Source organism: Loktanella atrilutea, assembly GCF_900128995.1.
Taxonomy (GTDB): Bacteria; Pseudomonadota; Alphaproteobacteria; order Rhodobacterales; family Rhodobacteraceae; genus Loktanella; species Loktanella atrilutea.
On record NZ_FQUE01000001.1, the window covers coordinates 112,717 to 338,502 of the forward strand.

Below are 225,786 nucleotides of genomic sequence, written 5' to 3' on the forward strand. Positions count from 1 at the left end.
CGACCTCTGACATGCCGGGATAGCCCTTGGGGCCGCAGTTCTTCATCACCATGACGCAGGTCTCGTCGATGTCGAGCGCATCGTCGTTGATCCGCGCCTTGTAGTCGTCGATATCCTCGAACACTACGGCCCGCCCGCGATGCTTCATCAGGTGCGGGCTGGCGGCGGAGGGTTTCAGGACCGCGCCGTTCGGCGCGAGGTTGCCGCGCAGCACCGCGATGCCGCCGGAGGCCGCAAGCGCCTTTTCCACCGGCAGGATCACGTCGTCGTTCCAGTTCTGCGCGCCCTTGACCTCTTCCCCGATGGTGGTCCCTGAAACCGTCAGCGCGTCGTCGTGCAGCATTCCGGCCTCGGACAGGCGCTTCAGCACCACGGGCAGGCCGCCGGCGTAGAAGAACTCCTCCATCAGGTATTTGCCCGACGGCATCAGATTGACGATGGTGGGCACGTCGCGGCCGCAGCGGTCCCAGTCGTCCAGCGTCACATCGACGCCCACACGGCCCGCAAGGGCCAGCAGGTGTATCACCGCATTGGTCGATCCGCCGATCGCGCCGTTGCAGCGGATCGCGTTCTCGAATGCCTGTTTCGTCAGGATATCAGAGGGTTTCAGGTCGTCCTTCACCATCTGCACGATGCGCCGCCCGGTCAGCTGCGCCATGACGCGGCGGCGGCTGTCCACGCCGGGGATCGCGGCGTTGCCCGACAGGGCCATGCCAAGCGCCTCGGCCATGCTGGCCATCGTGCTGGCCGTGCCCATCGTGTTGCAGGTGCCCGACGAGCGGCTCATCGCCTGCTCGGCCTGCAGAAACTCCTCTTGGGTCATCTTCCCGGCCTTGATGTCCTCTGACATCTGCCAGAGCGCGGTGCCGGACCCGACCCGCTCGCCCCGGAACCAGCCGTTCAGCATCGGTCCGCCGGTGACGACGATGGAGGGAATGTCGGTCGATGCGGCGCCCATCATCAGCGAGGGCGTGGTCTTGTCGCAGCCCACCAGCAGCACGGCGCCGTCGATGGGCTGGGCGCGCATCACCTCCTCCACCGCCATGGCGGCGAGGTTGCGGTACATCATCGCCGTGGGGCGGAAGGTGTTCTCCGATGCACTGAACACCGGCACCTCGACGGGGAAACCGCCGGCCTCCCAGACGCCGGCCTTCACCTTTTCGGCCAGCTCGCGCAGGTGGCCGTTGCAAGGCGTCAGGTCGGACCATGTGTTCAGGATGCCGATCACCGGGCGGCCGTCGAACAGGTCGTCGGGGTAGCCCTGATTCTTCAGCCAGCCACGGTGATAGATGTTGTCGCGGGACGTGCCGCCATACCATTCCTGTGAACGCAGACGACGGGGCCAGGGGGCGGGGCTGAAGGTCATGGGCGTTTTCCTAAAGGGTTTTGACGGTGACGCGGGCGGTATCGGCCGCGGCCTCTATGGACAGCGCATTGCGCAGGGGCAAGCCGAAGGCGGGGGCGGCGATTTCGAAGATATCGCCATCCTGACAGGACAGTCCGGTCGCGAAGGACAGCGTTGCCGTGCCGAACATGTGGATATGGACGTCGCCGGGCTGGCAGAAGATGCCGTACTTGAAATGATGGTGCTCGAGATTGCCGATGGTGTGGGACATGTTCGCCTCGCCACTGACGAAGGGCGCGTCGAAGATCGCCTGCCCATTGCGGATCACACGGCTGTAGCCCTGAATGTCCTGCGGCAGTTCGCCCACCAGCAATTCCGGCCCGACGGCGCAGGCCCGCAGCTTGGAATGGGCGAGGTAGAGGTAGTTCTGCTTCTCGGTCACGTGATCCGAAAACTCGTTTGCCAAGGCAAAGCCGACACGGAACGGCGTGCCGTCGGCGGCGATGACATAGATGCCGGCGATTTCCGGCTCTTCTCCACCGTCCAGCGCGAAGGCGGGCGAGGGCAGGGGCGCGCCGGGGGCGATCAGCGCGTGACCTGTTCCCTTGTAGAACCACTCGGGCTGGACGCCGGGCGCGGTACCGGTCGGCTTGCCGCCCTCGATCCCCCAGCGGAACATCTTCATGGAATCCGTCTCGGCCTTGTCAGCCTTTTCATGCATCGCGGCGCGGGTGGAGGCGGAGCCGAGGTGCGTCAGGCCAGTGCCGGTCAGGTAGGTATGCGCGGGATCGTCGTGAAAAAGCGGCGGCAGCATCCGCCCTTCGGCATAGAGCGTCTCCAGATCGACATTCTCGCCCATGCCAAGCTGGCCGATCCTGTCGCGCAGGGACGTGGACTGCGCCGCGCATTCCATTGCCAGATCGTACAGCGACATTTCGGTCCTGACGGCGCAGGCCTGCGTGCCGTCGCGCGCGACAAGCTGGATGCCACCGGTGGCGGTGCGGTATTGGGACAGCAGCATGGATCAGGCCTTTCGCTTGTTCATCACGTCGAAGATCACGGCGGCCAGCAGGACGAGGCCCTTGATGCACTGTTGCCAGTCGATGCCGATGCCGAGGATCGACATGCCGTTGTTCATCACCCCCATGATGAACGCCCCGATCACGGCCCCCACCACGGTGCCGACGCCACCGGCCATCGACGCGCCGCCGATGAAGACGGCGGCGATCACATCAAGCTCGAACCCCGCACCCGCCTTCGGCGTCGCCGTGTTCAGGCGGGCGGCGAAGACGAGGCCGGCCAGCGCCGCCAGCACGCCCATATTGGCGAAGGTCAGGAAGGTCAGGCGCGGCGCGTTGATGCCCGACAGCATCGCCGCCTTCTCGTTCCCGCCGATGGCATAGATGCGGCGGCCGATGGTCGTGCGGCTGGTGACGAAGGAATAGACCGCGATCAGCAGCGCCATGACGATGAAGACGTTCGGCAGCCCGCGGAAGTTCGCCATTAGGTAGCTGAGGTAGATCAGCGCCAAGAAGATCAGACCGTTCTTGGCAGCGAAGAAGACGAAGGGTTCCTCCACACTGCCGGTCTTGGCGGCCTCTGACCGGGACCGCACAGCGAGCAACAGGATGATGGAGGCCACGACGACGCCAATCGCCAGCGAAAACACGTTGGGCTTGCCGCTGCCGATCAGGTCGGGGATGAAGCCCGAAGCGATCAGCTGGAACTGACCCGGGAATGGGCCGACGGACTGCCCGGCCAGCAGCCAAAGCGTCAGGCCTTTGAACACCAGCATGCCCGCGAGCGTCACGATGAAGCTGGGGATCTTGAAATAGGCGACCCAGAACCCCTGCGCCATGCCGATCACGGCCCCGGCGAAGAGGCAGATGATCCCCGCCAGCAGGTAGGGGATGTCGAAGTTCACGATCATCACCGCCGCCAGCGCGCCGACGAAGCCCATGACGGACCCGACGCTCAGGTCGATGTGTCCCGCCACGATGATCAGCAGCATCCCGATCGCCATGATGATGATGTAGCTGTTCTGCAGGATCAGGTTCGTCAGGTTGACAGGCTTCAGCAGGATGCCACCCGTCGCGACCTGAAAGAACGCCATGATCGCGATCAGGGCGAAGAGGATGCCGTATTCGCGCATGTGACCGCGCAGGAAGGACCAGCTCGACTTGACCTGCACGGGCGGCAGGTCGGCGTTGTCCGGGTTGGTGGTCGTCTGGGTCATGTGCGATCCCCCGATCTGATGATGGTTGCCATGATCTTTTCCTGACTGGCGTCGGCGGTCGGCATCTCGCCCACGAAGCGGCCCTCGTTCATGACGTAGATGCGGTCGGTGATGCCCAGCAGCTCCGGCATCTCGGAGGAGATGACGACGATCGCCTTGCCCGCCGCCGCGAGGTCACGGATCACGGTGTAGATTTCATACTTCGCGCCGACGTCGATGCCGCGCGTGGGCTCGTCCAGGATCAGCACGTCGGGATCGGCAAAGAGCCACTTGGACAGCACGACCTTCTGCTGGTTGCCGCCCGAGAGGTTCACCGTCTCCTGCTCGATGCTGCTCGACTTGATGTTGAGCCGGGTGCGGTAGCGCGCGGCCACCTCGGCTTCGCGTTCGCGGTTCACGACCATGCCGTCGGATACCCCGGACAGGTTCGCCAGCGGGACGTTGCGGCGGATCGTGTCGTCGAGGACGAGGCCGTAGGTCTTGCGGTCCTCCGTCGCATAGGCCAGCCCCGCGTTGATCGCGCGGCGCACGGTGGACAGGTCGGCGGCGGTGCCGTTGATCTGCACCTCGCCGGTGATGTGGCTGCCATAGCTGCGCCCGAAAAGAGACATGGCAAGTTCCGTGCGCCCCGCGCCCATCAGGCCCGCGATGCCCAGAACCTCGCCCTTGTTCACGTGAAAGGAGACATCCTTCACCACCTGCCGGTCGCTGTGCAGCGGATGCGTGACGCACCAGTTCTGCACGCGCATCGCGACCTCTGGCGTCGTCGTGTCAACCTTCGGTGGATAACGGTCGTCGAGCGACCGGCCCACCATGTCGCGGATGATATCGCCTTCGCTAATGCCGGTGCGACAGTCGAGGCGCGACACGGCGGCGCCGTCTCGGATCACTGTAATCGTATCCGCCACCTTGCTGATTTCGTTCAGCTTGTGGCTGATGAGGATCGAGGTGACGCCCTGCCGCTTGAACTCCAGCAGCAGATCGAGCAGCTTTGCGCTGTCGGTCTCGTTCAGGGACGACGTGGGTTCGTCGAGGATCAGCAGGCGCACATCCTTGGACAGCGCCTTGGCAATTTCCACCAGCTGCTGCTTGCCGAGGCCCAACGCATCGACCAGCGTGTCGGGATGTTCCTTCAGGCCGACGCGGGCCAGCAGCCTCGCAGCCCCGGCGCGGGTCGCGCGCCAGTCCATGATGCCCTTCGTGGCGCGTTCGTTGCCCAGATAGATGTTCTCGGCCACCGAGAGGAGCGGCACAAGCGCCAGTTCCTGGTGGATGATGATGATGCCCATCGCCTCTGAATCGCGGATGCCGCCGAACGACTGCACCTCGCCGTCATAGACGATGTCGCCGGTGTAGCTACCATGCGGATAGACACCGGACAGAACCTTCATCAGCGTGGATTTGCCGGCGCCGTTCTCGCCGACGAGGGCGTGGATCTCGCCTTCCTCGACCGACAGGCTGACCCGGTCGAGCGCCTTCACGCCGGGAAATTCCTTTGTGATGCCGCGCATTTCAAGAAGTGTGGCCATGGCGCCCCCCGGTGCCCGCAATGGATAAAAAGGGCCCCCGACCCGTGCCGTCAGCAGGTCAGGGGGCCAGCGTCACGGGCGGGACCAAAAGGCCCCGCCCCCGACAGGGAGGATCACTTGATCTGGTCTTCGGTGTAGTAACCGCTGTCGATCAGCACGGACTGGATATTGTCCTTGGTCACGGCCACCGGCTCCAGCAGGTAGGCGGGCACGACCTTGACGCCGTTGTCATAGGTCTCGGTGTCGTTGATCTCGGGCTCCGAGTCGTTCAACAACGCCTCGACCATGCCGACGGTGACGCGGGCCAGCTCGCGCGTGTCCTTGAAGATCGTCGAATACTGTTCGTCCGCCATGATCGACTTGACCGAGGGTACTTCGGCGTCCTGACCGGACACGATCGGCATCTTCATGTCGCCAGAGCCGTAGCCCACGCCCTTGAGCGAGGACAGGATGCCGATGGACAGCCCGTCGTAGGGCGACAGGACCGCGTGGACCGGCTTGTCGGTGTAGTTGGCGGACAGCAGGTTATCCATGCGCGCCTGTGCGACTGATCCGTCCCAGCGCAGGGTGCCGACCTGGTCCATGCCCATCTGGCCCGAGGGGATCACGATGTCGCCGCTGTCGATCAGGGGCTGCAGGACCGACATCGCGCCGTCGTAGAAGAAATAGGCGTTGTTGTCGTCCGGGCTGCCGCCGAACAGCTCCACGTTCCACGGCTTCTGGTCCGGGAAGCGTTCCTTCAGGCCGTCGACCAGCGTCGTCGCCTGCTGCACGCCGACCTTGAAGTTGTCGAAGGTGGCGTAATAGCTCACGTCGCCGGAGTCGCGGATCAGGCGGTCGTAGGCCACCACGTCGATGTCGGCGGCGGCGGCATTGGCCAGCGCGTTCGACAGCGTCGTGCCGTCGATGGCGGCGATGACCAGAACGTCGACGCCCTTGGTGATCATGTTCTCGATCTGGGCGAGCTGGTTCGGAATGTCGTCCTCTGCGTACTGCAGGTCGACCTTGAACCCGGCCTCTTCGAACTGCTTGACCATGTTGTCACCGTCGGCGATCCAGCGCGCCGAGGATTTGGTCGGCATCGCGATGCCCACATAGCCCGCGTCCTGCGCCCAAGCGCCACCGGTCATGGCCACGAGTGCTGTCGTCGCCAGCATGGATTTAAAAATATTCATGTCGTCCTCCCTTGTGCAGATCGGCTTCAGTTTCCCCCCGAGGACGCCCGCACGATTGTGTAAGCAGGGCCGATCCGGTGCAAACACGGTCTCCGCCTCTGTGCGGCGACCCTGCGCGTGACGGCTATGTAAATCAAATTCATTTTACACATCTGGATATGTCTTTCGTGATATGGCAGTCAGCGGTCAGGAGGCGCCATGCCACAACCACAGGACAAGACAGCCGCCGCGCTGATCCGGGCCGGTCTGCGTCTGCCGCAGCTGCGCCTGCTGCTGGCCATCGCGGATATCGGGCAGATCTCCGGCGCCGCGGCGCAGGTCGGCATGACGCAGCCTGCCGCGTCCCGTCTGTTGGCGGAACTGGAGCGGACTGCCGGTGCGCCGCTCTTTGACAGGCATCCGCGCGGCGTGGTGTTGACACAGGCCGGTGCGTTGCTGGCACGGCGCGCGCGCAGCGCCCTGCGTGACATTGCGACGGCCTTTGCCGAGGTGGACATGCTGGCCAGCGGCGCGGGCGGCGTGGTGCGGATCGGCACCGTCACCGGGCCGGGGCTGGAACTGGTGCTGCCGTTGATCCGCGATATGCGCGTGACCTATCCGGAAATCGAATTCGACGTGACTGTCGACACCTCGGACATGCTGGCAGAGGCGCTGTTTGCCCATCGCATCGACTTCTACATCGGGCGGGTGCTGGCAAATGTGAACCCGCGCGACGTAATCGTCCGCCATATCGGGCCGGAGCCGATCGCCCTGCTGGTGCGCAAGGACCACCCCTTGCTGCGCAAGACCAACCTGACGCTTCAGGATACGCTGGCGCATGACTGGGTCATGCAGGCGCCCGGCGGTCTGCTGCGCCGCGCGGTCGAGGCCTATCTTCTGCGCCATGACCTGCCGCCGCCGTCGCGGACCCTTTCGACATCCTCTCTGCTGCTGACGCTGGGCATCATTTCCGACACCAATGTCGTCGCACCGGTCGCGCGTTCGGTGGCGGACGTCCTCGTCTCGCCCGGGCGGATCAACGGCGATCTGCGGATTTTGGATGTCGCCGGCGACATGGCGGTCGATCCCTACGGTCTGGTGTCGCTGCGCGATGCGGCCCCGACGCCCGCCGTCGCCCGCATCATGACCCTGCTGGAGGATCGCATCCGCAACCGGGCCGCGCGGCCGGGCTGACGCGGCGGGGCAGGGGCCGACCGGTTCCGCCAAGCCACAGGTGCCAATGCGCAATGAGGCCTGTGCGCAATCGCGCGTTGCTCCGGGCGGCGTGCTGTGGCATTTCAGGGGCAATCATTGCGAACGGAAGTAAAGACTTTGGCAAACTTCGATGCCCGCCGCACGATGATGGTCGACACTCAGGTGCGACCCTCTGACGTGACCAAATTCCCGATCATCGACGCGATGCTGTCCGTGCCGCGCGAGGACTTCGTGCCGACCTCCCTGCGCGAGGCCGCCTACGTGGGCGAGAACCTGATGCTGCCGGGTGGGCGCACGATGCTGGAACCCCGCACGCTGGCCAAGATGCTGGACGCGCTGGACGTGCAGCCTGCGGATGTCATGCTGGATGTGGGCTGCGGCCTTGGCTATTCCACCGCCGTCGCGGCACGGATCGTGTCGTTCGTCGTCGGGCTGGAGGATGACGCCGATCGCGCCGCCGAAGCGCAGTCGAACCTGTCAGATGCCGGGATCGACAATGCCGCCGTGATGACGGGCCCGCTGGCCGAGGGCGTGGCCAAGTCCGGTCCCTACGACGCCATCATCGTCCACGGCGCGGTCGAGGTCGTGCCGGACGCGCTGACTGACCAACTGCGCCCCGGTGGCCGGATCGCCGCTCTGTTTTCAGAAGGAGCATTGGGCACCGTGCGGATCGGGCTGAAGTCCGACGGCGGCGTGACATGGCGCTATGCCTTCAATGCCGGCGCGCCGACGCTCGCGGGGTTCACCCGCGACCGGACGTTCGCGCTGTGATGGCCCGCCGGTTACTGCGGCAGGGGGTGGCGATCGTCTGCCTCGCCCTGTCCGCGACGGCACTCTCGGCCGAGACCCTGGCCCAGACGCTGACCGACGCCTACACCAACTCCGGCCTGTTGGCGCAGAACCGTGCGGTCTTGCGTGCGGCGGACGAGGATGTGGCACTTGCTACGTCCCGCCTCTTGCCGGTGATCAGCTGGGCCGCCACCGCCGCCAGTCAGGCGCCGCGCCTGCCGTCGGCCGACACGATCACCGCGCAGATCAGCCTGAACGCGGACCTGACCCTGTTTGACGGCGGTGCCAACCGGATGGGCCGCGAGGCGCAGAAGGAACTCGTCCTGGCGACGCGCGAATCCCTGCGGGACGTCGAACAGCAGGTTCTGCTGCGCGCCGTGCAAGCCTATAATTCGGTCCGCAGCACTGCCGAGTTCATCAACCTGCGTCAGAACAACCTGCGCGTCCTGCAACAGGAACTGCGCGCCGCGCAGGACCGGTTCGACGTGGGCGAGGTGACGCGCACCGACGTGGCACTGGCACAGGCCAGCGTGGCTTCGGCGCAAAGCCTTCTGGCCTCTGCGCGCGGCGACGCGGAACAGGCTGCGGCGGAATTTGCCGTGGCGGTCGGGCGTAAGCCCGGAACGCTGGCCGCTGTCGCGCCCGCACCCGTGTCCCGCAGCGAAGGCGAAGCCGAGTCGCTGGCCGTTCGCAACCATCCGCAGGTTCTGCAGGCCCAGCATTCCGTGATGGTCCGCGAAATCGGGATCAAGGTGGCGGAAGCGGCCTATGTGCCCAACGCGACCCTGTCCGGTCGGGTCGGCGTCGATGCCAACTCCGGCGTCGTCGGGCGGTCCGTGACGCTTTCGCTGGGCGGGCCAATCTACAACGGCGGCGCCTTGCCCGCTGCCGTCCGTCAGGCACAGGCCCAGCGCGATCAGGCGCGCGCCGGCCTTCACCTCGCCTCTCTCGGGGTGATCCAGCAGGTCTCGAATTCCTACGCCGTCCTGCAGGCCGCGCGTGCGTCGTTGCAATCGACAGATGAACAGGTGCGCGCCGCGCGTGTGGCCTTCGAGGGGATTCGCGAAGAGGCGACCCTTGGCGCGCGCACGACACTGGACGTGCTGAACGCCGAACAGAACCTGCTGAACGCCCGCGCCAACGTCATCACGGCGCAAGAGGCGGAAGTGAATGCCTCTTATGCCGTCCTGTCGGCCGTCGGCCTGCTGACGGCAGAGCATCTGAAGCTGCCGGTGCAGCAATACGACCCCGCAGCCTACTACAACCTCGTGAAGGATGCGCCGGCGGCGCTGTCCGAACAGGGGCAGGCGCTGGACCGTGTCCTGCGGGCCATCGGACAATAACGCGGCCAGCAGTCCTGGTTGTTTGGCCACGGATTTGGGCGTAGTCTGGTGTCGTGGGCAAAATGCAGGGGCACGTCATGTCTGATCCGATGACCAACGTCGAAATCGAGGATGTCCTGTCGTCCATCCGGCGTCTTGTGGCGGATGGTAGTCAACCTGCCGCACCGCGGCCGACACCGCCGCGCACGCCGAAACTTGTGCTGACTCCCGCCCTGCGCGTCGATACCCCGGTCGAGGGCCAGACCGCGGAAGAGCCGCAGGCCCCGGCAGAGGCGGCACCCATCGTCCTTGGGCAGCGCGACCGTATCGCACGGTCCGTCCGCGTCAGGGCCGCAACGGAGGCGCCGGCTGCCCCGACCCCCATTGACGAACCGGCGGCCAAGGTGCCGGACCGATTAAGCCTGCTGGCAACTATTGCAGAGCTTGAGGCCGCAGTACGCGAGCAGGCCGACGAATGGGAACCCGACGGCACGGGCACGCAAACCGATCCGGGCTGGGCGCGCGCCGTCTTTCGCGGGCCCACCGGCGTGGGCGACGACGATTCGCTCGACGATGACTTCGATCCGGCCTTCCTCGATGAGGATGATCGACCAGACCATATGCCGGACGATGCCGCCGATCCGCAGGAAGACGACCTTGCACCCGCACCGGCAGACGCGGGTGCCTGGCCACCGACCCTGGTCGAGGCGGCGCGGCGTTACGGCGACGCACCCGAGGCGGATGCGGTGCCCGAGTTCCGCCATCACCGGTCTGAAAACGTCGTGCGCCCCAATGCGACGCACAAGGCAGATGCGGCAACCCAACCCGACGAGGGGTTTCAGGACGACCTGATCGGAGGTCCCGATCTGGGCACCGATCCGGAGGATCCCCTGAACCGGTATCTGAACGGTGCGGGCCTGATCGACGAAGATACGTTGCGAGAGATGGTGCGCCAGATCGTGCGCGACGAACTGCAGGGCAAGCTGGGTGAGCGGATTACGCATAACGTCCGCAAGCTTGTCCGACGCGAGATTCACCGGGTTCTGACGACCCAGGATTTCGACTAGCGCCTAACCTCTGCCGCCAGATCGATGATGCGGTCCACGTCCAGATGCGCCGTGACGTGGTCGGCCAGGGCATCCAGCGTCGTCTGGACCGTTCCGCCGTAATCGCCGGCTTCGACCGTCTTGCCGAAGCGTCCCAGATAGGACGTGCGAAAGGCATCAGCGGCAAAGAGCCCGTGCAGATAGCAACCCATCACCCGACCGTCGGCGCTTTGTGCGCCCTCCGTGTGCCCGTCAAGGGCCAGCCACGCGCGGGCTTGATCTGGCCCGGTCGTCTGCCCCATGTGAATTTCGTAGCCGGATACCGGGTCCCCGGTCGGCAGGTAGGTCGCCTGCGCCAGCGCCAGCCGCTTGCGCGGCCCCATGACTGTGACGATATCCAGATGCCCTAGTCCCGGGACGCTTGCGGGTGGTCCCTCGATCCCCTCCGGATCGTCGATCCGACGGCCCAGCATCTGATAGCCGCCGCACAGCCCCAGCACGTGCCCCCCACGACGGATGTGCGCCGCCAGATCGACGTCCCAGCCCTGTGCACGAAAATGCGCAAGGTCCGCGATTGTCGATTTCGACCCGGGCAGCAGGATCAGATCCGCGTCGAGGGGCAGGGGGCGTCCCTCGGGCACGATGTCCACGCTGACATCGGGTGTCGTCGACAGCGGGTCGAGGTCGTCGAAATTTGCGATCCGGTTCAGCCGCGGCACCACGACGCGGAGCGGCCCGCCGGGTCGGCTGGCAATGTCCATCACGTCCTCCGCCGGCAGGCGCCAGGCGTCCGCGAACCACGGCAGGATGCCAAGCGGCTGCCAGCCAGTGCGGTCGGCAATGACCTCCATCCCCGCCGCGAAGAGCGTAGGATCGCCACGGAACTTGTTGATTGCGAAGCCTTTCACCAGTGCAAGGTCGGACGGGTCCAGCACCGCATGCGTGCCGACCATCTGCGCGATGACGCCGCCGCGGTCGATGTCGCCGATCAGGATTACAGGCACCCGCGCCGCCTGCGCGAACCCCATGTTGGCGATGTCCCCTTGTCGCAGGTTGACCTCTGCCGGGCTGCCGGCGCCTTCGACGATAATCAGATCGCAGGTTTCGGCCAGCCGATGAAAGCTGTCCAGAACCTCTGGCAGCAACCGCGCTTTCATCAGGCCGTAGTCGCGGGCCTGCACCGTGGCGATGCGCTGCCCGCGCAGAATGACCTGCGCGCCGATGTCTGTCTCGGGCTTCAGAAGGACCGGGTTCATGTCGACGACCGGGTCGCGCCCGCAGGCGAGGGCTTGCAGCGCCTGGGCGCGGCCGATCTCTCCGCCGTCCACGGTCACGGCGGCATTGTTCGACATATTCTGCGGTTTGAAGGGGGCGACGCGCAGGCCGGCACGCGTCGCCGCGCGTACCAGCCCCGCGACCAGCATCGACTTGCCGACATTCGATCCGGCGCCCTGTATCATGATGGCCTTGGTCATCGGCGGTTCCCCCTGCTGCTGCCCGTCAGTGGCACAGCGCACAAAAAAACGCGACCCTGGCAGGGGCCGCGTTTTCAAGTCGGATCGAAGCGGAAATCAGGCGGCGCGTGCATCCTGTTCGGCAGCATTGCGGCGCTCGCTCTCTTCGCGCGACAGCGCGACAGAGGTGCGCACACCCTTGCCCACGAACTCCATCAGGCCGGACACGACCCGTTCATTCGGGTCGATACCGGCACATGACAGCACCTCGCGGCCATCGCGCGACCGCGCCCAGCGGGCGATCTGCTCGGGGCCGTTTCCATACTTCTTGTCATCCGCGATGGCATCATCCAAGGCAGCCAGAACGACCGCAGCAAAAAGCTTGCGGGCGCGATTGCCCTGTTCGTTGTTGAACGCTGTGCCGTCGACGAAATCTCTCATCATGGGTCCTTCTCGTTTTTTTTCGCTCTTGTGGTTTCGGCGAGTGGCCCCTTATGCCTGACCAAAGGCGATTCGGGGACCCTCTTTTGGAATGCCTGCCATGTGCGCAGTGCATGGCAGAGGAGCGGGTAACAGCCTATTTAGTCGCCTTGCCAGACGAACCTACGCCAGATATAGACCGCGTCACATCTGCATCAAGCGCACGCTACATTTTTGACACGAAGTGACCCATGCCCAAAATCAACGGTAACGAAATTCGCCCCGGCAACGTTCTGGAACATGACGGTGGCCTGTGGGCTGCGGTCAAGGTCGATCATGTAAAGCCCGGCAAGGGTGGCGCCTTTGCGCAGGTGGAGCTGAAGAACCTGCGCGACGGTCGCAAGCTGAACGAACGCTTCCGGTCTGCCGACAAGGTCGAAAAGGTCCAGCTGGAGCAGAAGGACCAGCAGTTCCTGTTCGAAACCGACGACATGCTGACCTTCATGGACAGCCAGACCTACGAGCAGATCGCCTTGCCCGCCGACATTTTGGGGGATCGCCGTCCGTTCCTGCAGGACGGCATGATCGTCCATATCGAATACTACGGCGACGAGGCCCTGAACGTCACGCTGCCGCTGCGCGTCACCTGCAAGATCGTCGAGACGGAGCCGGTGGTCAAAGGTCAGACCGCTGCAAACAGCTTCAAGCCCGCGATCCTGGACAACGGCGTCCGCGTCATGATCCCGCCCTTCGTCGGCACGGACGAGGATATCGTCGTCAACACCGAACTGTTCGAATACGTCGAACGTGCCTGACGCACCCCGTTCAGCCGGGCGGTTCGACCGGGGAATGAAATGATGCCATCGCGTCCTCCCTCATTAGGTGAGGGGAACGTGATGGCCAAAACCTAACATATCGTTACGACAATGCGGGGATATCGCCGGGGTGAGGGACAAGCCGCGCGCCCGTCGTGCGCAGGTCACTTGCCCGATCGAATCTCAGATAGGCAATGCCCTGATCTCCGGCTACCGAATGCAGGGCTCCGGCCACGCGGTCGCCGGAGGCGATCTCGTCCCCCGGCTGAGCGCTGCCCTCAATGGTGACGCGGGCAAGGCCCTTGCGCAACACCGTCTTGTGCTTCATCCGCGCCACGATCTCCTGCCCCACGAAGCAGCCCTTGCGGAAGTCGACGCCGTGCAGTCTCTCGAACCCGGCTTCGAGGATGTAGGTCTCCGGCGTCAGGTCGATGCCCGTGACCGGCACCAGATGGGCCACCTGCAGCGCCTGCCAGTCCGTGTCGTCGGATACGTCCTGCGCCCCGTAAAGGCGCCAGCCGAGCGCCGGGTCCCGTGGGTCCGGCAGGGCGCCATCCGGCGCGGGGCCGGTGCCGCGCGACACGACGAGGTCCGTCGGCGCGATCTGCACATCGGCCCGCAGGCGATACATGGTCAGCCGTTGCAGCAGCAGGCTGGCGTGGCTTTCGGCCACGTCGATCAGATACCGGTCACCGTCGTCCACGATGAAAAAATCCGCGAGGTATTTGCCCTGTGGCGTCAGCAAGGCGGCATAGACGATTCCCTCTGCCGCGCGCGTCACGTCGTTCGTCACCAGACCCTGCAGGAAATCGGTCCGCTGCGGTCCGCTGACCGCCAGTACCGTGCGATCATTCATCGGCTGCACCTTCTTTCGATTTGAATTGCATGGCGTAAAGATCGGCATAGATGCCGCCGCGTTCAAGAAGCGCCGCATGGGTGCCCTGATCGACGACCTGTCCGTGGTCCATCACAACGATGCTGTCGGCGTTGCGCACCGTAGACAGGCGGTGAGCGATGACAAGCGTCGTGCGCCCGACCGAAAGCCGCTCCAGTGCCTCCTGCACCAGCGCCTCGGACCGGGTGTCGAGCGCGCTCGTCGCCTCGTCCAGCAGCAGGATCGGCGTGTCGCGCAGCAGGGCGCGGGCGATGGCGACGCGCTGGCGCTGGCCGCCGGACAGGTTCGACCCGCGCGGCCCGGCAGGACTGTCGAGGCCTTGGCCAAGCTGCGGCAGGAAGTCGGTGACATGGGCGGCGTCGAGGACGGCCAACAGACGATCCTCGGGTATATCCGTGCGCCCAAGAAGGATGTTGTCGCGCAAGGTTTCGTCGAACAGCGCGGCATCCTGCGTGACCACTGAAAAGAGAGCGCGCAGATCGGCCAGATCCATCTCTGCGATCGGGATGCCACCGATCGTCACTTGGCCGCCCCCCGTCTCCACCAGCCGGGTAAGGACATTGAAAACGGTGCTTTTGCCAGCACCTGACGCGCCGACGAGCGCCGTCGTGCGGCCTGCTGGCGCGGTGAAGGTGGCGCCGCGCAGCACCGGCAGGTCGCCATAGGTCAGCGACACGTCCTCCAGCCGCACCTCCGGCGCGTCCATCGGCGCGGCGCGGGGGGTGGCGGGGGATAGCAGGGTGGGGCGTTCGGCCAGCACGCCGCGCAGCCGGTCGATGCTGGCGGTTGCGACCTGCCACTGGCCGCTGGTCTGGCCCAGCCGGCGCAGGGGATCGAAGACAAGCGCCATCGCCGCAAAGAAGGACATGAACTCGCCCACGGTCTTGGTGCCGGCGATGATCTCTCCGCCGCCGTAAATCATCACGGCCAGAAAGCCGAAGCCGGTCATCACGTCGATCATCGCGGGCACGGTGGCCTGCCCGGCGGCGGCCTTGACCTCTGCGCTGACGCGGGCATTGGTCAGATCGTCGTAGCGGGTCGACTGATAGCGCTCCAGCGCGTTCAGCTTGATCGGGTTGATGCCGTGAAAGACCTCGTCCAGCCGGGTCGACATCCGCCCCGCAAGGTCACGGGCGGTGACGGACCGGCGGCGGACGTAGCGTTGTGCGATTAGCGCGGGCAGGATCAGGAACGGTGTGCCGACCAGAGCGATCAGAGTCCAGCGCCAGTCGACCGACAGGGCCACGCCGAACAGAACGACGACGGTCACGGCGTCGCGGCCCAGCCCGACGAGGATCGCGGCCCAGCTCTGGTTCACTAGGGTCACATCGCCCTGCACCCGCTCGATCAGCTGACCCGGCGGGTTGATCTGATGATAGGCGCTGTCCAGTTGCATCAGGTGGCGCAGCAGATCGCTGCGCATCGCTGCAGCCGCGCGCTGGCTCGCCATCATCATCAGCACCCGCTGTCCGGTCGAGGTGCCGGCGCGGACCAGAAAGATGCCCATGATCGCAAGCCCGACCAGCCACATCGCGCCGCCGTCGCCGCCGACGAAGACGCGGTCGAACATCGGCTTGATCATCCACGACAGCAGACCCAGCATCCCGCCTTCCAGCGCCATCATGATAACGGCCACGACGATGATCCAGCGATAGGGATGCAGGTAGCTGCGCCACAGCCAGCGGAAGGCGTCGGTACTGGAAGTCTGCGTCATACCGGCAGGCTGCGACGGCTGGCAAAGCGGGCGCGGACGGCGTCGGGATCGTATTCGGTGCGGACCCAGTCGCGCAGGCTAATGGGGCCCTGCGCCAAGCGGTCGGCGTAGACATCCAGCAGCGCATCTTGAACGCCGGTCTTGGTGAACCGCAGGTGCAGGAACCGCACCGACAGCTGGCGGCGCGCGACCTCCAGAGGCACACCTTGATCCAGCAGGTAGAGTGCGGCGGCAAGGCCGGCCCGGTCGGCGCCCGATTTACAGTGCATCACGAAGGGGCGCCGGATCGTGTCGAAGGCCTGCAACAGTTCCAGCAGCTTGTCGCGGTTGGGCGCGTTGCGGGCCGCGAACTTCACGCTGACGAGGTCGAGGCCAGCCGCAAGGCAGGCCGCTTCCTCCATCAGGTAGGATGGGCTGCCGTTGACGCCGCGCAGGTTCAAGACGGCGCGGATGCCGCGCGCCTTGTAGTCGTTCAGCCGGCCGGCGTGCGGATGGTTGGACCGGAACACCCCCGGCGCGATCTCTGCGAAGTTGGTCCAGCCGTAGCGCAGGACACCGTGATCGATGAAATGGTAATGCCACCAGGCCCGCCTGCGTCCAGCCGCGTCGGACAGGCCGTGGACCCGACGGGGTCGCGGACTGCCGGTCAGGGCGGTGACGAATTTGCGCAGCATCCGGTGAACCTTCGGCGAATGGCGGGACTTGCCTTTCCTTTCACCTAATCGCTCGGCCCCTGCGGGGCAAGCGACGCGGGTCCGACGGTTGCGGTTGACGCGACCGGCGGCGCGGCTAGTGTCGCCCCGTTCAACCAAGCGAAAGCACGCCAGATGTCCCTTGCCCAAGGCCGCAGCTACCTTGCCATTCCCGGCCCATCCATCATGCCGGACGCGGTCCTGCGGGCGATGCACCGCGCATCCCCCAACATCTACGAGGGCGAGCTTCACGCGCTGACCGACAGCCTGATCCCCGACCTGAAGGCCGTGGCGCGCACCGCGGGCGATGTCGCGATCTACATCGGCAATGGCCACGCCGCGTGGGAGGCATCGGTCGCGAACCTCTGCAAGCGGGGCGACACTGTCCTCGTGCTGGCGACGGGCCGGTTCGGCCATGGCTGGGCCGACATGGCCCGCGGTCTGGGCGTGGCGGTCGAGGTGCTGGACTTCGGTCAGACCGATGCCGTCGACCTTGACAAGGTGGCCGAGGTGCTGCGCGCCGACACCGCCGGTCGCATCAAGGCGGTGATGGTCTGCCACACTGACACCTCGACCGGCGTGCGCAATGACGTGAAAGGATTGCGCGCCACCCTCGACGCCACCGGCCACGATGGGCTGCTGATGGTGGACTGCATGGCGTCACTGGGCTGCGACACGTTCGAGATGGACGATTGGGGCGTCGATGTCATGGTCGCCGGCTGCCAGAAGGGGCTGATGACCCCGGCGGGCCTCGCCTTCGTCTTCTTCAACGCGCGGGCGGCAGGGCGGCAGAACGCCGAAGTCTCGAGCTGGTGGAACTGGACGCCCCGGGCGCATCCGCAGATGTTCTTCCAGTATTCCAACGGCACCGCGCCTACCCATCACCTTTACGGTCTGCGTGCGGCGCTCGACATGATCATGGCCGAGGGGCTGGAGCATGTCTGGGCCCGCCACGCGACGCTGTCGCGCGCGCTCTGGGCGGCCTGCGAGGCCTGGGGCGCCGAAGGGCCGCTCCGTCTGAATATCAAGGACGCAGCACTGCGGTCCCATTCCGTCACCTCGGTCGGCATGGGGCCGGGGCAGGGCGATGCCCTGCGCCACTGGTGCGAGCATCAGGCGGGGTTGACGCTGGGGATCGGGCTGGGGCGCGAACCCGCCGACGCCTGGTTCCGCATCGGTCACATGGGGCACGTGAACGCGCAGATGATCCTGGGCTGCCTCGCCACGATCGAGGCGGGCCTGATCGCCTGCGACATCCCCCATGCGCCGGGCGGCATCCGCGCCGCGGCCGAGGTCATCGCCGCAGGCTGACCCCTACTGCGGATTGGCAGCAAGCCAGGCGTTCATCTCGTCGATCTCGGCCTGCTGGGTCGCAAGGATGTTCTCGGCCAGCGCGCGGACCTGCGGGTCATCGGTGGTTTCCAACACCGTATGCGCCATGTCGATGGCAGACTGGTGATGAGGGACCATGCCGGCCATGAAATCGTGATCAGGATCGCCGGTCACGGGCATCGGGCTCATGCCCGCCATGCCGTCGTGATCCATCATGCTACCGTCCATGCGCCCCATGTTGCCGACGTGAAGCAGCATCATGCTGCCGACGCCCACGACGACCCCGATGACCAGCGCCGCAAAGACGTTTCCTGCCGTCGACATCTTAACGTCCGTCCTGTTGGGTTCCCGTTCGATCTAGGCGCGCCGCGATTCCGCGCAAGGGCGCAAGGGTCAGCTTGCGGCCCGCGCCGTCGAAAGGGCCTGCGGCAAGGCCGCGGCGAAGGCTGCGATCGCGTCGTCCGGGCCGCAGCTGACGCGGATGCAACGGTCGTGGGGTGCCACGAACGGCATGCGGACGAAGATGCCGGCCTCTCCCAGCGCCTTCACCACCTGTCTGGCGAAGGCACCGTCCTGCCCGCAATCCATCGTGACGAAGTTCGTGGCACTGGGCAGGGGTGTGAGGCCATTGTCGCGTGCAACGCCCGCCAGCCGGTCCCGGGCGGCCACAACCATCGCCTTCACCTGACCCAGCCAGTCCTGATCCCGCAGGGCGGCCAGAGCCGCGGCCTGACTGATCCGCGCCATCCCGAAGTGATTGCGCACCCGGTCGAAGGCGGCGATCAGCGGCCGTGGCCCGATGGCATAGCCGACCCGCGCCCCCGCAAGGCCATAGGCTTTGGAAAAGGTGCGCATCCGGATCACGCGGTCGTCGTCCGGTGCGATGAAGGGGACGGTGCCTTCGGGGGCGAGGTCGATATAGGCCTCGTCCAGCACCAGCAGGCAGCTGTCCGGAACATGGCTGACCATGCGCTGGATCGTCGCCGCACCGTGGTGGCTGCCCATCGGGTTGTCGGGATTGGCGATGTAGATCAGCTTCGCCCCAACCTCCGCCGCCCTGGCGGTCAGACGCTCCGGATCCTCGAAATCCCCGGCGTAGGGCACCGTGTGAAGGATGCCGCCAAAGCCGGTGACGTGGTAGTTGAAGGTCGGATAGGCGCCGGCGCTGGTCACCACCGGATCGCCGGGGGCGACGGTCAGCCGCACGAGGTTGCCCAACAGCGTGTCGATGCCTTCGCCCACCATGATATGCGCGGCGTCGATGCCGTGGTGCGCGGCGATGGCCTGCCGCAGATCGTGGGCCTCGGGATCGGCATACTGCCATGACCCGGCGGCGGCGGCGTGCATGGCGGCAATCGCCTTGGGCGAGGGGCCGAAGGCGGATTCATTGGCACCGAGGCGGGCAACGAAGGGCTTGCCCCGGGCGCGTTCCTGCGCCTCTGGTCCGACGAAGGGGACCGTGGCGGGCAGGGACAGCGCCAGAGGGGTCAGGCGGGGGTCGGTTGGATCAGCCAAGGGAGCCTCCGGCGGGAGTATTTGGAAAAAAGCGAGGAGGGGGTGCCGGAGGCGATGGTCGGAGCCTCCGGCAGGCGTTTGTCTGGTCGGATGAAGGTCATCCGATTTCGCTCAGACGGGCGAGGGCGGTCCTGAGCTGATCTGCCTCGGCCTCGCGGTCGGCGAGGTTCTGCTTGGTCTCGGCCACGACATCCGGCGGGGCGGAGGCGGCGAAGTTGGGGTTGTTCGCGCGACCGGCGAGGCCCTTGATCTCCTTTTCCAGCTTCGTGAGCCCCTTGGACAGGCGATCCTTTTCCGCCTCCACGTCGATCAGTCCCGCCAGCGGCAGGGCGTAGGTGGCGCCCTTGGCGGTGACGGTGAGGGAGCCTTTCGGAACCTCCGTCGCGCTGCCGATCGTCTCGATCCGGGCGAGGCGCTGGATCATCGGCAGGTTGTTGGCCTCGGCCCGTTGCGCATCCGCGTCGGCCTCGATGCGCAGCACGTCGATCTTCAGACCAGCGGGCACGTTCATCTGCGCGCGGGCGGAGCGGACGCCTTCGATCAGCTGGATGGTCCAGTCCATCTCGGCCTGCGCCTGCGCGTCGACCATGTCGGTCGTCAGGTCGTCCGGCCATGCGGTCAGGGCCAGCACCTGCGCGCGGGTGCCGGTGAGAGACCAGAGTTCCTCTGTGATGAAGGGCATGAAGGGGTGCAGGAGGACGAGCGACTGCTCAAGCACCCAGCGCATCGTCGCCTGCGTCTCCCGCTTCTCCTCTTTCGCGCCGTCGAGCAGGAGCGGCTTGGAGAATTCGACGTACCAGTCGCAGACCTTGCCCCAGACGAAGGCGTAGAGCGCATTGGCCGCGTCGTTGAAGCGATAGGCGGTGAGGGCGGCGTCGACCTCCTCGCGGACCTTGGCGGTTTCACCGATGATCCAGCGGTTCACGGTCTGGGTGGCCTGCGGGATGCCGTCCGTGGCGGGGGCGGCGAAGACCTCGTTCATCTCGGCGAAGCGGGTGGCGTTCCAGAGCTTCGTGCCGAAGTTGCGATAGCCCTTGATGCGGTCCTCGCTGATCTTCAGCACGCCGCCCAGGGCCGCCATTGCCGCATTGTTGAACCGCAGTGCGTCGGCGCCGTAGAGGTCGATCATCGCCAGCGGGTCGATGACGTTGCCGCGGGTCTTCGACATCTTCTCGCCCTTGGCATCGCGGACGAGCTGGTGGAGGTAGACCGTGTGGAACGGCACGTCGTCCATTACGGCGAGCGACATCATCATCATGCGCGCGACCCAGAAGAACAGGATGTCCTGCCCGGTGATGAGCACGTCGCCGGGGAAGTAGCGTTGCAGCTCCGGTGTGTCTTCGGGCCAGCCGAGGGTGCCGAAGGGCCAGAGGCCGGAGGAGAACCAGGTGTCGAGGACGTCGGGGTCGCGGGTCAGGGTCTTGCCGGGGGCCTTGGCCTGCGCCTCGGCCTCGCTCATGGCGCAATACTCGTTTCCGGCCTCGTCGAACCAGACCGGAATTTGGTGGCCCCACCAGAGCTGGCGCGAGATGCACCAGGGCTCGATGTTCTCAAGCCAATGGTAATATACCTTCTCGCCGCTCTCGGGGATGATCTTCGTGCGGCCGTCGCGGACGGCGTCGAGGGCGGGACCCACGATCTTGGCCGTGTCGACGAACCACTGGTCGGTCAGCATCGGTTCGATCACGACGTTCGAGCGGTCGCCGAAGGGCTGCATGATCTTCTTGGGCTCGACCAGCGGGGCGAGCTGGTCAAGGCGGCTCTCGCCGCCTTCCTCGGGGGCTGTGAGTTTCGCCGGCTGGCCAAGGCGCGGGTCGGTGGCGGGGACCATGACGGCGAGGCCCTCGGCGGTGATGTCTTCGATCACGCGGTTGCGCGCCTCGAACCGGTCGAGGCCGCGGTAGGCCTCGGGGACGAGGTTCATGGCGGCGATCATCGCCTCGTCGAAGGGGGCCTCGTCGGACGCGATCGCTTGCGCGGTCGCTGCCTCCTCGGCGTAGGGCCGCCCGTCGGCGCGCATTCGGCCCTTGGTATCCATCAGGGCATACATCGGGATGCCGGCGCGCTTGGCGACCTGGTAGTCGTTGAAATCGTGGGCGCCGGTGATCTTCACGGCACCCGACCCGAAGGTCATGTCCGGGTATTCGTCGGTGATGATCGGGATCAGGCGGCGGCTGTCCTTCGGGCCGACCGGGATCTCGCAAAGCTTTCCGACGATGGGGGCGTAGCGGGTGTCGTCCGGGTGGACGGCGACGGCACCGTCGCCCAGCATCGTCTCGGGCCGGGTGGTGGCGATGGAAATGTAGTCGCGCTCCTCCTCGAACAGAACGTTCCCGTCCTCGTCCTTCTCGACGTAAGTATAGGTCTCGCCCCCCGCCAGCGGATACTTGAAGTGCCACATGTGGCCGTCGACCTCGCGGTTCTCGACCTCCAGGTCGCTGATCGCGGTCTCGAAATGCGGGTCCCAGTTCACCAGGCGCTTGCCGCGGTAGATCAGGCCCTTGTCGTACATCTCGACGAAGACCTTGAGGACGGCGTCGTGGAAGTTGCCGGGCTTTTCCGTATCGGGGGCACTGTCCGCGCCGGACATGGTGAAGGCCGACCGCGACCAGTCCATGCTGTCGCCCAGGCGCTTGGCCTGATCCTCGATTGTGCCGCCGGAACTTGCCTTCCACTTCCAGATCTCGGCGATGAAGTCGGGCCGGGTCATGTCGGTGCGCCTGATCTGGCGTTCGGCCAGCTGCTTTTCCACGACAAGCTGCGTCGCGATGCCCGCGTGGTCGAGGCCGGGCTGCCAGAGGGTATCGTAGCCCTGCATCCGCTTCCACCGCGTCAGGATGTCCATCAGCGTGTGGTTGAAGGCGTGGCCGACGTGCAGCGCGCCGGTGACGTTGGGCGGCGGCAGCATGATGGTGAAGGTTTCGTCACGCCGCTTGCCGGCACCCGCCTTGAACGCCCCTGCCTGTTCCCACGCGGCATAGATCGCGGCTTCGCGGGCGGCGGGGTCGAATGTCTTGTCGAGGGCCATGGGGCTGCGTCCTTACTTCCGGTTTGCGCAGGGTTTACCGAAAGGGGCGCGCGCGGAAAAGGGCCAATGGCCGGGGCTGGACAACCGCGCGATCCCGATTAGGGTCTGCGTCGCAATGCAAGGGGTCGCACGCCATGGAAAAGTTCGGGAAAAGTCAGCCGGTGACGCGGGTCGAGGACCAGCGGTTCCTGACCGGGCAGGGGCGCTACGTCGACGATATCGCCCCTGACGGCGCGCTCTTCGCGGTCTTCGTGCGCGCACAGGTGGGGCACGGCACCTTGACCGGGATCGACGTGGAGGATGCGCAGTTAATGCCCGGCGTGCATGCGGTCATCACGGCGCAGGACCTTGCGGACGCGGGCATGGTGCTGGAGATGGAGGGGTCGCGCGTCAAAAACCGTGACGGCAGCGACGGCGCCTATACGGAGCGGAGCATCCTTGCCCGTGGGCGGGTCCGGCACGTGGGCGAACCCATTGCCTGTGTCGTGGCCGAGACGCTGCAGCAGGCCCGCGACGCGGCCGAGGCGGTGATGGCAGAAATCGACGACCTGCCTGCCCATATGGAGGCCGCCCCGGGTGGCGAGGCGCTGCACCCGACGGCGCCGGACAACGTCGCCTTCGACTTCGGTCTGGGCGATGCGGAAGGTGTCGATGCGGCCATCAAGGCGGCGGCCCATGTCGTCACGGTCGAGGTGACGGACAACCGCGTCATCTGCAACGCAATGGAGCCGCGCGGCTGCTACGCCGAGGTGAGCAACGGTCGCCTGCACGTCGCGGTCAACGGACAGGGCGTTTGGGGGCCGAAGGCGGATCTTGTCAGGCATTTCAAGCTGGACCCGGACGACGTTCATGTGACGACCCCCGATGTCGGCGGCGGGTTCGGGATGAAAGGCATGCGCTATCCCGAACCCTTCGTCGTGGCCCATGCGGCACGCAGCCTGTCCCGCCCGGTCCGCTGGATGAGCGAGCGGACCGAGGCCATGCTGACCGACAACGCCGGGCGCGATCTGGTGACGACGGCGACGCTGGCCTTCGATGCGGACTATCGCATGACGGCTTACAGCCTCGATACCGTGGCGAACATGGGGGCCTACAACAGCCAGTTCGCGCAGGGCATCCAGACGAACCTGTTTTCCAAGGTGCTGACCGGCACCTACGCCGTGCCGCACGCTTACATGCGGACGCGTGGCATCTATACCAACACGACACCGGTCGATGCCTATCGCGGCGCCGGACGGCCGGAGGCGATCTTCGTCCTCGAACGGTCGATGGACGAGGCGGCGCGGCAGCTGGGGCTGAGCGGGTGGGAGCTGCGCAAGCGCAATTTCATCCGGCCGGACCAGTTCCCCTATACCACGCCGACGGGCGTTACCTACGATGTGGGCGAGTTCAGCGACCTGCTGGACACCGCGCAGGCCACTGCGGACACCGGCGGATTTGCCGCGCGCAAGGCGGCCTCGGCAAAGGCGGGCAAGCTGCGCGGGCAGGGGCTGTGTTACTATATCGAAAGCATTCTAGGCGATCCTTCGGAAACCACGGCTGTGGAGTTTGCGGAGGATGGGACGGCCTTGATCTATGTCGGCACGCAATCGAACGGGCAGGGGCACGAGACGGTCTATGCCCAGTTCCTGTCGGACCAGACCGGCATTCCCGCCGACCGGATCACGGTCGTGCAGGGCGACAGCGACCGTATTCCGACCGGCGGCGGCACAGGCGGGTCGCGGTCCGTGACTGTCCAGAACACCGCCACGCTAGCGACCGTGGACGCGATGGTCGCGGCCTTCGGCGCCTACCTGTCTGAAAAGGAAGGCGGTGAGGTCAGCTTCGACGACGAACGGTTCCGCATCAAAGGGTCCAACCTCACGCCCACCATGCTGGACGTGGCAGAAATGGCCCGCGCCGACGGGCGCGGCGATCTGCTACGCCACAGCCAGCGCATCACGCTGGATAACCGCAGCTTCCCCAATGGCGCCCACGTCGTGGAGGTGGAGGTCGACCCCGAGACCGGCCAGACCACCGTCGACCGCTACACCGTCGTCGACGATTTCGGTAACCTTATTAACCCGATGCTGGTCGAAGGTCAGGTGCACGGCGGCGTCGCGCAGGGCCTTGGTCAGGCGCTGGCAGAGCGTGTCGTCTTCGACGAAGACGGGCAGCTTCTGACCGCCAGCTTCATGGACTACGGCATGCCGCGGGCCGCCGATGTGCCCCCGATCGACTTTTCGACGCGTGGGACGCCGTCGAAATACAACCCCATGGGCATGAAGGGCTGCGGAGAGGCGGGGACTGTCGGCGCGCTGGCGGCGGTGGCGAACGCCGTGCTGGACGCCCTCTGGGACGAAGGCGTGCGCCGGGTCGAGATGCCTTTTACCCCGCATCGGGTTTGGGGTTGGCTGCAGGAGGCGAGGACTGACGCCGCTTGACTGGCTCTTCGGCCGTTTCGGTCGCCGACCGCGCCAGAAAAGCGGCTCACCCCGCGGGCGCGGTCCTGCGACACATGTCATCATCCTCGACGGGACCATGTCGTCGCTGCGCGAAGGACGTGCCACCAATGCCGGCCGCACCTTCAAGCTGTTGCGAGAGGCAGGGCACCGCGCGAATTTGACTGTCTATTACGAGGCCGGGATACAGTGGCCCGACTGGCGGCACACGTGGGACGTGATGATCGGACGTGGGCTGGATCAGCAGATCCGCCGCGCCTACGGTGTGCTCGCCTCGCGCTATCGGCCCGGTGACACCATCGTGCTGATGGGGTATTCCCGTGGCGCCTTCGCGGTACGATCGCTGGCGGGTATGGTGGGGCGCGTCGGCCTTCTGCGCCACGATCATGCGACGGTCAGCGCGGTGCGTACCGCTTTTCGTCACTACCAGTCGGGCGGGACATCGGACAGCGCCCGCGCGTTTCACCGCCTGATGTGCCACAAAAGGGTCGAGATCGAGGCCGTGGCGGTTTGGGATACGGTCAAGGCATTGGGCTGGACACTTCCCTTTGCCCGGACCGACAGGACCGGCTTTCACGATCATCGCCTCGGCGATCATGTGCGTCACGGCTATCACGCGCTGGCGCTGGACGAACGCCGGTATCATTACCGTCCGGTCATGTGGGACACGTCGACATTTCCGCGCGCGACGGTCGAGCAGGTCTGGTTCCGCGGTAGCCATGGGGACGTCGGCGGGCAGGTCGGCGATTTTCCCGCCGCGCGGCCGCTTGCCAACATTCCGCTGGTCTGGATGCTGGACCGCATCGCGGACCGGGGCGTGCCGCTGCCGCCGGACTGGCGCAGCCGCTATCCCTGCGCGGTGACGGCGCCATCCTTGGGCCAATGGCGGGGCTGGTCGCGGCTGTTCTGGTTTCGCGGCATGCGCCGCATCCTGTCTGACCCGTCAGAGCGGTTGCACGACAGCGTCGCGGCCCCGGACGCCACGGCAGACCGAAGGCCCGCTATCAGGCGATCCGCATGATCAGGCAGGTGGTCGACCCGGTGGCGTAAAGCGTGCCGTCTGCGCCCTCGATCCGGCCCGTGGCCACCCCGGTCGATCGTCCCGCGTGATCGACGATGCCAATGGCGGTCACATGCGTGCGCAACGGAATCGCCCGCACGATGTTGATCTTGTATTCCAGCGTCGTGTAGACTGCGCCCTTCGGCACGGTCGTCATCACCGCGCAGGCCATGCAACTGTCCAGCAGCGTGCCGTACCAGCCACCGTGGACGCCCCCCACCGGATTGGCATGTGCGAATTCGGGCGTTCCGGAAAAGACGCATGTCCCCTCCGCGACGCTATCCAATGTGAAATTCATGCCCTGTGCGATCGGCGCGCCGGGCAGATCGCCGCGCAGCACGGCCTCCATGAACTCCAGCCCGGACAGCGACAGGATCTTTTCGCGGTCGGGCAGGTCGGATGGTGATGTGGCGAATGGCATCGGCGGCTCCGGCAAGGGTTGCCGCAGGCTGCCGCCTCAGGCCACGTTTTGCAAGCGGGCGCCGGGGGCGATGCCAAGAGCGCGGCAGACATCGTGGGTCAGCTGAGGCTTGTTAAGCGTGTAGAAATGCAGATGCTCCACCCCGTCGGCCAGCAGTTCATCGCACAGCTCCGTCGCCAGTGCCGTCGCCAGCATATCGGCCTGACCCTCTTCGGTGGCATGGGCAAAGGCCTGTGCGACGACGGGCGGGATGCTGGTGCCGGTCGCCTTGGCAAAGCGCGAGGCGCCTTTCCAGTTCTCGACCGGCAAGATGCCGGGAATGATCGGCGCGTCGATGCCTGCCTTCACACATTTGTCGCGGAATCGAAAGAACGTCTCGGCCTCGAAGAAGAACTGCGTGATCGCGGCACTGGCGCCGGCGTCGATCTTGCGCTTCAGCCAGGCGACGTCGGCGTCCTGACTGGCGGCCTCGGGATGCTTCTCGGGATAGGCGCCGACGCGCAGGGTGAATTTGCCGGTGGCGGCGAGGGCCTCGATCAGCTCCACCGAGGAGGCGAAGCCGTCGGCGTGGGCGGTGAACTTTTCCGACCCCTTCGGCGCGTCACCGCGTAGGGCGACGATGTCGGTGATGCCTGCTGCGGCGTATTCCTCTGCAATCGCCAGCGTCTCGGCCCGTGTCGCGTCGACGCAGGTCAGATGCGCCGCGACACGCAGGCCGGTCGTCCGGTCGATGGCAGTCACCGCCTCGTGGGTCAGCTTGCGGGTGGTTCCGCCGGCGCCGTAGGTCACGGACACGAACTCGGGTTCCAGCGGCGCCAAAGCATTCACGCAGTCCCGCAGGCGGAACGACCCTTCAAGGTTTTTCGGCGGAAAGAATTCGAAAGAGATCTTGGGGCGGGTCATCGGTGCGTCCTGTTCTGCGGTCTTGTCATATCTGGCATCGCCGGGCATATGAGGCAAATTCATAACGCTCACGATGATTATGAGGACAACCGCGATATGCATATCGAGTTCCGCCACCTGCGTACGATCAAGGCGATCCACGACACCGGCGGACTGTCGAAGGCGGCGGATGTGCTGGGGATCACGCAATCGGCCCTGTCCCATCAGATCAAGGGGATCGAGGATCAGGCGGGGGTAGAGCTTTTTGTGCGGCGCACCAAGCCGCTGCGCCTGTCCGCCGCCGGTATGAAGCTGCTGGCGGCGGCAGAGACGATCCTGCCGCAGGTCGCGGCGCTGGAGGCGGAATTCGACGGCCTCATCGCCGGCAAGGCGGGGCGGCTGCACATCGCGATCGAATGTCACGCCTGTTTCGAATGGCTGATGCCTGTGCTTGAATCCTTTCGCAAGGCCTGGCCCGAGGTGGACGTCGATATCCGCCCCGGCCTTGCCTTCGACGCGCTGCCGGCGCTGCGCCGAGAGGAGGTGGACCTTGTCGTATCCTCCGACCCGGAGACGCTGGAGGGCGTCGAATTCACGCCGATCTTCGATTACGAGCCGGTCTTCGTCGCTGCGGCAGAGCATCCGCTGGCGCAGAAGGACGTGATCGAGGCAGAGGATTTCCGCGGTCAGACCCTGATCACCTATCCGGTGGATCGGCATCGGCTTGACGTCTTCAGCGAGTTGCTGACGCCGGCCAAGGTCGAACCTGCCGTCGTCCGGCAGGTGGAACTGACCGCGATGATCCTGTTGCTGGTCGCGTCCAACCGCGGCGTGGCCGTGCTGCCCGACTGGGTCGTGCGGCAGGTGCGCTACAATTCCGATTACGTGACGCGGCCGCTGACGGCCGGGGGCATTACAAAGCGCCTTTATGCGGCGACACGGACCGCCGACGCGGGCCTGCCGTATCTGAGTCACGTCGTCCGACTGGCCCGGCAAGAGGCAGTAAAGCTGCAGCGCGCCTAGGCCGCCGTGGCGCATCCAACCTGCAGCATTTGCAGAATCCGGTCGTAGGGCTGCGGCGGCGCATAGAAATAGCCTTGTACGATCTGACAGCCCATGTCCCGCAGGATGTCCAGCTGCGCCGCGGTTTCTACCCCCTCTGCCACGATGACGACGTCGAGGCCTCGCCCCATGTCCAGGAAAGATTTCACCAGCACGTCGGTCGCCCGGTCCTGACCCAATCGCCGCACAAAGCCGGTATCGAGCTTCAGTTCGTCGAATTCGAGGTCCTGCAGATGCTGGAACGAGGCGAAGCCGGTCCCGAAATCGTCCAGTGAAATCCGCGCGCCCGCGAGCCGCAGCAGGGAAATCGAATCCTGTATCATGCGACCGGAACGGGCGATGAATATGTCCTCTGTCACTTCGAACATCAGGTGCGGCCGCAGGTCGGGATGCCGGGCGACGATGGCCAGCAGCGCTTCGCGTCCAGAGGTCGTGGCCAGCGTGACCTCTGCCAGATTGATCGAGACCTGCTCCGGCAGCACCGCGTCGGCCTTCATCCGGCGCATGTCCGACAGGATCACCTGCAGCATGTGCTGCTGGAAATCGGCCTGCAGCCCCAGTTCATTGATCGCCGGCAAGAATGCGCCGGGCGCACGGATCTCTCCGTTCGGCATTTCCCATCGGGCCAGCGCCTCCAGCCCGACGATGCGTCCGGTGCCGAGGTCGATCTGGGGCTGGTAGAAGGGCAGGACCTCGCCCCGGTCGAGGGCGAGCCGCATGCGAGCCCTGTCGTCGAGGGTGAGCCGGCGCGGAAATGTCGCCGGATCGAAAATGACGAAGGGCGATTCCAGCCTCAGCTTGGCTTGATAAAGTGCCTGACCCGCTTCGATCAGCAGTTGATCGACGGTCGCCTTGCTGCGGGCCGGCGCGATCCCGATGCTGGCAGAGACTTGAAGATTGCGCTGCTCGAACCGGACGGGCTTGCGGATCAGCTGCAGGATATCCTCGGCGATGCGAGCCATGTCGACCGGCGTCAACGGCCCCGGCCAGGCGATGGCGAATTCGTCACCCCCCAGCCGCGCCACGATGCTAGACCCGGTCAGATCCACGCTAAGTCGCCGGGCGACCTCTTTCAGCAGGGCATCGCCCGCGGCATGGCTGTAGCTGTCGTTGATCGGTTTGAATCCATCCAGATCGATCAGGAACATCGCCCCGGTGATGGCTTTCGACGCCTTGTTCCCATTCAGGAATTCCCGCGCGATCCGGTCGAAGGCCAGCCGGTTCGGCAGTCCCGTCAATACGTCGCGCAGGGACAGATCCTCCAGTTCCACCAGGCGCCGGTTCGCCAGTTCCCGCATGTTCTCGTAGGCGGACAGGGTGTCCTTGTGGTTCTGGGTCGTCTGCACGGTATTGGCGAAGTAGACCATCAGAAGCCCGCCAAGGATATACCCTTCAACCGGGCCGGACGTCGTCATGGGACGCCAGAAGATATCCTGCATGATCGCGATCACCACGAGATAGGCCGGAACCAGCATGCTCCAATTATAGATCGGGACGGCGACGAAGGAGTTCGAGATGTGGACCATAGCCCCGAACAACCAGATGCAGGCACAGAGCAGCATGGCGGTGGAGCCAGCGGCCACGAAGAGCGTTGCGGCCATCATGTAGCAGACCGTCGTCACCACGGCGACCGCCCAGACCAGAAAGCACCGCATCCGGCCCGGCGGGGGACCGTCGATACGCTGCCCTGCGCCAGCCAGCCACGCGGCAAGTTCCGTCAGGGCCACCAGCAGCGCCATGGTCACGGCAGCGCGGTCATAGCCGGTGACGGTCATGATGCCGCTCACAAGCGGCACGAGGCTCATGCGACGCAGGCGGTCGCGCCGGACAATGTGAATTGTCAGGCGGGTTTCAAAGACAAAACGTTCCCTCAACCGCTCCAGCATTGCGCTCTCTGTTGCCGTGACGGCTCGAGTATCCTGCGATGTCGCGAAGATTCCCTTAAGACTGCCGCCTTCCTGTCCCTTGTGCGGCCCGCCCGCCCGTCCTATACGCCGCCCTTGATCCATGGACGGAGGCCCCGATGGCTGGCAGTGCGAACCTCAACGTGATGATGAAGACGGCCCGCAAGGTCGGTCGCGCCCTGCTCAAGGACTTCGGCGAGGTCGAGCAGCTGCAGGTCAGCACCAAGGGCCCCGGCGATTTCGTCAGCCGCGCCGACCGACAGGCGGAGGAGACGATCCGCAACGAGCTGATGCACGCGCGGCCCAGCTATGGCTTCCTGGGCGAGGAGGGGGCCGAGATCGAGGGCGAAGACCCCACCCGCCGCTGGATCGTCGATCCCCTCGACGGCACCACGAACTTCCTGCACGGCCTGCCGCACTGGGCCGTGTCCATCGCCCTTGAACACAAGGGGCAGGCCGTCGCCGGGGTGATCTACGACCCGGTCAAGGACGAGATGTTCCATGCGGAAAAAGGCGGCGGTGCCTTCGTTAACGAAAAGCGAATCCGCGTGTCCGCCCGTCACCGGCTGATCGAGAGCATCTTCGCCACCGGCCTGCCCTTTGCAGGCCGCAGCGACCTGCCCGAAAGCCTGCAGGATCTTGCGCGGCTTCTGCCCGCCTGCGCCGGTGTCCGTCGCTTCGGGGCGGCGTCGCTCGACCTCGCCTATGTTGCTGCCGGTCGCTACGACGGGTTCTGGGAACGCAAGCTGAAGGTCTGGGACATGGCCGCCGGGATCGTGATCGCCAAAGAGGCGGGTGCCATCGTGGAATCGATGACGCAGGACGGCGATCCGATGGCCGACGGGTCGGTGGTTTGCGCCAACAACGAGATCTTCGCGACCTTCGCCAAAGTCGTCCGCAAGGACTAGCGCCGGCGGCGCACCGTGGGAACGCGGCTGCTGCCGTCGACGTAGGTGGCCGGCGGGTGTGGCGGGATGCCGTGGGTGACCCGCCAGAACGCCGTGCCGCCCAGCCGCCGCCACAGGGGCACGGTCAGGACCAGCCCCGCAACGAACCCGCCGATATGCGCCCAGTAGGCGACACCGCCGTCCGCCTGCGCGCCGAACCCGCCGAAGGCCTGCATCGCGAACCACACGCCCAGCACGATCCAGGCGGGCACCGGAAAGATCTTGAAGAAGACGATCAGGATCAAAATGATATCGACCCGCGCCCGCGGGAACAGCAGCAGATAGCCGCCCATCACCCCAGCGATCGCGCCGGAGGCCCCCACCGTCGGCACGGCGGATGTCGGGTCGATCGCGACCTGCGCCAGCCCGGCCGCGATGCCGCAGCCAAGGTAGAAAGCTGCAAAGGGGCCATGTCCCATCCGGTCCTCGATATTGTCGCCGAAGATGAAGAGGAACAGCATGTTGCCCGCCAGATGCAGCAGTCCGGCGTGCAGGAACATGGACGTCAGCAGGCCGGTGTAACCTTCGCCACCCGTTAACCGTGCCGGGATCAGGGCGTAATGATAATAGAACCAGCTGAGCGCGTTGGTGTCGGTCAGCGCCGTCGCCGACCATAGCCAGATTCCGATGTTCGCCACCAGCAACCCGTAGGTCACGTAGGGTGTGTCGCCTGACGGGTTGTGATCGCGGATCGGGAACATGCCCCATAGGTGCGGTGACCGGGGCAGGGGTCAAGGGGGCGCGGGATGCGCCCCCCTTGGGTCAAGAGGCCATGCCGGCGACCTCTGCCAGCAGGGCCGCATTGCCGCCGGCCGCCGTGGTGTCGATGCAGACGTGGCGTTCGTGCATGACGTGGGCCGTATCCGGCATCGCGGTGACAAGGCTGACGATCGGCCCCTCGCGTTCCGTCAGTGCCTTGGCATAGGCGCGGCCCTGCGCCGCGTCGCCCCACCAGATCGCCGTGGCCAGCGGCGACAGGGTGGTCAGCGTGGCCGCCGCGACGGCGCCCTGCGCGATGATCGGCAGACCGCCCAGCAGTTCCACCTCGCGCGCTTGCGCCGTCGCGGCGGCGGGGCCGGGACCGAGGCAAAGCACGGGCCCGCGCGGATGCAGGCTCAGGCGGTTGGATTCACCGGTCGGGCCGGGCATGTCGCGTGGCGGCGTGCTCGGAGGCATCTTTGCACCGTTGATGACCTTCTCCAGACGCGCCGGCGTGTCCTGTCCGGTCCAGCTGGCCGGGGTGACATGCGCCTCTGCCGGGGCGGCGAAGCGGGGCAGGTACTGCGGGCCCCCCGCCTTGGGTCCGGTGCCCGACAGCCCCTCGCCGCCGAAGGGCTGGCTGCCCACGACCGCGCCGATCTGGTCGCGGTTGACGTAGATGTTGCCGCAATGGATGCGGTTCACCATCAGCTCGACCCGGTCGTCGATGCGGGTGTGCAGACCGAAGGTCAGGCCGTAGCCGGTGCCGTTGATCGCCTTGATGACCTTGTCCAGGTCGCGCGCCTTGTAACGGACGACGTGCAGGACCGGGCCGAAGATTTCCCGCTCCAGCTGGTCAATGCCGTCCAGCGCGATGATGGTGGGCGAGACAAAGGTGCCAAGCGGCGGAACGGCCAGCTGGTGTAGCACACGTCCCTCTGCCGCGGCCTGCGCGATGTGCGTGTTGATCCCGTCGCGGGCGGCGGCGTCGATGACCGGGCCGATGTCCGTGGACAGGGACCATGGATCGCCCAGCGTCAGGGTGTTCATCGCGCCCTTCAGCATCTGGATCAGCTTGTCGGCGATGTCGTCCTGCACGTAGAGGCAGCGCAGGGCAGAGCAGCGCTGCCCGGCCGACCGGAACGCGCCGTTGACGATATCGCGGACCGCGTGCTCGGGCAGGGCGGTGCTGTCGACGATCATCGCGTTCAGACCTCCGGTCTCTGCGATCAGCGGCGTGCCCGGCGCGCAGTGGTCCGCCATGCTGGCCGCGATCTTGCGCGCGGTGGCGGTCGACCCGGTGAAGGCCACGCCGTTTATCCGCTCATCCGCCGTCAGGGCTGCGCCCACTTCGCCGCCACCCGGCAGACATTGCAGCACGTCCTCAGGAACCCCGGCGCCGTGCAGCAGGCGTACCGCAAGGTCGGCGATGATCGGGGTCTGCTCTGCCGGTTTGGCCAGCACGGCGTTGCCAGCGGCCAGCGCCGCCGCGATCTGGCCGGTGAAGATCGCCAGCGGAAAGTTCCACGGGCTGATGCAGGTCCAGATCCCGCGCGGGGCGGCGTCGGGCATCTGACGCGCCTGCGCCGCGTAGTAGCGCAGAAAATCCACCGCTTCGCGCAGTTCCGCCACGGCGTCGGGCAAGCCCTTGCCACCTTCGCGCGCCAGAATGGCAAAAATCTCGCCGGCGTGCGCCTCGAATGCGTCGGCGGCATCGGTCAGCGCCTTCGCACGGTCGTCCGCGCGGTCGTCCCAAGGACGTGCGGCCGCGAAGGCTGCGGCGACGGCCGAGGGATTCGCCGCCGTGACGTGACCAACGACATCGCCGGGGCGGGCCGGGTTGATCCGGTCGTGGGCCTCGCCGGCCTCCGCATCGATACCGGCGACACGCGGGGCCACTTCCCATATCGTGTCGTGGTGGGGCATCCGACCCTCTGAAATGGCGTCGAGCGTGGGCGGATGTGTCAGATCGAAGCCCCTGGAATTCACGCGATCCCCGAACAGCGCCGGACCGCTGCGGATCGTCGGGCGGGTGCCGATCTGGGTGAAGGGGTCGGCGGCGACGACCTCTGGCGCGACATCCTCGTCCACGATCTGGTTCACGAAGCTGGAGTTCGCGCCGTTCTCCAGCAGGCGCCGGACGAGGTAGGCCAGCAGATCCTCGTGCGCGCCGACGGGGGCGTAGATGCGGCAACGCGTATGTTGATCGTTCAGCACCAGCGTGTGCAGGGTCTCTCCCATGCCGTGCAGGCGCTGGAATTCGTAATCGGCGGGCCCCCGGTGCATCTGGCGCGCCAGATCGAGTATGGCTGCCACCGTATGCGCGTTGTGGGTGGCGAATTGCGGATAGATCCGGTCGGTCAGGCCCAGCAGCTTACGGGCGTTCGCGATGTAGCTGACGTCCGTATGCGCCTTGGCAGTGAAGACAGGAAAGCCGTCCATCCCCATGACCTGCGCGCGCTTGATCTCGGCATCCCAATAGGCGCCCTTAACCAGTCGAACCATGATCTTGCGATCCAGTCGCTCGGCCAGATCGTGCAGATGGTCGATGACCATCCCGGCCCGCAGGCCATAGGCCTGCACGACGACGCCGAAGCCGTTCCAGCCGGCCAGCGCCGGCTCTGCCAGCACCGCCTCGATCACGTCGAGTGACAGGGCAAGACGGTCCGCCTCCTCTGCATCGATGTTGAAGCCCATGCCGGCGGCCTTGGCGAGGATCGCCAGCGCCGTCACCCGCGGCACAAGTTCGGCCATCACCCGGTCCTCTTGTGCCACCTCGTAGCGCGGATGCAGCGCCGACAGCTTGACCGAGATACCCGGATTCTCTGCCACGGAGTCGTGCACGCAATGGGCGGCGATGGCACTGATCGCACGGGAGTAGGACAGCTGATAGCCGCGCGCGTCCTTGTCGGTCCGCGCGGCCTCTCCCAGCATGTCGTAGGAGTAGGTGAACCCCTTTTCCTGCATGCCTTCCGCACGTTTCATCGCCTTTTCGATGGTTTCGCCCAGCACGAACTGGCGCCCCATCTCGCGCATGGCGCGGCCGACAGCGGTGCGAATCACCGGCTCGCCCAGTCGCTTGACCGCCCCCTTCAGGTGACGCGTGACGCCCGGCTTTGTGTCGTCCAGCACGCGCCCCGTCAGCATCAGCGCCCATGTCGAGGCGTTCACGAGGCTGGACGCCGACTTGCCGAGGTGCTTGCCCCAGTCGGACGGCGCGATCTTGTCCTCGATCAGCGCGTCGATGGTGTCGGCATCCGGCACCCGCAGCAGCGCCTCTGCCAGACACATCAGGGCAATGCCCTCGTCAGTGGACAGGCCGTATTCGGCCAGAAAGACCTCCATCATGCCGGGTTCGGAACTCGCGCGGATGCGGCGCACCAGATCGGCACCCGCCGCGCCGATCCGGGCGCGGTCGGCGTCCGACAGATCGGCTTCGGCGGCCAGCGCCGTGACGACCGACTTTTCATCCGCATACATGGCGGCATCGATCTTGGCGCGGCGGTCGTCTTGCGTGTCGCGGGGCATGGAAAACTCCTTGGGGTTGTCGCAGTCTACCAACTTGTGAAAAGACGATCCGCCTTGTAATGTCGGGCGATGGGACGGATCGGTCCGCATTTCGGGGTTGTCCATGGTCGAAACGACTGTCGCGCTGGATTCGTTCGACGCGAAGATTCTGGACGTGCTTGCCGTTGACGGCCGCATCAGCGTGACCGCGCTGGCCGACCGCATCGGCCTGTCCAAATCTCCCACCCAGGCCCGCCTGCGCAAGCTGGAGGCGGACGGCGTGATCCGTGGCTACCGCGCGCTCTTCGACCCCATCCTGCTGGGCCGCGACCACGTCGCCTTCGTCGAGGTGCGTCTGACCGACACGCGCGAGGTTGCCCTGACCGCCTTCAACCGCGCCGTGCTGGAGGTGCCCCAGATCGAGCAGTGCCACATGATCGCCGGCTCCTTCGACTATCTGTTGAAGGTTCGCACGCAGGGGATGACCGATTACCGGCAGGTCTTGGCGGACTTCATCTCGACCCTGCCGCATGTGGCGGGCACATCGACTTACGTCGCGATGCAGGCGGTGAAGGAGGAGGGCGTGGCGCCCGTCCCGCCCGCAGGGTGACGCAACCGTGATTTGACCGAAGGTAAGGGGGCCTGAAAATGCCGGACATGAGACTGATCCTCGCCCTGACCCTTCTGGCCGCCCCTGCCTTTGCGCAGGACACCGAAAGCGTATGTCCCACGGCCCCCGATCACGCGGCGGAGGCGGCAGAGATCATCGCCCGCCTGCAAAGGACCGGGAATGAAATGCAAGCCCGGCCCTTGGCCGACCGACTGTGGCAGCTCTGGACCGACGCGCCGGACGCCAAGGCGCAGGCGCTGCTGGACGAAGGCATGGCCAAGCGCGAGGGGTATGATTTCCTCGGCGCCCGCGACACCTTCGACACGCTCGTCGAATACTGTCCCGACTACGCGGAAGGCTACAATCAGCGCGCCTTTGCGAGCTTTCTGCGGCAGGAGTATGATGCCGCGCTTTACGACCTCGACAAGGCACTGGCCATCACGCCGACGCATATCGCGGCGATGTCCGGCAAGGCGCTGACCCTGATGGGGCTGGGCCGCATGGAGGAGGCGCAGGAGGTTCTGCGCGACGCTCTGGCACTCAATCCCTGGCTGAAAGAGCGCGGGCTGCTGCAGGAACCGGCCGGAACCGACCTCTGACCGCTTGCTCCCACGCTGCCGCCCCGCTACGACACCTGACGTGCCCCCGTGGTGGAATGGTAGACATCGGAGACTTAAAATCTCTTGGGCTTTGCCCGTGCCGGTTCGAGTCCGGCCGGGGGCACCAATAAAGCCCTACAAAACCCCTTATTTACAACGCTACAAGGTCGCTGTACACTCCCTTAGGTCCACACGTAGGTCCACATTGGGGTTTCGGAATGAAGGCCAAACTGATGCTCAAGCACGTCAAGATCGACGCCAATGGTCGGTATCGGTATCGTCGTCGCGTCCCGCAGGCCCTTCAGGCAACCCTAGGGGTCACTGAGTTCATCAAGACCTTGGGCCGGACTGAACGTGAAGCCATCGCTGCCTACGGGCCATATCATCACCTTGTTGAGCAGCAGATCGCCATGAGCAGGGCAGGGGGCACCTTAAAGTCTTCTATTGAGGCCAAGGGCGACATCAGGTCCTTCTTTCAGATGCACAAGCTTGACCCGTACAGCAGTGGCAAGACTGAAAGCGAACAGACGGGGCGTGAAGCCTACGCTGATGAGATCATTGAGAAGTATCACAGGGACCCCATCACCGGGCATCCTGAGGACATCACCCCTGAAGACAGGGCCATGGTGATTGCCCTGCATAGCGGCATCGAGGCTGTGGTTGCTGAGCCTACCATCACGGACGCCTTTAAACTGTACCTGAAAGAGAAGGCCCTAGCGGACCCGTTCAAGCGTCAGAAGCAGATCAACAACTTCAATCGGATCGAAAGAGACGCCCTTGCTGTGTGGCACGCTGACTTGCCGCTGAAAAGGATCACACGGCAGAACGCCAAAGACCTCAGGGACCATCTGCTGACACGCATGAAGCCTGACTCAGTGAAGCGTCAGATCAACAACATTAAGGCTGTGGTGGCGTATGCCTGTCGAGAGTTCGAGGTGCCGCGCACTGATGTCTTCCTGGACCTGTCGTATCCCAAGGAGGCCCTTGAGGACCGTGAGAAGCGTTTGCCCCTGTCGCCGGATATCATTGATGCGATGTACGGGGAACTGAAGAGCGACGTTGTGCTGTCGGACGTCTGGACACTGATACACTACACGGGCGCTCAGAACGCTGAGTTGCTGTCCTTGGAGGTCAGACACATCAACGTCGATCACAAGGTGCCCCATGTCATCATAGAGGCCACTGATACGCGTTCCCTGAAGGATGGGTGGCGCAAGAGGGAGGTGCCCTTGGTCGGCAAGGCTCTCGCGGTCGCCAAGCGCATCGTTGAGCAGGCCAATGGACGACAGTTCGTGTTTCCTGAGTATGCCCTCACGTCCAAGCACGACCTGTTCAGCAACAAGATGATGAAGCGGTTGCGCCGACACACGAAGGACCCAAGGCACAGCCTGTACAGCCTCAGGCACAGCATGAAGGACGCCCTACGTGATGCTGACGTTTCCCTTGACCTCCAAGAGGCCATCCTTGGGCACTCCACAGGCTCGGGCTCACAGGCGAACTATGGGAGTGGTCATTCCCTAGAACGCAAGCAGGCGGCCTTGTTGAAGGTTTTTAGAGCGACCTGAAGGTGAAAAGTCGTCCGGCCTTCGAGGAGGGCCAATGCGTTGCGACCACGTGTATCAATCTGTCGGATAAATCACCTTGCACTTGGCGAAATTGCTCAATCTAGATGCAGGAACGCGTTGCTTTGACTGCCCGGTATTGAGGGATCACCCATGGACGGAAATCCTCACGTCACTTCAGAGCGGCCAACAAAGGGGATGCTTTTGGCTGCCCGTATGGCGAGCCTGAACCGCTACCCTGCCACCACCGAAGCGAAGGCGCTTATCGATGATGTCCTTAATGACATCTTGGAGTTCGAAAGCGCAGGCAAGCTTCGTAGTCGGGCTCGCAAAGCCAAAGACCTTGAGGCCTTCCGAGCGGGCCTTGGGGCGCTTGTCGCAGACCTCCTTGTCCACTCACTCAACGTCGAGGCAGGGGGGTACTGTTACCGGGGATTTGGCCCGATGTCCTTCGAGGGGTCATACGCTACGACTGAGTTGCTAACCCAGTATCGTGACCGCTTGGTCGCGTTGGGGTTGGTTGAGTATGTTCCCGGCTATCAGACGTCTGCAAACGGATATGATCGTTCGGCAAAGGTTAGTCGGTTCAGGGCGACACCGGACCTGCTTGCCAAAGCTGCTGACCAGCTTGAGTTGACCGTCGATAATCTGAAACTCCACTTTGTCATCGATCGCTCCTTGGGGTTTCCGATCACGCTGAAAAGGACCGCCGTAGAGGAAGGTAAGGCGAAGCGGATGCCTTTCGACAAGACAGACCCGATAGTCCGGGGGTTGGCCAGAGACATGACTCGTATCAACGATTACTTGCAGCAACACAGCTTCAACCTTGGGCTGGACCCATTGTACCGCCGTGGTTTCCATGGAGGTGACAGACCGGGCTTCCAGTGGAACCTTGGTGGTCGCATGTTCGATTACGCTGAAGTCGGCCTAACCAACATGAAGCGAGAGGTCCGGCCGGGCATCACGATTGACGGTGAGAAGACCTGTGAAGTCGATATCAAGGCTTGTATGCTGACCATCATCTATGGGGTCACAGGGACGCCATTTGATCTGAAGGTGGACCTGTATGCTGTTGATGGCGTGGCCAGACCATTGGTCAAAAAACTCGTCAATATGGCCATCGGCAAAGGTGGTGCACCAACGCAGTGGCCTTCGACTTTCAAGGCAGAACTTGTTGAGCAGGGCGAGCAGCCCATCCCAAAGGGACTGAAGGCAAAGGACGCTTGGACAAAGGTTCTCATCGCCCATCCTATCATGGGCCGTCTGAACGAACATGGCTTAGGCTGGCCTGAGTTGCAGTACATCGAGTCGGAGGTGTTGATGGCGACCCTACTTGAACTCATGGACGATCACGATGTCTGCGCGTTGCCGATCCATGATGGTGTCATCGTTGCTGTGTCGCACGCAGACGTGGTCGAGAGGGTCTTCAGCGGTAACTTTGAAAGATTAGTGGGTGTCAGGCCAAACATTTCGGTCAAAGGCAAACTTTGAATGGTCCAAGTACTGATAGGTACCTCACATAAACTGTAGCTCAGCGTTACATTCAATGAGTGTCCCTGTGGCTTACTGTAGGTCATAAGGCGCGACCTCCATTTCAATTTAGTACAGGCCGCCAAGTAGGAAAATTATGACTTATAAACTGTACCTAAAAGAATTCATTCCTTCAGAAGTGTCTGAGATAATTCCTGGATCAGCTTTTAACTACAGTGTTTGGTCACGCTGGCTGTCAGCAACCATTCCTCAAAACATTGATGAACGCTTTAGAGCGAATGCAAGACACCACCTGCAAATAATTCTAGTTGGCCTAGAGATGAAGTTTGGTCTGATTATCGCGAATAGGGACTATCGTAATACCGGAGTCGGCCACGGACTGCTGTACGAACCATATTTGTGGAATTTAATCCTAGAGACTTCCATTGCGACATACTCACTCGTGGAGGGGCTTGGAGTGGCACTGTATCTAGAAGGTTTACATGGAGAATCTACCGAAGGTCTGAGAATTGACGAGAGCGATTGGGCCTCAGTAATAAAAGCTGCTTGGATGCCGGATTACATAGGCTTTGATGATGACTTGGCGATAGTACGCAGAGGCCGTAACCGAATATACCAGAACGACTTGTCAGCGCCGATTGCGAATTTCTTAGATATTGATCCCAGAACGGTTTTTCCTGCTGTGGAAAGAATTTTGCATGCAGTCTTTGGTGGGTGCGTAAAAAGCGCAGCATTCTTGCCTGATTCGACGAACTTGTTCAGTCCACACAATAATTGAAATTAGTGTAGCGCTTTCGCTTCTAACAGGTCCTGAACCCATTATTTAAACTGCCGTATCTCGAAAATCTTTAGTCTGCTTAGGTCAGACACAGCCCCATTTCGTATGGGTGGTAGAAAACTTATCCAAATGTGAATAAGATGATCACTTTTTAATGGACCCTCATGAGGTCGTCTTCTTGCCACTTCGAAATGGCGTAATTGGCCCACTATTTTTTAGAAAATCGGTTTGGGGGTCTTAGGGAAGTCTATGGGAGGTAAGCAGTCTGGAATCAGAGGCTCCCTAGGTCTTCATTTTTGCGAAGGTTCTTGGCGCACTCATTGCGTCCTGGTTGTCTGTTCCGACACTAATCGTTTGATCATGCGTAATATTTTTCTTTACTCTATTGTGAATTTTTCTGTTATTATATGAAGATATATTAAGGGGGATTACGCAATGAAAGATTCTCTAGCGCGCAAAGAAGTAGTAGGCAGTTTAAGTCTTTCATTGGCATTTTTTCTTACTGCTCCGCTTCATGCAGCGACATTGGCACCTCAGTTATCGGCCTTTGCTATGACTGGAGGCTGTACTGATGTTGATCTTCAAGGTGACACTTCAGCGAACGCAAGCTGTCTGACGGCTTCTCCAACTGTAAGTGCAGCAGCAAATGGACGAGCTTCATTCGGTAATATCGGAGCTAGTACAAGTGTTGTAGCAGCACCTAACGGCCTCGGCCAGAATGGCGACTTTGCCATTTCTTCAGGTTCGTTTAGTGATACGTTAAACTTTTCAGTTTTAGACGGGTTTTGGCGTGTTCCAGTTGATTTTCTGGGGAATCTTTCAATTGGCGTTAATTCACCTGAAACGGGAGTTGAAGCCCGCGTTGCTGGGTCATTTTCAGTGAATGGTGTTAGCATATTTGAATCACAAACGACTGCCCTTTATGACAATGTCACAGGTGCTCTTTTTTATCAGACGGTCGAAACAGGTAACGCAGGCATTACAAGCCTTTTGCTTCCATTCACTAACGGTACGCTAAATGTTGGCGCCGAAGTAACTACTAGATCTTCCTGCGGCAAAGTAACTGGTCCTGAAGAATTATGTTTTACCCAATCTAATTTCTTCTCCAGTGCACGTTTCCTTTCTAGCGAAGTTCTCGATTTTAAAGGTGAAATTGTAAGAAATGCTGAGATTCTATCGGCATCGGGCTTCGACTACATTAAGGGTGTAAGGCCCCACGAAGTGAGTGCGGTTCCCCTGCCAGCTAGTGCTTGGGGATTTGTAATCGCGTTAATTTTTCTTTCGGCTGTTAAGCTAAGGCCTATGCGAAATACGTCCTGAAAGACGTCTATGACTGCCAAAGCGTTAATTTACTTTAGGATCAGTCCTAAAGTAGAAACCATGGGTGGCAGGTGGCAATTGGCAGAGAGGTGCGCATCACACAAACTCCCAAAGGCAGAAAAGTAGTCATGTGATGCGCTCAGATGGTCACGCTCGGGTGCTAAAAGCGCAATACCTGATGATGATGATTTGTAGTGGTCAGGATCAGCGACAAGGGGGATGTCGCTTTGGCGGATCAACAAATCGGCAAGTCACCCTTCCAACGAAAATCACAATGACCTTCCCACAGAGGCACCTTTGTGCTTGGGGCATGTCAGGATCGCGCCGACATGACTTTGCGCTGTAGGATGCCTCCCAGTGGCGCTACGGGACTCTAGTTGTGCACTTTGTTCGTAAGCGTCGTTGTGATATCAAGTGGACGATAACACATGGAGGGCGCGTGGATATGGAGTACCTTGTGTATCGGAGTGAGGCGCTGGTTACGCCCGAGTCACCGGAGTGCCAAAGCATTGTGACCATTTCCCACTTGAAGAATACCTTAGCTGGCATCACGGGGTTTCTTCATGCGGAAGACGGTGTGTTCATTCAATACATTGAAGGGCCAGCTGAACCGCTGTGGCAGCTGTACAATCGGCTTCACTCTGACGACCGGCATAGAAACTTGGAATTGCTTGGTCATGGCGTAATCTCGCGTCCGAGGTTCAAGAAGTGGCGCCTAGGGTATTCCCAAACTGAGATTGCTTCTTTTCGAGATTTTATGGGAGAGGTCTCTGCCGAGAAGTCGCTAAAGGACGCATCCTGCGCTGAAGCCGTTTATTTTTTGATGGGGGCAAGCGTACGGATTGACCTCGGGATCGGCAGTTCGCTTTAGCTGGTAGAACACTATCTCAGCTGTTCGGAGCGCAAATACAACAACAACAACGCCAGTGAAATGCCCTCTTTTTGAACTCGCTTAGCAGGATCCCCCACCCCCCTTTGGGATTGCTTTTCATTGTTCAGGGGTGACAACCGCGTCCTCATCCGTGGGCATTGCAGCGGTAAGGCCATGGAACATTGGGGTTCCGTCCAATCGTCCCTGTTAGTGTACCATGGCTATGGCGCAGGATGCCGTGATATGATGAGTGCTTTTATGAGGCTGCTGATGTAAAGGGTGCGTTGTCATTGTGTTTTGTGGGGGAGCGCAATGGCCAGTTCGGCGGTGCTCTTCGTTTCCAATGACGAATTGAGTGCCGCCGACACCTTAGCGCCTGAAGGCAACTTACGGATGTGTAATCCGCGTCATCTATCGCGTTGATGCTGAGTGCTTATTTTTCAGAGGCAGCACCATACGATCAACCGACTCCGGGGAAGGGGACAGGGGCTTGCGCCTCTTCTGGTCGTCGTATGGTGCAACATCAAACACAGCAAGGGATGCTACTCTGAGTGAAGCCTTGTCTAATGGATCCCTGTGGCGCCATTAGGGCGCTGCTATGGTCGTGCTTAGGCATCTGCCAATAGGTCTTGGCCTTGTGTCATGTCCTCAAGGCTGGCGGGATAGCTGCCATACGAATGGGTCAACGCTTTTGGCAGACCCGTTGTCACAACTTCATAGACATCATTGGCAGACAGGAGGGCATCATCATGCTCATTGGATACGCGCGTACCTCGACAACGGAACAAGTGAACGGCCTAGAGGCTCAGAGAGAGGCCCTGAAGGCCATCGGATGCGACAGGCTGTACGACGAACAGACATCGGCCACAGGGCCTCGTAAGGCGCTCTCTGAGGCACTGGGCTACGTCAGGGAGGGCGATGTATTGGTGGTCACGAAGCTTGATCGTCTGGCCCGCTCAGTGGTCCACCTTGGCGAGATCGTTGAGAGCCTTGAGGCCAAGTCGGTGGGTCTTCGCGTCCTGGACCTTGGGCTGGACACCACGACGGCCACAGGAAAGCTCATGCTGAACGTCTTGGGATCAGTCGCTCAGTTTGAACGCGAGATGATGCTTGAACGTCAGCGTTGCGGTATCGCCAAGGCAAAGGCCGAAGGTAAATATAAGGGTCGCAAACCGACGGCACGGGCTAAGAAGGCTGAGGTGGTCGCTATGTTGGCTGAGGGACATTCCAAGAGGGACGTGGCGAGGGCCTTGGGGATTTCTGAGAGGTCGGTATATCGGGTGGCGTAGGGCAAAACTGAAACCCTACATTTATGTGGAAGCCACTTCAGATGAGCGATTGCCATATTTTTGCCGAACCTACTGGATACGCTCATCTGGAACTGGCCTTAAATCCGAAGTCTCAATGCGTTATTTCAACAAGCTATTGGCTGCTGTTGGCCTGACTATGTTCTTGGCCACCGGTGCCTACGCCGAAACGGTCACCCATCAGGACGCTTCGCAATACGCTGGCAGTTATGTCACGGCGGAGGGTGTCGTTAGCCAAGTCTCAAGGAGTGGTGGAACCACATTCATCAACTTCGGAGGGCGGTATCCGAACCAAGTTTTCTATGCAGTGATCCTCAGGTCGAACTCGGGCTCCCTCTCAGACGCTCAGTCCCTTGAAGGCCGAAAGGTGGCGATCAGTGGCAAATTGAGTTTTACAAAGGTAAGCCTCAGATCGTGCTTGTGAATCCTGATCAGGTCGAGCTTCGCTGAGTAGCTTACATCAAGAAGGAGGAGCGCCATCCATCAAGTTCATGCTAGGATGGCTGATGTGGCTGATACGCAGTCCGAGCTGGACGTTTTGACTATCTTAGAGAACAGTTTACTTGGTGGAATCGCACTGAGAGAGACCCAGTCGAAATATTACACTTCCTGTATGTTTGACTTCCAAGGGAGTTTAGTCTTGCCGTGACGCTTTGGGCCACAGGGCAGAAGTGCAACTGGTGGCCTTCACGCAGCGTAGGTACACATGTTGCTGCGAGGCAATGGCGGTTGAGGGTACTTGTCGTCAGGTGGGCTTGATTTTGCTTGTGTGGTTGCAACGCCTAGCACCGCTGCTAAATCGAGCAAGCGAGCACGCTGAAGGCGCTTGCAATAATGTGTTTCAGGTGGCAGCGTCAACGCAGTTGTAATGTTTTGCTGCTCATTTCGACATTTCGGGGCTAACGTTAGAGGGCTGAATGCAGATCGAACCGGAGATTTCGGGAGTTTCAATAGTCCTTATCGGAAACTTTAACCCAGCAATTTTTCACCCCAGTTGGTTGATGGCGAATGGTATTGAGCCGGAAGTGGATACAGACAGGATTGACCTTGAAGTGTGTCATAAAGATGTATCGAGATTTTCCATTGATGGTACGCACTATTTTGTAGATCAGGATCGATTTCAAATCCAAACAAGCTCAGCTCCGTGGGTGCAGATTTTAGACAAGACTACAAATTTATTCAGGGGACTCTTGCCGCACACGCCACTAAAAGCGGTCGGGTTAAATCGAGACGCACACTTCGTTCTACCTAGTTTTGAAGCAAGAATGAAATTGGGGCGTAAGATTGCTCCAATTGAGCCTTGGGGGAAGTTTGGTGGCGAGATGGAGAAAGACGAGCCGGAGCTTGCAGGTGGCATGTTGAGCCTCACTATGAGGTCGACTGAAGCCGCTGATGATTACTCGCTAAACAAGAATCTTAAGATCGAACCATCATTTCAGGTCAAGGGAAGCAATGGGGTATACATACAGGCAAACTTTCATTTTACGCCGAAAGACGCAGACGCCACATCTATCGATTTGGTAGGTCTTCTGCAGGGAGAATTTCAAGATAGAATAAATGAAGCAGAAGAAATATTTGCTACGCTTCTGGGGGGTAAGTGAAATGGCCATTACTGCTGAGCAAACACTGTTCGATCTTCGAGGCTTAGAAGAAACGGTATACTCCGGTAACGTGAATAAATGGAGCGATATCGTCGCCCGCTATTCGCAAGATATAACGCAAGTTAGCCGTTCATTAGATGACGCTCCGTCCGAAGAAGGGGAGACTTTCGCTTCTCGCAAGTTGAACAAAGGTACTACACGAACCTATTATTCAGATGGTCTACTTTCTGATCTCTCAACGGTAGACGAGAGAGGCTATCAGAAGCCAAAGCTGCCAAAGAAGAATACTTCTACCCTAACGCCCACCCAAGAATGGGAGGGGTTTGTTGAGCTAATTAAAGAAACTAAATTTGTAGTTAGGTTGACAAATGTAAAGGATGCCACCGGCAGTCCGACTGAAGCAGCGGAGTTTGAGATGCGCGAGCTTCCTTATGCCGATCAGAAACGATTAGAAATAGGGTCACTAGTTCGATGGGTTGTTGGATTCGAGCGATTGCCAAACGATCAACGACAGCGAGTGTCCCGCCTACATATGCGACGTCTTCCAGTATTCACTTCAAAAGATATTGAACGCGCTTATGCTGATGCTGACGATCTTTTGGAAGGGCTGACTTGGGATGACGCATCCTGAAAATGGTAAAGTCCAAGTAACCGTATTTGGTCCCGGTTTTGGAGAGAGTATTCTGATCCATATTGGTGACAGGTCATGGATAATAATTGATTCTTGTCTCAACGATTCCCGAAAACCGGCGGCTTTGGATTATTTGAAGTCAATTGGAGTTGATGTTGCAAGCGAAGTTTTCCTGATTGTCGCCACTCATTGGCATGATGACCACATAAAAGGGTTGAAAGAGACGCTGCTGGAATGTGAAAGTGCACGTTTTGCTATGTCGTCAGCCTTAACAAGGCGGGAGTTTTTGGCTTACCTGATAGCGTATGATGCTCAGCCAGACATGAATACAGGGAGGGGTGGCAGCGAGATTATTTCATGTTTGCGAATTGTAAAGAAAAGAGGTCAACCTGCAATTCCTGTCGTTCAGGATCGGAAGATTATTGACTGGCCAAGCGGACACTTTTCACATCAGCAGTCAGTGGAGCTATTGGCTCTGTCGCCCTCCGACATGCAGTTTTCTGACGCATTGTTAACAGCAAGTGAGTTCCCAGATTTAATAAATAAGAGAACGGGGGCGCAAGCCGTTCCAAAGAAGAGGATTTCGAGCGAGAATAAGAATGATCTGTCTGTTGCCATATTGCTAACGGTTGGAAATAACGCAGTTATACTTGGTGCTGACGTTGAAGAGCGAAATGATGGAAATTACGGCTGGCTCAATATTGTAAATAACAGGAAAGGACGTGAGCCAAGACCTAAATATCTGAAGGTTGCTCATCATGGCTCAGAAGGCGCCCATCTAGATGCACTATGGAGCGATGTACTGACCACTAATGCTATTTCCGTAGTTACGCCATGGTCGCGCGGGGGCAATTTGCTGCCGACAGCTCAAGCTAAGCAGAAGCTTAGAGAACTTTCGGACAACGCTTATATTACCAGTACAGAAATTATATCTCTTAAGAAGCGATACGACCGAGATGTCCTGAAGCACATTAGTCGATCTGGGGTGGAGTTACTATCGACAGTGTATCGTTGTGGATCAGTAACCTTACTTATCGACTCTATCACGGGTGGCCTAGAAGACGTGTGCCTGACGGAAAGTGCGGCAAAGCTCTGATCCAAGAAGCATGAAAATAAGAGCGGTTGGAGTTGAAGCTAGGTCCACACGTTAATCCACAAAACCCCAATCGATGAACCGTAACGCCTTATAAATAATGTTTTAATAAAAGTGGTCTGTTCCGGCCGGGGGCACCATTGCCGGTCTGCAGCCAGGCCACGGTCAGCCTCCGCTGTCGATGTCGGGTCCCCTCGTCGACCCGGCCAATCATTGGTGTGGGAACCGTTGACGTTCGTTTGACGTTCGCTTCAAGGTCTCATATGGAGTTCAACATGACACAGCGCATCATCTGCACGTTCGTACTCGTTTCGACCGCATTCCTATCGGCCTGTGCGCCTGCGGTCATCGGCGCTGGCGGCGCCGTGGCGGCCGACGCCGTTGCCGAAGACAATGGCGGCAACCTGTTTTAAGCCGACGTAAAGCTTTAACCATCTGGCGGGAGGCCATGGTGGCCTCCCGCAGTTATCATTACCAAGTCAGCCGTTGTCGATGCGACCCGCCATTTGGGCAATGGCCTTCTGGTAGACGCCAGCGGCGTTCCACTGCTGGATCACGGCGAAGTTCGGTTGACCTTCCTGAAAGCCGGCGCCGGGCTGCCAGCCTTTCTGGCGCAGGAAGTTCGCAGTCGAAGCCAGCGCGTCGGACTGGTTCGTCAGATCTACCACGCCGTTGTTGTCCGCATCCACGCCGAACCGCGCCACGTTGCCGGGCAGGAACTGGGTATGGCCGACTTCGCCATGCATTGCGCCGACGGTGCCGGACGACAGGCTGCCCCGGTCCACCAGTTGCAGCGCGGCCAGCGCATGCGGGGTGAAGAAATCGGTCCGGCGGCAGTCGTAGGCAAGCGTCGATATCGCGCTCAGCACGTTGCTGTCGCCCATGAAGTTACCGAATCCCGTCTCCATCCCCCAGATCGCCACCACGACCGAGGCTGGCACGCCATAGCGTTGTTCCAGCCCGGAGAAGAAATTCGGGTTGTTGGCAATCTTCTTGCGGCCCTGCGCCACGATGGTGTCGGCGCCGCGAATGCGCAGAAAATCGTCAAGGCTGTACTTGAAGGACTTCTGATTGCGGTCGGCGCTGATCGTACGGGTGGCATACTGCGTGCCTGCGAGGGCATCCAGACCGCGCTGGCCCACACCTTGGGCAGAAGCCTCTTGTGCGAATTGCTGTTTCCAGGCGTTGAAGCCACTGGCGTCGCTGCCGCAGGTGGCGGCGGCGGCCGCGGTCGAGGACAGGAGGAGCGTGGCGAGTAGAGCGTAACGGCGCATGTGTCATTTCCAATGGGACAAAGTTGGGGGTGACATTAGCATGATTGCGCCGTTATCCAATAACGCCTCTGTCAGTGGCGGCAGACAGCCGCCAGAATTGCGCAAATCATCGGATTTCCGATAGGCGACGACAGAATAGGATTCGAGCAGACCATGACCGACACCACACGGCTGAGGACGATCTTCCTTGGAATGATCGCACTGATACTGACGGCCGCGGCACTGCATGCCATGACAGCCGTCTTCGTGCCAGCGGTGCTGGCCTTCTTCGTTGCGCTGGTCGCAGCACCGCTGGACCGCTGGGTGCGTGCCAGCGTGCCGCCGATGCTGGGATGGCTGGGTCAGCTTGCGGCGGTTCTGGCGGTGCTTGCAGCCCTTGCCGTCTTTGCTGCGGGAATCGGTCTGGCGGCCAAGCAGGCCATGCAGGTGTTCGACAACCTACCGGAAGGGGTCATAACGGCCGTCCAGCAGGCCGCAAGCGGCGAAGGCGGCGACGCGGCTGCTGCAGCCGGTGCCGCGCTGGAGCAGACTGCCGCGGATCACGAGGCGGCGCAGGGCGCGACGACAGAGGTCTTCGGCATCCCATTGTCGCGGATCGCAGGGCTGATCGGCGGGCAGGCGGTGGGCATGATGGCGGAGGTCGCCAAACTGATCGCCGCCAGCACGGGGACGTTGATCTCTGGCGTCATCCTCGTCGTCCTGCTGATGGCCCTGATGCTGGCCGAGCGGGGGCGCTGGCAACGTCTGTTGGTCGGGCAGCTGACACGGTCGACAGAAGAAGAGGTCGAAGAGGCCCTGTCGCAGATCGCCCACAAGCTGCGGATCTTCATCGTCACACGTGCTGCGCTGGGGCTGGTGACGGCAGTGTTCTACGGCGCGTGGCTGTGGTGGTTCGACGTGGATCTTCTGCTGGTCTGGATGCTGCTGGCGGTGCTGCTGAACTTCATCCCGACCGTCGGGTCGATCATCGCGGGCGGCCTGCCGGTCCTTTACGCGATGGTGACGCGCGATCCGGGCACCGTAGCGCTGATCGCCTTCGGCCTCTTCATGCTGGAACAGATCCTCGGCAATGTCGTCGACCCCTACGTGCAGGGCAAGCAGGTCTCTGTCTCGCCGGTGGTCGTGCTGGTCGGGCTGCTGCTGTGGGGCTGGATCTGGGGCATCACCGGCACCCTGCTGGCGACACCGATGACCATCGTGATCGTGGTCATCTGCGCCCATATCCCGGCCACGCGCACCTTTGCGCTGATGCTGTCGGACAAGTCCGACCTTGACGACCTGCTGGTGAATACCGGGGTGCGGGCGGCCTGATCAGGTCCGCACGCCCGCAAAGCGCGCGGCCCAGTCGTCGCGCTCGGCCTCCGTGATCTTGCGGAACAGGTTCTCCGGCACGTCAAAGGCATGGCCGGCGGGCAGGGCATGCAGCGACGTCGCGATGTCATCGGGCCAAGCGGCATGATCAACCTTCATGGCGTCGCGCATCGCGCGGGCGGCCTCCGGGATGAAAGGCGCTGACAGGATGGCATAAAGCCGGACGAGGTTCAGGCCGATGCGCACCTGCGCCGCGGCCTGATCCGGATCGGTCTTGAATGTGGTCCAGGGGGCGGTGGCCTGCAGGTATTCGTTGCCGGCCACCCAGATGGCGCGCAGCTCTGCGGCGGCCTTGCGAACTTCGATCGCGTCCATGTGGGATTCGTAGGTTTTCAGGCGGCGGGTCAACTCCTCGGTCAGGGCCGCCTCGGCCCCGCCCTCCTCGCCACCCGCAGGCACCGCGTCACCGAACTTCGCGCGGCAGAACTTGGTGATGCGACTGACGAAGTTGCCCAGCACGTCGGCCAGATCCTTGTTCACGTCCTGCGTGAAGGACTCCCACGTGAATTCCGCGTCGGAGGATTCGGGTGCGTGGCTCAGCAGCCACCAGCGCCAGTAGTCGGCCGGCAGGATTTCCAGCGCCTGATCCATGAAGACGCCGCGCCCGCGGCTGGTGCTGAACTGGCCGCCATCATAGTTCAGGTAGTTGAACGACTTGATGTAGTCGACCAGCTTCCAGTTATCGTCGGCGCCCATGATCGTGACCGGGAAAGACAGGGTGTGGAAGGGCACGTTGTCCTTGCCCATGAACTGGGTATAGCGCACGTCGTCCGCCCCCTTGTCGGTGCGCCACCAGCTTTCCCAGTTGCTGCCCTTGCCCGCGTCGACCCACTCCTGGGCGCAGGCGATGTATTCGATGGGCGCGTCGAACCAGACGTAGAAGACCTTGCCCTCCATCCCCGGCCAGGGCTTGTCGCCGTCCTGCACCGGCACGCCCCAGTGCAGGTCGCGGGTGATGCCGCGGTCCTGCAGGCCGTCGCCGTCGTTCAGCCACTTCTTGGCGATGGAGGTCGTCAGGATCGGCCAGTCGCCCTTGGAGTCGATCCAGTCGGCGAGCTTGCCCTTCAACTTGGACTGCTCAAGGTAAAGATGCTTCGTGGGCCGCACTTCGAGGTCCGTCGCACCCGAGATCGTGGAATGCGGATTGATCAGGTCGGTCGGGTCGAGCTGCTTGGTGCAATTGTCGCACTGGTCGCCGCGGGCGCTTTCGAACCCGCAGTTCGGGCAGGTGCCCTCGATGTAGCGGTCCGGCAGGAAGCGGCCGTCGGTGACGGAATAGACCTGCTCCTCGGTCACCTCGCGGATCAGGCCCTGATCGTTCAGGCGCCCGGCGAAATACTGGGTCAGACGCGCGTTCTGGGGCGAGGAGGACCGTCCGAAATGGTCGAAAGACAGGCCGAAGCCGCGCGCGATCCCGGCCTGCACCGCATGCATCTCGGCGCAGTAGTCGGCCACCGGCTGGCCCGCCTTGGCCGCCGCCAGTTCCGCCGGCGTGCCGTGTTCGTCCGTGGCACACAGGAACAGCACGTCATGTCCGCGTCCCCGCAGGTAGCGGGCATAAAGGTCGGCCGGCAGCTGGCTGCCCACCAGATTGCCCAGATGCTTGATCCCGTTGATGTAGGGAATGGCGGAGGTGATCAGGTGGCGGGCCATGGCGAGACTTTCTGTTGCTTGGCCGCCCTTCTAGCGGGGGGGCGGACCTTTGCCAATGTCGCGCGGGCGGGTTAGGAGGTGCGCAAAATCAAAGGACGCCCCATGAAAGACCTTACGCTCGGCCGCACCGATATCACCGTGACCGACTGGTGCCTCGGCACCATGACCTTCGGCAACCAGACGCCAGAGGACGACGCCCACCGCCAGATCGACATGGCGCTGGACGCGGGCCTCACCTTCATGGACTGCGCCGAGATGTATCCGGTGAACCCCGTCACCCGCGAAACCGCCGGCCGGTCTGAGGAATACCTTGGCAACTGGTTCGAGAAATCGGGCCGCCGCAGCGACTGGGTGCTGGCGACCAAGGCATCCGGGCCCAACGACAACATCGTGCACGACGGCAAGGGCTACACCGGGGCCAACGTGGATAAGGCGATCGACGACTCGCTGCGGCGGCTGAAGACCGACGTGATCGACCTCTACCAGCTGCACTGGCCGCACCGTGGCACATGGGCGTTCCGCAACAACTGGACCTTCGACCCCTCCGGTCAGGATCGTTCACAGGTGCTGGACCACATGCACGATGTGCTTTCAGGCCTCGACCGGGCGGTGAAGGCGGGCAAGATCCGCGCCGTCGGCCTGTCGAACGAAACCGCATGGGGCACGGTGAAGTGGTGCGATCTGGCCGAGGAACACGGCCTGCCGCGGATGGCCACGATCCAGAACGAATATTCGCTACTGTGCCGGATCATGGACACCGACATGGCAGAGACGATGCACCACGAGGATGTCACCCTCCTGTCCTTCTCGCCCCTCGCCGCGGGCCTGCTGACCGGCAAGTATCAGGATGGTGCGGTGCCGAAGGGCAGTCGCATGGACCTGAACGGCAACCTCGGCGGCCGCAAGTCGGAACGGGTCTTCGACGTCGTGCAGGTCTATCTGGACATTGCCGCGCGTCACGACCTGTCCCCCGTGCACATGGCGATGGCGTGGCAGGCGACGCGCCCCTTCGCGGTCAGCGCCATTTTTGGTGCCACCACGGCGGATCAGTTGCAGCACATCCTCGCGGGCCGCGACGTGACCCTGTCCGAGGACGTGCTGCAGGAGATCGAGGCCGCCCACAAGGCGCATCCGTTGCCCTATTGATCGGCGCCCCCTTGCCGACGCGGGTGCGGTCCTTGCCCTCGGGCGCGGAATGGCACAACGTCGCGGGCAACCGGGCAAGGGACATGCGATGCCGCTGATCACGAGCAGAGAGATTGTCGCCTGCGCCATCACCGGGTCCGGTGCGGCGCAGGTCCTGTCCTCGCATGGCCGGACGCGCCGTGACGATAATCGAGTGCCGCGGCACGACCGAACCCGCCTTGCTGGCCGCATGCGCCACATTGCCTTCCTTCTTCTGCTGGCCGCCTGCGCGAAACCGCAGCCCGGCGAGCCCGTTGGCGGCCTGCTGGAGGTCTACCGTGACCGCAGCGTGCCGATCGGATCGGCCCTCAACTTCGACGCCGGTCGCTACGCGGGCAGATGGTACGAGGTCGCGCGCTATCCCGTTCCGTTCGAAACGGGCTGCGTCGGCGTTACAGCGGAATACGCGCCCTTGCCCGACGGCGGGCTGAGGGTGCTGAACACCTGCCGCAATGGCGACGGCAGCACGCGAAGCACGATAGAGGGTCGCGCCGATGTGGTGGGGCCGGGGCGGCTGACCGTCCGCTTTGACACGATTCCCTTTCCGGCGGATTACTGGGTCCTGTGGATCGACGAAGGCTATCGCACCGCCGTCGTCGGTGCACCGAACGGACGGTCCGGCTGGATCCTGAACCGGGATCCGCAGATCCCCGGCGACCGCCTGCGCGCCGCGCGGGACGTGCTTGAATTCAACGGCTACGATCTGGACCGACTGGTGGAGGTATCGCGATGAAGTATCTGGGACTGGCCACACTGGCCCTGATGACGGGCTGCGCCGGCGCCGGCCTGATGCCGGGCGGCGGGGCCGGCGGTGGCGGCGGCGCGATCAAGGAGTTCATGGTGATCGGCTCTTCGATGCCGTTCGAGCAGTGCCGCGCCGCCGGCGGCCTGATCATCCGCGACGTCGGCAGCCCGATGACGGCCTGCGATCCGTCGGTCAAGCGCAATCCGGTGCCGCAGGCCGCACTCGACGATCCGCTGACCGATACGGACCTGAACGCCGCCCTCGAACAGCAGGATCTGGACGCCGTCAACTGATGCCGCGGCGTGCGGCGATCATCGGCGGTGGCCCCGCTGGCGCTGGCTGGGCCGCGAGGTTTCTGCTGGCGGGTTGGGATGTCGCCCTGTCGGATATCCCGGAAACGCTGGCGTCTGCCGTCTTCGAAAATGCCAGACGCGCCCTGCCAAGCCTGTCCGACGTGGCCCTGCCGGCAGAAGGGCAGCTGTCGTTCCATGCAAATGCCGCCGCGGCGGTTCCGGGGGCGGACTGGATACAGGTCACACTGCCTGACGGGACAGCGGAGGCAGGCCAACTCCTGCAGGCGATACAAACGGCCTGTCCGCCTGATGCGATCGTCGGCCTGTCGAACTGGGTAGGGCAACTTTCGGTCTTGCAGGACGGCGCCCCGCACCCCGGACAGGTCCTCTCGGTCCGTGCTTTCGATCCGGTTTACCTTTTGCCGCTGGTCGAGGTGCTCAGCGGTGCCGCCAATTCATCCGCGGTGGTCGATCGGGCCGTCGGTATCCTGTCATCCATGGGGATGTATCCTCTGCCCATGCGCGCGCGCCGGGACGGGACAGTGACCGACCGGCTGTTGAAGGGGCTTCTGCGGGACGTCGCGCAGATGATCCGGGAAGAAGAAGCGACACCGGCAGAGTTGCATGCCGCAATCCAATACGGTCCGCTTCTGGATTTGCTTGGTACGGGTCTGTCCGATTCAAACAATTTCGGCAGCAGCGAAAGCGTTTTCGAACACCTTCTTTCCCAGAACGCATTTGCGACGCCGCACACAAGCAGCCCCCGATCCGCCGACCAACACCGCGACGAAACCCTCGTCACCCTGCTACGCGGATTGAAGGCCCGTGATGCCGGGGCCGGGAAATTGCTGAACGCGCAGGACCGGCGGCTGGATCGCTTGCCACTTACCCTCGATGCGGTCGGCGACTTGTCGCAGCCCGTACCCACCCTGCACCGCGCCGTGCCGCTCGACTGGACCGACTACAACGGCCACATGACCGAAGCGCGGTACCTGCACGCCTTCGGCGAGGCGACGGACCGGCTTATGGCATTGATCGGGTGCGACATGGCCTATGTCGCCAGCGGTGTCAGCTTCTTCACCGCAGAAACCCACATCCGACACCTCGACGAGGTACGGGCCGGGATCCGCATCAACATCACGACGCAAGTCCTTTTGGGGCTTGGGAAAAAGATGCACCTGTTTCACCGGATGTACGCAGGCGACAGGCTGCTGGCGACAGGAGAGCACATGCTGATCCACGTCAGCCTGACCACCCGCAAGGCTTGCCTGCCTGACGACCGGGTCGCCCTGCCGCTTACCCGTCTTGCGCAGTCACATGCAGACCTGCCGTGGCCCGAAGGCGCCGGGCGGGCCGTGGGGCGCAAGTGACGCCGCGATGATCTGGGTCTGGGTGACGCTGGGGGCGGTCGCGGCGCAGACCGTCCGTTTCATGCTGCAAAAGCAGTTGCGCGCGGCCACGCTGTCGACCGCGGGGGCGACCTTTGCACGGTTCATCTATTCCGCGCCACTGGTCGCGTTGCTGGCCTTCACCTATGCGGTGCTGACCGGACAGGCGACGGCGGTGCCCGCCCGGTTCTGGGCCTTCGCCATGGCGGGCGGGTTTGCGCAGATCATTGCCACGATGTGTGTCGTCGCGCTTTTCACGCAACGCAACTTTGCCGTTGGCCTGACCTTCATGAAGACAGAGGTGCTGATGGCGGCGTTGCTGTCCATCGTGCTGCTGGGCGAACAACTGCCACCGCTGGCCTGGATCGCGCTTGTGCTGGGTCTGCCGGGAATTGTCCTGCTGTCGGATGCGCCTGCCGCCTCGGGGCCATGGTATCGGCGCATCGTCAATCGGGGCAGCGGTCTTGGCCTCGCGTCCGGCGTGCTGTTCGCGGTGTCGAGCGTCGGTTACCGCGGTGCGTCGACGGCACTGCCCGCGGGCGACGCCTTCTTTCGCGCGATCCTGACGCTGGCCTGCGTGACCGCCTTTCAGGTCGTCGCCATGACCCTCTGGCTGGTCTGGCGCGAACCGGGGCAGATCACGAGAGTGGTCCGGGCGTGGCGCATCGCAGGGCTGGTGGGGCTGACGAGCATGGCGGGCTCGACCTGCTGGTTCGTCGCCTTCACCCTGCAGACCGTGGCCTTGGTCAAAGGGGTGGGCCAGATCGAACTCGCCCTGTCGCTGATGGTGGGCTGGGCCGTCTTCGGTGAACGCATCACCGGCAGAGAAGCGAAGGGCCTGGTTCTGCTGACCCTCAGCGTCATGATGCTGGTCTGGGCCGACTAGATCAGCCGCGCGCCGCCCAGACGGCTGACCAGCAAGGCCTCGTCGTCGTTGCGAAAGAACGGCACTGTCAGCGGCGCATCGGGGTTCGCCACATGCGCCATCAGTTCGGCCAGCACGACCTCCGTGATGAAGGGCAGGTCAAAGGTCCGGGCCTCGGCCAGCGGGACCCATTGCAGCAGCGACAATTCGTCCTCGGCCCGGCTGAAATCGTTGGGGTCGGTCGAAAGGTCCGTAGCCTCTGCCAGAAAGAACCGCGCGTCGAAGCGACGCGGCCGGCCTTGCGGTGTCACCGCGCGAAAGAAATAGCGCAGCCGGCTGGCATCGGGGATGTGCCCTGTCGCCGCAAAGCCGCGCCAACCTCGGGGTGCGTCCGGCCAGTCCGCCGGGTGTCCCAGCACGTGACCCGTTTCTTCCCACAACTCGCGGATCGCGGCGGCGGCCAGCGCCCGGGGCGGCAGCCGGGTTTCGCGTTCGAGGGCAGCCGTGTCGGCGTCCGAGAGGGGATGCAGCGGCACCATGTGATCCGCCGGGTCGACGGCGCCGCCGGGAAACACGAACTTGCTTGGCATGAAGGCCGCGGCGGCCCCGCGCTGCCCCATCAGGACAGACGGCACATCCCCGCGGCGCAACACGATGATCGTGGCGGCGTCGCGGATCGCGGTCTTGTCAATGACGCTGGCCAAATCCGTGCATCCCGTTTGCCCATTGAATGCCGACAACCAGACCTTTCAGCCGCGGCAACAGGAACAGCGACAGCGCGACCGTGCCGATGGTGAAGATCGTGGCGAGCACCAGCGGATCGGGCCTGTATTCCACGAAACTGTAGATCAGGATCGGCGCCAGCAGGTGCCCGACGATCAGGATCGTCAGATAGGCCGGGCCGTCGTCGGCGCGATGTCCGGACAGCGATTCCTGGCAGACCGGGCAGCGGTCCACGACCTTGAGGTATCCCGTGAACAAATGGCCTTCGCCACAGTGCGGACAGCGCCGGCAAAAGCCGCGCCACATGGCGGACTTCGCGTTGCGGTCCACCGGGGCGTCTTGTGTATCGGTCTCGGCCATGGATGCTCCTTCGTCCTTCCAGATGGACGCAAACGGGGTGAAATGAAAGGGTCGTGCGTCGCTTTGTGCGCAAAGGTCGCGGTCGGGCCGCAAATCAGCAGGCCGCGCGACGGAACCGCGGACCCGGCACGTATCACCTGCATCGACGGCCCGGACGGGGTCGTCGCAGACAACGGAACAAGGACGAAGCAGATGAAGAAGAGCGTGATGATCGGGGCCCTGCTAGGCGGTCTGGCACTGGCCGGCGTGGCCGGGGCACAGACGGCGCCCGCACCCGCGGCCCCCGCGACGCAGCCAGCACCCGGGTCGCGCGGCCCGATGCCGGATTTCGCGACGCTGGATGCCGATGGCAACGGCGCCGTCACTCCCGAGGAGATGCAGGCACAGGCGGCCGCGCGCTTTGCCGCGGCGGACACCGACGGCGACGGCGGCCTGTCGGCTGCGGAACTGCAGGCGCAGGAGGATCAGCGCCGGGCTGTGCGCCTGAACCGGATGATCGCGGCGCGGGACACCAATGGCGACGGGCTGCTGCAGGCCGATGAAATGGCCCCGAAGGGCGATCGCATGACCCGCATGTTCGACCGGATCGACACCAACAAGGACGGCAGTATCGACGCCGCCGAGTTCGAGGCCGCGCCCCGCATGGGTCCGGGCAAGCACCACGACGGCCACGGCAAGCCCCACGGCCGGATGGACGGCGATCATGGCCCGCGCCCGCGCGGCTAGGCGACGGGCAGCGGCTGGGGGCGCTTGCCGCCCCGGGCCGTTGCCATCCCAGAACGAACGGCCTAGCCAGGATACATATGTCGCCGCTGCCACAGCCACCGGACGCGATGCCGGACGCCGCCCTGCTGGTTGCCTATGCCAACGGCGACCCGGAGGCTGCGCGTCTGCTCGCGGCCCGGGTCCTGCCGCGGGTGCTGGGGCAGGCCACGCGGATGCTGCAGGACCGGGCAGAGGCGGAGGACGTGGCGCAGGAGGCGATGCTGCGCCTGTGGCGGATCGCCCCAGACTGGCGGCAAGGCGAGGCGCAGGTCACGACGTGGTTGTTCCGGGTGGTTGCGAACCTCTGCACCGACCGGCTGCGGCGACGCAAACGCACGGGTGTCGGGTTGGACCAGATCGCGGAACCGGTGGACCAGACCCCCGGCGCCGCGGCCGGGCTGCAGACCGCGGCGCGGCTGCGGGCGCTGTCGGACGCTCTGGCAGAGCTGCCCGAGCGTCAGGCGCAGGCGGTGGCATTGCGGCATCTGGAGGGGCTGTCCAATCCCGAAATCGCCGTCATCATGGACATCTCGCCCCGCGCGGTCGAAAGCCTGACGGCCCGCGGCAAAAGGGCACTGGCGGCGATCCTGGCAGGGCGTCGCGACGCATTGGGGTATGACGATGACGGATCGACAGATGGATGACCTTGACACGCTTTTCGCCACGGCGCGGACTCAATTTCCGCCCCCCGGCGACGATCTGGTGGCCCGTGTGCTGGCCGATGCGGCGGCGCAACAGCCCGGACCGGCGATACCGCGTCGTCACCGGTCGCGCGGTGCGGGGTGGCTTCAGGATCTGCTGGGGGGCTGGCCCGCGCTGACGGGTGTAATTGCGGCGGGTCTGGCAGGTCTCTGGATCGGTGCCGCACCGCCTGCTGGGGTCGAGGGGCTGGCAGCCGAGCTGGTCGGCACGACCCAGACCGTGACCTTCCTGCCCGAAACCGACGTGACGCTTTTCGAGGACCCGACCGATGGCTGACCCCTTTCCCGTCTCCCGCCGCACGAAGGCGATGCGCGTCGTGCTGGCGCTGTCGCTGGCACTGAACCTCGGTATTGCGGGGCTCGCGGCCGGAATGCTGCTGCGTGGCCACGAGGGCCGTCCGCCGCGGCATATCGACATGAGCCTCGGCCCCGTGGCGCGTGCCCTCGCACCCGCCGACCGGGCTGCGATCCGGGATGCCTTGAAGGCGCGGGGCGATCTGGCGTCGCCGCGCCGCAGCCGCGATGCCGATCTGCGAGCCTTGCAGGACGCACTGACGGCAGACCCCTACGATGCACAGGCCCTGCGGGCCGCGCTCACGACGCCGGCCAGCCGGGTCGCCCGGTTCCAGTCCGCAGCGGCAGCGGCGCTGGCCGACCGGATCGACATCATGACGCCGCAGGACCGCGCGGCGCTGTCGCAGCGGCTGACAGAAAGGACCCCGCCGCGTTAAGCTTTTGCGGCAGCCGCGGCGGCCGACCGGATCGACTCCATGCCTCTGCAGGATCGCACCGCGCGGTCGCGACGGCTGATCGAACGACGCTGACTCCTTACGCGGTAGCGGCGCTGGCCGACGGGATCGACACCATGGCGCCGCAGGACCGTGCGGCGCTGTCGCAGCGGCTAACAGAAAGGATCCCGCCGCGTTAAGCTTTTGCGGCAGCCGCGGCGGCCGACCGGATCGACACCATGCCTCCGCAGGATCGCACCGCGCGTTCGCGACGGCTGATCGAACAACGCCGCTACTCTGAGCGGCAGCGGAGTCGGCCGACCGGATAAACACCATGACGCCGCAGGACCGCGTGGTGCCACTTCAACAGCAGACCGATAGGACGCGGTCACATCAGGCCCCAGAGGCACAGGCCGAAGGGAACGACCCCATGACGCCACAAAATTTCACGGCGCTGCCGCAGCGGCTGACCGATCGGGTGCCGCCACACCGAGCGCTGTGTCCTTTTGTCGACGCTACGAGTGGCAAGGGAAGGGCAGTCGGTGAGACCCTCCTCGCAAGACAACTCCAGATAAAAAGGCAGCGAACATTACGTTCCGGCAAGAGGTCCTCAACGCTGGGGGAATGAGCCTGAACTGCAGGTTCGGCTACCTGCAACCCGGGGCTTCGATCGGTGGTCGGCTTTTAGATGATAGGGACCGTCGAGGGCTTCAAAACATCAGTCGATGCGAAAAAGACATGCATCTAAGTCGGTCCCCTTACAATGCTCCTTTCGTCCGCACACCTTCGGCAAGAGCGATGCCGCCCTTCGCCGCGCCTCGATTTCAACGAAACATCACCCCTTGCTATCCTCCTTCACGCCGCGGTCTGGCTGATCGAGATCGCGTCGCGGCCGTTCGCCTTGGCCCGGTAGAGCGCGGCATCGGCGCGCTTGAAGAGGTCGCCAAGCGTTTCGATCATGCCGCAGTCGAGCCTGTCCAGTGCGACGCCGACAGAAATCGTCACGTGCAGGTCCTGCTGGTTGTCTCCGATCGCGAAGGGGCGCATGTTGACCAACCGGCGCAGGCGCTGCGCCGCGGCCTTCGCTTCCGACAGGCTGGTGCGGGGCATGGCGATCAGGAACTCCTCTCCGCCAATGCGGGCGACGAGGTCCTCGGGCCGGAAGTTCTGCTTCAGCCGGTCGGCCAGACCGCGCAGCACCAGATCGCCGGCCGCATGACCATAGCCGTCATTGATCCTCTTGAAATGGTCGATGTCGATCATCATCAGGGCGTATTCCCGACCCACCGCACGGGCCTGTTCCGCGATGTGGCGCAGGTGCGTTTCCGCATAGCGCCGGTTGTAGAGCCCGGTCAGGGGATCGGTGATGGCGGCATGCAGCCCGTCCCGCAGGCTGTCGCGCAGGCGATCCTGATCCATCTTTTGCCGCACCAGCGCCCGTGCGCGCAATACCAGTTCCTGCATCTCCACTGCGCCCGGGATCACGTCGTCGGCGCCCAGATCCAGAAGCATCGCCGCCGCTTCGTTCTGTTCGGATGGCAGAATGACCATCTGTGCGGCCAGCCGCGTCGCCTGACGCGCGCGCAGGTCGGCGACCAGCCGGAATAGCTGCCGCGGCGCATAGCCCCCGACGGTGCCGTCGATGATGAAAAGATCGGTCATGTCGGGGCCGCCGGTGTCGACCAGTGCCTCGTCGGATGTGAGGACGCGCACCGGCTGGGTCAGACCCTCACGCAGTTCAGCCGCAAGGAACTCTCCTGCCGTGGGGGCGTCGGACAGAAGCGTGATCCGGGACGGCGTGATCAGCTGGGCGGCGATCTCCTCGAACCCGAAATTGCGGTTGGTGCCGTCGCGCATCTGAAGTTCGCGCGACATGTTGCGCCTCCGCATGAGGCTGCGCACCCGGGCCAGCAGCAGGGTATCGCTGATTGGGCGCGGCAGGACGTCGTCTGCGCCCGCATCCAGCGCGCCGAAGCGTGCTGCCGCCGTATCGAGCACGCCGACGGAGATGATCGCGATATTCGCGGTTGTGGGGTCGGCACGCAGCCTGCGGCAGAAGGCGTGGCCTTCACCCTGCGCATCCGTCAGGTTGATCAGGATCAGATCGGGTTGCGAGATCGCGATCCGGCCGGTCGCCTCTGCGCAGGATGCGACGGCATCGACCTCGTACCGTGCCGCCAGCATCTTGACCCGCAGGACGATACGGTTTGTCGAGATGGAATCGACGATCAATATTTTGCCGGACATCTTGCAATCCCTAACTGACGGTTTCACCATCGTTCGGACAGATTGCGTCATATGTATTAAAAAAGTGTTCACCCTTGGAAGGGGAATTGGCGATGACGCCGGAATCCGCTGAAGTGCTGGCCCTGCAGGCCCTGGCCTATGTCGCAGCCGACGACGAACTCTCCGGCGCCTTCATGGGCGGCAGCGGTTTGTCGCCCGATGACCTGCGGCAGGGGGCCTCGGACCCCGTATTCCTGGCCTCCGTCCTCGATTTCCTGACGCAGCGCGACGACTGGGTCGTGGCCTTCTGCGAGGGGCACGGCCTGTCCTTCGATGCGCCGCTGCGCGCGCGCTACGCCCTGCCGGGGGCAGAGCAGGTGCACTGGACCTGATGACACGGCGCATGTGCCCGGCATGATCAAGGGGCTGATCTTCGACAAGGACGGCACGCTGTTCGACTTCAACGCAACATGGGGCAGCTTCACGCGCCATCTTCTGGTGTCAGAGGCCGCCGGCGACGCCTTGCTGCTGAAACGCCTTGCGACGGTCCTCGGCTATGACCTGGCGTTGAACCGGTTCCAGCCGGGCAGCATCGTGATCGCCGAACCGATCGATGTCGTGGCCCGCGCGGTCCTTACGGTGACGGGACCGGGCGACCTCGACGCGCTGATTTCGCGGATGAACGCCTTTTCCGCGGATGTCCCCCAGCAACCGGCGGCGGATCTTCCGGCGCTGATGGCGCAGCTGCGGGCAATGGGGCAGACCCTCGGCGTCGTGACGAACGATGCAGAGGCGCCGGCATTCCGCCATCTGGAGGATGCCGGGATCATCGACGAACTGGCCTTCGTCGCCGGCTACGACAGCGGTCACGGTGCCAAACCCTCGGCCGCGCCGCTGCTGGCATTCTGCAAGGCAGTGGGGCTGCCGCCGTCTGACTGCGCGATGGTGGGCGACAGTCCCCATGACCTGACGGCGGGCCGGGCGGCAGGCATGACCTGCATCGGCGTGCTGACCGGCCCCGCCGCCCGCGCGGACCTGACACAGCTGGCGGACGCGGTGCTGAACAGCATCGCCGATCTGCCAGCCTGGCTGACGCATCAGGTCTGACGCAAGGCCCGTGTCGGCGGCGGCCACGGTCTTGCCAGACAAAGTTTTTCACCGACAGCAACTTTTTGTGCCGCCTTGTCGTGGTTGCCACATAGCAGGTCACAACGGCCTGCCGGGAAGAGAGAAAGAGATACCATATGTCGATGAAAACAAAGCTGATGACCGCCGCTGCCGTGTTCGCACTGTCCACCGGTGCCGCCTTTGCCGAATCCCACATGAGTGCCGACGGCAACCCGATGGTCGGTGGCGCCGAGATGTTCCCGACCAAGACGATCGTGGAAAATGCCTCGACCGCCGAAAACCTGACGACGCTGGTCGCCGCCGTGCAGGCTGCCGGTCTTGTGGACACGCTGTCGGGCCCCGGTCCGTTCACCGTCTTCGCCCCCACGAATGACGCTTTCGACAAGCTGGACCAGTCGCAGGTTGCCGAACTGATGAAGCCGGAGAATCAGGCGGCTCTGGCCAAGATCCTGACCTGCCACGTCGTCGCGGCCGATGCGATGTCCGACGCGATCATGGGCATGATCGCCGACGATAACGGCGACCACGCGGTGACCACCGTGGGCGGCTGCGTGCTGCAGGCCAAGATGGATGGTGACATGATCACCCTGACCGATGAGCGTGGTCAGGTCGCGACCGTCACCCAGGCTGACGTGAAGCAGTCGAACGGCGTCGTGCACGTGATCGACACCGTGCTGCTGCCGGCCGAATAAGAGTTACGTCGGATTTCGATCCGGCCTGCCTGCCAGCCCCGCCCCGTCACTTGACGGGGCGGGGTTTTTCACGTCAGCCGCGGCATCCTGTCCATCGCGGCCACACGTGGGAACATTATTCAGTCTTTGCATGTTGTAGCGCCACAGCAGGGCAGAATGTCCTGCACGACCATATGAAAGAGAGATGTTTTATGTCGATGACAAGCAAACTGATGGCCGCCGCTGCCGCTCTGAGCCTGACCGCAGGCGCCGCCGCCGCCGAGTCGCACATGAGCCCGGCCGGCAACCCGATGGTCGATGGCGTCGAGATGATGCCCGACATGACGATCGTCGAGAACGCTTCCAACGCCGGCAACCTGTCGACGCTGGTCGCTGCCGTGCAGGCCGCCGGCCTGGCCGATACGCTGGCGGGCGAAGGCCCCTTCACCGTGCTGGCGCCGACCAACGACGCCTTCGCCAAGCTGGACCAGACCCAGCTGGACGACCTGATGAAGCCGGAAAACCAGGCAGCACTCGCCAAGATCCTGACCTGCCATGTCATCCCCGGTGCGATGAACACCGAAGAGCTGGCGGGCCAGTTCGGTAACGAAGGTGGCGAGCAGGAACTGGAAACCGTCGGCGGCTGCATGGTGACGATCCGCAAGGACGCCGTGAAGGCCGAGGGTGAAGAGCACTTCACCATCACCGACGAACGCGGTCAGGTCGCAGAGATCATGACCCCCGACGTGTTCCAGTCGAACGGCGTCGTGCATGTGATCGACACCGTCCTTCTGCCGGCCGAATAAGCCTCTCCAATATCGGCCCTTTCAGGCTGGTTCTGGCCTCCTGCGTTTGCCCGCAGGAGGCCTTTTTCATGCGAAATCCGCCAGATAGGCCGCGATGATGTCGCGCGCGGCCAGAAGGTCGGTGCGGTGCACCATTTCGGTCACCGTATGGATGTAGCGCGTGCCGACGACGATCCCGACGGCCCGGGCGCCCGCGGCGGCCTGCTGTGCCGCCGCGCCGTCCTGACCGCCCGCCGCCAGCATCGTGCGCTGGTAGGGGATGCCCTTGGCCTCTGCCAGTGCCGCGATGTCACGCACGAGGCCTGCATCGGCGATGAAGCTGCTGTCGCGCACATGCAGCCCGAAACCTTCACCGTGGCGCGTGGTGGCGTCCTTTTCGGGGATTCCCGGCGTGTCGCAGGCCAGCGTCGTGTCGATGCCAAGCCCGATGTCGGGCCGCACGGCATAGGCAGCAGTCCGCGCGCCGCGCAGCCCGACCTCTTCCTGACAGGTGAAAGCCACGTGGATTTCGGCGCCGCGACCACCGTCGCCAAGCGCCCGGATCGCCTCGATCCCCAGCCAGCAGGCGACGCGGTTGTCGAGGGCCTTGCTGACAAAGGTATCACCCATCGTCAGGAAAGGTTCGTCCATGACGACGAAGTCGCCAACCTTGACGCGGTCTTTGGCCCCGAGCCCGAGGCCGGTGTCGATGAAGAACTCGCCCACCTCCGGCACCTTCTTGCGGTCCTCGGCGGTGGAGATGTGGACCGGCTTGCCGCCGGGGTTCATGACGCCCTTCAGATCGCCATCCTCGGTGCAGACCAGCACACGGCGGGAAAAGAGGTTGCGCGGATCGAAGCCGCCGACCGGCTGGACCCAAAGGTAGCCCTTGTCATCGATGTGGCTGACGAGAAACCCGATCTCGTCCATGTGGCACAACAGCATGATCCGTGGTGCGTCAGCGCGGTCCGCATCGCGCCGGCACAGCAGGTTGCCCATCGGGTCGACGGAGATATCGTCGAACAGGTCGGCGACCTCCGTCTGGATCAAGTCGCGCACGCGGTCCTCGCGGCCGGGCACGCCCGGCATCTCGCACAGGCGCTTCAGCAGGTCGATGTTCATGGGGTCATCCTGAGAATGGAACGGGTGCCGGTGTGGTAGGCGTGCCGGCCTTTGGGCGCAAGGCGGCGGCTTTTCGCGGAGCGGCTGCACCTTTCGGTGATCCGGCAGAATCAAGATGGAAACGGGCCGCAATCGCGTGTATTCAGGGCGTAATGGCGCAAAAGCGCAAGCAGCAGGCACTTATCCCCAAGAAACGACTTTACAGACCGTCCCCACGGCCGCACCATATCTCGTAGGGGACTAACAAGAACCATACCGTCACTAGAGCAGTGGCATAGTGCTGGGGACGCGTTGCGGACCCGACACATGAGAGAGGCGAAGAGCATGGCACTGACCGAGCAGTTTTACGACACCGACGACCTTCACCCCATCGATCTCGTGGAACATCTGGCCGAACACCATGCTTGGGAGTTCGACCGGCTGGCCGACAACCAGATCGCGATGGCGGTCGAAGGGCAGTGGCGCACCTATGCGATCACACTGTCATGGTCCGACCGGGACGAGACCCTGCGCCTGATCTGCACCTTCGAGATGGAACCGCCCGCGCACCGCACGCAGGCGCTGTTCGAGGCGCTGAACACGATCAACGACGACAGCTGGGCCGGCACCCTGACCTGGTGGCCCGAGCAGAAGATGATCGTCTACCGCTACGGTCTGGTGTTGGCGGGCGAGCAGATCGCGAGCCCCGAACAGATCGACACGATGATCCACACGGCGGTGACGAGCTGCGAGCGCTATTACCCGGCGCTGCAGCTTGTGACCTGGGCCGAGCGGACGCCGGCGGAGGCGATCCGGATCGCCATCGGCGAGGCTTACGGCCGCGCCTGAGGTTTTGCGCCGCGCGGTCCGCGCGTCGCCACGCCGGGGGGCTGCCGCCCCCCGGACCCCCCGCTGACGCGGGGGCCAGCCCCCGCACCCCCCGCGTCTCTGGAACCACACGGAGACCCGCTGCGGATCTTGTCGGCGTTGTGTCCCGGGTTTCGGCTGCATAGAGTGCTGAAAAAATCGGGGTGGTTGCGATGAATATGGATGATGTGGCCCGCCGGGGGCTGGTGCTGCTGGGTTGCGGCAAGATGGGATCGGCGCTGCTGGACGGCTGGCTGAAGGGCGGTCTGCCGGCAGACAGCGTCTGGGTGCTGGACCCGGCACCCTCGGATTGGGTGAAGACCACGGGCGTGCATCTGAACGCGGACCTGCCGGACGACCCGGCGGTGGCGCTGGTCGCGGTGAAGCCGCAGATGATGGGCGCCGCCCTGCCATCGATGCAGGCGCTGGGCGGGGGCGGGACGCTATTCGTTTCGGTCGCCGCCGGCACGCCGCTGGCGCGCTTCGCGGCGGCCTTCGGCGCTGAAACGCCGATCGTGCGGACGATGCCGAACACACCCGCCGCAATCGGACGCGGCATCTCTGCCCTGATCGGCAATGCCGCGGCGACGGAAGCGCATCTGGCCCTGGCCGAGGCGCTGATGGGGGCCGTGGGACAGACCGTGCGTCTGGAGGATGAGGGTCAGATGGATGCGGTCACCGCTGTCAGCGGGTCCGGCCCCGCCTACGTCTTCCACCTGATCGAGACACTGGCCGCGGCGGGGGTGGAGCAGGGGCTGGCGCCCGACCTTGCCATGGCGCTGGCCAAGGCCACCGTCGGCGGCGCGGGACAATTGGCCGAGGACAGTCCGGAGGATCCCACCCAGTTGCGGCGCAACGTGACCAGTCCGAACGGCACCACGCAGGCCGCGCTGGAGGTGTTGATGGACGCCAAGCACGGCTTTCCGTCGCTGCTGACCCGTGCCGTCACCGCCGCGGCCACCCGCAGCCGGGAGCTCGCCCGTGACTGAGATCTCCTTCGACGACTTCATAAAGGTCGACGTGCGCGTCGGTCGTGTCACCCGGGCAGAGCCCTATCCCGAGGCGCGCAAGCCGGCCATCAAGCTTTGGATCGACTTCGGCGGTGACATCGGCGAGCGCAAGACCAGCGCGCAGCTGACCGTCCACTACACGCCCGAGATGCTGGTGGGCCGGATGGTCTGTGCCGTGGTGAACTTTCCGCCGCGCCAGATCGGCAAGTTCATGTCGGAGGTGCTGGTGCTGGGCATGCCGGACGAAGACGGCGCCGTCGTACTGGTGACACCGGATCAGGACGTCCCGGCCGGAGGGCGTCTGCATTGAAACGCCTGCTTCTGACCCGCGCTTTCCCGCCCGCCACGGTCGCCGCCGCCCGCGCCCGCTTTGACGTGACCCTGCGCGACAGGACCGATGGCCTGTCGCCGGCCCAGGCGGCGGAGGCCCTGCAGCAGCATGACGCGATCCTTTGCACGCTGGGCGACGGTTTCAGCAAGGAGGCTTTTGCCGCAAACGACATGCGCTGCGGCATGATCGCGAGCTTCGGCGTGGGCTACAACCACATCGACGTGGCGGCGGCGCAGGCGGCCGGCGTGCAGGTATCGAACACCCCGGACGTCGTGACCGATGCCACCGCGGACATCGCGATGACGCTGATCCTGATGACCGCCCGGCGGGCAGGCGAGGGGGAGCGTCTGGTCCGCGCGGGGGGCTGGACGGGCTGGCATCCGACACAGATGCTCGGCGCGCATGTTACCGGCAAGCGGCTGGGCATCGTGGGCATGGGGCGGATCGGTCAGGCGGTAGCGCGGCGGGGGCATTTCGGCTTCGGCATGCCTGTGATCTACTTCAACCGCTCGCAGAAGGACGTCGACGTGCCCGCGCGGCAGGTGCCGGACCTGCACAGCCTGATGAGCCAGTCGGACATCGTCGTGGTGACGGTGCCCGGCGGCGGTCCCAATACCCACCTGATCGACGCGGCCGCGTTGGCGCAGCTAAGCGACGGGACCGTCTTCGTGAATGTGGCAAGGGGCGACGTGGTGGATGAGACCGCGCTGATCGCGGAACTGTCCAGCGGGCGCATCCGCGCGGGGCTTGACGTCTATGCGCGCGAACCCGTGGTGCCCAAGGCGCTGACTGATTTGGACAATGTCGTGCTGTTGCCGCATCTGGGCACGGCGGCGCTGGAGGTGCGCGAGGCGATGGGACAGATGGCGCTGGACAATATCATATCATGGGCGGACGGGCAGAGGCCACCGCAGGCGCTCTGGTCCTAGCGGGGCAGCATCCGCCGCAGCACAGCCTTGTCGCCCGCGACGAAGTGATGGTAAAGCGCCCCGGCGATGTGCAGCACGATCAGCCCGATCAGCACCTTTCCGGTGACGTCGTGGACCTCTGCCAGCGTTTCTGACGGAATGAACCACGCCAGTGCGCCCACGATCGGCATGCCGATCAGGATCGCGTAGAACAGCCAATGGGTCGCGCGGCTGACGGTCTGGATGACCCCAGCCGATTCGGGCGGTGGCGGGATGTCGGTTGTCAGTCGCAAAGCCAGACGCCAAAGCATCAGGATACCGATGGTCGCACCCAGCAGGGCATGAAAGATCGCGCCGCCGGTCCAGCCGGTCCCGATCTCTATGTTCTCCATCTTGGCGTCGAAGCTTGCGCCCATCGCATCGGCAAAGATGATCTGGATCCCAACCGCCACCGCGATCAGCCAGTGCAGCATCATATGGGGTGCGGTGTATTTCGTGGCTGACATGCATGTATTCCGGGTCAGGCAGCCAATTCCGCCATCGCCATCAAACGTCAGAGCAGGCGGTCCGGTTCCGCCCCCTCCATCGCGGCGCGCCAGTGCCTGCGGCACAGCGAGACATAGCGGTCGTTGCCACCGACCTGCACCTGATCGCCGGACTGCACGACTCGGCCCGCTGCATCGCGGCGCACGACCATCGTTGCCTTCCGCCCGCAGTGACAGATCGTGCGGACCTCCCGCATCTCGTCCGCCAGCGCCAGCAGCGTGGCGGACCCGGGAAAAAGCTGGCCCTGAAAATCGACCCGCAGGCCAAAGCACATGACCGGCACGTCCAGATCGTCGACGACACGGGCCAGCTGCCACACCTGCTCGGGTTCCAGGAACTGCGCCTCGTCCACGAAGACGCAGGCACAGGGCTGTGCCAGCCGGCGTTCGATCATGGTGTAGAGGTTGTCGCCGGGGGCGTAGGTGTCGGCGGGCTGGGCGATGCCGATGCGGCTGGCGATCCGGCCTTGCCCCGCGCGGGTGTCCAGCCGGGCGGTCATCAGATAGGTCTGCATCCCGCGTTCGACGTAGTTGTGGCTGGCCTGCAGCAGCACCGTCGATTTTCCGGCGTTCATGGTGGAGTAGTTGAAATAGAGCTTTGCCATGGCCCGGGTGATAGCGGTGCGCGCAGAGGATTTGCAAGAACCGGCGGCTGACATTCCGCGCGGGCTTGGGTAACCGTGCCGCAACGCTTGCAAAGGATCCGCCCCATGACAGAAGACATGCCCAACCTCATCGCGGATCAGCTGCACCCCATCGACCCCGGCGACCTTGCCGCCCCCGGTGACCCGCGCCATCCGCCGCGCATTCTGATCCTGACCGGATCGCTGCGCGCAGTCAGCTATTCCCGCCTGACGGCGGAAGAGGGCGCCCGCGTCCTGCGTGCGCTGGGGTGCGAGGTGCGCCACTTCGATCCGACCGGTCTGCCGTTGCCGGACGAGGCCAATGCCGACCACCCGAAGGTGCGCGAATTGCGCGACCTCGCGCTTTGGTGCGAAGGCATGGTCTGGTCCAGCCCGGAACGCCACGGCGCGATGACGGCAGTGATGAAGGCGCAGATCGACTGGATTCCGCTGGCGCCCATCGGCGGCATCAGGCCGACGCAGGGCAAGACCCTGGCTCTGATGCAGGTCTGCGGCGGATCGCAATCCTTCAACACGGTCAACCAGATGCGTGTTCTGGGACGCTGGATGCGGATGGTGACGATCCCGAACCAGTCCTCGGTCCCGATGGCCTTCAAGCAGTTCGCGGATGGTCGCATGCTGCCGGGACCGCTGTACAACCGGATCGTCGACGTGATGGAGGAACTTGTCCGCTTCACATGGCTGACCCGTGGCCGCCCGCAGCTGACCGACCGCTATTCGGAACGGGTCGAAACGCTGGAGGACGTCCACAGACGCGTGACCTCCTGATCCGGAACCCATGTCGGCCCGGCCTGTTGTGTCCCGCAATCGACAAGAACAGGAGACATCCAGATGTCCGCCATTCCCAACAAGACCTTCACCGACGGCAAATCCATCCCGGCCTTCGGCCTCGGGATCTGGCAGGTCCCGCAGGAGGAAACCGCCCGCGTCGTGCGCGAAAGCATCGAGATGGGCTATCCGCTGATCGACGGCGCCGCCGCCTACCGCAACGAGGAGCAATTGGGCGAGGGGATCCGGTCGGCGGACAAGCCCCGCGACGACCTGTTCATCACCTCGAAGGTCTGGAACGACGGCATGGATTACGACGCCGTGCGCCGGTCGGTGGACGACAGTCTGAAGCGGATCGGTCTGGAGCGTCTCGACCTGATGCTGATCCACTGGCCGTTCCCGAAACAGGACGCCTACGTCGACGCCTGGAAGGCGTTGATCGCCGCGCGCGCCGACGGGCAGGTGTCCTCCATCGGCGTGTGCAACTTTCACGAGGCCCATTTGAAGCGGATCATCGACGAGACCGGAGAGGCCCCGGTGCTGAACCAGATCGAGGTGAACCCGATGCTGCAGCAGGCCGAGACGGTGCGGGTCAACGCCGCCCATGACATCGTGACGCAAAGCTGGTCGCCGCTGGGCAATGCCCGGTCCTTCGACGCGGACCCGATCAAGGCCGTGGCCGAGCGGACCGGCAAGACCGCGCCGCAGGTCATCCTGCGCTGGCACTTGCAGCGCGGCAACGCGGTCATCGCCCGGTCGACCAAGACCGACCACCTGAGGGCCAACATGGAGATCTTCGATTTCGAGATCACGCAGGCCGAGATGGACGCGATCGCCAAGCTGGATCAGAACGAGCGCACCGGCCCCGATCCCGAAACCTTCAACGGCTAAGGGATGCGAGCGGGTTCAGGCCCGCTCGACCACGACGGAGCCGACTGAATAGCCGGCTCCGAAGGAGCAGATGATCCCCAGATCTCCGCGCTCCAGATCTTCCGAATGCTGCGAAAATGCGATGATCGACCCGGCAGAGGACGTGTTGGCGTAATCCTGCAGGATGTTCGGCTGTTCGCCCGGTTCGGGATCGCGGCCCAGCACCTTCTTCCCGATATAGTCGTTCATCGCCTTGTTGGCCTGATGCAGCCAAAGCCGCTTCAGGTCATCCGGGCCGATGCCCTCGTCCGCCATGTGGTCGGCCATGTGTTGGCTGACCAGCGGCAGCACCTCCTTGAAGACCTTGCGGCCGTTCTGCATGAACTGCATGTCGCGCCGATCCTCCATCTGGTCGCGCGTGCGCCGCAAGAAGCCCGCGTTGTTGCGAATGTTGTTGCTGAACTGTGTCGCGCAACGGGTTGATCTGATGATGAAATGACTGTCCTTCGCATCCTCTGCCCGTTGCAGGACCGTCGCCGTTGCCACATCGCCGAAGATGAAATGGCAATCGCGGTCGCGCCATTCGAGGTGTGCGCTGGTGATCTCGGGGTTCACCACCACCGCGGTGCGGACGCTGCCGGTGCGGATCATGTCGGCGGCGGTCTGGATGCCGAAGGTGGCCGACGAGCAGGCGACGTTCATGTCGAAGGCAAAGCCGCCCGCGCCGATCAGTTGCTGGATTTCCACCGCAACGGCGGGATAGGCGCGTTCGATGTTGGACGCTGCGCAGATCACCAGATCGACCTGATCCGCACTGATCCCGGCCTGTGCCAATGCCGTGTTGATGGCATCCACCCCGGTTTCGGCCATCAGCGACGGTTCGTCATCGCTGCGGGCGCGGAAATGGGGATACATGCGGTCCGGGTCCAGCACGCCGGTCTTGTCGATCACGTGCCGTTGCTCGATCCCCGACGCCGCGACGATGAAATCGACCGAAGAATGGGCCTTCGCCGTCACATCACCTGCCGTGATCGCATCGGCATGCCGTTCGTTGTAGCGGTCGGCATAGGCGTTGAAGGCCTCTACGAGCTCGGCATTGGTGATGACCTGTGCGGGGGTAAAGACCCCGGTGCCGGTGATGGCTGCGCGATACATGAAAAGGCCCCCCTTGGATCAGCGCATTATGGCCGCGGGACGCCGGGGAAGTCCATTGCCGGGCAAAGCGCGCTCCGCAAGGTCACCTTTCGGCAACGCACAGGGCATCGATGGCAGCAACCCTGCCGTCGGCATCGTTGCGGGCAGGGGCAACCTAGCGGGTGGGCACGGAGTAGAGGACGTAGCCCGCGATGCGCGCCACCTCGACCCCGCCGGTGTCGATGGCAAAGACGCCGAGGTTTTCCATGTCGGCGGGACAAGCTACCAGATCGGCGGCATCGTCAAGGTAATTCACCGTCGCCTCCGACTCGAGGGCCAGACGGCACTGGTCGCCGTCGGCGCGGTAGCCGGTGGGCGACAGGGTCAGCGTCTGCGGCGGTGCGGAAGGGGCCGGGACGCAGGCGCACAGGGCGAAGACGGAAAGCATCAGGGCCGGGGTCAGATGTGTCATGATGAAGCTCCGGTTGCGAGGCCGGCATCATAGCACGATTCGCGGGTCTAGGCGCGGGTCCGTTGCCGGACCCGCGAATGTGTCAGCCCTGCAACGACCGCACGTCAATGGCACCATTCGCGCGTTCCTGCATTGCCATCACCGCGGCCTGTGCGGCGGCGGCGGTGGTGAAATACGGAATCTTGTCGTTCAGGGCGACGGACCGGATTTCGCGGCTGTCATCCACTGCCTGCGCGCCTTCGGTCGTGTTCAGCACCAGCGCGATATGGCCGTCCTTCAGGCGGTCGACGATGGTCAGGCCGCCTTCGTAGACCTTGTTGACCGTCGTGTGCGGGATGTCGTGCCCGGTCAGCCAGGCCGCCGTGCCACGGGTCGCCGTGATGGTCAGGCCAAGGTCAATCAGACCGCGCGCTGCCTCGGCCATCTGGTCCGTCTTGTCATCGTCGCGGATCGACACGAAGACGCAGCCATCCTCCGGCAGGATCGTGCCGGCCCCCATCTGCGCTTTAAGGAAGGCGCGCGCAAAGTTGCGGTCCCAGCCCATGACCTCGCCGGTGGAGCGCATTTCCGGCCCGAGGATCGTGTCGACACCGGGAAAGCGGGCGAAGGGCAGCACGGCCTCTTTCACGCTGAACCACGGTGTCTTGGGGTCGGCGAGCGTGAAGGCATCGCCGAGCGGCAGCACGTCCATCGGGTTCTCGGTCTCGGGGTAGGGGGCGCGGAGCGGGAAGTTCGACAGCGGCTCGCCTGCCATCAGTCTTGCTGCGATGGACGCGATGGCCGAATCCGTGGCCTTGGCGACGAAGGGCACGGTGCGCGACGCGCGGGGGTTGACCTCGATCAGGTAGACCTCCTCGTCCTTCACCGCGAACTGGACGTTCATCAATCCGACGACGTGGAGGGCCTTCGCCAGCTTTTCGGTCTGGTCGCGGATTTCGGCGATCATCGCGTCGGACAGGGAATAGGGCGGCAGCGAACAGGCGGAGTCGCCGGAATGGACGCCCGCCTCCTCGATGTGCTGCATGATGCCGGCGACATGGGTGTTTTCCCCGTCGCAGAGGCAGTCCACATCGACCTCGACCGCACCGGACAGGTAACTGTCGAGCAGCACCGGGCTTTTGCCCGACACCACGACCGCCTCGTTGATGTAGCGCTCCAACTGCGCCTGATCGCGGACGATCTCCATCGCGCGGCCGCCGAGGACGTAGGAGGGGCGGATCACCAGCGGGAAGCCGATCTGGTTGGCGATCTCGAAGGCCTGTTGGTCGGTCGAAGCGATCCCATTGACCGGCTGCTTCAGGCCCAGCCGATTCACGAGGTCCTGGAACCGTTCGCGGTCTTCGGCCAGGTCGATGGCGTCGGGCGTGGTGCCGAGGATCGGGATGCCGGCGTCGTTGAGGGCATTGGCGAGCTTCAGCGGGGTCTGGCCGCCGAACTGGACGATGACGCCGTGCAGGGTGCCGTTGTCCTGCTCGACCCGCAGGATCTCCATCACGTGTTCGAAGGTCAGCGGCTCGAAGTAGAGGCGGTCGGAGGTGTCGTAGTCGGTCGACACGGTTTCGGGGTTGCAGTTGATCATGATGGTCTCGTAACCCGCGTCCGACAGGGCGTAGCAGGCGTGGCAGCAGCAGTAGTCGAACTCGATGCCTTGCCCGATCCGGTTCGGCCCGCCGCCGAGGATCACGACCTTGTTGCGGTTCGAAGGCCGCGCCTCGCATTCGACCTCGCCCATGACGGGGGATTCGTAGGTGGAATACATGTAGGGCGTCTGCGCCTCGAACTCCGCGCCGCAGGTGTCGATCCGCTTGAAGACGGCGACGACGCCGGCGTTGGTGCGGGTCTTGCGGACCTGCGCCTCGGTCTGGCCGGTGAGGGTGGCGAGGCGGGCATCGGTGAAGCCCATCATCTTGAGACGGCGCAGGCCGGCCTCGTCGCTCGGAAGGCCGTCGGCCTTCACCCGCTCCTCGGTGTCGACGATTTCGCGGATGCGGGCGAGGAACCAGGGGTCGAACATTGTGACCGCATGAATGTCGTCGTCCGAGAGACCATGGCGCATGGCCTGTGCGATGACGCGGATGCGGTCGGGGGTCTGCTTGGCCAGCGCCTTGGTGATCGCGGCGGCATCGGGGGCGCCGGGGATTGCGATCTCGTCGAAGCCGGTGAGGCCGGTTTCTAAGCTGGCCAGCGCCTTCTGCATGGATTCGTGGATCGTGCGGCCGATGGCCATGGCCTCGCCCACGGACTTCATCGCGGTGGTCAGATGCGGCTCGGATCCTGCGAACTTCTCGAAGGCGAAGCGGGGGATCTTGGTCACGACGTAGTCGATGGTCGGCTCGAAGGACGCGGGCGTGACGCCGGTGATGTCGTTGTCGAGCTCGTCGAGCGTGTAGCCCACGGCGAGTTTCGCCGCGATCTTGGCAATGGGAAACCCGGTCGCCTTGGAGGCGAGGGCGGAGGAGCGCGACACGCGGGGGTTCATCTCGATCACCACCATGCGGCCGTCGGCGGGGTTGATCGCCCACTGCACGTTGGACCCGCCGGTCTCCACCCCGATCTCGCGCAGGACGGCGATGGAGCCGTTGCGCATGATCTGGTATTCCTTGTCGGTCAGCGTCAGGGCCGGGGCCACGGTGATGCTGTCACCGGTATGCACGCCCATCGGGTCCACGTTCTCGATCGCGCAGACGATGATGGCGTTGTCCGCCTTGTCGCGGACCACCTCCATCTCGAACTCCTTCCAGCCGAGCAGGCTTTCGTCCACGAGGATCTGCGCGACGGGCGAGGCTTCCATGCCCGAGCGGCAGTAGTATTCGTACTGTTCGCGGTTGTAGGCGACACCGCCGCCGGTGCCGCCGAGCGTGAAGGCGGGGCGGATGATCGCAGGCAGGCCGACATATTCGATGGCCTCGATCGCCAGCTGCAGGCCCGCCTTGATGTCGAACTTGCCGTTCTCCTTCTTCGGCGCGGTGATGATCGTGGCCTTCGGATTCTCGATCCCCAGCCGGTCCATCGCCTCGCGAAACAGGCCCCTGTCCTCGGCCATCTCGATGGCTTCGCGCTTGGCGCCGATCATCTCGACCCCGAATTTTTCAAGGACACCCATGTCCGCGAGCGCGAGAGAGGTGTTCAGGCCGGTCTGGCCGCCCATCGTGGGCAGCAGGGCGTCGGGGCGTTCCTTTTCAATGATCTTCGCCACGATTTCTGGCGTGATCGGTTCGATATAGGTGGCATCCGCGAGGCCGGGGTCGGTCATGATCGTCGCGGGGTTGGAGTTCACGAGGATGACCCGGTAGCCTTCCTCGCGCAGGGCCTTGCAGGCTTGGGCGCCGGAGTAGTCGAACTCGCAGGCCTGCCCGATCACGATGGGCCCCGCACCGATGATCATGATCGACTTGATATCATCACGTTTTGGCATGGCGGCCCCCTGATTTGCGGCAAATTCTCCGCCTTATAGAAGTGCTGGGACCGGGTGCAAGGGCCTATCCCCTTCTATTGCGCCGCCATCGCAGCCTGCGCGTCCTCTCTGACATAAAGGTAGTCGCGGGTCAGCGGGACCGCCATCTTGTCGCGCGCCAGCTGGATCTGGAACACCACCAGCCGTTCGTCGACAAAGGACCGTTCCGCAGCGGACAGGTAGAACCGCCACATCCGCACGAAGCGGTCGTCGTAAAGGGCAGCGGCGCGGTCGGCCTGCGCCTCGAACCGGTCGCGCCAGTGGCGCAGGGTCTTGGCATAGTGCAGGCGCAGCACCTCGATATCCGTGGGCATCAGGCCGCTGTGTTCGACCGCATGCTGGATGTCGGACAGGGCGGGCAGGTAACCGCCGGGAAAGATGTGCGTGCGGACCCATTCGCTGGTGGCGCGTGGCCGGGTCGCCGTGCCGATGGTATGGATCAGCGCCACGCCGTCCGGGGTCAGCACATCGCGCACCTTGTCGAAATAGGTCTGGTAATGCGGTTTGCCGACGTGTTCGAACATCCCCACGGACACGATGCGGTCGAAGGGGCCGGCGACCTCGCGATAATCCTGCATCCGGATGTCGATGCGGTCCGTCAGACCGGCCTCCCTGACCCTCTGGCCGGCAATACGGTGCTGTTCCTCTGACAGCGTCACGCCAACGACCCGTGCGCCGTAGTCCCGCGCCAGCGTCAGCGCCATGCCACCCCAGCCGCAGCCGATATCGAGGATCCGCATCCCCGGCCGGATGCAGAGCTTGCGCGCGATATGGTGTTTCTTCGCCTCCTGCGCGGCATCCAGCGACATGTCGGGGTCAGTGAAATAGGCGCAGGAGTATTGCCGGTCCGTATCGAGGAAGAGGTCGTAAAGCTCCGACGACAGATCGTAGTGGTGTGCCACGTTCTGCCGGGACCGCGTCAACGGGTTGCGCCGGGCCAACCGCTGCACCGGAGAGGCAAGCCGCCGCGCCGCCCCCATCAGCACCGTCGTGCGTCCGCGCTGGCGGTTGCGCATCAGCATCGACAGCAGCCCGTCCAGATCATCATTCGCAACTGTCAGATCACCGTCCATATAGGCGTTGCCCAGCGTCAGATCGGGCCGCAGCACCAGTCGCTGCACGATATCGTCCCGGTGCAGTTCCACCCTGACTGGCGGGCTGCCGTCGCCGTAGCGCGTGGTATGCCCGTCGGGCCAGGTCAGTTCCAGCGCATCGGTGACGATCAGCTGGCGCAGGGCAGTATCGAGTATGCGGTTCCACATCGGAGGGTCCTTTCGCGCCCGGTTGACATGCGACTTCTCGCCCGGTTGACCTAGTGTCCTTAACCCGTGCGCCAAGCGGGGCGTGGCTTTGCCTTGACTTCCGCGGGAGGCCGGGGTGAAACGGCGCGACCCGCTTTGACCCGAAGGACCACGCCCATGCACGCCTATCGCACACAGACCTGCGCCGATCTGACCGCTGCCGACGTGGGCAAGACCGTGCGCCTTTCGGGCTGGGTGCACCGGGTCCGCGACCACGGCGGCATCCTGTTCATCGACCTGCGCGACACCTACGGCGTGACGCAGCTGCTGTGCGATCCGGACTCTGACGCCTTTGCCGACGTGGAAAAGGTGCGCGCCGAATGGTGCATCCGTATCGACGGCGAGGTAAAGGCCCGCGACCCGCAGCTGGTGAACCCCAAGCTGCCGACCGGCGAGATCGAGGTCTTCGTGCGCGAGATCGAGGTGCTGGGTGCCGCGAAGGAGCTGCCGTTGCAGGTCTTCGGCGATCAGGAATACCCCGAGGAGACGCGGCTGAAGTATCGCTACCTCGACCTGCGGCGCGAAGCTATGCAGAAGAACATGACCCTGCGATCCAACGTGGTGCGGTCGATGCGCCAGCGCATGTGGGATCAGGGCTTCCGCGAGTTCCAGACGCCGATCATCACCGCTTCCAGCCCCGAAGGTGCGCGCGACTTCCTCGTGCCGTCCCGCCTGCATCCGGGCAAGTTCTATGCCCTGCCGCAGGCGCCACAGCAGTTCAAGCAGCTGATCATGGTGTCGGGCTACGACAAGTATTTCCAGATTGCGCCCTGTTTCCGCGACGAAGACCCGCGCGCAGACCGCTCGCCCACCGACTTCTACCAACTCGACCTCGAAATGAGCTTCGTCGAGCAGCAGGACGTCTTCGACATGATCCAGCCGGTGATCGGCGGGATTTTCGAGGAGTTCGGCGGCGGCCGGAAGGTCGACCAGACGTGGGAGCAGATTTCGTATCGCGACGCGGCGCTGTGGTACGGCACCGACAAGCCCGACCTGCGCAACCCGATCAAGATGCAGGTCGTCAGCGAGCATTTCGCGGGATCGGGTTTTGCAATCTTTGCCAAGCTGCTGGAGCAGGATGGCACGGAAGTGCGCGCCATTCCCGCCCCCGGCGGCGGGTCGCGAAAGTTCTGCGACCGCATGAACGCCTTCGCGCAGCAGCAGGGGCTGCCGGGTATGGGCTACATCTTCTGGCGCGATCAGGGCGAGGGGATGGAGGCGGCTGGACCGCTGGCCAAGAACATCGGGCCCGAACGCACCGAGGCGATCCGTCAGCAACTCGGCCTGAACGTCGGCGACGCGGCCTTCTTCCTCGGCGGCAAGCCGGAGGCGTTCGAAGGTGTGGCAGGCCGTGCGAGGACGGTCATCGGCGAGGAGTTGAACCTCACCGACAAGGACCGCTTCGCCTTTGCCTGGATCGTGGATTTCCCGATCTACGCCCGCGACGAGGAAACCGGAAAGATTGACTTCGAGCACAACCCCTTTTCCATGCCGCAGGGCGGGATGGAGGCGCTGCAGGGCGATCCGCTCGATGTATTGGGCTTTCAGTATGACCTCGCCTGCAACGGCTACGAACTGGTCTCGGGCGCGATCCGGAACCACAAGCCCGAGATCATGTTCAAGGCCTTCGAGATCGCCGGTTACGGCAAGGAAGAGGTCGAGAAGCGGTTCGGCGGCATGGTCAACGCGTTCCAGTATGGCGCGCCGCCGCACGGTGGCTGTGCCGCCGGCATCGACCGGATCGTCATGCTGCTGGCGGACGAGGCGAATATCCGCGAGGTGATCATGTTCCCGATGAACCAGCGTGCCGAAGACCTGATGATGGGCGCGCCCAGCGAGCCGATGAACGAACAGCTGCGCGAATTGCGCCTGCGGGTCCTGCCGCCAGAGGCCTGAACCACGCCGGACATGAAGAAGGGGCGCTGCAAATCTTGCAGCGCCCCTTTTCGTTCCAGCTCAGTGACGTAGGGATCAGGCCGCCTTTGGCAACAGACCCTTTTCATACAGGAACACGGCGGACCCGACGGGCACGCGGTCGTAAAGGTCGATGACCTGCTCGTTGACCAGCCGCGCGCAGCCGTTGGACACGTCGGTGCGAATCGTGTCGGGCTTGTTCGTGCCGTGGATTCGCAGGAAGGTATCGCCGATCTGCGGCTGGAACAGGTAAAGCGCGCGCGCACCAAGGGGGTTGTCGGGACCGCCCGGCATGCCGTCCTTGTATTGCGCGTAGTGATCGGGCTCACGCTCGATCATGTCCTTGGTCGGCGTCCAGCTGGGCCATTCCTTCTTGGCGCCCACGGTGAACTCGCCGGCGATATAAAGGGCGTCACGGCCCACGCCCACGTAATACCGCAGCGCCTCGCCGTTCGGCAGCGTCCAGTACAGAGAATAGACGTCGGGCACGACGTGAATCTGACCGGCGGGCATCGGGTTGTCGAGCCGGACCAGCTTGGGCGACATGTCGCGCTCCACCGGCGCCTCGGGGACGAGCGGATCCGTCACGACCTCTTGCGCGGACAACAGCGTCGGCAAGGCAAGGCCGCTGGCGCCCAGCACCGTGGACATCATAAAGCGGCGGCGGTCGATCATGGCAAGCTCCTGTACATATTCGGGTCAGGCGACAAGATGGTCCGGTCACGCGGTCGTTTCAAGGACGCATTGGTCACTTCTGCGCGGGATATGTGACGGATGTCACAGGTTTGACGCCGGATCGGGCAGGGTGCCGGTCATTGCGGGCGACAGGCTGCCGTGTCGCCGGATCGTGTTCCGGGGGGACTGGGCGGCACGCCGCCCGCCGTGCTACGTCCAGGACAAGACGCCTTCAAGGACGACCGCCATGCCATTCGATCCGCTGATTGCGGCCACCCGGTTCGGAACCGGCCTGTCGCCGGTTCACGCCCCGCCCTCGGACGCTGCAGCGATGATCGCACGGCTTGCGGGACCGGACGAAGTCGCCGCGCGCCTGCCGATTCCGGGACTCGCCACGATCCAGCCATCGCCGGCGCGGGTGCAGGACGTCAGCCGGGCCCGGATCAAGGCAAGGGGCACCCCGCAGGCGGAAGAAACCGACGCCATCCGCCGCGTCGTCTTTGCCGAGGCGCGCGAAACCCAGCAGCGCAACGCCCTGACAACGATCGCGCGGGGCGTCACCGCACCCGATGGGCTGAGGGAACGTCTGACCGCCTTCTGGGCCGATCACTTCACGGTCATCGCCCGCAACGGATCGCAGAACCACCTCGTCAGCCCATTCGTCGCCGATGCGATCCGGCCGCATGTGGCGGGGTCCTTCGGCGACATGGTCGTCGCCGCCACCACCCACCCCGTCATGGTGCAATACCTCGAACAGTTCCGCTCGCTCGGCCCGCAATCGCGTCAGGGGCAAAGGACCGGCAAGGGCCTGAACGAGAATTTGGCCCGAGAGCTTCTCGAACTGCACCTCGTCGGCGTGAACGGTGGCTACACCCAGGCGGACGTCACGCAGATGGCAGAGCTTCTGACCGGGCTCAGCTACGACCCGACGGAAGGCACCACCTACCGCGCCGGTTGGGCCGAACCGGGGGCAGAGGTCGTGATGGGCCGCCGCTACAGCGCCAAGGCCGACATGAGCACCATCACCGGCGCATTGCGCGATCTTGCGGTGCGGCCGGAAACGGCGGCCCATGTCGCGCACAAACTTGCGGTGCATTTCGTGTCTGAGACACCTGACCCGGATCTTGTGGCATCGCTTGCGCAACGGTTCCTCGATACGCGCGGCGATCTGCTGGAGGTCTCGGCCGCCTTGCTGGACCACCCCGCGGCCTGGTCACCGGACCGGGTCAAGGTGCGCCGGCCGGACCTGTTCCTGACCGCCGCCCTGCGGGCGCTGGCGGTGCCCGCCGACCGGATCACTGGCATCGACCGCCGTGCCTTCAACACCCACGTCGGTGGCCCGCTAAAGCTGATGGGCCAGCCCATCGAAAAGCCGATCGGCCCCGACGGCTGGTCCGAAGCCGCCGCCACCTGGATCACCCCGCAGGGGCTGGCGGGGCGCATCGGCTGGGCGCTGCGCAGCCCGCAGCACTTTGTCGACGCCCTGCCGGACCCGCGCGACTTCGTCCGCACGGCGCTAGGTCCGCTGGCCCCGGCAGAGCTGACCTTCGCCGTCGGCGCTGCGGAAAGCGATGCAGACGGCGTCGGCCTCGTCCTCACGTCACCCGCCTTTCAGAGGATATGACCATGGATCGCCGCGGATTTCTGCTGCAGGGGGCGGCACTTGGCTGCTCACTCGCCGCCAGCCCCCTGATCACGCCGGTGGCCCTTGCCGCCGGCCCATGGGACAACCGGCTGGTCGTCATCGTCCTGCGTGGCGCGATGGACGGCCTCGACGCGATCCGGCCGGTAGGCGACCCGGACTACGCGACACTCCGGCCGACCCTGAACGATGGCAAGGCCACACCCGTGTCGGACTTCTGGGCGCTGCATCCCGGCCTCGCGCCGCTTCTGCCGCTGTGGCAGGCGGGGGAGGCGGGGGCCGTGCACGCCGTTTCAACCCCCTACCGCGACGGTCGCAGCCATTTCGACGGTCAGGACATCCTCGAGGCCGGCACCCTGCGGATCGACGGGGGGCAGGGCGGCTGGCTGAACCGGATGCTGGGCGCCGTGCCGGGCATGACCGCAGAGACGGCCTTTGCCATCGGGCAGGACCGCATGGCGATCCTCGCGGGGCCGGCGCCCTACCTGCGCTGGTCGCCAGAGGTGACGCTGAAGCTGTCGCCGCAGGTCCGCCGCCTGCTGGAACTGACGCTGCACGAGGATCCCCTGTTCCGCAACGCGGCCCTGCAGGCGGTGGCCATCGCCGACGGCCTGTCGGTCGAGGCGGCGATGCAGGACGAGGGCGGCGCCGACATGCAGATGGAGGCGGGCCGCCCCGGTGCCGAATCGGCGCTCGCCCGCTTTGCCGCCTCTCGTCTGCGCGAGGAGACGCGGATCGCCAGCTTCTCGATCAACGGCTGGGACACGCACCAGAACCAACGGGTCGGGCTGGAACGCACTTTGTCGCGCCTGTCGGACACGATCCTGACCCTGCGCGACGAACTCGGCCCGATCTGGCAGAAGACGGCAGTGCTGTGCATGACCGAATTCGGCCGCACCGCACGGGAAAACGGCACGCGCGGCACGGATCACGGGACCGGGGGCGCGATGATCTACGCCGGTGGCGCCCTGCGCGGCGGGCAGGTTGCCGGGCGCTGGCCGGGCCTGTCTGATCAGGCCCTCTTCGAACAGCGGGACGTGATGCCCACGGGCGACGTGCGCGCCGCCGCTGGCTGGGTCATGCGCAGCCTGTTCGGACTGGACGCGGACGTCGTATCTCGCGTCGTCTTTCCCGGCCTCGACCTCGGCGATAGGCCGGAGTTCCTGTTGTGACCTCCGATCTTCGGCCCGTTGGTCCGCCGGTCACCGACTTTTTGCCGCCGCCGCATCCGCGCGGCGTGACGCTGGCGGGACGTTTCGGCTGGCTGCGGCCCCTGCGCCCCGCTGATGACGCGCCCCGACTTTATCCCTTGCTGGCTGACAGCCCGTGGCTCTTCGACTACCTCGGTGAACCGCCGCCCGCCTCCGTCGCTGCTCTCGAATCGCTTCTGGCGGTCTGGGCCACGCGCGCGGACTGCGAGATCTTCGCCATTGGCCGCACGGGCGAGGCCGTACCGCTCGGCTATGCCTGCCTGATGAGTGTGTCGACCACGATGGGCGATATCGAGATCGGCAACGTCAACCTGTCGCCCGCCATGCAGCGCAGCCCGCTGGCGACCGAAGCCTTTTCGCTCATGCTGGGCTGGTGTTTCGACGCGGGCTACCGGCGTGTCGTGTGGAAGTGCAATGCTCTGAACGCGCCCTCGCGGCGGGCAGCCCAGCGGCTTGGCTTCAGCTACGAAGGCGTGTTTCGCAAGCACCTGATCGTCAAGGGTCTGAACCGTGACACGGCCTGGTTCGCAATGATCGACGACGACTGGCCCGCCATCGCAGAGGCCCATGCCACCTGGCTCGCCCCCGCGAATTTCGACGCGAGCGGTCGCCAGATGCAATCTCTGACGCCCCTGACGCGACCGCTTCTCTACCAAACCGACCCGACAGTCTGATCCACGACCGCCGCCCCCGAGTCTTCTATCAATAACCCAGTCCGACCAGACCGTCCGATCCCCGCATTAACGTCGCCCCGTGTCCCTGACCGGCGCGTGCGGATCAATTCCGCTAATCGAAACGCCAGCTTCGTTACAAAAAACTGACCTGCCTGATTAGGCACAAAACCTGACCTGCTTGAATGGGCCGCCCGCCAGCCATTCATCGGCCGGAAAAGCGCAATGAACCGCTCGATCACCGGCAACGACATCCCGGTCGCCTCAGACTTCAGCGCTTGACCAACCGGTCGACCGACCGCCGCGGGCCTAGAAACCGGACACCGCCGACAATCGACTGTTCACCATGCGCGTCAGATCCGCGAGACCGGACGGGGGCGTGCGACCGGCCTTGCGTTCGGCGATGAGCCGGCGCACGGCCTCTTCCATGTCCTTGTCCTTTGCAGAGGTTGCGACGCCGGACAGGAACTGGGTGACGTAGTCGAGGGTCTGCGGGCTTTCGTCCTGTTGCAGCACATCCGCGACATGGGTCAGATCGTCGCGATAGGCCAGCATGTCTGGCTCGATCTCGTCCTGATTGACGAGCCGCGGGCCGCGGGGCTGCCGGTCGGCGGGCAAATGCATCAACACTGCCGCCTGAAATGCGGCGAGGCTGGCGATGGGCTTGCCGATGAAGCCGTCGGCACCCGCCTCGATCACCCTGTCCTCGACCGTCGGATCGCCGGAGGTGCCGAGGATCACGTCGATGCGGGGCAATCCTTGCGACAGGGCGCGGATCAAGGCAAGGCCGGACCCGTCCGGCAGGCCCACGTCGACGATCACGACGGTCGGCCGATAGACCGAAAGGTGCTTTCGCGCGCTGGCGAGGCTGTCGGCGCGCCGGATTCGGGCGCCGGACCGCAGGCAGAGCATGCGCACAGCCTCGCAAGCGAAACGGCTGTCTTCCACGACAAGCACGGTCAGGCCCAGCAGGGGCCGCGTGGCCGTCGGCGACCGTGTCACCATGAAGTCGTCGATCTTATCCATCGTAGCGCACCCCACTTGCGTTGCCGTCAGGGGTCAGATCACCATGCCAACGTAAAGACCGCGTTAACGGGACTGCGACGAGATGCCGGTGTTGGCTTTCACCCGCCCGCGCGGCATAAGACGGGCGGATGCAAAGGGGATCGCCATGATCGGACGCCTGAACCACGTCGCCATCGCCGTGCCGGACCTGGACGCCGCGGCGGACCAGTATCGTCATGCGCTGGGGGCCGAAGTGGGACCGCCGCTCGACCAGCCGGACCACGGCGTCACGGTGATCTTCATCACCCTGCCGAACACCAAGATCGAACTGCTCTACCCGCTGGGGGACGCGTCACCGATCGCGAAATTCCTTGAAAAGAACCCCGCTGGCGGCATCCATCACATCTGCTACGAGGTCGACGACCTGATCGCCGCGCGCGACCGGTTGACCGCGACGGGCGCGCGGGTGCTGGGCGACGGGACGCCGCGGACCGGGGCCCACGGCAAGCCGGTGCTGTTTCTGCATCCCAAGGATTTCAACGGCGCGCTGGTCGAGCTGGAAGAGGTCTGACGTTCGGCCCCCCGCCGGGACCGACGCCTCCGGCGGAGGAATTTTTAACGAGAAGACGGCCGGACGTCCGGCCAGAGCAGGCGAGACCTGCGGAAAGAGGCTTTTATGGGAATCACGTCTGCCATCGTGATGTTCGCCGTCGTCTGGTGGATGGTGTTCTTCATCGTCCTGCCGCTGCAGATGGTCAGTCAGGGCGACGCAGGAGAGGTCGTGCCGGGCACGCACAAATCCGCGCCGGCGAATTTTCAGCTGGGGCGCAAGGCGAAGATCACGACGCTCTGGGCCGTGGGGATCTGGATCGTCTTCGCCACGATCATCCTGTCAGGCGCGGTCAGCGTGCGCGATCTTGACTGGTTCAACCGGATGCCGCCGGCGCAGGCCCCCCTCGCCGGATCCTGAGGCGGTGGTAAAGGTGCGTGAAGGTCGCGGCGCCGAGGATCGGGACGAAGAGGTTCAGCAGTGGAATCGAGAGCGGTAGCGCCATCAGGATGCCTGCGATCCAGATCGTTGCCCCGTGCCGCCGCCGCAGCGCCTTGGCCCCGGCGCGCCCCTCGCGGCGCATGGCGGCGACCTGAAAATACTCTCGTCCCAGCAGGAAACCGTTCATCGCATAGAAGATCAGCGGCGCAAAAGGCGGGAACAGGGCGTAAAGGGTGAAGGCCAGCAGGTTCGCCACCAGCATCAACCCCAGAAAGCTGACCGTATCGCGCAGCCCGTCCCACAGGGACGTCCGCGGCACGGAGGGCAGGGCGGAGTAATGCGCCGCCTCCACCGCCTCCGCCACGTCCTCGAGGAAGAACGAGGTGATGGCCGAGGCGACGGGGATCATCAGGAAGACAGACAACACCAGCATCAGCCCCAGCGACCCCCAGCCCAGCAGGTCGCCGACCCAGGTGATCTGTCCCACCCAAGGCAGGGTGATCGGATCGGACGCCAACGCGTCGATCAGCCACAGAAGCCCCGCGTAGGCCGCGACCAGCAGCGCGATGGTCAGCCCGACGCCCAGCCACAGCACCCGCCGGAACCGCGGGTCCGGCAGTTGCGCCAGCGCCTTGGCGAAGTCGGTCAAGATCACGCGCGCGACCAGTCCGTGATCGCGGCGATGTCCGGGCGCGGGCGATCGGGCGGCGCGCTCGTCTCGGTGCCGATGTGGACGATTCCAGCCACCGTCTCGTGCGGGGCGAGGCCGAAGACCTCGTGGATGAAGTCGCGGTCGTGGCTGAACCAGCCAGACAGCCAGTTCGCCCCGAAGCCGCTGGCCAGTGCCGCGTTCAGAAGCGCGAGGCAGACGCCGCCCGCGGCGTAGGTCTGCTCGATCTTCGGCACCTTCTCTGACTCCTGCGGGGCGAACACCACGACGACGGCCAGATGCGCGTTGCCGTAGGTCTTCACCGGCTTGTCGATCTTGTCCTGCGGGATGCCAAGGCGGGACCCGGCGGCAGGCAGGGCGTCCGCCACAGCCTGCAGCGCATCGCGCCCCAGCACGACAAAGCGCCAGGGTTCCAGCTTGCCGTGGTCGGGGCTGCGCGCGGCGGCGGTCAGAATGGTCTGCAGCTGGTCGCGGTCTGGCACCGGTGCCGTCAGGGTCTGGGCCGGGCAGGACCGGCGGGTCAGCAGAAAGTCGAGGGCGGCCGTGTTGCGGTCCGGCATGGGATGATCCTTCGTATCGGTTGCCCCCCAGATAGGCGCAGCCCGCACGCAGGGCAACGGATCAGCGCGGGTTCTGCGGCAGACCGTCAGCGATGTCGTAGTAATCCCCCTTTTGCGAAACGAAGATATGCCGCGCCAGCTGCGTGCCGGTGGCCGCGTCGAAGGCCCCCATCGCCACGGCGGTCTTGTCGCCCAGCAAGGGGTCCCAGAAGAGGAAGGACCCGCAGGTGGCGCAAAACCCGCGTCGTGCCTTGTCCGAGGATGCGAACCACGTCGGCGTGCCGGTGACCGTCAGCGCCCCGCGGTCCACGTCGACCGAAGCCCAGACGTGGCCCGACTGCTTGCGGCACTGCACGCAATGGCAGGCGTTCGGCGCGGGCAGGGAACCGGTCACCGCAAAGGTGATGGCTCCGCAAAGGCAGGATCCGTGGTGCATCACAGCGCATCCTCCATGTCCGAAATCCAGCGGTCCAGAAAGGCGGCATACCGCGCATCCGGCTGACGGGCGGCAAAGACCTCTGCAAAGGGATCCGGCGCGGTCACCGCGCTGCCCGACAGCACTTCCAGCACCGCATGGCCGCAGAAGGGGACGTAGGTCTCGGAATAGCCACCCTCGTGGACCAGCAACAGCTTTCCGTCGCAAAGCTCTTCCGCCAGTGCCATGACGCGCGCGGTCATCTGCCGGAAGGTGTCGGCGGTGGCCAGCATCCGGCCAAGAGGATCATTGGCGGCGGCGTCAAAGCCGCAGGCGACGACGATCACCTCCGGCGCGAAGGCGCGGATCGCCGGCAGCGCCAGCCGGTCAAGGGCCGCGAGATAGCCGTCGTGGCCGGTGCCGGGCGGCAGGGGAACGTTCAGGTTGAACCCCTGACCGGCCCCGCGCCCCCGGTCGGCAAAGGCGCCGGTGTCCATGGGATAGTTCCGGTCCTGATGCAGAGAGATGGTCAGCACGTCGGGGTCGTCGTAAAAGACCGCCTCGGTCCCGTTCCCGTGATGCACGTCCCAGTCCAGCACGGCGATGCGCCCTGCCAGCCCCTCTGCCTGTACCGCCCGGATCGCGATGGCGATGTTGGCCAGCAGGCAGAAGCCGTTGGGAAAATCGGGCAAGGCGTGGTGGCCCGGCGGGCGGGACAGGGCATAGGCATTGTCCATCTCGCCGCGCAGCACGGCCCGCAGCGCCCCCAGCGCCAGCCCGGCCGATTGCGCCGCGACCTCGAACCCGCCGGGCCCGAAGGGGGTGCGCCGTCCAAGCTCTCCGCCGGTGGCATCAGACAGGGCCCGGAAATCGTCGAGGTAGGATTGCGGATGCACCCGCAGCAGATCCTCCATCGTGGCGGCGGGCGCGCCGGTCATCGCCAGATCGCGATCCAGCCCGGTCACGGTGATCAGGTTCTTTAACCGGCGCTTTGTCTCCGGGTTTTCTGGCAGGCCGCCGGTCGCCATCGGCTGTACCAGCCCGCCGACGGGCAGCATGCCCGCATAGTTGCCGCCACCGTGCCAGAAACAGCGCTCGTCCCAGAAAAACCCCGTCGTCATCGCAACCCTCCATCGTTGCGCCAAGGGTGCGTCCCGGCTGGCGGAGTTGCAAGCCGTCTAGTCCGGCTTTTCCAGCTGATAGGCCCCTTCAGGCAGGTCCAGCGCCGCCCCCAGATCGCGCACCTGCGCCAGCGACAGGGTGATCGTCCGCATCTCGTTCAGGCGCGGATCGAACTGATTGATCGTGACGCAATCCTCGAAGGCGCTGACGACCACATCCTCTTGCAGATGGGATCCGCCCTCGTCGATCAGGGTCACCACGGTCGCGTCGAAGTCGTGTTCGATGGTAAACATGGTGTCGATCCTAGCCGAGGGTCGCACGGGCGAAAAGGCCATCCGCGACATCCCGCAAACGTGCGGATCGCGACGGTGGCGGGGGTGGCGATTGCCTGTCAGGATGCTAGAACAATCGCAAACCACACCGTCCGAAAGACATCCTGCGATGCAGCATCTCCTTCCCAGTCTCGTCGTGGCCCTCGGGCTGGCCGGATGCGCCGGGGTGCCGCAGCCGGATGCGCCGCGGACGGAACAGGTCGCGCTGCCGGTGCCCGTCGTCGCCCCGCCCACGCCGCGCACCGCCGCCGACGTGCCCCCCGATGCCCGCACCGCCGCGCGCACCCTCGTCGGCGTCGTCGACCGGGTCGAGCCGGTGGCAGAGGCGCTGTGCCGCGAACGCTCGCCCAACCTGAACTGCGACTTCAGCTTTGCCGTCGACACCAATCCGCTGTCGCCGCCCAATGCCTTCCAGACACTCGACAGGGACGGGCGCCCGATCATCGCCTTCACGGTCGCCCTGCTGGCCGAAACGCGCAATCCCGACGAACTCGCCTTCATTATGTCGCACGAGGCGGCCCACCATATCGAGGGTCACCTTGCCCGTCAGCACCGCAACGCCGACATCGGGGCCGCGATCATGGGGCAGATCGTCGGCCTGTCCGGCGATCCCGACGCGGGGCGCAAGGCGGCGGAATTCGGCGCCGCCATCGGCGCACGCACCTACTCGAAGGATTTCGAGCTGGAGGCAGACGCCCTCGGCACCGCCATTGCGGCGCAGGCGGGGTACGACCCGCTGGTGGGGGCAGAGTTCTTCTTTCGCATCCCCGATCCGGGCAATACCTTCCTCGGCACCCACCCGGCCAATGCGGACCGCCTGCGCGTGGTGCAGCGGACCGTCGCGCGCCTGGGATTCCCGTCCTAGGCCAGTGCCGCGATCCCGATGAAGATCCCGCTGAAGAAGCAGACCGACGCCGCCAGCACGAAACCGTGCCAGATGGCGTTGGAGAATTTCAGACTTTCCCAGCTGAAGAAGATCACGCCGGCGGTGTAAAGCAAGCCGCCCGCCCCCAGAAGCGCCAGCGCGTGCCCCGGCAGCAGGCTGGCGATGGCCGGGATCAGCAGCACGCCAAGCCAGCCCATCAGCAGATACAGCGCCGGGCCGAACCGCCCGGGCACCTGCCAGAAGAACAGCTTGTGCGCCATGCCCCAGATCGCCATCGCCCAGACCAGCGCCAGCACGCCGTAGGCAAAGCCGCTGCCGATCATCGCCGCCAGCGGCGTGAAGGTGCCCGCGATCTTGAGGTAGATTGCCGCATGATCAATCCGCCGCAAGGTCGGCCGCAGTCTTTCCCACGGGGTCATGTGATAGAAGGCAGAGGCAGTGAAGGTCGCGATCAGGGCCACGCCATAGACCGTCAGGGCCGTCATCTGGCCCGCGCCCACGGTCCGCGCCGCCCAGCCCAGCAGCACGACAGCCCCGGCCAGCGCAAAGGCCACGCCAAGGGCGTGCAGCGTGCCGTCGGCGATCCGCTCGGACCGGGCATAGGCGGGGTAGGCATCCAGTGGCAGGTTCATGCCTCGGATATAGGGCGATCGATCCGTTCCGCCACCTGTGACGATGAGTCACAGGGGCGGCCGTTCGCGTCGCCGTAATCTGGGGTCGGATCAACCGGAGAATCGCCATGCGCCACGTCCTCCTTGCCCTGACCCTTTGCCCCACGTTCGCCTTCGCCGCCGGATCGCCCGATCCCGCGCCGCCAAAGCCCACCGCGACGACTCAGCGCTGCGCCGAGGGGCTGGTCTTCGACCTAGCCACGCAAACCTGCCTGCCGCCGGAGCAATCGACCAACGACGACCAGTCGCGGCTCGACGACGTTCGCGCGCTGGCCTACGCCGGGCGCTACGCGGATGCCCTGCGCGTGCTCGACACCATGAAGGATCAGTCGGACGACATGGTCATGACCTACCGCGGCTTCGCTGCGCGCAAGGCGGGCGACATGGCCGGCGGCATGGCCTTTTACGCGCAGGCTCTTGCCGTGAATCCCGACAATCTGCTGGCCCGGTCCTACATGGGGCAGGCGCTGGCAGAGCAGGGGGCGGACGACCTCGCCTTTGCGCAGCTGACAGAGATCCGGATGCGCGGCGGCCGCGGCACATGGGCGGAAACCTCGCTCGCCTCCGCCATCGCGACAGGCATCACCTATAACCACTAGACCCTTGCGGCAGGCGGCCCCCTGCCGCATCACGGGGGGCATGAAGATCATCGCCCACGCCCTGACCGACCGCGGGTCGCGCTATGCCGTCAGCGGCGGTCCGGTCGCCTCCGTCGAAGAGGCGAAGGCCTTCGTCAAGACCCTCTGTCGCAACAAGAAATTCGCCAAGGCAACCCACAACACCTGGGCCGTGCTGCTGGACAGCGGCCCCGTCAAGAACGACGACGGCGAGGCCGGGGCCGGGGCCGTCATCCTGCGCATGCTGGAACGCGAGGGGCTGGAGGGCCACATCATCGTCGTCACCCGCTGGTTCGGCGGTGTGCATCTGGGCGGGGACCGGTTCAGAAGGGTGCAGGACGCGGTGCGGATCTACCTCGACCAGATGTAGAAGGGCCGCTCAGCGCCGGAGTGTCCCCCAGAGGTCGTATTCACTCGCCTCATCCACTGCGACCTTGACGATATCCCCGACCGACAGCCCTGTTGTGTCTTCGTCGATGAAGAGGTTACCGTCGATCTCCGGCGCATCCGCCCACGTCCGGCAGGTCGCCACGCCGTCGGCGTCGATATCGTCCACGATGACCTCCAGCGTGCGCCCGACCTTCGCTTCCAGCTTGGCGGCGGAAATCGCCTGCGCCTTCGCCATGAAGCGATCCCAACGGTCCTGCTTGACCTCCGGCGCCACGTGGTCGGGCAGGGCGTTGGACCGCGCGCCGGCGACGTTCTCGTACTGAAAGCAGCCGACGCGGTCGAGCTGCGCCTCGTCCAGCCAGTCGAGGAGGTGCTGGAACTCGGCTTCCGTCTCGCCCGGATAGCCCACGATGAAGGTCGAGCGCAGGGTGATGTCGGGACAGATCGCGCGCCAGGCGGCGATCTCCTCCAACGTCTTCGACCCCGCCGCGGGCCGGGCCATGCGGCGCAGCACGTCCGGGTGTGAATGCTGGAACGGGATGTCGAGGTAGGGCAGCACGCCGGACGCGGGGTCCGCCATCAGCGGGATCAGGTCGCGGACGTGGGGGTAGGGATAGACGTAGTGCATCCTCACCCAGGCGCCGAGCTGGCCGAGCTCCCGCGCGAGGTCGGTGATGTGGCTGCGCACCTCGCCGCCCTTCCAGGGGTTCAGGTCGTACCTGCGGTCGAGCCCGTAGGCGGAGGTGTCCTGGCTGATCACCAGCAGTTCGCGCACGCCGGCCTCGACCAGCTTCTCGGCCTCACGCAACACCGCATGGGCAGGGCGGGAGGCGAGCTTGCCGCGCATGTCGGGGATGATGCAGAACTTGCACTTGTGGTTGCAACCCTCTGAAATCTTAAGGTAACTGTAATGCCGCGGCGTCAGCGACACGCCGCGCGCGGGCAGCAGATCGATGAAGGGATCGGGTGCCGGCGGCACGGCCAGATGGACCGCGTCCAGCACTTGCTCGTACTGCTGCGGGCCGGTGACGGCGAGGATCTTCGGGTGATGTTCGCGGATGTAGTCGGGCTCCGCCCCGAGGCACCCCGTCACGATCACCCGGCCGTTTTCCGTCAGCGCCTCGCCGATGGCGTCGAGGCTTTCGGCCTTGGCCGAGTCGAGGAACCCGCAGGTGTTCACGATCACCGCCTCGGCGCCGGCGTAGTCGGCACTGATCGCATAGCCTTCTGCCCGCAGCCGGGTCAGGATGCGTTCGCTGTCCACCAGCGCCTTGGGGCAGCCGAGGCTGACCATGCCGATGGTCGGCTGGCCGGGGCGGGGGGCATCCGTGACGCGGGCACGGGCGAGGTCGGGGCGCAGGTCGGGCGGGTTCTGTGTCATGGGCCCTTCTAGACTGGACGGCTGTCCGCGAAAAGGGGGCGCTCCGCCTGCGCAAGGGGGCTGGAGCAATGCCACGATCCGTGCCTTGATGCGGCAACCGACAACGCAGGACGGCACGACATTCGATGATCTTCTCTGAAATTCTGCTCTGGATGGGCGCAGCCATCGTCGTGATCGTGACACTCCTTCCATTTTCCAGACTGTCGCACGGGTTCATCCGCAGTGCGGACTTTCCGCGCCAGCAGGTTCTGCTGCTGGCGCTGGTCCTGATCGCCTTCGCCGGATGGTCCAGACCGCCCGGCTGGGGCTGGATCCTGGGTGTGATGGTCGCGGCGGCGCTGATGCAGGCGATCCACATCGCGCGCTACCTGCCGGTCTGGCACAAGCAGTCCCTGCGCCCCCGCACATCAGAGACCGTGTCGGACGCGCGCAGCGTCAGCCTGCTGGCCGCCAACGTGAAGAAGTCGAACCGGCAGTACCATCGGCTGATCGAACAGACCCGCCGGGTCAGGCCCGACATCCTGATGGCGCTGGAAGTGGATCAGGATTGGGTCGACGCGCTAGAGGTGCTCTCGGACCTTTATCCGCACCGGCAGCTGAAACCGCTGGATACCGGCTATGGCATGGCGGTCTACAGCCGTCTGCCGCTGGAGGACGCGCAATTCCGCGAGAAAGTCGTCGACGGGGTGCCGTCGTTGCGGGCGCGCGTGCCGCTGGCCGATGGCCTCGCGTTCCGGCTTTATGTCGTGCATCCCGAACCGCCCGTGCCCTATCAGGACACCGAAGGCCGCGATGCAGAGATGTCGGCGGTGGCGATCGAAGTGCGCGACGACCCCCTGCCGGCCATCGTTTCCGGCGATCTGAACGATGTTGCATGGTCGATCACGACGCGGCGGTTCCAGCAGGTGTCGGGGCTGCTCGATCCGCGGGTCGGCCGCGGCTTCTACAATACCTTCAGTGCGACGATGCCGTGGATGCGCTGGCCGCTCGACCATCTGTTCCACGACGCCCAGTTCCGCCTGCTGGAGATGCGGCGCGAGGCGAAGAACGGATCGGACCACTTTCCGATGTATTTCAAGCTGATGCTGACCCCGGTCAAGGCAGCGGAGACGCGCCCCGATGCGGCGACGCCAGAGGACATGGACGAGATCACCGACATGATCGACCGCGAAAAACGCACCCACCGCGAGGCGATCGGGTCCGACTGGGAGGACGAGGACTAGCCCTTGGTCTGCATCTTGCGAACCATCTTCAGCGTCGCCCGGTGCGGCAGCAGCGGAACGATCCAGTTCAGGGCAAAGCTCATCGGGCCTTCGTTGATGACGTGCAGCCGTCCCGCCGTCATCTGTTCGTAGCCGAACTTGGCGACCCGTGCGGGCGACTTGCCACCGCCGCTGACCAGCCTCGTGCCCTTGAGGTCGGCGGTATCGGCGAATTCCGTCTCCACATAGCCCGGCGCCAGCACCGTCACGGTGACGCCATGGTCACGCAGCTCCTCTGCCAGGGCCAGTGAATAGCTGCGCACGAAGGCCTTCGTCGCGAAATAGACCGCCTGCAGCGGGCCGGGCATCATGCCGGCGCTCGACCCCACGTTCAGGATGCGCCCCGACCCGCGCCGTGCCATCGCGCCGCCGACGTCGTGGCAGAGCGTCACCAGCGCCTTGACGTTCAGGTCGATCATCGCCTGTTCACGCCCGAGGTCGCGATCGACGTGGGCGCCCTGACCGCCGAAGCCCGCGTTGTTGATCAGGATCTCGATCGGTTCCGACCGGACGACATCGCAAAGGTCGGCAACGGCTTGTGCATCCGTCAGGTCGGCGGGCATCACCCTTACGGACACGCCTTCCGACTCCTCCAGCTCGGCCTTCAGCGCCTCCAGCGCCTCGGCCCGGCGGGCCACGATGATCATGTCACCGCCGCGCCGGGCGTGAATGCGGGCGAACTCGGCGCCGATCCCCGAGGATGCGCCGGTAATGAGTGCAAGTCTGGCCATGACAATCTCCTGTTCCGCAATATAAGGTCTGAACTGGGCGGGTCTTGCGAAATATCAAGTCGCCGGTGGCCCGCATGGCGCCGTCAGGCCATGTTTCGCCGGTGGCGCAGACGTCGCGAAAAACGCCGCATCCCTAAGGATGCGGCGCTCGCATGTGGATCGAAAGCAGCGTTGCTCGTTCAGCGGCGCCGGTCGCGCCGGGACGACATCGGCTGGAATGCAACGCCCACATGCGCCTCGCAATAGGGTTTGCCCTGCTGGGTGGGCAGGCCGCAGAACCAGAAATCCGGCGTCGCGGGATCGCCGACAGGCCATTTGCAGGTCTTCTCGGTCAGCTCCATCAGGCCGATCTTCTTGGCGGACTTCTCCACCTCGTTGACCTTGGCCAGCGCTTCTGGAGAGATCTCGTTGGCCGAAGGCTGCGGCGGCAGCGGCTGGCCGGCGGGGATGATCGCCCGCCGCGCGGCACTGATCGGGATGCCGTTCTCGTCCAGTTCCTCGACCTCCTCGGCCTCGGGGTCCGGCTTCGGCGCGCGCTGCGGCGTGGCGGACTCCGTGCGCATATGAGGCCGCTCCTCCGCCGGCGCCTCGACCGGGGCAGGGGCCGCCTCTGCCGGTTCGGCGGCACCGGCACCGGCGCGGTTCGACAGGCCCAGCCGGTGGACCTTGCCGATCACGGCGTTGCGGGTGACGCCGCCAAGTTCCTTGGCGATCTGGCTGGCCGACTGCCCCTCGCCCCACATGCGCTTGAGCGTCTCGACGCGTTCGTCTGTCCAGGACATATGGCTTCCTTCACTCTGGCCCCGTCTCGGACGCGGGGCCTTGTCTATTCATGCGATCCCCTATTCTAAGCACGGGGACAGGGGAAGTGAAGGACTGCGACCCGATTGCACCCCGGACGACAAAGGAAAACCCTCATGACCGACCAAACGGCCACAGCCGCCATCACGCCGCCCCGCGCCGCCCCCGACACAGCGATGGGCGTGCGTCGCTTCGGTCGCGTGAACTGGGAAGGCACCAAGACCCTCGCGATCCGCGAGGTGCGCCGCTTCATGAACGTCTGGAGCCAGACCGTCATGGCACCGCTGATCAACGCGGGCCTGCTGCTGATGATCTTCACCATCGCCATCGGGCCGCAGCGCGGCGACGTGATGGGGGTGCCCTTCATGACCTTCCTCGCCCCCGGCATCCTGATCATGACGGTGATCCAGAACGCCTTTGCCAACACCTCCTCCTCGCTGGCGAGCGCCAAGGTCGGCGGCAACATCGTCGATACGCTGATGCCGCCGCTGTCTGCATCGGAGCTTCTGTTCGGCTACCTCTTCGGCGCGGTGGCGCGGGGCCTGATCGTGGCCACCGTCATCGCCATCGGGTCCTGGGTCTTCCTCGGCGTGCGGGTCCAGAACCCGCTGTGGGTGCTGACCTTCGTCACGCTGGGGTCGATGTTCATGGGCGGGCTCGGCATGATCGCGGGAATCTTCGCCAACAAGTTCGACCAGCTCTCGGCCATCTCGAACTTCCTCGTGACGCCGCTGTCGTTCCTGTCGGGCACCTTCTACAGCATCGACGCCCTGCCAGAGCCGATGCGCATCGCGTCCCACGCCAACCCCTTCTTCTACATCATCGACGGGGTGCGGCGCGGCATGATCGGCGTCTCCGACAGTTCGCCCTGGCTGGGTCTGGTGATCGTGTTGATCGCCAACGCCGTCGTGCTGGGGGTCGTGTGGCGCTGGCTCGACCGGGGCTACCGGCTGAAGGCATAAGGGCTTCCCTCGCGTCACGAGACAGGCTAAGGGGGGCATATGACCGCATGTGCCCCCCTCTCGATCCGACGCCGACGCTGAACCAGCGTCCGTCCCTGCACGTCCGTTCATTTCCCTAAATCGTTGACCCGACCGCCCCCAGAGGGCATGAATCGGGCTTCACGCTTGCCACAAAGGCCGTTTCCCATGATTCCGACCATCCTGCCGACCTACAACCGCGCCCCCATGGCGTTTCAGAAGGGCGAAGGCGCCTGGCTCACCGCCACCGACGGCCGCCGCTTCCTCGATTTCGGCGCCGGCATCGCGGTCAACAGCCTCGGCCATGCGAACCCGGCGCTGGTCAAGGCGCTGACGGATCAGGCGCAGGCGGTCTGGCACGTGTCGAACCTCTACCAGATCCCCGCGCAGAAGCGGCTGGCCGATCAACTCGTCGAACACACCTTCGCGGACACCGTATTCTTCACCAACTCCGGGACAGAGGCCTGCGAACTGGCCGTCAAGATGGCCCGCAAGCATTTCTACGACGCGGGCCAGCCCGAACGGACGGACATCATCACCTTCGCCGGCAGCTTCCACGGCCGCTCCTCGGCCGGGATCGCCGCCGCCGGGTCAGAGAAGATGACCAAGGGCTTCGGCCCGCTGCTGCCCGGCTTCGTGCATCTGGATTTCGGCGATCACGACGCCCTGACAGAGGCGGCGAAGTTCCCTACCGTCGCCGCGATCCTGATCGAACCGGTGCAGGGCGAGGGCGGCATTCGCCCCGTCCCCGACCAATGCCTGAAAGGCCTGCGCGATCTGGCCGACGAGCACGGCATCCTGCTGATCTTCGACGAGGTGCAGTGCGGTGTCGGCCGGACCGGCAAGCTCTTCGCCCACGAATGGGCAGGCATCACGCCAGACATCATGATGGTCGCCAAAGGCATCGGCGGCGGCTTCCCCCTCGGTGCGGTCCTCGCGACCGAACGCGCGGCAAACGGCATGACCGCCGGCACCCACGGGTCCACCTATGGCGGCAACCCGCTGGGCTGCGCCGTCGGCAACGCCGTCATGGACATCGTCGCCGACCCTGCCTTTCTGGCAGAGGTCAATCGCAAGGCAGGTCTCCTGCGGCAAAAGCTTGAAGGCCTCGTCGCCGCCCATCCCGACGTCTTCACCGGCGTGCGCGGGTCCGGACTGATGCTGGGTCTGATGTGCAAGGCCACCAACACCGACATCGTCAAGGCGGGCTACGACGCGGGCATCCTGACCGTGCCTGCGGCTGACAACGTCATCCGTCTGCTGCCGCCGCTGAACCTGACCGACAATGAAATCGTCAAGGCCGTCGATCTGCTCGATCAGGCTGCGGAACAGGTCGCATCCGATGGCTGACTACATCTTCAGACCCATCACGCGGGCGGATCTGCCGATGTTCCGCCACTGGCTCGACCAGCCGCACCTTGGCGGCTGGTGGGGCGACAGCGGGACAGAGACGCGGCTGGTCGAGGATGACATGGGCGGCGACAGGGTCGACATGCGTATCGTCGAATACCACGGCGCCCCCTTCGCCTATATCCAGGACTACAACGCCCACGCCTTCGGCGCCCCCCAGTATGCGCACCATCCGGCAGAGGCACGCGCCATCGATACCTTCCTCGGCGACCCGGCCTACATGGGGCAGGGGCACGGTGCGGCCTACATCGCCGCCCGCGTGGCAGAGCTCCGACGATCCTGCCCCCTCGTGCTGACCGACCCCGATCCCGCCAATACCCGCGCCATCGCCGCCTATGCCCGCGCGGGCTTCCGGCTTGACCGGGTGACACCGGGCGAGGACGGCGACCCCGTGCAGGTGATGATCCACGACTGACCATCTCTCTGTCTTAAGAAATATCCCGGGGGAGGGCGCAGCCCGGGGGCAGCGCCCCCAGACCCCGCAAGCCAAGAAGACCGATACCATGACCCATTTCCTCGACATCCACACCACGCCCACCGCCGACCTGCGGCACATCATCGACGACGCCCGCCGCATGAAGGACGCCCGCCACGGTCTGCCCAAGGGCACGCCCGACGCCGACCAGCCGCTGGCCAATCACATGGTCGCGCTGATCTTCGAGAAGCCCTCGACCCGGACCCGCGTCAGCTTTGACGTGGGCGTGCGCCAGATGGGCGGGCAGACCATGGTGCTGTCCGGTGCCGACATGCAACTGGGCCACGGAGAGACCATCGCCGACACCGCCCGCGTGCTGTCGCGCTACGTCGACATGATCATGATCCGCACCTTCGAAGAAGCGACCCTGCACGAGATGGCGGAGCACGCCACCGTGCCCGTCATCAACGGGCTCACCAACCGCACCCACCCCTGCCAGATCATGGCCGACATCATGACCTTCGAGGAACACCGCGGCCCCATCAAGGGACGCAAGGTGGTCTGGTCCGGCGACGGCAACAACGTCTTTGCCAGCTTTGCCCATGCGGCCAAGCAGTTCGACTTCGACCTCGTGTTCTCCGGCCCGCCGCCCCTCGACCCCGAGGCGGCGCTTGACGGTCTCTACACGATCGAACGCAACCCCGAGAAGGCGGTGCAGGGCGCCGACCTCGTTGTCACTGACACCTGGGTCAGCATGCACGACCCGGCGTCCGCCCGCGAACGGCGCCACAACCAGCTGCGCGGCTATCAGGTCACCGACGCGCTGATGGATCACGCCAACGCGGACGCGCTCTTCATGCACTGCCTGCCGGCGCACCGCGATGACGAGGTCACGTCCTCGGTCATGGACGGACCCCATTCGGTCATCTTCGACGAGGCCGAGAACCGCCTGCACGCCCAGAAGGCGATCATGCGTTATTGCCTGACCGCCTGACGTTTCCGATTGCATCGCGCTGCGTGCCGCCCTCTATGGGACACGCGGCGCGGGCTGTTCCGATCCGCCGTACTGACCCGGAGAGCGCCCATGTACCAGACCGTCGTGCCGCCGCTGCAACGCAGCCTGACCGCCCTTGCGCGTATCCTCTCCAAGGCAGAGGCGCACTGTACCGAACGCAAGATCGCGCCGGAGGTGCTGCTGCAGTCGCGGCTTTATCCCGACATGCTGCCGCTGGTGCGTCAGGTCCAGCTGACCTGCGATTTCGCCACCCGCCTGAACGCGCGGCTGGCCGGCGCGCCGGTGCCCAGCCACCCGGACACGGAAACGACCTTCATCGGGTTGAGGGAACGTATCGCCGCGGTGCAGGCGGAACTGGCCAATGCGGCGCCGGGCGCCTTTGCCGACGCCGCCACCCGCGACGTGACCTTCAAGGCCGGCCCGTCCGACATGACGCTCAGCGGTCAGGACTACTTCGCGCACTACGCGCTGCCACAGTTCTACTTTCACATGACGATGGCCTACGCGATCCTGCGGCACAACGGCGTGGTGCTGGGCAAGCGCGATTACATGGCCGCACCGGAGGCCTGAAGCCGCAGCACCTTCCGCAGGGTGTCCCCGAGCCAGAGGGGGCATCCCATGTCGTTCCGGCCCGCCGTCAAAGGTCACGGTGCGCCAAGCGCCGTGACGACGTCCCCGATCCCTTGCCCCGGCATCTAGACAGCGGCAGGGGATCGACCCGTTTCTGCATGGGCGAAATACGACCGGTCGCGACCTCTGCCAGCCGTCGTCAACAGGAACGGGCCGACGCGTCAGCACGTCTACGAAGCCCGAAATCGGTGTCTGTTTCCCGAAACTCTGCAACCGCGCAAAGCAGCCCGCGTCACCCGAGGAGGCGTGTCAAAAAGCATTCAATGCCTGATGAAACCCTATGTCGGCCAGCACCTTGGCGGCTTTCGCGGTACTAACTTTGCGCCGTGCGTCTCTCGCCGGATCGGAAAGTGACAAGCCGCGACCTCCGCGAGCGTTCCTCGAACTGAACGATCTGTCGCGTTCGCAAGGATACGAGGCACGAAATTGGAATCGATATTCCGAACCCCCGCAACCGCGTGCAACAGCCCGCGTAACCGGATAGGCATTCAGACGGCCTTCAGCGCCTGACGAAATCCCTTGTCCGCCAGCATCTTGGCGGCTTTCGTGATGCTGACCCAGCGCCGTTCGCGTCGGTCGCCTTCCGGGAACTTGCCGGACAGGCCACGCACCTTCACACCATAGACGCGCACGCTGGCGGGCACCTCCTTGCCGTCGTCGAACCGCTTGACCCCCCGGAACTTGGCGATGGGCTTGTCGGTGACGCGGCCGTCACGCACGCCGGCCTCTTCCCAGGCTTCCTGCAATGCAGCTTCGCCATCGGTCTTGCCTTCGATCGGCCAGCCCTTCGGCAGGATCCACCGACCCCGAGAGCTTGTGACCAATAATACCTCTCGCCCTTTGGGTCCCTTGCGGTGGCACAGCGCCGCAACCTGAACGCGGACTTTCGGGTCGGCTTTAGTTGCATCAGTGAAATCCGGGGCGATCGTCATGCGCGATACTCAATCAAAAATTCGTTTCTATTTCCCTAAACTTAGGTCGCCAGTCGCCAAAAAGCAACTCTTTCGCGAATCACCTGCGGATAAGTGCGCGGGTTGTGCGCAAAATGTCATGTCCCGCGCGGCTTCGCCCGCAGCGTCGGGTCCGCCTGCGTCGGATCGTCGGGCCAGGGGTGCCGCGGATAGCGTCCGCGCATGTCGCGCCGCACGTCCGCATAGCTCGTGGCCCAGAAACCGGGGATGTCCTGCGTCACCTGCACGGGCTTCTGCCCCGGCGACAGCAGCGTCACCCGCAGCGGCGTGTCGCCCACCACCGGATGCACCGTCTGGCCGAACATTTCCTGAAGCCGCAGGGTGATCTGCGGCGCGTCGCCGTCATAGTCGATGGGAATCCGCCGCCCCAGCGGCGTGGTGAAATGCGCAGGGGCCAGCCGGTCCAGTCGCTGCATCCGGTCCCAATCCAGCATCGCCCGCAGCGCGGGCAGCAGGTCAAACCGCGCCCAGTCCGCCGCCGTCCTCACGCCCCCCAGATGCGGTAGCAGCCAGTCCTCGAGGCTGTCCATCAAGGCGGCGTCTGTCATGTCGGGCAGACCCGGCACCAGCGCCACCCGCGCGCGAAAACGCTGCGCCGCAGGGTCCGGCCGCAGGCCCAGCTGCCGCACGCCCTCCAGCATCGCGCGGGCCACCGCCTCTGCCGGGGCGGCGGTCCAGCGCCGCTGGTCTAGCACCAGCGCGCCGAACCGCTCCTGCTGTTCCGTGACCACGCGCCCCTCGCGCCGGTCCCAGCGGCAGACGTCGTGCCAGCGGATCGCGGCGCCGTGAACCTCGCGCAACTCTGCCGCGCCGATCACCGCGGCCTGCCGGATGCGCGCCTCGCGCGGGTTGCCGTCGGTGTCGGTCACGACCAGCAGCCTTTGCCCCGCCAGCGCATCGCCTGCATCCATCACCGCGCCCTTGCCGCCAGACAGCAGATAGCGTGGATCGTCCCCCGCCCGGCGCAGCGCGACACGGTCCGGATAGGCCAGCGCCGCCATCTGGCCCGGCGACAGGGGCGCGCGGTCGGGCAGGCCGCGGGCCAGCCGCTTGGCCTCGGCCCGGATCTGCGCCAGCGCCGCCCGATCCGCCGTGCCGCTGCCGCGGTCGCCACGCAGCGCGGCCAGCCGGGCCGTCAGATCGACACCCGCCCCCCGCAGCGGATCGCGCGCCTCCAGCAGGGCGGCCATCGGGGCCGCCTGCGCCCCCGCCACGCTCAGCATGTGCCCCAGCCGCGGATGCACCGGCAGTGCCGCCAGCGCACGGCCGTGGGCCGTGATGCCGGCCGTCGCGTCCAGCGCGCCAAGGTCTTGCAGCAGCGCGCGGGCCTCCGCCAGCGCCGCCTCCGGCGGTGGCGTCAGAAAGGCGAGGTCCGCACTGCCCCAAAGCGCCAGTTCCAGCGCCAGCCCGGTCAGGTCCGCCCTTGCGATTTCCGGCGGGGCGAAGGCGGGCAGGGCGCCGTCCTCTCCCTTGGTCCAGAGCCGGTACGCGAGGCCGGGCGCCACGCGCCCCGCGCGCCCCGCCCGCTGGTCGGCCTCCGCCCGGCTGACCCGCTCCGTCATCAGCCGCGCCATGCCGCTGCCCGGATCGAACCGTGCCCGTCGCGCCCGGCCGCCGTCGACCACGACGCGCACATCAGCGATCGTCAGCGCGGTCTCCGCGATGGCGGTCGAGAGCACGATCTTGCGCCCCCGGTCCACCGGCGCGATCGCGGCGCGCTGCGCGGCAAAGGGCAGCGCACCGTAAAGCGGCCGCACCGCGCAGTCCGCCGGCAGACGGCGCGTCAACGCCGCCTCCACGTCGCGGATCTCGCCCTCGCCGGGCAGAAACACCAGCACGCCGCCCTGCGTCTCGGGCACGATGCGCAGCAGCAGGTCCGCGACCGCCGGGGCCAGCCGGGTGCGCGGCGCCAGGGCCTGATCCAACCACCGGACCTCGACCGGAAAGGCTCGCCCCGCCGAGGTCACGACAGGCGCCGCATCCAGCATCTCCGCCACCGGGGCGGCGTCCAGCGTGGCGGACATCACGACCACCCCCAGGTCCGGCCGCAGCGCGCCGCGCGCTTCCCAGACCAGGGCAAGGCCAAGGTCCGCCTGCAGGGATCGTTCGTGAAATTCGTCGAAGATCACCGCCCCGATACCGCGCAGTTCGGGGTCGTCCTGCACCATCCGCGTCAGGATTCCTTCCGTCACCACCAAAATCGCGCAGTCCCGTCCGACACGGCTCTCGCCGCGCATCCGGTAGCCGACGCGCCCGCCCACGTCCTCGCCCAACTGCTGCGCCAGCCGCTCCGCCGCGGCCCGCACCGCCAGCCGTCGCGGTTCCAGCATGACGATCTGCCCGCGCCACCCGGCGTCCATCAGCGCAAGCGGCACCCGGCTGGTCTTGCCGGCACCCGGCGGGGCCTGCAACACGACGCGACCGTGGCTGCGCAAGGCCGCTACCACGTCCCCCAGAACCGCGTCGATGGGCAAATCGTCACGCACGGCGTGTCCCCCGTTCACCTGGCCGATCATACGCCCGCCCGTGGCCGGTCTTTCGCAGAAAGGCCGATCGCCACACATGCAAAAGGCCCGGTGCTTGCGCGACCGGGCCTTTCGTCAATTCCGCAAGTGTCACTTACGCCGTAGCGGCGGTGGCCTTTGCGATGTCCTTCTTGACCTTCAGCGCCTCGGGCGACAGCTCTGCGTCCTTGGCCTTCTTCATGAAGGCGTCCAGACCGCCACGGTGATCGACCGTGCGCAGGGCCGCGTTCGAGATGCGGAACTTGAACGACCGACCCAGCGTATCGGACATCAGCGTGACGTCCTGCAGGTTCGGCAGGAACCGGCGGCGGGTGTGGTTCTTGGCGTGGGACACGTTGTTGCCCGACATCGGGCCTTTTCCGGTCAGATCGCAGCGGCGCGACATGGGCATCATCCTTCGTGGCTTGGCCGGACCCCAAAGGGGCGGGCCGTCTTGGGGACACCCCTTGCGGGGCCGTCCGATGGGTGGAATGGCCACCCGGAGGCAGCCGTGAATTCAGTTTGCAGCGCCTACGCAGAATCCGGGTCCCCGTCAACCCCGCCCGTGGCGGCGGCTGCCAGAATTGCGGCGCGCTGCCGGGCCGCCGTCGCCAGATCCGGGCGCCGCGCTGCGGTCGCCCGTGACAGCGCCCTCCAGTAGTCCGGCTGCCCGCCGCGCGCCAGCCGGTGCGCCCGCTGCAGGGCGCCCGCGGCCCATGCCTCGCCGAACGCAAGTCGCTGGATCAGCCCGCTGCGCCCCGCCGCGCGCAGGACGCGCGTGCAGGGATGGCCGCCGCCGGGCAGCCGGATCAGGCGCACGGCCGGGAACAGCACCTGCAGCATCCGGGCGTGGGTCAGGTCCGGCAGGTTCAGCGAATCGCACAGGATCACCCCCTGCAGGCGCGGATCGTGGCGCCCCGCCATGGCGCCAAGGTCCGCGTCGAAGCCTAGCGCCTCGCGGCGGTAGCGCGTCTCGAACGGCACGACCCCGGGCGCGATGGACACCTGCGGCGACACCGCCACCACATGCCCCAGGCTCAGGCTTTCGGCCATGCGAAAGGCGCCAAAGCCGCCCATGGAGAACCCCAGCGCCCGTGCCGCGGCGTAGTCATGGCGCAGGCTGCGGCAGACGGCCTCCAGCGCCGTGGTGTCGGGGTTGACGAACCAGTCGTTGTTTCGCGTCGCGATCATCAGCTGGTCTTGCCCCGCCGCCGCGATCCGGCCCGAAGGCGTCATCGCGCCAAAGCCCGCCCGGTCCAGCCTGCGGTAGTCGAAGGTCACGCAAAGCACGCGCCCGCCACGACGGACCAGATCGGCGCGCAGATGATCGCCGTCGAAGACCCGCACCGGAACGGACATCAGCCGTCCTTCAGCGGTGCCAGCGCCGCCCGCGCGGCGACCGCCGGGGTCATCCGCCCCGCGGCCACCGCCGCCTCGAGGTCCGTCAGACGCGCCTGAAGAGCCGGATCGCGGGTCAGCAGGGCCAGCATCTCGGCGCGCAGATCCTCGCGAAACCAGTGCCGCGCCTGATCGGCACGGGTCGCGGCCATGACGCCGGTGTCGCGGCGCCAGTCCGCAAGGTCGCGCATCCGCGCCCACGCCTCTGCCAGTCCGGCGCCGTCCTGCGCCGAGACCGTCATCGCCAGCGGAAATCCCTCGCAGTCCTGCGGCCGTCTGCGCAGCAACCGCAGGGCGCCCGCGTAGTCGGCGCAGGTCCGCACCGCCTGCGGCTTCAGTTCGCCGTCGGCCTTGTTGACCAGCACGAGGTCGGCCATCTCCATGATGCCGCGCTTGACCCCCTGCAGCTCGTCGCCGCCAGCGGGGGCCAGCAGCAGCACGAAAAGATCGGCCATCTGCGCCACCACGGTTTCCGACTGGCCGACCCCCACGGTCTCGATCAGCACCACGTCGTATCCCGCCGCTTCGCACAGGCGGACCGCGTCGCGGGTCCGGCGCGCGACGCCGCCCAGCTGCGTCTGACTGGGCGAGGGGCGGATGAAGGCGCGCGGATCGCGGGTCAGGTGGTCCATCCGGGTCTTGTCGCCCAAAATCGACCCGCCCGACCGGGCGGAGGAGGGATCGACCGCCAGCACCGCCACCCGCAGGTCCTGCGCGGTCAGCATCAGGCCGAAGCTTTCGATGAAGGTGGATTTGCCGACGCCCGGTGTGCCGGACAAGCCGATCCGCAGCGCCTGCCGGTCCTGCCCCAGACCCTCCAGCAGGTGCAGCGCCATGTCGCGGTGATCGTCGCGGGCGCTTTCGATCAGCGTGATCCCGCGCGACAGGGCCCGCCGTTCACCGGCGCGGATGTCGTCGATCAGTTTGGGAATGTCGAAGCGCATGGGACCTTCATATCGGCCCCGTGCCTCATGTCCAGACGGTGCCGTCGCCCCGCAAGGACGAACCGGAGGCTCTGCCTTCGGGCCTTCGAGATGTGTCCGACGAGAAGAAGGGGGACGTCAGCGGCAGCTGCGCTCGGCCTGACCGGTGAACTGGCGGTAGCGTTTCCAGAATTCCTCGTGGCTGCTGGTGTCCGACTGCCGGATATCCTGCGCCTTCTGCGGATCCTCGAAAAAGCTGGACGCGAGGCGCTGATCCCGGCGTGTGAGGGTCGCGTTCGCGGTGCGCTGCACGCAGGAACACAGGGCGCTGTTCGCTGCGGACCGTCCGGATGCCATGCAGGCCTTGCCCATCTCGCCGCGCACGCCGGCGCCGCAGGAATTCAGTGTCACGAGGGCGAGGCCCAGAAAAAGGATACGCATGGAATGTGCCTGTCGTTCATGTGACGCGCCCGGTTTGCCCGGTGTCATCGTCGGATACTGCCGTGCATCGACTATGCCGAAAACGCGCCGGCGATGCAATTCACGAATGAGACGGGTCAGCCCGGTTTTCGTCGTATCCGCGATTGCCGCGCAGCGGGGCGGGGGTGCGTCGGCCCCCCGGGGCGATGTGGTCAGACGGCATGATCGGGTTTCAATTCCGTGACCCCACCGTGACGGTATTGACGACATTGGCTTTTTCGCGCGGATGTTTCGCATGCGATACATATTATGTAAAATGGCAAGGCGGATCGCGGCCCCGTGGCCCCTTGCAAAACGGCCCCGTCCACGCCATTGACGAGAGCTAATTCAGACCCCTGGGGCCGCGCCATGACCGAACTCTCGCACATCCGCAATTTCTCGATCGTGGCGCATATCGACCACGGGAAATCGACGCTGGCCGATCGCCTGATCCAGTCCACCGGCACCGTCGCCGACCGGGACATGAAGGCGCAGATGCTGGACAGCATGGATATCGAACGCGAGCGCGGCATCACCATCAAGGCACAGACCGTCCGCATCGACTATGTCGCCGACAATGGCGAGAAATACGTCCTCAACCTGATCGACACCCCCGGCCACGTCGACTTTGCCTACGAGGTCAGCCGGTCGATGCGTGCCGTCGAGGGGTCCTTGCTGGTCGTGGACAGCACGCAGGGGGTGGAGGCGCAGACGCTGGCGAACGTCTATCACGCCATCGACGCGGACCACGAGATCGTGCCGGTGCTGAACAAGATCGACCTGCCCGCCAGCGAGTGCGACCGCGTCGCGACGCAAATCGAGGACGTGATCGGCATCGACGCCAGCCAGGCGATCCGGGTCAGCGCCAAGACCGGCGTCGGCATCCACGAGACGCTGGAGGCCGTCGTCCACCGTCTGCCCGCGCCGAAGGGCGACCGGGATGCGCCGCTGAAGGCGATGCTGGTGGACAGCTGGTATGACGCCTACCTTGGCGTCGTCGTGCTGGTGCGGATCATCGACGGGGTGCTGAAGCTGAAGGACCGGGTGAAGTTCATGTCGAACGACACCGTGCATCTGATTGACAGGCTTGGGGTTTTCAAGCCCGGCATGCTGCCGATGGACGAACTGGGGCCGGGCGAGATCGGCTTTTTCACCGCCCAGATCAAGGAGGTTCGCGATACGCGCGTTGGTGACACGATTACCAGCGAGCGCAAAGGTGCGACCAAGGCGCTGCCGGGGTTCAAGCCTGCGCAACCCGTTGTCTTCTGTGGTCTTTTCCCCGTCGACTCATCCGAGTTCGAGGACCTGCGCAACGCCATCGACAAACTGGCGCTGAACGACGCCTCCTTCTCCTTCGAGATGGAGACCTCCGCCGCGCTCGGCTTCGGCTTCCGCTGCGGGTTCCTCGGCCTGCTGCATCTGGAGGTCATCCGCGACCGGATCGAGCGGGAATACAACATCGAGCTGATCACCACCGCGCCCTCGGTGGTTTACCATATCTTCATGAAGGACGGGACGGAGCAGGATCTGCACAACCCCGCCGACATGCCCGACCTGACCTACGTCGACCATATCGAGGAACCGCGGATCAAGGCGACGATCCTCGTGCCAGACGAATATCTGGGCGACGTGCTGAAGCTCTGCCAGGACCGGCGCGGCGTGCAGCTGGACCTGACCTATGCGGGCTCCCGCGCGATGGTCGTCTATGATCTGCCGCTGAACGAGGTCGTCTTCGACTTCTACGACCGGCTGAAGTCGGTAACGAAGGGCTATGCCTCCTTCGACTATGCGCTGACGGGGTATCAGGAGGACAACCTTGTGAAGATGTCCGTGCTGGTGAACGACGAGCCGGTGGACGCTTTGTCGATGATGGTCCACCGCGACCGGGCCGAGATGCGGGGACGTGCTATGGTCGAGAAGCTGAAGGACCTGATCCCCCGCCACATGTTCAAGATCCCGATTCAGGCGGCGATCGGCGGCAAGGTGATCGCGCGCGAGACGCTGTCGGCGCTGCGCAAGGACGTGACGGCCAAATGCTACGGCGGCGACGCCACGCGCAAGCGCAAGCTGCTGGACAAGCAGAAGGCGGGCAAAAAGAAGATGCGCCAGTTCGGGAAGGTGGATATTCCGCAGGAAGCGTTTATTAGTGCTTTGAAAATGGATAGTTGACCAATCGAACTACGTACGTGCTAGGGTTGTGATGGGTGCCATGTCATTGTGCACCAACCAGAATTTTAATTTCCGTGGTAAAACTGGCTGATGAAATATAGAAAATATTGCGTTCTCAATGTCGTGGCGCAACCTCATCCCGATGGCATCTATCGTGAATTGTTCTCAACAGCATCTAGCAATGCCGCTGCGAATTATCGCGCTGACCATTTTGCTAGAGTTTCGCCCGTAACTGGATCAAAGGACGGCATCTTCCGTGGTCGGCTTGCGCTCTGGACAGAACTTGACCCAAATGAGCCAACTATCCACAAGGACTCTTTTGATCAAAAGCTTCTCTCTGATTCAGATATTTCGTTACCTCGAGATATTGGATTTAATTCAAAAATTTTCTACTTTTCTTTCAATGAAAAATCACATCGGCTCTATATTGAATTGCGAAATGATGAGGGCGGGACGATTTCGCCTGGCGTTGCCCGGCTGGCGCTCGACGCTATCTTGAAATCCGCCGAAATTTTTCAAGGGGTTTCGGTGAATGTTTATATTGCAACCACGAGCGCGGCTGTGGAAAAAGTCTTGCGGACACCGATTATAAGGCGAATTGATATCCGCTTGGACTTGCCGAATGATGACGATTTGTCAGATTCCGAGAAGAAGGTACTTGAAAAGATCAAGAAGCGAAAAATAAAGCGCTATGAGCAATCAATGACAAAGCTTGCTTCAGCTGAAACTTTGGTCTTGCTTCCGCGAGACGAAGATCTTGCTCATCTATCTAAAGACAATGGCTATACTAAGGTCTGGGGCAAAGATGTCAAAGGTAACAAAGTGGAGATCAGTACAAGAGATTTTCCAGATATTCGCACGATGGAACTTGATGACGAAGGTAGTAGTTACAGAAAGCTTGGATCGCTAGCTAGGGAAGATAATGAGCGAGAAATCTAAATTTTCTGGCTTATCGCTTTACTGGCGGACGTACGGACGTTGGAGTTCGGTTTTGCGATCGCCTTATTTCTGGCGTTCATTTGTACCATTTTTCTTGCTTTTTCCGTTATGGGTCATTCCAGTAGATGGCGAATATCGGTGGACAGCCTTTTCACTGGCTGTGCTGCCTTCTTTTCTTTCGTTTAGTCTTGCTGCCTTGGCGATCATTTTATCTATGCCTACTGGACAGTTTTTTCAGATTATCACTGAAGAGGATGAGAGCGAAAATGGAAATCGTGACCCATCTTTTTATCTGCAAGTAGCTAGCTCCTTTACCCATTTTATAGTTGTTCAGATTTTGGCTCTATTTCTAATTTTGCTTACTTACGCATATCCATATATTGTGACTTCAGCGTTGGGATTTTATACCTTCTGCTACGCAATAGCCTGCGGGATCGCTGCCGTTTCGACACTTATGTCCTACGCTAATTTGCGTAAGGAAGCCGCATCACTTGAAGTAAATGACGCAGGCGAATGATTTTAAAGTCCTCGCGATGTCGAATTTTGGTGGAGATTGTACGTCCTGCCCCCTCTGCGCCACCCCATCAATCCCGCTCATCCCCACACACGTCCCCGGCGGTCCGGCGGACGCGAGTGTGGACCTCTGCGGCGCCTGTGCGGATCAGATCGCGGCGCACAGCCCGAGCCCGGACCAAATCCGCAGACTTGCAGGGTCAGGCCACCGCGATGATCGAGTAATTTCCGCCTGATCCCGCTTACTACCCCTCACAAAAAACACCACACTCCCCATCAACCAAGGAGACACCCCATGAAACTCACCTTCCTCGGCCTCGGCGTGATGGGTTACCCCATGGCGGGGCATCTGGCGAAGTCGCATGACGTGACCGTCTACAACCGCACCGCCGCGAAGGCCGATCAATGGGTCAAGGACCACGGCGGTAAAAGCGCCGCGACTCCGGCGGAGGCGGCAAAGGGGGCGGAGATCGTGCTCTCCTGCGTCGGCAACGACGACGACCTGCGCGAGGTCACGACCGGCGAGCACGGCGCCTTCCACGGGATGGAGACCGGCGCGCTCTTCGTCGATCACACCACGGTCAGCGCCGCCGTGACGCGCGAGCTTTACGATGCTGCCAAGGCGAAGGGGCTCAACTTCGTCGATGCCCCGATCTCGGGCGGGCAGGCGGGGGCCGAGAACGGGCAGCTGTCGATCATGTGCGGCGGGGATCAGGACGCCTATGACCGGGCCGCGCCGGTGATGGAGATCTACGCCAAACTGTGTCGCCGCATCGGTGACAGCGGCGCGGGCCAGATGACCAAGATGTGCAATCAGATCGCCATCGCGGGCCTCGTGCAGGGGCTGTCAGAGGCGCTGCACTTCGCCGACAAGGCGGGGCTGGATGGGGCGGCGGTGGTCGAGGTGATCTCTCAGGGTGCCGCCGGGTCGTGGCAGATGAACAACCGCTACAAGACGATGCTGGACGATCATTACGACCACGGTTTTGCGGTGGACTGGATGCGCAAGGATCTGGGCATCTGCCTCGATACGGCGGACGAGAACGGGGCGAGCCTGCCGGTGACCGCGCTGGTCGATCAGTTCTACAAGGACGTGCAGAAGCTGGGCGGCGGGCGGTGGGACACCTCCAGCCTGCTGAAGCGGTTGCAGGCGTTGGGCTAGGACGGGCCGATGCCGCGCTGCGGCGGAACCGGGGCGCGGCGGAACCGGTTTGGGTGAGGACGCCCCGCATGCGGGCGTGAAAGGACGTATATCATGAACATGACGGGCAAGAACTGCATCGTGACGGGCGCCGCCAGCGGCATCGGCCGCGCGATTGCCGAAAAATATGTGAGCGACGGGGCGAACGTCTGCATCGCCGACCTGAAGCTGGAGGCGGCGCAGCGGGTCGCCGAAGAACTGACGGCGATGGGGCCGGGCCGCGCAATGGCGGTCGAGATGGACGTGACCGACGAGGACGCCGTGAATGCGGGCGTCGCGCGGACGGTGGAGACGTTGGGCGGCGTCGATGTGCTGGTCAGCAACGCGGGCATTCAGATCGTCCACCGGATCGAGGATTTCCCCTACGCGGAATGGAAGAAGCTGCTGGCGATCCACCTCGACGGGGCGTTTCTGACGACCAAGGCCTGCCTGCCGCACATGTACAAGCAGGGCAGCGGGACCGTGATCTACATGGGCTCTGTCCATTCGAAGGAGGCCTCGCCCCTGAAATCGGCCTATGTGACGGCCAAGCACGGGTTGCTGGGGCTGGCGCGGACGCTGGCCAAGGAAGGCGGGCCGAAGGGCGTGCGTAGCCACGTGATCTGCCCGGGGTTCGTGAAGACCCCGCTGGTGGAAAAGCAGATCCCCGAACAGGCGAAGGATCTGGGGATTTCCGAGGACGAGGTCGTGAGCCGTGTGATGCTCGGCCAGACCGTGGATACGGAGTTCACGACCGTCGAGGATATCGCGAACCTGGCCTGGGTCTTCGCCGCCTTCCCGACGAATGCGCTGACGGGCCAGTCGCTGGTGGCAAGCCACGGCTGGTACATGAACTGACGGGCGCCGCAGGGGGCGAAGCGGGACTTGATCTGCGGCCGGTGTGCCACGATCATGGTCGGGGTGCCGAACGGGGGCGCCCCGGTGAGTTGAGGAGGAGCCGCGCGGTTTGGAACCCGTGAAGATCCTGATGACGCAGATCAACGGCATCGCGCGGTCCGCCATCGCCGCAGCGCCGCTGATCGCCATCGCTCTGGTCGTCCTGCTGATCACATGGGGGATCAGTGCGACGGCGCAGATGGTGCTGCGCAAGGCTCTGAAGCACAGCCGGTTGCGCGAAAGCCTGAAGGAACTGTTCCACCTGCTGCTGTCGATCCTGATCTGGGTCATCGGGCTGATGGTGGCGGCGGTCGTCGTGTTCCCCGGCCTGACCCCGGCCAGCATCCTCGCGGGGCTCGGCATCGGTTCGGTCGCCATCGGTTTCGCGTTCAAGGACGTGTTCGAGAACTTTCTCGCCGGGATCATCATCCTGTTCCGGCGCGAGATGCGGATCGGGGATTTCATCGAATGTGAGGGGATCGAGGGCAAGGTCACGCGCATCGCGATCCGCGAAAGCCATATCCGGCAGACCGATGGGCAGCTGGTCATCGTGCCCAATGCGGTGATGTTCAAGAACCCGGTGATCGTGCGCACGGATCTGGACGTGCGCCGCGTGACGGTGATCTGCGGCGTCGCCTATGACGTCGACCTTGACGCAGCGCGGGACGTGATGACGGCGGCGGTGAAGTCCTGTGGGACGGTCCGTGCGGAGGATCACCCGGTTCAGGTCTTCGCGCAGGAATTCGGCGAATCCTCGGTCAATTTCGAGGTGACCTGGTGGACCGGATCGGCGCCGCTCGACGTGCGGACGTCGCGGGACGAGGTGGTGTCGGCGGTCAAGCGGGCGCTGGACGATGCGGGGATCGAGATCCCGTTCCCCTATCGCACGCTGACCTTCAAGGAGCCGCTGCCCCTGACGCGCGGGGTGAAAGAGGCGGAGTGATCGGCCTTAGGTTGGCACGACGTGAAGGGCGAAGACGCCCAGCATCACGAAGAGCGCCAGCACCAGCCCGACAAGCATTGCATCGGTCAGGGTAGAATCATCGTCCGCCAGCGTCTTTGCCTTGATCCGGCGGCGGACCAGCCGCATCCGCACGTAGGCGATGACGATGACCGCAGCGCCGCTGGCCAGCAGGGCTGCGGCGGTCACGGGGCTGGGGGCGGCATTCCCCAGACGGGCGATGGCAAGGCCGAAGCCCACGACCGACATCGCCGTCCGGACCCAGGCGAGGAAGGTCCGTTCGTTCGCGGCGTGGTCCGCGTAGTTGGCGATCATGTGTCGCGCTTTCGCCGCATGACGCCGGGCAGACCGCCCGAGATCAGCATATTGACCTCGTAGAGCGTGCGCGCCGCGTCGAGGCGTCCGGGGCTGGCGAGGTAGTTCGGCGACCAGACCGGATCGAACTTCTGCTTGAAACTGCGCAGCCCCTCGAAATTGTAGAAGCGTTCGCCGTGGGTGTAGATGAAGCCGCCGACCCGGTTCCAGACCGGGGCGTGGGGGCGGTTTTCCAGCCCCGCCAGCGGTGCCGCACCCAGCGAGAACCATGTATAGCCCTGATCCTTGGCCCACATCAGCATCTCGGCGAAGAGGCCGTCCATGGCGGCGGGGGTCGTCGCGTGGTCATAGCGCATCAGGTCGATGGCGACCTCCTGCCGCGTGCCGCCGCGCAGCAGGGTGGCGAAGGACGCGATGCGCCCCGTCTGGGTGTGGCGCAGCACCGCGTGGTCGAAATTGCACAGGTAGTCGGGATCGAAAGACCCCAGAGCGAAGGATTTCTCGGTCCCCGATTTCAGCGCAAGCCATGCGTCGGACACCTGCCGCAGGGCATCGATATTGTCCGCGACCTGATCCGCCGGGATGATCGCGAAGGCATAGCCGTCACGGGTGGCGCGGGCCTTGGCATGGCGCCAGTCCTTGCGCTTCGATCCTTCCAGCGAGAAGGCGGCGAGGGGGACGCGGGCAATCTCTCCGATCTTCACGACCGACAGCCCAAGGTCGATGTAGGTCGGCAGATAGGCGGTCTGCACCGCGTAGAAGGCGCAGCGGCGACCCATGCGGTCGGCCTGATCGCGCAGGGCCCAGATCAGCGCCTCTCCCGCGACCGGGTCTCCGACCGGGTCACCCTTGGCGATCAGGCTCGTGCCGGTGTCCGCGTAGGAGATGAACGCGCTTTCGTCCGCCGCGATCAGGAAACGCTTGTCGCCGGTCAGGGCCATTGCGGCCTCCGTGTCGTGACTGGCGATGGTCAGGCGGCGCACGGTGTCGGGAATGGGCTCTGCCGGCAGGCGGGTGGTGGACCGGCTGATCAGGGCGTTCAGCGCCACGGCGGTCAGGATCACCACAACGACGAGCGTCGCCCGCAGGAACCGCGGCGCGTCGCCGTTCCAGGCAAAGCGCCACCAGAGCGCGTCGGTGTAATCCACGTTGCGATAGGCAAAGAAGCCGATCCACGTGATGCCCGCGACCAGCAGCGCCACGCTGACGAGCCAGCGCCGGTTCAGCCGCATCGCGGACCCCAGTCCCACCCGGTAGAACACGCTGCGAAAGGTCCAGAGGATCGCCAGCGACAGCGCCAGCGCCGCGGCGGTGCCCAGTTCCGCGCCCTTGAGCAACGACAGGACCAGACCCGCGCCCAGCAGGATCATCGCGATCAGCCAGGCCCGTGCCATGCGGCGATAAAGCCCGCGCGCCACGATCAGCAGTAGGACGCCTGCGACGCTGGCCAGCAGGTGTGACGTCTCGACCAGGCCCAGCGGCAGCAGGCCGCGCAGGGCGGCGGCATGGCCCGCCTCGGTCGGCAGGTCGCCGCGCAGCAGCAGCGTCGCGCCCGACAGCAGCGCGAGGGCTGCCGACAGCACCGGCACGATGGGCCGGGTGGCGCGCACCAAGGTCTGGCGCGCCGCGCTGGCGCGGTCGCGGTTGGTCAGCCCCCAGGCCAGCGACAGCCCCGCGACGGCAATGATGAAGGGCAGCACCGTATAGATCATGCGGTAGAACAACAGCGCCACCAGCAGATCGGACCGCCCGGTGCCGCCGAGGCCCGCGATGATCGCCGCCTCGAACACGCCAAGGCCGCCGGGGGCGTGGCTGACGACGCCAAGTCCCAGCGCACCGATGAAGAGCACGAAGAACAGGACGAAGTTCTGCGCCAGATCGTCCGGCAGCAGGACGTAGAGCGTCAGCGCCGTCGCCGTCAGATCGATCAGGGCGATCGCCATCAGCACCCCCATCTGGCGCGCGGCGGGAAGGGTGATCTGGACCTGCCACAGACGGATGCTGCGCGGGCCCCGCGCAGTCCACAACAGCAGACCTGCCACACCGGCGAGGATCAGGCTGCCCACCGCCGCCTCTGACCCCGCGGGCAGGCGGATCACGGCGCTGAGGCCGGTAGGGTGAAAGATGAAAAGGCCGCCGAGCAGGACCAGCAACCCCAGCAGGAAGGCGAGCCAGGAGGTCGCGATCAGCTTGGCGACGGCGCCCACGTCGACGCCGAAGGCGGCGTAGACGCGGTAGCGGATCGCGCCGCCGGTCAGCCACGAAAAGCCCAGCAGGTTCGATACCGCCATGGAACTGACGCCGGTCAGGACGGGGACGTAGCCGGGCATCGGCGGGGCGTTCAGGCTGCGCAGGATCACCGGATCGTAAAGCGCGAGGGCCGTGTAGCTGGCCAGCATCGCCGCGACGGACATTCCGATCCGGTCCCAGCCATATCCCGCAAGGTCGCGGCGCAAATCGCGCAGGTCGATGTCGCGGGACAGATCGCGCAGCACGACGAGGGCGATCAGGGTGATCGCCAGCGGCACGATCAGACGCCAGCCATCCCAGCCCAGAACGCGGGAGAGCCAACCGTCCGGGGCGGGCGATGCGGCGGGGGCGGGCTGGTGCGGGGACATGAAAACTCCTTGATGGGCAAGGTGATGGGCGAAGTGCGTGAAGCGGTCAAGGGATCGGCACCATTCGTCGAAAAGACGAAGGATTTCAGCCTGCGCCCTTCGGGCGTCCTTAACGGGCGTGCCGCATGATCGGGCAAACGGACCGTTCCTCGGTCCCGTCGTGAAAGGTTCGCCCCATGCCCCGTGTCGCCCCGCTTGCCGTCATCGCCCTGCTGGCCCTTTCCGGCGTTGCATCGGCGGATTCCATCGAAAAGGCAGCGGCCTTGCGGCAGGCGCTGGCCGTCCTGCAGGACGCGTCCTCCCGTAAGGCGGGGGGCTGTTCGCGCCCGGCACATCCCGCGCCGCTGATGTGTCAGGCCGCTGCCGCCGCGACCTCCCGCCTTTGACCTGCCGACGCCTGTTAGGCGTTCCAGACCACGGTGCCGAAAGCGGTCACGTCGTAGCCGCCGCAGCTGTCCGCGCGGGCGCGAAAGGCGTCGGACCGGCAGAAGGCCTGCAAGGTCTGGAACGGCGGGTCGAACCAGGCCTTGCGGTCGACCAGCAGGGCGAAGCGTTCGTTGATCACCGGGTTGAACGCCAGACCGTAGCTGCGGGCCGCCGCCTGAAGGCCGAAGGCCACGTCCGCGTCGCCGCGGCGCACGGACTCTGCCGCGTCGTCCTCGGTCCGGGCGACATCGGTCATCGTAACCTGTGACAGATCCAGTCCATCGTCGGCAGCGAGCGCGGCAAAGAGCGTGTCGGTCCCCGATCCGGGCTGGCGGGGCACGAGGCGCAGTCCCTGCAGATCGGCAAGCCCGGTCGGGGCCGGGCCGTCCGCGCGGTGCACGAAGCCGCGCTGCCGGGTGGCAAAGGCGATCAGGACGGCGTCCTGTCCTGCCGCCGCCGCTTGCACGATGGGCACGTTCCACGCGCCGCTTTCGTCATCTCGGATGTGCAGGCCGGCGGCGATGCCCTCGCCCCGGCCGAACCGGTCGAGCCCGTCGCGCGAGCCGTCGTAGAAAGTGGCTAGGCCGCAGCCCGACTGGCGGATCGCCCAGTCGAGCAGGGGGTCGTGGCTGCCCAGCACGATGGGCGGCCGCGCGGACCGGACCGCTGCGAGTGCGCCGCCGCCGCCGCCGCCGGACTTCGCGCGGTCGATCCAATCGCGGATCTCTGCCGCCGGGAACAGCAGCTTGCCCGTCGCCCGCGAGCAGGGCACCGCGCCGGAGGCCGCCAGATCATAGACCTTGCGGTCCTTCAGCCGCAGCAGGGCGGCCAGTTCCTTGACGGTCAGATAGGCGGGATCGGCGGGCGGAGTCTCTGGCATCGGGTCCCTTGTGTCGGTGCGGCACGCGGCGGCCGCACCGACAGGCCTATCATTCCTTGGGGGCGTTCGGAAAGAAAAGCTGCTGGCCGTCGATCTTGTAGTCCGCGATCGCGGTCTGGCCCGCGTCAGACAGCAACCAGTCGGCGAAGGTCTGCGCCGCCTCGACCTTCACGCTGGGGCATTTTTCCGGGTTGATCGGGATCACGCCATACTGGTTGAACATGTCGGTGTCGCCCTCCACGTCGATGGCGTAGTCCTGCTTGTTCTCGAAGCTGATCCACGTGGCGCGGTCGGTCAGCACATAGGCCCCCATGCCGATGCCCGCGTTCAGCGTGGCCCCCATGCCGGACCCGGTTTCCCGGTACCATGTGCCAGAAGCAGCTTTCGGGTCGACGGACGCCTCCTCCCACAGCTGCATCTCTTTCTTGTAGGTGCCCGAATCGTCGCCGCGCGAGGCGAACATCGCCTTTCCGTCGGCGATCTTCGTCAGCGCGCCCTGCACGTCCTGCATCCCCTTGATGCCCGCCGGATCGCCGGCGGGGCCGACGATGACGAAATCGTTGTACATCAGGTCCGTCCGTTCCGTGCCGAAGCCGTCGGCGACAAAGGCCTCCTCGTCGGGCTTGGCGTGCACCAGCAGCAGGTCGCCATCGCAGTTCCGGGCATTGGCGATGGCCTGACCCGTGCCGACGGCCACGACGTTGACCTGAATGCCCGACTCCTTCTGGAAGAGCGGCAGAAGATAGTCGTAAAGGCCTGAATTCGCCGTCGAGGTGGTGGACTGCACGATGATGGACTGGTCCTGCGCCAGCGCCGCCCCGGCGAGGGTCACGGCGATGGCGGTGGCGGAGAGTGTCTTGTGGAACATGGTCGTCCTTTTCATTGCGTTTCAGATGACGATCTTGCCGTCGATGTAATTCCGTGCCGCCGGATGGCGGGGCGCGGGAAAGAAGTCGGCGGCGGCGGCATGCTCTGCCACGCGACCGCCGTGCAGGAACACGACGTCGTCGGCCAGCCGCCGCGCCTGTCCCGTATCGTGTGTGACGAAGACGATCCTGACGCCGCGGTCGCGCGCCGCCTGCACGATCCGCTCGATCGTCAGGACCGAGGCGGGATCGAGGCTGGCGGTGGGTTCGTCGAGGAACAGCACCTCCGGATCGATGGCCAGGGCGCGGGCCAGCGCCAGCCGCTGCGCCTCGCCCCCAGAAAGCAGGCGGGCGGGCTGCTGCGCCTTGTGCGCCAGCCCGACATGATCCAGCAGCGTCGCGGTGCGGCCGCGGTCCTTGCCCCGCGCCTTCAGCACGAAGTCGAGATTCCCGGCGGCGGAGCGGCGCAACAGCACCGGGGTCTGGAACACCAGCGCCTGCCGTCGGGTGACGGCGGCGGTGTCCTGACCCTGCCAGTCGATCTGGCCGGCCGTCGGCTGGATCAGGCCGTGCAGAAGTTTCAGCAGCAGGGTCTTGCCGGCGCCGTTGGCCCCCATGACGACGGTGCAGCCGGTGCGCCCAAGGTCGAGGTCGAGACCGTCGAGCACTGTGGTGGCGCCACGCAGCAGCGTCAGGCCGCGGACCCGCAGAGGCAGCAGCGGCGCCATCTGGGCGGGCGCTGCCGCCGCCCGGGCGGTGAAGGCTGCGACATCAGACATGGGCGTGGCGTGCTGCGGTCAGACGCACGGACTGCACGGCGGCGTTCACCCCCAGCGCGATGAAAAGCAGGATCAGACCCAGCGCGAGGGCGAGGGCGAGGTCGCCCTTTGACGTTTCCAGCGCGATGGCGGTGGTCATGACGCGGGTCAGGTGATCGATGTTGCCGCCGACGATGATGACCGCACCGACCTCGGCCACCGCGCGGCCGAAGCCCGCGAGGCCGACGGTCAGCAGCGCGTAGCGTCCGTCCCACAGCAGGGCCTGGACCGCCTGCACCCGGCTGAGGCAGAGGGAGCGGAACTGCTCGGCGTATTCGGTGTGCAAATCCTCCAGCACCTGACGTGACAGGGCGGCGACGATCGGCGTGATCAGAAGCGTCTGCGCGACGATCATCGCGGTGGGCGTGTAGAGGAGCCCGAGAAACCCCAACGGCCCGGCGCGCGACAGCTGCAGGTAGACCAGCAGGCCGACCACGACGGGCGGCAGCCCCATCAGGGCGTTCATCACGATCAGGACGACGCTGCGCCCGCGGAACCGGGCGATCGCGACGAGAGCGCCGACAGGCAAGCCGAGGAGGCAGGCCACGGCGGTGGCCGTCAGGCTGACGCGGAGCGACAGCAGGACGATCTGCAGCAGATCCCGGTCGCCGGACAGCACGAGGGACAGGGCCAGACCGAAGGCATCGCCGATGCTGTGCAAGATTTCCCTCCATCTGCAAAATTTACGCCGTCTTGCATGCTTTTCATCTCGGTGATCGATTTGCAAGGTTCATGCGGCCCTGAACACGGGAGTGGCGTCCAGTGCGGGGACGGCCAACTTAATCGAAGGGGGGCGGTGATTTTTGCGCGGCGGTGCTTGACGGGGCAGGGGGGCTTGCATAGAAGCGCGACACGTTCGGTGCAGACGCCGGACGGGTCAAGGGCGGTTGTAGCTCAGTTGGTTAGAGTACCGGCCTGTCACGCCGGGGGTCGCGGGTTCGAGCCCCGTCAACCGCGCCATTGACCCTGTTCCGTCTGCCACGTCGTTGAAATGCGCGGTTGTAGCTCAGTTGGTTAGAGTACCGGCCTGTCACGCCGGGGGTCGCGGGTTCGAGCCCCGTCAACCGCGCCATTTCACCCTTTTCGCCGACATCGCCGGCCGTAACCGATTTTTCCAGAAAAATCGGAGCGGGGGGCCAGCCCCCCATCCGACACGTCGGATTCCCCCCGAGGTATTTCTGACGAGAAGAAGGAAGGGCGCGGCGCGTGGGGATGCGCCGCGCAGGTGGTTACGCGGTCATCGCGTGCAGGATGCGGGCCCAGCTGCGGGTGCCCTTGTGGAACGATGACAGGTCGTATTTTTCGTTCGGGGAGTGGATCTGGTCGTCGTCCTTGCCGAAGCCAATCAGCATCGCGTCCATGTCGAGATATTGCTTGAAGTAGGCCGCGATCGGGATCGAGCCGCCGCAGCCGACGTAGGCCGCCGCGTTGGGCCATTCGTCCGACAATGCGGTCCGCGCCTGTGCGAAGGCCGGGTGGGTCGTCGCCATCTGGCCCGCGGCAGAGGCGCCGTGGCTGTGGAATTCCACCCGGCAGTCGGTGGGAATCATGTCCCGGACCATCTTGCGGAAGCTCTCGCGGATGGCGTGGGGGTCCTGAGTGCCCACGAGGCGAAAGCTGATCTTGGCGCGGGCCTCGGCGGGCAGGACGGTCTTGAAGCCGTCGCCGGTGTAGCCCGCCGTCATGCCGTTCACCTCGCAGGTGGGGCGGGACCAGATCATCTCGAGCGGGCGGCGGCCCTGTTCGCCGGCGGGAAGCTTCAGGCCGACCTCGCCCAGAAAGGCCTCGGCGTCGAATTTCAGGTCGTCCCAGCTGGCGGCAAGCTCGTTCGAGAGTTCCGGCACGCCGTCGTAGAAGCCCGGCACGGTGATGCGGCCGGTGTCGTCGTGCAGGCTGGCGATGACTTTCGCCAGCACCCGGGCAGGGTTCATCGCGATGCCGCCGTACATGCCCGAATGCAGGTCCTTTGACGGGCCGTGGATCGTCAGCTCTTCGCCCAGCAGGCCGCGCAGCTGAGTAATGATGGCGGGGGTGCTGTCGCCGTAGAGGCCGGTGTCGCAGATCAGGGCGATGTCGGCCTTCAGGATGTCGGCGTTGTCCTTGAGGAAGGGGATCAGCGAGGGGGAGCCTGATTCCTCTTCGCCCTCGCAGAAGATGGTGATGTTGGCAGGCAGCGTGCCATGGACCGCCTTCCAGGCGCGGCAGGCCTCGATGAAGGTCATCAGCTGACCCTTGTCGTCGGAGGCGCCACGGCCGCGGATGACGCGGCCCTTGGGCGTATCTTCCAGTTGCGGGTCGAAGGGGTCGCGGTCCCAGAGGTTCAGGGGATCGACGGGTTGCACGTCGTAATGGCCGTAGAACAGGATGTTCGGGCCGTCGCCGCCCGAATGGGCGACGACCATCGGGTGCCCGGTGGTCGCGTGCTTTTGCGTATCGAAGCCGATGGACTGCAGGTCGGCCACCAGCCAATCGGCGGCGCGGTCGCAATCCGCCTTGTAGGCGCGATCGGTGGAGATCGAGGGGATGCGCAGCAGGTTCAGCAGCCGGTCGGTGGAGGCGTCGAGGTCGGCATCGATCCGGTCCAGCACGGGGGCGAGGGTGGCGTCGGTCACGGTGTCGGTCATGGGGGGGCAGGGCCTTGGCGTTGGAATGGGTTGCGCCGAGACTCTGCCCCTTTCGCAGGGAGGTCAAGCGGCGGGGAAAATGCCGATGATCTGACCGCTGTGCGCGGCGTTCTTCGCCTCGTCGATCAGGGCCACCGCGTAATCCTCCGCCGAGATCTCGCCCGGGCCGCCGGGGACGGTGCGGTCGCTGATGCGGTAGGTGCCGGTACGGTTTCCGGGCTGGATCATGAAGGGCGGCGTGGCGAAGGTGAGGTCAAGCGCGGACGGCGCAAGGATGGTGTCGTAGGCGCGGCGCATGGACTTCGCCTCGTCCGCATAGGCCTCTGGCAGGGTGTCGGCCACCGGGGTGCCGTCGGGCAGGTCGAGGGACCCCGCGCCGCCGACCATGATCAGGCGGGTGTCGCCCAAGCCATCCACGAGGGCCTGCGCGTAGGCGTCGGTCTCGCTGTATGGATCATCGGTCTTGCGGGCGGAGGCGGCGGCGATCACCACGTCCTGCCCCGCGACGGCCGCGCGCAGGGCCTCTGCGTCATGCAGGTCGAGCGCCAGCGGTGCCACCGTGTCGGCGGCCGGTGCGTCGCCGTGGCGCGAGGCGGCGGTGACGTGGTGGCCCCGGGATGCGGCCTCTGCCGTGATACGGCTGCCGATCATGCCGGTGGCGCCGAGGATCAGGATCTTCATGGATGAACTCCGTCTTGCAGTTACTGATGGGAAGCAGGTATAGGATCGTGCCTGCCGGCGGAAGACGCACGGCGGATGCACATGCTTACACCGAAGGAAGCGCCATGCCTGCCCGCCACGCCGCCCGACATGCCTGTCCGATCCGCGATGTCCTTGACCGGGTGGGCGATGCATGGTCGGTCCTGGTGCTGGCGGAGCTGGAGAAGGAGCCCTGCCGGTTCAATGCGCTGGGCCGGGTCATCGAGGGTATCAGCCCGCGCATGCTGGCGGTCACCCTGCGCCATCTTGACCGCGATGGACTGGTTACGCGGAAGGTTCTGGACACCAAGCCGCCACAGGTCGAATACGCGATCACCGCACGCGGCCGGTCGCTGCACGGGGCGCTGGGCGGGCTGGTGGACTGGGCCGCGCGGCATCAGGACGACATCAACGCCAGCCGCCGGCGGTTTGATACGATGGTCGGGTAATCGGTCAGACCATGGTCGGGTGACAACAGGTCGCGTGTTGATCGACAGTCGTTCTGCCTATATGGAAGGCAAATAAAAGATGCGTCCCCGCCTGCTGGTTGCCGAACGTGTCGCACTTTCGAAAGGACAATCGGTGAATTACGACGCAGCCCTCGGCACAGCCATTCAGCGCCTGCACGACGAGGGGCGGTATCGCACCTTCATCGACATCGAACGCACCCGCGGCCAGTTTCCCCACGCCATGTGGAACAGGCCCGACGGGTCGGCCACGCCAGTGACGGTCTGGTGCGGCAACGACTATCTGGGCATGGGGCAGCATCCGGTGGTGCTTGCGGCGATGCACGAGGCGCTGGATGCGACCGGTGCCGGGTCCGGCGGCACGCGCAACATTTCTGGCACCACGGTCTATCACAACCGGCTGGAGGCGGAGCTGGCCGATCTGCACGGCAAGGAAGCAGCTCTGCTGTTCAACAGCGCCTATGTCGCCAATGATGCGACGCTCAGCACGTTGCCGAAGCTGTTTCCGGGGCTCATCATCTATTCCGACGCGCTGAACCACGCCTCGATGATCGAGGGCGTGCGGCGCAACGGCGGTCTGAAGCGGGTCTTCCGTCACAACGATGCGGCCCATCTGCGAGAGCTCATGGCGGCCGACGATCCGGAGGCGCCGAAGCTGATCGCCTTCGAGTCGATCTATTCCATGGACGGCGACTTCGGCCCGATCGCGGCCTTCTGCGATCTGGCGGAAGAGTTCAACGCCCTGACCTATCTGGACGAGGTCCATGCGGTGGGCATGTACGGCCCGCGCGGCGGCGGCGTGGCGGAACGCGACGGCCTGATGGGGCGCATCGACATCATCAACGGCACGCTGGCCAAGGCCTTCGGGGTGGTCGGTGGCTATATCGCGGCCTCTGCCCGGATGTGCGACGCGGTACGGTCCTATGCGCCCGGATTCATCTTCAGCTCGTCCCTGCCGCCGGCGGTGGCCGCGGGTGCGGCTGCCAGCGTGGCGCATCTGAAGACCGATCAGGCCCTGCGCGACAAGCACCAGACTCAGGCAAAGATCCTGAAGCTGCGACTGAAGGGTCTGGGGCTGCCGATCATCGATCACGGGACGCATATCGTGCCGTTGATGGTAGGTGATCCCAAGCACACCAAGCTGATGTCCGACATGCTGCTGACCCAGTTCGGCATCTACGTGCAGCCGATCAACTTTCCCACCGTTCCGCGCGGGACGGAGCGTCTGCGCTTCACCCCCTCGCCGGTGCACGGGCCGAAGGAAATGGATCACCTTGTCGCGGCGCTGGACGATTTGTGGGCGCAATGTGCGCTGAATCGCGCCGAAATGGCAGGCTAGGGTTTCTGCATGTGCATCACACGGTTCCGTGTGTTACGTCCTGATTTAATCAGTTCTTAAAAGGTGATTCGACAAGTTCGGACGCTTTGGCTAGGCTGAATCAGGGGCAGGCACACGGCGGAACGACGATGATCGGAAAGAGCTTTCGGCGCCAAAAGGCAGCTGAGGACGTCGAGACCAAGGGTTTCGACGCCTTCGACATGCGCCTTGGCGACCTGATGCGCGGCGAGCGGGCGACGCTGGGCAAGAGCCTTCTGGACGTGCAGCGCGAGCTCAAGATCAAGGCCGCCTACATCGCCGCGATCGAGAATGCCGACCCCTCTGCTTTCGATACCCCCGGTTTCATCGCGGGCTACGTGCGGTCCTATGCGCGCTATCTGCAGATGGACCCCGACTGGGCCTTCGACGTCTTCTGTCGCGAAAGCGGCTTCACCACGGCGCATGGCATGTCGGCTGCGGCCTCTTCTGCCAAGCCTGCACGGTTCGAGGCCAATCGCACGCCGATGGGCAAGGACATCTTCTCTGCCTCGGCGACGCCGTTCATTCCGCAGGGCGACGCGATGTTTTCCGGCATCCAGCCGGGCGCCGTAGGATCGGTCCTCGTGCTGGTCGCGCTGATCGGCGGGCTGGGCTACGGCGGCTGGTCCGTGCTGCAGGAAGTGCAGAAGGTCCGTCTGGCTCCCGTCGATCAGACGCCGGTGGTCCTGTCGGACCTCGATCCGCTGGCCGGCGCGTCGCAGGTGATCTCTGACGCCGAGGCGTCACCGGATTTCGCGGCACCCACGCCGGAGGCGTTGGATCGCCTTTATCGCCCGCAGGCGCTGGACGTGCCGGTGATGGTGGCGCGCGATGCCCCGATTTCGACCCTGATGCCGACGGCCCCCAGCGCGCTGGGACTGGCGGGTGTCGATCATGGTCTCGCGCAGGCGGTCAACGATGCGGTCAAGCTGGCCGTCGACACCCCGCCGCCGGACACGCCCGCCGTGCAGGTCAGCGAAGGCCCGGTGCCCGAAGTGCAGCTGGTGGCCGTGCGCCCCGCCTGGGTGCGCGTGCGCGCCGCCGACAATTCGGTGATCTTCGAAGGGATCATGGATGCCGGCGACACCTTTGCCCTGCCAGCGACCGAGGAACCGGCGACCCTGCGCGTGGGCGAAAGCGGTGCCGTCTATTTCGCCGTGAACGGTCAGCACTACGGGCCCGCCGGGCCCAACGGGCAGGTGACGTCGAACCTTGCCCTGTCGGCCGAGAATCTGACCACGAAATACGCGCTGGCCGATCTGGATCGGGACGGCGACCTGAAGGCAATCGTGAACGTGGCCGAGGCGGTCGTCACGGAATAGCCATCTGACGGCGGTTGCCGGTCGGTCGCCGAGGTCTTAGGTTGAGGGCGTTGTCCTTACCGGAAGTCCGTCCCATGTCGTCGCTGCATTCCATCCGTCCCTGGCGCCAGATCGACCGCAGGCCCAGCCGCAAGATCATGGTGGGCAATGTCCCCGTGGGCGGCGATGCGCCGATCTCTGTCCAGACCATGACCAACACGCTGACGACGGACGTGAAGGCCACGATCGCGCAGATCCAGGCGGCGGCGGATGCCGGAGCCGACATCGTGCGCGTCTCCGTCCCCGACGAGGCATCGTCCAGGGCGCTGAAGCAGATCGTGCCCGAGGTGAGCGTGCCGATCGTCGCGGACATCCACTTTCACTACCGGCGCGGGATCGAGGCGGCAGAGGCGGGGGCGGCCTGCCTGCGGATCAATCCCGGCAACATCGGCGACGAGAAGCGCGTGAAGGAGGTCATCAAGGCCGCCCGCGACAACAATTGTTCCATCCGGATCGGCGTGAACGCCGGGTCGCTGGAGCGGCACCTGCTGGACAAGTATGGCGAGCCGACACCGGACGCGATGGTCGAAAGCGGGATGGATCACATCAAGATCCTGCAGGATAATGATTTTCACGAGTTCAAGATCAGCTGCAAGGCGTCCGACGTCTTCATGGCCGCCGCCGCCTACCAGAAGTTGGGAGAACTGACCGACGCCCCGATCCACCTTGGCATCACAGAGGCGGGGGGCCTGATTTCCGGCACCGTGAAGTCCGCGATCGGCATGGGCAGCCTGCTGTGGATGGGGATCGGCGACACGATCCGCGTCAGCCTCTCCGCCGATCCGGTGCAAGAGGTCAAGATGGGCTTCGAGATCCTGAAGTCGCTGGGCCTGCGGCACCGGGGCGTGAACATCATTTCCTGCCCGTCCTGCGCGCGGCAGGGCTTCGACGTGATCAAGACGGTCGAGATCCTCGAACAGCGGCTGGAGCACATCAAGACGCCGATGTCGCTGTCGATCATCGGCTGCGTGGTCAACGGACCGGGCGAGGCGCTGATGACCGACGTCGGCTTCACCGGGGGCGGCAACGGATCGGGCATGGTCTATCTGGCGGGCAAGCAAAGCCACAAGCTGGGTAACGGGGCGATGATCGATCACATCGTCGAACAGGTCGAGGCGAAGGCGGCGGCGCTGGAGGCCGCGGTTGCAAAGACGCATGATCCCGAACCGGTCTGAAGCCTCGGCGGCGGGCCGGGGGCACCGGCGCGCCGCCTCGGACGTCGGATGATCCGGCTGACCCTTACGACATGCGGGTCACCAATCGTGTCGATGCCTTCTTTCAGACCGCGAATTACGTCCGCACGGCGAAGCTGACCCTGATCAGCATCGCCATCCTGCAGGTCTACGCGACACCTTTGCTGATCGGGATGATGGCAGCATGTAACGGCGCGATCTTCTGGCAATCGGTGCTGGTGAGGCGGATGCCGGACCGGGTCGGCGCACTGGGGCTGACGGTCGTGATCCTGCCCGACGCCGCGGCACTTCCGCCCGGGCCATACGTCTGCTTCACTGTCGAGGATGACAGCGCAGGGTTGCCGCCGGAGGTGCTGAGCCGCGTGTTTGAGCCCTATTTCACCACGAAAGCCGAGGGGCAGGGGGCGGGGATGGGCCTGTCCATGGCCCGCGGCTTTGCAGAGCAGAGTGGCGGATCGCTGGGCCTCCGGGCGCGGCCGGGCACGGGTGCCGTGGCGACCCTGATACTGCCGATGGCGACAGCGGCGGCGCTATCGTCCTGGGCGCGACAGGGGCGGCACCCGGCGCCGCCCCCGCGCATGTCGGTCCTTAGGTCAGGATGGCATGACCTGATCGCCATACCAGTTGCCGATGCGCACTTCGGCGGCATCGCCCACCAGCGCCGCGAACTCCTCGGGGTTCTGGGTGCCGCCGTCCTCGCCGCGGTAGTGGTACGGATAGACGTAGGTTGGCTTGAACTCCGCCACGGCAGAGGCTGCGGCCTCCTTGTCCATCGTGTAGGGCAGGTTCATGCAGATGAAGGCCACGTCGATGTTTTCGAGCGCGCGCATTTCGGGGATGTCTTCCGTGTCACCCGAGATATAGACACGCAGCCCGTCGAAGGTCAGCACGTAGCCGTTGTCGCGCCCCTTCGGGTGGTTCTGCAGGCGGCCTTCGGTGGTGTTGTAGGCCGGGATCGCGTCGATGGTCAGACCGTTGTAGCTGGCGCTGCCGCCGTTTCCGATCTCTGACGCCTTGGTCTTCAGGTCCTCTGGCAGCATGGCATAGACGGCGGGGTTGGCGATGATCTGCGTGTTTTCGCCCGCGATGGCCGCCAGCGTATCGGCGTTGTAGTGATCGCCGTGTTCATGGGTGATCAGGATCAGGTCGGGGGCGGGGTAGTCGGCGTAAAGCGACGCATCGCCGACGGGATCGTTGTAGATCGTGCCGACCGGCGTTTCCATCACGAAGGACGCGTGTTCGACGGGGTGAACCGTGACGTCGCCCGCGTTGGTCGGAAACATGTCCGATGCGTGGGCCTCTGCGCTGGCGGCATAGGGCAGCAGCGTAACCGCCCCAGCGGCGGCGGCGGAAGTGGCGAGGAAATGGCGGCGTGTGGTCGTCATGGAACTCTCCCGTTCGAATTGCGATGCGATTGAACTAGGGCGGGCGCCACGACGGGCCAGTTTCGTTACAGGTCGGTCACGCAGGCGTCAGCCGCGCAGGTGGTCCACCAGTTGCTGCAGCTGATCGGCGGGGACGTAGCCGCGCACCATCTGGTTCTGCACCACGAAGGTCGGCGTCCCGGAAATATTCAGCGCATCGCCGAGCGCGCGGTTGGCGGTGATCCGGCGCGCGACCTCGGGGTCATCGAGCTTTGCCATGATCGCTGCGCCGTCCAGCCCCAGCGTGCCCGCCAGCCGGGTCAGGCTGTCGCGACTGATCTCTCCGTTGTAGCTCATCAGCGTGTCGTGGACGGCCTTGTAGGCGTCCTCGCCCGCGACGATCTGGGTGGCGATCGCGAACTGCGACCCGAGGACAGAGGCTTCGCCGAGGATCGGGAATTCCTTCACGATGAAACGGATGTTGCCGTCGGCGGACAGCAGGCTCTCGACCTCGGGAAAGGCCTTCTTGCAGTAGCCGCAGCGGTAATCCATGAATTCGACCACGGTGATGTCGCCGTCGGGATTTCCGCCCACCCAGGAAAAGCCGTCGTCGGTCAGCGCCTCGGCCTGTGCTGCGACCATCTGCTCGTCCGCCTGTGCGGCGGCGGCCTCCTCTCGCTGCTGAAGCTGGTTCACGGCCTCCATGATGACCTCGGGGTTGGCCATCAGATAGGCGCGCACCCGCTCGCCGAAGGCGGCGTCGTCACTGGCATCCTGCGCCAGCGCGGGCAGGGCCATGGCGCAGGTCAGGGCGGCGGCGGCGGTCAGGGTGCGGAACATCGGGTCACTTCTCTCTCAGGGTCGGGCTGATTATGCGCAGATCGGGTCCGGGCTGCCAAGGTGCCGCGGCGCGGAGTGTTGACGCGGGCCCCCGTGGCCATGCACAAGGTTTCCAAAACCAGTAAGGGCAGATCATGCGCAGCTCAACCCGGGGGGATGTCGATCCCTTCATCGTGATGGACGTGATGGAAGCCGCACGCGCCGCAGAGGACGCGGGCCGTTCGATCATCCACATGGAGGTCGGCCAGCCCGGCACCGGCGCACCCGCCGAGGCGCTGGAGCTGTTGCGCGCCGATCTTGCCGAACCGCTGGGCTATACCGTGGGTCTTGGCTTGCCGGCCCTGCGGCGGCGGATCGCGCGGCATTACGGCGACATCTACGACGTGGACCTCGACCCCGGCCGGGTCGTCATCACGGCGGGGGCGTCGGGGGCCTTCATCCTTGCGTTCTCGGCGCTGTTCGACAACGACGCGCGGGTGGGGCTGGGGTTGCCCTGCTATCCCAGCTACCGCCAGATCCTGCGGGCCATGGGCCTGCAACCGGTCGAGATCGAGACCCGCGCCCGTGGCCGGTTCCAGCCGCAGCCGGAGGACGTGGCGGCCCACGACCTCGCCGGTCTGATCGTTGCCTCGCCTGCCAATCCGACCGGCACGATGCTGAACGCGGGCGAACTGACCGCGCTGGCGGATGCCTGCGCCGACCGGGACGCGGCGCTGATCTCTGACGAGATCTATCACGGCATCGGTTATGGCACCCGCGCCGTGTCCGCGCTGGAGGTGACGCAGGAGGTCTATGTCATCAACAGCTTCTCCAAGTATTTCTCGATGACCGGCTGGCGCTGCGGCTGGATGGTGGTGCCCGAAGATCATGTGCGGACCGTGGAGCGTCTGGCGCAGAACCTCTTCATCTGCGCGCCCCACGCCAGCCAGCGGCTGGCGCTGCATGCGATGGACTGCCGCGACGAACTGGACGGCAACCTTGCCGTCTATCAGGCGAACCGGACCTTGCTGCTGGACGGTCTTGCGAATGCCGGGTTCGAAACGATCGCGCCCCCGGACGGCGCATTCTACATCTACGCCGATGTCTCGGCCTATACCGACGACAGCCGCGCGATGGCGGCGGATATTCTCGACAAGGCGGGCGTGGCGGTGACGCCGGGCCTCGACTTCGATCCCGTCGCCGGCCACCGCTGGCTGCGGTTTTCCTACGCCGGGCGCACTGCGGACATGGCCGAGGGGCTGGATCGCCTGCAACGCTACATGAAGGCGCACGGACGCCCGGAGGCATGATACGCGCGCTGGCCGTCTGCGCGTTGCTGGCAGGGCCCGCGGCGGCGCAGGAGTTTTCGGCGCTGGCGCGGATCGATCCGGTGTCCAGCCGCATCGCCGATGCGGGGCAGGGGCTGGGGATCACGCTGGCCCTCAGCCAGACCGTGCCCTACCGCGTCTTCACGCTGGACGATCCGATGCGCCTGATCGTCGATTTCCAGGAGGTCGATTTCGGTGGCCTGATCCCGGCGGACCTGTGGCGGCCGGGGCTGGCCAGCGATGTGAGCTTCGGCGTGCTGCGCCCGGGCTGGTCGCGGCTGGTCGTGACGCTGGCGCAGCCGTTGCAGGTGGCGCAGGCGGGGCTGGCGGTGGATGCCAAGACCGGCGCCGCTGTCTTGTCGCTGCAACTGACGCCGACCGACACGGCGGGCTTTGCCGCCAGCGCAGGCGCGCCGGATGCGGAAGATCTGCCACAGGCGACGCTGACCGCCCCCGCGCCGCGCAGCGCACCGCTTGTCGTGGCGATCGACCCCGGTCACGGCGGCGTCGACCCCGGTGCCCTGCGCGGATCGGTTCACGAGGCAGACCTGATGCTGCAGCTTGGGATCGAGCTTGCCGATGCGATCAACCGGGGCGGCGAGATGCGCGCGGTACTGACCCGTGACAGCGACACCTTCGTATCGCTCGAAGGGCGGATGACCATCGCCCGCGCCGCAGGCGCGGGCGTGATGCTGTCGCTTCACGCGGATGCGCTGGATGACGATGTGACCCGCGGTGCCTCGGTCTACACCCTCAGCCCCGAAGGCGAGGATCGGTCGGCGCAGCGCATGGCGGAACGGCACGAACGGGGCGACCTGCTGGCGGGGCTGGACCTGACCGGGCAGGACGACCGGGTGGCGACGGTGCTGATGGACATGGCACGTGCCGACACCGCACCGCAATCGGACCGGCTGGCCGACGCCCTGATCGCGGGGCTGCGCGACAGTGGCGCCACCGTAAACAGCCGCCCGAGGCGAGAGGAGCGTCTGGCCGTGCTGAACGCCGCCGATTTCCCCTCTGTCCTGCTGGAGGCGGGATTCCTGTCCAATGCCGCCGACCGCGCGGCCCTGTCCACGACCGCGGGCCGCGCCCCGCTGGTGGCCGGCATCACCGAGGCGCTGCGCGACTGGGCGGCGGCGGAAGCAACCCGCGCGCCCCTGAGGCGGCAGTGACGCCCCGGCTGGCGGTTTTGTGACCGTCCCGCGGGGGGTCTGACGTGCACGATCGGCCGATCTGGTTTTGACGCGGGGCCGGGTGCGCCCTATAAGCGGCCAACTCCCGACAGAAGGTCCACGTCCATGCTGCGTTTCATCATGTCGTTCTTCGGCGCGATCTTCTCGATGCTGTGCCTGGGCGTGGTCATGGCGGCGCTGACGCTGGGCGCGGTGTTCTACATGTACGGCCGAGACCTGCCGTCATATGATACGCTCGCGCAGTACACGCCCAAGACGATCAGCCGGATCTATTCGGGCGAGGGGCAGATCATCGACGAATTCGCCGTCGAACGCCGGTTGTTCACCCCCGCCGAGGATATTCCCGACGTGGTCAAGCAGGCCTTCATCAGCGCCGAGGACAAGAACTTCTACACCCACGGCGGCTATGACGCGGCGGGCATGGCCTCGGCGATGGTCGATGCGATCAAGTCGCGCGGCGCGGACGTGCGCGGTGCTTCGACCATCACGCAGCAGGTGATGAAGAACTTCCTGCTGGATGGCTCGAAAAGCATCGAACGCAAGATCAAGGAAATCATCCTTGCCACCCGGATCGAGGGGGCGATGCCGAAGGACAAGATCCTCGAACTTTACCTCAACGAGATCTTTCTGGGCAAGAACAGCTATGGCGTCACCGCCGCCGCGCTGACCTATTTCAACAAGTCCCTGTCCGACCTGACGGTCGAAGAGGCGGCCTACCTTGCCGTGCTGCCGAAAGCGCCGTCGGACTACGACCCCGTGCGTCAATACGACCGATCCATCGCACGCCGGAACTACGTCCTGAGGGAGATGTGGCAGAACGGCTATATCGAGGACGCGGCCTACGAGGTCGCCAAGGAATCGCCGCTGCGCACTGTGCAGTCGGGCGATTACGAAAGCTTCCGCAGCGAACTGCCGCCCCGCGACTATTTCACCGACGAGATCCGTCGCCAGTTGAGCCAGAACTTCGGCGAGGACGAATTCTTCTCCGGCGGCCTCGCGATCCGCGCGACGGTGGACGAGGATCTGCAGGTCGAGGCGGCGCATGCGCTGCAACGCGCGCTGGAAACCTACGACCGGGGGCAGGGCCGCTGGCGTGGCACCGGCAAGACCATCGACCCCGCCCAGCTTGGTGACGAAGACGCTTGGCGCGCCGCGTTGCGGTCCGTTCAGGTGCCACGGGACATCACGCTGGAAAACCCGTGGCACCCCGCCGTCGTGCTGGAGGTGGGCGAGGCCCAGATGCGCGTCGGCATCGAGAACGTGACCGAAACCGATGCCGAACCTTTCGTCATCCCGCGCGATGACATCTCGTGGATCAAGGGCGGTTTTCCCGACAACTTCGCCGTGGGCGACGTGGTGCTGGTGCGCCGCATGACGCAGGACAGCGACGGCAGCTTCATCCGCTGGACGCTGCGGCAGGTGCCGCAGGTGCAGGGCGCCTTCATGGCGATGGATGTGAACACCGGCCGCGTGCTGGCGATGCAGGGCGGATTTTCGTATCAGGCCAGCGTGTTCAACCGCGCGACGCAGGCGAAACGCCAGCCGGGGTCGAGCTTCAAGCCCTTCGTCTATGCTGCGGCGCTGGATTCAGGCTATTCCCCCGCCACCATCGTCGTCGACGCCCCGATCGAGATCAACACGCCGCAGGGCGTCTGGCGGCCGCAGAACTATTCCAACAAGTTCTACGGCCCCACGCCCCTGCGCACCGGCATCGAACAGTCGCGCAACCTGATGACCGTGCGTCTGGCGCAGGAGGTCGGGATCGACACCGTCGCCAACTACGCCGAAAAGTTCGGCGTCTACGACCACATGAACCGCGTGCTCGCCGCGTCGCTGGGGTCGGACGAGACGACGCTGTTCAAGATGGTCGCGGCCTACGCCATGTTCGCCAACGGCGGAGAGCGGGTGGAGCCGACGCTGGTCGATCGGGTGCAGGACCGCTACGGCAAGACCGTCTATCGTCACGACCAGCGGATCTGCAAGGACTGCCAGCAAGCCAATCTGCCCACCGGCGAGGCGCCGACCATCATCAGCAACCGCCAGCGGGTGATGAACGAGATCACGGCCTATCAGCTGACATCCATGCTGGAAGGCGTGGTGCAGCGCGGCACCGCCAAGCACGCGATCAACCTGCCGGTGCCGATCGCCGGCAAGACCGGCACGACGAACGACGAAAAGGACGCGTGGTTCGTGGGCTTTTCGTCCAACATCGTTGCGGGCTGCTATATCGGCTATGACAACCCGCGTCCCATGGGCCGCTCGGCGTCCGGCGGCGGCATCTGCGCGCCGGTGTTCCAGACGTTCATGAGTCAGGCGATCAAGAAATACGGCGGCGGCGCGTTCCATGTCCCGGCCGACTGCCAGTTCATCAACATCGACCGCTTTTCCGGCGCGCGCCTGCCGCCGGGGGCATCCGGCAACAACGTGATCGCCGAATGCTTCCGCCCGGGCGAAGAGCCTGTCTTTGGCATCACATTCGACGGTGGCTTCGCGATGGCCGCCGACCTGCCGCTGGTGGACGAGGTGCCGCAGGCGTCCCGGCAGGTGCGGACATCGACGGGCAAGACCGCGACGGTGGGGCCGAAGGCATCCCTTGGCACCCTGTCGTCGGGCGGGCTTTACTGACCATCCGCTTGCCGTAGGGGGCGCGCCGGGCTAAGACCCGGACGCACCGCCCGTGGGCGTTGACACTTCTTTCCAAGGACCAAAGCCATGCGCGCCGAAACCCAGAACACCATCGAGGCGATCGAGAAATCGCTGTCCCTTCTGGCGCAGCGTCTGGACTATGATACCGCGCCCCACCGGCTGGAGGAGTTCAACGCCCGCGTCGAGGACCCGACCCTTTGGGACGATCCCACGCATGCGCAGAAGCTGATGCGCGAACGGCAGATGCTGGTGGATGCGGTCGAAAGCTACGAAGGCATCCGGCAGGAGCTGGCCGACAATGTCGAACTGATCGAGATGGGCGAGATGGAAGACGACGCCGAAATCGTCTCCGACGCCGAGGAGGCGCTGACCGCGCTGAAGGCCAGGGCCGCCGAGAAGGAGCTGGAGGCGCTGCTGAACGGCGAGGCAGACGGCAACGACACCTTCCTCGAGATCAACGCGGGCGCCGGCGGCACCGAGTCCTGCGACTGGGCCAACATGCTGGCGCGGATGTATGTTCGCTGGGCTGAAAAGAAGGGCTACAAGGTCGAGCTTCAGTCCGAGAGCGCGGGCGAAGAGGTCGGCATCAAGTCCGCCGCCTACAAGATCACCGGCCCCAACGCCTATGGCTGGCTGAAGTCCGAAAGCGGCGTGCACCGGCTGGTGCGGATCAGCCCCTACGATTCTGCGGCCAAGCGGCATACGTCCTTCAGCTCCGTCTGGGTCTATCCGGTCGTCGACGACAACATCGAGATCGACGTGCAGCCCAATGACATCCGCATCGACACCTACCGGTCGTCGGGCGCGGGCGGCCAGCACGTGAACACGACGGACTCGGCGGTGCGGATCACCCACCATCCGACGGGCATCGTGGTCACGAGTTCCGAGAAGTCGCAGCACCAGAACCGCGACATCGCCATGAAGGCGCTGAAATCGCGGCTGTACCAGATGGAACTGGACAAGCGGAACGCGGCGATCAACGAGGCGCATGACAACAAGGGCGACGCGGGCTGGGGCAACCAGATCCGGTCCTACGTGTTGCAGCCCTACCAGATGGTCAAGGACCTGCGCACCCGGCACGAGACCTCGGATACGCAAGGCGTGCTGGACGGCGACCTCGACGCCTTCATGGCGGCGACGCTGGCGATGGACGTCAGCGGCAAGAGCCGCGCCGAGGCGAACCTCGACGACTGACGCCCGCTTGTCTTTCGCCGCGCGGCAGGTTCTGCTGCGCGCATGGATTCATATCTCGACAGACCCGCCCATGTCATCTCGGACGCGCTGGCGTCCGGCGAACTGACCGCCACCGCCCTGATGCAGGCGACGCTCCACCGCATTGCCGCGCGCAATCCGGACCTGAACGCTATCGTGTCGCTGCGCGACGCCGATGCGCTGATGGCAGAGGCGGCGGAGGCCGATGCGGCGCCGCGCAAGGGCTGGCTGCACGGCATCCCGCTGGCGGTCAAGGATCTGGCCAATGCCGCCGGGCTGCCGACGACGATGGGTTCGCCCGCCATGCGCGGCAATGTCGCGCAGACGTCCGACATCATGGTGCAGCGGATGCAGGACGCCGGCGCCATCGTGATCGGCAAGACCAACACGCCGGAGTTCGGTCTGGGCAGCCACACCTTCAACCCGGTCTTCGGGGCGACGCAGAATGCCTTTTTGCCCGGACGCTCGGCGGGTGGGTCGTCGGGCGGGGCCGCCGTGGCGCTGGCGGCGGGGATGATTGCCGTGGCGGACGGGTCCGACATGATGGGCAGCCTGCGCAACCCCGCGGGCTGGAACGGCGTCTACGGCATGCGACCCACGTGGGGCCGTGTCCCGTCGGAACCGCTGGGCGACATGATGCTGCACCCCCTGTCCACCAACGGACCCATGGCGCGGCACCCGCGGGATATCGCCCTGCTGCTAGATACCATGGCCGGTCCCGATCCGCGCCAGCCCTTCGGTCTGGACGATACCGCGCTGGCGCCGCGGATCGACGCCGACCTGACCGGCCGTCGGATCGGCTGGCTGGGCGACTGGGGCGGCGCCTTTCCGATGGAGGACGGGGTGCTGGATCATTGTGCCGCGCAGGTCGCGCGGTTCGCGGACCTCGGCTGCACGGTCGAGGGGCTGGCGGCACCCTTCGACGCATCGGCCCTCTGGGACAGCTGGATCACCTTGAGGTCCTTTGCCGTGGCGGCCTCTCTGGGGCCGCTTTACGACCAGCCACGCACGCGTGCCGCCCTGAAGGACACCGCGATCTGGGAAATCGAGCGCGGTCGCGCGCTGTCCGCGTCAGAGGTGCAGCGCGCCAGCCTGATCCGGTCGGATTGGTTCCGCGCCGCGACCCACCTGTTCGACACCTACGACGCACTGGTCCTGCCCACGGCGCAGTGCTGGCCTTTCCCGATCGATTGGACATGGCCACAGACCATCGCGGGCGAGCCGATGGATACCTATCACCGCTGGATGCAGGTCGTGGTGCCGGTCAGCCTGATCGGCCTGCCGTCGCTGGCCGTGCCGCTGCCCCTGTCGCAAGGCCGCCCAATGGGACTGCAGCTGATCGGACGGTCGCGCGACGACCTCGGTCTGTTGCAACTGGGGGAGGGGTGGCAAGCGCTTACCGCCGTTTGATGCCGGTCGCCGCGGTGATGGCGGCCACCAGTGCCATCGCTGCGGCGATCCATGCGATCACGGCAAAGGCGGTGCCCATCGCGGTGACATGACCCGCCCCCGCCGACCGCTCGCCAAAGGTCGCGGGTCCGTCGGACAGGTTGTAGGCGATCGTGGCGATCGAGCTCATCGCCGCGACGGCGATCAGGCCGCCGATGCGGCTGATCGCGTTGTTCACGCCGGATGCAATGCCCGACTGACCGTCCCCCGCCGCGACCATGACGGCGGTGGACAGGGGCGCCACCACCATGCTCATCCCGAAGCCGACGATGCCCATGGCGGGCAGCACGCCCAGCCAGAACTCGCGCCCCGGGATCACCAGCGCCAGAACCGCGTAGCCCACCGCGACGACGGCCGCCCCCACGGCGATCACAGGCCCCGGACCGCGCCGGTCCGCCAGCAGGCCGAAGCGTGTCGACAGCAGCGCGATGAAACCCGACAGCGGACCGAAGGCGAAGATCGTCTTGAACTCCGACAGGCCCCAGCCCGCGACGGTGAGCATCGGCAGATAGAACAGGATCGCACTCATCCCGAAATACAGCAGGAAGGTCGCGAGGTTGGCCGCGCTGAAGCTGCGATTGGCAAACAGCCGCAGCGGCATCATCGGATGCGAGGTGCGCCATTCGTGCAGCACGAAAACCGCGAGGGCGGCAGCGCCGCCGACGCCCGTGGCCAGCGTGATGCGCACATCGTTCGTAGCCTCGAGATGGGTCAGCGTCCACGCCAGCAGGCCCAGGCCCGCCACCGCCAACGCAGCGCCGATCCCATCGATGGGCTCTCCGCTGCGGCGGGCATCCTTCGTCACGGCGCGGCGGATCAGCAGCAGGGCGATCAGCCCCAGCGGCAGGTTGATGGCGAAGATCCAGCGCCAGGCATCCTGCCCCATGACCGACAGCAGCACGCCGCCGATCAGCGGCCCCGCCGCTGTCGTCAGGCCAGAGGCCGCCGCCCAGATGCCGATGGCTCGCCCGCGGATGTCGCGGGGATAGGCGCGGCTGATCATCGCCAGCGCGCCGGGAATCATCAGCGCGGCACCGGCGCCCTGTGCCAGCCGTGCCCCGATCAGCCAGTCCGGTGTGGGCGCCAGCGCGCAGGCCAGCGACGTCAGCAGGAACAGCCCGACGCCAAGGCTGAACACCCGCGCCAGCCCGAAGCGGTCGCCGAAGGCGCCGCCCGTCAGGATCAGCGCCGACAGGGTGACCATGTAGGCATTGTTGATCCATGTCGCCTGATCGAGGCTGGCGCCCAGAGAGGCGCGAATCGCCGGGATCGCGATGCCGACGACGGTGCCGTCGATGAAGCCCATCGACGACGCCAGCACGGCGGCGGCCAGCACGAAGGGCCGCTGCCGTTCCGTGCAGAAATCAGGCACGAAAACGGGCCGCGCCCGATCAGACGTGGCCCGCGAGGGTGGATTGTCGTTGTGCAAGCCTAGCTCTTGGCAGGCTCTGCACCGGGGGTGCTGCTGCCCGTGGGCATCTTGGCCTTGCCGCCGGTGGTCAGCGGATCGTCCTGACGCTGCACCGAGCCTTCGAAATGGGCACCCGATTCGATGGCGATGGTCTTGTGGATGATGTCGCCCTCGACCCGCGCGGTCGACGTCAGGCGGACCTTCAGGCCACGGACGCGACCGACGATGCGACCGTGGATCACGACGTCGTCGGCCATGACCTCGCCCTTGACGGTGGCGCCTTCACCGATCGTCAGCAGGTGGGCGCGGATGTCGCCGTCGACCTGACCCTCGATCTGGATGTCGCCGGTCGTTTTCATGTTGCCGGTGACCAGCAGGTCGGCGGACAGGATCGACGCGGGCGGCTTGGCCTTGGGCGCGCTGGCCTTGTAGTCGCCACCGGGCGCTGGGGCGGGCGACGACGCGGGAACTGCGGGCGTCTCGGTGGCCTTGGGACCGGGTTCGTTGATCTTGGATTTAGAAAACATCTTGTCCAGCTTTTATGAAGGTCATCGGGTTGACAGGTGATCCGCCGACGCGCACCTCGTAGTGAAGATGCGGTCCGGTCGAACGTCCGGAATTCCCCATATCACCGATCCGCTCCCCGCGCGAGACCCTTTGACCCACCTTCACCTTCAGTGCGTTCAGGTGGCCGTAGCGCGTCTCGATCCCGAATTCATGCTGGATCTTGATCAGGCGGCCATAACCCGATGACCAGCCTGCATGGATCACCACGCCGTCGGCCGTCGCATAGACGGGCGTGCCGATCGGTGCTGCGAAATCGGTCCCCTCGTGCATCCGCCCCCAGCGCTTGCCGAATCCCGAAGTGAAGCGGAACGAGGCCTTCACCGGCACGTCGAAGGGGGCTTTTTCGGCCGCGATGCGGTAGAGGTTGATCTCGTCCAGGCGGTTCAGGATGCCGTTCGCGCGCGCCGCATCCGGGTCCGGCCCGCCGCCCATGGTAGAGAACGACAGCGGCGTCAGCGGGCCACCGGCGCCGGAATAGCCGCGACGCACCTGGTTCAGCATGTTGTCGGGGTTCATGCCGGCCGCCTTGAACATCTTCTCCAGCGGTTCGACGGACACGGTCATCGCTTCTTCCAGCTGGCGGAAGATGTCGTCGTTGCGGTCGTGCAGCTGTCGCAACTCGTTTTCGGTATCCGCGGCATGGTCGAGTGCGAAGCGGGCGTCCTCGGCGATCTTGTCGCGCTCGGCGGCAGTTTCGGCGAGGGCGGTGGCCAGCAGGTCGACGGTGCCTTCCTGCACCGCGGTCTGGGCGGCGGGCGTCGCTTCGCCCTCGCCTTCGGCGGTCAGGGCGGCCAGTTCCGTCGCCGCGGCCTTGCGCTGCTGCATGGTGTCGCGCAGCGTCGCCTGCACGACCTCCAGCCCGGTTTCCAATTCGCGGCGCTTGTCCTCGGTCGCCAGAAGATCGCTTTGCATGGTGGAGATCTGGGTCAGTGCCGCGCTGAACCGCGCCTGTGCGGCCACGGCCTCTGCGGCGCGGGCGTCGCGTTCCGCTGACAGGGCATTCAGACGCGCCTCGTAGACCATCTGGTCGCGCTGCGCCTGAGCCCGGAAATTGCCGCTGCCGATGCTGTCCATCAGCAGGATCGCGGTCGAGATGATCGTCCAGCCGACGACGGCGGTCGCGACCGTCCATCCAAGCAACTGATGCGCGGGCCGCAGGCGGATGAAGCGGGTTTCCGTGTCGGAGCGGAGAAAGAGCCGCCGCTCAGGGAATCGGGCCTCGAGGCGCGTGTGGATGGCCTGCGTCAGTCGTGATCTCATGCGAAAAGCTCCTGTCCCGTCCCGATTCAGCGCGGCAGGTCCCACCCTGTTGTCGTTCCGCGCTGCCAGCCGTCTAGACAGCCTGCGGCGCGGGTGCAACAATTTTGAAAAATTGTGGAACAAACCACCAAGTTTGGGCAGGATCACGCCGACCAAGCAGGGGGTCGCCTGCAGTCGGGAACCGGTAGAGCCAGAAATGCAGACTTCGGGCAGGTACAATGCCTTATCGTGCGATTCTCTACACCTTCCGGGGTCGATTGACGTGGCAACGTCGGGTCGCGCGGCGGCCAGTTGCGCGTTCACTTCTCGTCGCAAATACTTCGGGGGCATAAGGCTGGCCCTCGTGAAAGCCTGTCCCGTAGCCCCGACGGATCAAAGCGCGCGCACCGCCTCCAACACCGCGTCGACATGGCCCGGCACCTTCACCTTGCGCCAGATCCGCGCGATCCGGCCGTCGGGGGCGATCAGGAAGGTCGATCGTTCGATCCCCATGAAGGTCTTGCCGTACATCTGCTTCTCGCCCCAGACGCCGTAGCGTTCGCAGACGTCGCCCTCTGCATCCGACAGCAGGGGAATGGCGATCTCGCGCTTGGCCACGAACTTGTCGTGCTTGGCGACCGGATCCTTGGACACGCCAAGGACCACGGCCCCCGCCGCTGCGAAATCCGGTTGGGCGGCGCTGAAATCCAGCGCCTCGGTCGTGCAGCCGGGGGTGTCGTCCTTGGGATAGAAGTAAAGGACGATCGCCTTGCCGGAGAAATCCGACAGGCTGACCGTGCCGCCGCCGTCGCGGGGCAAGGTGATATCCGGGGCGGCGTCGCCTTCGGACGGGCCGGTCGCTGACAGCATGGTGATCCTCCTTGCGGATACGGGACGCGTTTCACGGGTTCAGTTCTAGCCCGCGACGGGCAAAGATAAAGGCGAAGAGGCCGAAAGCAGCGCATGACCGACCCCGACCCCGTCCAAGAGGCCAGACCGCGGCGCCGCACGCGCGGCGCAAGGCGTCGCAAGCGGTGGCACGCGGCGCGGGTTCTGGCCTATCTTCTGACGCTGCCCGTGGTCTTCGGCCTGATGGCCGTCGTGATGATGTTCGACCGCGACATCACGGCACCCGGCTGGGTCACCGATCAGGTCGCGGCGCGGGCGGGCGGGCTGCTGGGCGGCGGCAGTGTCGATTTCGGGCAGATCGCGGTCCGGCTGGGACCGGACCTGCACCCGCGCGTCCGGCTGATCGACACGGTGCTGGCCGACGCGGACGGGCGTCCGCTGGCACGCATCGCGGAAATCGACGCCACCGTCAGCCCGCGCGGCCTGCTGTTCGACCGCACCGCGCTGGTGCAGCATGTGGCGTTGCGCGGCACCGCCGTGGCGCTGATCCGCGATGCGCAGGGGCGGCTGCAGCTGGCGTTCAACCTGCCTGACGGGGACCGTGGCGCCCTGCTGGCGGACGGGCTGCCGGGGCTGGTGCGACAGCTCGACACCCTGCGCGACCGGCCCGCTCTCGCGGCACTTGAAAGCCTGACGCTGGCGGGGCTGGACCTGACCTATGTCGACGCGCGGGCGGACCGGCGCTGGACAGCGACCGACGGTGGCTTCCAGCTGGCGATCGACGCTGACCGCACGACGGCCTCGGCGGATCTGGCGGTGGACGGCGCCGCGGGGCAGACGCGGCTCGCGCTCGCGCTGGACAGCCCGCGCGACAGCCTTGCGGCACGGCTGTCCGTCCGCGTGGACGGGGCAGAGGCGCGCGATCTGGCCAGCCAGTCCGCAGCGCTGCGCTTCCTCGGCGCCCTCGACGCGCCGCTGTCGGCGACGCTGGACACCGCGCTCGACCCCGATGGGATGCTGGGGCCGCTGCAGGCGACCCTGCAGGTCGGGGCGGGCGCGCTGCAGCCGGCGCCGGGCACCGTGCCGCTGCGGTTCCAGGAACTGACGGCGGCGCTGACCTACGATCCCGCGGGGCAAGAGCTGACCTTCGACGACGTGACCGTGGTCTCGGACTGGGGGCGCCTGCATGCCAGCGGGCAGGCGCTGGCGCGGGATTTCCGCCGCGGCCTGCCAGAGGCGCTGGTCGGGCAGCTGACGCTCGACCGGATCGCCCTGACGCCCGGCGACCTTTATCCCGCGCCGGTCACGATCGACCGGGCGGCCATCGACCTGAGGCTGCGGCTGGACCCCTTCCAGCTGGACGTGGGGCAGGTGACGATCAGCGATCCGAATTTGCGATTGAGCGTGGCAGGCCACCTGACGGCGACGCCGCAGGGGTGGGAGGCCGCGATCGACGCGACCAGTCCGCGCCTTGCGACGCGCGATGTCCTGCGTCTGTGGCCCGAACGTCTGCGCCCCGGCACCCGGAAGTGGTTCGCGGAAAACCTGCTTGCGGGTCAGATGCGCGAGGTGACGGGGGGCTGGCGGATGGCGCCGGGGCAGAAGATGCGGATCGCCGCCGGTTTCGCCTTCGACGGCGCTTCGGCGCGTTTCCTGAAGGAAGAGCCGCCGATCACCGGTGGTGCCGGCTATGCCACGCTGTCGGACGGCGCCTTTGTGCTGCGGCTGGATCAGGGACAGGTGATCGCGCCGCAGGGCGGAGCGCTGAATGTCGCAGGGTCTGTGCTGCAGATTCCCGACGTCACGATCAAGAACGCACCGATGGTGCTGGACATCGCGACCGCAGGCAGCATCACGGGCACCCTGTCGATCCTCGATCAGCCGCCGTTCCGCTATCTGTCCAAGGCTAATCTGCCGGTCACGCTGGCGGATGGCCGGGCCGCGGTCGCCGCGCATGTGGAACTGCCGCTGAAGCGCCCGATCCGCCCCGATGACGTGACATTCGATGCCACCGCGCGGCTGAGCCGGGTGCGAAGCGATACGCTGGTCAAGGGGCGGTCGCTGGCGGCAAGCGATCTGGCGGTGACGGTGGATCGCGGCGGTCTGCGGGTGAGTGGCGACGCGACGCTGGACGGCGTGCCGGTGCGCGGCGACTTCAGCCAGATGTTCGGGCCGGGGGCCGACCCGACGCAGGTTGCGGGGCAGGTCACGATCACGCCGGACGCCCTCGACCGGTTCGGCATCGCCCTGCCACCCGGATCCGTCACCGGGTCGGGCCCGGGAGAGCTGACCGTCACCCTGCCGAAGGGCGAGGCCCCGCGCTTTGCCCTGACCTCGACGCTGGAAGGCCTTGGCCTGTCGGTCCCGGCGATCGGCTGGTCCAAGGCGCGGGGCACGGCGGGGCGGCTGGAGGTGTCCGGCACCCTCGGCGCCCAACCGTCCGTCGACAGCCTGCGCCTGCGCGCGCCGGGCCTGCAGGCGTCGGGGACCGTCAGCCTGACCGACGCCGGCCAGCTGGAGGCCGCGAGCTTTTCCGATGTCAGCGTCGGCGACTGGTTCAACGGCCCCGTCACCCTGCGCGGTCGTGGCAAAGGCCGCACCGTCGGGGTCGAGGTGCGGGGCGGCACCTTCGATCTGGCCAAGGCCGATCTGGGTGGAGGCGGTGCCGGGGCCAGCGGCGGCACGGGCGAAGGGGCGCCGATCCTCGTGCAGCTGGACCGGCTGAAGATCTCCGACGCTTTGGCACTGCGCAACTTCGCCGGCAATTTCAACACGACGGGTGGGTTCAACGGCACCTTCACCGGGCTGTTCAACGGACAGGCGGGGGTCGCGGGTGCCGTCTCTCCCTCTGGCGAGCGCACGGCGGTCCGCATCCATTCCGAGGATGCAGGGGCGGTGCTGCGCGCCGGGCCGTTCCTCGACGGCGCGCTGGGCGGCACGCTGGACCTGACGCTGTTTCCCGCCGCAGCACCGGGCAGCTTCGATGGCACCCTCGCGCTGCGAGGCCTGCGCGTGCGCGATGCGCCGGCCATCGCGGAACTGTTAGACGCGATCAGCGTGGTGGGGCTGCTGCAGCAGCTGGACGGGCAGGGGCTGGCCTTCGACACGGTGGACGCGGAATTCCGCCTGACACCGCAGCAGGTCATCGTCACGGAATCGAGCGCGGTGGGGCCGGGGCTTGGCATTTCGCTGGACGGCATCTACACGCTGGCCAGCCGGGCAGTGGACTTTCAGGGCGTGATCTCTCCGGTCTACATCCTGAACGGCATCGGCAGCCTGCTGACCCGCCGGGGCGAGGGGCTGCTGGGGTTCAACTTTACCCTGCGCGGCACGCCGGGTGCGCCGCAGGTGAGTGTGAACCCGCTGTCGATCTTCACCCCCGGCATGTTCCGGGACATCTTTCGCCGCCCGCCGCCGGTGGTGACGAATTAGGCCCGCTGCACAAGGGGTTGCGCGATGAAACTCTCGGATTTCGATTTCGACCTGCCCGACGGGCTGATCGCCACCCGCCCCGCGCGCCCCCGCACCGCGGCGCGGCTGCTGGTGGCGACGCCCGACACGATGACCGATGCCACGGTGTCCGATCTGGGCGACTGGCTGCGCCCCGGCGACCGGCTGGTCCTGAACGACACCCGCGTCATACCCGCCCGCCTCGACGGTCTACGGCATCGCAGCGGAGAGGCGGGCGAGACCGTCGCGCGGATCGAGGTCACGCTGCTGCAGCCCACGCCGGAGGGGCACTGGTCGGCCCTGCTGAAACCGCTGAAGAAGGTGCGCGACGGAGAGGAGATCGTCTTTGGCGATGCCCTGCGCGCCACCGTTACGGGCCGGGCGGAAGGGCAGGCGATCCTGTCCTTCAACCTGACCGGCGACGCCTTCGACGCCACGTTGAACAGCGTCGGCGCGATGCCGCTGCCGCCCTACATCGCCGCCCTGCGGCCCGCGGACGAGGCCGACCGCACCGACTACCAGACGGCCTGGGCGAAACACACCGGTGCCGTGGCGGCGCCGACCGCGTCGCTGCACTTCGACGCCGCCCTGCTGGACCGGCTGGCGGCAAAGGGTGTGCAATTCACCCATGTCACCCTGCACGTCGGCGCCGGCACCTTTTTGCCGGTCAAGGTCGACGACATCGCGGAACACCGGATGCACAGCGAATGGGGGCAGGTGACGCCGCAGGCGGCGGAGGAGATCAACGCGACCCGTGCCGCCGGCGGCCGCATCATCCCGGTCGGCACCACCGCCCTGCGCCTGATCGAGACGGCGGCGACCGAACGGGGTGTCCAGCCATGGGAAGGACCGACGGATATCTTCATCACGCCGGGATTCCGGTTCCGCGCCGCGGACGCGCTGATGACGAATTTCCATTTGCCGAAGTCGACGCTTATGATGCTGGTCAGTGCGCTGATGGGACGGCAACGGATACGCGACATTTACGAACATGCGATATCCAGCCGATACCGCTTCTTTTCCTATGGCGATGCCTCGCTTTTGCTGCCACAGGGCGCGGACTAGCAAAGACGACGCGGCGATGTCGTTTTCGATCCTGACGGCGGCCCCCATGCGCCGCTAGACGACCCTGACACGGACCCGAAAGGCCCCTTTGATGATACAGGTTTTCGGCGCTTCATGGGCACTGTTCCTCGGCATGTTCATGCTGATGATCGGCAACGGCCTGCAGGGCACGCTGCTTGGCCTGCGGGGCGAGCTGGAGGGATTCACCACGCTGGAACTGTCCGTCGTGATGTCGGGATATTTCGTCGGCTTCCTCTTTGCGTCCAAGATGGCGCCGGAGATGATCCGCCGGGTCGGTCACGTCCGGGTCTTCGCGGCACTCGGCTCAACCATCTCTGCGGTGCTGATCATGTATCCGGTGCTGGCGGACCCGATCTCATGGACGCTGGGGCGCATCGTGATCGGATTCTGCTTCTGCGGGGTCTACGTCACGGCGGAAAGCTGGCTGAACGATGCGTCCAGCAACGAAACGCGGGGACAGGCGCTGTCGCTTTACATGATCGTGCAGATGGCGGGCATCGTGACCGCGCAGTTCATCATCACCCGCGGCGACGTGTCAGGCTTCGTTTTGTTCATCGTGCCGTCGGTGCTGGTGTCTATGGCCTTCGCGCCGATCCTGCTGTCGATCAAGCCGACGCCGGCTTTCGGTCGCATCAAGCCGATGAAGGTCGTGCAGCTGATCCGCACCTCGCCGCTGGCCGCCGTGGGCATGTTCCTGCTGGGCGGCGTCTTTTCGGCACAGTTCGGCATGTCCGCTGTCTATGGCGCGCGGGCGGGATTCAGCGTCGGACAGATTTCCGTATTCGTGTCGTCGATCTATCTGGCGGCGCTGGTGGCGCAGTACCCGATCGGCTGGATTTCCGACCGGCTGGACCGGCGTATCCTGATCATCGCCGTGGCGCTGGTGGGCGGTCTGGGCAGCCTGCTGGGCGGCTTCTTTCCCGCCTCCTACACCCTTGCCGTCATATCCGGCGCGCTGGTCGGCGGCACGTCGAACCCGATGTATGCCCTGCTGATCGCCTATACCAACGACTACCTCGAGAAGGAGGACATGGCCGCCGCCTCGGGTGGGCTGTTGTTCATCAACGGGGTCGGCGCGATCATGGGGCCGGTCACGCTGGGCTACATGCTGGATGGCATGGGGCCGCGCGGCTACTGGGTCTTCCTGTCGGTGCTGATGCTGGGTGTCGGCCTTTACGGCATCTACCGGATGACGCGCCGCAGCCGTGCCGACATGCCGCTGGACACCACGACCTATGCCAACCTGCCGATGACCACGACGCCGGTCGCGGCGCAGTGGGCGCAGGAGGTCTACAGCGACGCTGCCGAAAGCGATGCGGCGGCGGCTCAGAACGATCCCGCCACCGCTGCGGAATAAGGCTTGTCAGGGGGCCGGGCCTCTGTTTTCCTGCATAAAACGGGCTGACCGGAGAGCATGTAATGAGAACCGCACAGGACGTCCTGACCTTCTGGCTCGACGACGTCGCGCCGGCCGACTGGTACCGGCAGGACGATGCACTTGACCAAAGGATCCGCGAGACCTTTGCGGAAACATGGGAACACGCAGCCGACGGTCACCTCGGCCTCTGGCTTACCTGCCCGAGCGAGGCGCTGGCCTACATCATCCTGACAGACCAGTTCCCCCGCAACATGTTCCGCGGCAGCGGCGAGGCGTTTTCGACAGATCCGCTGGCGCGGGCCGCGGCGAAGATGGCGATCGACCGCGACTGGGACCTGCGGATCGACCCGCCGGCGCGGCAGTTCTTCTATCTGCCGCTGATGCATTCGGAAAACCTTGCCGATCAGGACCGGGCCGTGCGCCTGTTCCATGCCCGGATGCCCGATGATGCCACCGACAATCTGGACCACGCCCGCGCGCATCGCGCGGTGATCCGCAACTTCGGCCGCTTTCCCCACCGGAACGAGGCGCTGGATCGCCCGACGACAGAGGCAGAGCAGGTCTTCATGCGTGACGGGGGTTACGGGGCCATGCTGCGGCAGGTGCAGGCCGAAACCGCCTGATCGGCGCCTCTGGCCATCGGCGGTGGAATGGTTCAGTATTAAACCAGTTTTCAACGGACCCGCAGGAGAAACCTCATGGCCGCCCAGAACTTCGACGTGATCGTGATCGGCGCGGGACCCGGCGGCTATGTCGCGGCCATCCGTGCCGCCCAGCTGGGACAGAAGGTCGTCATCGTCGAGCGCGAGCACATGGGCGGCATCTGCCTGAATTGGGGCTGCATCCCGACCAAGGCGCTGCTGCGCTCTTCAGAGGTGTTCCACCTGATGCATCGTGCCAAGGATTTCGGCCTGTCGGTGGAGAAGCCCGATTTCGACCTTGCCGCTGTGGTCAAGCGGTCGCGCAACGTGGCGGGGCAGCTGTCGTCCGGCATCGGCCACCTGATGAAGAAGAACAAGATCACCACGGTGATGGGCACCGCCCGGATCACCGCCAAGGGCAAGGTGTCGGTCAAGACTGACAAGGGCACAGAGGAGCTGACGGCCAAGAACATCGTTCTGGCCACCGGTGCCCGCGCCCGCAACCTGCCGGGGCTGGAAGCGGACGGCGATCTGGTCTGGGCCTACAAGGACGCGCTGAAGGCGTCGCGCATGCCCAAGGACCTGCTGGTCATCGGCTCCGGCGCCATCGGCATCGAATTCGCCAGCTTCTTCAACACGATGGGCGCCAAGACCACGGTGGTCGAGGTGATGGACCGGATCCTGCCCGTCGAGGACGCCGAGATTTCCGCCTTCGCCAAGAAGCAGTTCGTCAAGCAGGGCATGACGATCATGGAAAAGGCCGTCGTCAAGCAACTGGACCGCGACCCCAAGGCCGGCAAGGTCACCGCGCATATCGAGGCGAACGGCAAGGTCGAGACGAAGGTCTTCGACACCGTCATCTCTGCCGTGGGCATCGTCGGCAACGTCGAGGATCTGGGGCTGGAAGAACTGGGCGTGAAGATCGACCGCACCCACGTCATCACCGATGAGTACTGCCACACCGGGGTCGAGGGGCTGTATGCCATCGGCGACATCGCCGGTGCGCCCTGGCTGGCGCACAAGGCCAGCCACGAAGGCGTCATGGTGGCTGAACTGATCGCCGGCAAGCATCCCCACCCGGTCAAGCCCGAAAGCATCGCCGGCTGCACCTACTGTTATCCGCAGGTCGCATCTGTCGGTTATTCCGAAGCGAAGGCCAAGGAACTGGGCTACGACGTCAAGGTCGGCAAGTTTCCCTTCATCGGCAACGGCAAGGCCATCGCGCTGGGCGAACCCGAAGGCATGATCAAGACCGTCTTCGACGCCAAGACCGGCGAACTCCTCGGCGCCCACATGGTCGGCGCTGAAGTGACCGAGCTGATTCAGGGCTACATCGTCGGCCGCCAGCTCGAGACGACGGAAGAAGACCTGATGAACACCGTCTTCCCGCATCCGACCCTGTCGGAGATGATGCACGAAAGCGTGCTCGACGCCTACGACCGCGTAATCCACATGTAAGCGGGCACATGTAGGCGGCAGCCGCCCCGTCAGTCGGACGCGGGCGGCGGCAGTTTCAGACTGTCGATCAGCTGCTGCGGCGTATCCCGAAAGGTGAAATTGCCCTCGAAGACGCGCCAGATCGCGGCCTCGCGGCGCAGGCGGATGATCGCGATCGTCCGCTGCGGCAGCAGCCGCGTGCCCACGAGGTAACGGCTTTCGTAGCTTGCGGTGATCTCGTCATCGGTGGTGTAGGTCGCGCCGGTGCAGTGCTGATCGAAGTCGGTGACCTGATTCACGGTTATGTAGCTGCGCAATGCCCTGTAGATCGCCTGCAGATGCGAAGAATCGTTGATCATGATGATGTCAGGCAACAGCTGCATCGTATAGGGCAGGGAAAGACCGTCGGTGAAGGTCGCATCGTCATCGACGAGAAGTGCGGCAGAAACGCGGTTGAGCACGTCTTGAGTGACGGCGACTGGATCGGGATGTGAGTTATTCATCTTGGGATATGAATTATTCATCTGATATGATCTAAGCAGAGTTCTCGGGGCATACGAGGCCTTTCGCACAAGTCATCAACTTAAGTTTGCTCGCCTTTGCCAAATCGTTGCCGATGATGGCGATGGCATGCTGACATGCCGCGAAATTCCGCGCGGCCGCAGCGATTTGCGCGCAGGTTCATCTTCTGTTCACGTTTCGGGGTGGCGAAATCCGCGCAGGTCGCTATCTGATGGCAATGACATGCCTATGGGGGGGCAAGAATGGCCGAGCTGAAGAACATCGAAGTCCGCGGTGCGCGCGAACATAACCTCAAGAACATCGACGTGGATATTCCGCGCGATCAGCTTGTGGTCATCACCGGACTATCGGGGTCCGGCAAGTCGAGCCTCGCCTTCGATACGATCTATGCGGAAGGCCAGCGCCGCTATGTCGAATCCCTGTCGGCCTATGCGCGCCAGTTCCTCGACATGATGGAAAAGCCCGATGTGGATCACATCAGCGGCCTGTCGCCCGCCATCTCCATCGAGCAGAAGACGACCTCCAAGAACCCCCGGTCCACCGTCGGCACGATCACCGAGATCTACGACTACCTGCGCCTTCTCTTCGCCCGCGCCGGCACGCCCTATTCCCCCGCCACCGGCTTGCCGATCGAGGCGCAGCAGGTGCAGGACATGGTCGATCGCGTCATGGCGATGGAGGAGGGGACGCGCGGCTACCTGCTGGCCCCCATCATCCGTGACCGCAAGGGCGAGTATCGGAAAGAGTTCCTCGACCTGCGCAAGCAGGGCTTCCAGCGGGTGAAGGTCGACGGCCAGTTCTACGAGTTGGACGAGCCGCCGACGCTCGACAAGAAGTTCCGCCACGACATCGACGTCGTCGTGGACCGGATCGTCGTGCGCGAGGGGCTGGAGACGCGGCTGGCGGATTCGTTCCGCACCGCGCTCGATCTGGCGAACGGCATCACCGTGCTGGAAATCGCCGCCCCGGCTGGCGAGGACGGGGCAGATGCGGCAGAGCCGGAGCGGATCACATTCAGCGAAAACTTCGCCTGCCCGGTCAGCGGTTTCACCATCCCCGAGATCGAGCCACGCCTGTTTTCCTTCAACGCCCCCGTCGGCGCTTGCCCGGCCTGCGACGGTCTGGGGGTGGAGTTGTTCTTCGACGAACAACTTGTCGTGCCCGACGTCACGCTGAAGATCGCGGACGGCGCCCTGGCGCCCTGGCGCAAGGGCAAGTCCCCTTATTTCCTGCAGACCATCGAGGCGATCGCCAAGCACTACGGCTTTCCCAAGAACGCCCGCTGGAAGGACCTCGACCCCAAGGTGCAGGAGGTGTTTCTGCGCGGGTCCGGCAAGGAAGAGATCAAGTTCCGCTACGACGAGGGCGGCCGGGTCTATCAGGTGAGTCGCCCCTTCGAGGGCGTGATTCCGAATATGGAACGCCGCTACCGTGAAACCGACAGCAACTGGATCCGCGAGGAATTCGAGCAGTATCAGAACAACCGACCCTGCGGCGTCTGTCACGGCTTTCGCCTGCGCGAAGAGGCGCTGGCGGTGAAGATCGGCAAGGGCAAGGACCTGCTGCACATCGGTCACGTCGTGCAGATGTCGATTGCAGAAGCCTATGACTGGTGCCGCGCGGTGCCGGACCAGCTGAGCAAGCAGAAGAACGAGATCGCCCGCGCGATCCTCAAGGAAATTCGCGAACGGCTGGGCTTTCTGAACAATGTCGGCCTGAACTACCTGACGATGGCGCGCAACGCGGGCACACTGTCTGGCGGGGAAAGCCAGCGCATCAGGCTGGCCAGCCAGATCGGCTCTGGTTTGCAGGGCGTGCTGTATGTGCTGGACGAGCCGTCCATCGGGTTGCACCAGCGCGACAACGACCGTCTGCTGACCACGCTGAAGAACCTGCGCGATCAGGGCAACACCGTGATCGTCGTGGAACACGACGAGGAGGCGATCCGCGAGGCGGACTACGTCTTTGACATCGGCCCGGGTGCGGGCGTCCACGGCGGCAGCGTCGTGGCAAAGGGCACCCCGGCCGAGATCATGGCCGACGACAATTCGATCACCGGGCAATACCTGACGGGCAAGAGAGAGATCTCGATCCCGCCGTTGCGCCGCAAGGGCAACGGCAAGAAACTGACGGTCGTGAAGGCGACCGGCAACAACCTGCACGAGGTGACCGCCGATTTTCCGTTGGGCAAGTTCGTCTGCGTGACTGGCGTGTCCGGCGGCGGCAAGTCCACGCTGACCATCGAGACGCTGTTCAAGAATGCCGCGATGAAGCTGAACGGCGCACGGCAGGCGCCCGCGCCTTGCGAAACCATCAAGGGGTTCGAACACCTCGACAAGGTCATCGACATCGACCAGCGGCCCATCGGGCGCACGCCACGGTCGAACCCCGCGACCTACACCGGGGCCTTTACCCCGATCCGCGACTGGTTCGCCGGCCTGCCGGAAGCGAAGACCCGCGGCTACAAGCCCGGTCGCTTTTCCTTCAACGTGAAGGGCGGGCGGTGCGAGGCGTGTCAGGGCGATGGGGTCATCAAGATCGAGATGCACTTCCTGCCCGACGTCTACGTCACCTGCGAGACCTGCAAGGGTGCGCGTTACAACCGCGAGACGCTGGAGGTGAAGTTCAAGGGCAAGAGCATCGCCGACGTGCTGGACATGACGGTCGAGGATGCGCAGGACTTCTTCTCTGCCGTGCCGTCGATCCGCAGCAAGATGGATGCGCTGGTGCGCGTCGGCCTCGGTTACATCAAGGTCGGCCAACAGGCGACGACGCTGTCGGGCGGCGAGGCGCAGCGGGTGAAGCTCAGCAAGGAACTGGCGCGGCAGTCGACGGGCCGCACGCTCTACATCCTCGACGAGCCGACGACGGGCCTGCATTTCGAGGACGTGCGCAAGCTGCTGGAGGTGCTTCACGAATTGGTGGAGCAGGGGAATTCGGTCGTGGTGATCGAACACAACCTCGACGTCATCAAGACGGCGGACCACCTGATCGACATCGGTCCCGAAGGCGGTGACGGCGGCGGGCGCATCGTGGCCGAAGGCACGCCGGAAGAGGTGGCAGAGATCGAGGCCAGCCATACCGGCCGCTACCTCAAGCCGATGCTGAATCCCAAGCGCGTCGCGGCAGAGTAGGGATTTCGGCTGCACCGGATCTTCCGGTGGAAGTTTATCCGGTCGGATGAATGGGATACGCGTCGATCTTGACGCGCATCCCCTGCGTTCAGACCGCGCCGAGGATACGGATCAGCTGCAGCAGATCGTAGGACTGGTCCGGTAGCGCGATGACCTGATTGTCGAGGACCGAATAGTTCTGGCCCGTCGCAAGGGCCGGCAGGCCATACCGCGCGATCAACTGGTCCTGCGTCAGGGCGGCATCGGGCACGATCGACACGTTCTGGGCCAGCGTCGGACGATCCGCGAGGCTGTTCAGCGTCTGCAATCGGTCGTAGTCCGCGGCATTCAGCTGCACCGGACGCCCGTCGATGATGGCGTAGCGATACCCCTCCGGAGCGGGGTCGAGGCCGAAGAGGTCGGTGATCCTCTCCTGCGTCAGGTCCAGCGGCACCTGCGTTTCGACGGGCGGAAGATCGACGAAGCGGTCGTCGAGCAGGCCCCGCAGGGCGTCGGGGTCGTAGCTGGCCCAATCATCGAAGCCGACGCCCTTCTTTGCCAGCCCCGGCGGCACGCAGGGTGGATCCTTCTTGGCCAGACCCGGCGGACAGTTCGCGATCTCTCTCAGGTCGTCGTCGGTGATCGTGGCGAAATTCACGTCGGGCGTCAGGTAGATAACGCCATTTGCGGCCGTCAGGCCGGTCACGGTGCGCAACAGGCCCTGCACCGCCTCGTCCCGTTCCACCGTCCGGCGACCGTTGCCACGGCCTGCATTCGCGTCGCGCTGGGGATCGTGCTTGTTGCCGCCCTTTTTGCCGTTCCCATTGCCGTTGCCGTTGCCGTGACCATTCCCGTGCCCGTTCCCATGGCTTTGGGCGACGTGTTTCTTGCCGTTGCCGTTGCCGTTCCCATGGCCCTTGCCTTGGGCCGCGGCTGTAAGGGGCAGGGTGCTCAGGGCCGCGATGGCGGCGAAAGTGATCAATGATTTCATGGCGTTCATTCCGCTGTAAGAGTTACGGACAAACGTCGGCCCGGAATGCGCTGTTCCGGGCCGGAACCACCGATCGGCGGCTATCCGCGCGACCGGGCGGAGAACCGGGGCAGCATGGCGGAAAAGTCCTGCCCGGCCCCGTCCTCCCGGTTCACGAACTGGTCGTAAAGGGCGCGTGCCGCTTCACCGAGGGGCGTGTCGGCGTCGGCGGCCTTGGCGGCGGCCTGCGCCAACGTCAGGTCCTTCAGCATCAGGTCCGCTGCGAAGCCCGGCTTGTAGCCGTTGTCGGCGGGGGACTGCGGCCCGACACCGGGGGCAGGGCAATAGGCGTTCATGCTCCAGCTAGACCCGGAGGACGTGCTGACTACATCGAACATCGCCTGACGGTCGAGGCCGAGGCGGTCGGCGAGGTTGAAGGCCTCGCAGGTGGCGATCATCGTGACGCCAAGGATCATGTTGTTGCAGATCTTGGCGGCCTGACCGTTCCCGGCAGGGCCGCAGTGCACGACCTTCTGCCCCATGATGTCGAACAGCGGCTTGCAGGTGTCGAAGGCCGCCTGCGGCCCGCCCGCCATGAAGGTCAGCGTGCCGTTCGTCGCCCCGCCGATGCCCCCCGACACGGGGGCGTCGATGGCGGACAGCCCCGCCTCTTCCGCGGCCTGCGCGACGAAGCGGGCGGATTCCACGTCGACGGTGGAACAGTCGAGGTGAACGGCGCCCTTCCGCATCGCGGGATGAACCTCTCCCGCGACGCTCCGCAGGATCGCGCCGTTGGGCAGCATGGTGATGACGACCTCGGCATCCTCGGCCGCGGCGGCGGCGCTGTCCGCGAGGATCATGCCGTCGGGCCGCGCCTGCGTGTCAAAGCCCGTAACGTCGTGGCCCGCCTTGATCAGGTTCGCGGCCATGGGCGCGCCCATGTTGCCAAGGCCGATGAATGCGATCTTCATGAAACAGTCTCCGGTGTAAGGGCGTCCGGCCCGAGGGGGGCCGTCAGGGTGGCGATGTCGGCATCCGGCACGTTCCAGTCGGCGTGCCGCCAGCGCGGTGTGCGGTCGCGGTCGATGATCGCCGCGCGGATCCCTTCGAGGAAGTCGGCCTTTTCCATGCTGCGCGCGGTAAAGCGGTATTCATGACCAAGCGCGGTCTGGATGTCCGGATCGGCGCGGACCGCACGAACGATGCGCAGGGTGCAGGCCATCGACAGCGGCGCATTGCGGGCCATCAGGTCCAGCGCGTGGGCGATCGGGGCGGGCGGCACCGCATCCGGCTGACTGCGGATCGCGGCAAGGTCGTGCGCGGCGAAGACGCGGTCGATGTCGGCCTGCCAGCGGGCCAGCTTTGACTGGGGGGCGGGCAGGGCGGCGCCTGCGATGGTATCGACCTTGCCCGTTTGACAGAGGCTCGCGATCAGCGCGGGCCACTGGTCCTGCGGCACGAAGGTATCGGCAAACCCCACATGGATCGCATCGCCCGCGTCCATCCGGTCCCCCGTGAGGCCGAGGTATTCGCCGAGCCGCCCCGGCGCCCGCGCCAGCAGCAGGGTGGAGCCCACGTCCGGTACGAGACCGATGCCGCACTCTGGCAGGGCGATGCGTGTCGTGTCGCCTACGATGCGATGGCTGGCGTGGCAGCCGATGCCGACGCCGCCGCCCATGGCGAAGCCCTGCATCAGTGCGACGATCGGCTTGCCGTAGCCGGCGATCACCGCATTCAGCCGGTATTCGTCACGCCAGAAGCGGCGGCCGTAACCGTAATCCCCCGCCACGCCGGTGGCATACATCCTGGCGATGTCGCCGCCGGCGCAGAACGCCTTCGACCCCGCGGCGTCGATGACGACCAGCGCCACGGTGTCATCGTTTCGCCATGCGGTCAGCGCATCATCGATGGCATGGACCATGTCCCATGTGAGGGCGTTCAGCGCCGTTTCGCGTGTCAGCGTGATGCGGCCGGCGCGGCCGTCGGTGCGGATGTTGATGTCAGTCATGCAGATACCATGTCGCGGGCGACGATCAGGCGCATGATCTCGTTCGTGCCTTCAAGGATCTGGTGGACCCGCAGGTCGCGGACGATCTTCTCGATCCCGTAATCGGCGAGGTAGCCGTAGCCGCCGTGCAGTTGCAGGCACTGGTCGGCGACCTGGCTGCCGGTCTCCGTCACCAGCTTCTTGGCCATGGCGCAGAAGCGGGTGGCGTCTGGGGCCCCGGTGTCGAGCTTCCATGCCGCCTGCCGCAGGAAGGTGCGGGCGGACTGCAAGGCAATCTCCATGTCGGCGAGGCGGAATTGCAGGGCCTGAAACTGGTCGATGGATGTGCCGAAGGCCTTCCTCTCCGCCATGTAGGCGCGCGTCTGATCGAGGGCCGACTGCGCAGCGCCGAGCGAGCAGGCGGCGATGTTCAGGCGACCGCCGTCGAGGCCCTTCATCGCGTATGTGAAACCCTTTCCTTCTTCACCCAGCAAGTCGTCCGAGGGGATGTTGCAATCGTCCAACTGCACTTGACGGGTCGGCTGGCTGCGCCAGCCCATCTTGTCCTCCAGCCCACCGAAACTGAGACCTTTTTCACCGTCCATCACGACGAAGGCGCTGATCCCCTTCGGCCCCGCATCGCCGCTGCGGGCCATGACGATGTAGGCGTCCGAATAGCCACCGCCCGAGATGAAGGCCTTTGTCCCGGTCAGCGCCCAACCCGCGTTCGTGCGGGTGGCCTTCGTCTTCAGCGCCGCCGCGTCGGACCCGCTGGCGGGTTCGGTCAGGCAATAGGACAGCACGGTCTTCATGGTCAGCGCGTCGGGCAGCAGGCGGGCCTTCATCTCCTCCGACCCGAACTGGTCGATCATCCGGGCGCACATGTTGTGGATCGACAGGAAGGCTGCGACAGAGGGGCAGGCCATTGACAGCGCCTCGAACACCAGCGTTGCATCGAGGCGCGTGAGGGCAGTGCCGCCTGCCGCTTCGGAAACATAGAGGCCGCCGAAGCCCAGTTCGGCCAGTTTTGGCCACAGATCCTTGGGGATCAGCCCGTCCTTTTCCCACTGCCGCGCGAAGGGGGCGATGTGTTCGGCCCCGCAGGACCGCGCCATGTCGAAGATGGCTGTCTGTTCGTCGCTAAGCGCGAAGTCCATCAGTCTCCCCCCTGAATTGAACGTCCGTTCATAAAATGATGCCGGGCGCTGCATGGATTGTCAAAACGATAAAGCCCGCATCCGACTTGGGACGGATGCGGGCCATCCGGTCCTCTGGCTGCATTGGGGGCAACCGACGCGATGACCGAACAGTGGCGCGGGGCGATGCCCGGCCGTGTGACAAAGTCACGGCGCACCCCGCGCCAAAGTTTCGGTTTGCGATGCAGTTTGGCCGACATGGCACGATTGGCGCGCAGCTGGAAACCGCGCGCCACCGTCGTCAGTCCATCGGCTTGAAGTTAAAGGCCGCGCCGTCCTTGATACCTGATGGCCAGCGCGCCGTGACGGTCTTGGTCCGGGTGTAGAACTTGAAGGCGTCCGGCCCGTGCTGGTTCAGGTCGCCGAAAACCGATTTCTTCCAGCCGCCGAAGGTGTGGTAGGCCAGCGGCACCGGGATGGGGACGTTGATGCCGATCATGCCGACGTTGACCCGGGACGCGAAGTCGCGGGCGGCGTCGCCGTCGCGGGTGAAGATCGCGGTGCCGTTGCCCATTTCGTGATCCATCGCCAGACCCAGCGCCTCCTCGTAGTCGCCTGCGCGGACGACGGAGAGGACGGGTCCGAAGATTTCCTTCTGGTAGATGTCCATGTCCTTCGTCACCCGGTCGAACAGGTGCGGGCCGACGAAGAAGCCGTCCTCGTATCCCTGCAGGCTGAAGTCGCGGCCGTCGACGACCAGCTCCGCGCCCTGATCCACACCGGAGTCGATCAGTTTGAGGATGTTGGCCTTGGCGGCGGCGGTGACGACGGGGCCATAGTCCACGTCCTTGCCGCCGGTGTAGGGGCCGACCTTCAGCGCGTCGATGCGGGGCTTGAGCTTTTCGATCAGCTTGTCGGCGGTGTCTTCGCCGACCGGCACGGCGACCGAGATCGCCATGCAGCGTTCGCCAGCCGCACCGTACCCCGCGCCGATCAGCGCGTCGGCGGCCTGGTCCATGTCCGCGTCGGGCATGATGATCATGTGGTTCTTGGCGCCGCCGAAGCACTGCACGCGCTTGCCGTTGGAACAGCCGCGCCCGTAGATGTATTCGGCGATGGGCGTGGAGCCCACGAAGCCGATCGACTGGATGACCGGATGGTCGAGGATCGCGTCCACGCTCTCCTTGTCGCCGTTCACGACCTGCAGGATGCCCTTGGGCAGACCTGCCTCCTCCATCAGCTCGGCCAGCATCAGAGGGACCGAGGGGTCACGCTCGGACGGCTTGAGGATGAAGGCGTTGCCGCAGACGATGGCGGGCGCGAACATCCACATCGGGATCATGGCGGGGAAGTTGAACGGCGTGATGCCGGCAGAGACGCCCAGCGGCTGGCGCATGGAATACATGTCGATGCCGGGGCCGGCGCCGTCGGTGAACTCGCCCTTCAGCAGTTGCGGCGCGCCGATGCAGTATTCGACGACCTCGAGCCCGCGCTGCACGTCGCCTGCGGCGTCGGGCAGGGTCTTGCCATGCTCGCGGCTCAGCGCCTCGGCCAGCTTGTCCATGTCACGGTGCAGCAGGTCGACGAATTTCATCATCACGCGCGCGCGGCGCTGCGGGTTCACGGCGGCCCATGCGGGCTGCGCGGCCTCTGCCGCCTTCACGGCGGTGTCGAGGTCGGCGGCATTGGCCAGCGGCACGCGGGCCTGCACTTCGCCCGTCGCGGGGTTGTAGACGTCGGCAAAGCGGCCGGAGGTGCCGGCAACATGTTCGCCGTTGATGTAGTGGGTCAGGTCTTTCATGAGAGCCTCCTTCAGGTTGGCCGCATCATAGCCTTGCATTTTTGGGGTAAAAAGCGCCAATATCTCAAAGTCGTTTTGCGAAAATGCAAGGATGAAGCGGTGCTGAATTGGGACGACATGCGGATCTTTCTGGCCGTCGCGCGGGCCGGCGGGCTGTCTGGGGCCGCCCCTGTGTTGCGCATGGACCCGGCCACGCTGGGCCGCCGCATCGCCCGGCTGGAAGCGGCGGTGGGGGCCGCCCTGTTCGTCAAGTCGCCGCAGGGCTATGCGGTGACGGACCTTGGCGCGCGCATGACAGAGGCTGCTGCGGCGGCGGAAACCGCACTGACCGCCGCGGCCGATCTGGGGCAAAGCCCCAGCAGCGGGTTGGCGGGGCAGATCAGGATCGGTGCACCGGACGGCTGCGCGAACTTTCTGCTGCCGCAGGTTTGCGCCGCGATTCAGTCCGACAACCCGGCGCTCGAGGTCCAGATCCTCGCCCTGCCGCGCGTCGTGAACCTGTCGCGGAGGGAGGCGGACATGGCCGTTACCGTCAGCCCGCCCGAGGCGGGGCGGCTGACGGTGCAGAAGATCACGGACTATCGGCTTCATCTCGCGCAGCACCGGGATTTCGCCGTGCCTGCCACGCTGGCCGATCTGCGGAGCAGGGCGGTCGTGGGCTACATTCCCGACATGATCTTCGACGCGGCGCTCGACTACATGGGCGATCTGGCCGCCGACGGGGTGCAGATGGCCAGCAATTCGGTCAGCGTGCAGGTGCAGATGCTGCGGGCGCGGGCAGGGGTCGGCATCGCGCATGATTTCGCCTTGCCCTTCGCGCCGGAGGTGCGTCGCGTCCTGACCGATGCGGTATCGCTGACCCGGTCGTTCTACCTCGTCCGTCACACGGCGGATCGCCAGTCTGACCGGCTGCAACGCTTCGCGACCCTGCTGACAGAGGGTCTGCGGGCAGAGGTCGCGCGGCTGGAATCCTTGACAGACGCGGCGGCGGTCTGAAACGCTGAGAGACACGGTCATGAGGGAGGATAGTCATGCTTGTGAAACAGATATTGGGGTCCAAGGCCTCGCAAGAGATGTTCTGGGTGACGCCCGACGCCCTTGTGTCGGATGCGGCGCGGATCATGTCCGACAACCGGATCGGCACCGTGGTCGTCAGCACCGACGGCAAGCGACTGGCGGGCATCCTGTCGGAGCGCGACATCGTCCGTCAGGTCGGCAAGACCGGGGCTGCCTGCCTCGACAATCCGGTGTCGAGCCTGATGACCGCAAAGATCACCACCTGCACCGGTCAGGACAGCGATGTAGAGGTGCTGCAGACCATGACCGACGGTCGGTTCCGCCACCTCCCGGTGATCGAGAACGACACGATGATCGGCCTGATCTCCATCGGCGACGTGGTCAAGGCGCGGCTGTCCGAACTCGCGATGGAGAAGTCGGCCCTCGAAGGGATGATCATGGGGCACTGACCGGGAATACCGGCGCGGACTTGCGGTCGCGGCGGAAATGCGGTTCTGCTGCGCCTGCGACACAAACTTGCGAGGCCGCCCATGCGCATCGGACTTTATCCCGGCACCTTCGATCCCGTCACCCACGGGCATATCGACATCGTCCGGCGGGCCTGTTCGCTGGTCGACAAGCTGGTGATCGGGGTCGCGATCAACCGCGACAAGGGGCCGCTGTTCGATCTGGAGGAGCGGGTCGAGATGGTCCGGTCAGAGGTCGTGCCGCTGGGCGAACCGCTGGGGACGGAAATCGTCGTCCATCCGTTCGAGAACCTGCTGATCCACTGCGCGCGCGACGTCGGCGCCGGCGTCATCATCCGGGGTCTGCGGGCGGTGGCGGATTTCGAATACGAATTCCAGATGGTCGGCATGAACCGCAGCCTCGACAACTCTGTCGAGACGGTCTTTCTGATGGCGGACGCCAAGAATCAGGCGATCGCGTCTAAGCTGGTCAAGGAAATCGCCCGTCTGGGCGGCGACGTGTCGAAATTCGTCACGCCCGCCGTCGATCAGGCCCTGCGGACGAAACTGGCCTGAGCCTGTCGGTCCCGAAAGGGCCGCTACCGGCGGCGTGGGGCAGGGGGGTATCGTCAGCCGTAGACAGCCTGACGCGCGATCTTGGCGGCATCGTCGCGGTGGATGTTCAGGTCGAGTGCCACGTCGAGCGGCATCGCCTCGATCTCGGCCTTGGTCCGGGCGTAGACGGCGCGTTTGGCGATGGTCTCGCGAATGGTGTCGAACAGGGTCATGGCGTGCTCCTTTCGGGGGCTTGATGTGCGCTCCTCTTGCACACAATCTAGCCATGCTGCGCTGCAGCACAACAGCCAGTTCCGAAGGGCACCCTTGCGCAGGGTGCAAGGCCACCGCCCCGTTTACGCCAGTTTCTGCGCCACATTGACGAAATCCCACGCGGCCTGTTCGTCTTGCGCTTCAAAGGTGCGGGCGTCGACCGGGATGATGTGGTTGAAGAACGCGATCATGCCGCTGGCGCCTGCCGGCGCGCCGACGACGGCGTAGCGGGCGATATGCGTCAGGCTGCGCATCTCCGCCTTGAGGGCGGAGAGGTTGATGCCGACACCGGCGTCCGATTCGTCGAAGTCCTTGAACCGCAGCAGCACGTTGATCTTGCCGGGTTGGTTATCGAAGGCGGCGTTCAGGATCTGCCCCATTTCCCCCATGCCGGTCGCGTCGAGGTTGTCGGTGATGTCGAAGGCATAGACATGGTCGTAATCGGTGGGCAGAGGAACGACGCCGTGGATCGTGGTCATGGAGTGGCCTTTCGCATTGGCTTCGCGCCCAACGTCAGGCGCGGCGCCGGGGTTCCGACACGCAAAAGGGCCGCCCGTGACGGACGGCCCTTTGCAGATCGGATGGAACCGCGATCAGATCAGCTTGCCCATGGCGACGGCCACGTCGGACATCCGGTTCGAGAAGCCCCACTCGTTGTCGTACCAAGTCAGGATGCGGACCATGTTGCCGGACAGCACCTTGGTCTGGTCCATGTGGAACGTGGACGACGCGGGGTCGTGGTTGAAGTCCGAGGAGACCATCGGCAGGTCGGTGTAGGCGAGGATGCCCTTCATCGGGCCGTCGGCCGCGGCGCGGATCGCGTCGTTGATCTCCTGCACGGTGGTGTCGCGGCTGGCCTCGAAGGTCAGGTCCACGACCGACACGTTCGGCGTCGGCACCCGGATCGCCACGCCGTCGAGCTTGCCGTCGAGTTCCGGCAGCACCAGACCCACCGCCTTGGCGGCCCCGGTCGAAGTCGGGATCATCGACAGCGCCGCGGCGCGGGCGCGGTAGAGGTCCTTGTGCATCGTGTCCAGCGTCGGCTGGTCGCCGGTGTAGCTGTGGATCGTGGTCATGAAGCCCTTGGTGATGCCAACGGCGTCGTTCAGCACCTTGGCGACGGGGGACAGGCAGTTCGTCGTGCAGGAGGCGTTCGACACGATGATGTCGTCCTTGGTCAGCGTCTCGTGGTTCACGCCATAGACGATGGTCTTGTCGGCATTGGTCCCGGGGGCAGAGATCAGGACACGCTTGGACCCGTTCTGCAAGTGGGCCTGGCAGGCGTCCTTGGAGGTGAAGATACCGGTGCATTCCATCACGATGTCCACGTCGCCCCATGGCAGGTCGGCGGGGTTGCGCATGGCGGTCACGCGGATCGGGCCGCGGCCGGCGTCGATCGTGTCCTCGGTCGTGGTGACGGTGCCCGGGAACTTGCCGTGCACCGAATCGAAGCGCAGCAGGTGGGCATTCGTCTCGACCGGGCCAAGATCGTTGATCGCGATGACCTCGATGTCCGTGCGTCCGGATTCGATGATCGCGCGCAGCACGTTGCGCCCGATGCGACCGAACCCGTTGATTGCGACTTTGACGGCCATGATGATACCTCGTTGCTGGTTGACGCGGCGGTGGGCGCCGCTTTGCGGCGAACATTGCGAATTTGCGCCAAAGGTCAAGGGTGTTGCGTCACCGCCAGAAGGCGACCCATTGCAGCAGGTCGTAGAACTGACGGGCCAGAAACAGCGGCGCCCCCAGATGCAGGGCATAGTGATCCAGCGCGAAGAACGCGGCGATGAAGATCACGAGACCGATGGCAAGTGTGTTCGTCATGGGGGCTGTGTAATGCCTCGGTCCCGTGCTGCCTAGGCATCATCGCGGCGGTGCGGGGTTGCGGCGCGGCGCCGGTGGTCTACGTTGCATCCGGATGACGCGGAAGGAACGGACATGAGCGGCTTGTTGGCCTTGCTGGACGATGTGGCGGCGATCGCCAAGGTGGCGGCGGCCAGCGTGGACGACGTGATCGGGCAGTCGGCCAAGGCCGGCGCCAAGGCCGCGGGCGCCGTGATCGACGATGCCGCCGTCAGCCCGAAATACGTGCAGGGCTTTGCCCCCGCCCGCGAGATCCCCATCGTCTGGAAGATCGCGCGCGGATCGTTCTTCAACAAGCTGGTGATCCTGTTGCCGATCGCCCTGCTGCTGTCGGCCTTCGCCCCCTGGGCCATCCCGCCCTTGCTGATGCTGGGCGGTGCCTACCTGTGCTTCGAGGGGGCAGAGAAGATCCTGCACGCCTTCCAGCACAAGGACACCCATTCCAAGGCGACCGGCGACCCGGCCCATCTGGAAGAGCAGAAGGTCAAGGGCGCGATCAAGACCGACTTCATCCTCAGCGCCGAGATCATGACGATCTCTCTGGCCGCGATCACGGCGCCGTCGATCTGGTTGCAGGCGGCGGTGCTGGCCGTCGTGGGGATCGGGATCACGGTCGTCGTCTACGGTGCGGTGGCGCTGATCGTGAAGGCCGACGATCTGGGGCTGCTGATGGCGAACAAGGGCCGCTTCGCCATGACGCGGGCGCTGGGGCGTGGCATCGTCGCGTGGATGCCCACGTTCCTCTTCGTGCTGACGTGGGTCGGCACCGCCGCCATGCTCTGGGTCGGCGGGCAGATCATCGTGCACGGGCTCGGCCAGCTGGGGTGGCACGGGCCAGAGGAGGTCGTCCACGGCTGGGCCGTCGCCGTCGCGCACAACGTGCCGGAGCGCTGGGTCGGTGCCGTCGAATGGATCGTGACCGCCGCCTGCGACGGCGTTCTGGGCTTCATCCTCGGGCTGCTTATCATTCCGCTGGTCAACTTCGTCATCACGCCCCTTTACCGCGTCGTGCGGCCCGCATGACGAACCTTGCACTTTTGCTTGCGCGGCTGCTGATCGGCGCGCTGCTGGTGGGCGGGGCGTTGCAGAAGGCCTTCAGTCCCGGCGATGCCGGCGCGCTGCTGGTCGGGTTGGGTCTGCCCTATGCGCTGGTCTGGCCGGCGCTGGTCTATGATCTTGCGGCGGGACTGGCACTGTGGCTGGGCGTGGCAGTCCGGCCCGTGGCGGTATCGGCTTCGGCCTATTGCGCGGTGACGAGTGTCTTTCACCTCAACCTCTTTTTGACCGCGGGCGATCCGTGGCAGATGACGATCTTCGTCAAGAACTGGGCCGTCGCGGGCGGTTGCCTTGCGCTGGCGGTTGCGGGGTCGGGGCGCTGGGCGGTCAGACCCGATGCGTGAGACGATCCGGACGCTCTACGAAGGGGACAGCGACACCGCGACATGGTTCCGCTACACGCTGCTGGCCTTCGACCTGCTGACGCTGGTTTACGTCATCGCGACGTCCTTCATCGCCCACGCCGACTGGCTGCTGTGGTGCGACCTGACCTTCGGCGCGATCATCCTGCTGGATTTCGTCGCCCGCGCCTGGCTGGAGCCGAACTGGAAGAAGGCCCTGACCCGGTTGTCCACATGGGCCGACATCGTGGCGGTTCTCAGCTTCCTCGGGCCGCTGTTCGTAAATGGTCTTGGCTTCCTGCGGGTGCTGCGCACCCTGCGCCTGCTGAAAAGCTACGAGACGTTGCAGCGCCTGCGGTCGGACGTCGATTATTTCCGTCGGCACGAGGACGTGTTCCTCGCCGTCGTGAACCTCGGCGTCTTCGTCTTCGTCATGACCGGGATGATCTATGCCAGCCAGGTACACGCGAACGATGCGATCGGAAACTACGCCGACGCCTTCTATTTCACCATGTCCACCCTGACGACCACGGGTTTTGGCGATATCGTGGCAGAGGGGCTGTGGGGCCGGCTGCTGTCGGTTTTCGTGATGATCTTCGGCGTCACGCTGTTCCTGCAACTGGCGCAGGTGCTGTTTCGACCCTACAAGGTCCGCTTCGAATGTCCGACCTGCGGGCTGATGAAGCATGACCGCGACGCAGTTCACTGCAAGCATTGCGGCGATGTCATCCATATCGAGTACGACGGTGCCGTGTAGGACCGTCAGGCCCTGCCGCTGCGATTGACGTGCCGCAACGTTCTCCTAGACTGGGCTGAATTCGGGCAAAAGGTGCAGGACCATGCAACAGCAGATCGCGGTCATCACGTTGGGAATTTCGGACCTCGACCGGTCGAAGGGCTTCTACCGGCAGGGGTTCGGCTGGGCGCCGGTCTTCGAGAACGCCGAGATCGCCTTTTACCAGATGAACGGCTTTGTCCTCGGCATGTGGCTGAAGGACGCGCTGGCGAACGACACGCGCCAGCACGACCTGCCGTCACCCGGCGCGGTGACGCTGGCCCACAACGTGCCGTCGGAAGGTGACGTGCAGAAGGTCATGGACCGGCTTGTCGCCGCCGGTGCGACGGTGTTGCGCGCGGCGGATGCCCCGCCGCAGGGCGGGCGCCGGGGCTATGTCGCGGATCCCGACGGCCACGTCTGGGAAATCGCCTATAATCCAACTTGGCCGATCGACGCGGACGGGCATGTGACCTTCGGCATGTGATGCGCAACAGGACATCGGCCGCCCATGTGCGATCCAGAGTCCGTCGCCCACACGCAACGCAGGGGGCCCAAGGCCCCCTGCGTCATGGTCAAAGCAGGTCTTTTGCCGCCTGCGCGACATGCGCGGCGGTGATGCCGAACTTCTCGAACAGGACTTCTGCCGGGGCGGAGGCGCCGAAACCCGTCATGCCGACGAAGGCTGCCTTCTTGGCGTTGCCGCGTTCGCCCATCAGGATCATGTCCCAGGACTGGCGCGCGCCCGCCTCGACCGCGACGCGCACGGGACCGGCGGGCAGGACCTTGCGGCGGACGGCCTCGTCCTGTGCCATGAACAGTTCCATGCAGGGCATGGACACGACACGGGTGCCGATGCCTTCGGCCTGCAGGGTCTCGCGCGCGGCGAGGGCCAGTTCGACTTCGGACCCGGTGGCGATCAGGATGACCTGACGCTTGCCCTCTGCCTCTGCCAGCACGTAGCCGCCCTGTGCGGTCAGGTTCTTGTTGGTATGCGTGGTGCGGACCGTCGGCAGGTTCTGGCGCGACAGGGCCAGCACCGACGGTGTGCCCGTCGAGGTCAGCGCCAGTTCCCAGGCCTCTGCCGTTTCCACCGTGTCGGCGGGGCGGAAGACATGGGTGTTCGGCGTGGCGCGCAGCATCGACAGATGCTCTACCGGCTGGTGCGTCGGTCCATCTTCGCCAAGACCGATGGAATCGTGGGTCATGACATAGACCGTCGGCACCCCCATCAGGGCGGACAGGCGCATGGCGCCGCGGGCGTAGTCGGTGAAGCACATGAAGGTGCCGCCGTAGGGCCGCGCGCCGCCGTGCAGGACCATGCCGTTCATCGCCGCCGCCATGCCGTGCTCGCGGATGCCGTAGTGGACGTAGCGGCCCTTGCGGTTGTCGGGCGAGAACACGCCCATGTCCGGCGTCTTGGTGTTGTTCGACCCGGTCAGGTCGGCCGACCCGCCCACGGTTTCGGGCATGATCGGGTTGATCACCTCCAGCACGTTTTCGCTCGACTTCCGGGTCGCGACCTTGGGCGCGGATTCGCTGGCCTGCTTCTTGAAGGCGCGGATCGTGGCGGCCAGCTTCTTCGGCGCCTCCAGATCAAAGGTGCGGTGGAACTCCGCCTGCTTGGCCGCCGACAGCTTGCCGAAGCGTTCGTGCCAGGCCGCGTGGGCCGCCTTGCCGCGCTCTGCGGTGGCCTCCCACTGGGCCTTGATCTCTGCCGAGACGTCGAAGCTGGCGCCGGCCCAGCCGTAGGCGTCCTTGGCGACCTGCATCTGGGCCGCGTCGGTCAGTGCGCCGTGGCCCTTGGCGGTGCCCTGTGCCGCGTGCCCGAGCGCGATATGCGTCTTGCAGGCGATCATCGACGGACGCGGATCGTCCTTGGCGGCCTTGATGGCGGCGTCGATCTCGTCTGGGTTGTGGCCGTCGATGCTTTGCACATGCCAGCCCGATGCGGCAAAGCGTGCGGGCTGGTCGGTGATGTCGGCCATACCGACGTGGCCGTCGATGGTGATGTCGTTGTTGTCGAAGAACACGATCAGGTGCGACAGCTTCTGCATGCCGGCAAGGCCGATCGCCTCCTGGCTGATGCCTTCCATCAGGCAGCCGTCGCCGGCCATGACGTAGGTGTAGTGGTTGACGATCTTCTCGCCCCAGGTCGCGCGCTGGATCTCCTCGGCGATGGCGAAACCGACGGAATTGGCGATGCCCTGACCCAGCGGGCCGGTCGTGACCTCGATCCCCTTGCCGTGGCCGTATTCCGGGTGGCCGGCGGTGCGATAGCCCCACTGGCGGAAGTTCTTGATCTGGTCGAGGTCGAAATCCTCGTACCCCGTCAGGTGCAGCAGGGAATAGAGCAGCATCGACCCGTGGCCCGCCGACAGGATGAACCGGTCGCGGTCGGGCCAGTTCGGCGCGGCGGGGTCGAAGTTCAGGTGATTGGTAAACAGCACGGTCGCCACGTCCGCCATGCCCATCGGCATGCCGGAATGGCCCGAATTCGCGGCGCCGACGGCGTCCAGCGTCAGGGCGCGGATCGCAGCGGCTTTCGTCCAGTGTTCGGGGTGCGCGTTGCGCAGGGCAGCAAGATCCATGGTGTCATGTCCTGTCTTTGGCAAAATATGCGTTGCACGCGTCATAACAGGGCAGGGATCAAGATCAAGCGCGGCGCCCCGCTGTCCGCGTCGTTTGTGCGCGCCGGATGGATCGCTTAACCTTTGCCGCAGGGCACGATTCGCGCGCACCCGCGCGAGGTTGGGACAGGAACAGGCGCATGGACGACATCAAGGCCTTGGAAACGCGCATCGTGAATGCGCTCGACCGGATCCGGGCGGGACTGGGCGCGCAGGCCGACGCGGGCGAGATGGCGGCTCTTCAGGCCGAGCTGGAGCGCGAACGGGCGGCCCACGCCGGGTTGCAGGACCGCATGGCACGGCTGCAGGTCCAGCAGGACGGGCGCATCGCGGAACTGGAATCGCGCTGCGGTGCGCAGGCCGATCACATCGGCGATCTGGACGCAGAGCTGCAGCAGTTGCGCGCGTCCAACGCCGACCTGACGCAGCTTTGCGCGCAATTGCGCGGGGCGGCGACGGCGGGTGCGGCCGACCCGGAGCTGATCAACCGCGCCCTTCTGGCAGAGGTCGACGGGCTGACAGCGCAGCGGTCCGCCGAGGCCGCCGAGGTCGCCGCGATCCTGTCCGACCTGAAACCGCTTCTGCAACGGGAGGGCTGAACCATGCCGCAGGTGGAAATCACGATCGGCGGCCGCAACTTCGAGGTCGCCTGCCAGGAGGGGGAGGAGCAATACCTGACTTCTGCCGCACGGCTGCTGGACGCAGAGGCGGCACATCTGTCCGCCCAGATCGGCCGGATGCCCGAATCGCGGATGCTGCTCATGGCGGGCCTGATGCTGGCCGATCGCACCGCGGGGCTGGAGGATCAGCTGCGCGAGAGCGAGCTGGAACTGAACGGGTTGCGCGCGCAGATCGAAGAAGCGGCCAACAGGCCCGCCCAGCGGATCGAGGTGCCCGTCATTCCGCAGGAAGTCCATGACAGCATGGCCGAAATCGCCGCCCGCGCCGAGGCGCTGGCGGATCAGGTGGACGCGCAGGCCTGACGACAAGCTGCGTTCCTGCAAGACGAGAGCAAGATGCTGAAAACCATGATCGGTGCGGGCTGTGCAGCCCTCTGGGCAAGCGGCGCCCTCGCGGGCGTCACCTCGACGCCGCGCTATACCTGCGAGCGCGGGGTCGAGATCCCGACCGTCTACATCAATACCGAGGACGGCAGCGAGCCGGGCGTCGTTGTCCTGATGGTCGAAGGCCGGATGATTAACCTCGAGGCGACGGGCGAGGCCGCCTCCGGCGTCCGCTACCGCTTTCCAAACGACGGGTCGGGCTACATCTGGTGGACCCACCAGGGCGAGGCGCAGCTGATCTGGTACGACGCCGAGGTGAAGGAGGAGGTGACCCTCTACGCCTTCTGCAAGGAGTCCTGAGGGCGCGGCGCCTGCCGGATGAAAGCGCCGCGCCGGCACCCACGGCACTGACGCGAAAAAGGCCGGGGCGCGCCATCGCCCCGGCCTTCGTCCTCCATTGCCGTGTATCTGGCGGTCAGCCGTTCGCTTCGCGGATCTTGTCGGCGGCCGCCTTGTCGAAGGCGATGTCGTGCTGGGTCAGCAGCGTGTCGAGTTCACCGGACAGCGTCATCTCGGTGATGATGTCGCAGCCGCCGACGAATTCGCCCTTGACGTAAAGCTGCGGAATCGTCGGCCAGTCGGAATAGTCCTTGATCCCTTGGCGGATCTGGTCGTCGGCCAGCACGTTCACGTCGGTGTAGTCCACACCCATGAAGTTCAGCACCCCCGCCACGCGGGAAGAGAAGCCACATTGCGGCATGGTCTTTGTGCCCTTCATGAACAGCACGACGTCGTGGCTGGTCACGGTATCCTTGATCTGGTCGGAAGCGGTCATGATCTGGTCCTTTCAGACGGGCGCATCGAAACCGGCCCGCATTTTCTGTAAAGATTTCCGCACCGGATCAGTCCGGGGCGCGTGTGGTCAGGGCAAGAGCGTGCAGCTCTCCGTGGCTGCCATCCATCTTGCCCTTGAGTGCGGCATAGACCGCGCGCTGCTGCTGCACGCGGTTCTGTCCCTTAAAGCTCGGGTCGACGACCTCGGCCGCGAAATGCGCGCCGTCGTCGCCCTGGACACTGATCCGGGCCTGCGGAAAGGCCTCGCGCAGCAGCGTCTCGATCTCGTGGGCAGTGATGGGCATCTGTGCGTCCTTCGGTCGGGTGGGGCTAACTTATGAACGTGGTCCCAAGGAGGCAAGGGGGGCGCCGAATGGCGGCTGGGGGCGGCAGGCGGCGCCCTTCCGCCGGATGTGCGGACCGGGGCCTCCTTGGGCGGCAGTCTCTCCGGCCAGGTGAATGCGGATCATGCCACCGCGTCGGCGAAGGCGCTGCGGTAAAGGCCCGACAGCGGGGCCAGCGGGGCACTGTAGGCGCCAAAGGTCACCTGATCGCCACCGGCCTGACCGACGCGTGCCAAGGGCAGGCCGGCCGTGGCTGCGGCGGCCAGCAAAGCCTCGGCCTGATCGAAGGTCGCGGCAATCAGGTAGCGGGCCTGATCCTCGGCAAAGAGCAGCGCGGTGTCGTCGGTGTCGAGGGTGATGCCCACGCCCGCGGTATCCGCCATCTCGAAGGCGGCGAGGGCGAGGCCGCCGTCGGCAAGGTCGGTGCAGGCGGTGATCTGACCTGCGTTGGCGCGGATGAAGTCGCCGTGCGCGGCCTCGGCGGTCAGGTCCACGGGAGGCGCGTCGCCTTCGGCGCGCTGCAGGTGTTCGGCCAGCAGTGCCGTTTGACCCATGTGACCATGGGTGTCGCCCAGCAGCAGCAGCGTGTGGCCTGGGGCGAGGGTGCCGCCGATGATCTGGGCCACGTCGGCGATCAGGCCCACGGCGCCGATGGTGGGAGTCGGCAGGATGCCGGTCCCGTCGGTTTCGTTGTAAAGCGAGACGTTGCCCGAGACGATAGGCATGTCGAGCGCCTCGACCGCCTCGCCGATGCCTTTGATCGCGCCGACGAACTGTCCCATGATGCGCGGCTTTTCGGGGTTGCCGAAGTTCATGTTGTCGGTGGTCGCCAGCGGTTTCGCCCCCACTGCCGTCAGGTTGCGGTAGGCCTCTGCCACCGCCTGCCGGCCGCCTTCGACCGGGTTGGCAAAGACGTAGCGCGGGGTCACGTCAGAGGTGAAGGCCAGCGCCTTGGTGGTGCCATGGATGCGGGTGATGCCGGCACCGGCGCCGGGGATGCGCAGGGTGTCGCCCATGACCTGCGAGTCGTACTGTTCATAGACCCACGATTTCGCCGCATAGTTCGGGCTGCCGATCAGTGCGCGCAGGCCGGCGATGGGGTCGACGGCCGGAATGTCGCCGACGGCGGCGGCGGCGGGCGTCTCTTCCCACGGGCGGTCGTATTCGGGGGCGGAAGAGGCGAGCTTCGACAGCGGCAGGTCGGCCTTGGTTTCCCCGTTATGCAGGATCAGGAAGCGGTCCTCGGCGATGGTCTCGCCCACGATGGCGAAATCGAGGTCCCACTTGACGAAGACGCCGCGGGCTTCGGCCTCCAGTTCCGGCTTCAGCACCATGAGCATGCGTTCCTGGGATTCTGACAGCATCATCTCGTAGGCGGTCATGTCCGCTTCGCGCTGCGGCACGTTTTCCAGATCCAGCCGGACGCCGAGGCCGCCCTTGTCGCCCATCTCGACCGCGGAACAGGTCAGGCCCGCGGCCCCCATGTCCTGAATCGAGATCACAGCACCCGTGGCCATCAGCTCCAGCGTCGCTTCCATCAGGCGCTTTTCGGTGAAGGGGTCGCCGACCTGCACGGTGGGGCGCTTGTCCTCGATCGTGTCGTCGAACTCGGCCGAGGCCATGGTGGCACCACCGACGCCGTCACGGCCCGTCTTGGCGCCAAGATAGACGACGGGCATCCCGACGCCCGAGGCGGCGGAGTAGAAGATCTTGTCGGCATCCGCGAGGCCGGCAGCAAAGGCATTCACAAGGCAGTTGCCGTTGTAGGAGGCGTCGAAACGCACCTCTCCACCCACCGTGGGCACGCCGAAGGCGTTGCCGTAGCCGCCGACGCCCGCCACGACGCCGTTGACCAATTGGCGGGTCCGCGGGTGGCCGGGCAGGCCGAAGGACAGAGAGTTCATCGCCGCGATGGGCCGCGCACCCATGGTGAAGACGTCGCGCAGGATGCCGCCGACGCCGGTCGCCGCGCCCTGATAGGGCTCGATGTAGGAGGGGTGGTTGTGGCTTTCCATCTTGAAGACCACGGCCTGCCCGTCGCCGATATCCACGACACCCGCATTTTCGCCCGGACCGCAGATGACCTGCGGGCCGGTGGTCGGCAGGGTGCGCAGCCACTTCTTGGACGACTTGTAGGAACAGTGCTCGTTCCACATGGCAGAGAAGATGCCGAGTTCGGTGAAGGTCGGTTCGCGCCCGATGATGTCGAGGATGCGGTCGTATTCGTCAGGCTTCAACCCGTGGGCAGCGATCAGGTCTGGCGTGATGGTCGGTTCGGTCATGGCATCCCCCGGGGTGACGTTGGCCCGCTTTTAGGCCAGCGGCGGGGCGAGGGAAAGGGCCGTGGCCAAAGCAGCATCAGGTATCGGCTGCATCGCGATTTCCGGGCCGGTGCGTTGCGCAGGTCGCGCCGCGGGCGACCCCTTCACACGGGGCCGCCCGGGGCGGTCGGGTCAGGACAACTGCTGCGCCAACTGGCCGCTGGTCAGGTTCAGCACGATCCGGTCGTTCTGTCGGGCGGAGGGGCTGAACTGGAACTGCGCGCGCTGGACCGGCAAGCGCAGCTTGGTGTTTAGCTGGACGGAGGCCCTGATCATGTTGCCGACACGGGCGTCGTCCTGCACGATGACACCCACATAGACATTGTCGCTGGTCCAGACGGTCAGCCCGGTCAGCGCCAGAACGGGCGGCGCGGTCCGGACCGCAGCGAAGGCACGGCTGCCGGATGATCCCGTCGGGGCGACACCGTTGCCCGCAAATCCTGCGCCAGACCCGCCGAAGCCAGAGCCGCCACTGGCGCCATTGCCACCGGCGCCAGTGCCGCCGCTGCCCATGCCGCCACCGCTGGCCATGCCGCCGCCGCTGCCGCTACCACCGGTGCCGCCGCCGCCGCTACCACCGGCGCCGCCGCCGCCGGTATTGCCGCCGCCACCCGTGCCGCCGCCGGTATTGCCACCCGTGCCACCGCCGGTATTGCCACCCGTGCCACCGCCGGTATTGCCACCCGTGCCGCCGCCGGTATTGCCGCCGCCAGAGCGCCCGCCGACACTGGCGCCGACCGATGCGCTGACACCGGAGCCGCCTCCGACGTTGGCATCGGCGCCGGCGTTGAGCCCGCCACCGCCATTGCGCGAACCGCCGACACTTGCATCGGCCGAGGCGCTGACGCCACCGCCGGACCCGCCGACACCCACGTCGGCGGAGGCAGAGGTGCCGCCGATGCCGACGTCGGCGCTGACGCCGAGCCCCCCACGGGACACCCCGGCATCGACACCGACGGAAACGCCGCCGAGATCAAGGGCCGCCACCCCCGTCGCGGGAATTGCGAAGACACAGGCGAAGCCGAAATTACGAAACATGGTCATTGAAACGTCCTCTCTGTCAAAGTGCAGCGCGTGGGGTTCGGGTTCTTCGTCAGTCTGTCGTCGTCCAAGCCTTTCGCGCCATGGTTGCAAATTCACGTTAGAGTTGCGGTCCGAGTTTCGCGGCGTAAGAACATTTCACGCAAGAATATTGCGGGAATGCGCTATCTAGTTATTAGAAATGGAAAAATAGTAAGGGAACCGTTATCGTAACGTGATACGGTTTGTTGCATCGTTTCAGACAAAATCTGACGTTTATCACCTGTGTCTCGGATTGATGAACAATGCCCTTGACCCATCGGACACAAGGAAGATGACAGGCCGGAGCAAAAAAAAGCCGGGCACGAAGGCCCGGCGAAGTCCAACAGGGAGGTGAAGCGCGTGGTTCTCACCGCATCGCTTCAAGATTGGAAATAAGGCCCGATATTTGGGCAATCAAGAAAAAAGCCGATGTCAAGATGCATTGCCGCTATGCGCCCCGCGCATGACGGGCGGTGAGCGCCTCAGGCGGTCGTGGCCCGGTCCACCGCCAGATCCTTCACGCTCTTGCGGTGGGCAAAGATTTCGTCCTGCACGAAGTCGCGGAACGCCATGATCCGGCGGGACTGGCGCAGCTCCTCGGGGTAGGCGAGGAAGACCGGCACTTCGCCACTTTCGAGTTCCGGCAGGCAGCGGATCAGATGCGGGAAATCCTCTGTCACGTAGTCCGGCAGGACGCCCACGCCGAGGTTGTTGATGACCCCCTGCAGCACGCCGAAATAGTTGTTCACCGTAAAGATCGACTGGACCTCGTGGCTCAGCAGGTGATGGATCAGGGTCGATCCAGCGCTGACCTGCGTCGACGTCAGGGCCTGACAGATCAGCCGGTGACCGGAAATGTCCTGAATCGCCGAAAGGGGCGGGCGCGTGTCGAGGTATTCCCGCGTCGCGTAAAGTCGCATCCGGATGTTCATCAGCCGCTTGCGGATCAGGTCGGCCTGCGACGGCTCCTTCATCCGGATCGCGACGTCGGCCTCGCGCATCGGCAGGTCGAGCACGCGCTCTTCCAGCATCAGGTCAATCTTGATGTCGGGATATTTCTCGTAAAGCTTCGGCAGTCGCGGCGCGAGCCAAAGGGTGCCGAAGCCGGTCGTGGTCGTCACCCGCAACTCGCCGAAGACCTCCTCCTCTGAATCGCGGATGCGGGCAGAGGCGGCTTCCAGCCTGCGGTTCATCGACTTGGTCGCATCGAACAGCAGTTCGCCCTGTTCGGTCAGGATCAGGCCGCGGGCGTGGCGGTGGAACAGCGTGGTGTTGAGCGATTCTTCCAGCGCGCGGATCTGGCGACTGACGGCGGATTGCGACAGGTGCAGCACGTCGCCCGCATGGGTCAGCGATCCCGCGTCGGCCACGGCATGAAATATTCTAAGTTTGTCCCAGTCCATCCCAGCCTCCTGTCACGCGCGTTGATCATATGCATTGAAACTTCCTTACGCAGTGCTCTGTCACAAATCAATGAACGGAGATGTGGAATTAAACCCTTTGTAGGTCAGAATTTGTGACCTATGCTGAAATGATCACCGCAAGTTGCGCATGAGGAGGTGCACGATGGGCCGGGAAGAGATCTCGCTGAACGACCGTTTCGATCTGGAAAAGTCGCCGGTGCTGCTGAACGGCACGCAGGCGCTGGTCCGGCTGATGCTGATGCAGCGGGCGCGGGACGCACGCGCGGGGCTGAATACGGCGGGCTACGTCACCGGCTACCGCGGGTCACCGCTGGGTGCGGTCGACATGCAGATGGGCCGGGCTGGCAAGGTCCTGACCGCGGCGCAGGTCACATTCCAGCCGGGCCTGAACGAGGATCTGGCGGCGACGGCGCTCTGGGGCAGCCAGCAGGCCGAACTGCGGGGCGAGGGGAAATACGACGGCGTCTTCGGCCTCTGGTACGGCAAGGGCCCGGGCGTGGACCGCTCCGGCGACGTGATGCGGCACGCGAACATGGCCGGCACGTCCCCCCACGGCGGCGTCATCATGGCGATGGGCGACGACCATACGGGCGAAAGCTCCACCACCTTGCACCAGTCCGACTGGGCGATGGTCGATGCCTACATGCCGATCGTCAGCCCCGCCGGCGTGCAGGAGGTGCTGGATTACGGCCTCTACGCCTGGGCGCTGTCGCGGTATGCGGGGGTCTGGGTCGGTCTGAAGACGATGAAGGACACGATCGAGGTCACATCCGTCGTGGACGGCGATCCGCACCGGCTGTCCTTCGTGACGCCCGACCTCAAGCTGCCGGAAGAGGGCCTGAACATCCGCCTGGTCGACACGCCCGTGGCGCAAGAAGCGCGGATGATCGACCACAAGCGCTTCGCCGCCGAGGCATTTTCCCGCGCCAACAAGATGGACCAGCGCAAGTGGGGCAAGGCGGGCGCGCGGATCGGCTTCGTCGCCGCCGGCAAGAACTGGCTCGACCTCGTCCACGCCCTGTCGCTGCTGGGCATCGACGAAGGTGAGGCGGAGCGTCTGGGCATCACCACCTACAAGGTGGGGCAGGTCTGGCCGCTCGACATGGCGTCTTTCCACGAATGGGCCGAGGGGCTCGATCTCGTCGTGGTGGTCGAGGAAAAGCGCAAGCTGATCGAGGTGCAGGTGAAGGAGGCGCTGTTCGACGACACCCGCACCCGCGTCTACGGCTGGCACAAGGGCGACGAACACTCCGAAGGGCGGCGCGAGGAGGTGTTTCCGACCCGCTACGCGCTCGACCCCATCTGGATCGCGGAAAAGCTGGGCGGCATCCTGACCGAGGAAGGCTGCGGCTCTGACGGCGTGACCGCGGGCCTGGCGCAACTGGCCGAGGCGCGCCGCGCCGACAACGTGCCCGAACTGGCGGCGCGTCTGCCCTATTTCTGCTCCGGCTGCCCGCACAACACATCGACCAAGGTGCCCGACGGCAGCCGCGCCTATGCTGGGATCGGCTGCCACTACATGGTGCAGTGGATGGACCGCGACACCGTCGGCTTCACCCAGATGGGCGGCGAGGGCGCGAACTGGGTGGGCGAGGCACCGTTCAGCAAACGCGGCCACGTCTTTCAGAACCTCGGCGACGGCACCTACAACCACTCCGGCGTGCAGGCGATCCGCTTTGCCCTCATGGCCGGGACGAACATCACCTACAAGATCCTCTACAACGATGCCGTCGCCATGACCGGCGGCCAGCACAACGACGGCGACCTGCAGGCCGACCAGATCGTGCGAGAGCTGAAGGCGATGGGCGTCAAGGACGTCCGCGTCGTCTATGACGAGAAGGAGGACGTCGACCCCGCCCGCTTCCCCGCCGGCGTGCCCCTGTCCGAGCGGGCAGAACTGCCGCGCGTGCAGGAGGAACTGAGCAAGGTCGAGGGCGTGTCGGCGCTGGTCTACATCCAGACCTGTGCCGCCGAAAAACGCCGCCGCCGCAAGCACGGCCAGTTTCCGGACCCGGACAAGCGGGTCTTCATCAACACTGACGTCTGCGAAGGCTGCGGCGATTGCGGCGTGCAGTCGAACTGCGTCTCCATCGTCCCGGTGGAAACCGAATTGGGCCGCAAGCGGGCCATCGACCAGTCGTCCTGCAACAAGGACTTCAGCTGCCTCAAGGGGTTCTGCCCGTCCTTCGTGACGGTCGAAGGCGCCAAGCTGAAGAAGACGGCGACGGCAGAGGTCGATCTGCCCGACATGCCCGACCCCGTGCTGCCGCAGATCGAGGGCACCCACAACGTCGTCATCACCGGTGTCGGCGGCACCGGCGTCGTGACCATCGGCGCGGTGCTGGCGATGGCCGCGCACCTCGACGGCAAGGGCGCCGGCATGATGGAAATGGCGGGCCTCGCCCAGAAGGGCGGGGCGGTGCACATCCATTGCCGCATCGCCGAGCGGCCCGAGGACATCAGCGCGATCCGCGTCGCGACCGGAGAGGCCGACGCCCTGATCGGCGGCGACCTCGTGGTCAGCGCGGGCGCCAAGACCATCGGCCTGATGAAGACCGGCCGCACGAAGGGCGTCGTGAACGCCCACGAAATCATCACCGGCGATTTCACCAAGAACACGGAATTCCAGCTGCCCGTCGATCAGCTGAAGCTGTCGCTGGCCGCGCGGCTGCGCGACGACGTGCATCTTTTCGATGCGACGGACCTCGCCAAGGCCACGATGGGCGACAGCATCTTTTCCAACATGATGATCTTCGGCGCCGCGTGGCAGATGGGGGCGATCCCGGTGTCGGGCGAGGCGATCCGCCGGGCGATCACGCTGAACGGGGCGGCCGTGGACCGCAATCTGCGGGCCTTTGAGCTGGGGCGCTGGGCGGTCCTGCACCCGGAGGAGGCGGGCCGGGTCGGCCAGCCGAAGATCATGGCGCTACCGAAATCCCTCGATGAACGCATCGCCTATCGCGAGGGTCATCTGACCGCCTATCAGAACAAGCGACTTGCCAAGCGCTATCGCGCCATGGTCGATCGCTTCACCGACCCGGCGCTGAAGGAAGCTGTCGCCCTCGGCTATCACAAGCTGCTTGCCTACAAGGACGAATACGAGGTCGCGCGTCTGCTGAAGGACTCAGAGGCCAAGGCCCGCGAGGCCTTCGATGGCGACATCAAGGTCAGCTACCACCTCGCCCCGCCGATCCTGACCAAGGACGGCCCCGACGGTCGCCCGCAGAAGAAGACCTTCGGCGCCGGGATGGGGCGCGCCTTTCCTTGGCTCGCCCGGCTCAAGGTGCTGCGCGGCACGCCGCTCGACCCCTTCGGCTATACCGCCGAGCGCCGGATGGAACGCGCCCTCGTCGCGCAATACGAAAGCGACATGGACACGCTGGCCGGACCGGCCGCACGGGATTCCGACGCCGCCGTGGCGCTGGCCCGCCTGCCGCTGACCATTCGCGGTTTCGGCCCGGTCAAGGCCGCCAATGCCGCCAAGGCAGAGAAGGAGCGCGAGGTGCTCCTCGCCCGCCTGCGCGACGGGCCCGCGCGGATGGCGGCGGAATGACGCTTTTGCGCGCATTTACAATTCCTTAACCCCACCGTCCAATCTTACCCCGGATAAGGCGCGGGCAGGCGGCAGGCGCGTGCGCGACCGCCTGCGCCTGTCCTGAAGGCGGCACGCCGATCCGGCAAAGGACGCATGGATTTCCGCTGCGGCGGCACCTATGCTGCGGCCCAAGGCCCCGCGGCGCGAATGTGCGGGGTCATCAGTGAAGGCAAGGCAGAGGGTGCGCCATGGCGGTGGGAATTTTCGACAGCGGTCTGGGCGGCCTTACGGTGCTGGAGGCGATCCGCACCCGGCTGCCCGACCTGCCGCTGGTCTATCTGGGCGACAACGCCAATGCGCCCTACGGCGTGCGTGACGCGGACGACATCTATGACCTGACGACACAGGCCACGCAGCGGCTGTTCGACGCCGGTTGCGATCTGGTGATCCTCGCCTGCAACACCGCCAGCGCCGCGGCGTTGCGCCGGATGCAGGAAGGCTGGGTGCCCAGGGACAAGCGCGTCCTCGGCGTCTTCGTCCCGCTGATCGAGGCGTTGACCGAACGCCAGTGGGGCGACAACTCTCCCCCGCGCGAGGTTGCCGTCAAGCATGTGGCGCTCTTCGCCACCCCCGCCACGGTGCGCAGCCGTGCCTTCCAGCGCGAGCTCGCTTTTCGCGCCATCGGCGTGGATGTCGAGGCGCAGGCTTGCGGCGGTGTCGTCGACGCGATCGAGGATGGCGATTTCATCCTCGCCGAGGCGCTGGTGCGCAGCCACGTCGATGCGCTGAAACGCAAGATGCCCGACCCCGATGCCGCGATGCTGGGCTGCACCCATTACCCCCTGATGGCCGACGTGTTTCAGGATGCCTTGGGACCGGACGTGACCGTCTTCTCTCAGGCGCGGCTGGTGGCGGAAAGCCTTGCGGACTACCTGTCGCGACGACCCGCGCTGGTCGGCAGCGGCACCGAAAGCCAGTTCCTGACGACCGGCGACCCCAAGAAGGTCTCTGCCCGGGCAACGCAGTTCCTTGGGCACGGGATCACCTTCACGGCAGCCTGACCCGCACACGGTTGCCGTCATCCGCCCGTCACCATAAATTCACCCCAAAGGGGGATCCGACCTATGACCCACAACGTCGCCATTCTGGGCGCTTCCGGCTACACCGGCGCCGAACTCGTGCGCCTGATCGCCACCCATCCATCGATGAAGATCGTCGGCCTGTCCGGCAACTCCAAGGCCGGAATGGCCATGGCCGACGTCTTCCCTCACCTGCGCCACCTCGACCTTCCGGCGCTGACCACCATCGAGGACATGGATTTCGACGGTGTCGACCTCGTGTTCTGCGCCCTGCCGCACGCGACCTCTCAGGCCGTCATCAAGGAGCTGCCGCGTCATCTGAAGATCGTCGACCTGTCCGCCGATTTCCGTCTGCGCGACGGGGCGGACTACGAAAAGTGGTACGGCAAGCCCCATGCCGCGCTCGAGATGCAGAAGGAGGCGGTCTACGGTCTGACCGAGTTCTACCGCGAGGAGATTGCGGGCGCGCGTCTGGTCGCCGGCACCGGCTGCAACGCCGCGACCGGGCAATATGCCCTGCGTCCATTGATTGCCGCAGGTGTCATCGACCTCGACGACATCATCATCGACCTGCTGGCCGCCGTGTCGGGGGCCGGTCGGTCGCTGAAGGAGAACCTGCTGCACGCCGAACTGTCGGAAGGCGCCCACGCCTATTCCGCCGGCGGCACCCATCGCCACCTCGGCGAATTCGATCAGGAATTCTCCAAGGTCGCCGGCCGCCCCGTGCAGGTGCAGTTCACCCCCCATCTGATCCCCGCCAACCGCGGCATCCTCGCCACCGTCTACGTGAAAGGAGAGGCGGAGGAGGTGCATCGCACACTGGCCGAGGCATACGCCGACGAGCCCTTTCTGATCGTGCTGCCGATGGGCCAGCACCCCTCGATCAAGCACATCCGGGCCAGCAACTTCTGCCACATCGGCGTGGTCAAGGACCGGATCGCCGGCCGCTGCCAGATCATCGCGACCCTCGACAACCTGACCAAGGGTTCCAGCGGGCAGGCGTTGCAGAACGCCAACCTGATGCTGGGCCTGCCGGAAACGGAGGGGCTGATGCTGGCCCCCGTCTTTCCGTGACGGGGCACCGGCCGTGAAGGGCCTGCGCAAGAAGCGCCGCATTCAGGTGCTGGCGCTGTCCGGCGTCTGCATCGCCGCGGTCCTCGGCATCCTCGCCCTGCTGCCGTCCGAGTCTTTCCAATTCTTCCGTTCGCCCAGCGAAGTCGCTGCCGATCCGCCACGCGAGACGGAATTGTTCCGGATCGGCGGGCTGGTCGAGGACGGGTCCCTGACCCGCGGCGCGGGCACCGAGGTCACCTTCAAGGTAACGGACGGGGGGGCTTCGATTCCCGTGACATACACCGGCATCCTGCCGGATCTCTTTGCCGAGGGGCAAGGTATGGTGGGGCAGGGGCGTTACGTGAACGGGACATTCCAAGCTGTTGAAATACTTGCGAAACATGACGAGTCCTACATGCCGAAGGAGGTCGTCGACGCGCTGAAGGAACAGGGTGTCTATGTGGCACCGAACGCCGACGTCGCGACCAATTAACCAATCCATCCGACCCTTGCCGGCGACAGCACTGGCAGGGGAAGATGATGCAGAGCGTGCAACAGATCGCCGTCGACATCGTGCGGCGCGAGGGGGGCTTCGTCGATGACCCCAACGATCCGGGCGGGGCGACGAACCACGGGGCGACGATCCACACGATGCGCCGTCTCGGCCTTGATCTGACCGGCGACGGACGGATCGACACCGCCGACGTCCGCCGGTTGAGCGAGGCGCAGGCCGTCGCGATCTTCGTCCAGCATTACTTCGAGGCGCCGGGGATCGCGCGGCTTCCGGTCCCGCTGCAACCCAGCGTCTTCGACATGCATGTCAATGCGGGCATTCAAGCCGTCAAGATATTGCAGCGCCTTTTCAATGCCATGCGGGTCTTCGTTGACGTAGACGGTGTGATCGGGCCGAAGACCGCAGCGGCGGCAGGACATGCGATGGCGGCGGCCCCGGATCATCTGGGCGACGCCTACGGCATCGCGCGGCGCAACTACTATTACGCCTTGGCCGACAGTCGCCCGGCGTCTCGCCGCTATGCCCGGCGAAAGGACGGCGGCAAGGGCGGCTGGATCACGCGGGCAGAGGCGTTCATGGCGCCGCGCTATCGGCTGACGGAAGCGCAACATCGCGAACGGGTGGCACGATGGGGCTGATGGGCAGGGTGATGGGCTGGGCGCTGGGTCAGGGCGGCGGGCTGGTGCGGACGGTCGAGGCCTTCCGCGAAAATACCGAAAACGGGGCGGCGCGCGCATCCGACGAGAAGCGCGCGGCGCTGGAGCAGTTCGCGCGAGAGTTCGCGGGCCAGCGGGCGGGCCTGTTCGACAGGGTGATCGACGGGCTGAACCGCCTGCCGCGCCCAATGCTGGCGCTGGGCACGCTGGGGCTGTTCGTGTCCGCCATGACCAGCCCGGACTGGTTTTCCAGCCGCATGGTAGGCGTTGCGCTGATCCCGGAGCCCCTGTGGTGGCTGATGGGAGCGATCGTCAGCTTCTATTTCGGGTCACGCTATCAGGCGAAGGGGCAGGACTTTCAGCGCTCCGTCGCCGAAACCGTGCTGATGGGGCAGGCCTTGGCCGCTGACCGGGGGCGCACGGACCCGGCTGTCGCGCCCGCTTCGCCTGATGCACCGCAAGACTATGCCGACAACGCGGCGCTGGCAGACTGGTGGAGGCAGGCGGATGCAGACTGACTGGACCGCGACGGTCGAGAAGCGGCTGGTCGAGCTGGAGACCCACCACGCGGTGAATGCGGTGCATCGGATCAACGTGGCCGACCGGCTGCTGGCGATCGAGGATACGCTGAAATGGCTGGTCAGGCTGATCATCGGGGCACTGATCGTCGGCGGTGTGACCTATGCCATGCAGGGCGGGTTCCGGGTCTGACGCGGCGCGGCGCACGTCGATTTGTGCGCCGCCCCGTATCCCGCGCCCACGGGATGCGCTATATCCGGGGTCATGTTGATTGAACTCGCGCATTTCGCCCTGATTCTCGCCTTTGGCGTCGCCCTTGCCCAGACGATCGTGCCGCTGATCGGGGCGCACAGGGGGTGGCGCGGCTGGATGGCCTTTGCCGATCCGGCCGCCAACAGTCAGCTGATCCTTGTCGGCTTCAGCTTTGCGGTGTTGATGCACGCCTTCATCGTATCGGATTTCAGCGTGGCGCTGGTCTATGCCAACAGCCATACGGCCAAGCCGCTGCTTTACAAGATCAGCGGCGTCTGGGGCAATCATGAAGGGTCGATGCTGCTGTGGGTGCTGATCCTGGCGCTGTTCGGCGCCTGTGCCGCGTGGTTCGGCGGCAACCTGCCAGAGACGCTGAAGGCGCGGGTGCTGGCGGTACAGGCCAGCATTTCCGTTGCCTTCTATGCCTTCATTCTCTTTACTTCGAACCCGTTTTTGCGGCTGACAGAGGCTCCGCTGAACGGGCGCGACCTGAACCCGCTGCTGCAGGACCCGGGCCTCGCGTTCCATCCGCCGTTCCTCTACCTCGGTTACGTCGGCCTTTCGATGACCTTCAGCTTTGCCGTCGCCGCCCTGATCGAGGGGCGGGTCGATGCCGCATGGGGCCGCTGGGTGCGCCCCTGGACGCTGGCGGCGTGGATGTTCCTGACCGTGGGCATCGCACTGGGATCATGGTGGGCCTATTACGAGCTTGGCTGGGGCGGTTTCTGGTTCTGGGACCCGGTGGAGAACGCGAGCTTCATGCCCTGGCTGATCGCGGCGGCGCTGCTGCATTCCGCCATCGTCGTGGAAAAGCGAGAGACGCTGAAAAGCTGGACGATCCTGCTGGCGATCCTCGCCTTCGGCTTTTCGCTGCTGGGCACGTTCATCGTGCGGTCGGGCGTGCTGACCTCCGTCCATGCCTTCGCCAATGATCCGGAACGCGGCGTATTCATCCTGCTGATCCTCGGCATCTTTCTCGGCGGGTCACTGACGCTTTATGCCGCGCGCGCGGGCGTGATGCAGGCGCAGGGTGCCTTCGGCACGGTCAGCCGCGAAAGCGCGTTGGTGCTGAACAACATATTGCTGGCGGTCAGCGCCTTCGTCGTCTTCATCGGGACGATCTGGCCATTGGTGGCAGAGCTGGCCTTTGGCCGCACGCTGTCGGTCGGTCCGCCGTTCTTCGACGCGGCCTTCACGCCCTTCATGGTGCTGCTGGCCATCGTGCTGCCGCTGGGATCGCTGCTGGCGTGGAAGCGCGGCAGCCTGAGCCGCGCGCGGTTGCCGCTGGCGGGCCTGGCTGTGCTGTCGCTGGCGATGGCGGGGCTGTTCTATGCCATCTATGCCGGGCGGTCGCTGCTGGGACCGGCGGGTGTGCTGCTGGGCGTCTGGGTCGTCGGCGGTGCCGTGGTCGACCTGTGGCTGCGTGCCGGGCGCGGCGGCCTGTCGGACCGGCTGGGCCGGGTGATGCGCCTGCCGCGCGGCGACTGGGGCAAGACGGTGGCCCATGCGGGCATGGGGGTCACGATCTTCGGCGTGGCCGCGATGACCGCCTGGCAACAGGAGGATATCCGTGTGGCGCAGGTGGGCGAGGGGTTCGACGTCGGGGCCTACCACTTCACGCTGGATGATGTGGAGAAGGTGCAGGGGCCGAACTATTCCTCGACCATGGCGACGGTGACGGCGGCCCGCGGCAAGGGTGCGCCGATCACCATGGTGCCGGAAAAGCGGTTCTATCCGGTGGCGCAGATGGCGACGACCGAAGCCGCGATTAAGAACGGTGTGCTGCGCGATCTTTACGTCGTGATCGGCGATCCGCAGACCGACGGCGGCTATGCGATGCGGGTCTACATCAAGCCCTTTGCCAACTGGATCTGGGGCGGCGCGATCCTGATGGCGATCGGCGGGCTGATCTCGCTCACCGACCGGCGGCTGCGCTTTGCGGTCGGTGCCCGGCGTGCGTCCACGGTGCCCGCGGAATGAAGCGGCTGCTGCTGGTTCTGCTGCTGCTGGCGGCGCCCGTCTGGGCGGTCCAGCCGTCAGAGATGCTGGCCGACCCTGTGCTGGAGGCGCGGGCGCGCGAGATTTCCGAAGGGCTGCGCTGTCCCGTCTGCCAGAACGAGAGCATCGACGAATCGAATGCCCCGATCAGCCACGACCTGCGCGTGCTGCTGCGCGAGCGGCTGGTGGCCGGGGATACGGATCAGGAGGTGGTCGATTTCCTCGTGGCCCGGTTCGGAGAGTTCATCCTGCTGGAACCGGATACCCGCGGCGCGAACCTGATCCTTTGGGCCGCGGCGCCGGTGCTGCTGCTGCTGGCGCTGCTGGTGGGCTGGGTCACGATCCGGCGGCGGACCCCGGCGGAGGAACCGCTGACCGAGGCCGAGCGGGCCGAGGTGGACCGCATTCTGCGTTCGTGACGCGCGGTTTTCCTTTATCGCGGGCCTGACGTCGCTAGTCTGGCGCAAATCGCACAAAGGACCGCCCGCATGGACTACAGCGCCATCACCGTCGACAGCCGCGACGACATCGTCACGATCACCCTGAACCGTCCCGACAAGATGAATGCCCTTGGCCGGCAGATGCGGGCAGAGCTGACGCAGGCCTTCACGGCGGCGCCGCAGATGGGGCGCGTCGCGGTGCTGACCGGAGCGGGGCGGGCGTTCTGTTCGGGGCAGGAACTGTCGGGCGACGTGACCGCCAGCCTCGACCTCGAAGGGGTGCTGCGCGATGAATACGTGCCGATGCTGCGGGCGATCATCGATTGCCCGATCCCGACCATCGCCGCGGTCAACGGGCCCGCGGCGGGGGCGGGGGCGAACCTTGCGCTGGCGGCGGATGTGGTGATCGCCTCGTCGGATGCCTATTTCGTGCAGGCTTTCGCCCGGATCGGCCTGATCCCCGATGCGGCGGGGACGTGGTTCCTGCCGCGGCAGATTGGGCTGGCGCGGGCCATGGGGGCGTCGTTGTTCGCCGACAACATCCCGGCGCAACAGGCGGTGGACTGGGGCATGATCTACGAAATGGCGGAAGCCGCCGATTTCGAAGATCACTGGCGCAAGCGGGCGCTGCAATTGGCCAAGGGGCCGACGGCGACCTATGGGCATATCAAGACCGCGCTGCGCACATCCTACGACAACACGCTGGACGATCAGCTGGCGCTGGAGGCCGAATTGCAGGGCAAATGCGGCCGAACGGCGGACTTCGTCGAAGGGGTCACGGCCTTTGTCGAAAAGCGCCCCGCGCGGTTCACGGGGCGGTGACGGGACACTGACAGCCAAGCGGAACAAGGGCCACGCGGGGACGTTCAATCAGTGAATGAACCACGACAGGAGACCTGCCATGTCCGCCGAAACTGCCGCACAGGACGACCCGCTGTTCCACCCCACCGATCTGGGGGCGATCAAGATCAGGAATCGCGTCCTGATGGCGCCGCTGACGCGCAACCGCGCCGAACACGACGGCGTGCCGGGCGAGCTTGCGACGACCTACTACCGCCAGCGCGCCGGCGCGGGCGCCATCATCACGGAGGCGACGCAGATCTCGCCCATGGGCAAGGGATACCTCGACACGCCGGGCATCCACACGGAGCAGCAGGCGCACCAGTGGAAGAAGATCACCGATGCCGTCCACGCCGAGGGCGGCAAGATCATCATCCAGCTGTGGCACGTCGGGCGGATCAGCCACGTGTCCCTGCTGCCCGAGGGCCGCAGCCCCGTGTCCTCTACCGACAAGCGGGCCGACCAGCAGACCTTTACCGCCAACGGGTTCGAGGATTGCTCGAAGCCCGAGGCGCTGACGATCGAGGGCATCAAGGCCACGGTCGAGGATTTCCGCGAAGGTGCGCGTCTGGCGAAGATGGCCGGCTTTGACGGGATCGAGGTTCATGCGGCGAACGGCTATCTGATCGACCAGTTCCTGCAGGACGGCGTGAACGACCGCACCGATGAATACGGCGGCAGCATCGAGAACCGGATGAAGTTCCTCGAAGAGGTCCTGAACGCCGTGGCCGATCACTGGCTGCCGTCGGAAACCGGTGTGCGCCTGTCGCCGCTGGGGCAGGCCAACGACATGTCCGACAGCGATCCCGAAGCGCATTTCGCCAAGGTCTACGAAATGCTGTCAGGCTATCAGCTGGCTTATCTGCACGTGGTCGAAAGCTTTCCGGGCAATGACGATTCCGGCGGGCGTGACTTGCTGGTGCGTCTGCGCAAGCACTATGACGGGTTCTACATCGCGAATGGTGGCTACGACGCCAAGATGGCACGCGAGGCGATCGAAAGCGGCCATGCGGAGGCCGTGACCTTCGGGCGTCCGTTCATCGCCAACCCCGACCTGCCGAAACGCATGAAGCTGAGCGCCGAGATGAACGAGCCAGATCCCGACACCTTCTACGGCGGCGGGAAGGAAGGCTACATCGACTATCCGACGCTGGAAGAGGTGCAGGCGGCCTGAGGCAGCCAGACCTGTCCCGCCATGACGCCCCGCCGGACCGGCGGGGCGTTTCGCGTTTCAGGGCCGCGTCACGGCACGGGCAGACAGGGCCCGGATGACGGCACGTTCCTCTGCATCGGGGCTGCGCCCGACGCGGCGGTAGGTCGCGCCGTCGGCTGTGCGCGTCGCCAGACCGTTTTCGATCAGGCAGCGGCGCAGCAGGACGTGGTCGCCGAAAACCTCGTTGTCACGCAGGATCGCGTTGACCTGCTTTTCGGTCAGGTCGGTGCGGGTTGGCAGGCGGGTCCAGAACCACGCGACGCACAGCCGCTGCACGCTGGTCTTCAGCGGCCAGCGCGTCATGCGCGCCTGTTCGTCGAAGACGGCCAGTGCCGCCTTGACCCGGTTCAGCGCCTGCTTGTCGAGATCCGGCAGGGGGGCGGTGCGCGCCCGCAGGTGCTGGTGATTGCGATAGCCCGCCGCCTGCGCGATCAACGCAAGCGCGGCGCTTTGGGTCACGGGCGGGGTGGGCCAGTGGCCGCGCAGGTGGGTGGCAAATTGCGACAGGTCGTCAATGACCAGCGGGATCGGGGAATGGGACATCATGTCCTCCAGTTCAGGACGCCAGATGGTCGAGAGTCGCCCTTGTCGACCGCAGCGTCGGGACTGGCGGTCAGAGGTCTTGATGGCAGGTTCAGCGTGACCCGAAGGCCGGCGACGTCTGGGCCTTCTGCCGCCCGTGGCGCGATCTAAGCGGGCGCGGCGGGTCTTGGCAAGGCATAATAGGCGCTGTCGGACCAGACGCCGCCGATGAAATAGGTGCGCGCGGCACGGTGGGTTTCGTGAAAGCCCAGCTTGCGCAGCGTCGCGGCAGACCCGGCGTTGCGCGGGTCGATATCGGCGATCAGCCGGTCGAAGTCGTGGTTGGCAAAGAGGTAGGGGATGATCGCCTGCATCGCCTCTGTCATGAGGCCCTGTTGCCAGTGATCGGGATGCAGGATGAAGCCCACCTCTCCCTCGTCGTAGAGCCCGGCGCAGCCGATGGCGCGGCCGTCGCGGTCGATCACGAAATAGCCCAGCGGCTGGTGGGTCATCATCCGGTCGAGCCGGTCCTGCGTCACGCTGCGGTCCGCGTGGGGCAGGGTGGACCAGTATTGCATCGCCCGCGGGTCAGAGAAGACGGCGAAGAGGTCGTTCAGATCGGTTTGTCGCGCACGCCGCAGGGTCAGCCGCGGCGTGCGCAAAACGGGATCAGCGCTTTTCGATGTCGACGTAGTCACGCGTGGTTTCGCCCATGTAAAGCTGGCGCGGGCGACCGATCTTCAACTGCGGATCGGCCAGCTGTTCCTGCCACTGGCTGACCCAGCCGATGGTGCGCGACACGGCGAAGATCGCGGTGAAGAGCGAGGTGGGGAAGCCCATCGCCTCCAGAATAATGCCCGAGTAGAAGTCGACGTTCGGGAACAGCTTCTTCTCGGCGAAGTAGGGATCGGCGAGGGCCTGTTTTTCAAGCTCCTTGGCGACCTGCAGCGTCGGATTGTTCTCGACCCCCAGCAGGTCCAGCACCTCGTCCGCTGATTCCTTCATCACCGTCGCGCGCGGATCGAAGTTCTTGTAGACGCGGTGTCCGAAGCCCATCAGGCGGAAGGGATCGTCCTTGTCCTTGGCGCGGGCGATGAATTCGGGGATGCGGTCGACGGTCCCGATCTCGCGCAGCATTTCAAGGCAGGCCTGGTTGGCGCCGCCATGGGCGGGCCCCCAGAGGCAGGCGATGCCGGCCGCGATGCAGGCGAATGGGTTGGCGCCCGACGACGACGCCAGACGCACGGTCGAGGTCGAGGCGTTCTGCTCGTGGTCGGCATGCAGGGTAAAGATCCGGTCCATCGCGCGGGCAAGGATCGGATCGACGTGATAGGGTTCCGCCGGCACGCTGAAGCACATGTGCAGGAAGTTCGACGCGTAATCCAGATCGTTGCGCGGATACACGAAGGGCTGTCCTACGTGGTACTTGTAGGCCATCGCGGCGATCGTCGGCATCTTGGCGATCAGGCGGAAGGCCGCGATTTCGCGCTGCTTGGGATCGTGGATGTCGGTGCTGTCGTGGTAGAAGGCGGACATGGCGCCGACGACGCCGACCATGATCGACATCGGGTGCGCGTCGCGGCGGAAGCCGCGGAAGAAGTTCATCATCTGCTCGTGCAGCATGGTGTGATGGGTCACGAGGAACTCGAACTCTTCCAGCTGTTCCGCGTTCGGCAGTTCGCCGTTCAGCAGCAGGTAGCAGACCTCGAGATAGTGGGAATGCGCGGCCAGCTGGTCGATGGGATAACCGCGGTGCAGCAATTCGCCCTTGTCGCCGTCGATGAAGGTGATCGTGCTGTCCGTCGACGCGGTCGAGGTGAAGCCGGGATCGTAGGTGAACACGCCGGCCTGGGCATAGAGCTTGCGGATGTCGACGACATCGGGACCGGCGGTGGGCGTGAAGATCGGCAATTCATAGGATTGCCCGTCGATGGTCAGCGTCGCGGATTTCGTGGATTCGGCCATAACAGTCCCTTAATGTCTGCACCTGCCGTTCTGGCACCGTGCGTGTCGTGTGTTCCCCGCGGTTCGTGACGCAAAAGCGTAACGAAAGCGTAACCTCTAGGCAGAGAACGCCCGGAGCCGTGACAGGGTTTCGTCCCGCCCCAGCACCAGCATCATGTCGAAGACGCTGGGGGAAACCGACCGGCCCGCCAGGGCCGCGCGCAACGGTCCCGCAAGTTTGCCCAGCTTGGTGTCGTGGGCGGTCGCAAAGGCGGCGATCGCCTCCTCCAACGCTGTGCGGTCCCAAGTAACATTTTGCAGGTGCGGCGTCAATTCGGTGAAGTATTGCTGCGCCACAGCATCGAGCTGCGCGGCGGATTTCTCGTCCGGGACGATGGGGCCATCGATCAGGATAAAATGCGCCTTTTCAATGATGTCCGGGAAGGTCTTCGCGCGTTCCTTCAGGTGCGGCATGGCCCGCAGCAACCCGTCGCGCTGACGCTCGGTCAAGGGAACGGCGCCTGTCACGGCCAGATACGCCTCCAGCTCCTCCAGCAGGGCCGCGTCGTCGCTCGCGGCGATATGCTGGCCGCTGACATGTTCCAGCTTCTTGAGGTCGAACCGGGCGGGCGACTTGCCGATCCCGTCGAGGTCGAACCATGCCTTCGCCTGATCGTCGGTAAAGAATTCGTCGTCACCGTGGCTCCACCCCAGACGGGCAAGGTAGTTGCGCATGCCGGCGGCGGGAAAGCCCATCTTCTGATAGTCGGCGGCGGCGGTGGCGCCGTGGCGTTTCGATAGCTTCTTGCCGTCGGCGCCGAAGATCAGCGGGATATGGGCCAGCACCGGCTTGGCCCAACCCATCGCGTCGTAGATCATGTTCTGGCGGAAGGCATTCGACAGGTGGTCGTCGCCGCGGATCACATGCGTCACGCCCATATCGTGATCGTCCACCACGACGGCCAGCATGTAGACCGGCGTGCCGTCGGACCGCAGCAGGATCATGTCGTCCAACTGGTCGTTCGACCATGTCACGTCGCCCTGCACGGTGTCGTGCAGCGTCGTCGATCCGTCACGCGGGGCCTTCAGGCGCACGGCATAGGGGGCGTCGGGATGCGCGGCCTCCGGCACGTCGCGCCAGGGCGAGCGGAAGAGGGTGGACTCCTTGTTCCCGCGCGCCTTTTCGCGGAAGGACTCGATCTCTTCCGGTGTGCTGAAGCACTTGAACGCGCTTCCGGCGGCCAGCATCTGGTGCGCGACTTCTGCATGGCGGTCGGCCCGGGTCGCCTGACTGACCGGCTCTCCGTCCCAGTCGAGCCCGAGCCAGCGCAGACCGTCGAGGATCACCTGCGTGTTCTCGGGGTTGGAGCGGGCGATGTCCGTATCCTCGATCCGCAGCAGGAAGGTGCCGCCGTGGCCGCGGGCGTAAAGCCAGTTGAACAGGGCCGTGCGCGCCCCGCCGATGTGCAGCGCGCCGGTGGGTGAGGGTGCAAAGCGGGTGACGGGCGGCGTCGGGCTCATGGGCAATTAACCTTTGTTTTACCGATCGGGCGCAGTGTGGGCGCGTTGCAGCCGGGATAGGCAAAGCGGGGGGCGGAAACAAGTGCAAGCGGCGCTGCGCGAGACCCTGCTGGCGCAGCGGGGCGGCTTGATCGGCTGGCTGCCGGTCTGCCTCGGCACCGGGATCGGCATCTATTTCGCGCTGCGGTCAGAGCCGGGTGCGGCCATCTGGGGCGGTCTGGCGGCGGGCGCCTTGGTGGGGCTGGCGCTGTCGCGCTGGGTCGAGGTGGCGTGGCGGCCGCTTCTGCTCGGGCTGGCGCTGGTGTGCTGCGGCATGCTGCTCGCACGCGGAGAGGTGCTGCGGATGATCCAGCCGGTGCTGGGCTTTCGCTACTACGGCCCGATCGAGGGGCGGGTGGTCGACATCGACCGGTCCGCCAGCGACGCGGTGCGGCTGACGCTGGACCGCGTCAGGCTTGACCGGATGGCCCCGGACCGGACGCCGCGACGGGTCCGCGTTGCCCTGCACGGGGCAGACGACGCGCGGTCCGTGACCGACTGGCGCCCGGGCGAGGTGCTGATGACGACCGGCCACCTGTCGCCGCCCGGCGGTCCGGCAGAGCCGGGGGGGTTCGATTTCAGGCGCTACGCCTTTTTCGAGGGGCTTGGCGCCGTCGGCTATACCCGGACGCCGGTGCTGCGCCTGCACGCGGCGACGGGCGGCGCGTCCCTGTGGGTCTTTACCCAGCGGATGCGACTGTCGCGCGCGATCCAGACGCAGCTGCCCGGAGAGGTCGGCGCGTTCGCCGCCGCCGTCGTCACCGGCGACCGGTCCGGCATGGGGCGCGACAGTCTGAACGCGCTGCGCGCGTCGAACACGGCGCATCTGCTGGCAATTTCCGGGCTGCACATGGGGCTGCTGACCGGTGTCGTCTTTGCCGTGATCCGCGTCGGCCTGTCGCTCTGCCCCGCGGTCGCCCTGCGGGTGGCGGTCAAGAAGATCGCCGCCGTCGTGGCCCTGCTGGCGGGGGCGGCCTACCTATTGCTGTCGGGGGGCAATGTCGCGACGGAGCGGGCCTATATCATGGTCGCCGTGATGCTGGTCGCGGTCTTGCTGGACCGGCGGGCGCTGACCCTGCGGGCAGTCGCCATGGCGGCGACGATCGTGCTGGTCCTGCATCCGGACGCGCTGACCGGACCGGGGTTCCAGATGTCGTTCGCCGCGACGACGGCACTGGTGGTGGTGTTCCGGCTGATGCGGGGAATGGCACTGGGGCCGCGCTGGATGCGCCCCATCGCGGCGGTCGTCGTCTCGTCTGCGGTGGCGGGCGCCGCGACGGCGCCCTTCGCCGCCGCGCATTTCAACCAGATCTCTCATTACGGGCTGATCGCGAATCTGGCGAGCGTGCCGCTGATGGGGGTGCTGGTCATGCCGGCGGCGGTGCTGGCGGCCTGTCTGGCACCCTTCGGCCTTGAAGGAGCGGGGTTCTGGCTGATGGGTCTTGGCCTGCGCTGGATCCTGTTCGTGGCGCAGACGGTCGCGGGGTTCGACGGGGCCCTGTCGCACGTCAAGTCGCCGGGCGCCGCGGTGCTGCCGCTGCTGACGCTTGGGTTGCTGTGGCTGATCCTGTGGTGCGGGCGGCTGCGGTTCGCGGGGTTGCTGGCGGTCGCCGCGGCGCTGGTGCTGTGGGTGCAGACGCCGCGGCCGCAGGTTCTGATCGCCGACAGCGGCGGGTTGATCGGCGTGCTGGGACTGCAGGGGCGCGTTCTGTCGTCGGACAAGGGGGACAGCTTCGTCGCCGGTATCTGGCTGGAGAATGACGGCGCGCCGGTGCCGCAAGATGTCGCGGCGTCCCGACCGGGGCTGGTGCGGGACAACCGGCATGTCACGGCGACACTCGGCCCCTTCCGCATCCTGCAGCTGCGCGGCAAGGTCGCGCTGGCCAGCGTGGCGGGCTGCGGCGGGGCGGATATCCTCGTGACCAACCAGATCGACCCTGTGGAGGACCGCGGGCCCGCGGCTTCAGTAACGATGCCCGCCGCTGCGGCGCAAACCATGGGTCGCAAGGCCGACGCGGGCTGCGAGGTCTTCGACGCGGCCCGACTGCGGCAGACGGGGGCGCTGGCGCTGAACCTCGATCCTGCGGGAAATCTGGTGATCACCACCGCCGCGGGCGTGACGGGCACGCGACTGTGGAGCGGCCCCAGCCGGAACCGGCGCATACAGGCCGCCGCACCATTTCGGATCACCCTGCGCGCGGCAGCGACCGATCAGTAGGTGCGGATCAGCCCGACGAGCTTGCCCTGAACCTTGACCAGTTCGTCGGGGTAGACGCGGGTTTCGTAGGCCGGATTCGCAGCCTCCAGCGCGATGGAGGAGCCGGAGCGGCGGAACCGCTTCAGCGTGGCTTCCTGATCCTCCACCAGGGCCACGACGATATCGCCGTTCTCTGCCGTCGTCGTTTCGCGGATCACGACGACGTCGCCGTCGTTGATCCCCGCCTCGATCATCGAGTCGCCGCGCACTTCTAGCGCATAATGCTCGCCACGGCCGAGCATGGACTGCGGCACGGCGACGGAATGGGAAACCTCCGATATCGCGGCGATCGGGACACCGGCGGCGATCCGGCCCATGACGTTGAGTTCGACAGCCGCCACGGCAGTCACCGGCTGCGCCGCCGGCGGCACGCTGTCGGGGCGGTCGCCATCAATGACCTTTGGCCTGAACCCGCCGCGGGCGTGCTTTTCAGCCATCGCATCGGGCAGCTTCACGATTTCCAGTGCCCGGGCGCGGTGGGCGAGGCGACGGATGAAGCCCCGCTCCTCCAGCGCGGTGATCAGGCGGTGGATGCCGGATTTCGACCGCAGGTCGAGTGCTTCCTTCATCTCGTCGAAGGAGGGCGGCACGCCGTCGCGCTGCACCCGCGTATGGATGAAGTTCAGCAGATCGAGCTGTTTCTTGGTCAGCATGTCGGGCCTGTCAGCAAGTGCATTTCGCCTTCTGTTCTAGGCCTGTTCCCCTTTTGTGTCAAACACTAAAGTGTGATGATCGAGACCTGTTCGCCCGATTGCCGTGGACCGTCGTCGACGGGGCGCACGACCAGCGCGTTCGCTTCGACAAGAACCGAGAGCAGCGAGGAGTCCTGACGGCCGCAGACCGTAACCTGATCGCCGTCCAGTATTGCCCGCATGTAGTGTTCGCGCGGGCCGTTCGCGGCAAGCGGTCCGGCAAGGGTTGCTGTGCGCCGCGGGGCGGGGGCGTCGCCGAGGCCCAGCATCCGGCGCAGCATCGGCAGCAGGAAGACATGACCGCAGACCATGGCGCTGACCGGGTTGCCGGGCAGGCCGATCATCGCGGCCTCGCCGATCCGGCCCGCCATCAGCGGTTTGCCGGGCCGCATCGCGACCTTGTAGAAGGCGCGGTCCATCCCCTGCCGGTCCGCTGCCGCGGAAACAAGGTCGTGGTCCCCGACCGAGGCGCCGCCGATGGTCACGATCAGGTCGGCATCGGCGGCGAGGCGAAAGACCAGCGACAGGCTTTCATGGTTGTCACGCGCGATGGGCAGGAGGCGGGGCGCCGCGCCGTGCTGCGCCAGAAGGGCGGCCAGACCGTGGGAGTTCGAGGCGATGATCTGGTCGGGGCCGGGGTCTTCGCCCGGTTGCACCAGCTCGTCACCGGTGGCGATGATGGCGACGACGGGCCGTCGGGTCACGGGGACGGTCGCGACATTCATCGCGGCCAGCAGTGCCACCTCGTTCGGGCCGATCAGGCGGGGCGCGGTCAGCAGCGCGCCTGCGGTGAAGTCGCCGCCGGCGGGGCGGACATGCGTTGCGGTGTCGAGGGTGTCGCCAAGGATGATCGTGTCACCGTCGCGGTTCACATCCTCCTGTATGATGACGCGGTCGGCGCCGTCGGGCAGGGGGGCGCCGGTGAAGATGCGAACGGCCTGCCCGGGCCCGACGGGTCCATCGAACCGGTGACCGGCGGCGGATTCGCCGATGACGGTGAACCGCGCGCCGGTCTGCGCCGGGCCTTTGACGGCGTAGCCGTCCATTGCGGAGGCAGAGAAGGGGGGCTGGGTCCGGCGCGCTGCGACATCGCGGGCCAGCACGCGGCCGTGGGCCTGTCCGAGCGGCACGTCCTCTGCCGGCAGGGGCGCCACGAGGGCGAAGATCGCGTCGAGGGCCTCTGCGACCGAGATCATTCCGCGGTGAACCGGCCGGACTTGCCGCCGTCCTTCAGCGTGACGCGGATGCCGCCGATGACCATGTCCTTCTGCACCGCCTTGACCATGTCGTGCACAGTAAGCGCGGCAACGGATACGGCGGTCAGCGCCTCCATTTCGACCCCGGTCTGTCCCGTCGTCTTGACCGTGGCGGTGATGCGGACGCCGGGCAGGGCGGTGTCGCAGGTCAGGTCCAGCGACACCTTGGTGATCGGCAGGGGATGGCACAGCGGGATCAGGTCGGCACAGCGCTTTGCACCCATGATGCCGGCGAGCCGGGCGGTGCCCAGCACGTCGCCCTTGGCGGCGCGGCCTTCCATGACCAGGGCCAGCGTGGCGTCGGACATCGTGATGTGTCCCTCTGCCACCGCGATGCGGGCAGTGACGGGCTTGTCGGACACGTCGACCATGTGGGCGCGGCCCTGATCGTCGAAGTGGGACAGGGCCATGGATCAGAACCCCGCCGGTTTCATCGGGTTGGCCAGCAGGTTGCGGGTCGCGGCGGCGACATCGGACTGCCGCATCAGCATCTCGCCGATCAGGAAGCAGCGCGCGCCGTAGCGCGCGAGGTCGGCCAGATCCGCAGGGCCGGTCAGACCGCTTTCGGACACGATGGTCTTGCCGGCGGGAACGTGCTTGGACAGGGTCCGCGTCGCGCCGAGGGTGGTCTCGAAGGTCCGCAGGTCGCGGTTGTTGATGCCCAGAAGCGGTGCCGCCAGATGCCCCGCCCGGTCGAGTTCGGCGCGGTCGTGCACCTCGACCAGCACGTCCATCTTCCATTCCGTCGCGGCAGCCTCCAGTTCCAGCGCCTGTGCATCGCTGACGCTGGCCATGATGATCAGGATCGCATCCGCGCCCCAGGCGCGGGCCTCTGCCACCTGATAGGGGTCGTAGAGGAAATCCTTGCGCAGCACCGGCAGGTCACAGGCGTCGCGCGCAAGTGCGATGTTCTCGGGCGCGCCCTGAAACGAGGGCGTGTCGGTCAGGACGGACAGGCAGGCGGCGCCGCCCTCTGCATAGGCGGCGGCGATGGCGGCGGGATCGAAATCCGGGCGGATCAGACCCTTGGAGGGGCTGGCCTTCTTGACCTCGGCAATCAGGCCATAGCCGTCACGGGCGGCCATCTGCAGGGCGCGGGTGAAGCCGCGGGTCGGGCTGGCGTCGCGGGCCTGCGCCTCGATCGCCTCCTGGCTGACGGCCTGCTTGGCCGCCGCGATCTCGTCCAGCTTGTAGGCCTTGATCTTGTCGAGGATGGTATCGGTCATTTTCTGCCTGCCCAGTCGATTGGTGCTTGTCCCTGCTCTGTAAGCCACGCGTTGACGGTTGAAAATGGCCGCGACCCGAAAAACCCTTGCCGGGCAGAGAGCGGCGAGGGATGTGCCGTGCGGATCACCAGATCGCGGGGCCGGTCGGGGGCGAAGTTCTGCGCGTGACGGCCCCATAGCAGGTAGGCCCGCGGCCGGTCGGCCAGACGCGTGATGACCTGCCGGGTCAGCCTGTCCCAACCCAAGCGTGCGTGACCGCCCGCGCGGCCTTGCGGAACGGTCAGGGCGGTGTTCAGCAGCAGGACACCCTGATCGGCCCAGTCAGAGAGGTCGGTCCGGCTGCGGGTGATATCAAGATCGCTCTGCAACTCCTTGAAGATATTGCCGAGGCTGTCGAGGCGGCCGCCGAAGTCCCGTGGGATCGAGAAGGCCAGACCATCGGCCTTGCCGGGGGTATGATAAGGGTCCTGCCCGAGGATCACGACCTTCGTGTCGGCGGGCGGGGTCCGTTCGAGGGCGGCGAGGATGCGATCGGGGGGCGGGAAAACCGTGGCGGTTTCGGTCCTCAGGGCCTGCGCGATGCGGGGCCAGTCCGTTGTCCAGAACGGCAGGTCGGCCCAGCCGCCCAGCCGCGACAGGTCGAGGTCCGTCACGTGCCCGAGGTGATGCGGGCGACGGTGTCGACGGCCTGCCGCGCCATGCCGCTGTCGATGCTGGCGGCGGCGATTTCCGCGCCTTCGGTCAGCGATGCGGCACGGTCCGCAACGACGAGGGCGGCGGCGGCGTTCAGCAGGGTCGCGTCGCGAAAGGCGCTTTTCTCTCCGCCCAGAAGTGCACGGAAGGCGGTGGCGTTCTCGGCCGGGGTGCCGCCGAGGATCGCCGCGAAGTCGTGGACCGGCAGGCCCGCGTCCTCTGGGTGGACTTCGCGCTCCGTCACGGCGCCGTCCTTCAGTTCGGCCAGCCAGCTGGGGCCGGAGATCGCCAGTTCGTCGGTGCCGTCGGACCCGTGGACCAGCCATGCGGCCTCCGATCCCAGGGCCAGCAACACCTCTGCCATGGGGCGGATCAGATTGCGGCGGTATGCGCCGGTCAACTGTCGGGTGACGGAAGCGGGGTTCGTCAGCGGTCCGAGGATGTTGAAGATCGTGCGCGTGCCGAGTTCCGTCCGGACCGGGCCAACGTGGGCCATGGCCGGGTGGTGCATCGGCGCCATCATGAAGCCGATCCCGGCCTCGGCCAGACAGCGTTCCACCACCTCGGGCCCGACCATGACGTTGACGCCCATGGCGGTCTGCACATCGGCGGTGCCGGATTTCGAGGACAGATTGCGGTTGCCGTGCTTGGCCACCGGCACGCCGGCCCCGGCCACCACATAGGCGGTGGCGGTCGAGATGTTGAGCGTGTGCTTGCCGTCGCCGCCGGTGCCGACGATGTCGATGGCGCCTTTCGGCGCCTTCACCGGCAGGCACTTGGCGCGCATCACCGCGGCGGCGGCGGCGTATTCGTCCACCGTCTCGCCCCGGGTGCGCAGGGCCATCAGCAGGCCACCGATCTGCGCCGGGGTCGCATCGCCGTTGAACAGGATGCCGAAGGCCTGTTCCGCCTGTGCGCGGGTCAGCGGCCCTTCGGCCGCGGCGGCGATGAGCGGTTTCAGTGCATCGCTCATGCTGCGACACCCGCTATGTCGAGGAAGTTCTGCAGCATCCGGTGACCGTGTTCTGACCGGATGCTCTCGGGGTGGAACTGGACACCCTGGATCGGCAGGTCGCGGTGCTGCAGGCCCATGATCGTGCCATCCTCCAGTTCCGCCGTCACCTCCAGCACATCCGGCAGGGTGGCGGGGTCGACGACGAGGGAGTGGTAGCGCGTGGCGCTGAACGGGTTCGGCAGGTCGCGAAAGACGCCCTGACTGCGGTGGTGCATGACGCCGGGTTTCCCGTGCACGATGTCGTGGCAGCGGATGACGGTGCCGCCGAAGGCCTCTCCGATGGTCTGGTGGCCGAGGCAGACACCCAGCAGGGGGATCCGCGCATCCGCCGCCGCCCGCGTGAGGTCGAGGCAGATACCGGCCTGTGCGGGGGCCTTGGGTCCGGGAGACAGGACGATGGCGGCGGGATGCAACGCCATGGCGGTGGCGACGTCCAGCGCGTCGTTGCGGCGCACGGTGACGTCGGCCCCCAGATCGCCCAGATAATGCACGAGGTTGTAGGTAAAACTGTCGTAGTTGTCGATCAGCAGGATCATGCGGTCCCCGCTTTCGGGTCAATTAGGGGCTACCGATCCGGGCGCCGGTCACGGTATGGTTGGCACGATATGGGGCAGGACGCGGGCAGGCGTCAAGGCCGCGATCGGCAAACCCGCAGAGACGGACAGGGACGACAGGCATATGACATTTCTCAAGGGCGCGGTCTGGGGCGTTGTGGTCGGCGGCGCGGGCGTGGTGGCAGCGTCGCTGCTGGCCCCGCAACCGGCGGGCCCCGTCCCGCCAGAGGCGCCGCTGATGGCCGGGCCAGCGGCCCCCGCGACCCCGGCGCCGGAAGAGCCCGCCGCCCCGCCCGCGCCTGCCGCGGATGCGGCACCCGCGACGGTGGACAGCATGCCTGCCGCACCGGCAGCGCCTGACGCGGTAGCGACGCCCGAGGTGGCAGCGGAAGCGGCCCCCGCCGCAACGCTACAGGACGCCGCGCCGGTCGTGCCGCCGGCGCCCGAGGCCGAGAGATCGGCGGATGTGTCGGAGGGGTCTGCCGAACCTGCACCCGTGCAGGCGCCCGCCGCCGCGATGCCCGACCCTGCCACCGATGGCGGCACGGCGGCACCGGACACCGCTCCGGCCCTGCGCCCCAGCCCCGACCTAGCGCCGTCGGAACCGACCGCGCCCGGTGACCTGTCACTTGCACAGGAGGCGCCCGCGCCGGAGGCGCCGGTCCTGCCCAGCCTGCAAAGCCGCGCCCCTCAGGTCCCCGCAGGGGAGGCCGACATCGTCGTGCAGACCGCGCCACCGCCCCCGGTCCCGTCGGTTGCCGAGGATGGAGAGACCGCGGTGATCGTGGAGGACGATCCGTCCGACACGGCCACGGCGGATGACGGTTCCGATGCCGTGGCAAGGAACGACGACGGCGGCACGGCTGCGGGCGGAAGCGCGACGACCCAATCCGCTGCAGACAGCGGTGCCGATCGGACAGAAGCCTCTGGCGGATCCCTCAGGACCCGTCCGGACGGCGCACCCGGCCCGGCCCCGGCCGACGGCGAAACCGAAGCGGCAGACGGTGCGCCCGTGACGGCTGTCCCTGCCGATACGGCGGCGCAGGTGGCTGCGGCGACGGCGACGCCGGTCACAATTTTGGACGAGACGCCGACCGAGGCACCGGCGATCACGGACACCATGGGCGAGGCTGCACGCCAACCTTCCGGAATGAACGAAGGCGCGACTGTGAGAGTGACCACGCCTGAAACGCGTCTGACGGTGCGTCCTCCGGCGTCGGCCGCGCCCGCGGGCACGGTCGGTGCGCCCTCCGGCCCGATGGCCCCGGCACCGGCGGGCACGCCGGCGCGGCCTTCGGTCGTATCGATCATCGACGCGCCCGCCAGCGGACTGCCCGGCGCTGGCCGGACCGAGATCATTCGCCGCGACGCCCCGGCGTCGACCCCGGCTGCGGACCGCGTCATGCCGGTCGTGGATGAAGATGCGCCCGCGCTGGTCCGCTATGGCGCGTTCTTCGACAATCCCGCCGGTCTGCCGCTCCTGACCCTCGTCCTGATCGACGACGGCACCATGACGGACGGTCCGCGGGCGCTGGCGGATGTGCCATTTCCGGTCACCGTCCTGCTGGACCCGCGCCGTCCCGGCGCGTCGGAACGGATGGATGCCTACGCCGCGGCGGGCATCGAAATCGCAGCGCTGGCCGCCCTGCCGGAGGGCGCCACCGATGCGGACGTGAAGGTCGCGATGGAAGGCACCTTCGATGCGCTGCCGCGCGCCGTGGCACTGGTCGAGACGGGTCAGGGCGACCTCGCGGTGGGACCCGAGGTCGCGGGACCGGTGATCGGCGACCTCGCGCAGGCGGGCCGCGGCCTGCTGGTGCCCGATCAGGGGCTGAACGGTGCGCTGCGCGCCGCCGCCGCCGCGGATGTCCCCGCGCTGGCGATCTACCGCGACCTCGACGCGACCGGGCAGGACGCGCGCGTCATCCGGCGCTTCATCGATCAGGCGGCGTTTCGCGCCCGACAGCAGCGCGGCGTCGTCCTGCTGGCCCGCCTGCGGCCAGAGACGGTCTCTGCCCTGATCCTTTGGGGCGATGCCAACCGGGCAGGGCAGGTCGCCCTTGCGCCGCTGTCTGCGACATTGCTGGCGCAATAGGGGCGCCGCGACCGGGGCCGCAGCGCCCGCACCGGTGCGATCAGTTCTGCGTTTTGCCAGAGACCTCTCGTGGGTAAAACCGATCAGGAGGTCCTGCGTGACCATGTCGTCGGAGGTCGCGTTGATGGCCGCGTAAAGCCGGGCCGACACCACCGCGTAGGTCTCGGCCAGAAACGTCAGCGACTCCGTATCGCCGACGAAGCCCGGCGACAGTTCCGGAATGTCACTGTTCGCCGGTGGCCGAGGGGGGCCGTCGGCCGAGATGCGCAGATGCAGCGTGCGCTCTGCCGAGGCATCGATGAAGCCCTGCCATGTCGCGCAGAGCTTGCCGTAGAATGCGTGAAGCTCCCGCCTCAGCCGCACGTTGCCGTGCATCGGCAAGGTCTGGCCCGTCCGTGGTCTCAGCGGTTGCCCTTGCCCGCGAACATCGCGGCGTCCGCCGCCGCCTTGCGGATCGCGTTCGATTTGTGAACGGTTTCCTGATACTCGGCCTCCGGGTCGCTGTCGTAGACGACGCCGCCCCCCGCCTGGATATAGAGCTTGTCGTCCTTCACCACCGCGGTGCGCAGGGCGATGCACATGTCCATGTCGCCGTTGGCTGAAAAGTATCCGCAGCCGCCGCCGTAGACGCCGCGCTTTTCGGGTTCCAGCTCGTCGATGATCTCCATCGCGCGGACCTTGGGCGCGCCCGACACGGTGCCCGCCGGCATGCCGGCGAAGAAGGCGGACAGGGCGTCCTGATCCTCCGCCAGTTCGCCCACGACGTTGCTGACGATGTGCATGACGTGGGAATAGCGTTCCACGATGAACTGCTCCGTCGGGCGCACGGTGCCGATCTTGCTGACCTTGCCGGTGTCGTTGCGCCCGAGGTCGAGCAGCATGAGGTGCTCCGCCAGTTCCTTCTGATCCGCCAGCAGATCGGCCTCGAGCGCCGCATCCTCCTCGGGCGTGGCGCCACGGGGCCGGGTGCCGGCGATGGGGCGGATGGTGACCTGCCGGCCGAAGACCCGCACGAGGATTTCAGGGCTCGCACCGATCACCTGAAAGCCGCCGAAGTTGAAGTAGAACATGAAGGGCGAGGGGTTGGTGCGCCGCAGCGAGCGGTAGAGCGCGAAGGGAGGTTCGGGAAAGTCCTGCGTCCAGCGCTGGCTGGGGACCACCTGAAAGATGTCGCCGGCGCGGATGTAGTCCTTTGCGGTCTCGACCGCTGCGAGGTATGCGTCGTGGCTGAAGTTCGACACCGGGGCCGCGATCGGCGCGGGGTCCGCCAGCGCATGGGTCTGCGGCACGGACCGGTCGAGCGCGCGTTCCGCATCGCGTACCCGTTCGGCCGCCTGCGCGAAGGCCGCGCGCGCGGACAGGTCGCCGCCCGCCCAGGCGGGGGCCACGAGGATCACGTCGCCCTTGACCCCATCGAGGACGGCGACGACAGAGGGCCGCAGCATCATTGCGTCGGGCAGGCCGAGGGGGTCCGGGTTCACGTCCGGCAGACGTTCCACCAGACGGATCATGTCGTAGCCGAGGAAGCCAAAGAGGCCTGCAGAGGCGGCCGGCAGGTCGCCCGGAAGGTCGATGCGGCTTTCCGCGATCAGGCCGCGCAGGGCGGTCAGGGGATCGGCGTCATCGGCCGCGAAGGCCTCTGCATCGTAGCGCGCGGCCCGGTTGGTCCGGCTGGCGGTGCCGCGACATTCCCAGATCAGGTCTGGATTCATTCCGATGATGGAATAGCGCCCGCGCACCTCTCCGCCCGTGACGCTTTCCAGCATGAAGGTGTTCAGGCCCGCGTCCCCCAGCTTCAGCATCAGCGACACGGGCGTGTCCAGATCGGCGGCCAGACGGGTCCAGACGATCTGGTTCTCGCCCCTGTCGTAGCCTTCTGCGAAGGTCTCGAATGCGGGCAGAAGCGCCATGGCGGGCCGTCCTTTACTGAAGCTGGGCGTTGACCGCGTTCACCGCCGACTGGTCGATCACGACATCGGTGCGCGCGCGGATCGCCTCGGCGTAGGCGTCGAAGATGTCCTGTGCGATCCCGGCAGAGGCCTGCTGCGTGATGTCGGAGGCCTGTGCCGTCAGACGCTCCGACGACAGGTCTGCGGGGGTCACGGCGTTCAGGCGCACGATGATGGCGCCGGTCTCGGTCGGCAGGGCGCGGGTCTCTGCGGGCTGCATTTCGAACACGGTGGTCATGAAATCCTGCGGCGTGTCCGCGACGAAGCTGCCGCGGGTCAGGTTGTCGCTGACCGTGGGCGTCAGGCCGAGCGTGGTCAGATCCGTATCCGCGGCGACGGTGGCGGCGATCTCCTCGGCGCGGGCCAGCACGGCGGTCTTCTCGGCGGCGGCGCGCCAAGCGGCCTCCAGCCGGTCGCGGACCTGATCCAGCGGTTCGACCGCGGGCGGCGTCACGCTGTCCAGACGCAGGGCGAAGATGCCACCGTCGTCGAGGTTCACCAGCGTCGGGTAGGCGCCTTCCGTCGCGGCGGCGGCGGCGGTGCGGAACGCCTCGTAGGCGGCGGGCCCGTCGGTGCTGTCGGCGGTGAAGTCCATCGTCCCGAGTTCGAGGTCGGTGCGTTCCGCCAGATCGTCCAGCGTGGCGCCACCGGCGATCAGGTCGTTGATCGTCTCGGCGTCGGTCTGGATCACCCGGCGGGCCTGCGTGGTGGCCAGTTCATCGCGCAATTCCGGCGCGGCCTCCTCGAAGGACGTCTCCTCTGCCGCAAGGACGGCATTCACGCGAAAGAGTGCGGGGCCGAGGTCGCTGTCGAGCGGGCCGACGGTGTCGCCGGTGGCGGCGGCGAAGACGGGCTCGCCCGCCGCACCCAGATCGCCCACCGCGACGTCACCCAGATCGACGTCCGCCATCGCAAGGCCGCGCGCGCTGACGAGGTCGTCGAAGGTCGTGGCGCCGGCATCAAGTTCGGCCTTGGCAGCTGCCGCATCCTCTTCCGTCGCGAAGACGAGGCGTTCGACGAGACGGCGTTCCGGCTGGCGGAAGGTGTCGATGCGCTGGTCGTAAAGGTCCTGCACCTGCGCGTCGTCCACGGTGACCTTGTCGGCCAGCATGTCGGGCGTCAGCAGGGCGTAGGTGATCTTGCGCACTTCGGGGGCGGTGAACATGTCGGGGTTTTCGTCGTAGAAGGTCTTGAGGTCCGCATCCGTCGGGCCGGGCACCGGCGTGGTCAGCTGATCCGCCGTGACGGGAGCGGTGACGATGTTGCGCGTTTCGCCCAGAAAGGTCGCGATGGTGTCCGCATAGACCGGCGCCGCCGGGATGCCGCCGACCACGGCGCCCTGAAGCAGGGTGCGGGTCATGTCGTCGCGGATGCTGGTCTCGTAGTCCTTCTCCGTCAGGCCAACGCGGCGCAGCGCGCTGGCATAGGCCTCGCGGTCGAAGCTGCCGGACAGGGACTGGAAGGCGGGGTTGCGTAGCACCTCGTCGCGGACGCGGGCGTCACCGACGGACAGGCCCAGTTCCGCCGCCTCGTTGTCGAGGGTGCGCTGGGTGACGACCTGTGACAGCACGCTGCGGTCGAGGCCCATGGACTGTGCCTGCTGGAAGGTCACGCGGCTGCCGACCTGCGCCTCGATCGCGCGCAGCTGTTCGTTCAGGGCGTTCTGGTAGGACGCGATCGAGATGTCCTTCGATCCCGCCGTGCCGATCCGCTGGACGGAGCCGGAGAAGCCGCCGGTGCCGAACCCCAGCAGGCCGCCGACGATCAGGATCATCACGATCCAGACGGCGATCGGTGTGCGCTTTTTCTTGTCAGCCATGATCGGCAAGCCCCCCTGCGGTATGCGTCGCGCTTGCATAAGAGGGCCGTGCCCCGCGTGCAAGGGTCAGGGGGCAAAGGCCGCCAGACGTGCGAACAATTCGACGATCCCGGCGCGGTCGATGTTGGCGAAGGCGATCCGCAGTTCGCGCCGGCCTGCGGGGTCCGCGGCGGGGCGGAACATGGTGCCGGGCAGGCACAGGATGCCGGCCCCGGCGACGAGCGCCTGCGCCAGCCGGTCCGACGGTAGCTCGAAAGGGTGTTCCAGATAGGCGAAATAGGCGCCACAGCCCGCCAGCCGCCAGCCCCGTTCGGCGAGTTGCGGGAAATGATCGGTGATCGCGGCGCGGCGGTCGAGGATCTCGGCCCGTTCGCCCGCCAGCCACCGGTCGAGGTTGCGCATGCCCCAGAGGGCGGCGCGCTGGCCCAGCTGATTGGGACAGATCGCGACGGTGTCGAGGAACTTCTCGACCTCGGCCAGACGCGCAGGACTGCCGGTGATCGCACCGACGCGGTGGCCGGTCAGACGGTAGGCCTTGGAAAAGGAGTAGAGCTGGATCAGCGTGTCGTCCCAGCCGGGATCGGTGAAGAGATCGTGCGCCGCACCGGTCCGGCTGTCGAAATCGCGGTAGGTCTCGTCGAGGATCAGGGCGATGCCGCGGCTGCGGCACAGGTCGCGAAAGGCCGAGAGGGTGGCGGCCGGGTATTCCACGCCGCCCGGATTGTTGGGGCTGACGAGGGCGATGGCGCGGGTGCGGTCGGTGATCAGCGCGGCAGCGGCGTCCGCATTCGGGATCAGGCCGGGGCCGGTCGGCAGCGGCACCGTGGCGACGCCGGACATGTCGAGCCACATGGCGTGGTTGAAGTAGTAGGGCACCGGCAGGATCACCTCGTCCCCTTCGCCGCACAGCGTCGCGATGGCGGCGGCGAAGGCCTGATTGCAGCCCGAGGTGATCGCGACCTGATCCGGCCCGACGTGGCCACCATAGGATTGCGACCAGCGGTCGGCGATGGCGGCGCGCAGGTCCGGCAGGCCCAGGACCGGGCCGTAGAGGTGCGCCGCGGGGTCGGTCAGCACGATCTGCGCCATCGCCTCCAGCATCGGGGCGGGGGGCGCGTCGACGGGGGCGGCCTGAGAGACGTTCAGCAAGGGCCGGTCAACGGGATGCGTGACGCCGTCGAGCCAGCGCCGCGCCTCCATCACGGGCGGGGCGAAGGTGGTGGCGGTGCGGGGGATGCTCATGATCTGTCCTTTGGGCCGGAGCCTCCGGCGGAAGTACTTTCAAAAAAGCGAGGACGACAGGACGCCGCTGTCCGGCTGCCACGTTACCGATGCGCCTGCCGAGGGCAAGGGCATCACGGCCGCCGCGTCAGGCGGTGTTCGAGGATGACGATCGTGATGACGCAGACGTCGATGGCGGTCAGGACCAGCAGGGCGGGGTCGAAGGTGTGCAGCCATTCCCACGTCTGATAGGCCACGAAGGCCATCAGGGTCGCCAGCGAGAAGGGGTAGGCGATCCGCGACTTCATCAGCAGGGCGGTCACGACGATGACGTGGATGGCGCCGTGACCCAAGAGGTAGACGATGTAGAAGTGCTCTCCTGCCGGGTTGAGGGTGGTGGCCCAGTGCATGATGGCGCGGGCGATGCGGTCCGTCGGATCGCGGACCAGTTCGCTGCCCGTCAGCGCCGCCGCGGTCGCGCGGATCGTGTCGCCCGGCATGACCAGCAGGAACAGGCCGCCGGTGATCTGCAGGATGGCCAGCGCCGCCTTGCCCAGCAGCGACAGGCGGAAGGCCCATTCGATCTGCCGGTCGCGCCGGGGCGATGGCACGGTGTCAGTCCCTGCCGCGGTAGGGCTCGACATATTGCAGGGCCATGTCCCAGGGGAAGAAGATCCAGGTATCCTGGCTGACCTCGGTGATGAAGGTGTCGACCTGCGGGCGGCCCTTGGGCTTGGCGTAGACCGTCGCGAAATGGGCCTGCGGGTAAAGGGCGCGGACGACCTCTAGCGTGCGGCCGGAATCGACGAGGTCATCGACGATCAGGATGCCGGTGCCGTCGCCCATGATCGCGGCGTCGGGCGATTTCAGGACCTTGGCGTCCGACTGCTGCTGGTGGTCGTAGGATTTGATGCTGATCGTGTCCACGGTGCGGATGTCGAGCTCTCGCGCCACGATCATCGCGGGCGCCATGCCGCCGCGGGTGATCGCCACGACCGCGCGCCAGCCGCCGTCGTCGGGGCCATGGCCGTCCAGCCGCCAGGCCAGCGCGCGACTGTCGCGGTGGATCTGGTCCCAGCTGATGTGAAAGCCCTTTTCGTGGGGGAGGCGGCTGGGGTCTTTGGCGATTGGCATGGCAGTGTCCTTCAGGTCAGGGCGATCTTGGCGCCCAGCAGGGCGAGGAGGGTACCGAAGCCGCGGTCGATCCACGCCTTGGCCCGCGCATAGGCGGCACGCGGGCGCGGCAGGGAAAAGACGCGGGCGACGACGAGATACCACAGTGTCTCGTTCACGAAGACGGCGGCGAGAATCGCGGCCTTCCACGCGAGCGGCGTGCCCGCGGGGATCAGGTTCACGAAGACCGCGCCGAAGAAGACGGCCGGTTTGGGGTTGCTGGCGAAGGTGAGGAAGCCGAACCGGATCGCCTGACCGGCAGAGCGCGGCGCCGCTTCCGTGTCGGGGCGGGCCATCGGCCGGGCGGCGTGGCGCCACATCTGTACCGCAAGGTAGATCAGGAAGGCGGCGCCGATGACCTTCAGCGCGACGAAAACGGGCGGCAGCACCTCGAACACCAGCGCCAGCCCGGCCATCGCCGCCGTCGCCCAGAGCAGGGCACCGCAGCCGAAGCCGAGCGCCAGCGCTGCGGCCACGCGAAAGCCTTCGGCCGCTGCGACCCGCAGGGCCACGACGAAGGACGGCCCCGGCGAGATCGCTGCCGCGAGGTGGATCAGCACGACCGTCGCGAAGGCCGCCAGCGTCATTCCTTGGTCACGTCCGGGGCATCGACGGCCTTCATGCCGACGACGTGGTAGCCCGCGTCGACGTGCAGCACCTCGCCGGTCACGGCGGACCCGAGGTCGGACAGCAGGTAGAGCGCGGATTTGCCCACCTCCTCCTGCGTGACGGTGCGGCGCAGGGGGGCGTTGTATTCGTTCCACTTCATGATCAGGCGGAAGTCGCCGATGCCTGACGCGGCGAGCGTCTTGATCGTGCCTGCGGAAATGGCGTTCACGCGGATGCCGTCCTTGCCCAGATCCTCGGCCATGTAGCGGACGGAAGCTTCCAGTGCCGCCTTGGCGACGCCCATGACGTTGTAGTGCGGCATGACCTTTTCGGCACCGTAGTAAGTCAGCGTCAGGGCCGATCCGCCCTCGGTCATCATCGCGGCCGCGCGTTTCACGACGGCGGTAAAGGAGAAGACGGAGATGTCCATCGAGGTCAGGAAGTTCTGGCGCGAGGTGTCGACGTAGCGGCCGCGCAGCTCGTTCTTGTCGGAGAAGCCGATGGCGTGGACGATGAAGTCCATCGTGCCCCACTCCGCCTTGAGGCTGTCGAAGAGCGCATCGATCGACGCCTCGTCGCCCACGTCGCAGGGCAGGACCAGCGCGGACCCGAGCGAGGCGGCGAGCGGATCGACCCGTTTCTTCAGCGCATCGCCCTGGTAGGAAAAGGCAAGTTCCGCGCCTGCGTCGGACAGCGCCCGCGCAATCCCCCATGCAATCGATTTGTCGTTCGCCAGCCCCATGATGAGCCCGCGTTTTCCTGCCATCAATTGCGACGTCATCCTGATCTGTCCTTGGGGTAAGCAACGGAGTTGCTGCCGGGTTTAGGCGATGAGCCGCCCTGCTTCAAGCGCCGGCGCACCGACACGGCCTTGTGAGCGGTCGATGCCTCCCTTAGAAGATCGAAATGAAGGCGGGACCATGAACGACAGAGACGGCATCTTCGCGGGCGACGACCCTTTCGTGCTGGCACGGGACTGGCTGGACCATGCCCGCCGGACCGAGGTGAACGATCCGGACGCGGTCGCCCTTGCCACGGTCGACCCGGACGGCATGCCCAACGTGCGGATCGTCCTGCTGCGCCGGATCGAGGACGCGGCCTTCGTCTTCTTCACCAACTACGACAGCGCCAAGGGGCGCGAGATCGCGACCTCCGGCAAGGCGGCTTTCGTCATGCACTGGAAGTCCCTGCGCCGCCAGATCAGGGTGCGCGGCACCGTCACGCGCGAGGACGGGCCGCAGGCGGATGCCTATTACGCGGGACGCGCGCTCGACAGCCGCCTCGGGGCGTGGGCCTCGGCACAGTCCAATCCGTTGGCCAACCGTGCCGTTCTGATGGACAAATTGGAGAAGATGCGCCAGACTTTCGGGGACGCGCCGGATCGTCCCCCGTTCTGGGGTGGTTTCAGGATCGTGCCGGAGGCCGTCGAATTCTGGGCGGATGGCCCCAACCGGCTGCACGACCGATTTCGATGGACCCGGGGCGCGGGCACGACCGGCGGGTGGGACATCACCCGACTGTCGCCGTGACATACGCCGCCGGGGCCGGGGCGATCCGGCCGCGACCGACAAACGAGGGGGCCGCCCGCTTGCGTCGGCCCCCGCAGGAGCGAGATTGAAGACATGGACTCCGACGATTCCACCAGTACGGTGACCGGTCAGGTCAAGTGGTTCGATCCCGCCAAGGGGTTCGGATTCGTCCTGCGCGATGGCGGCGGGCCGGATGTGCTGCTGCACGCCAATGTCCTGCGCAACTTCGGTCAGGGGTCCGTGGCAGAGGGCGCGCGGGTCGAGATGTCCGTCGTCAGCACGCCCCGCGGGTCGCAAGCCGACCGCATCCTGTCGATCAGCCCGCCGGACCATGTGAACCTCGTGCCACTGGCCGACATGGAGGACGTGACCGCCGAGGATATCGCCCGCTGCCCGCTGGAACCGGCGCGCATCAAGTGGTTCGACAAGTCCAAGGGCTTCGGTTTCGCAAACGTGTTTGGCCAGTCCGACGACATCTTCGTACATATCGAGGTGTTGCGGCGGAGCGGTTTCGCCGACCTCGCCACCGGCGAGGCGGTCAGCCTGCGCGTGATGCAGGGACGCCGCGGGCGCATGGCGATCGAGGTGATGTCATGGGATTCGGGATTGAAGGCATGAGAGCAATGATTGCGGCGGCGCTTGTCTGCGGCGGGTTGACGACCGGTGGCATGGCGCGGGCGGGTTGTGCCGCCGATGCGGTGACGCTGAAGGGCGACTTCGGTCAGGCCCGCTTTGCCGTCGCTGTGGCCGACGATGCCGCGGGCCGGGCCAAGGGGCTGATGAACGTGCCGGAGATGCCGACAATGACGGGCATGCTTTTCGTCTACGAGGAACCGCAGGTCGCGAGCTTCTGGATGCGCAACACGCTGATCCCGCTCGACATGATCTTCGCGGACGAGACGGGGGTGGTTCAGTCGGTCCACGCCAAGGCCGTGCCGCTGGACGAGACGCCGATCTTCGGCGGCGAGGCGATCAAGTACGTGCTCGAGATCAACGGCGGCCTTGCGGGGCGGCTGGGCATCGCGCCCGGCGCCGTGATGCAGCACCCGGCGATCGGCCCGGATCCGGCGCTGCCCTGCACCGACTGATTTTGTGCTTTCCAACCGGCCGCAGGCTCGCTATGGCTGCGCTTGGTTCGGGGCGTAGCGCAGCCTGGTAGCGCATCTGTTTTGGGAACAGAGGGTCGTAGGTTCGAATCCTATCGCCCCGACCAGTTACCTTAAAGATCGATAGGATGAAGGTTCGCGCCGGTTCGGCACTGGCCGTCGCCGTAACGCATCAGACCTTCTCGGCGAGGCGGCTTTCGAGCAGATCGCCGGATTCCGTCAGGATCGGGTGGGCGACCATCGAAAAGGCCGTGTTCACGAATTTCAGGGCGCGCAGCGTTTCCTGGTGGATGTTGCTGGTCTCGATGCTGTCGGCACGACCGTCTTGCAGACGGCGCAGGTGCTGGCGCTGCAGGTTCTGTTCGATGGTCCGCACCTTCTCCTTCTGCGCGACGAGTTCGCGCGCTTCGGCGGGGTTCGAGGTCATCATCACGCTTAGCGCCAGTTGCACGTTGGCCTGCACGCGGTCATGAAAGCTGCCGATTTCGGCCGAGCCCTGCTCCGAGAACGACAGCCCCTCCGCGTTTAGCCGGCGAGCCAGATGCACCATGTTTCTGGCGATCATGTCCGCCGCACCCTCGATGTTCACGGCGACGGTGGACAGGTGCAGCGACCGGTCGGCCGCCGCCTTGTGAAGGTCGGTGCGGTGCAGTTGCGCCAGATAGAGCTTCAGGTCGAAATGCATGGACCGGACCGCGGCGGCCTGCTTCGTGATCCGGTCGGCGGTGTCCTTGTCCCATGCGTGATAGATCGCCTCGCTCGATCGTAGCATCGTCTCGGTGATCTCGCCCATGTGCATGATTTCCCGCGCCGCACAGGACAGCGCGCGGTCGGGGTGGGCCAGTGCGGCGGGGTCGAGCGCCGTCATGGGGCCATCGGGGGCGGCCGGGTCCGGGCGCCGGGGCATCGCGGCCTCGGCCGTGCGCATGACGGGCGACAGCAGGGGCAGGGCGACGAGGGCCACGACGAGGTTGAACGCGAGGTGCAGGTTGATGACGACCGCGGCCTCCGTCGCGCCAAGCCAGGCCAGTGACGGCTGCGCCAGCGTCAGGCTGGACAGCGCCAGCGCCGCGCCGCCGCCCCGGATCGCGAGGTTCGACACCACGATGCGCCGCGCCTCGACCGGGGCGGCATAGGTCAGCAGGTAGGCGATCAATGAGCCGCCGAGGTTGGCGCCCAGCACCATCGCCACGGCCGCCGACTGCGGCAGCAGGCCCTGCGCCACCAGCGTCACGAACAGCAGCACCGCGGCGACACTGGAATGCACCACCCAGGCGAAGCCCGCGCCAATCAGGAAAGCGGTCAGGATGTCGCGGCCCAGATACTGCATCACCGCCGCCGCCCCGGCGCTGTCGACCAGCGGCGCGGTCGCGGCCCGGATCATGTCCAGCGACAGAAAGATCAGCGCGAGCCCGATCAGGATGCGCCCGGTCTGCCGCAGGCGCTGGCTTGGACTGCGCATGAAAAGGCCGACACCGGCCAGCAGCAGAAGGGGTTCCAGCGCCGACAGCCGGACCAGCAGGATCTTGGCCACGACCGCAGATCCGATGTCGGCGCCCAGCAGGATCGCCAGCCCGACCGCCGCCGCCACCGCGCCCGAGGCCACGAAGCCGGTGACCAGAATGGCCACGGCGGTCGAGCTTTGGAGCAGGATGGCCGAAGCGACGCCCGTTCCGGCGGCGAGCAGGCGGCTGCGTACCGACCGGCGCAGCCATTGCCGCAACTCCACGACGAAGGCCCGTTCCACACCGGTGCGGACGAGGCGCACCGACCAGATCAGCAGCGCCGCGGCGCCGGCGATACGGACGATGAACAGCACGAGGTTCGGGTCTTGCATGGTCGCTTTCTACGGCACGGCGCCGACACAGGATCTTGGGGTCGCATGACGGCCTTGGTAGAGACTATTCCCAACGGCGAAACACGCAAGGCCGTGCCACGGGACGGATCGGCGTCCGGGCGCCCGGTCCCGCCGCCCGCCGGATCAGACCTCCCAATAGGCCAGATCGTCGAGGCGTGTCAGGCGCAGGATCTCGTCATAGGTGCCGGGCCGCGCGCCGGCGACGGGGGCGGGCAGGGTGATCCGGTCGTCGAGGGGAAAGGCGAGGACCTGCCCGCCCGCCTGCTCGATCAGGCAATAGGCGGCCATGCAGTCCCATGCGCTCATCCGCGGTTCAAGGTAGCCCACCAGACGACCCGCCGCGACCCATGCCAGCATCAGCGCCCCCGATCCATAGCGGGTCCAGCTGGCCCCGGCGGCCATCAGGTCCGCCAGCATGGTGCCGACCTTGTCCGCCGCAACGCGGTCGTTTGCCCCGATGCCCAGCAGGCCCGTCGTCAGGTCCAGTGTCGGGGCCACCCGCACCGGCGCGCCGTTCAGCCGGGTGGGCACGCCGCGGGCGGCGGTGAAGGTCTCGCCCAGCACGGGTGCGACGATCACGCCGATCACCGGGCCGTCCGCATCGCAGGCCCCGATCGAAACGCACCATCCGGGCAAGCCCGCAAGGAACGGCGCCGTGCCGTCGATGGGGTCGATCACCCAGGTCAGGCCGGAGGTGCCGGCGCTTATCCCGTGCTCTTCGCCCAGAAGGGCATCATCGGGAAAGGCGGCGGACAGGGCGTCGCGGATCAGGGTCTCGACCTCTCGGTCGGCTTCCGACACCATGTCCTGCAGGGTGCGCTTGGCCTCTACATGCAGGGTGTCGCGGTCGTGGAAATAGCGGAGAGCGAGCGCCCCCGCGCGGGTGGCGATCTGGGTGGCGACGGTCAGGCGGTGGGTCAGGTCCATGGTGTCTTTCAGGCGATGAGGGCGAGGCCGCGCGGGCGAAAGCCGAGCGAGACGGGCGTTCCGGGCCGGAGGGGCGCATGCCCTTCGGCGTCGATGGCGAAAAGCAGGCCGACATCGGTTTCGATCTCGTATTCCAGATGATCGCCAAGGTAGGCGGAAGAGACGATTTTGCCGCCGAAGGGCCCGTTGCCTTCCTGCAGGGTGATCGCATTGGCCCGGACGGAGAGCTGTGCGGGGCCGGGGGCCGCGTCACGCGCCGGGACGGTCTGCGTCAGCCCGCCGACCCGGACGGTCGCCATCCCGTCCGCGACGCGGTCGACCTCGCAAGGGACGACGTTCGCCTCGCCGATGAAGTCGGCGATGAAATCCGATGCGGGCTGCTCGTAGAGGGCGCGCGGCGTGCCTTCCTGCGCGATGCGGCCGTCCTGCATGACGACGATCCGGTCGGAGACGGCCAGCGCCTCCTCCTGATCGTGGGTGACGTAGACGGCGGTGAAGCCAAGCCGCTGCTGCAGGTCCCGGATCTCGGTCCGGACCCGGCGGCGCAGGCGGGCGTCGAGGTTCGACAGCGGCTCGTCCAGCAGCAGGACCTGCGGTTCCAGCACCAGCGCGCGGGCGACGGCGACCCGCTGCTGCTGCCCGCCGGACAGTTCCGAGGGCAGCCGTTCGCCCATCCCGTCGAGACCGACGAGGCCAAGGCCCCGGTCCGCCGCATCCCGTGCCGGCCCCGCCTTCATGCCACCCGATTCAAGGCCATAGGCCACGTTCTGTGCTATGGTCATGTGGGGGAAGAGCGCGTAGGACTGGAACACCATCGACACGTCGCGCCGGTTGGCGGGCAGGCGGGTCACGTCCTCTCCGCCGATCAGGATGCGCCCCGCAGACGGGCTTTCGAGCCCGGCGAGCATCCGCAGCGTCGTCGTCTTGCCGCAGCCCGACGGCCCCAGCAGCGTCACCAGTTCGCCCGGTTCGATCCGCAGCGTGAGATCGGGGATCGCGGTGAAGCCGCCGAAGTCCTTGCGCACGTGCTCGAATGCGACGGCGCCGCGTCTGGGGGATGTCATGCCTGCACCTCTTTCGGTCGTTTCTGGACGGCGGGCTCAATCTGGCGCCGCAGGCGGCGTTCGCCGACCAGCAGCTGGAATGTCCCGATCACGGCGATCATCACGACGATCAGGACAGAGGAATAGGCGATCGCGATGCCGTATTCGCCGTTTTCGACCAGACCCACGATATAGGCCGTCGCCATGTTGTATTTCGCCGAGACGAGGAAGATCACGGCAGAGATCGAGGTGATCGCCCGCACGAAGGAATAGACCAGTGCCGCGAGGATCGCGGGGCGCAGCAGCGGCAGGATCACCCGGCGCAGGGTGCGCGGGCTGGACGCGCCGAGGGTCAGCGACGCCTCGTCGAGCGAGGCATCCAGCTGCGCCATCGCCGCGACGCCGCCGCGCACGCCGACGGGCATGTTGCGGAAGACGAAGCAGAAGATCAGGATCATCGCCGTGCCGGTCATCTGCACGGGCGGCAGGTTGAAGGCCATGATGTAGCTGATGCCGATGACCGTGCCGGGGATGGCAAAGCTCATCATCAGGGCGAATTCGAAGATGCCGCGCCCGGGGAACCTTTGCCGCACGATCAGCCAAGCCGTCAGCAGCCCCACGGCCGCCGTCAGCGGTGCCGCGATCAGCGCGATCTTCATCGTGGTCCAGAAGCTGTTCCACGCCACACCGGTCCAGACGAACCCGCCTTGCCAACCGACCGAGAAGGCACGGGTGTAGTGTTCCAGCGTCAGGGTGTGGTCGAGGCCCCAGATCTTCACGAAGCCGCCGAACAGGATCAGCCCGTAGACGAAGACGGTGAAGGCGGCCCAGAGGAACACCACGACGGTCACCGGCCACGCAACACGGCGGGGCAGGGCGGCGTGACGGCCGCCGTCGCCCTTGCCCGACACGGTGGCAAAGTTGCGCCGCCCCAGCCACAGCCGCTGCGCAAGGAAAGCCGACAGGGTGAAGCCCAGCAGCACCGTCGCCAGCACGGCAGCGCGGGCGGGGTCGTGCTGGGCGCCGACGACGGCGAAGAAGATCTCGGTCGACAGCACGCCGCCGTTGCCGCCCAGCACAAGCGGGTTGCCGAAGTCGGCCATCGACTCGATGAAGCTGATCAGGAAGGCGTTGGCGATCCCCGGCGCCATCAACGGCAGCGACACGCGGCGGAATGTCCGCCAGCGCGACGCGCGCATGGTCTGGCTCGCCTCTTCCATCGACGGGCTGACGCCTTCGACCACGCCGATCAGCACGAGGAAGGAGATCGGCGTGAAGGACAGCATCTGCGCGATCCAGATGCCGGTCAGACCATAGAGCCAGCGGCCCAGCTCCCACCCCGTCACATCCTCGATGAACTGCGTGACGAAGCCGGCGCGGCCCAGCATCAGCGTCAGGGCGAGGCCGATGACGAAGGGCGGCGTGATGATCGGCAGCACCGTCAGCAGCCGCAGCCCGGTCTTGAACGGCACCCGCATCCGCGTCGCCACCAGTGCAAAGGCCAGCCCGAGCAGCGTCGTGCCGGTCGCCGTGGACAACGCCAGAAAGAACGTCCGCCACGCCACGCCGCAGCCGCCCGATCCGAAAAGGCAGCGCAGGCTCCAGATCTTGGGGTCGCCGATGTTGCGGGCGACACCTGCGGAGGTGAACGAGCCGTCGAAGTCCTGAAACGCGCCGGTGAACATCGACACCAGCGGATAGAAGACGAAGAGCGCCACCAAGCCGATCAGCAGGGTGATCGACCCCAGCACGAAGGCATCGCCCTTCAGCGCCCCGCGCTCTGCCAGACCGTAGGCGATGAGCCCGGCGAAGCAGAGCAGGATCCCGATGGCCCCGGCGCCGAAGGCCTGCTGACCTCCGACGTCTCCCAAAGCCTTCAGTGCGGCCCAGTTCCAGCCGCGCAGGCCGACGGACAGTCCCTGCGTCATCATCCACGCGATGCCGGCTGCCCCAAGGATTGCCAGCCAGCCACCCCGCCGCGCGGGTGGCAGGGTCAGCCGCAGCAGCGCGGCGGCCAGAAGCATCACCGGCACTGGCCAGAGCCACCACTGACCCAGTTGTGCGACCCCGGGCCAGACGCGGGCGTCGGTCAGGTAATCGCCGACCCATCCAAGGCCGAAAAACCCGCTGCGCAGGCGATACCACGGCAGGATGACGAAAGAGATCAGGGCGGCCAGCAGCAGCAGGTCCAGCCGGCGGTTGTCGCGGATCATCGGATGGTCTTTCGCGGAAGGGTCGAAGAGGGCGCGAGCGCCCTCTCCATTCAGGCCTTACTCGGTCGCGGCGCCGCCCACGTCGGCATCCCACCGCGCCAGCAGGGCAGAGCGCCGTTCGGCGCCGCCGTATTCGGCAAAGTCGTAGTCGATCAGCTTGATCGTCGACAGGTCGGGCGCGGCCTCGGGGGCCTTGGCGTTCTTGTTGGACGGGATCTGGTACGATCCGGCCTCCGGCATGATCGACTGGACGTCGGCGCCCAGCACCCAGTCGTAGAAGACCTTGGCCTCGTCCGGGTTCTGCGCGCCCTCGATCATCGACATCGACCCGATCTCGTATCCGGTGCCCTCGCAGGGGGCGACGACGGCGATGGGGAAACCTTCCTCGGCCTGCGCGACGGCGTCATGCATGAACACGATGCCCAGCCCCGTCTCGCCGCGCGCCGCAGCCTTGACCGGGGCAGAGCCCGACTTGGTGTATTGCGACACGTTGTCGTTCAGCTTCTTCAGGTAGTCGAAGGCCTCGTCCTCGCCCATCAGCTGCACAAGCGTCGCCAGCGTGGTGTAGGCCGTGCCGGAAGAGTTGGGGTCGGCGATCTGGATCTCGCCCTTCAGGCCGGGGTCCAGCAGGTCTGCCCAGCAGGCGGGGGGTGTGATGCCCTTCTTCTCGAAGATCTCGATATTGTAGCCCCAGCCGAGCGCGCCGGAATAGACGCCGACCGTGCGGTAGCCTGACGTTTCGGCCTGGCTGACGGCCCAGGGTTGCAGTTCGTCCAGCATCGGCGACTTGTATTCGGCGGTCAGCCCGTCGGCGGCGGCCTGCAGGTGTGGGTCTCCGGTGCCGCCCCACCACAGGTCGGTCTGCGGGTTGCGACCTTCGGCCCGGATCTTGGCATAGGCCTCTCCGGACGACAGCCGCACCATGTTCACGTCGATGTCGTGACTGCCTTCGAAATCCGCGACCAGCCGCTCGCAGATCACCACGTCCGCCGAACAGATCAGGTTCAGCTCTGCCGCCGCGGCCCCGGTGGCCATGGTCGCCACGATACTGCCCAGAAGAGCGATCTTCATCTTGGTCATCTTGGGTCTCCTCCCTTGGTCCGTGCGACGCCTCCCCGACATTGCACGCCTGTGCATCAGGTTCCGTGCAAAGGCGCCTTTCTGTCAAGGCAAACTTTTCATCCTTATCCAGATATGCCTATATGGCGTATCAAGAGATTTGCACCGCTGTGCAGTTTGGCGCAGAATGGATGTGAGGATGGGGGCTGAGATGTTGCAGAAGGGCGCCGTCAGCGCGCGCGACGTGGCGCTGGCGGCGGGCGTGTCCCGCACCGCCGTCAGCCGGACATTCACGCCGGGCGCCAGCGTATCGCCCGCGACCCGCGCCAAGGTCATCGCCGCGGCCGATGCCCTTGGCTATCACGTCAACAACCTTGCCCGTGGCCTGACCCGCGCCGAAAGCGGCATCGTCGCGCTGATCGTGGCAGAGCTCGACACGCCCTACCGGTCGCGCCTCGTCAGCGCCCTGACCGACCGGCTGCAGACCGCGGGCAAGGTCGCGATGATGATCAACACGGACCGGTCCGACGCCAGCGTCGAGGCGGCGTTGAAACAGGCGATCGGGTATCGCACGGATGCGGCAATCGTGCTGTCGGGCATGCCCGACCGCGCGCTGGCCGACATGTGCCTGCGCAACGGCCTGCGCCTTGTGCTGATCAACCGGGACGAGGCCTGGCCCGGCACGATCCGCGTGCGTCTGGATGACGAGGAGGCCGGCGCGCGCGCCGCGCGGACCCTGCTGCGCGTCGGATCCGAGCGGCCGGCGCTGGCAAGCTCTGCCTCCGCCACCGCCAGCCTCGCGGCGCGCGCGAAGGGGTTCCGCGCCGTACTCGCGGCGGAAGGCGTGGTGCCGATAGAGGCCGTCTTCGGCGCCACGTCCTACGAGACCGGCCTTGCGCTTGGCACCGACCTGTTCAGCCGCGAGGCCCGCCCCGACGGCATCTTCTGCGTGACGGACCTTCTGGCCTGCGGTGTGATCGACGCGGCCCGCCATCGTTTCAACCTGCGAGTGCCGGATGACCTGTCGGTCATCGGTTTCGACGATATCCCGCAGGCGGGGTGGGAGGCTTATGGCATGACGACGTTCCGCCAGCCCGTCACCGCCATCGCCGAGGCCTGCGTCGCCTGGCTGTCTGGTCCCGCCGCCGGTACCGAGGCCGAGACGGTCAGGCTGTCGGCAGAGATGGTCTGGCGAAGCTCGGTCGCGGCTTCGGGGCGATAGCCTAGACTGAAGCGCTATGCGTTTTCCCGCAGGACGAGGTGCCCCGGCGCCACGGTGTCGTAGGTCGACGGCGCGGGGCGGTAGGTCAGATCGTGCATCGGCGAGGGGATCGGCGTGAAGCTGAGGTCGCTGTCCAGCTTGCGGGTGCCCGGGTCGGCGATCGGGACGGCGCGCAGAAGGGTGCGGGTATAGGCGTGCTGCGGGTTTTCGAAGATCGCGGCGCGGGGGCCGATTTCCACGATGCGGCCCAGATACATCACCGCGACGTGGTGGCTGACGCGTTCCACCACCGCCATGTCGTGGCTGATGAACAGGAACGACAGCCCGAGGTCCGCCTGCAGTTCCATCATCAGGTTCAGCACCTGCGCCTGCACGCTGACGTCGAGGGCCGAGACCGCCTCGTCCGCGATGATGAGCTTGGGGTTCACGGCGAGCGCCCGGGCGATGGCGACCCGTTGCCGCTGGCCGCCGGACAATTCGTGCGGGAACCGCCGCAGGTAACTGCGGGGCAGGTCCACCCGGTCGAAGAGCGCCGCGACCCGGTCCGTCAGCTCCGATCCCGCGGCAAGGCCGAAGTTGCGCAATGGCTCTGCCACCTGCGCCGACAGCCGCATGTACGGATTGAGGGAGGCGAAGGGGTCCTGAAAGATCATCTGCATGTCGCGCCGCAGCCGCCGCAGGTCGCGCGGGTTCTGGTCCAGCACGTCCTTGCGGTCGAGGATCACGCTGCCCGATGCGGGCTCGACCAGTCGCAGGATCGACCGGCCGCAGCTCGACTTGCCGCAACCGGATTCACCGACCAGCGACAGGGTCTCGCCCTTGTTGAGGGTAAAGCTGACATCCTCGACCGCGTGGATGTTGGCAATGTGGCGGCGCAGGGGGCCGCCCCGGACCGGGAAGTAGGTCGTCAGGTGATTGACCTCCAGCAACGGTTCGGGATTTGCGGCGGGGGTCAGGGGCTGCGGCGCGCGGTCGTCGCCGACCAGACGCAGCGGCTCCGGCGCGGGTTTGCCCCGCATCTCTCCCAGTCGCGGCACGGCGGCCAGCAGGGCCTTGGTGTAATCGGCCTTGGGATTGGCGAAGATGTCGGCCACCGGCCCTTCCTCCACCACGTCGCCGCGGTACATGACCACGACCCGGTCGGCGATCTGCGCCACCACGGCCATGTCGTGGGTGATGAACATCACCGCCATGCCCTTTTCGCGCTTCAGCCGGTTGATGAGGGCGAGGATCTCGGCCTGGATCGTCACGTCGAGCGCGGTGGTCGGTTCATCCGCGATCAGCAGGCGGGGCGCGCAGGCCATGGCGATGGCGATCACGACCCGTTGGCGCATGCCGCCGGACAACTCGTGGGGATACTGCTTCAGCCGCCGCTCCGGTTCCGGGATGCGGACCTCTTTCAGCAGGGCCAGCGCGCGGTCGCGGGCGGCGGCGGCGGACAGGCCAAGGTGCAGGCGCAGGCCGTCGGTCAGCTGACGCTCGATGGTGAAGACCGGGTTCAGCGAGGTCATCGGCTCTTGAAAGATCATGCCGATGTCGTGGCCCCGGATGCCGCGCATGGTCGCTGTGTCCGCCTGCGCCAGATCGACCGCGCCGTCCGGTCGCATCAGGGTCAGGCGGCCGTCGACGATGGACCCGCCGCCGAATTCCACCAGTCGCATCAGCGAGAGGGAGGTGACGGACTTGCCGGACCCGCTTTCGCCCACGACGCAGACCGTTTCGCCGGGCGCGATGGAAAAGCTGACGTCCTTCACGGCGGTGACGGTCGCATCGCCGGCGCCGAAGGTGACGCGCAGGCGGTCGAGGGTGACGATGGGGTCGGTCATGAAGTGGTCCTCGGGTCCAGCACGTCGCGCAGCACGTCACCGAACATGTTCAGCCCCAGCACCGTCAGCGCGACGGCAGCCCCCGGCACCAGCGCCGTCCACGGCGCCACGTCGAGGTAATCCCGGCTGGCCTGGATCATCAGCCCCCAGCTGGCATCCGGCGGCTGGGTGCCGAGACCGAGGAACGACAGACCCGCTTCTGCCAGAATGGCGAAGGCGAGGCTGATCGTGCCCTGCACGATGATCGCCGGCATGATGTTGGGCAGGATGTGCCGCACGATCATCATCGCGTCGGTCGTGCCAGCGGCACGCGCGGCCTCGACATAGGGCATCTGCGCCACGCGCAGCGCCTCGCCCCGGATGATGCGGGCAAGGAAGGGGGTAAAGGCGATGCCTATGGCGATGATCGTGTTGGTCAGGTTCGGCCCCAGCACGGCAGAGATCGTCAGCGCCAGCAGCAGGGCGGGAAAGCTCAGCAGCGTGTCGACGAGCCGCATCAGCACGTTGTCGATGACGCCGCCGTAGTAGCCCGACACGATGCCCAGCGGCAGGCCGATCACGATGCTCATCAGCACGGCGGACCCGGCGATCAGGACGGAGGTCCGCGCGCCCAGCATCACGCGATAGAACAGGTCGCGCCCCAGCTGGTCCGTGCCGAAGGGATGCGCCAGTGTCGGCCCCGACAGGCGCGCGCGCATGTCCATCGCCGTCGCCAGCTTGTCGGGAATGATCAGCGGGGCGAACACGGCGATCGCCAGGACGATGATGACGATGGCCGCGCCGATCAGGCCCTTGGGGGTGAGGAAACCGCGCATCAGGCCAGCCGTATCCGCGGGTCGATCAGGGTATAGAGCAGGTCCACCGCAAGGTTCGCCAGCATCACCACGGCGGCGATCACGAAGACCGACCCCTGGATCAGGGGTATGTCGCGGTTCAGCAGCGCCTGATAGGTCAGCCAGCCCATGCCGGTGTAATTGAACAGGCTTTCCACCACGATGATCGACCCGAAGAGGTAGCCGACCTGCAGCCCCGCCACGGTCAGCACCGGCCCGATGGCATTGGCAAGGCCGTAGCGCCAGACGACCGTGCGCTCTGACAGGCCCTTGGCGCGGGCGACGCGGATGAACTCTTGCCCGAGAATGCCGGTCATCGTGGCGCGGGTCATGCGGGTCAGATGCGCCATCAGGCCCAGGCCCAGCGCCAGCGACGGCAGGAAGGCGTGCCGCACCGCCAGTGTGAAATCGTCGGCCGGGTGCACGAAACCGCTGGACGGCAGCCAGCCGAGGCCACGGGCAAAGAGCAGGATCAGCATGATCCCCCAGAAGAAGTCGGGCAGGCTGACGCCGATCAGGGCCGCTGTACTGGCGGTGCCGTCCTGCCAGCGGTCGCGGTGGACGGCGGCCCAGACCCCCAGCGGAATGGCGCAGACGAGTGCGATGGTCATCGACATGACGACGATCAGCGCGCTGGCCGTGACCTTTTGCGCGATCAGCGGGCCGATGGGTTCCTTGAACACCAGCGACGTGCCCCAGTCGCCCGTCAGGATGCCGCCGATCCAGCGGCCGTACTGCACGATCTGCGGATCGTTCAGGCCAAGGCTTTCGCGCAGGCCGGCGAGTGCTTCGGGATTGGACTGGGTCCCCATGATCATCATCGCCACGTCGCCGGGCAGGATGTTGGTCACGGCGAAGGTGATGACGGAGATCAGGAACAGGGTCAGGGCGACGGACAGAAGGCGGTTGATCAGATAGGCCATGACGCGCCCTTGGCTGGGGAAGGGGACCGGGCGGCGGGGGTGCCGCCCGGGGCGGGATCAGGCCTGCAGCCAGACCTTGTGGAAGTTGAAGTTCGACCCGTTCGGATGGACGACCGTATCAAGGCCTCCGACACCCGGCTGCGCGCCGATGCTGCCGTTGCGGAACCACAGGATGATGTCATGCGCCTGATCGAAGATCTGCTGCTGCACGGCCTTGTAGATCTCGGCCCGGGCCGCCGGATCGACGGTGGTCCGCGCCTCTTCGGTCATGCGGTCGATCTCGGGGTCGCTGATGCCGCGATAGTTGAAGGCTCCGGTGCTGTTCCACAGGCTGTAATACAGGAAATCCGGCTCCCACAACGTGAAGAAGTTCATCATCGTCATCTGGTAGTCCTTGTCGACCCAGCATTGGGACAGCCAGTCGGCCCATGTCAGCTGCTCGATGGTCAGGGTCACGCCCGCTTCGCGGAACCATTCGACGAGGATCTGCGCGGATTCGATGTGGTAGGGATAGTTGGTCGTCGCCTTGAAGACGATGTTCAGCGATCCTTCGGGGTAGCCTGCATCCGCCAGCATCTGCTTGGCCGCGGCGATGTCCTGCGCGCGCTGGGTCAGCGCGTCGTCGTAGCTGGCCGAGGTCGGATAGCTGGGCGAGGCGGTGGTCTGCCCCTGTCCCCAGAGCGCGCCTTCCAGCAACGCCTCCTTGTCGATGATCATGTCGAAGGCGCGGCGCACGTCCGGGTTCTGGAACGGCTCGAAGGTGTGGTTCAGGTTCACGAAGTCCCAGTTCAGCGGGAACCACTTGACCACCTGCAGGGACGCGTCGTCCTCGATCTCTTGCGTGCGGTCGGCGGGGATGTCGTTGATCATGTGCAGCTCGCCCGTCCGCAGGCCGGTCAGGCGCACGGTGGGTTCGGGGATTTCGCGCGCAGTCACGCCGTCGAGGTAGGCGGGGCCGTCCCAGTAGTCGTCGAAGCGGGCCAGTTCCACCTTGTTGCCGAACTCGCGGCTGACGAACCTGAAAGGGCCACAACCGATCGGCGTCTCGCCCTGCACGTCGCCGGAGCCTGCGGGCATGACGACACCCGCGCCGTTTTCCGCCAGCCGCGATAGGAAGGGCGCGTTGACGCTCTTCAGCTTGACGATCACGGTCATGTCGTCCGGCGTCTCGATCGTGTCGACGGCGTTGAAGACCTCGAAGTTCACGGCCCCCGTCGCCGGGTCGGCGCAGCGCTCGAAACTGTATTTCACGTCCTCGGCGGTCATCTCGGACCCGTCGTGGAATTTCACGCCGGGGCGGAGCTTGAAAGAATAGGTCAGCCCGTCGTCGCTTTGTTCGAAGCTTTCGGCCAGCATCGGGATGACCTTCAGGTCCTTGTCCACGGTGACGATGGAATTGTGGACGTTCTGCAGTACCCGCCCGGTCGAGGCGGTGCCGGTCTGGTGCATGTCGAGGTTCTGGGTCGTCTCGGAATGACCCCAGATCAGGGTGCCGCCGGTGACGGGTTCGGTCTGCGCGGTGGCGACCAGCGGCATCGCACCGGTGAAAAGCGTCGTGCCGAACAGTGCGGTCGTGCTGCCGAGGAATGTTCTGCGTTTCATCATCGTCTCTCCATGTCGGGGGCGCGGTGGCCCGTGGGATCAGCCCGGTTGACCGGGTCTTGGTGTCATGTCGGAAAGGTCGGGCGGCGGTGGGCGACATCCAGTTTCGCCTCCAGTGCCATGCCGAGGCTCAGGAGTGGCCCCTCGTCGAACAGCTGCCCCCAGAGCGAGATCCCCTGCGGCACGGTGAAGGTGGCTTCGCCCACGGCCTCTCCGGTCGTCAGCTTGCCGCTGCCAAGGGACGCGGGCGAGCGGGTGGCGACGTCGGAAAATCCTGCGCGCAGATGCAGGCAGGGGTGGCCGGTGAAGTTCGAGGCGACCAGCATCGGCCCGGTCTGGAACGGCCCGATCAGCGCGTCGACCTGTCCCATCGTGTCCCCCAACGCCTGCATCACGCGATACCGCAGGCGATCGGTCTGGACGTGATCGACGGCGGACAGAAAGCGCGCCTTGCGCATCGTGTTGGGCCAGGCCCCCTCGTCCTGCCAGCGCAGGGTGTCGTCGGCGTCCGTCAGCGTCAGCTCTTCGAAGGCGGCGGCGGCCTCGGCATAGAGGATCGTCATCAGCGAGGCATAGGGCAGATCCTCCAGCGTGACCTCCTTCACCGTGATGCCAAGGTCGCGGGCGGCGGCGAGGGCGGCGTGGTCGACGTCCGTTGCGCCTTCCTCGAAGGCGGCGGGAAGGTATCCCAGCGTCATGCCATCGATGCTGGCCTGCGCGTCGAAGTGGAAGGGGGCCGCAATGGACCCGCGGTCGGCGGCATCGCCGCCGTTGAGCGCGGCCAGCACCATGGCTGTATCCTCGACGCCGCGGCAAATCGGCCCGACCTTGTCCAGCGACCAGCACAGCGCCATGCCGCCCGCCCGGCTGACCCGGCCATAGGTCGGCCGCAGGCCGGTGGTGCCGCAGCGCTGCGAAGGCGAGGTGATCGAGCCCAGCGTTTCAGTTCCGATGGAAAACCCGCATAGCCCCGCCGCGGTGGCCGATGCGGACCCGGCGGAGGAGCCGGAGGAGCCCTCGTTCAGGTTCCAGGGGTTGCGGGTCCAGCCGCCGTACCACAGATCATTGTAGGCCAGCGCCCCCAGCGTCGTCTTGCCCAGCAGCACCGCCCCTGCCGACCGCAGCTTGCGCGTCACCGTGGCGTCGGCATCGGGCACGCGGTTCTGGAACGGCTCCGCCCCCCAGCCGGTCGTGATGCCCTGCGTGTCGAACAGGTCCTTCAGCCCGTAGGGGATGCCGTGCAGCGGCCCCAGCCACACTCCGGCCGCGGTCAGGCTGTCCATCGCATCCGCCTCGGCCCGGGCAAGGTCGGCGGTGACCGTGGCGTAGCACTCCAGCCGTGGATTCAGGGCGTCGATCCGGTCGAGGTAGAGGTCGGTCAGCGCACGGCTGCTGATCTGCCGGGTCCGCACCCATTGCGACAGGTGGGTCAGCGGCGCGAAGGCGATATCCTCGGGATCGTCGGGCAGGGGGGCCGTCACCGGCGACAGGTGCAGGGCGTCCAGCCCGTGCGGCATGGCGAACCCCGGCAGGCGCGGATCGAAGCGCGTGGCGGTGGGCGTGGCGTTGTCCAGCGTCACGGCACGGCGGGCGACGGCCAGATCGCGCTGGCCGTCGAGGTTGCCGACCATCTGCGCCCGCTCCTGCGCGGTATAGGCAAGGCCCAGCATCCGCTCGGCCGCGGCGATGTCGGCTTCGGTGATTTGACCTGACATAACCTGCGGCCTTTCATGATGATTTTCGGCAAGGGGCCGCGTTGCGATCCGCCTTCCCCTGCCACCGAGAGGAGCGACCAATCCGTGATTGGTCAAGATGACTTTGGGACAGGCGGCGTCTTTGAATGCGGCGCGGCGCAGAATTTTGGCATGTGCCGGAATTTTGCGCGCCGGGTAAAGTCCGCGGGCCGATGCGTGGTCGCCACCTGATCGACAAGATCGGCCTGCGCCTTTAGTCTGGGTGCCCAGATGCCGTGCGGCCTGTAGGCTCGGGGCAGGCGAGGGAGGACGATCATGACGTTTCTGAAGGCGATCACCGCAGCCCTGCTGCTGCAGGCCAGCGGTGCCGCGGCGCAGGAGGTGACGCTGCGCGCCGCCGTGCAGGAATCGGGCACCGTGAACTGGGAGCTCGACACGATCAGCCACTACGGGTTCGACACCGACAACGGCTTTACCCTCGACGTGCAGGGCATGGCGGGCGGGGATGCGGCGCAGATCGCCTTTCAGGGCGGCGCCGTCGACATGATCGTCAGCGACTGGATCTGGGTCGCGCGGCAGCGCGCCGCCGGGCAGGAATACGTCTTCATCCCCTACAGCCGCGCCGTGGGCGGGATGCTGGTGCCCGCCGACAGTCCGGCGCAGACGCTGGCGGACATGAAGGGCAAGACCATCGGCATCGCGGGCGGCCAGCTGGACAAGAGCTGGATCATCCTGCGTGCCTATGCACAGCAGGAATACGGGTTCGATCTGGCGGCAGAGACCGAGCAGGTCTTCGGCGCGCCGCCCTTGATCATGAACGCCGCCACGACGGGCGAGGTCGATGGCGCCATCAACTTCTGGCACTTCCTCGCCAAGATGAAGGCGGCGGGGATGCGAGAGCTGATCTCGGTCGACGATGCGGCCGCGGCCCTTGGCCTTGACCCCGCCACGCCCTTGCTGGGCTACGTCATCCGCGGCGAGATGCTGCGCGACCATCCGGACGTCGTGGCGGGCATGGCCCGGGCCAGTGCCGCGGCCAAGGCGAAGCTGGCCAGCGACCCCGCCGCCTGGGACCGGCTGCGCGACCGCATGCGGGTCGACGACGACGCGCAGTTCATGGCCTTGCAGGAGGGGTTCAACGCGGGCACGCCCGCGGCGGGTGCCGTGGACCTCGCGGCGGCGGACCGGATGCTGAAGGTCATGGCAGAGCTTGGCGGCAACGACCTCGTCGGC

General features: G+C 65.7%; 212 protein-coding genes, 4 tRNA genes and 1 pseudogene (2 of these 217 cut by a window edge). 112 read left to right on the forward strand and 105 right to left on the reverse strand.

Going from position 1 to position 225,786, the window contains the following annotated elements; all coding sequences use genetic code 11:
- From araD to chvE, 5 genes are all read right to left on the reverse strand, one after another.
- Positions 1–1,366, reverse strand: partial view of an L-arabinonate dehydratase gene (gene araD, locus BUA54_RS00560; RefSeq protein ID WP_072855270.1) — the 5' portion only. It extends 377 nt beyond the left edge of the window; only the first 1,366 of its 1,743 coding nucleotides appear in the window; it begins with the start codon at positions 1,364–1,366; its stop codon lies off the left edge, out of view.
- Positions 1,367–1,376: 10 nt separating this feature from the next.
- Positions 1,377–2,366: an AraD1 family protein gene (gene araD1, locus BUA54_RS00565; protein ID WP_072855271.1), complete on the reverse strand. Its 990-nt coding sequence runs from the start codon at positions 2,364–2,366 to the stop codon at positions 1,377–1,379.
- A gap of 3 nt (positions 2,367–2,369) precedes the next feature.
- Positions 2,370–3,581: a multiple monosaccharide ABC transporter permease gene (gene mmsB, locus BUA54_RS00570; RefSeq protein ID WP_072855272.1), complete on the reverse strand. Its 1,212-nt coding sequence runs from the start codon at positions 3,579–3,581 to the stop codon at positions 2,370–2,372.
- A complete protein-coding gene (gene mmsA / locus BUA54_RS00575; RefSeq protein ID WP_072855273.1) occupies positions 3,578–5,110 on the reverse strand; it encodes a multiple monosaccharide ABC transporter ATP-binding protein in 1,533 nt (510 codons plus the stop codon). The genes mmsB (BUA54_RS00570) and mmsA overlap by 4 nt, the downstream gene beginning before the upstream one ends.
- Positions 5,111–5,223: 113 nt before the next feature.
- Positions 5,224–6,267 carry a multiple monosaccharide ABC transporter substrate-binding protein gene (gene chvE / locus BUA54_RS00580; RefSeq protein ID WP_425434947.1) on the reverse strand — a complete coding sequence of 348 codons (1,044 nt, stop codon included), beginning with the start codon at positions 6,265–6,267 and terminating at the stop codon, positions 5,224–5,226.
- A gap of 216 nt (positions 6,268–6,483) precedes the next feature.
- Here chvE and BUA54_RS00585 point away from each other — a divergent pair, with 216 nt between their 5' ends.
- The 4 genes from BUA54_RS00585 (at position 6,484) to BUA54_RS00600 (ending at position 10,657) form a co-directional block, all read left to right on the forward strand.
- The gene (locus BUA54_RS00585) at positions 6,484–7,458 is read left to right on the forward strand and encodes a LysR family transcriptional regulator (protein ID WP_084113976.1); all 975 of its coding nucleotides are present in this window, start codon (positions 6,484–6,486) and stop codon (positions 7,456–7,458) included.
- Between the two features lie 165 nt (positions 7,459–7,623).
- Positions 7,624–8,250 (forward strand): protein-L-isoaspartate O-methyltransferase family protein, encoded by a 627-nt coding sequence (locus tag BUA54_RS00590; protein WP_072856073.1) that lies wholly within the window; start codon positions 7,624–7,626, stop codon positions 8,248–8,250.
- A complete protein-coding gene (locus BUA54_RS00595) occupies positions 8,250–9,611 on the forward strand; it encodes a TolC family outer membrane protein (RefSeq protein ID WP_072855275.1) in 1,362 nt (453 codons plus the stop codon). The genes BUA54_RS00590 and BUA54_RS00595 overlap by 1 nt, the downstream gene beginning before the upstream one ends.
- A gap of 77 nt (positions 9,612–9,688) precedes the next feature.
- Positions 9,689–10,657 carry a hypothetical protein gene (locus tag BUA54_RS00600; protein WP_072855276.1) on the forward strand — a complete coding sequence of 323 codons (969 nt, stop codon included), beginning with the start codon at positions 9,689–9,691 and terminating at the stop codon, positions 10,655–10,657.
- Here BUA54_RS00600 and BUA54_RS00605 read toward each other — a convergent pair.
- Both BUA54_RS00605 and BUA54_RS00610 read right to left on the reverse strand, forming a co-directional pair.
- Positions 10,654–12,111, reverse strand: coding sequence for a cobyric acid synthase (locus tag BUA54_RS00605; RefSeq protein WP_072855277.1), 1,458 nt, complete (start codon positions 12,109–12,111; stop codon positions 10,654–10,656). The genes BUA54_RS00600 and BUA54_RS00605 overlap by 4 nt on opposite strands.
- A 96-nt stretch (positions 12,112–12,207) precedes the next feature.
- A complete protein-coding gene (locus tag BUA54_RS00610) occupies positions 12,208–12,531 on the reverse strand; it encodes a DUF6280 family protein (RefSeq protein WP_072855278.1) in 324 nt (107 codons plus the stop codon).
- A 230-nt stretch (positions 12,532–12,761) separates the two neighbouring features.
- Between BUA54_RS00610 and efp the strand changes: the two genes are divergently transcribed.
- A complete protein-coding gene (gene efp, locus BUA54_RS00615; protein ID WP_072855279.1) occupies positions 12,762–13,325 on the forward strand; it encodes an elongation factor P in 564 nt (187 codons plus the stop codon).
- A 103-nt stretch (positions 13,326–13,428) separates the two neighbouring features.
- On the opposite strand, the gene ygfZ is transcribed toward efp, so the two are convergent.
- Genes ygfZ through BUA54_RS00630 form a run of 3 tightly spaced genes read right to left on the reverse strand, consistent with a single transcriptional unit; the run spans position 13,429 to position 16,608 of the window.
- A complete protein-coding gene (gene ygfZ / locus BUA54_RS00620) occupies positions 13,429–14,181 on the reverse strand; it encodes a CAF17-like 4Fe-4S cluster assembly/insertion protein YgfZ (RefSeq protein ID WP_072855280.1) in 753 nt (250 codons plus the stop codon).
- On the reverse strand, positions 14,174–15,934 hold the full coding sequence (locus BUA54_RS00625) for an ABC transporter ATP-binding protein (RefSeq protein WP_072855281.1): 1,761 nt from the start codon (positions 15,932–15,934) through the stop codon (positions 14,174–14,176). The genes ygfZ and BUA54_RS00625 overlap by 8 nt, the downstream gene beginning before the upstream one ends.
- A complete protein-coding gene (locus BUA54_RS00630) occupies positions 15,931–16,608 on the reverse strand; it encodes a phosphatase domain-containing putative toxin (protein WP_072855282.1) in 678 nt (225 codons plus the stop codon). The genes BUA54_RS00625 and BUA54_RS00630 overlap by 4 nt, the downstream gene beginning before the upstream one ends.
- A gap of 153 nt (positions 16,609–16,761) precedes the next feature.
- Between BUA54_RS00630 and BUA54_RS00635 the strand changes: the two genes are divergently transcribed.
- Positions 16,762–17,937: a pyridoxal-phosphate-dependent aminotransferase family protein gene (locus BUA54_RS00635; protein ID WP_072855283.1), complete on the forward strand. Its 1,176-nt coding sequence runs from the start codon at positions 16,762–16,764 to the stop codon at positions 17,935–17,937.
- 3 nt (positions 17,938–17,940) lie between these two features.
- Here the strand turns inward: BUA54_RS00635 and BUA54_RS00640 are convergent, their stop codons facing one another.
- The 3 genes from BUA54_RS00640 to BUA54_RS00650 all read right to left on the reverse strand — a co-directional run bounded on the left by BUA54_RS00640 (position 17,941) and on the right by BUA54_RS00650 (position 22,501).
- On the reverse strand, positions 17,941–18,282 hold the full coding sequence (locus BUA54_RS00640) for a DUF305 domain-containing protein (RefSeq protein ID WP_084113977.1): 342 nt from the start codon (positions 18,280–18,282) through the stop codon (positions 17,941–17,943).
- Positions 18,283–18,351: 69 nt separating this feature from the next.
- Positions 18,352–19,473 (reverse strand): pyridoxal phosphate-dependent aminotransferase, encoded by a 1,122-nt coding sequence (locus BUA54_RS00645; RefSeq protein ID WP_072855284.1) that lies wholly within the window; start codon positions 19,471–19,473, stop codon positions 18,352–18,354.
- Between the two features lie 97 nt (positions 19,474–19,570).
- Complete coding sequence (locus BUA54_RS00650) at positions 19,571–22,501, reverse strand: valine--tRNA ligase (RefSeq protein ID WP_072855285.1); 2,931 nt, start codon at positions 22,499–22,501, stop codon at positions 19,571–19,573.
- 134 nt (positions 22,502–22,635) lie between these two features.
- On the opposite strand from BUA54_RS00650, the gene BUA54_RS00655 reads away from it, so the two are divergent.
- Both BUA54_RS00655 and BUA54_RS00660 read left to right on the forward strand, forming a co-directional pair.
- Positions 22,636–24,924, forward strand: coding sequence for a xanthine dehydrogenase family protein molybdopterin-binding subunit (locus BUA54_RS00655; protein ID WP_072855286.1), 2,289 nt, complete (start codon positions 22,636–22,638; stop codon positions 24,922–24,924).
- Between the two features lie 97 nt (positions 24,925–25,021).
- Positions 25,022–25,963 carry a DUF2235 domain-containing protein gene (locus BUA54_RS00660; RefSeq protein WP_245810532.1) on the forward strand — a complete coding sequence of 314 codons (942 nt, stop codon included), beginning with the start codon at positions 25,022–25,024 and terminating at the stop codon, positions 25,961–25,963.
- On the opposite strand, the gene BUA54_RS00665 is transcribed toward BUA54_RS00660, so the two are convergent.
- On the reverse strand, positions 25,947–26,423 hold the full coding sequence (locus tag BUA54_RS00665; protein WP_072855288.1) for a PaaI family thioesterase: 477 nt from the start codon (positions 26,421–26,423) through the stop codon (positions 25,947–25,949). The genes BUA54_RS00660 and BUA54_RS00665 overlap by 17 nt on opposite strands.
- A gap of 36 nt (positions 26,424–26,459) precedes the next feature.
- Positions 26,460–27,326 (reverse strand): methylenetetrahydrofolate reductase [NAD(P)H], encoded by an 867-nt coding sequence (gene metF, locus BUA54_RS00670; RefSeq protein ID WP_072856075.1) that lies wholly within the window; start codon positions 27,324–27,326, stop codon positions 26,460–26,462.
- 96 nt (positions 27,327–27,422) lie between these two features.
- On the opposite strand from metF, the gene BUA54_RS00675 reads away from it, so the two are divergent.
- Positions 27,423–28,328, forward strand: coding sequence for a LysR family transcriptional regulator (locus BUA54_RS00675; RefSeq protein ID WP_072855289.1), 906 nt, complete (start codon positions 27,423–27,425; stop codon positions 28,326–28,328).
- Here the strand turns inward: BUA54_RS00675 and BUA54_RS00680 are convergent.
- Complete coding sequence (locus tag BUA54_RS00680; protein WP_072855290.1) at positions 28,325–30,253, reverse strand: putative bifunctional diguanylate cyclase/phosphodiesterase; 1,929 nt, start codon at positions 30,251–30,253, stop codon at positions 28,325–28,327. The genes BUA54_RS00675 and BUA54_RS00680 overlap by 4 nt on opposite strands.
- A 137-nt stretch (positions 30,254–30,390) precedes the next feature.
- Between BUA54_RS00680 and BUA54_RS00685 the strand changes: the two genes are divergently transcribed.
- Entirely contained in the window at positions 30,391–31,179 is a 789-nt protein-coding gene (locus tag BUA54_RS00685; protein ID WP_072855291.1) for an inositol monophosphatase family protein, read from the forward strand.
- Here the strand turns inward: BUA54_RS00685 and BUA54_RS00690 are convergent.
- On the reverse strand, positions 31,176–31,919 hold the full coding sequence (locus BUA54_RS00690; protein ID WP_072855292.1) for a rhomboid family intramembrane serine protease: 744 nt from the start codon (positions 31,917–31,919) through the stop codon (positions 31,176–31,178). The genes BUA54_RS00685 and BUA54_RS00690 overlap by 4 nt on opposite strands.
- Positions 31,920–31,980: 61 nt before the next feature.
- Complete coding sequence (putA, locus tag BUA54_RS00695) at positions 31,981–35,445, reverse strand: bifunctional proline dehydrogenase/L-glutamate gamma-semialdehyde dehydrogenase PutA (RefSeq protein ID WP_072855293.1); 3,465 nt, start codon at positions 35,443–35,445, stop codon at positions 31,981–31,983.
- 103 nt (positions 35,446–35,548) lie between these two features.
- On the opposite strand from putA, the gene BUA54_RS00700 reads away from it, so the two are divergent.
- From BUA54_RS00700 to BUA54_RS21120, 13 genes are all read left to right on the forward strand, one after another.
- Positions 35,549–36,034 (forward strand): Lrp/AsnC family transcriptional regulator, encoded by a 486-nt coding sequence (locus BUA54_RS00700; protein WP_072855294.1) that lies wholly within the window; start codon positions 35,549–35,551, stop codon positions 36,032–36,034.
- Positions 36,035–36,072: 38 nt separating this feature from the next.
- Positions 36,073–36,633 (forward strand): tetratricopeptide repeat protein, encoded by a 561-nt coding sequence (locus BUA54_RS00705; RefSeq protein WP_342742672.1) that lies wholly within the window; start codon positions 36,073–36,075, stop codon positions 36,631–36,633.
- 42 nt (positions 36,634–36,675) lie between these two features.
- Positions 36,676–36,760 (forward strand) — tRNA-Leu (locus BUA54_RS00710).
- Positions 36,761–36,866: 106 nt separating this feature from the next.
- A complete protein-coding gene (locus BUA54_RS00715; protein WP_072855295.1) occupies positions 36,867–38,198 on the forward strand; it encodes a tyrosine-type recombinase/integrase in 1,332 nt (443 codons plus the stop codon).
- Positions 38,199–38,348: 150 nt separating this feature from the next.
- Positions 38,349–39,686 (forward strand): hypothetical protein, encoded by a 1,338-nt coding sequence (locus tag BUA54_RS00720; protein WP_143155313.1) that lies wholly within the window; start codon positions 38,349–38,351, stop codon positions 39,684–39,686.
- A gap of 136 nt (positions 39,687–39,822) precedes the next feature.
- Positions 39,823–40,464, forward strand: a complete 642-nt coding sequence (locus BUA54_RS20730; RefSeq protein ID WP_143155314.1) for a hypothetical protein — start codon at positions 39,823–39,825, stop codon at positions 40,462–40,464.
- 435 nt (positions 40,465–40,899) lie between these two features.
- Positions 40,900–41,784, forward strand: a complete 885-nt coding sequence (locus BUA54_RS20735; RefSeq protein WP_143155315.1) for a hypothetical protein — start codon at positions 40,900–40,902, stop codon at positions 41,782–41,784.
- Positions 41,785–42,229: 445 nt separating this feature from the next.
- The gene (locus tag BUA54_RS00725; protein WP_072855297.1) at positions 42,230–42,655 is read left to right on the forward strand and encodes a BLUF domain-containing protein; all 426 of its coding nucleotides are present in this window, start codon (positions 42,230–42,232) and stop codon (positions 42,653–42,655) included.
- A 749-nt stretch (positions 42,656–43,404) separates the two neighbouring features.
- Positions 43,405–43,944, forward strand: coding sequence for a recombinase family protein (locus BUA54_RS00730; RefSeq protein WP_072856077.1), 540 nt, complete (start codon positions 43,405–43,407; stop codon positions 43,942–43,944).
- A gap of 935 nt (positions 43,945–44,879) precedes the next feature.
- Positions 44,880–45,563, forward strand: coding sequence for a hypothetical protein (locus BUA54_RS20745; protein ID WP_143155317.1), 684 nt, complete (start codon positions 44,880–44,882; stop codon positions 45,561–45,563).
- On the forward strand, positions 45,520–46,194 hold the full coding sequence (locus tag BUA54_RS20750) for a hypothetical protein (RefSeq protein WP_143155318.1): 675 nt from the start codon (positions 45,520–45,522) through the stop codon (positions 46,192–46,194). Before BUA54_RS20745 ends, BUA54_RS20750 begins: the two co-directional genes overlap by 44 nt.
- The gene (locus BUA54_RS20755) at positions 46,181–47,290 is read left to right on the forward strand and encodes a ComEC/Rec2 family competence protein (protein WP_143155319.1); all 1,110 of its coding nucleotides are present in this window, start codon (positions 46,181–46,183) and stop codon (positions 47,288–47,290) included. Before BUA54_RS20750 ends, BUA54_RS20755 begins: the two co-directional genes overlap by 14 nt.
- Positions 47,291–47,562: 272 nt before the next feature.
- Positions 47,563–47,700: a hypothetical protein gene (locus BUA54_RS21120; protein ID WP_178352688.1), complete on the forward strand. Its 138-nt coding sequence runs from the start codon at positions 47,563–47,565 to the stop codon at positions 47,698–47,700.
- A gap of 66 nt (positions 47,701–47,766) precedes the next feature.
- Here the strand turns inward: BUA54_RS21120 and BUA54_RS00745 are convergent, their stop codons facing one another.
- Complete coding sequence (locus BUA54_RS00745) at positions 47,767–48,561, reverse strand: lytic murein transglycosylase (RefSeq protein ID WP_072855299.1); 795 nt, start codon at positions 48,559–48,561, stop codon at positions 47,767–47,769.
- 153 nt (positions 48,562–48,714) lie between these two features.
- On the opposite strand from BUA54_RS00745, the gene BUA54_RS00750 reads away from it, so the two are divergent.
- Positions 48,715–49,872, forward strand: coding sequence for an AI-2E family transporter (locus tag BUA54_RS00750; RefSeq protein WP_072855300.1), 1,158 nt, complete (start codon positions 48,715–48,717; stop codon positions 49,870–49,872).
- On the opposite strand, the gene metG is transcribed toward BUA54_RS00750, so the two are convergent.
- Positions 49,873–51,585, reverse strand: a complete 1,713-nt coding sequence (metG, locus tag BUA54_RS00755; protein ID WP_072855301.1) for a methionine--tRNA ligase — start codon at positions 51,583–51,585, stop codon at positions 49,873–49,875.
- 102 nt (positions 51,586–51,687) lie between these two features.
- Here metG and BUA54_RS00760 point away from each other — a divergent pair, with 102 nt between their 5' ends.
- The 5 genes from BUA54_RS00760 (at position 51,688) to BUA54_RS00780 (ending at position 56,082) form a co-directional block, all read left to right on the forward strand.
- Positions 51,688–52,731 (forward strand): aldo/keto reductase, encoded by a 1,044-nt coding sequence (locus tag BUA54_RS00760; RefSeq protein WP_072855302.1) that lies wholly within the window; start codon positions 51,688–51,690, stop codon positions 52,729–52,731.
- 88 nt (positions 52,732–52,819) lie between these two features.
- Complete coding sequence (locus BUA54_RS00765) at positions 52,820–53,503, forward strand: lipocalin family protein (RefSeq protein WP_245810533.1); 684 nt, start codon at positions 52,820–52,822, stop codon at positions 53,501–53,503.
- Positions 53,500–53,808: a hypothetical protein gene (locus tag BUA54_RS00770; protein ID WP_072855303.1), complete on the forward strand. Its 309-nt coding sequence runs from the start codon at positions 53,500–53,502 to the stop codon at positions 53,806–53,808. The genes BUA54_RS00765 and BUA54_RS00770 overlap by 4 nt, the downstream gene beginning before the upstream one ends.
- Entirely contained in the window at positions 53,808–55,178 is a 1,371-nt protein-coding gene (locus BUA54_RS00775; RefSeq protein WP_072855304.1) for a thioesterase family protein, read from the forward strand. The genes BUA54_RS00770 and BUA54_RS00775 overlap by 1 nt, the downstream gene beginning before the upstream one ends.
- Positions 55,179–55,185: 7 nt before the next feature.
- Entirely contained in the window at positions 55,186–56,082 is an 897-nt protein-coding gene (locus BUA54_RS00780) for a DMT family transporter (protein ID WP_072856079.1), read from the forward strand.
- Here the strand turns inward: BUA54_RS00780 and BUA54_RS00785 are convergent.
- Together BUA54_RS00785 and BUA54_RS00790 are read right to left on the reverse strand one after the other, a co-directional pair.
- The gene (locus BUA54_RS00785; protein WP_072855305.1) at positions 56,079–56,765 is read right to left on the reverse strand and encodes an NUDIX hydrolase; all 687 of its coding nucleotides are present in this window, start codon (positions 56,763–56,765) and stop codon (positions 56,079–56,081) included. The two genes, BUA54_RS00780 and BUA54_RS00785, sit on opposite strands and share 4 nt — an antisense overlap.
- The gene (locus BUA54_RS00790) at positions 56,749–57,144 is read right to left on the reverse strand and encodes a DUF983 domain-containing protein (protein ID WP_072855306.1); all 396 of its coding nucleotides are present in this window, start codon (positions 57,142–57,144) and stop codon (positions 56,749–56,751) included. Before BUA54_RS00790 ends, BUA54_RS00785 begins: the two co-directional genes overlap by 17 nt.
- Before the next feature lie 192 nt (positions 57,145–57,336).
- Here BUA54_RS00790 and BUA54_RS00795 point away from each other — a divergent pair, with 192 nt between their 5' ends.
- From BUA54_RS00795 to BUA54_RS00810, 4 genes are all read left to right on the forward strand, one after another.
- The gene (locus BUA54_RS00795; protein WP_072856080.1) at positions 57,337–57,870 is read left to right on the forward strand and encodes an EF-hand domain-containing protein; all 534 of its coding nucleotides are present in this window, start codon (positions 57,337–57,339) and stop codon (positions 57,868–57,870) included.
- Positions 57,871–57,947: 77 nt separating this feature from the next.
- Positions 57,948–58,553: an RNA polymerase sigma factor gene (locus BUA54_RS00800; protein WP_072855307.1), complete on the forward strand. Its 606-nt coding sequence runs from the start codon at positions 57,948–57,950 to the stop codon at positions 58,551–58,553.
- Positions 58,546–58,887 carry a hypothetical protein gene (locus tag BUA54_RS00805; protein ID WP_084113981.1) on the forward strand — a complete coding sequence of 114 codons (342 nt, stop codon included), beginning with the start codon at positions 58,546–58,548 and terminating at the stop codon, positions 58,885–58,887. Before BUA54_RS00800 ends, BUA54_RS00805 begins: the two co-directional genes overlap by 8 nt.
- The gene (locus tag BUA54_RS00810; RefSeq protein ID WP_072855309.1) at positions 58,880–59,341 is read left to right on the forward strand and encodes a periplasmic heavy metal sensor; all 462 of its coding nucleotides are present in this window, start codon (positions 58,880–58,882) and stop codon (positions 59,339–59,341) included. Before BUA54_RS00805 ends, BUA54_RS00810 begins: the two co-directional genes overlap by 8 nt.
- An 852-nt stretch (positions 59,342–60,193) precedes the next feature.
- Here BUA54_RS00810 and BUA54_RS00815 read toward each other — a convergent pair.
- Positions 60,194–61,585 (reverse strand): diguanylate cyclase, encoded by a 1,392-nt coding sequence (locus BUA54_RS00815; protein ID WP_072855310.1) that lies wholly within the window; start codon positions 61,583–61,585, stop codon positions 60,194–60,196.
- Between the two features lie 92 nt (positions 61,586–61,677).
- On the opposite strand from BUA54_RS00815, the gene BUA54_RS00820 reads away from it, so the two are divergent.
- From BUA54_RS00820 to BUA54_RS00835, 4 genes are all read left to right on the forward strand, one after another.
- Positions 61,678–61,956 carry a DUF3572 domain-containing protein gene (locus BUA54_RS00820; protein ID WP_072855311.1) on the forward strand — a complete coding sequence of 93 codons (279 nt, stop codon included), beginning with the start codon at positions 61,678–61,680 and terminating at the stop codon, positions 61,954–61,956.
- Positions 61,957–61,978: 22 nt separating this feature from the next.
- The gene (locus BUA54_RS00825; RefSeq protein ID WP_072855312.1) at positions 61,979–62,671 is read left to right on the forward strand and encodes an HAD family hydrolase; all 693 of its coding nucleotides are present in this window, start codon (positions 61,979–61,981) and stop codon (positions 62,669–62,671) included.
- Positions 62,672–62,814: 143 nt separating this feature from the next.
- Positions 62,815–63,384: a fasciclin domain-containing protein gene (locus BUA54_RS00830; protein ID WP_143155339.1), complete on the forward strand. Its 570-nt coding sequence runs from the start codon at positions 62,815–62,817 to the stop codon at positions 63,382–63,384.
- Between the two features lie 197 nt (positions 63,385–63,581).
- Positions 63,582–64,169, forward strand: coding sequence for a fasciclin domain-containing protein (locus BUA54_RS00835; protein WP_072856081.1), 588 nt, complete (start codon positions 63,582–63,584; stop codon positions 64,167–64,169).
- Positions 64,170–64,235: 66 nt separating this feature from the next.
- Here the strand turns inward: BUA54_RS00835 and BUA54_RS00840 are convergent, their stop codons facing one another.
- The gene (locus tag BUA54_RS00840) at positions 64,236–65,270 is read right to left on the reverse strand and encodes a M42 family metallopeptidase (protein WP_072855314.1); all 1,035 of its coding nucleotides are present in this window, start codon (positions 65,268–65,270) and stop codon (positions 64,236–64,238) included.
- Positions 65,271–65,594: 324 nt separating this feature from the next.
- On the opposite strand from BUA54_RS00840, the gene BUA54_RS00845 reads away from it, so the two are divergent.
- From BUA54_RS00845 to BUA54_RS00860, 4 genes are all read left to right on the forward strand, one after another.
- Positions 65,595–66,098 (forward strand): type III secretion system chaperone family protein, encoded by a 504-nt coding sequence (locus BUA54_RS00845; protein ID WP_072855315.1) that lies wholly within the window; start codon positions 65,595–65,597, stop codon positions 66,096–66,098.
- A gap of 191 nt (positions 66,099–66,289) precedes the next feature.
- On the forward strand, positions 66,290–67,105 hold the full coding sequence (proC, locus tag BUA54_RS00850) for a pyrroline-5-carboxylate reductase (RefSeq protein ID WP_072855316.1): 816 nt from the start codon (positions 66,290–66,292) through the stop codon (positions 67,103–67,105).
- A complete protein-coding gene (locus tag BUA54_RS00855) occupies positions 67,098–67,436 on the forward strand; it encodes a tRNA-binding protein (RefSeq protein WP_072855317.1) in 339 nt (112 codons plus the stop codon). The genes proC and BUA54_RS00855 overlap by 8 nt, the downstream gene beginning before the upstream one ends.
- Entirely contained in the window at positions 67,433–68,386 is a 954-nt protein-coding gene (locus tag BUA54_RS00860) for a 2-hydroxyacid dehydrogenase (protein WP_072855318.1), read from the forward strand. The genes BUA54_RS00855 and BUA54_RS00860 overlap by 4 nt, the downstream gene beginning before the upstream one ends.
- Here the strand turns inward: BUA54_RS00860 and BUA54_RS00865 are convergent.
- Entirely contained in the window at positions 68,383–68,871 is a 489-nt protein-coding gene (locus BUA54_RS00865) for a cytochrome b (protein ID WP_072855319.1), read from the reverse strand. The genes BUA54_RS00860 and BUA54_RS00865 overlap by 4 nt on opposite strands.
- Before the next feature lie 47 nt (positions 68,872–68,918).
- Positions 68,919–69,515: a thymidine kinase gene (locus BUA54_RS00870; protein ID WP_072855320.1), complete on the reverse strand. Its 597-nt coding sequence runs from the start codon at positions 69,513–69,515 to the stop codon at positions 68,919–68,921.
- Between the two features lie 105 nt (positions 69,516–69,620).
- Here BUA54_RS00870 and arsH point away from each other — a divergent pair, with 105 nt between their 5' ends.
- A complete protein-coding gene (arsH, locus tag BUA54_RS00875) occupies positions 69,621–70,322 on the forward strand; it encodes an arsenical resistance protein ArsH (RefSeq protein WP_072855321.1) in 702 nt (233 codons plus the stop codon).
- Between the two features lie 63 nt (positions 70,323–70,385).
- A complete protein-coding gene (locus tag BUA54_RS00880; RefSeq protein WP_072855322.1) occupies positions 70,386–71,213 on the forward strand; it encodes an aldo/keto reductase in 828 nt (275 codons plus the stop codon).
- Positions 71,214–71,228: 15 nt separating this feature from the next.
- On the opposite strand, the gene BUA54_RS00885 is transcribed toward BUA54_RS00880, so the two are convergent.
- The 4 genes from BUA54_RS00885 to BUA54_RS00900 form a co-directional block, all read right to left on the reverse strand.
- Complete coding sequence (locus BUA54_RS00885; protein WP_072855323.1) at positions 71,229–72,347, reverse strand: beta-ketoacyl-ACP synthase III; 1,119 nt, start codon at positions 72,345–72,347, stop codon at positions 71,229–71,231.
- 154 nt (positions 72,348–72,501) lie between these two features.
- A complete protein-coding gene (locus BUA54_RS00890; RefSeq protein ID WP_072855324.1) occupies positions 72,502–72,798 on the reverse strand; it encodes a hypothetical protein in 297 nt (98 codons plus the stop codon).
- An 82-nt stretch (positions 72,799–72,880) separates the two neighbouring features.
- Positions 72,881–76,213: a carbamoyl-phosphate synthase large subunit gene (carB, locus tag BUA54_RS00895; RefSeq protein ID WP_072855325.1), complete on the reverse strand. Its 3,333-nt coding sequence runs from the start codon at positions 76,211–76,213 to the stop codon at positions 72,881–72,883.
- 74 nt (positions 76,214–76,287) lie between these two features.
- A complete protein-coding gene (locus tag BUA54_RS00900) occupies positions 76,288–77,514 on the reverse strand; it encodes an SAM-dependent methyltransferase (protein WP_072855326.1) in 1,227 nt (408 codons plus the stop codon).
- Positions 77,515–77,670: 156 nt separating this feature from the next.
- Between BUA54_RS00900 and aspS the strand changes: the two genes are divergently transcribed.
- Complete coding sequence (gene aspS / locus BUA54_RS00905) at positions 77,671–79,449, forward strand: aspartate--tRNA ligase (protein WP_072855327.1); 1,779 nt, start codon at positions 77,671–77,673, stop codon at positions 79,447–79,449.
- Between the two features lie 75 nt (positions 79,450–79,524).
- Here aspS and BUA54_RS00910 read toward each other — a convergent pair whose 3' ends face one another.
- Positions 79,525–80,142, reverse strand: a complete 618-nt coding sequence (locus BUA54_RS00910; RefSeq protein ID WP_072855328.1) for a L,D-transpeptidase — start codon at positions 80,140–80,142, stop codon at positions 79,525–79,527.
- A gap of 247 nt (positions 80,143–80,389) precedes the next feature.
- Between BUA54_RS00910 and BUA54_RS00915 the strand changes: the two genes are divergently transcribed.
- The 3 genes from BUA54_RS00915 to BUA54_RS00925 are packed head-to-tail and all read left to right on the forward strand — an operon-like array spanning position 80,390 to position 83,669.
- Positions 80,390–81,766 carry a DUF1800 domain-containing protein gene (locus BUA54_RS00915; RefSeq protein ID WP_072855329.1) on the forward strand — a complete coding sequence of 459 codons (1,377 nt, stop codon included), beginning with the start codon at positions 80,390–80,392 and terminating at the stop codon, positions 81,764–81,766.
- Positions 81,767–81,768: 2 nt separating this feature from the next.
- The gene (locus tag BUA54_RS00920; RefSeq protein ID WP_084113982.1) at positions 81,769–82,956 is read left to right on the forward strand and encodes a DUF1501 domain-containing protein; all 1,188 of its coding nucleotides are present in this window, start codon (positions 81,769–81,771) and stop codon (positions 82,954–82,956) included.
- Positions 82,953–83,669, forward strand: coding sequence for a GNAT family N-acetyltransferase (locus BUA54_RS00925; RefSeq protein WP_072855331.1), 717 nt, complete (start codon positions 82,953–82,955; stop codon positions 83,667–83,669). Before BUA54_RS00920 ends, BUA54_RS00925 begins: the two co-directional genes overlap by 4 nt.
- Before the next feature lie 306 nt (positions 83,670–83,975).
- On the opposite strand, the gene BUA54_RS00930 is transcribed toward BUA54_RS00925, so the two are convergent.
- Positions 83,976–84,692, reverse strand: a complete 717-nt coding sequence (locus tag BUA54_RS00930; protein WP_072855332.1) for a response regulator — start codon at positions 84,690–84,692, stop codon at positions 83,976–83,978.
- Positions 84,693–84,837: 145 nt separating this feature from the next.
- Here BUA54_RS00930 and mce point away from each other — a divergent pair, with 145 nt between their 5' ends.
- On the forward strand, positions 84,838–85,242 hold the full coding sequence (gene mce / locus BUA54_RS00935) for a methylmalonyl-CoA epimerase (RefSeq protein ID WP_072855333.1): 405 nt from the start codon (positions 84,838–84,840) through the stop codon (positions 85,240–85,242).
- 105 nt (positions 85,243–85,347) lie between these two features.
- Complete coding sequence (locus BUA54_RS00940; protein ID WP_072855334.1) at positions 85,348–85,641, forward strand: DUF1467 family protein; 294 nt, start codon at positions 85,348–85,350, stop codon at positions 85,639–85,641.
- Here the strand turns inward: BUA54_RS00940 and BUA54_RS00945 are convergent.
- The 5 genes from BUA54_RS00945 to BUA54_RS00965 form a co-directional block, all read right to left on the reverse strand.
- A complete protein-coding gene (locus BUA54_RS00945; RefSeq protein ID WP_072855335.1) occupies positions 85,598–86,317 on the reverse strand; it encodes an EI24 domain-containing protein in 720 nt (239 codons plus the stop codon). The two genes, BUA54_RS00940 and BUA54_RS00945, sit on opposite strands and share 44 nt — an antisense overlap.
- Positions 86,314–86,892, reverse strand: a complete 579-nt coding sequence (locus BUA54_RS00950; RefSeq protein WP_072855336.1) for a nitroreductase family protein — start codon at positions 86,890–86,892, stop codon at positions 86,314–86,316. Before BUA54_RS00950 ends, BUA54_RS00945 begins: the two co-directional genes overlap by 4 nt.
- A 61-nt stretch (positions 86,893–86,953) precedes the next feature.
- Positions 86,954–87,328, reverse strand: coding sequence for a GFA family protein (locus BUA54_RS00955; RefSeq protein ID WP_178352689.1), 375 nt, complete (start codon positions 87,326–87,328; stop codon positions 86,954–86,956).
- A complete protein-coding gene (locus tag BUA54_RS00960; protein WP_072855338.1) occupies positions 87,328–88,428 on the reverse strand; it encodes a class II histone deacetylase in 1,101 nt (366 codons plus the stop codon). Before BUA54_RS00960 ends, BUA54_RS00955 begins: the two co-directional genes overlap by 1 nt.
- 57 nt (positions 88,429–88,485) lie before the next feature.
- Entirely contained in the window at positions 88,486–88,722 is a 237-nt protein-coding gene (locus BUA54_RS00965) for a hypothetical protein (protein WP_072855339.1), read from the reverse strand.
- A gap of 148 nt (positions 88,723–88,870) precedes the next feature.
- Between BUA54_RS00965 and BUA54_RS00970 the strand changes: the two genes are divergently transcribed.
- Positions 88,871–89,626 carry a M48 family metallopeptidase gene (locus BUA54_RS00970; RefSeq protein WP_072855340.1) on the forward strand — a complete coding sequence of 252 codons (756 nt, stop codon included), beginning with the start codon at positions 88,871–88,873 and terminating at the stop codon, positions 89,624–89,626.
- Here BUA54_RS00970 and trhA read toward each other — a convergent pair.
- A complete protein-coding gene (trhA, locus tag BUA54_RS00975) occupies positions 89,623–90,279 on the reverse strand; it encodes a PAQR family membrane homeostasis protein TrhA (protein WP_072855341.1) in 657 nt (218 codons plus the stop codon). The two genes, BUA54_RS00970 and trhA, sit on opposite strands and share 4 nt — an antisense overlap.
- A gap of 107 nt (positions 90,280–90,386) precedes the next feature.
- Between trhA and BUA54_RS00980 the strand changes: the two genes are divergently transcribed.
- Together BUA54_RS00980 and BUA54_RS00985 are read left to right on the forward strand one after the other, a co-directional pair.
- Positions 90,387–90,917 carry a chitin binding peritrophin-A domain-containing protein gene (locus BUA54_RS00980; RefSeq protein WP_072855342.1) on the forward strand — a complete coding sequence of 177 codons (531 nt, stop codon included), beginning with the start codon at positions 90,387–90,389 and terminating at the stop codon, positions 90,915–90,917.
- Positions 90,918–90,957: 40 nt separating this feature from the next.
- The gene (locus tag BUA54_RS00985) at positions 90,958–91,305 is read left to right on the forward strand and encodes a YigZ family protein (protein WP_072855343.1); all 348 of its coding nucleotides are present in this window, start codon (positions 90,958–90,960) and stop codon (positions 91,303–91,305) included.
- 9 nt (positions 91,306–91,314) lie between these two features.
- On the opposite strand, the gene rimO is transcribed toward BUA54_RS00985, so the two are convergent.
- Positions 91,315–92,706 carry a 30S ribosomal protein S12 methylthiotransferase RimO gene (rimO, locus tag BUA54_RS00990; RefSeq protein ID WP_072855344.1) on the reverse strand — a complete coding sequence of 464 codons (1,392 nt, stop codon included), beginning with the start codon at positions 92,704–92,706 and terminating at the stop codon, positions 91,315–91,317.
- A gap of 125 nt (positions 92,707–92,831) precedes the next feature.
- Here rimO and BUA54_RS00995 point away from each other — a divergent pair, with 125 nt between their 5' ends.
- Positions 92,832–93,929 carry an endonuclease/exonuclease/phosphatase family protein gene (locus BUA54_RS00995; protein WP_072855345.1) on the forward strand — a complete coding sequence of 366 codons (1,098 nt, stop codon included), beginning with the start codon at positions 92,832–92,834 and terminating at the stop codon, positions 93,927–93,929.
- On the opposite strand, the gene BUA54_RS01000 is transcribed toward BUA54_RS00995, so the two are convergent.
- Both BUA54_RS01000 and BUA54_RS01005 read right to left on the reverse strand, forming a co-directional pair.
- On the reverse strand, positions 93,926–94,699 hold the full coding sequence (locus BUA54_RS01000) for an SDR family NAD(P)-dependent oxidoreductase (protein WP_072855346.1): 774 nt from the start codon (positions 94,697–94,699) through the stop codon (positions 93,926–93,928). The two genes, BUA54_RS00995 and BUA54_RS01000, sit on opposite strands and share 4 nt — an antisense overlap.
- A 179-nt stretch (positions 94,700–94,878) precedes the next feature.
- Positions 94,879–95,481, reverse strand: coding sequence for a GcrA family cell cycle regulator (locus BUA54_RS01005; protein WP_072855347.1), 603 nt, complete (start codon positions 95,479–95,481; stop codon positions 94,879–94,881).
- A 195-nt stretch (positions 95,482–95,676) separates the two neighbouring features.
- Here BUA54_RS01005 and BUA54_RS01010 point away from each other — a divergent pair, with 195 nt between their 5' ends.
- From BUA54_RS01010 to BUA54_RS01030, 5 genes are all read left to right on the forward strand, one after another.
- On the forward strand, positions 95,677–96,462 hold the full coding sequence (locus tag BUA54_RS01010) for an ABC transporter permease (protein ID WP_072856082.1): 786 nt from the start codon (positions 95,677–95,679) through the stop codon (positions 96,460–96,462).
- 186 nt (positions 96,463–96,648) lie between these two features.
- On the forward strand, positions 96,649–97,830 hold the full coding sequence (locus BUA54_RS01015) for an aspartate aminotransferase family protein (RefSeq protein WP_072855348.1): 1,182 nt from the start codon (positions 96,649–96,651) through the stop codon (positions 97,828–97,830).
- Positions 97,823–98,305, forward strand: a complete 483-nt coding sequence (locus tag BUA54_RS01020) for a GNAT family N-acetyltransferase (protein ID WP_072855349.1) — start codon at positions 97,823–97,825, stop codon at positions 98,303–98,305. Before BUA54_RS01015 ends, BUA54_RS01020 begins: the two co-directional genes overlap by 8 nt.
- Before the next feature lie 88 nt (positions 98,306–98,393).
- Positions 98,394–99,299 (forward strand): ornithine carbamoyltransferase, encoded by a 906-nt coding sequence (gene argF / locus BUA54_RS01025; RefSeq protein ID WP_072855350.1) that lies wholly within the window; start codon positions 98,394–98,396, stop codon positions 99,297–99,299.
- Between the two features lie 90 nt (positions 99,300–99,389).
- Positions 99,390–99,890, forward strand: a complete 501-nt coding sequence (locus tag BUA54_RS01030) for a DUF1993 domain-containing protein (protein WP_072855351.1) — start codon at positions 99,390–99,392, stop codon at positions 99,888–99,890.
- Positions 99,891–100,438: 548 nt separating this feature from the next.
- Here the strand turns inward: BUA54_RS01030 and BUA54_RS01035 are convergent.
- From BUA54_RS01035 to BUA54_RS01060, 6 genes are all read right to left on the reverse strand, one after another.
- Positions 100,439–100,882, reverse strand: a complete 444-nt coding sequence (locus BUA54_RS01035) for an NUDIX hydrolase (protein ID WP_072855352.1) — start codon at positions 100,880–100,882, stop codon at positions 100,439–100,441.
- Positions 100,883–100,998: 116 nt separating this feature from the next.
- Positions 100,999–103,407 (reverse strand): ATP-dependent helicase HrpB, encoded by a 2,409-nt coding sequence (gene hrpB / locus BUA54_RS01040; protein ID WP_245810535.1) that lies wholly within the window; start codon positions 103,405–103,407, stop codon positions 100,999–101,001.
- Between the two features lie 133 nt (positions 103,408–103,540).
- Positions 103,541–103,831 (reverse strand): 50S ribosomal protein L28, encoded by a 291-nt coding sequence (gene rpmB / locus BUA54_RS01045; RefSeq protein ID WP_072855354.1) that lies wholly within the window; start codon positions 103,829–103,831, stop codon positions 103,541–103,543.
- Positions 103,832–103,956: 125 nt separating this feature from the next.
- The gene (locus BUA54_RS01050) at positions 103,957–104,784 is read right to left on the reverse strand and encodes a hypothetical protein (RefSeq protein ID WP_072855355.1); all 828 of its coding nucleotides are present in this window, start codon (positions 104,782–104,784) and stop codon (positions 103,957–103,959) included.
- Entirely contained in the window at positions 104,784–105,767 is a 984-nt protein-coding gene (gene meaB / locus BUA54_RS01055) for a methylmalonyl Co-A mutase-associated GTPase MeaB (protein WP_072855356.1), read from the reverse strand. Before meaB ends, BUA54_RS01050 begins: the two co-directional genes overlap by 1 nt.
- Positions 105,768–105,884: 117 nt before the next feature.
- Positions 105,885–106,187 carry an arginine transporter gene (locus BUA54_RS01060; protein WP_072855357.1) on the reverse strand — a complete coding sequence of 101 codons (303 nt, stop codon included), beginning with the start codon at positions 106,185–106,187 and terminating at the stop codon, positions 105,885–105,887.
- A 387-nt stretch (positions 106,188–106,574) separates the two neighbouring features.
- Here BUA54_RS01060 and lepA point away from each other — a divergent pair, with 387 nt between their 5' ends.
- The 6 genes from lepA (at position 106,575) to BUA54_RS01085 (ending at position 112,846) form a co-directional block, all read left to right on the forward strand.
- Complete coding sequence (lepA, locus tag BUA54_RS01065; protein WP_072855358.1) at positions 106,575–108,374, forward strand: translation elongation factor 4; 1,800 nt, start codon at positions 106,575–106,577, stop codon at positions 108,372–108,374.
- Positions 108,375–108,464: 90 nt separating this feature from the next.
- Positions 108,465–109,313, forward strand: a complete 849-nt coding sequence (locus BUA54_RS01070) for a DUF4747 family protein (protein WP_072855359.1) — start codon at positions 108,465–108,467, stop codon at positions 109,311–109,313.
- A complete protein-coding gene (locus tag BUA54_RS20760) occupies positions 109,297–109,830 on the forward strand; it encodes a hypothetical protein (RefSeq protein WP_143155320.1) in 534 nt (177 codons plus the stop codon). The genes BUA54_RS01070 and BUA54_RS20760 overlap by 17 nt, the downstream gene beginning before the upstream one ends.
- Before the next feature lie 291 nt (positions 109,831–110,121).
- Positions 110,122–110,988, forward strand: a complete 867-nt coding sequence (locus BUA54_RS01075; RefSeq protein WP_072855360.1) for an NAD(P)-dependent oxidoreductase — start codon at positions 110,122–110,124, stop codon at positions 110,986–110,988.
- Positions 110,989–111,081: 93 nt separating this feature from the next.
- Positions 111,082–111,864, forward strand: a complete 783-nt coding sequence (locus BUA54_RS01080; RefSeq protein ID WP_072855361.1) for a 3-hydroxybutyrate dehydrogenase — start codon at positions 111,082–111,084, stop codon at positions 111,862–111,864.
- A 118-nt stretch (positions 111,865–111,982) separates the two neighbouring features.
- Positions 111,983–112,846, forward strand: coding sequence for a mechanosensitive ion channel family protein (locus BUA54_RS01085; protein WP_342742686.1), 864 nt, complete (start codon positions 111,983–111,985; stop codon positions 112,844–112,846).
- A gap of 6 nt (positions 112,847–112,852) precedes the next feature.
- Here the strand turns inward: BUA54_RS01085 and BUA54_RS01090 are convergent, their stop codons facing one another.
- Positions 112,853–113,179 (reverse strand): YidH family protein, encoded by a 327-nt coding sequence (locus BUA54_RS01090; protein ID WP_072855362.1) that lies wholly within the window; start codon positions 113,177–113,179, stop codon positions 112,853–112,855.
- Positions 113,176–115,797: a bifunctional lysylphosphatidylglycerol flippase/synthetase MprF gene (gene mprF / locus BUA54_RS01095; protein ID WP_072855363.1), complete on the reverse strand. Its 2,622-nt coding sequence runs from the start codon at positions 115,795–115,797 to the stop codon at positions 113,176–113,178. Before mprF ends, BUA54_RS01090 begins: the two co-directional genes overlap by 4 nt.
- 176 nt (positions 115,798–115,973) lie before the next feature.
- Here mprF and BUA54_RS01100 point away from each other — a divergent pair, with 176 nt between their 5' ends.
- Positions 115,974–116,183: a hypothetical protein gene (locus BUA54_RS01100; protein ID WP_072855364.1), complete on the forward strand. Its 210-nt coding sequence runs from the start codon at positions 115,974–115,976 to the stop codon at positions 116,181–116,183.
- Positions 116,184–116,197: 14 nt separating this feature from the next.
- Here BUA54_RS01100 and BUA54_RS01105 read toward each other — a convergent pair whose 3' ends face one another.
- Genes BUA54_RS01105 through BUA54_RS01120 form a run of 4 tightly spaced genes read right to left on the reverse strand, consistent with a single transcriptional unit; the run spans position 116,198 to position 119,448 of the window.
- A complete protein-coding gene (locus BUA54_RS01105) occupies positions 116,198–117,103 on the reverse strand; it encodes a helix-turn-helix transcriptional regulator (protein ID WP_072855365.1) in 906 nt (301 codons plus the stop codon).
- Between the two features lie 49 nt (positions 117,104–117,152).
- Positions 117,153–117,971 carry an ABC transporter substrate-binding protein gene (locus BUA54_RS01110; RefSeq protein ID WP_072855366.1) on the reverse strand — a complete coding sequence of 273 codons (819 nt, stop codon included), beginning with the start codon at positions 117,969–117,971 and terminating at the stop codon, positions 117,153–117,155.
- Positions 117,972–117,992: 21 nt separating this feature from the next.
- Entirely contained in the window at positions 117,993–118,748 is a 756-nt protein-coding gene (locus tag BUA54_RS01115; protein ID WP_084113988.1) for an ATP-binding cassette domain-containing protein, read from the reverse strand.
- Entirely contained in the window at positions 118,741–119,448 is a 708-nt protein-coding gene (locus BUA54_RS01120; protein WP_072855367.1) for an ABC transporter permease, read from the reverse strand. Before BUA54_RS01120 ends, BUA54_RS01115 begins: the two co-directional genes overlap by 8 nt.
- A 222-nt stretch (positions 119,449–119,670) precedes the next feature.
- On the opposite strand from BUA54_RS01120, the gene BUA54_RS01125 reads away from it, so the two are divergent.
- Both BUA54_RS01125 and BUA54_RS01130 read left to right on the forward strand, forming a co-directional pair.
- Positions 119,671–119,747, forward strand: a tRNA-Asp gene (locus BUA54_RS01125).
- A 35-nt stretch (positions 119,748–119,782) separates the two neighbouring features.
- Positions 119,783–119,859: transfer RNA gene (locus tag BUA54_RS01130), tRNA-Asp, on the forward strand.
- A 157-nt stretch (positions 119,860–120,016) separates the two neighbouring features.
- On the opposite strand, the gene BUA54_RS01135 is transcribed toward BUA54_RS01130, so the two are convergent.
- Positions 120,017–121,411 carry a M20/M25/M40 family metallo-hydrolase gene (locus tag BUA54_RS01135; protein WP_072855368.1) on the reverse strand — a complete coding sequence of 465 codons (1,395 nt, stop codon included), beginning with the start codon at positions 121,409–121,411 and terminating at the stop codon, positions 120,017–120,019.
- Positions 121,412–121,474: 63 nt separating this feature from the next.
- Complete coding sequence (locus tag BUA54_RS01140; protein ID WP_072855369.1) at positions 121,475–122,092, reverse strand: NAD(P)-dependent oxidoreductase; 618 nt, start codon at positions 122,090–122,092, stop codon at positions 121,475–121,477.
- A 104-nt stretch (positions 122,093–122,196) separates the two neighbouring features.
- Between BUA54_RS01140 and BUA54_RS01145 the strand changes: the two genes are divergently transcribed.
- From BUA54_RS01145 to BUA54_RS21505, 5 genes and pseudogenes are all read left to right on the forward strand, one after another.
- A complete protein-coding gene (locus BUA54_RS01145; protein ID WP_218588258.1) occupies positions 122,197–122,559 on the forward strand; it encodes a winged helix-turn-helix transcriptional regulator in 363 nt (120 codons plus the stop codon).
- A gap of 133 nt (positions 122,560–122,692) precedes the next feature.
- Positions 122,693–123,916 carry a 5-aminolevulinate synthase gene (gene hemA, locus BUA54_RS01150; protein WP_072856086.1) on the forward strand — a complete coding sequence of 408 codons (1,224 nt, stop codon included), beginning with the start codon at positions 122,693–122,695 and terminating at the stop codon, positions 123,914–123,916.
- 128 nt (positions 123,917–124,044) lie between these two features.
- Positions 124,045–125,256: a helix-turn-helix domain-containing protein gene (locus BUA54_RS01155; RefSeq protein ID WP_072855370.1), complete on the forward strand. Its 1,212-nt coding sequence runs from the start codon at positions 124,045–124,047 to the stop codon at positions 125,254–125,256.
- Between the two features lie 74 nt (positions 125,257–125,330).
- Complete coding sequence (gene ispG, locus BUA54_RS01160) at positions 125,331–126,470, forward strand: flavodoxin-dependent (E)-4-hydroxy-3-methylbut-2-enyl-diphosphate synthase (protein WP_072855371.1); 1,140 nt, start codon at positions 125,331–125,333, stop codon at positions 126,468–126,470.
- A gap of 245 nt (positions 126,471–126,715) precedes the next feature.
- Positions 126,716–126,994, forward strand: a pseudogene (locus BUA54_RS21505) (ATP-binding protein); the annotation flags it as partial.
- Positions 126,995–127,081: 87 nt separating this feature from the next.
- Here the strand turns inward: BUA54_RS21505 and BUA54_RS01170 are convergent.
- A complete protein-coding gene (locus BUA54_RS01170) occupies positions 127,082–127,873 on the reverse strand; it encodes an MBL fold metallo-hydrolase (RefSeq protein WP_072855372.1) in 792 nt (263 codons plus the stop codon).
- Between the two features lie 87 nt (positions 127,874–127,960).
- Positions 127,961–128,692 (reverse strand): DsbA family protein, encoded by a 732-nt coding sequence (locus tag BUA54_RS01175; protein ID WP_072855373.1) that lies wholly within the window; start codon positions 128,690–128,692, stop codon positions 127,961–127,963.
- A 134-nt stretch (positions 128,693–128,826) separates the two neighbouring features.
- Here BUA54_RS01175 and BUA54_RS01180 point away from each other — a divergent pair, with 134 nt between their 5' ends.
- The 5 genes from BUA54_RS01180 (at position 128,827) to BUA54_RS01200 (ending at position 136,460) form a co-directional block, all read left to right on the forward strand.
- A complete protein-coding gene (locus BUA54_RS01180) occupies positions 128,827–129,981 on the forward strand; it encodes a pyridoxal phosphate-dependent aminotransferase (protein WP_072855374.1) in 1,155 nt (384 codons plus the stop codon).
- Positions 129,978–131,171 (forward strand): N-acetylmuramoyl-L-alanine amidase, encoded by a 1,194-nt coding sequence (locus BUA54_RS01185; protein ID WP_072855375.1) that lies wholly within the window; start codon positions 129,978–129,980, stop codon positions 131,169–131,171. Before BUA54_RS01180 ends, BUA54_RS01185 begins: the two co-directional genes overlap by 4 nt.
- A gap of 126 nt (positions 131,172–131,297) precedes the next feature.
- Positions 131,298–133,817, forward strand: coding sequence for a penicillin-binding protein 1A (locus BUA54_RS01190; RefSeq protein WP_072855376.1), 2,520 nt, complete (start codon positions 131,298–131,300; stop codon positions 133,815–133,817).
- A gap of 87 nt (positions 133,818–133,904) precedes the next feature.
- Positions 133,905–135,032, forward strand: coding sequence for a peptide chain release factor 2 (gene prfB / locus BUA54_RS01195; protein WP_072855377.1), 1,128 nt, complete (start codon positions 133,905–133,907; stop codon positions 135,030–135,032).
- 42 nt (positions 135,033–135,074) lie between these two features.
- Positions 135,075–136,460: an amidase gene (locus tag BUA54_RS01200; RefSeq protein WP_072855378.1), complete on the forward strand. Its 1,386-nt coding sequence runs from the start codon at positions 135,075–135,077 to the stop codon at positions 136,458–136,460.
- Here the strand turns inward: BUA54_RS01200 and BUA54_RS01205 are convergent.
- From BUA54_RS01205 to bcp, 4 genes are all read right to left on the reverse strand, one after another.
- The gene (locus tag BUA54_RS01205; RefSeq protein ID WP_072856087.1) at positions 136,447–137,871 is read right to left on the reverse strand and encodes an MFS transporter; all 1,425 of its coding nucleotides are present in this window, start codon (positions 137,869–137,871) and stop codon (positions 136,447–136,449) included. The genes BUA54_RS01200 and BUA54_RS01205 overlap by 14 nt on opposite strands.
- Positions 137,872–137,930: 59 nt before the next feature.
- Positions 137,931–138,437 carry a bactofilin family protein gene (locus tag BUA54_RS01210; RefSeq protein WP_072855379.1) on the reverse strand — a complete coding sequence of 169 codons (507 nt, stop codon included), beginning with the start codon at positions 138,435–138,437 and terminating at the stop codon, positions 137,931–137,933.
- Positions 138,427–139,737, reverse strand: coding sequence for a M23 family metallopeptidase (locus BUA54_RS01215; RefSeq protein ID WP_072855380.1), 1,311 nt, complete (start codon positions 139,735–139,737; stop codon positions 138,427–138,429). Before BUA54_RS01215 ends, BUA54_RS01210 begins: the two co-directional genes overlap by 11 nt.
- A gap of 372 nt (positions 139,738–140,109) precedes the next feature.
- Complete coding sequence (bcp, locus tag BUA54_RS01220) at positions 140,110–140,586, reverse strand: thioredoxin-dependent thiol peroxidase (RefSeq protein ID WP_072855381.1); 477 nt, start codon at positions 140,584–140,586, stop codon at positions 140,110–140,112.
- A 93-nt stretch (positions 140,587–140,679) separates the two neighbouring features.
- Between bcp and BUA54_RS01225 the strand changes: the two genes are divergently transcribed.
- From BUA54_RS01225 to lpdA, 5 genes are all read left to right on the forward strand, one after another.
- Positions 140,680–143,997 (forward strand): YhdP family protein, encoded by a 3,318-nt coding sequence (locus BUA54_RS01225; RefSeq protein ID WP_072855382.1) that lies wholly within the window; start codon positions 140,680–140,682, stop codon positions 143,995–143,997.
- Positions 143,998–144,021: 24 nt separating this feature from the next.
- On the forward strand, positions 144,022–145,080 hold the full coding sequence (gene queA / locus BUA54_RS01230; RefSeq protein ID WP_072855383.1) for a tRNA preQ1(34) S-adenosylmethionine ribosyltransferase-isomerase QueA: 1,059 nt from the start codon (positions 144,022–144,024) through the stop codon (positions 145,078–145,080).
- Between the two features lie 91 nt (positions 145,081–145,171).
- Positions 145,172–146,458: an MFS transporter gene (locus BUA54_RS01235; RefSeq protein WP_072855384.1), complete on the forward strand. Its 1,287-nt coding sequence runs from the start codon at positions 145,172–145,174 to the stop codon at positions 146,456–146,458.
- Between the two features lie 62 nt (positions 146,459–146,520).
- A complete protein-coding gene (locus BUA54_RS01240; protein WP_072855385.1) occupies positions 146,521–147,102 on the forward strand; it encodes a DUF924 family protein in 582 nt (193 codons plus the stop codon).
- Between the two features lie 75 nt (positions 147,103–147,177).
- Positions 147,178–148,578, forward strand: a complete 1,401-nt coding sequence (gene lpdA / locus BUA54_RS01245; protein ID WP_072855386.1) for a dihydrolipoyl dehydrogenase — start codon at positions 147,178–147,180, stop codon at positions 148,576–148,578.
- 29 nt (positions 148,579–148,607) lie between these two features.
- Here the strand turns inward: lpdA and BUA54_RS01250 are convergent, their stop codons facing one another.
- Positions 148,608–149,060: a hypothetical protein gene (locus tag BUA54_RS01250; protein ID WP_178352690.1), complete on the reverse strand. Its 453-nt coding sequence runs from the start codon at positions 149,058–149,060 to the stop codon at positions 148,608–148,610.
- 261 nt (positions 149,061–149,321) lie between these two features.
- Here BUA54_RS01250 and uvrA point away from each other — a divergent pair, with 261 nt between their 5' ends.
- Positions 149,322–152,213 (forward strand): excinuclease ABC subunit UvrA, encoded by a 2,892-nt coding sequence (uvrA, locus tag BUA54_RS01255; RefSeq protein WP_072855388.1) that lies wholly within the window; start codon positions 149,322–149,324, stop codon positions 152,211–152,213.
- An 88-nt stretch (positions 152,214–152,301) separates the two neighbouring features.
- Here uvrA and BUA54_RS01260 read toward each other — a convergent pair whose 3' ends face one another.
- From BUA54_RS01260 to BUA54_RS01280, 5 genes are all read right to left on the reverse strand, one after another.
- Positions 152,302–153,183, reverse strand: a complete 882-nt coding sequence (locus BUA54_RS01260; protein ID WP_072855389.1) for a hypothetical protein — start codon at positions 153,181–153,183, stop codon at positions 152,302–152,304.
- 80 nt (positions 153,184–153,263) lie between these two features.
- On the reverse strand, positions 153,264–154,133 hold the full coding sequence (gene mmsB / locus BUA54_RS01265; RefSeq protein WP_072855390.1) for a 3-hydroxyisobutyrate dehydrogenase: 870 nt from the start codon (positions 154,131–154,133) through the stop codon (positions 153,264–153,266).
- Positions 154,130–155,170, reverse strand: a complete 1,041-nt coding sequence (locus tag BUA54_RS01270) for an enoyl-CoA hydratase/isomerase family protein (RefSeq protein ID WP_072855391.1) — start codon at positions 155,168–155,170, stop codon at positions 154,130–154,132. The genes mmsB (BUA54_RS01265) and BUA54_RS01270 overlap by 4 nt, the downstream gene beginning before the upstream one ends.
- Positions 155,167–156,306, reverse strand: coding sequence for an acyl-CoA dehydrogenase family protein (locus tag BUA54_RS01275; RefSeq protein ID WP_072855392.1), 1,140 nt, complete (start codon positions 156,304–156,306; stop codon positions 155,167–155,169). Before BUA54_RS01275 ends, BUA54_RS01270 begins: the two co-directional genes overlap by 4 nt.
- A gap of 280 nt (positions 156,307–156,586) precedes the next feature.
- Positions 156,587–158,086: a CoA-acylating methylmalonate-semialdehyde dehydrogenase gene (locus BUA54_RS01280; protein ID WP_072855393.1), complete on the reverse strand. Its 1,500-nt coding sequence runs from the start codon at positions 158,084–158,086 to the stop codon at positions 156,587–156,589.
- A gap of 99 nt (positions 158,087–158,185) precedes the next feature.
- Between BUA54_RS01280 and BUA54_RS01285 the strand changes: the two genes are divergently transcribed.
- From BUA54_RS01285 to coaD, 3 genes are all read left to right on the forward strand, one after another.
- Positions 158,186–159,082 (forward strand): LysR family transcriptional regulator, encoded by an 897-nt coding sequence (locus BUA54_RS01285; protein ID WP_143155321.1) that lies wholly within the window; start codon positions 158,186–158,188, stop codon positions 159,080–159,082.
- Between the two features lie 35 nt (positions 159,083–159,117).
- Positions 159,118–159,552 carry a CBS domain-containing protein gene (locus BUA54_RS01290; protein WP_072855394.1) on the forward strand — a complete coding sequence of 145 codons (435 nt, stop codon included), beginning with the start codon at positions 159,118–159,120 and terminating at the stop codon, positions 159,550–159,552.
- Positions 159,553–159,633: 81 nt separating this feature from the next.
- Positions 159,634–160,125 (forward strand): pantetheine-phosphate adenylyltransferase, encoded by a 492-nt coding sequence (coaD, locus tag BUA54_RS01295; RefSeq protein WP_072855395.1) that lies wholly within the window; start codon positions 159,634–159,636, stop codon positions 160,123–160,125.
- A gap of 53 nt (positions 160,126–160,178) precedes the next feature.
- On the opposite strand, the gene BUA54_RS21125 is transcribed toward coaD, so the two are convergent.
- From BUA54_RS21125 to BUA54_RS21130, 4 genes are all read right to left on the reverse strand, one after another.
- The gene (locus tag BUA54_RS21125) at positions 160,179–160,337 is read right to left on the reverse strand and encodes a hypothetical protein (protein ID WP_178352691.1); all 159 of its coding nucleotides are present in this window, start codon (positions 160,335–160,337) and stop codon (positions 160,179–160,181) included.
- Between the two features lie 123 nt (positions 160,338–160,460).
- Positions 160,461–160,856, reverse strand: coding sequence for a SpoIIAA family protein (locus BUA54_RS01300; protein ID WP_072855396.1), 396 nt, complete (start codon positions 160,854–160,856; stop codon positions 160,461–160,463).
- Between the two features lie 114 nt (positions 160,857–160,970).
- On the reverse strand, positions 160,971–161,972 hold the full coding sequence (gap, locus tag BUA54_RS01305; protein ID WP_072855397.1) for a type I glyceraldehyde-3-phosphate dehydrogenase: 1,002 nt from the start codon (positions 161,970–161,972) through the stop codon (positions 160,971–160,973).
- A gap of 88 nt (positions 161,973–162,060) precedes the next feature.
- Complete coding sequence (locus BUA54_RS21130) at positions 162,061–162,204, reverse strand: hypothetical protein (protein ID WP_178352692.1); 144 nt, start codon at positions 162,202–162,204, stop codon at positions 162,061–162,063.
- A gap of 114 nt (positions 162,205–162,318) precedes the next feature.
- Between BUA54_RS21130 and BUA54_RS01310 the strand changes: the two genes are divergently transcribed.
- The 4 genes from BUA54_RS01310 to BUA54_RS01325 all read left to right on the forward strand — a co-directional run bounded on the left by BUA54_RS01310 (position 162,319) and on the right by BUA54_RS01325 (position 164,902).
- Positions 162,319–163,266 (forward strand): DUF808 domain-containing protein, encoded by a 948-nt coding sequence (locus BUA54_RS01310; RefSeq protein ID WP_072855398.1) that lies wholly within the window; start codon positions 162,319–162,321, stop codon positions 163,264–163,266.
- On the forward strand, positions 163,263–163,643 hold the full coding sequence (locus BUA54_RS01315) for a DoxX family protein (protein WP_072855399.1): 381 nt from the start codon (positions 163,263–163,265) through the stop codon (positions 163,641–163,643). Before BUA54_RS01310 ends, BUA54_RS01315 begins: the two co-directional genes overlap by 4 nt.
- Positions 163,636–164,397 (forward strand): potassium channel family protein, encoded by a 762-nt coding sequence (locus BUA54_RS01320; protein ID WP_072855400.1) that lies wholly within the window; start codon positions 163,636–163,638, stop codon positions 164,395–164,397. Before BUA54_RS01315 ends, BUA54_RS01320 begins: the two co-directional genes overlap by 8 nt.
- A gap of 82 nt (positions 164,398–164,479) precedes the next feature.
- Complete coding sequence (locus BUA54_RS01325; protein ID WP_072855401.1) at positions 164,480–164,902, forward strand: VOC family protein; 423 nt, start codon at positions 164,480–164,482, stop codon at positions 164,900–164,902.
- Positions 164,903–164,990: 88 nt separating this feature from the next.
- Here BUA54_RS01325 and tkt read toward each other — a convergent pair whose 3' ends face one another.
- Positions 164,991–167,006 (reverse strand): transketolase, encoded by a 2,016-nt coding sequence (gene tkt / locus BUA54_RS01330; protein WP_072855402.1) that lies wholly within the window; start codon positions 167,004–167,006, stop codon positions 164,991–164,993.
- Between the two features lie 179 nt (positions 167,007–167,185).
- Here tkt and BUA54_RS01335 point away from each other — a divergent pair, with 179 nt between their 5' ends.
- Genes BUA54_RS01335 through BUA54_RS01345 form a run of 3 tightly spaced genes read left to right on the forward strand, consistent with a single transcriptional unit; the run spans position 167,186 to position 168,409 of the window.
- Positions 167,186–167,644 (forward strand): hypothetical protein, encoded by a 459-nt coding sequence (locus tag BUA54_RS01335; protein WP_072855403.1) that lies wholly within the window; start codon positions 167,186–167,188, stop codon positions 167,642–167,644.
- 3 nt (positions 167,645–167,647) lie between these two features.
- Complete coding sequence (locus BUA54_RS01340; protein ID WP_072855404.1) at positions 167,648–168,028, forward strand: cell division protein ZapA; 381 nt, start codon at positions 167,648–167,650, stop codon at positions 168,026–168,028.
- 33 nt (positions 168,029–168,061) lie between these two features.
- Positions 168,062–168,409, forward strand: a complete 348-nt coding sequence (locus BUA54_RS01345) for an MliC family protein (protein WP_084113990.1) — start codon at positions 168,062–168,064, stop codon at positions 168,407–168,409.
- Positions 168,410–168,524: 115 nt separating this feature from the next.
- Here the strand turns inward: BUA54_RS01345 and grxD are convergent, their stop codons facing one another.
- The 5 genes from grxD to BUA54_RS01370 all read right to left on the reverse strand — a co-directional run bounded on the left by grxD (position 168,525) and on the right by BUA54_RS01370 (position 174,013).
- Positions 168,525–168,884, reverse strand: a complete 360-nt coding sequence (gene grxD / locus BUA54_RS01350; RefSeq protein WP_072855405.1) for a Grx4 family monothiol glutaredoxin — start codon at positions 168,882–168,884, stop codon at positions 168,525–168,527.
- Positions 168,885–168,951: 67 nt separating this feature from the next.
- On the reverse strand, positions 168,952–169,188 hold the full coding sequence (locus BUA54_RS01355; protein ID WP_072855406.1) for a BolA/IbaG family iron-sulfur metabolism protein: 237 nt from the start codon (positions 169,186–169,188) through the stop codon (positions 168,952–168,954).
- A gap of 161 nt (positions 169,189–169,349) precedes the next feature.
- Positions 169,350–171,509: a phosphoribosylformylglycinamidine synthase subunit PurL gene (gene purL / locus BUA54_RS01360; RefSeq protein WP_072855407.1), complete on the reverse strand. Its 2,160-nt coding sequence runs from the start codon at positions 171,507–171,509 to the stop codon at positions 169,350–169,352.
- Positions 171,510–171,680: 171 nt separating this feature from the next.
- Positions 171,681–172,592 (reverse strand): hypothetical protein, encoded by a 912-nt coding sequence (locus BUA54_RS21705; RefSeq protein ID WP_072855408.1) that lies wholly within the window; start codon positions 172,590–172,592, stop codon positions 171,681–171,683.
- Between the two features lie 500 nt (positions 172,593–173,092).
- Positions 173,093–174,013, reverse strand: a complete 921-nt coding sequence (locus BUA54_RS01370; protein ID WP_072855409.1) for a LysR family transcriptional regulator — start codon at positions 174,011–174,013, stop codon at positions 173,093–173,095.
- Positions 174,014–174,176: 163 nt separating this feature from the next.
- Here BUA54_RS01370 and BUA54_RS01375 point away from each other — a divergent pair, with 163 nt between their 5' ends.
- From BUA54_RS01375 to BUA54_RS01425, 11 genes are all read left to right on the forward strand, one after another.
- Positions 174,177–177,587, forward strand: coding sequence for an indolepyruvate ferredoxin oxidoreductase family protein (locus BUA54_RS01375; RefSeq protein WP_072855410.1), 3,411 nt, complete (start codon positions 174,177–174,179; stop codon positions 177,585–177,587).
- 230 nt (positions 177,588–177,817) lie between these two features.
- Complete coding sequence (locus BUA54_RS01380) at positions 177,818–178,630, forward strand: glutamate racemase (RefSeq protein ID WP_072855411.1); 813 nt, start codon at positions 177,818–177,820, stop codon at positions 178,628–178,630.
- Between the two features lie 63 nt (positions 178,631–178,693).
- The gene (argC, locus tag BUA54_RS01385; protein WP_072855412.1) at positions 178,694–179,722 is read left to right on the forward strand and encodes an N-acetyl-gamma-glutamyl-phosphate reductase; all 1,029 of its coding nucleotides are present in this window, start codon (positions 178,694–178,696) and stop codon (positions 179,720–179,722) included.
- A 13-nt stretch (positions 179,723–179,735) separates the two neighbouring features.
- A complete protein-coding gene (gene ccmE / locus BUA54_RS01390; protein ID WP_072855413.1) occupies positions 179,736–180,194 on the forward strand; it encodes a cytochrome c maturation protein CcmE in 459 nt (152 codons plus the stop codon).
- Positions 180,195–180,241: 47 nt separating this feature from the next.
- Positions 180,242–180,853 (forward strand): holin-associated N-acetylmuramidase, encoded by a 612-nt coding sequence (locus BUA54_RS01395; protein WP_072855414.1) that lies wholly within the window; start codon positions 180,242–180,244, stop codon positions 180,851–180,853.
- Positions 180,844–181,389 carry a holin family protein gene (locus tag BUA54_RS01400; protein ID WP_072855415.1) on the forward strand — a complete coding sequence of 182 codons (546 nt, stop codon included), beginning with the start codon at positions 180,844–180,846 and terminating at the stop codon, positions 181,387–181,389. The genes BUA54_RS01395 and BUA54_RS01400 overlap by 10 nt, the downstream gene beginning before the upstream one ends.
- Positions 181,379–181,582 (forward strand): hemolysin XhlA family protein, encoded by a 204-nt coding sequence (locus tag BUA54_RS01405; RefSeq protein WP_072855416.1) that lies wholly within the window; start codon positions 181,379–181,381, stop codon positions 181,580–181,582. The genes BUA54_RS01400 and BUA54_RS01405 overlap by 11 nt, the downstream gene beginning before the upstream one ends.
- 72 nt (positions 181,583–181,654) lie before the next feature.
- The gene (locus BUA54_RS01410) at positions 181,655–183,622 is read left to right on the forward strand and encodes a heme lyase CcmF/NrfE family subunit (protein WP_072855417.1); all 1,968 of its coding nucleotides are present in this window, start codon (positions 181,655–181,657) and stop codon (positions 183,620–183,622) included.
- On the forward strand, positions 183,619–184,059 hold the full coding sequence (locus BUA54_RS01415; protein ID WP_072855418.1) for a cytochrome c-type biogenesis protein: 441 nt from the start codon (positions 183,619–183,621) through the stop codon (positions 184,057–184,059). Before BUA54_RS01410 ends, BUA54_RS01415 begins: the two co-directional genes overlap by 4 nt.
- Positions 184,060–184,128: 69 nt before the next feature.
- Positions 184,129–184,902, forward strand: coding sequence for an enoyl-CoA hydratase-related protein (locus tag BUA54_RS01420; protein WP_072855419.1), 774 nt, complete (start codon positions 184,129–184,131; stop codon positions 184,900–184,902).
- Between the two features lie 79 nt (positions 184,903–184,981).
- Entirely contained in the window at positions 184,982–186,094 is a 1,113-nt protein-coding gene (locus BUA54_RS01425; RefSeq protein WP_072855420.1) for an alkene reductase, read from the forward strand.
- Positions 186,095–186,151: 57 nt separating this feature from the next.
- On the opposite strand, the gene BUA54_RS01430 is transcribed toward BUA54_RS01425, so the two are convergent.
- The 4 genes from BUA54_RS01430 to gltX all read right to left on the reverse strand — a co-directional run bounded on the left by BUA54_RS01430 (position 186,152) and on the right by gltX (position 190,120).
- Complete coding sequence (locus BUA54_RS01430; RefSeq protein ID WP_245810537.1) at positions 186,152–186,679, reverse strand: DUF2087 domain-containing protein; 528 nt, start codon at positions 186,677–186,679, stop codon at positions 186,152–186,154.
- Between the two features lie 143 nt (positions 186,680–186,822).
- A complete protein-coding gene (locus BUA54_RS01435; RefSeq protein WP_143155322.1) occupies positions 186,823–187,353 on the reverse strand; it encodes a GNAT family N-acetyltransferase in 531 nt (176 codons plus the stop codon).
- On the reverse strand, positions 187,325–188,620 hold the full coding sequence (locus BUA54_RS01440) for a citrate synthase (RefSeq protein WP_072855422.1): 1,296 nt from the start codon (positions 188,618–188,620) through the stop codon (positions 187,325–187,327). Before BUA54_RS01440 ends, BUA54_RS01435 begins: the two co-directional genes overlap by 29 nt.
- A 96-nt stretch (positions 188,621–188,716) precedes the next feature.
- Positions 188,717–190,120, reverse strand: coding sequence for a glutamate--tRNA ligase (gene gltX, locus BUA54_RS01445; protein WP_072855423.1), 1,404 nt, complete (start codon positions 190,118–190,120; stop codon positions 188,717–188,719).
- A gap of 82 nt (positions 190,121–190,202) precedes the next feature.
- On the opposite strand from gltX, the gene BUA54_RS01450 reads away from it, so the two are divergent.
- Positions 190,203–192,377 carry a ComEC/Rec2 family competence protein gene (locus tag BUA54_RS01450; protein ID WP_072855424.1) on the forward strand — a complete coding sequence of 725 codons (2,175 nt, stop codon included), beginning with the start codon at positions 190,203–190,205 and terminating at the stop codon, positions 192,375–192,377.
- On the opposite strand, the gene lexA is transcribed toward BUA54_RS01450, so the two are convergent.
- From lexA to BUA54_RS01485, 7 genes are all read right to left on the reverse strand, one after another.
- Positions 192,371–193,069 carry a transcriptional repressor LexA gene (lexA, locus tag BUA54_RS01455; RefSeq protein WP_072855425.1) on the reverse strand — a complete coding sequence of 233 codons (699 nt, stop codon included), beginning with the start codon at positions 193,067–193,069 and terminating at the stop codon, positions 192,371–192,373. The genes BUA54_RS01450 and lexA overlap by 7 nt on opposite strands.
- 65 nt (positions 193,070–193,134) lie before the next feature.
- A complete protein-coding gene (locus BUA54_RS01460) occupies positions 193,135–194,304 on the reverse strand; it encodes a molybdopterin molybdotransferase MoeA (RefSeq protein WP_072855426.1) in 1,170 nt (389 codons plus the stop codon).
- The gene (gene moaC / locus BUA54_RS01465) at positions 194,301–194,774 is read right to left on the reverse strand and encodes a cyclic pyranopterin monophosphate synthase MoaC (protein WP_072855427.1); all 474 of its coding nucleotides are present in this window, start codon (positions 194,772–194,774) and stop codon (positions 194,301–194,303) included. The genes BUA54_RS01460 and moaC overlap by 4 nt, the downstream gene beginning before the upstream one ends.
- Positions 194,775–194,777: 3 nt before the next feature.
- Entirely contained in the window at positions 194,778–195,590 is an 813-nt protein-coding gene (gene trpC, locus BUA54_RS01470; protein WP_072855428.1) for an indole-3-glycerol phosphate synthase TrpC, read from the reverse strand.
- On the reverse strand, positions 195,587–196,243 hold the full coding sequence (locus tag BUA54_RS01475) for a uracil-DNA glycosylase (protein WP_072855429.1): 657 nt from the start codon (positions 196,241–196,243) through the stop codon (positions 195,587–195,589). The genes trpC and BUA54_RS01475 overlap by 4 nt, the downstream gene beginning before the upstream one ends.
- Positions 196,240–197,256 carry an anthranilate phosphoribosyltransferase gene (gene trpD, locus BUA54_RS01480; RefSeq protein WP_072855430.1) on the reverse strand — a complete coding sequence of 339 codons (1,017 nt, stop codon included), beginning with the start codon at positions 197,254–197,256 and terminating at the stop codon, positions 196,240–196,242. Before trpD ends, BUA54_RS01475 begins: the two co-directional genes overlap by 4 nt.
- On the reverse strand, positions 197,253–197,834 hold the full coding sequence (locus BUA54_RS01485) for an anthranilate synthase component II (RefSeq protein WP_072855431.1): 582 nt from the start codon (positions 197,832–197,834) through the stop codon (positions 197,253–197,255). The genes trpD and BUA54_RS01485 overlap by 4 nt, the downstream gene beginning before the upstream one ends.
- A 142-nt stretch (positions 197,835–197,976) precedes the next feature.
- On the opposite strand from BUA54_RS01485, the gene BUA54_RS01490 reads away from it, so the two are divergent.
- Positions 197,977–199,947, forward strand: coding sequence for a divergent polysaccharide deacetylase family protein (locus BUA54_RS01490; RefSeq protein WP_072855432.1), 1,971 nt, complete (start codon positions 197,977–197,979; stop codon positions 199,945–199,947).
- 401 nt (positions 199,948–200,348) lie between these two features.
- Here BUA54_RS01490 and trpE read toward each other — a convergent pair whose 3' ends face one another.
- The 7 genes from trpE to fabI form a co-directional block, all read right to left on the reverse strand.
- Positions 200,349–201,857, reverse strand: coding sequence for an anthranilate synthase component I (trpE, locus tag BUA54_RS01495; protein ID WP_072855433.1), 1,509 nt, complete (start codon positions 201,855–201,857; stop codon positions 200,349–200,351).
- A 13-nt stretch (positions 201,858–201,870) separates the two neighbouring features.
- The gene (locus BUA54_RS01500) at positions 201,871–203,715 is read right to left on the reverse strand and encodes a peptidyl-prolyl cis-trans isomerase (protein ID WP_072855434.1); all 1,845 of its coding nucleotides are present in this window, start codon (positions 203,713–203,715) and stop codon (positions 201,871–201,873) included.
- Positions 203,716–203,781: 66 nt separating this feature from the next.
- On the reverse strand, positions 203,782–204,957 hold the full coding sequence (locus BUA54_RS01505; RefSeq protein WP_072855435.1) for an aminotransferase: 1,176 nt from the start codon (positions 204,955–204,957) through the stop codon (positions 203,782–203,784).
- 113 nt (positions 204,958–205,070) lie between these two features.
- Positions 205,071–205,547, reverse strand: a complete 477-nt coding sequence (locus BUA54_RS01510; protein ID WP_072855436.1) for a DUF2127 domain-containing protein — start codon at positions 205,545–205,547, stop codon at positions 205,071–205,073.
- A gap of 4 nt (positions 205,548–205,551) precedes the next feature.
- Complete coding sequence (gene gpt / locus BUA54_RS01515; RefSeq protein ID WP_072855437.1) at positions 205,552–206,070, reverse strand: xanthine phosphoribosyltransferase; 519 nt, start codon at positions 206,068–206,070, stop codon at positions 205,552–205,554.
- 11 nt (positions 206,071–206,081) lie between these two features.
- Positions 206,082–206,696 (reverse strand): LysE family translocator, encoded by a 615-nt coding sequence (locus tag BUA54_RS01520; RefSeq protein WP_072855438.1) that lies wholly within the window; start codon positions 206,694–206,696, stop codon positions 206,082–206,084.
- Complete coding sequence (fabI, locus tag BUA54_RS01525; protein ID WP_072855439.1) at positions 206,693–207,499, reverse strand: enoyl-ACP reductase FabI; 807 nt, start codon at positions 207,497–207,499, stop codon at positions 206,693–206,695. Before fabI ends, BUA54_RS01520 begins: the two co-directional genes overlap by 4 nt.
- 139 nt (positions 207,500–207,638) lie before the next feature.
- Between fabI and pdxH the strand changes: the two genes are divergently transcribed.
- The 4 genes from pdxH to BUA54_RS01545 all read left to right on the forward strand — a co-directional run bounded on the left by pdxH (position 207,639) and on the right by BUA54_RS01545 (position 209,460).
- Complete coding sequence (gene pdxH, locus BUA54_RS01530) at positions 207,639–208,247, forward strand: pyridoxamine 5'-phosphate oxidase (RefSeq protein WP_072855440.1); 609 nt, start codon at positions 207,639–207,641, stop codon at positions 208,245–208,247.
- Between the two features lie 93 nt (positions 208,248–208,340).
- Positions 208,341–208,865: a cold-shock protein gene (locus BUA54_RS01535; protein ID WP_072855441.1), complete on the forward strand. Its 525-nt coding sequence runs from the start codon at positions 208,341–208,343 to the stop codon at positions 208,863–208,865.
- Entirely contained in the window at positions 208,862–209,335 is a 474-nt protein-coding gene (locus BUA54_RS01540) for a DUF192 domain-containing protein (RefSeq protein ID WP_072855442.1), read from the forward strand. The genes BUA54_RS01535 and BUA54_RS01540 overlap by 4 nt, the downstream gene beginning before the upstream one ends.
- 48 nt (positions 209,336–209,383) lie before the next feature.
- A tRNA-Pro gene (locus BUA54_RS01545) sits at positions 209,384–209,460 on the forward strand.
- 65 nt (positions 209,461–209,525) lie between these two features.
- Here the strand turns inward: BUA54_RS01545 and BUA54_RS01550 are convergent.
- From BUA54_RS01550 to BUA54_RS01570, 5 genes are all read right to left on the reverse strand, one after another.
- Positions 209,526–211,190, reverse strand: coding sequence for a Na/Pi cotransporter family protein (locus BUA54_RS01550; RefSeq protein WP_072855443.1), 1,665 nt, complete (start codon positions 211,188–211,190; stop codon positions 209,526–209,528).
- A gap of 144 nt (positions 211,191–211,334) precedes the next feature.
- Positions 211,335–212,138 (reverse strand): inositol monophosphatase family protein, encoded by an 804-nt coding sequence (locus tag BUA54_RS01555; protein WP_072855444.1) that lies wholly within the window; start codon positions 212,136–212,138, stop codon positions 211,335–211,337.
- A gap of 8 nt (positions 212,139–212,146) precedes the next feature.
- A complete protein-coding gene (locus BUA54_RS01560; RefSeq protein ID WP_072855445.1) occupies positions 212,147–213,202 on the reverse strand; it encodes an ABC transporter ATP-binding protein in 1,056 nt (351 codons plus the stop codon).
- Positions 213,199–215,394: an ABC transporter permease gene (locus BUA54_RS01565; RefSeq protein WP_084113994.1), complete on the reverse strand. Its 2,196-nt coding sequence runs from the start codon at positions 215,392–215,394 to the stop codon at positions 213,199–213,201. Before BUA54_RS01565 ends, BUA54_RS01560 begins: the two co-directional genes overlap by 4 nt.
- Positions 215,395–215,451: 57 nt before the next feature.
- Positions 215,452–216,474 carry an ABC transporter substrate-binding protein gene (locus BUA54_RS01570; protein ID WP_072855446.1) on the reverse strand — a complete coding sequence of 341 codons (1,023 nt, stop codon included), beginning with the start codon at positions 216,472–216,474 and terminating at the stop codon, positions 215,452–215,454.
- Positions 216,475–216,652: 178 nt separating this feature from the next.
- Here BUA54_RS01570 and BUA54_RS01575 point away from each other — a divergent pair, with 178 nt between their 5' ends.
- Positions 216,653–217,675 (forward strand): LacI family DNA-binding transcriptional regulator, encoded by a 1,023-nt coding sequence (locus BUA54_RS01575; protein ID WP_245810538.1) that lies wholly within the window; start codon positions 216,653–216,655, stop codon positions 217,673–217,675.
- Positions 217,676–217,689: 14 nt separating this feature from the next.
- Here the strand turns inward: BUA54_RS01575 and BUA54_RS01580 are convergent, their stop codons facing one another.
- From BUA54_RS01580 to BUA54_RS01600, 5 genes are all read right to left on the reverse strand, one after another.
- The gene (locus BUA54_RS01580) at positions 217,690–219,501 is read right to left on the reverse strand and encodes an ABC transporter ATP-binding protein (RefSeq protein WP_072855448.1); all 1,812 of its coding nucleotides are present in this window, start codon (positions 219,499–219,501) and stop codon (positions 217,690–217,692) included.
- The gene (locus BUA54_RS01585) at positions 219,498–220,316 is read right to left on the reverse strand and encodes an ABC transporter permease (protein WP_072855449.1); all 819 of its coding nucleotides are present in this window, start codon (positions 220,314–220,316) and stop codon (positions 219,498–219,500) included. The genes BUA54_RS01580 and BUA54_RS01585 overlap by 4 nt, the downstream gene beginning before the upstream one ends.
- Positions 220,316–221,257 (reverse strand): ABC transporter permease, encoded by a 942-nt coding sequence (locus BUA54_RS01590; RefSeq protein WP_072855450.1) that lies wholly within the window; start codon positions 221,255–221,257, stop codon positions 220,316–220,318. Before BUA54_RS01590 ends, BUA54_RS01585 begins: the two co-directional genes overlap by 1 nt.
- A gap of 57 nt (positions 221,258–221,314) precedes the next feature.
- A complete protein-coding gene (locus BUA54_RS01595; RefSeq protein WP_072855451.1) occupies positions 221,315–222,862 on the reverse strand; it encodes an ABC transporter substrate-binding protein in 1,548 nt (515 codons plus the stop codon).
- Positions 222,863–222,924: 62 nt separating this feature from the next.
- A complete protein-coding gene (locus tag BUA54_RS01600) occupies positions 222,925–224,574 on the reverse strand; it encodes an amidase (RefSeq protein WP_072855452.1) in 1,650 nt (549 codons plus the stop codon).
- Positions 224,575–224,868: 294 nt separating this feature from the next.
- Here BUA54_RS01600 and BUA54_RS01605 point away from each other — a divergent pair, with 294 nt between their 5' ends.
- Positions 224,869–225,786 carry the 5' portion of an ABC transporter substrate-binding protein gene (locus BUA54_RS01605; protein ID WP_072855453.1) on the forward strand. 48 nt of this gene lie beyond the right edge of the window, so only the first 918 of its 966 coding nucleotides appear in the window; it begins with the start codon at positions 224,869–224,871; its stop codon lies beyond the right edge, outside the window.

Coding starts and splice junctions, on each gene's coding strand:
- BUA54_RS01500 (WP_072855434.1), bottom strand. CDS start 203,715: ATGGCTGACAAGAAAAAGCGCACACCGATCGCCGTCTGGATCGTGATG.
- BUA54_RS00810 (WP_072855309.1), top strand. CDS start 58,880: ATGGCTGACCCCTTTCCCGTCTCCCGCCGCACGAAGGCGATGCGCGTC.
- BUA54_RS01540 (WP_072855442.1), top strand. CDS start 208,862: ATGAGAGCAATGATTGCGGCGGCGCTTGTCTGCGGCGGGTTGACGACC.
- BUA54_RS00705 (WP_342742672.1), top strand. CDS start 36,073: ATGCCGGACATGAGACTGATCCTCGCCCTGACCCTTCTGGCCGCCCCT.
- BUA54_RS00870 (WP_072855320.1), bottom strand. CDS start 69,515: ATGGCAAAGCTCTATTTCAACTACTCCACCATGAACGCCGGAAAATCG.
- argC (WP_072855412.1), top strand. CDS start 178,694: ATGACCCACAACGTCGCCATTCTGGGCGCTTCCGGCTACACCGGCGCC.
- argF (WP_072855350.1), top strand. CDS start 98,394: ATGACCCATTTCCTCGACATCCACACCACGCCCACCGCCGACCTGCGG.
- BUA54_RS01490 (WP_072855432.1), top strand. CDS start 197,977: ATGACATTTCTCAAGGGCGCGGTCTGGGGCGTTGTGGTCGGCGGCGCG.
- BUA54_RS01140 (WP_072855369.1), bottom strand. CDS start 122,092: ATGAAGATCCTGATCCTCGGCGCCACCGGCATGATCGGCAGCCGTATC.
- BUA54_RS01580 (WP_072855448.1), bottom strand. CDS start 219,501: ATGACCGACCCCATCGTCACCCTCGACCGCCTGCGCGTCACCTTCGGC.
- BUA54_RS00930 (WP_072855332.1), bottom strand. CDS start 84,692: ATGGATAAGATCGACGACTTCATGGTGACACGGTCGCCGACGGCCACG.
- metF (WP_072856075.1), bottom strand. CDS start 27,326: ATGACCCGCCCCAAGATCTCTTTCGAATTCTTTCCGCCGAAAAACCTT.
- BUA54_RS01155 (WP_072855370.1), top strand. CDS start 124,045: ATGATCGGAAAGAGCTTTCGGCGCCAAAAGGCAGCTGAGGACGTCGAG.
- BUA54_RS00715 (WP_072855295.1), top strand. CDS start 36,867: ATGCTCAAGCACGTCAAGATCGACGCCAATGGTCGGTATCGGTATCGT.
- BUA54_RS01260 (WP_072855389.1), bottom strand. CDS start 153,183: ATGAAATCATTGATCACTTTCGCCGCCATCGCGGCCCTGAGCACCCTG.
- BUA54_RS01200 (WP_072855378.1), top strand. CDS start 135,075: ATGGATTCATATCTCGACAGACCCGCCCATGTCATCTCGGACGCGCTG.
- BUA54_RS00635 (WP_072855283.1), top strand. CDS start 16,762: ATGTCCCTTGCCCAAGGCCGCAGCTACCTTGCCATTCCCGGCCCATCC.
- BUA54_RS01405 (WP_072855416.1), top strand. CDS start 181,379: ATGCAGACTGACTGGACCGCGACGGTCGAGAAGCGGCTGGTCGAGCTG.
- BUA54_RS01505 (WP_072855435.1), bottom strand. CDS start 204,957: ATGAGCATCCCCCGCACCGCCACCACCTTCGCCCCGCCCGTGATGGAG.
- BUA54_RS01105 (WP_072855365.1), bottom strand. CDS start 117,103: ATGCCAGAGACTCCGCCCGCCGATCCCGCCTATCTGACCGTCAAGGAA.
- BUA54_RS00900 (WP_072855326.1), bottom strand. CDS start 77,514: ATGTGGAACCGCATACTCGATACTGCCCTGCGCCAGCTGATCGTCACC.
- BUA54_RS01460 (WP_072855426.1), bottom strand. CDS start 194,304: ATGATCTCGGTCGCAGAGGCCCTCGACGCGATCTTCGCCCTCGTGGCG.
- BUA54_RS01030 (WP_072855351.1), top strand. CDS start 99,390: ATGTACCAGACCGTCGTGCCGCCGCTGCAACGCAGCCTGACCGCCCTT.
- grxD (WP_072855405.1), bottom strand. CDS start 168,884: ATGACCGCTTCCGACCAGATCAAGGATACCGTGACCAGCCACGACGTC.
- BUA54_RS00805 (WP_084113981.1), top strand. CDS start 58,546: ATGGATGACCTTGACACGCTTTTCGCCACGGCGCGGACTCAATTTCCG.
- mmsA (WP_072855273.1), bottom strand. CDS start 5,110: ATGGCCACACTTCTTGAAATGCGCGGCATCACAAAGGAATTTCCCGGC.
- BUA54_RS00640 (WP_084113977.1), bottom strand. CDS start 18,282: ATGTCGACGGCAGGAAACGTCTTTGCGGCGCTGGTCATCGGGGTCGTC.
- BUA54_RS01070 (WP_072855359.1), top strand. CDS start 108,465: ATGAAATATAGAAAATATTGCGTTCTCAATGTCGTGGCGCAACCTCAT.
- ispG (WP_072855371.1), top strand. CDS start 125,331: ATGTCGTCGCTGCATTCCATCCGTCCCTGGCGCCAGATCGACCGCAGG.
- BUA54_RS01000 (WP_072855346.1), bottom strand. CDS start 94,699: ATGGCCAGACTTGCACTCATTACCGGCGCATCCTCGGGGATCGGCGCC.
- BUA54_RS01600 (WP_072855452.1), bottom strand. CDS start 224,574: ATGTCAGGTCAAATCACCGAAGCCGACATCGCCGCGGCCGAGCGGATG.
- uvrA (WP_072855388.1), top strand. CDS start 149,322: ATGGCCGAGCTGAAGAACATCGAAGTCCGCGGTGCGCGCGAACATAAC.
- trpE (WP_072855433.1), bottom strand. CDS start 201,857: ATGGCGCTTCTGCCCGCATTCGAGACCTTCGCAGAAGGCTACGACAGG.
- BUA54_RS00880 (WP_072855322.1), top strand. CDS start 70,386: ATGTCCGCCATTCCCAACAAGACCTTCACCGACGGCAAATCCATCCCG.
- BUA54_RS00650 (WP_072855285.1), bottom strand. CDS start 22,501: ATGGCCCTCGACAAGACATTCGACCCCGCCGCCCGCGAAGCCGCGATC.
- trhA (WP_072855341.1), bottom strand. CDS start 90,279: ATGAACCTGCCACTGGATGCCTACCCCGCCTATGCCCGGTCCGAGCGG.
- BUA54_RS00885 (WP_072855323.1), bottom strand. CDS start 72,347: ATGTATCGCGCAGCCATCACCGGCACCGGGGTCTTTACCCCCGCACAG.
- BUA54_RS01420 (WP_072855419.1), top strand. CDS start 184,129: ATGGACTACAGCGCCATCACCGTCGACAGCCGCGACGACATCGTCACG.
- BUA54_RS21705 (WP_072855408.1), bottom strand. CDS start 172,592: ATGACCATGTTTCGTAATTTCGGCTTCGCCTGTGTCTTCGCAATTCCC.
- BUA54_RS01310 (WP_072855398.1), top strand. CDS start 162,319: ATGAGCGGCTTGTTGGCCTTGCTGGACGATGTGGCGGCGATCGCCAAG.
- trpD (WP_072855430.1), bottom strand. CDS start 197,256: ATGAGCGATGCACTGAAACCGCTCATCGCCGCCGCGGCCGAAGGGCCG.
- BUA54_RS01575 (WP_245810538.1), top strand. CDS start 216,653: ATGGGGGCTGAGATGTTGCAGAAGGGCGCCGTCAGCGCGCGCGACGTG.
- BUA54_RS00720 (WP_143155313.1), top strand. CDS start 38,349: ATGGACGGAAATCCTCACGTCACTTCAGAGCGGCCAACAAAGGGGATG.
- BUA54_RS01225 (WP_072855382.1), top strand. CDS start 140,680: ATGACCGACCCCGACCCCGTCCAAGAGGCCAGACCGCGGCGCCGCACG.
- efp (WP_072855279.1), top strand. CDS start 12,762: ATGCCCAAAATCAACGGTAACGAAATTCGCCCCGGCAACGTTCTGGAA.
- BUA54_RS00865 (WP_072855319.1), bottom strand. CDS start 68,871: ATGTCAGCCACGAAATACACCGCACCCCATATGATGCTGCACTGGCTG.
- BUA54_RS01300 (WP_072855396.1), bottom strand. CDS start 160,856: ATGACCACGATCCACGGCGTCGTTCCTCTGCCCACCGATTACGACCAT.
- BUA54_RS01190 (WP_072855376.1), top strand. CDS start 131,298: ATGCTGCGTTTCATCATGTCGTTCTTCGGCGCGATCTTCTCGATGCTG.
- purL (WP_072855407.1), bottom strand. CDS start 171,509: ATGACCGAACCGACCATCACGCCAGACCTGATCGCTGCCCACGGGTTG.
- BUA54_RS01380 (WP_072855411.1), top strand. CDS start 177,818: ATGGCGGTGGGAATTTTCGACAGCGGTCTGGGCGGCCTTACGGTGCTG.
- BUA54_RS00910 (WP_072855328.1), bottom strand. CDS start 80,142: ATGATCGACCGCCGCCGCTTTATGATGTCCACGGTGCTGGGCGCCAGC.
- BUA54_RS01110 (WP_072855366.1), bottom strand. CDS start 117,971: ATGTTCCACAAGACACTCTCCGCCACCGCCATCGCCGTGACCCTCGCC.
- BUA54_RS01210 (WP_072855379.1), bottom strand. CDS start 138,437: ATGTTTTCTAAATCCAAGATCAACGAACCCGGTCCCAAGGCCACCGAG.
- BUA54_RS01270 (WP_072855391.1), bottom strand. CDS start 155,170: ATGACTGACATCAACATCCGCACCGACGGCCGCGCCGGCCGCATCACG.
- BUA54_RS00835 (WP_072856081.1), top strand. CDS start 63,582: ATGACAAGCAAACTGATGGCCGCCGCTGCCGCTCTGAGCCTGACCGCA.
- lexA (WP_072855425.1), bottom strand. CDS start 193,069: ATGCTGACCAAGAAACAGCTCGATCTGCTGAACTTCATCCATACGCGG.
- BUA54_RS00660 (WP_245810532.1), top strand. CDS start 25,022: ATGTCGTCGCTGCGCGAAGGACGTGCCACCAATGCCGGCCGCACCTTC.
- BUA54_RS01370 (WP_072855409.1), bottom strand. CDS start 174,013: ATGGACTGGGACAAACTTAGAATATTTCATGCCGTGGCCGACGCGGGA.
- BUA54_RS00700 (WP_072855294.1), top strand. CDS start 35,549: ATGGTCGAAACGACTGTCGCGCTGGATTCGTTCGACGCGAAGATTCTG.
- BUA54_RS20735 (WP_143155315.1), top strand. CDS start 40,900: ATGAAAGATTCTCTAGCGCGCAAAGAAGTAGTAGGCAGTTTAAGTCTT.
- BUA54_RS00790 (WP_072855306.1), bottom strand. CDS start 57,144: ATGGCCGAGACCGATACACAAGACGCCCCGGTGGACCGCAACGCGAAG.
- BUA54_RS00985 (WP_072855343.1), top strand. CDS start 90,958: ATGAAGATCATCGCCCACGCCCTGACCGACCGCGGGTCGCGCTATGCC.
- BUA54_RS00600 (WP_072855276.1), top strand. CDS start 9,689: ATGTCTGATCCGATGACCAACGTCGAAATCGAGGATGTCCTGTCGTCC.
- BUA54_RS01400 (WP_072855415.1), top strand. CDS start 180,844: ATGGGGCTGATGGGCAGGGTGATGGGCTGGGCGCTGGGTCAGGGCGGC.
- BUA54_RS20750 (WP_143155318.1), top strand. CDS start 45,520: ATGAAGCAGAAGAAATATTTGCTACGCTTCTGGGGGGTAAGTGAAATG.
- BUA54_RS01180 (WP_072855374.1), top strand. CDS start 128,827: ATGCGCAGCTCAACCCGGGGGGATGTCGATCCCTTCATCGTGATGGAC.
- rimO (WP_072855344.1), bottom strand. CDS start 92,706: ATGACACAGAACCCGCCCGACCTGCGCCCCGACCTCGCCCGTGCCCGC.
- BUA54_RS01235 (WP_072855384.1), top strand. CDS start 145,172: ATGATACAGGTTTTCGGCGCTTCATGGGCACTGTTCCTCGGCATGTTC.
- BUA54_RS01020 (WP_072855349.1), top strand. CDS start 97,823: ATGGCTGACTACATCTTCAGACCCATCACGCGGGCGGATCTGCCGATG.
- BUA54_RS01280 (WP_072855393.1), bottom strand. CDS start 158,086: ATGAAAGACCTGACCCACTACATCAACGGCGAACATGTTGCCGGCACC.
- BUA54_RS01345 (WP_084113990.1), top strand. CDS start 168,062: ATGCTGAAAACCATGATCGGTGCGGGCTGTGCAGCCCTCTGGGCAAGC.
- BUA54_RS00795 (WP_072856080.1), top strand. CDS start 57,337: ATGAAGAAGAGCGTGATGATCGGGGCCCTGCTAGGCGGTCTGGCACTG.
- BUA54_RS00675 (WP_072855289.1), top strand. CDS start 27,423: ATGCATATCGAGTTCCGCCACCTGCGTACGATCAAGGCGATCCACGAC.
- rpmB (WP_072855354.1), bottom strand. CDS start 103,831: ATGTCGCGCCGCTGCGATCTGACCGGAAAAGGCCCGATGTCGGGCAAC.
- mmsB (WP_072855390.1), bottom strand. CDS start 154,133: ATGAAGATCGCATTCATCGGCCTTGGCAACATGGGCGCGCCCATGGCC.
- BUA54_RS01010 (WP_072856082.1), top strand. CDS start 95,677: ATGGGCGTGCGTCGCTTCGGTCGCGTGAACTGGGAAGGCACCAAGACC.
- BUA54_RS01560 (WP_072855445.1), bottom strand. CDS start 213,202: ATGACATCCCCCAGACGCGGCGCCGTCGCATTCGAGCACGTGCGCAAG.
- BUA54_RS01555 (WP_072855444.1), bottom strand. CDS start 212,138: ATGGACCTGACCCACCGCCTGACCGTCGCCACCCAGATCGCCACCCGC.
- BUA54_RS01075 (WP_072855360.1), top strand. CDS start 110,122: ATGAAACTCACCTTCCTCGGCCTCGGCGTGATGGGTTACCCCATGGCG.
- BUA54_RS20730 (WP_143155314.1), top strand. CDS start 39,823: ATGACTTATAAACTGTACCTAAAAGAATTCATTCCTTCAGAAGTGTCT.
- mmsB (WP_072855272.1), bottom strand. CDS start 3,581: ATGACCCAGACGACCACCAACCCGGACAACGCCGACCTGCCGCCCGTG.
- BUA54_RS00950 (WP_072855336.1), bottom strand. CDS start 86,892: ATGCCGGACCGCAACACGGCCGCCCTCGACTTTCTGCTGACCCGCCGG.
- BUA54_RS00585 (WP_084113976.1), top strand. CDS start 6,484: ATGCCACAACCACAGGACAAGACAGCCGCCGCGCTGATCCGGGCCGGT.
- BUA54_RS01240 (WP_072855385.1), top strand. CDS start 146,521: ATGAGAACCGCACAGGACGTCCTGACCTTCTGGCTCGACGACGTCGCG.
- BUA54_RS01595 (WP_072855451.1), bottom strand. CDS start 222,862: ATGATGAAACGCAGAACATTCCTCGGCAGCACGACCGCACTGTTCGGC.
- BUA54_RS01395 (WP_072855414.1), top strand. CDS start 180,242: ATGCAGAGCGTGCAACAGATCGCCGTCGACATCGTGCGGCGCGAGGGG.
- BUA54_RS20755 (WP_143155319.1), top strand. CDS start 46,181: ATGACGCATCCTGAAAATGGTAAAGTCCAAGTAACCGTATTTGGTCCC.
- BUA54_RS00685 (WP_072855291.1), top strand. CDS start 30,391: ATGGCTGGCAGTGCGAACCTCAACGTGATGATGAAGACGGCCCGCAAG.
- BUA54_RS20745 (WP_143155317.1), top strand. CDS start 44,880: ATGCAGATCGAACCGGAGATTTCGGGAGTTTCAATAGTCCTTATCGGA.
- BUA54_RS00750 (WP_072855300.1), top strand. CDS start 48,715: ATGACCGACACCACACGGCTGAGGACGATCTTCCTTGGAATGATCGCA.
- BUA54_RS01585 (WP_072855449.1), bottom strand. CDS start 220,316: ATGCGCGGTTTCCTCACCCCCAAGGGCCTGATCGGCGCGGCCATCGTC.
- mce (WP_072855333.1), top strand. CDS start 84,838: ATGATCGGACGCCTGAACCACGTCGCCATCGCCGTGCCGGACCTGGAC.
- BUA54_RS00915 (WP_072855329.1), top strand. CDS start 80,390: ATGCCATTCGATCCGCTGATTGCGGCCACCCGGTTCGGAACCGGCCTG.
- gap (WP_072855397.1), bottom strand. CDS start 161,972: ATGGCCGTCAAAGTCGCAATCAACGGGTTCGGTCGCATCGGGCGCAAC.
- BUA54_RS00680 (WP_072855290.1), bottom strand. CDS start 30,253: ATGCTGGAGCGGTTGAGGGAACGTTTTGTCTTTGAAACCCGCCTGACA.
- BUA54_RS00725 (WP_072855297.1), top strand. CDS start 42,230: ATGGAGTACCTTGTGTATCGGAGTGAGGCGCTGGTTACGCCCGAGTCA.
- queA (WP_072855383.1), top strand. CDS start 144,022: ATGAAACTCTCGGATTTCGATTTCGACCTGCCCGACGGGCTGATCGCC.
- BUA54_RS21120 (WP_178352688.1), top strand. CDS start 47,563: ATGACACAGCGCATCATCTGCACGTTCGTACTCGTTTCGACCGCATTC.
- bcp (WP_072855381.1), bottom strand. CDS start 140,586: ATGCTGTCAGCGACCGGCCCGTCCGAAGGCGACGCCGCCCCGGATATC.
- BUA54_RS01275 (WP_072855392.1), bottom strand. CDS start 156,306: ATGGACTTCGCGCTTAGCGACGAACAGACAGCCATCTTCGACATGGCG.
- aspS (WP_072855327.1), top strand. CDS start 77,671: ATGCACGCCTATCGCACACAGACCTGCGCCGATCTGACCGCTGCCGAC.
- chvE (WP_425434947.1), bottom strand. CDS start 6,267: ATGCTGGCGACGACAGCACTCGTGGCCATGACCGGTGGCGCTTGGGCG.
- BUA54_RS00770 (WP_072855303.1), top strand. CDS start 53,500: ATGAAGTATCTGGGACTGGCCACACTGGCCCTGATGACGGGCTGCGCC.
- BUA54_RS01535 (WP_072855441.1), top strand. CDS start 208,341: ATGGACTCCGACGATTCCACCAGTACGGTGACCGGTCAGGTCAAGTGG.
- mprF (WP_072855363.1), bottom strand. CDS start 115,797: ATGTCCCCGCACCAGCCCGCCCCCGCCGCATCGCCCGCCCCGGACGGT.
- BUA54_RS00625 (WP_072855281.1), bottom strand. CDS start 15,934: ATGACGCAGACTTCCAGTACCGACGCCTTCCGCTGGCTGTGGCGCAGC.
- BUA54_RS00665 (WP_072855288.1), bottom strand. CDS start 26,423: ATGCCATTCGCCACATCACCATCCGACCTGCCCGACCGCGAAAAGATC.
- BUA54_RS00820 (WP_072855311.1), top strand. CDS start 61,678: ATGACGCCGGAATCCGCTGAAGTGCTGGCCCTGCAGGCCCTGGCCTAT.
- BUA54_RS01135 (WP_072855368.1), bottom strand. CDS start 121,411: ATGACCGACACCGTGACCGACGCCACCCTCGCCCCCGTGCTGGACCGG.
- BUA54_RS00965 (WP_072855339.1), bottom strand. CDS start 88,722: ATGTTTACCATCGAACACGACTTCGACGCGACCGTGGTGACCCTGATC.
- meaB (WP_072855356.1), bottom strand. CDS start 105,767: ATGCGCTTCGACATTCCCAAACTGATCGACGACATCCGCGCCGGTGAA.
- BUA54_RS00745 (WP_072855299.1), bottom strand. CDS start 48,561: ATGCGCCGTTACGCTCTACTCGCCACGCTCCTCCTGTCCTCGACCGCG.
- BUA54_RS01060 (WP_072855357.1), bottom strand. CDS start 106,187: ATGCGTATCCTTTTTCTGGGCCTCGCCCTCGTGACACTGAATTCCTGC.
- BUA54_RS01430 (WP_245810537.1), bottom strand. CDS start 186,679: ATGATGTCCCATTCCCCGATCCCGCTGGTCATTGACGACCTGTCGCAA.
- BUA54_RS01215 (WP_072855380.1), bottom strand. CDS start 139,737: ATGAGATCACGACTGACGCAGGCCATCCACACGCGCCTCGAGGCCCGA.
- BUA54_RS00995 (WP_072855345.1), top strand. CDS start 92,832: ATGATCTTCTCTGAAATTCTGCTCTGGATGGGCGCAGCCATCGTCGTG.
- coaD (WP_072855395.1), top strand. CDS start 159,634: ATGCGCATCGGACTTTATCCCGGCACCTTCGATCCCGTCACCCACGGG.
- lpdA (WP_072855386.1), top strand. CDS start 147,178: ATGGCCGCCCAGAACTTCGACGTGATCGTGATCGGCGCGGGACCCGGC.
- BUA54_RS00890 (WP_072855324.1), bottom strand. CDS start 72,798: ATGACACATCTGACCCCGGCCCTGATGCTTTCCGTCTTCGCCCTGTGC.
- tkt (WP_072855402.1), bottom strand. CDS start 167,006: ATGGATCTTGCTGCCCTGCGCAACGCGCACCCCGAACACTGGACGAAA.
- BUA54_RS00840 (WP_072855314.1), bottom strand. CDS start 65,270: ATGAACATCGACCTGCTGAAGCGCCTGTGCGAGATGCCGGGCGTGCCC.
- lepA (WP_072855358.1), top strand. CDS start 106,575: ATGACCGAACTCTCGCACATCCGCAATTTCTCGATCGTGGCGCATATC.
- BUA54_RS00800 (WP_072855307.1), top strand. CDS start 57,948: ATGTCGCCGCTGCCACAGCCACCGGACGCGATGCCGGACGCCGCCCTG.
- BUA54_RS01485 (WP_072855431.1), bottom strand. CDS start 197,834: ATGATCCTGCTGATCGACAACTACGACAGTTTTACCTACAACCTCGTG.
- BUA54_RS00815 (WP_072855310.1), bottom strand. CDS start 61,585: ATGTCCGGCAAAATATTGATCGTCGATTCCATCTCGACAAACCGTATC.
- trpC (WP_072855428.1), bottom strand. CDS start 195,590: ATGACCGATACCATCCTCGACAAGATCAAGGCCTACAAGCTGGACGAG.
- BUA54_RS01335 (WP_072855403.1), top strand. CDS start 167,186: ATGGACGACATCAAGGCCTTGGAAACGCGCATCGTGAATGCGCTCGAC.
- ygfZ (WP_072855280.1), bottom strand. CDS start 14,181: ATGAATGATCGCACGGTACTGGCGGTCAGCGGACCGCAGCGGACCGAT.
- BUA54_RS01415 (WP_072855418.1), top strand. CDS start 183,619: ATGAAGCGGCTGCTGCTGGTTCTGCTGCTGCTGGCGGCGCCCGTCTGG.
- BUA54_RS01050 (WP_072855355.1), bottom strand. CDS start 104,784: ATGTCCGTTCCGGTGCGGGTCTTCGACGGCGATCATCTGCGCGCCGAT.
- BUA54_RS01175 (WP_072855373.1), bottom strand. CDS start 128,692: ATGTTCCGCACCCTGACCGCCGCCGCCGCCCTGACCTGCGCCATGGCC.
- BUA54_RS01315 (WP_072855399.1), top strand. CDS start 163,263: ATGACGAACCTTGCACTTTTGCTTGCGCGGCTGCTGATCGGCGCGCTG.
- BUA54_RS01015 (WP_072855348.1), top strand. CDS start 96,649: ATGATTCCGACCATCCTGCCGACCTACAACCGCGCCCCCATGGCGTTT.
- BUA54_RS01115 (WP_084113988.1), bottom strand. CDS start 118,748: ATGTCTGATGTCGCAGCCTTCACCGCCCGGGCGGCGGCAGCGCCCGCC.
- BUA54_RS00630 (WP_072855282.1), bottom strand. CDS start 16,608: ATGCTGCGCAAATTCGTCACCGCCCTGACCGGCAGTCCGCGACCCCGT.
- BUA54_RS01550 (WP_072855443.1), bottom strand. CDS start 211,190: ATGCAAGACCCGAACCTCGTGCTGTTCATCGTCCGTATCGCCGGCGCC.
- BUA54_RS01080 (WP_072855361.1), top strand. CDS start 111,082: ATGAACATGACGGGCAAGAACTGCATCGTGACGGGCGCCGCCAGCGGC.
- putA (WP_072855293.1), bottom strand. CDS start 35,445: ATGCCCCGCGACACGCAAGACGACCGCCGCGCCAAGATCGATGCCGCC.
- BUA54_RS00605 (WP_072855277.1), bottom strand. CDS start 12,111: ATGACCAAGGCCATCATGATACAGGGCGCCGGATCGAATGTCGGCAAG.
- BUA54_RS01005 (WP_072855347.1), bottom strand. CDS start 95,481: ATGTCCTGGACAGACGAACGCGTCGAGACGCTCAAGCGCATGTGGGGC.
- BUA54_RS00595 (WP_072855275.1), top strand. CDS start 8,250: ATGGCCCGCCGGTTACTGCGGCAGGGGGTGGCGATCGTCTGCCTCGCC.
- carB (WP_072855325.1), bottom strand. CDS start 76,213: ATGCCAAAACGTGATGATATCAAGTCGATCATGATCATCGGTGCGGGG.
- BUA54_RS00830 (WP_143155339.1), top strand. CDS start 62,815: ATGAAAACAAAGCTGATGACCGCCGCTGCCGTGTTCGCACTGTCCACC.
- BUA54_RS01145 (WP_218588258.1), top strand. CDS start 122,197: ATGCCTGCCCGCCACGCCGCCCGACATGCCTGTCCGATCCGCGATGTC.
- BUA54_RS01520 (WP_072855438.1), bottom strand. CDS start 206,696: ATGACGCTGGCGGCCTTCGCGACGGTCGTGCTGATCCACCTCGCGGCA.
- BUA54_RS20760 (WP_143155320.1), top strand. CDS start 109,297: ATGAGCGAGAAATCTAAATTTTCTGGCTTATCGCTTTACTGGCGGACG.
- BUA54_RS01355 (WP_072855406.1), bottom strand. CDS start 169,188: ATGCCCATCACTGCCCACGAGATCGAGACGCTGCTGCGCGAGGCCTTT.
- prfB (WP_072855377.1), top strand. CDS start 133,905: ATGCGCGCCGAAACCCAGAACACCATCGAGGCGATCGAGAAATCGCTG.
- BUA54_RS21125 (WP_178352691.1), bottom strand. CDS start 160,337: ATGACCCTGTTCGACACCATTCGCGAGACCATCGCCAAACGCGCCGTC.
- BUA54_RS01290 (WP_072855394.1), top strand. CDS start 159,118: ATGCTTGTGAAACAGATATTGGGGTCCAAGGCCTCGCAAGAGATGTTC.
- araD1 (WP_072855271.1), bottom strand. CDS start 2,366: ATGCTGCTGTCCCAATACCGCACCGCCACCGGTGGCATCCAGCTTGTC.
- BUA54_RS00955 (WP_178352689.1), bottom strand. CDS start 87,328: ATGCACCACGGATCCTGCCTTTGCGGAGCCATCACCTTTGCGGTGACC.
- BUA54_RS00730 (WP_072856077.1), top strand. CDS start 43,405: ATGCTCATTGGATACGCGCGTACCTCGACAACGGAACAAGTGAACGGC.
- BUA54_RS01100 (WP_072855364.1), top strand. CDS start 115,974: ATGCCCCGTGTCGCCCCGCTTGCCGTCATCGCCCTGCTGGCCCTTTCC.
- BUA54_RS00590 (WP_072856073.1), top strand. CDS start 7,624: ATGATGGTCGACACTCAGGTGCGACCCTCTGACGTGACCAAATTCCCG.
- BUA54_RS01590 (WP_072855450.1), bottom strand. CDS start 221,257: ATGGCCTATCTGATCAACCGCCTTCTGTCCGTCGCCCTGACCCTGTTC.
- BUA54_RS01320 (WP_072855400.1), top strand. CDS start 163,636: ATGCGTGAGACGATCCGGACGCTCTACGAAGGGGACAGCGACACCGCG.
- BUA54_RS01410 (WP_072855417.1), top strand. CDS start 181,655: ATGTTGATTGAACTCGCGCATTTCGCCCTGATTCTCGCCTTTGGCGTC.
- BUA54_RS01090 (WP_072855362.1), bottom strand. CDS start 113,179: ATGATCGCCAACTACGCGGACCACGCCGCGAACGAACGGACCTTCCTC.
- BUA54_RS00970 (WP_072855340.1), top strand. CDS start 88,871: ATGCAGCATCTCCTTCCCAGTCTCGTCGTGGCCCTCGGGCTGGCCGGA.
- BUA54_RS01170 (WP_072855372.1), bottom strand. CDS start 127,873: ATGACGACCACACGCCGCCATTTCCTCGCCACTTCCGCCGCCGCCGCT.
- BUA54_RS01250 (WP_178352690.1), bottom strand. CDS start 149,060: ATGAATAACTCACATCCCGATCCAGTCGCCGTCACTCAAGACGTGCTC.
- BUA54_RS00920 (WP_084113982.1), top strand. CDS start 81,769: ATGGATCGCCGCGGATTTCTGCTGCAGGGGGCGGCACTTGGCTGCTCA.
- BUA54_RS00765 (WP_245810533.1), top strand. CDS start 52,820: ATGCCGCTGATCACGAGCAGAGAGATTGTCGCCTGCGCCATCACCGGG.
- BUA54_RS00690 (WP_072855292.1), bottom strand. CDS start 31,919: ATGTTCCCGATCCGCGATCACAACCCGTCAGGCGACACACCCTACGTG.
- BUA54_RS01185 (WP_072855375.1), top strand. CDS start 129,978: ATGATACGCGCGCTGGCCGTCTGCGCGTTGCTGGCAGGGCCCGCGGCG.
- BUA54_RS01340 (WP_072855404.1), top strand. CDS start 167,648: ATGCCGCAGGTGGAAATCACGATCGGCGGCCGCAACTTCGAGGTCGCC.
- arsH (WP_072855321.1), top strand. CDS start 69,621: ATGACAGAAGACATGCCCAACCTCATCGCGGATCAGCTGCACCCCATC.
- BUA54_RS01425 (WP_072855420.1), top strand. CDS start 184,982: ATGTCCGCCGAAACTGCCGCACAGGACGACCCGCTGTTCCACCCCACC.
- BUA54_RS00825 (WP_072855312.1), top strand. CDS start 61,979: ATGATCAAGGGGCTGATCTTCGACAAGGACGGCACGCTGTTCGACTTC.
- fabI (WP_072855439.1), bottom strand. CDS start 207,499: ATGACGTCGCAATTGATGGCAGGAAAACGCGGGCTCATCATGGGGCTG.
- BUA54_RS01375 (WP_072855410.1), top strand. CDS start 174,177: ATGGGCCGGGAAGAGATCTCGCTGAACGACCGTTTCGATCTGGAAAAG.
- BUA54_RS01325 (WP_072855401.1), top strand. CDS start 164,480: ATGCAACAGCAGATCGCGGTCATCACGTTGGGAATTTCGGACCTCGAC.
- BUA54_RS00780 (WP_072856079.1), top strand. CDS start 55,186: ATGATCTGGGTCTGGGTGACGCTGGGGGCGGTCGCGGCGCAGACCGTC.
- pdxH (WP_072855440.1), top strand. CDS start 207,639: ATGAACGACAGAGACGGCATCTTCGCGGGCGACGACCCTTTCGTGCTG.
- BUA54_RS01035 (WP_072855352.1), bottom strand. CDS start 100,882: ATGACGATCGCCCCGGATTTCACTGATGCAACTAAAGCCGACCCGAAA.
- gltX (WP_072855423.1), bottom strand. CDS start 190,120: ATGAGCCCGACGCCGCCCGTCACCCGCTTTGCACCCTCACCCACCGGC.
- BUA54_RS21130 (WP_178352692.1), bottom strand. CDS start 162,204: ATGACGAACACACTTGCCATCGGTCTCGTGATCTTCATCGCCGCGTTC.
- BUA54_RS00760 (WP_072855302.1), top strand. CDS start 51,688: ATGAAAGACCTTACGCTCGGCCGCACCGATATCACCGTGACCGACTGG.
- BUA54_RS00610 (WP_072855278.1), bottom strand. CDS start 12,531: ATGAGAGATTTCGTCGACGGCACAGCGTTCAACAACGAACAGGGCAAT.
- BUA54_RS01565 (WP_084113994.1), bottom strand. CDS start 215,394: ATGATCCGCGACAACCGCCGGCTGGACCTGCTGCTGCTGGCCGCCCTG.
- metG (WP_072855301.1), bottom strand. CDS start 51,585: ATGGCCCGCCACCTGATCACCTCCGCCATTCCCTACATCAACGGGATC.
- BUA54_RS00980 (WP_072855342.1), top strand. CDS start 90,387: ATGCGCCACGTCCTCCTTGCCCTGACCCTTTGCCCCACGTTCGCCTTC.
- BUA54_RS00940 (WP_072855334.1), top strand. CDS start 85,348: ATGGGAATCACGTCTGCCATCGTGATGTTCGCCGTCGTCTGGTGGATG.
- BUA54_RS00655 (WP_072855286.1), top strand. CDS start 22,636: ATGGAAAAGTTCGGGAAAAGTCAGCCGGTGACGCGGGTCGAGGACCAG.
- BUA54_RS01570 (WP_072855446.1), bottom strand. CDS start 216,474: ATGACCAAGATGAAGATCGCTCTTCTGGGCAGTATCGTGGCGACCATG.
- BUA54_RS00960 (WP_072855338.1), bottom strand. CDS start 88,428: ATGACGACGGGGTTTTTCTGGGACGAGCGCTGTTTCTGGCACGGTGGC.
- moaC (WP_072855427.1), bottom strand. CDS start 194,774: ATGGCCCTGTCCCACTTCGACGATCAGGGCCGCGCCCACATGGTCGAC.
- BUA54_RS00775 (WP_072855304.1), top strand. CDS start 53,808: ATGCCGCGGCGTGCGGCGATCATCGGCGGTGGCCCCGCTGGCGCTGGC.
- BUA54_RS00845 (WP_072855315.1), top strand. CDS start 65,595: ATGGCACTGACCGAGCAGTTTTACGACACCGACGACCTTCACCCCATC.
- proC (WP_072855316.1), top strand. CDS start 66,290: ATGAATATGGATGATGTGGCCCGCCGGGGGCTGGTGCTGCTGGGTTGC.
- BUA54_RS01440 (WP_072855422.1), bottom strand. CDS start 188,620: ATGGCCGAATCCACGAAATCCGCGACGCTGACCATCGACGGGCAATCC.
- gpt (WP_072855437.1), bottom strand. CDS start 206,070: ATGCCAATCGCCAAAGACCCCAGCCGCCTCCCCCACGAAAAGGGCTTT.